This window comes from Bradyrhizobium xenonodulans, from assembly GCF_027594865.1.
Lineage (GTDB): Bacteria > Pseudomonadota > Alphaproteobacteria > Rhizobiales > Xanthobacteraceae > Bradyrhizobium > Bradyrhizobium xenonodulans.
The window spans coordinates 6,762,977-6,993,662 of record NZ_CP089391.1; the positions used below are offsets into that span (position 1 = coordinate 6,762,977).

Sequence of the window (230,686 nt, forward strand, 5' to 3'; positions counted from 1 at the left end):
CGAAGCGCGCAAGGGAAGCTCGCTAAGCAGGGCGCGAAAGGTGCGCGTCAGAAGATATCGGCTATATCGGATGCGGAGGCCTTGTCCGAGGCTTACGACGTGACGCGAGGGCGCGTCGCCTAACTCGTCACCTCCCGGATTCTCGGTCACGAGGAGCTTATGACAACTCTCTATCAGATCTCTGCCGGTGTTGTTGGCGGTCCATGTGTCCGGACCGTATTCAAGGCAGAGCTCGCCTCCGGCACCGAATTGATGCTCCGACCATCTGGCGGTATCCCCGCGCGGAAACACCGACGGCGGGGTATGCGGAAACATGTCCGGATATTGGAGGTAGATCGGGTAAACCCGGCCTCCGGCTCCGATCTCGGCGTCGAGTACTAGACGAAGGCGAGCGTCCAGCCGCCAGGCCGTTACGGCGAACCAGTCGACCTCCTGAGCGAGAATTTCGATTCCTTGCCGCTCCGCGCGGAACCGAGCGACGTCCGTTAGATACCAGCTCACGCAAAGCCGCCCGGCTTCGTCGGACCTGCCGGCCGGTCGGGGAAGCTTAGCGGCGCGGCGGGCGACGATGCCGGCTTCAGAAGGCTTGCTCCCGCAGCGGTCTTGACGGCGCGCGCGACCGTGTCGTTCTTTCCGGCCATCCCGTTGAGCGCCGTTTCGTAGTCCAGGTCGCCGCGAATGCGCATGTCGCCGAAGAGCGCATGCACACCGTGACTCGATTTCGAGTAGGCGTTCGCCCCTATGGCGGTTTGATTGCCCTTGCAGCGGCCCTGCTCCTGCTCGGAGTTCAGGATTCCGCGACTGACAGCACAACGGACGAGCCCGCCCTTCATGCCGAGGCGCGTCACCGTGATCGGCCCGTACTCGAAGCCAATCTGAAGCCCGAGGCTGGAAGCGTCGGTTCCCATGTCCTTGAGACGCTTCAGCGCGATCTTGAAGCTGCTCCGCATCGCGGCCGCGCATAAGGTCATGCTGCTGATGGTCTCAACCGCGTCGGTCGTCTGCGCGGTCCCTTCGGCCAACACGCCGTGAATGCAATCCCCGATGAATCTAATCTTTCGGCCCTCGAAGTCCTCGTGCAGCACTGCATCCAGTTCCGATCGCAGGACGTGCAGCGCGCGCACGACATGTTTCGCGCCCGCGTCGGTTCCCATGTTGGCTCCGACATAGACAGTGAAGCCATCCAGGTCGCCGTAGATCGAGGCGGCATCCTGCCGCCGCGAATTCTTCACCGACAGAGTCTCGATATCCAGGGTGGAGAATGGAGGCGTATGGCCTGAAAATACGAAATCACCGATGGGATTGTTCTTCAGATCCTCAGCCCAGTCCTTGACGATACCGTCGACCGTCACGTCGAGGCGGGCGGCCTGCTCGCTCTTCGCGATTTCTTCGGCGTTCAGCGGCGTCTTGTCGACATCCTGCGCTTCGGCAAGGCCGATCGCCTTCCGCGCTTCGTTGGTCAAGAAGATGCCCTGCGCGGAACCGCCGCCCGCGCGCTTGGCGGCATGGTTGGCCGGCCGTCCGAGAAAGAGCGGCTCGCGGTGACCTCTCCTTCCGTTGTTGACTGCGAGCGCCTTGCCCGTGTCGATACCGACCCGGACCTTGGCCGCAGGATGATCGGCGTCCTCGCCGGTGCGCGCCAGGACGTTGATGATCAACTGTGCGGTCGCCACGGCACGATGAACGCGCTTCGCCTCGTCGTCGTATGGCTTAGTGAAAACGGTGTGAAGCCGCTGATTGTGGAAGTCGACGAATATCGATTCGACGGCGCCGATGATACGGTGCGCCGCGCGATAGTGCATGTTCAGGAAGCGGAGCGTGCGCTTATGGCAGGTCTCTCCCTCGACCGTTGTGACGTTCAAAATGTCCTTCAGGTTCAGGATATCGGCATACAGGTGGACGCCATCGACGCGGTACGCCGTGTTGCCTGACAACCCCGACAGGTCGGTTTCGCGGACGTATTCCTTGATCTCGATATCCTTGAGAGGCAACGAATCGATCTTCGCGTCGATCCGTTTGGTCGCGCGGCCACTATTCCAAGTACCCATGGCTATTCGGTATCCCCCTGAAAATATCACCCGCACCCGAAGCCGGTGCGAAACGGTCAATTGCGATCATGTAGGTATCGCTCGGCGAATTGCCAAGCGCTGTTGCGCGTTCTCGGCCGGCGGCCTCATGTGCAAGCTTGATGCCGCCCATTCGCTTGATCTGCGCGGGTCGGTGTGCGACGAGACCACCCGCCGTTCGTCCGATTCGTACGCCACGGTATCCAGCAGCCACACCTGCGCTCTAGATTTCTTTTTTGCTGGAGAGACTTGCGATCGTATTGCCCAAAACCGATCGAGGTTCGGTGCGGAGGCATGGGCAAGGACGAAAGGACTCGGATCGAGGCGTTGGGGTCGCCAGATCGCACGGAAACGCCGCGGGCCACGAAGCGCCGTCGCAAGAACCGTGGCATGCCGCCGCCCGCGCCGTTCGATATCGATACGCTTCCGGGCAGCTCTAATTTGACGGCATTGGAGGCGGCTGCCGTTATCCGGCGCACGCCCGGTGCGCTGGAGCAGTGGCGGCGGGATCCGAACCATTCGCTGAAATGGCGCTACGTCGATGGCCGGCCGCTCTATCGTGTCGACGCGGTGCGCGACTATCTGGCCAAGTGCGACAAGACCACTACCTAAGACGCCTCAGCCGCATAATGCTCACGGAGGCGGCCGAGGAGCTCGGCCTTGATTGGGTCAAGCGGATTCGTCCGCTGAAGGCGCACGATTTTGCCGACCCGTTTCGCGCCAATCAACTCCGCAATGTAGTCGTGAGCCGCTTCGAACGCCATCTTGCGGATGATCCACTGTTCGTCGTGATTGTAGACCTGATCGATTCCGCTAGGCTTTTGCCCAACACACAGCCGCTGGATTTCGTTGTCGTAGCCACAGCGTGACATGATGGTGCGCAAGCTGCGCCTTAAGTCATGCATGGTGAACTTGGCGACGCTCGCTTCCTTGACCAGACGGTTGACCATCTTGGTGAAGCCGGACATCTGACCGCCGGTCTTTGGTGATGGGAAGACATAGTCGGAGGTTGCTCGCTGGAAATGTTTCGCGGCCGTGAGGACCTCGTCAACCAGGTGAGTGCGCGGCACATCGTGGTGCAGCCCCATCTTGGTCCACGCCGCATCGAAGGTGATCCGATCGTCCATGATGTGCTTTCGCCACTCGATCATGGTAGGCTCGCTGCGGCGCGGGCCGCCGAGCAGGCACATGCGTGCCAGGAGACCGAAAGCGCCGAGCTTGCCGGATGCATCCCAGACCTTGATGATTTCCTCATCGGTCAGCGCGCGGCCCTTCGTTCGGCGTCCGACCCTTTGCGCCCGGGTTTCCTTGGGCGCGCGATAGCCGGCGAGCACGTTGTGCTCGACATAGCCCTCGCCGACACACCATTCGAGCAAGGTATGCACGTGCTTGCGCAAGTCCTTGGCTGCACCGCGCTTGCCGGTCTTGGCAATCTTGTCGACCGCGGCCATGATCTACCGTCGCGTCAGGTCCCCTACGCCGCTCTCGGCGTGATCCTTGAGCCCGCGCCGCAGTGCCGACATTGCTGGCTTCCAGTTGACGACTTGACGTTCGGTCAAGGACATCTGGTAGGGACCATCTTCAACAATGAGGGCCGCGAGCGTGGTGCGCTGCTTCTCGGCTGCTTGTTGCCGCCTCGCCTCGCGCTTCGGGTCGTTCGGGTCCAAGCCCTTGACGACCTCGCCTGCGGCGATGGTGGCGGCCTTGCGCGCGGCCTTCTCACTATATTTGGGCCACGCGCCGAGGGTCTTGCGCTGGGTCCCCCTCACCCCCGGCTTGGTGAAGAGGTAGACCCAGGTCCGGCCGCCGGTGGCGCGCATGCGCAAGGCCAAGCCGGGCAGCTTGTCGTCGTGGAGATAATGCTGCGCCTTACCCGGCGGCAGCGTTGCGTTGCGGATCACCGTATCAGTGAGTGTCAGCTGGTTGGCCGGCTCCGTCATGATTCATTCCCTCTCTCTGTGCCCGGTGTGCCCCGCAAGAAGGCGGTCAGCCCTCGAACAGAACCGGGCCTCAAACCTTCTTCTTGTTGTGTGCCGGCGCAGGGAGGATCTACAGACCCAAACAGAACCGGGTCTCAGACCTCCCCCGTTTTTTGTGCCCCAAGGGAAAATCCCCGGCGGGCACAACAGGGGCATACAAAATGTAGTAAGGACACCTAAGGGCTCTTATGGCCGAACAAGGCCATAACTCACATCAATCAAAGGGGTTTTTACATTTCAACTATGGCCGGATTTGGTTGAATCGGGTCTACAGATTGTGGTTCACACGGGAGAGGTCCAAGGTTCGATCCCTTGTGCGCCCACCATTTAGCCCCTTTAATCAGTAAGTTAGAGATCTTGTTCCCTCGAAGTGTGCCCCGAAAAAGTAGGGGCACAGCGGGGGCACAACGCGCCTTGGGCAAAAATCGCTCAGTCTGTATTCCGGATATCTTCTATTGAGGGCCAAATCGCCGCGCTTCGAGACGAGATCGAAAAGCTCGCCGACGCGGTAAGTCGTTCCCAGGCTGCACTTGCATCCGCTCGCGAAATTGAGCGGTCAGACGCGTGAGCGCAGAGATCATCGATAAGAGGCTAGTCCAAATCAGCCCTACTCAACGAGCTGCATCAGCGCCTGCGCCCGCATGCCAACTGGAAAACCATCGACTACAGCATCCGCGGGGACGTTCGCCGGTTCCTGAGCCTAAGAGTTGGAGATTGGCTTAATCCGCAATTCGTTTTCAGCAGTGGACAGCGCCGAGCCGCGGGCCTGGCATTCCTACTTATCTGTGCATCTTGCTCGCGCGTGGACGCCTTGGCACTCGCTTCTCCTCGATGATCCCGTTACCCGCGCGGGTTTTGCCGTTCAGCTTCACGCCGTAGCGCGCGGCGACGTCGTCCGCGAACGGGTCGACTGCCAGCCTGTCGGGAAGCCCCTTGCGGCCCCGCGATCTCCGGCACCAATTCGCGGTGACCAGGCTCAGGCTTTGGCACCAACAGCGCGCAGATGTTCAAGCGCTGCCGCCTTTTACACGCCCTACTTCATCATCGCTTCGACCTCGGCACGAAAGGCCTGGCGCGAGGCGTCGCGTGAATAGAACATGTGCCCGCCCGGATAGACCGCGAATTTGACCCGCGGCGCCGACCCAAAGGGCGGCAACTGATCGAGCGCCAGCTTCGAGCCGAAATAGGGCGTAACAATATCGAACAGGCCGTGCCCGACCATCACGTTCATCGTCGCGTCCGTGGCAAGGATCTCGCGCAGCTCTGAACGCGACTCCGGTAGGCTCTGGTGGCCGAAATCCCAGGCTCGTGTGACCGCGCGATTGAGCAGTTCATACGAGCCGTCCGGCCGCCAGTTGAGCTTGCGCGTCAGGACATCGACGGCGGCACTGCTCAACGGCGCCGCGAGCGCATCGCCCGAGGGATCGCCGAAGCGGGAGCTATCCAAGTCCGGATAGGGATCGAGGCCGCGCACCGAGGCGTCATAACCGCCGGTCACCTTGCCGCTCTTGCGGTCGAACTCGCGGCGGAATTCGCCGCGGTCAAAGCGCCCGGCGAGCCGTCGGCTTACGGCCTTGTCAATGCCGGTCAAAGCGGCGACCTTGTCGGCGAGACGGTTGGTGGCCTCCTTGTCTGCTTGGCCCTTGATGAGGTCGGCCAAAAATTCGCCACGCGCGTAAGCTTCGACATCGGCGAGATCGGCGCGTTTGACCGCCCCCCTGTCCTCGCCCTTGGCTTCGCGGGCCACCGCGACATAGCTTGGCAGCGATGCGACAAGTCCCAGAAGGCTCGTGCTTGTGAACTCTCGGTAGTCGAACAGCGGCGAGAGCAGGATCAGGCCCTTCACGCCGACGCCCTGCTCCATCTGCAGATTGCGCACAACCTTCGGTCCGCGAATGCCGCCATAGCTTTCGCCCGCGACGTATTTCGGCGAGGAGAGCCGCTCGTGCTTCTCGAGCCAGCGGCGGATCACAAGCGCGATTGAACTGGCGTCACCATCGACCGAATAGAACCGCCTGCGCACATCTTCGCCCGTCGCCACGAAACGGCTATAGCCGGTACCGACAGGATCGATGAACACGAGGTCGGTGAAATCGAGCCACGTCTCGGCGTTGGGCCTGACCTCGGGCGAGGCGGACGCTGTGACGGTTTCCGCATCGATCGGCAGCCGCCATGGCCCGGCATTGCCGAACTGCAGCCAAGCAGAGGATGACCCGGGGCCGCCGTTGAAGAGGAACGTCACCGGACGCGTGGCGCGATCTGTGCCGTCGAGCTGATAGGAGGTGTAGGCGATGTCGGCCTGCGGCTCGCCCTTGTGGTCGAACAGGTGGATCGAGCCCGCAGTCGCGATGAAACGAAGCGTCCGCCCGGGCAGCTCCAGCGTCTGTTTGGTGGTGGAATCCGGCGGCAGGCGATGCTGCTCGGCCCCCGATGGGGAAGTCGGCGCGCTGGCGCTGCGCGCGCCGGACCCGCCCTTCTGGCCGACCGGCGTCGGGGCGTCGGGACGCGGCGGCGGATCGTCGGCGCGGGCGCTCCCCATCACGGTGCACGCAAGTAGGGCCAGCGCGAGAGGGATGTGGCGCAGCGCGCTTAAATCGAACAGCATAGAGTTTTCTCCCCGGTCCGGCCGCACCTTTCTGTCAGGGGCCGATTGCGATGGTTTAAGGTTGCGGGACAGGCCGGACTGTCGTGGTTCTGGCTTATGGTGCACTAGGCGCATCTGCCTAACGGCTCTCTTCAGTTAGCTAAGAGTCGGGAACAACGAACCTGCTAAGTCTAGTAGTGACCTCTGTTCCTGAGGGCACGGGCCGCCTGCGCAATGGCACAAAGCCTACCCCATTCGGCTTCCGGCATTTCAACGAGTTCGCGCGCCGTCACCGGCCGATCTCCCCGTCAAACATACCGGCTTCGATTATCCGTCGCAGTCTTTCGCTGCAGGTCAAAATGTGGCCCCACTTGATTGCACCTCACCGCAACTTGACTGAAGCCGAGGCGACATCATTCGAGGACGACCTTGAAGGAGGGATACGGCCGTTGGAAAGCGGCAAGCACACGATCGCGCGCCCGGTCCATCTCGCGAGCTGCTGCGTCGGTGGGCATGAAAGTTGGACAAGCAGGATTGCCGCAGCCGCAGGGCCCTGTTTCGCCGGAGGACAGTAGCGTTTTGAATCGGCGGCGAAGCTGGCCCAGCTCACGGACCGTCAATTCCAGCGCGCTGCGGATGCCGGCATCGCGGTTGTGGTAAGCGAGGGAAGTCGGTGTATTTCGGCGCCTTCTCGCGTCCTCCGAGGGCGAAGGCCACACGTCCGAATCGTGTCGGGTGCGCCAACTACGCCGATGCACGATCTCGATTGTCCGCTGACAATCAAATCGAGGTTCATCATAGATCGCCAGGAATCGGACAACGCAGACGCGAGGTTGACGGCTTAGACGCCTCTCATGCGCTCTACGCTTCATGACGAGATCGGCTAGCGAAGGGATCAGTTGCACGTCGCAATCTGATCATTATAGGGGCGAGGCATCGACCGCTCGACGTGCCCCCCTCACAGATCCGGACGGTCAGCTTTCTCCCATCCGGCTCCTCTGACGAGTAATGCTCAGGTCAATTGGTGACGCTGGCCGTGCACATATCATTCGGCATGCAATATTTTCGAGTCGGTTGACAAAATGCCCCGCATCTATGTCGGCGTTCACGGACGTGCGGCATCCTCTCGATACTCTTTCCGAAAGAAACGACGTGCGTTGCCGCGCATGATCTGCTCAATCAGGTCACGGGTGTCCTCAAGCGCGATCCAGCCCTCGGCGACCAATTGCGAGAGCGCCTGCGCGATTCCACGGCGCGCTACGAACGCATGGCCATAAATTGGCTCGACAGCGACATAGTCGCCACCGAAGGTGAAGATCTTGTTGGACGGGACCGCCATCAGAAACTCTTTCAGAAAACGAACGCCCGCCACCGGATTGATAATCCATGCCCAGCACATGTCGATCGCGGCGTTAGGGTAATGTTTGGCCAGCGCGATAAATTCGTGCTCGTATGGATAGCCGATGTGCATTAGAACGAATCGGGTTTCTGGAAAGTCCTGCAACAGACGGCAGACGTCTGCGGCATTGCTGTGGGTACGACCGAGTTGCATCACGCCGAAACCAGCCAAAACGCCGGTATGCAGTTTGACCGGCAAGCCGCACTCGCCAGCCTTGCCGACGCAATAGCGGAATAGATAATCTTGCAGCGCCTTGAGATCCTCAGGACCGAGGGCGTGCAACGCGCCGACTCTGTCGGCATGGTGGGGAAATAACCTTGACGCATGGGCTTTGGTGACCGGCTCGAAATCGAGAGCGCGCGAATAGGCAATTTGCGATTTTACAGCCACGGCTTTGGCGCCGTATGTTGCGAAATAGAAGTCGATGACCTCAAGCCACTCATCGAGCGTCGTCGGGCGTTTGCCTGTCTCGGCTTCCACCCACGCAAAGTCAGCAGCGCTACACCGGCACAACTGAAGAATGCTTATATCGTGGTCGAGTAGCCCTGGCTGCTCGGTCTCCATAAAGATGCGCTGCAGCGAATTGACGTGGCAGCCCTCGATGTTCGCGAGGCCCAGAATGCGTGCGTAAAAGCCGGGCTGAACGGTTTCACGATATTTCTCGGCGATGCGAGGCAGGCTCTCGGCTGTCAGATCATCTTCGCCGTAAACGCCGCGAAATGTATGGCGCAGAGCCTGGGCGTAACCCGTGTGGCGGATGCGGTCCCAATAGGGGGCGATCAGCCGATATTTTTCCTGGCTCGCGAGATCCGGCCCGAGAAACCTTCGCAGGTCGGCTGGTGGCAGACCTGCAACCACCAGGTCCTCGGCAGCATAGGACCTGAATAGATAGGCCCAGTCGTCGCATGGCAATGTTCGCGGATGAATCGCGCCGGAAAGACGCTGACTTTCCTCGATCAGATGCTCATGGGTGTCCACAAATGGCGTCTCCTCGACCCATTGTGCGATTTGTCGATCGGAGTCCGTCATTGCGTCCCAGCCAACCGCAGTTCTACCTCTCATTTTGGGCTCCTTTTGGGTAAAGCCAGCTGCCTGCGTCCGCATTGGCGATCACGAGCAAGCACATGCTGTAAGTCTAGTGTTGACATCCTATCGCGGCGGGGCCTTCAGCCGCCGCTGGCAGGATCAATAATTGACGACATCACTAGGATGGGCAACGCGCTCTTTTAGCGCATCGGTCATTGGGAAGTTGAGATTGATGTTTTTCGGCGGGATCGGAGCCATGAACCATTTGTCGTAGATCTTTGTGAACTCGCCGGAAGCCATGAGTTTGGAAAGAACGTCGTCGACTATCTTTTTGAAGTCGGGATCACCCTTCGAGAACATCAGACCGTAATAATAAATGGTACCGTAGTTAGCTTTCAGAAAGATGAGGTCGGCCGGGTTCGAATAATCGGCCTTCATACCGGCCAAGAGAATGTCAGCTTCCACCCACGCCGCTGCACGGCCGGTCGCGAGTAGCAGTAACGATTCCGCATGGTCTTTGGCTTGAGCGATAGTAAGATTGAGACCGTCATCTTGCGAAATGCCCTTGACAATGCCGAGAGCATCGGAACCCTGCGTTACGACAACAGTCTTTCCCTTCAGATCTTTCGGCGTCTTGAACCCGCTCGCCGCCTTTGCGAGCCAAGCCGTTTGACTGGCGAAAGTTGAAACACTGAAGGAAACCTGTTCCAGACGCTGCTTGCTGCTGGCAGTGCCGCCACATTCGATGTCGATGGTACCGTTCTGAATAAGCGGGATTCGGTTCGATGAGTTGACCGGCGCAAGCTTTGTCTGAAGGTCTGGAGTGCCGAGATCAGATTTCAGACGATCGACGACATGCGCGCACAGGTCCAGGGAGAAACCAACAGGCTTCTGGTCAGCGCCGAGATACGAGAAGGGTATCGAAGCCTCGCGATAGCCAATGGTGATCACTCTTTTCGATTTGATTGTGTCGAGTGTTGGACCCGCATGGGCCGCGGAGACCAAAAACACGGTGATCGCGGTCGCGGAAAACAGTGCAAACATTTTAGACATGGAAATGCCTCTCGTTCGAGTGAGACGCGCCTTTTGCGCCTTATTGGTTTTAGGGCGACTCGGACCTCGCAGCGGCGACCTCAGTGAATGATCTGATTGAGGAAGACCTTCGCACGTTGCGTGTTCGGCGCGCGAAAGAAGGTGGTCGGATCGCCCTCTTCCACGATTGAGCCGCGATCCATGAAGACCACACGATCCGCAACTTCCCGCGCAAAGCCCATTTCGTGCGTAACGCAGACCATCGTCATCCCGTCCTGCGCGAGCTCAACCATGGTTTCGAGCACCTCCTTGACCATTTCCGGGTCGAGGGCAGAAGTCGGCTCGTCGAACAGCATGATCTTGGGCTGCATGCACAGGGCGCGAGCTATAGCGACACGCTGCTGCTGACCGCCCGATAATTGCGCGGGATACTTCTTGGCCTGATCGTGAATCCGGACCTTCCTCAGCAACACCATAGCCCGCTCACGTGCTTCAGACTGAGCAAGACCCCTGACTTTCATCGGAGCCAACATGCAATTTTCGACTACCGAGAGATGCGGAAACAGGTTGAAGCTCTGAAAGACCATGCCGACTTCACAGCGAATGCTGTTGATATCGCGGATCCGATCCGTCAGTTCGATCCCATCGACGACTATTCGGCCGGAATCGTGCTTTTCGATATGAATGATGCAGCGGATCAGGGTCGACTTACCCGACCCCGACGGCCCGCAGAGCACGATCTTTTCTCCTTTTGCGACGTTGAGGTTGATGTCGCTTAGGGCATTGAAGCTGCCGAACCGCTTGACGAGGCGCTCGACGACAACCATCGGAAATTGGTCGGCTGGGCTAACTGCGCGCTCTTGCTGCATGCTGGTCTCCAGGTTGTAGACCCAAAGGAATGACGGGCCATCGATTGATTATCGGTCGGTGCCCGCGATCGCGTACCTCTTGCGGAGCGAGGCGACCAATTGGGACGCGGCGGAGCTTATGATGAGATAAACAACAGCCACTGCGAGGTACATCTCGACGAGGCGACCATTGAGCTGTGCAAGCTTCGATGCCGCACCAAGGAGATCGGTGAGCGATAGGACGTAAACGAGGGACGTATCCTGAAACAGAATGATGGTCTGGCTCAGTATGATCGGACTGGCGACCCGAAACACCTGCGGAAGGACGACGTGGCGATACGTATCGAATGTCGACAAGGCGAGAGCCTGGCAGGCCTCGAATTGTCCTTTGTTCACCGCGCGCAACCCGACGCGGATGATTTCCGAATAGTAGGCGGCCTCGAACAAGCCGAAGGTGATGAACGCCGTATAGGTGGCACCGACTGGAATCGGACGACCATTGCCTGACAGGTGCCCCAGAACGATGGGCACCAAGAAGAAGAACCAAAACAGCACGAGAATGAGCGGAATCGATCGCATCAGGGCGACGTAGCTACGGACAAGTTGGCTCAGAATGCGGAGCTCAAAGTGCTGCAGGAGAGCGAAGAGCGTTCCAAGAAACATTCCAACCAGGAAGGCGGCTGCTGTCAAGGAAAGCGAGAACAGCAATCCTGGCCATAGATAGGGCCATGCCTGCGCGACAATGGAGAAATCGAGACTGTTCATTTCACGACCTCCATACTGTCAGGCAGAGGGCTTTTCAGCTTCACATCGTCAAAATCTGACCCCACGGCTTCCTTGCCCAGTGCGGTACCGGGAATGCGCACCGATTTGTCGATGAGCATCATCGTCTGGTAGGCGATCAGAGCCAAAGCAAGATAGATGAGCGTGGCGGCACCGAATGCAGTGAAGGTTTGGAACGTAGCGTCGCTAATTTGGCGCGCCTGAGCGGTCAGTTCCATCAAGCCGATTGTCAAAGCAACGGACGTGTTCTTGTAGATGCCCATCACCTCGCTTGTCAGGCTTGGCACGATGAGGCGCAGAGCCTGCGGCAGAATGATATGGCGATAGGTCAGATATCCGCTTAGGCCAAGTGCGGCACCCGCTTCGGCTTGGCCCTTAGGCAAGGCTTCAATGCCTGCCCGAACCTGTTCTGCGATGCGCGCAGCGGTGTACAGGCTCAGACACCACAAGGCCGGAAAGAAAGATCCCCAGGGCGGAGGTATTTGCTTTATCCAGTCACCCATAGCACTCGGAAGAAGCTCGGGCAGGACGAAGTACCAGAGAAACATTTGGACGAGAACGGGAATGTTCCGGAAGATCTCCACGTACAATCGAGCTAAGGCCCCTAAGAAGGGGTTCCGCACGGTTCGACCTATGCCGACGACGATTCCGACTGCGAACGCAATCCACCAACCGAAGAAGGCAAGCGCCAACGTCCAACCAAGACCCGAAAGAAGCCAGTCAATGTACCGCTGGCCGTCCATGGTCTTTTCAAGAAGAACTCCGAACATCGCGAGCCTCACGATTGCGGTGTGCACGACGACCATGCCCCGCATGGTCGGTCGTCGTGCGCGTTGTGCCGGTACTAATCGACCGCGTCACTTGAATGCGCGATCCTCTCCTTCAGCACGCCGGTGAGCAGAATGGCGTGATGCTCGCCCTTGGGCGGGATCGGGCTGCTGTCTGCTTCGCGTGCGTTTTCTCGAACCGCTCCCATGCCAAATCCTAAGCGGCCCTGAATGACTTGTTTGACTCGCGTCCGCGGATGAGATGCACCAGACGATCCACATCGGCGACGGTGTTGAACATGCCGAACGATACACGGATGCCGTCGCGCTCGGGGGAAACACGCACCCCATTCTCTTCGAAGTAGCTGAGCCACTCTGTCGCGGGCAGACCAACGACGTAGATGTGGGGCGAGCGATGTTGCCGCTGACGCGGACCGACGAGACCGAGGTCGAGTTCGTCCAGTTGGGCGATGAGATGATCGCCCAGATCGAAGCAATGGTTCTGAATGTTCTTCACGCCGATCTGCTCGATCATATCGAGCGAGGCTCCGAGCGCGTGAATTGCAGGAAGGTTGAAGTTTCCCAGCTCGAAGCGTCGCGCGCTGGGCGATGGCGTCAGGCGGTCGGGACGAGCGACAAGGTCGTGAGGAATCTCCGCCAAACTCGCAGCGGCAAGATAGGCAGGCTCCAGTTCCTTCAGGGTCTTGTCCCAGTAGAGCAATCCGAGACCTTGAGGGACGAGCAATCCCTTGTGACTCCCGGAGCCAACGAAGCTTGCCCGGATGGCCTTCGCATCGATTGGAACAACCCCAATTGCCTGCATGACGTCTACGACGAAGTAGAGCTTCTTCTCCGCGCAAAGAGCGCCGATGCTCTCGATGTCGAAGCGATGTCCGGCGTGGAAGGTGACGTGCGAGAGCGAGATCGCGCGGGTCTTCTCGTCGATGTGCGGAAGGACAGTGTCGGCGTTTACGACGTCCGTCATCGGAAGGAAGTCGACCTCGACGCCCTTCTTCTTCAAATTGAGGAATGCATATGCGTTGTTTGGATGATCCCCATGGATCATCAAAACGCTGTCGCCGGCTCGCAGAGGCAGCGCGTTCGCCGCGATGTTCATGCTTTCCGACGTGTTCTTCGTGAAGGCAATTTCGTCGGCCGACACCCCAAGGAAACGGGCGACCTTGGCACGTGTTTGCTCGACCCGATCGAGCCATACGCTTTTCGGTCCGGCCGTCTCCAAGCCCTCACGAAGAAAGGTTTCGATCGCCGCCATTACGGGACGCGCGAGGGGCGCCTGAAAACCGGAGTCGAGGTAGACCATCCTTTCGGCTACCGGGAACTCCCTGCGCACAGCCTCCACGTCGTAATGACGAGACATCCCCATCTCCCTTTCGAGCACTTCGCCAGCACCGCTCCAATTCACGGCTCAGCCGCCGCCCAAACTCAGCCTGTGCAATGCACAAATTCCGATCAGAACGCGGCAACGCCAACGTTATGGGCAATTGCGCGACACGTCCAAATTATTTTTCATATTTCAGTAGCATTTACTCCGAAAATTGATAATTTGTACTAAGGGAGATTTTTATGACGGAGCAAGAAAAGACGGTTGGGCCTCTCGACCGGGCATTCGCCATCGTGGGTTACGTTGCCAATCAGACGAAGGCTGTTTCGGTCGCGGAGATCGCTAACGCTCTTTCGTTGCCGATTCCGACGGCCCATCGGCTTGTCGGAAATTTGGAAGAACGCGGCCTCCTTCAGAAGGCTCTCGGATCGAAGCGCTACGTGGTGGGAAATCAGTTGGTCACGCTGTCCGCCAAAGTGATCGGCGCGGCCTTTCGCACGGCGCGGCGGCACGCGGTACTCCGCGCGGTTGCCGGCGAGATCGGCGAACAGTGCGAAATCGGGGTCGTGCGCGACAACGTCGTTGCTTACGTCGACAGCGTACGTGTCTCCCAACCACAAGGGCTTCAATTCAATCCTGGCGAGGCTGCTCCACTTCACTGCACCTCGACTGGAAAAATTTACATGAGCCGGTTACCCGAGAGAGCACGTGAGAAGTTATGTCGCTCACTCGCTCTGACACAGTACACTGATAACACGGTCGTGGATTGCGACACGCTCCTGAGACTTCTCGAGGAAACACGCCGACACGGTTGGGCCAAGAGCAATGAGGAGTACGTGAAGGGTGTCGTCGGCTGCGCGGTACCCATCGTTTCCCCGGACCGAGAGCTGATAGCCTGCCTTGGCGTATCGGTGCCTGTGGCGCGAGTCAGCTTCGCAGAGCTTGATCGCTTCATTCCTCTACTTCAAAAAGCCTCCGTACTCCTGTCGCAAACCATCCTTCAGACGGACAGTGAGGAAGAAACACTCGAGGATACATTCCCCTAAAACGACTTCTCTTGCGAATCGCTTCATCACAGGAGCTTCGATCGTTTATCCGAAATGATAACAGCAACGATAACGCAAGAGAAGTTTGGACTCGCGTTTAGCGAGCAATCGGCCCACGCGGTGCAAGGAGCCGCGACTTCTCCTGCCCAGCGGACCGCTACCCGCCGCCTTCGTAAAACAGCTCCAGCGGTAGGCCGACCAGCGCCTTGCCGATCCAGTCCCGCGCGATCACGTTGGATGGCCCCATTGCGATGGCCGCGCGCGTCCCGGTAGGAGCGCTCGATCGGACCGCGATGGTAGCCATAACCGCCGGTCACGGTCAGCGCCGTGGCCGCGAGCTTGTTGGCAACCTCGGCGGCGTGCACCTTGAACTCGGTCAGCGGAATCGGGATCTCGCTCTGCAGCTTGCCGGCGCGCCACAAGCGCGTCGAGCCGGCCCGCGAGTTCGTTGCGCCAGGCCGCAGCGTCTCGACCAGCACCTTGGCGGCGCCGGAGTTCCTGCCGGATCGCCTGGCAATCGGAAAGGCTCTTGTTCCGGTCCTTATGCACGAAGCTCGTGGTGTGCGCGACCGCCGCGCTCAAGGCGCCGCGGGCCACGCCTTCCCGCCTGCGCCTGACGCCGATGAGCCACTGCGTCCCATTCGTTGTTGCTTAGTGTTTTGATGCACCTGAAGAGATAGCATCGCGATGGCGGTCGCACGGGGACGTCCAATCAGCCCAACGTCCGTCAACCTTGCACGGAACCTCCATCTATATGAACAATACTCAGAGGAATGTCTCGATCATGCTTGACGATCGCACATGAGCGCAATTGTCCTGCCTGTCGCTGGAACGCGTAGATCGGATTCATACCGCAATAGGCGTAGGTGCCGGATGCAGTGGCCATGCACTGGTCATAGGTCGAGAACTGGCAATTGCCCGGATAGCCCCAGGTACGCCCCTGCAGGCAATAAATGTCCTGCCGAGCCGGGGGGACGTACGACCGCCCCCGCTGAGCGGCAATTGAAGGCGATCCCAAGCCGACAAGGATGGGAAGTGCAAGCACGCCGATAAACAGAAGGTTGCACATGAGACCATTAGCCTCCGTTAAGTCTTGCTGAAGGATAGAGGATTCTCATTTGATGTTTTGATCTTAGTCAATGGCAAATGGCCGGTCGCAGCCCGTCCGGCGAATGCCTGCGAAAGAAGCTCGAGCGTGACGGCGCTCCCTGGAGCAGCATTCCTGCTATTTGTAGAAGAGGAACGCATCTTTCCAGCGCGGTGAGGGGTGCATGCGCGGCAGAAAAATCCCTGGGGCAAAGGATCACTCGAGCTTGAGAACTCTCGCGCTCCGGAATGAGCCGGTTCGGATCGGCGGCAAGCCCTACCGTGAGCTTATCAAATGACCGAAGCGGAAATTCACCGTCTCTCAGGCCTGCCGTAGATCGCGTAGCGCTAGAGCTGCACGACCCAAGGGACCTGGCGGGGCTCATGAAAGGTTGAACGAGCTCTTCTAGGTGATCGGCCTGATCCGGCGCAGCAGCGAATCGGCATATTCCTCGCGCTCGCGCATAAAGCGCTTTTGATGCGCTTTGAAACTCTCGATCCGCTTCCTGATCTCATCACGTTCGCTGCTGCCATAGCCGGGGACGCCGGGGGCACCCTGCTCGACGACCTCCTTCGGCTGACGCCGCGGCCGTTCGATCTCCACCTTCAGCGATCTGGCCAACGCCGTGGTTTCCTCGACAAGCGCATCGAGCTCGCTCTTCCAGTCATGCATTGACGCCCCCTTGCGCACTTCAGCCCGCTAGATGAGCCAGTTCATCACAAGCCAACCTGCAACAATGACGCAGACGCCAATCGCCAGATAGGGAACCCCAACCAGCATCCGCCGCTTCTCCTTGAAAAGCCTGTCGACAACAATTATTGCCGGTGGCCCTCGGGTACAAAGCGCTCATCGTGAAACAATGCAGTCCGGCCCCGGTGGCAACAATCCTAGACCAAAAACACGTTGTTTCCTAGGTTTGCCGTTCAAGAAGCTTAACGCAAGCCGATGGTGTTTCCGCCAAGAACGGGGCGCGACGTCCGGGAGAGATTTCCACCTGTCTTACAGTCTTGTGCCCTTGCTTCGAGGCTCGTAATCCGCGATCGCAGCAAACGCCGAAGATTCGCCGTATCGGAAGGAATTGAAGCGGGGCGACCTAACCGGAACGAACATTGAGGTGATCACGAGCATTAGTGAGGTAAAGCCCGGAGAGACGGCAACGCTGCACATCCATCATGGTGATGAATCTTACTACTATCTTGAGGGGGGGCACGATCGAACTGCCCGATGGAAAGCAGGTGTCGATTCCTACAGGTGCAGTCGGCTTGAATGTTCGCAATGTACCGCATGGGGCTTACAAGGTCTTCGGTGATAAGACGCAAAGCCGTCGGACGCGGGAGCCATAAGCTCGCCCGATGCAGGCAGAGTGAATTTCACTTACTCATCGTCGCGCATATCCCCTTACATTTTGTGTTGGTCTTCGCTCGCCCATGGGAGACGGACCAGGATGTTGGAAGTCGGCAATCGGATCGTCATGGCCTCAGGGGCTTCGCGCGGCATCGGACGCGCCGCCGTCGACCAGCTCCTGGCCTCGGGCTTCCGCGTATCGGCGGGGCTTCGCGACCCGCGGGCGCCTCGCCGAGAGCGCGAGGCTCATGACGCACCGCTATGATGCCGAAGGCGCCAAAAGTCCTATCTCCTGGGTCAACGCAACGGTCGCGCGCAGGGGCGGAATCGACGCCATCGTCAACGCAGCTGGTATCAATCCGAAGGTCCGAGTCTCCGACGAGGGCGAGAACGAGCTGGATGAAATGTGGCGCGTAAACGTCAAGGGTCCCCTGCGCCCCGTCTGAGCCGCCCTCCCTCATTTGGCCGTCTGCGGTCATGGCCGGGTGATCAATCTGGGATCCCTCGCCGGAAAGCGCGTGGGAAGCAACGTCGGCTGCGCCATGACCAAGTTCGCCGCGGTTGCACTCACCCACGGCATTCAACGGGAAGGACGCGCGGCCGGCATTCGGGCGACGGTGATCTGCCCGGGCTACGTCGCCACTGACATGACGCTGAACGACGACGAGATCCCTCGCCATGAGATGAGCCAGCCGGCCGACATCGCCCGCCTGGTGGAAACCGCGCTCATGCCGCCGAACAATGCCTCGGTCTCCGAAATGCTCGTGCACTGCCAATTCGAACCGATGCTTTAAGGCTGGGGCGAGACGACGACATTCGTCGTGGGGGAAAGAATCCCCGCCGACCCGACAGTCTGGTTCTGCAACAGGCGGTACCTGCCACGACGGCACAGCAGAATGTCCGTTTTGCTCGCTTTAGGATCCGGAGCTGCGCGCTTCTGCGTCCTGGATCGAGGACGGCGAGAAATACGCCGTGATCGTCTTAAAGCGTGACACTCGACTAATGTAGTATGGATCAGCCGATCGGCGTCGGGACGCCGCGCCGATACACAAGCGAGTCGCGCAAAATCCGGCAAGCCAATTCGACGGAGATTGGCTCTCAGCCTCATGGCGACAGACGGATCCAAGGTTCCGCGACCGCACTCGAGCAATACGTCCGATGACTCGAGTTGTCGGCCGCATCTGTGATCCGCCGCTATTTGGTCGATCACTCACAACGATCGCCACGTATCTGCCTCCCTGCGACAATCGGTCGAGCCGCGACGCTCGTGCTGCTCCGAGTGTCGCTTCAAAGACGAGGACGGCGAGCGCTCTGCGTGCGTGATCCAGGCGAGCTCGCTCGATGTGACGTTATGAGCCCATCGCTAAGCCTTGCCCCGCGGGTCCGGGCGCGGTCACCCTCCGGCCTCTGGATCGACAAATCCGACCTTAGCGTGGCCGCTGAGACAATGGCAGCGGCCGGCGAGGCAACATCTTGCGGAACAGGCAATTCCCTGTGGCCTGCCTCACGTACGCATTTTGTCAGAATACAACCGCGCTTCATGTCTGAAACCCGCCTCCGACTGTCTTCGAAAACCACATTGCGCCAAAAAAGACGCGCGCGAGGCCCTTCAACAGTGCTGGCCCAGATTCTGCACCGGCTCTCCGCGCCAGGAAGTTAGGCGGCAGCAACAAGATGGAGTCGCGCTTGGGCATCGATCTGTCAATCGATAATGCGGTTGCCGCACCGGAGGTCGCCTGTCTGCACCGCGCTGGGAGAACGGAAGACGCTCCTGCTTGCCACGGCCTCGCGCGGCATCGGTCATGCCACCGGAAACCTGTTTTCAGAAGATGGCCGGCGTATCTTCGCTTGCACGCGGCAATCCTTCGGTGGCGGGCGATGTCCATGGGTTTCGGAGGCAGACAACCATGCCCACGTCGATCTAGGCATTCGTCGGACGGTGTCGCACGCCACCCCCAAGGTCGGGGAACGGCTTGCTGGCGTACCGCTAGAAGCATTGATCCACAATACCGGCATTTCGCCCTAGACGCCGGACCGTACCCCGCAGACGTCTTTGACGGCGTCAGTCGAAAGCGGGATCAGGCTGTTCCGGCTCAATCTGCTCGGCCTGATCCTGCTCCCGCAAGATCTCTTTGTCGAGCCGAAGGCGACCTCGGTATCGATCGTCAACGTGACTTGATCGGCGCCTTGCCGCGCACCCGTTTTCCAGCACCGCCAATGCCTCGAGCGTCAAGGCTGACGGTTGCTTGCTCACTCTGAAGCGAGTCGTGAATACATGATCGATGAACTTGATCTGCGAACCTTCAACCCCCATCCGCAACGCGACGCTGTGCTCGACGAAGTGCACGCGCGCCCTTTCACGCGCCTTGTTTCGCCATTCAGCGTGATTCACTTCGCTTTTCTTGCGCAGGGCGAGGCGGCCGTAAGCGATCGCTGTCGTTTTATCGATTTCTGCCTGGACCGCAATCTTCCGCCGCCTGGGCAATCGGCGAAACATCATCAGATTGTCATCGGGCCTGCTACGCTACGCTGGGAGCAGCATTCGGAATTTACAACATTCACCTGGTTCTGGCCTAACGCAAATGGTCCTGCCGCTCACCAATTCGACAAAGTTGATGATGCCGTCCGATCGCTGATCCGCGCGTTGCGGCAGTCCGGACAATTGCTGGTCGCGATCAGGTTAGAAGTGGAGCAGGACCCCTCGCCGACTAAGCGCGCCGAACAGATTTTTGACAAGAATAGCCTGGCCATGGTTGCCACAAGGAATGGTGCAGGCGTTGCCGCCTCAGACTTCCGCGTGGACGAAAAAGGCTTCACGAAAATCCTCGTCTGCGACCTCGGGTTGACGTCGCACGATCTCGGAGCGCTGGTGCAACGGCTCCTGGAAATCGAAACCTACCGCCCGTTGGCGCTGCTTGGTCTGTCGGCGGCCCTCGAGCTTGCGCCGTCTGTCGATCGTATCGATCGGCGTCTTGTTGAGACGCTCGAAGAAATGCAAGGCGCAGAGGGACTGAAATTCAACAACCACCTGCTTGCCGAACTGACGGCGTTGGCCGCCTCCTTCGAAAGAGGTGCGACCGGTAGCCTGTTTCGCTTCGGCGCCAGCAGGGCCTATAACGAGCTTGTCCAATCGCGGCTGTCCATCATTGAAGGCAACGATGTGGCGGGCTATCCGACCTGGTCGTCGTTTCTGGCGCGCCGGATGGCGCCTGCGATGCGCACCTGCGCGACCGTGGAGGATCGTCAGGCAAGTCTGTCGGTCAAGCTGGCGCGTGTCGCCGATCTGTTGCGAACACGTGTCGACGTCGAAATTGAACGACAGCATCGTGACCTCTTGCACGCTATCAACGAGCGCGCGAGGCAGCAACTTCGGCTGCAGTGCACGGTCGAAGGATTATCGGTCGGGGCGATCGGATATTACGTGGTCAGCCTGTTTAGCTATCTGGCGAAGGGCGCGCACGATGTCGGACTGCGTGTAGAGCCCTCGTTCCTAACCGCAGCCTTCGTGCCGATCGCGGTCGGCGTGATCTGGCTGGTGAGTTACAACATCCGGAAGCGACACCTCAAGCACGACAACGCGCCCTCGGTGGCTTGCGACTAAAGCTCCTTGAGGAAAGCAGTGCGTTAGCTCGCATAGTCGTGGTGCGACGCTGCCGCAAAAGCTCCCACTGGTTAGCCCGCAATTTGTGCTTTGATTGACCGGGATAGGGGACGTCTCGCGATGCCCGCCTTCCCACACCACTTGGCATACACGAATCCGTACCGCGGCGGTTCGACTGAGTTAAGCTAGCCCAGAAACCACTATTCGGAAGAGACTCGAGCGTCAAAGAAGTGGTTGCGCAGGGCGTGCAGGACCGCCGGTGCCCGGACATTCGCCAGAGCCCCGCCGGCGAACTGGCCGCAATCGATGCGGCGAACTTCGCGAAGCCGAGGCGGACCGGCTCGGGAAGCGCTTCGATCGCCGCAAAGACTGCAGTTTCGAGGTTGGCCAATGTCTTGCCACCGGAACTGACCGATTTTCCGGACCAGGTGAGGACAACAAGGTTTTCGATGAAGCTTCATCAAGAACAGCAACTAGCGGCCATGGCCGCTGACGAACCAGATTCGAGCGGGATCTTCCTCTCGGACTTCCCCGCGCGCGCGGAGCGGAGCGCCGGTGGTCAAGAAGCCGCTCGAATAGGAACCCTGTTACTTTGCGGGGCAGACTCGAGGCTCCGTGGCCGCCCTATCAAGTACCCCTGCATCTCGTCGCACCCCTCCTGGAGTAGCAGCGACATCTGAGCATCGGTCTCGATACCCTCGGCAAGCACCGGCACGCCAAGCCCGTGGGCCAGGCCGATCACGGCTCGAACGATGGCCAGCGACCGCTCGCTCTCGCCAAGCGCCGCGACGAAGGAGCGGTCGATCTTGATGCGGTCGAGGGGAAACGCCTCCAAATAGGACAACGACGAGTATCCAGTTCCGAAATCGTCGAGCGCGATATGGATCCCGAGAGCCTTGAGCGACTGCATCGTCCTTTTGGCGCGCGCAATGTCCTCGATCAGTACGCCTTCAGTAATCTCTAGCTCAAGGCGCGAAGCCGGTAGCCCGCTCTCGCGCAGTGCTTTGCGAACGTGGGCATCCAGATTTTCTCGGCGGAACTGTGCGGCCGAGACGTTGACCGCCACCCTCAAGGGCTGGTGCCACGACGCCGCTTCCATGCAGGCCTCCATGAGAACCCAGTCATCGATCTGCGCGATCGAGCCGCTCTTCTCCGCGACCGGAATGAACTCCCCCGGGGCAATGATTCCGCGCACCGGATGGCGCCAGCGTACGAGGGCCTCATAGGCCTTGAGGATACCGTGGCGGTCCTGTTGCGGCTGGTACTCCAGATAGAGCTCGCCGCGCTCCACAGCCACCCGCAAATCGTGCTCCAGGGCGCGGCGGTCCCGCAACTGCTGGTCCATGGCGCTCGTGAACAGGCGGATCGCTCCCCTGCCTTCGTGCTTCGCGCGATAGAGCGCGGCATCGGCGTTCGCCAGCAGGAAGACGGCATTGTCAGCGTCTCTCGGATACAGGGCCACTCCGACGCAGAGATCTATCTGCAGGGCGTGGCCGTCGACTTCGATTGGATGTTCGAATTGGGCACGCATCCTGGTGGCGAGCAGTTCCGCGCTTGCCGGCAACGGCAATTCATCAGTGATGCCGATGAACTCGTCGCCGCCGACACGGGCAACGTAGGATCCTTGCGCGGCTTCCTGCAGGCGCCTTGAGGCCTCCCGCAGCACGGCGTCGCCGACGGCATGGCCGAACAGATCGTTGATCTCCTTGAAGTGATCGAGGTCGATACAGAGCACCGCAAACCCATCGTCACTGGCGCGCGCCCGCTCGATCGCGTCGATGAGGTGCTGATCCAGCGCCGCCCTGTTCGGCAATTCGGTGAGCGCGTCGTGGCAAGCGAGATAGCTGATCTTCTCTTGCGTCCGATTCCGATCGGTCACGTCGAATGCGACCGAAACGTGCGCGGCGCGGCCTTCGTAGATGAGCGGCCGAGACTCGATCACGACCTGGATCACCTCGCCGTTGGCCGTCCGGTGCAGCTCGAAATCACGACTTTCGCTCTCGGGATCTCCGCACTCAAGCTGCGGCTCGAACATGCTGAGGAGAGCTTTGCGGGAAAAGCCGTAGTGGCGGCACATCGCCCCGTTCACCGCGATCACTTGCCGCGTCTTCGCCTCCGACACCCACATCGGAAGCGGATTTTCTTCGAAAAGAAGCCGGAACGACGCCTCACGCCGCTTGAGGTCGGTGATATCGATCCGAACGCCTATGCTACCCCCATCCGCCGTCCGTCTTTCCTCGACGCGCACCCATCGATCGCCGGCGAGATGCTGCTCATGAGAGTGCCGGGGCAATGCATGTCGGGCCATGCGCTCTGCGAGCCACTCTTCCTCGCGTCCCGCAGCTTCGGGGTACTGTCCGGCGGCCAAACCGGCGCGGAGGATGCCTTCGAACGGAGCTCCCGCCGCGAGGGCGTCCCGGCTGGCAGCGTAGAATTCCGTGTACTGCCTATTCCAAAGAACCAGCCGATCGTCCTTGCCGAAAATGGCGAGGCCTTCAGGCACGACGTCGAGCGCTTCCCTCAGGTGAGTGTGGGCGGCCCGCGCGGTCGCTTCGGCCTGCTCGGCCGCGGCCTTGGCTTCCGCAAGAGCCATTTCGGTCCGGTGTCGCTCCGTGATGTCTTCGTGGGTGGCGACCCAGCCGTTGCCCTGCATCGGCCTATGCCGGATGCGCACGATGCGCCCGTTCGTCAGCTCGACGGTCGTATCCGAATTCTTGGCAATCACCGCGGCGCTGTTGCGCCAGACCAGATATTCCTGCTTGGACATCTTCGGTGCGCTGCCGACCGAATATCGGAGATCGACAATATCGTTCAACTTCATGCCTGGCCGGACGATTTCCGGATCGAGGTCGTAGACTTCCAGATACTGCCGATTGCAGACGATCAGGCACTGATCGTCGTCAAAGAAGCAAAGGCCCTGAGACATGTTGTTGAGCGCTCTGTCGAACCGCTCGGCGAGAGCTGTGGCGGTCTGCTCTGCAACCCTTGCACGATCGCCTTCTTCGGTCAGTCGGCTATGGGTCTCCACCAGTTGAACGAAGGACCGGAAGTTCGTGCTGATCATCCGACCGAGCAGGACGAGCAACAGCAGCAGATTGATCCCGAGCGAGATCATCATCCCGTCTCCGGAGAAGAGCAGCACGGTCGCGATCGGCGCACCGGCGATGATCATCGTCAGCCGCGACGCCGGCGGGAAGCTGCCGAGGCAGTAAGCGGTGCCGATACATCCCATGAACACGAGCAACGCGACAGGCGCGCGCAGGCTCGGCTCGACAACTCCAAACAGCGCCAGGATCCAGAACACGAAGCCCGCGTTGAGCACCACCGCCACCAAGCGGGTTCTGACGAGCTCACGGTACGCCTCCTCCGGCGTGAAATCGCTCCGCCTCAGGCGTATCCACTGAACCAGCCGGACGAGACAGATCGCAAGGAGAGCGGCCGGCAACGCGAATCGCAGCCATGGCGACACCGTGGTCGGGAGGACCAGCCCTACGCTGATACTGTCGACGAGCAGCACGGCGTAGAGAACCGGCACCTGCTGTCGGAGCACACGGAACTGCTCCACGAGGAGAGAACGACCCAGCGGGTCGGTCAGATCGCCCACGGAGAAGGCGGTACGGAATCGCGCGAATATGCCCATTTAGATTGCCCCAGCCGTTCCAAAGCTAGGACAGAGAGGCGAAGGACACGTAAAGGTGCTTGGTGTCTCGGGCATTAACGGCGCTGCTGCAATTGCGAAGAATTAACCTTCAGGCGCCGCCGGTCGCCAACCGCTTCCGCCACCGCACTGCTCTCTCAGTGACATGGCTTAAAGCGACGGGCTCGGTCTACTTCGCGCGAGGCATGCTGACGGCGCGACGCGCGACTGGTCGAAACCGGCGTCCTCGAACAGATCCCGGCCTCCGACGGCAGCGCCTATCAGGAACATGTGCTGACCAGACGGGACCACGGCTTGTTCCTGGTCGTGGTCTCCTTAAGGCAATGGGGCGAGGCACATCTCTATGCGCGCGGCGAGACGCATTCGGTGCTGCTGGACCAGACGGGCAGGCGGTCGGACAACTCGTGCTGCCGTCGAAGAGCGGCAAGCCGCTGGGGTGGTCGGACACCAAAGTGAGGAAAGTCGCCGCGCGCAGGCGGCGAGCGGTGCCGAGTTTGTCGCCGCAGCTGCGTAGGGAGGGATTAGTCTTATTGCGTCAGAAAGACCTCATGATGAGGACCGCGAAGCGCGTCTCGAACCAAGAAGCCCGCTGGTGGCCTCGTCCTTCGAGACGCTTGCTGCGCAAGCTCCTGAGGATCAGGAGATAAACGGTATGACGGAGTAAGATTAGTGCAGCCTGCCGTTTCCACGTTACGGCAAACTGCTGCCGCCCACAACTCGCCGCTGCCCCGATCACTGCCAGTCCGCCGCCGGGAAGCACCAGCCAAATCGGCATCGTACTTCGCAGAACCGGACGCCGCGGGACCTCTGGTCTGCACGATGGATTCAGTCGTCATTACTCACGTCCGCAGTTCAGATGATTGCGATCGTGCTTCGCGTCGCGACGATATCTGCACGCTCATGCCGTCACCGGCGCCCTCCACCGCATGAAGCGCCGCTCCAGCGCCTCGAGGACAGCATTGCACGCGAGCCCGATGACCGTGATGCTGAGGATGCCGAAATACATCTGCGGGATCAGGAAGCTGTACTGGCTGTTGATGATGAGATAGCCGAGACCAGCCTTGGCGCCCACCATCTCGGACGCGACCAGCACGAGCATGGCGGATGCGCTGGCGAGGCGAATACCGACGAAGATGGTCGGAAGCGCAGCCGGCAGAATCACCTTGCGAAACAATTGCTGCGGTGTCGCGCCCATGGTCCGCGCCGATTTGATCAGGAGCGGATCGACTTGCTTCACCGCGGCGATGGTGTTCAGCAGGAGTGGCCAGGCGCAGCTGTAGATCACCATCGTGATCTTCGACATCTCGCCGATCCCGAGCAGCAGGATGAACACCGGCAGCAGCGCGAGCGGCGCGGTGTTGCGGCAGATCTCGATGAACTGGTTCAGGAGATTACCGAGCCGGGCTGACCTGCCGACCGCCAGGCCAAGCGGCACAATCAGTGCGACCGATATCAGAAACCCGCTCAGCGCGCGCAGCAAGCTGGCGGAGACATCATCATAGAGCTCGCCGCTTTGCGCGAGCTGCCAGCCGGCGGCAATCACCTCCGAGAACGGCGGCAGGAACACCGCATCGATCAGGCCGAGCCTGGGAGCCGCTTCCCATAGCAACAACAGGGCAATCAGTAGCAGGGAGCGGTGTCCAAGGACAGTCAACTGGCGGATCGCGGCACGGGCCCCACTCACCGCCGGCGACGGTTGAGGTTGCACGCCAGTGAGCGCCTCTCGGCGTCCGTGCGCGAGCTCCAGCAGTATCAGCGTCTCCAGACTAGACATGGGCGATCTCCTTCACCTCGTGGTCCACATGTCGCGCACCGACACCTCCGTTCAACTGGCCCCGCTGGGCCTTCTGAACCTCGTCGCGCAACAGGCTCCAGACCTCATGGCGTACATGGCCGAACTCCGGCAGTGAGCGCACATCGTCTACCTCGTCGCGCAGTACCTCGGGGAGGTCGATGACTTGCTTGATCCGCCCCGGACGCGACGTCATGACGGCTACGCGCTCGCCGAGCACGACGGCTTCGTCGATGCCATGGGTGATGAAGACGATGGTCTTGCCGGTGGCGCGCCAGATCCGCAGTAATTCACCCTGGAGCGTCTCGCGAGTCTGAGCGTCCAGCGCCGCGAACGGTTCATCCATCAGCAGCACCTCCGGATCGTAGGCGAGGCTTCGGGCGAGCGCGACGCGCTGCTTCATGCCGCCGGACAGCTCGTGCGGATACCGATTGGCAAAGCCGGACAAGCCGACCAGGTCGAGGAAATGCCGCGCGATCTCAAGCCGCTGCCTGGCCTTGAATCCGGCGATCTCGAGCCCGAATTCGACGTTCTCCGCGGCGGTCCGCCAAGGAAACAGGGCGTACTGCTGAAATACGATTCCGCGGTCGCGTCCGGGTCCGGCGATGGGGCGCCCGTCGAGCAGGATGCGGCCGCTGGTTGGCATCGTCAGTCCGCCCAGCAAATCGAGCAAGGTCGATTTCCCGCAGCCGCTTGGGCCGACCAAGACCAGGAACTCGCCGGTGCGAACGTCGAGCGTGATGCCGTCAAGGGCCGTGAAGCGGCCTGCAGGGCGGCCGCCCTCATCTCGCGTGATGAATTCCTTGCGGACCTGCTCGAAGCTGATCTTGACCGGAGTCATTGCACCTCCGCCGTCTTTCCCGGACGGAAATAGTTGAACGCGTTGGTGTAGGTGTCGGAGGCCTTGATCTGACCGGGCCTGAACAGGCCATCCTTCTCGAGCCAGTCGATCCACACCTGGATTTCGCGGTCCGAGATCACGCCGCCCTTGGATGCGACGCCGGTGCTCTTCCAATACTTGATCGAAGAGGCATCCTCGTTGCGCTTGCGCTCGGCGATGATCCGGTCGAACCGGGCCCGCACCTCTTCGGCGGGCGTCGTCTGCGCCCAGTCAATCGCGCGCGAAATGCCCTCGACCAGCCTGCGGGCGGCATCAGGATTATCCTTGATGAACTTGTCCCGCAGTACATAGGAGCCACCGGTGAACTGGCCGAACAGATCTGTGTCGTTGAACAGTGAGTGAATACCACCCCTCTCCAGTGCCTTGTCGCGCAGCACGCCGCCGAGCGCGCTCACTTCGACTTGCCCCTGGCGCAGCGCCTGCTCGCCGGTCACCGGCGGGACCGCCACCAGCGTCACCTGCTTGGCTTCACTCGCGCCGAGACCATTCCTGGCCAGATATTCTCGAAGCACGAACTCCAGATGCGCGCCCAGCGTATTGACCGCGACCTTCTTGCCGAGCAAGTCGCGTGCGGCCTTGATCGGACTGTCGTCCTTCACATAATAGCCATTATAGGTGTTCGCGTCGGAGCCATAATACCCGACCACGGCCTTGATCGGCGCCTTTGCGGCGATGAGCTTGAGGATCGCGCCGTAGAATGCGCCGCCGATATCGATATCGCCGGTCACGACGGTCTGGATGTCCTGCGGGCCGCTGATGGTATTGCCGACCCATTTGAGCTTGAGCGGCGCGAGATAGCCGAGATCGTCGGCAAGCTCGATGAAGGTCACCTGCCCGGCCCAGCCTTGATAGCGGATTTCGGTCTTTTCGAGCGGCGGCTCGGCAGCGGCCGGAGCCGCGAGGCCCAGCATGAAGGCGCCAGCGAGCGCCAATCGCGCGGCGCGATGCCGTGCGCCAACAAATCGAAATAGCGAATTCATTCTGATAAATCCTGTCAGTGAAGCGGGATCAAGCGGCCTTGGCCGTCTGCGGTTTCGACGCCTTGATGCGCGTCACACTGCGGCGACCGTCGACACTGAGCGGCACCTCGCCGTCGATGGTGGCGCGCCGCACCACGCGGTGCTGGTCGCCATAGTCGTTGACGGCGTAATGCTGGGTTGCGCGGTTGTCCCAGATCGCAACGTCACCGGCCTGCCAATTCCAGCGCACGGTGTTCTCCGGCGCAGTGATGTGGGACTGGAACAGCTCGAACAGCTTCTGGCCATCATATTTCGGCAGGCCGACGAAGCGCTGCACGAAATTACCCAGCACGAGCGTGCGCTCGCCGGTTTCGGGGTGGACCCGTACCACCGGATGCTCGGTTTCATAGATCGTTCCGGTGAATACCTCGTCGAAGTGCTTTCTATCCGCCTCGCTCGCGCGCGTCTTCACGGCGTAGTCATAGGCGTTGCTGTGGATCGCCCAGAGCTCATCCGCGAGCTTGCGCAGCGGCGCCGGCAGGTCGAGATAGGCCGCCGCCGTGTTCGACCAAACGGTGTCACCGCCGTACGGCGGGATCACCACGCCCCGCAGAACCGAAATCTTCGGATAGGCGTCGACGAAAGTGACATCCGTGTGCCACTGGTCGGCACGGCCGCCGCCCCGCCCCGAGTCAAGCTCCAGAATCGACGACGTCCCCTTGGTCGCACCGACCGTCGGATGGGGCACGAGTTGTCCGAGTCTGACGGCAAAGCGCTCCTGCTCGGCATCGTCGAGATGCCCCTGGTCCCTGAAGAAAATGAGCTTGTGCTCGAGCAGCACCTGGTTGATGGCGCGAACGACGTCGTCAGGTAGGTCGCCCGACAGCTTGACGTTCCTGATCTCGGCGCCGAGCCGTGCCGCGCGTTTCACGATGTCGGCGCGCGGGATGACGTTGTCGATGGTGGTGGCCGTGATGCTCATGATCGTAGTCTTTCCTGTGATGTTCTGGACAAAGCTCCGCCATGCGCCGGTCGTACGAGCAGCGGCGAAGAATGATGATGACGAATGATGATGAAGTCTTGGATGTGGTCCTAGGGGATCACGTCGGCGGCTGGATGGCTCGCGGCACACGGATCCCGGCGGTACAGCTCTCCGCCATCGCGCCAGCGCAGCACCGCACACGCAGAACCGAGATCAGCCGGGCTGCTTCGCGAACGACGGGTGGATCGGATTGCCGCATGGTGAACGACCTCGCTTGGACGGTGCAGATCGTAAATGCGATCGCGATCCAGTCAATGAAACGAAACCAGCTTTGTTTTGCGCGGCGAGCAATGATCGCTTCGCACGCCAAGCGGACACGGAAATATTTACAATAGTGATGGTCGGTTGCGCCGTTTCACCGGCGTGACAGCGAGCCGAATGAGCACGAAACAGCTCGAAGCGCTGCGTTGTTCGTGATGACGAACGCACTCGTCTCCGACTGGCGATGAGCTCACGCGCTTCATGCTCGCTTCGCCCGCAACAACGCAAATTCATTTCATCGACAGCTTTGCGGTCATCGACATAGATTCGAGTGAAACCTAAAGCGCGACGCCGATATCCGACAGCAACCAACGAGCAACGCTATGAGCAAACGGCAACTTTCACTCAACTTCTTCATCTATCCTGACGGTCACCACGAGGCGGCCTGGCGTCACAAGGCCTCAACGACGGACCGCATCCTTGATGTCACCTACTATCAGGAGCTGGCGCAGCGCGCGGAAGCCCACAAATTTGACGCGGTGTTCTTCGCCGACGGTCCGGCGCTGGCCGACAACGTCCGTTACGCGCAGCGGTTCCGGCTCGAGCCGATCACCCTGCTCACGGCGATCGCATCGGCCACGAAGCATATCGGCCTGATCGCGACCGCGTCGACGACTTACACCGAGCCCTACAATCTTGCGCGGCTGTTCGCCTCGTTGGATCACCTCAGCAGCGGTCGCGCCGGCTGGAACATCGTGACCACGAGTTCGCCGCAGGCGGCCCAGAACTTCGGCCTGCCCGCGCATCCGCCGCATCACGAGCGCTATGAGCGGGCGCGGGAATATCTCGACGTCATCACACGGCTGTGGGACAGCTGGGAAGACGACGCGCTGGTCAACGACCCTGTCTCCGGCATTTTCGCCGACACCAGCAAGATCCACGCAATCGACCACATTGGAAAGCATTTTCGCGTACGCGGCCCGCTCAACGTCTCACGGCCGCCCCAAGGGCGGCCGGTCTATGTCCAGGCCGGATCGTCCGAGGATGGGCGAGCCTTTGCCGCGCGCTTTGCGGAAGCGATCTTCACCGCGCACCAGACATTGGCGAGCGCCCAGGAGTTTTATGCCGACATCAAGCGTCAAGCGCGCGCCTTCGACCGCAGTCCCGATCAGATCAAGATCCTGCCCGGAATCAGTCCGTTCATCGCTAGCAGTCAGGTTGAGGCTGACCGCCTGCAAGAGGAGTTCAACGCGCTAATCCAGCCGGAATTCTCGCTGACCCAGCTTCGCCAGATGACCGGTCTTGACCTCACCGGATTCGACCTCGATGGTCCCTTTCCACGGCATCTGATCGACACCAGCGGCGCGCAGGGCGTCGCCAGCCGTTTCAAGCTCGTGGTCGACATCGTCGATCGCGAGAAGCCGACGATACGTCAGCTCGTGCAGCGCCTCGCCGGCGCGCGTGGCCACTGGGTGATTGCCGGTCCGCCGGAGAAGATTGCCGATAGTATCCAGGCCTGGTTCGAAAACGGCGCCGCCGACGGTTTCAACGTTATGCCGCCCTTCCTGCCCGGCGGCTTCGATCTGTTCGCCGAGCAGGTCGTACCGATCCTGCGCAAGCGCGGCTTGTTCCGCCACGACTTCACCGGCTCGACGCTGCGCGAGCATTACGGGCTCGAGCGGCCGGCGAGTATGTATGCGGGGAAGATTCAGGCGATCGCCTGACCGTTTGAAACCGAAAATGGAGCAGTCGATTTCGGCGCGATACTCGGACACACTCGAGTGAATACTTGGGACGCGCGTAGTCGTTAAGCGCGTCCCCTAGCCGCAACACAATGCGACCCAGGCGCCCCGGTGTATCGGCGCGGGGGCTAGCGCCGATCGGTGCGCTAAACGCTTGATCCGCTTGACGACCATCGGGTCGGAGTACGACAAGCTTGAGAAAGCCTTCATCGTTGTCGAAGGTGTCGTGGCCGTTAGCGACCCTTCCAAACCGGTTTTCGCTTTTCCGCGAAAGCCTGCGGACCTTCGACTGCATCCGCGGAGGCAAGCATCGCCTTCATTGCCGGATAATCCCATTCTTCCGACAACCCTTCCGAAACGGGTCGGGATAGCCCCCGAAGAACCGCTTCCTTTGTGGCACGCACCGACATGGGGCTGCATGCAAGGATCTCGTCGGCCCAACGCCTAGCGGCGCCCATGAGGTCGCCGCTCACCACCTCGTTGACGAGACCGAGCAAGAGCGCCTCTTCGGCGTTGACCCGCCGCCCCGTCAGCATCATGCCCATCGCTCGCTTGAGCCCGATCTCGCGGGGCAACCGTTGGATTCCTCCCGCGAGCGCCGCCAGGCCGACGAGCGGCTCAGGTAAAGCAAACACGGCGTTTTCAGACGCCACGACAATGTCGCATGCAAGCGCGATCTCGAAACCGCCGCCCATTGCCACTCCGTTGACCGCGGCGATCACCGGCTTTGCGAGATCAAAGCGCTTTGTTATACCCCCGAAACCCTTTGGCGGAGTTGTGAGTCCACCGCCAGCAGCCTGCTGCTTTAGATCGTGGCCTGCGCAGAAGGCTTTCTGCCCGGCTCCCGTGATGATCGCGACCTACTGTTGCTCATCCGCGGCGAACTCGTCGAAAATCTCTTCAAGTTCGCAATGGCAAGCCGAGTTCAAGGCGTTGTGTGCTTCAGGCCTGTCGATGGTAACGATTGTGCAGTGTCCGTCGCGGGAAACTTTGACATACTCGTAAGTCATCAGCGTTCAGCCTTTTGAAGTTGAGCAAGACGGATAGTCGGCGATTGCCCCGGCGGCCCATCCAAACTCAAAAGTTTCGACAGTTCCGCGATGCGCGCACATTCCGAACGCCATCTTCATCAAAATCCGATGAAGGTTGTAAATTCCGACAGGTCTGCGCGATCAGCACGCAAACTGTTGATCGGATGTGCGGGATCCATGTACCCCAGGGCCATGCCGCAAAAAAGCATCAGATGGGAAGGTAATCCGATGAACTCCGCCACTGTCTTGTGCCAGAGCGCCCAGGCTTCCTGCGGGCAGGTACTCAATCCCTTCTCCACCGCAAGCAGCATGACCGACTGTATGTACATACCGAGATCAGCCCATTGCCCAGGCTCCATCTGGCGATCGATGGCAAAGAACAGGCCAACAGGCGCGCCGAAAAAGCTGAAGTTCTTTGCAAGCTGCTTGAGGCGTGCCGCCTTGTGCTCGCGCGGAATTGCGATCGTGCGGTAGAGATCCTCGCCGTTTTTGAAGCGCCGAGTTTTGTACGGCTCCTTCAGGTCGGGCGGATAGATATTGTATTCCGGCTGCTCGCCCATCGGATTATCCTTGATCCGCTCGGCCATCAGCGCCTTGAAGCGCGACAGTTCTTGGCCACCGAGCACCCACACGTGCCACGGCTGTAGATTTCCGCCAGACGGCGAACGGCCGGCAGAAAGCAGGATCTCCTTAACGATCTCTCCGGGGACGGGAAAGTCCAAGAACGCCCGGACCGAGGTCCGCGAATTGAGCGCGTCCGACACGTTCATGTGAATGTCTCCAAATACCTTAAACGAGGAATGTCGTCAGCCGATCCGGACGACCATCTTTCCGAGTGCCGAGCGCGTCGTCATCGCTTTGAACGCTTCGTGGAAGTCCTCGAATGCGAAGACCTTCCCTACGACGGGAACGAGCGTCTTCTCGCTCAACCAGGTGAAGAGCTGCGCGATCACTCGATCCCGCACGTCGGGTTCGCGACGACCGATCTGCGCAAGGTCGACACCCAGCAGTGCCCCTCCCTTCAGAAGAGGCAGGTTGAAACGCAGTGCAGGAATCGTTCCAGACGCAAAGCCGACCACCAAGTGCCGCCCATTCCAGGCGATCGACCGGAATGCTTGGAGGCTCACGTCACCACCGACTGGATCATAGATCACGTCGGCGCCGTGACCACCGGTTAGTTCCTTAAGCGCATCGCGCCAATCTTCACGCGTGTAGTCCAGACCTGCATCCGCGCCAAACTTCATCGCGAACTGCCTCTTCTCCTCGGTCGAAGCCGCCGCAATGACGCGGCCGCCGAGCAACTTTCCGATCTGAACAGCCGCTATTCCTACGCCGCCGGCGGCCCCCAAAACCAAGAGTATCTCGCCGCTCTGTAGCTTTCCCCGAGCGCTGAGTGCGTAGAGCGCCGTCAGGTAGTTAGCGAAGAACGAGGCGCCGACCTCGGGCTCAATGCCTTTTGGCGTCACGAAAAGGTCCGTGGCCGGCACGCAAATATATTCGGCAAGGCCGCCACTTCTGACCATGCCGATGACCGGCGTACCCGAAGCGAAGCCCTCAACATCTGCAGCCGCCTCGTCGACGATGCCCGCAAACTCCGAGCCGGGCGTAAACGGCAACGGGTCCTTGGTCTGGTACAGGCCCTGCACCTTCAAGCCATCGACGAAGCCGACGGCGGCGGCCTGAATCCCGACGCGGACCATTCCCGCCGACAATTCCGGCTTAGCGACCTCTTTGATGGTGATATTGTCGATATGGTCGTAGTTCTCAACCAAGACTGCTTTCATGACATCCTCTTGAGCGAGCCGACCCGTCGGCCACGAGTTCACGCGATGGAATTCAGCCAATTACGACGGCCTAAAGTGCCCTGGCGATCACTTCCTTCATCATTTCACTTGTCCCTCCGTAGATGCGCTGAACCCGTGCATCAGCATACATGCGTGCGATGAGGTACTCATTCATGAAGCCGTACCCGCCATGCAGCTGCAAACACTCGTCGATGACCTTGCCTTGCTGTTCTGAGGCCCAGAGTTTGGCCATCGAAGCCGTCGCTGCGTCGAGCGTGCCGTCAACCAGTGCTTCGACGCACTTATCGACAAAGCTGCGCGCAACCTTCGTGACAGTGGCCAACTCGGCGAGCCTATATTTTGTGTTCTGGAATTCAGCGATCGGTTTTCCGAACGCCTTGCGTTCGCGGACGAAGGCAAGCGTTGCCTCCAGCGCCCCCTCCATTGCCGCCACCGCCATCACACCAATAATGGTGCGCTCATAAGGCAGGTCGGACATCAATTGATAGAAGCCATGACCTTCCACTCCGCCGAGGAGATTTGACGCTGGCACGGCGACTTCGTCAAAGAACAATTCGGACGTATCTTGCGCCTTCAGTCCGAGCTTATCGAGCACGCGGCCGACCCTGAAGCCGGGAGCTTTTGCGGTCTCAACTAGAATGATCGACATTCCGCTCGCTCGCTCAGCCGGGCTGGTCTTCGCGACAACCAGCACCAATCCTGCAAGGAGGCCGTTAGATATGAACGTCTTGGAACCGTTGATCACGTAGGTGTCGCCGCGCCTCTCGGCGCGAGTTCGAATAGATTGAAGATCCGAGCCCGCCCCCGGCTCGGTCATTGCGATGGCGCCGACCAATTCTCCACTCGCCAAGCGCGGCAGATATTCGCGCTTTTGCGCCTCGGTCCCGTGGTTGAGCAGGTAGTGGGCCACAATCGTGTGCACAGACGGATTCATTCCCGTCAAACCGCGCCGTGACATTGCGTCGTAGAGGATCGCCTCATGGCGAAAATCGCCGCCGCCGCCGCCATACTCTGTCGGAATGTCCGAACACAGAAGCCCAAGTGCTCCAGCCTTTAGCCACAGTTCGTGCCCGACATTGCCCCGCTCACGAGCTTCTTCATCCAGCGGCACCATCTCCTTCTCGATGAAGCGTGACACAGTGTCGCGATACATTTCGAGGTCAGAATCGAGCCAAGAGGGTTGAAAGTTGATCATGCGCTTCACTCGTCGTTAAGACGAACGCAAAACTGCGTTCATTTGCCCCTTGCATCCGCAAAACAGAGCTGCCCCGTTCACTTGGATACCGATCCGATCGCCCCTATCGGACGCGACCGCTTACGGGCTTCCGCGCACGCCCTTCAACAAAGCCCCTGACATCAGAACTGTTGTGCAAAGGGCATGCGCGGAATACTCCGAGACCGGATCAATCGTCCGTGTCGCCGTTGATCACGTCACCAAACAGCTCCCACTTCTCGCCGCTAAGGCGCATCAGACGCAATTGACTGATCGGCGCAAAGTCGGTCGGCGAGGTGTTCACGTAGATGCCCGGCAAGAGCGCCTCGGTCCGCCAATCCTTCAGGTTCGCAGCCTGCTTCATGACATTCTCGCGGGTGAGATCGTCCCCGCACTGCTTCAATGTCTGGGCCAGCGTCTCAGCAAGCGCGTAGCCGGTAATCAACAATATGTCCCGCTTGTTGCCTTCGGGATAGTATTTGGTGAGGAAGCTCTGAAACTCCTTCATGCCAGGATCATGGTCCCACTGCGGATCCGACGGGTCCTTCAGGTAAGTAGCGGAAACAACGCCTTGCGCGTTCTCAAAGCCGGCGGGCTTGATGACGCTACCGATCGAAGACGAAACGTTGCTGAGGATATGAAGCGGCTTCCAGTCGATTTCAGCGATCTTCTTGATTGCCTGAGCAGCAAATTTGGGGGAGCTGATGTTGACCAGCGTATCGGCGCCCGACGCCTTGAGCTTGACGATATGAGTGTCGATCGTCGGCTCGGTTGTCTCGTAGCTCTCCTCGGCAATGATCTGTGCCCCGAGCTTGTCCTTGAGACCCTTCAGATAATCCTTCCCGAGATCGTCATTCTGGAAGAATACGGCGACTTTGGCGTTTGGCTTCTCCTTGAGAATGTACTTTGCATAGGCGCGCGCCTCGCTTTGGTAGGACGGCTGCCAACCCGTGGTCCATGGGAAATTCTTGGGGTCGTTGAATTTAGTTGCGCCCGTCGCGACAAACAGCTGCGGGACCTTCTTTGAGTTCAGATATTTCTGGATTGCCGTGTTGTTGGCTGTGCCCAGCGGATCGAACATGAGAAAAACCTCATCGCCTTCCACCAGCTTGCGCGTCTGCTCGACGGCCTTTGGGGGCGAGTACGCATCGTCATAGCTGATGAAGTTGATCTTGCGGCCGTTGATGCCGCCCTTGTCATTGACCATCTTGAAGTAAGCCGCCTCCACTTGGCCGATGACGCCATAGGCGGATCCTGGGCCGCTGTACGGCATGAGATTTCCGACCTTGATCTCGGTGTCGGTGGCGCCGGTATCATACTTCTTCTGCGCCTGCGCGGCACCGGAGGCGAGCGTAATGACTGCTGTCACCAGGGCAGTCGTCTGTATAGTTCTGCCAAACATAAGAGGTCTCCTTGTTGCATTTCAGTTCTGTTTAGTTTTGGCGATCCAGCCTTGGCCCAGGATCGCGACCTGCCTTGCGCCATGCGGCACGAGGTAGATGACGGCGAACAGCAGCACGCCGAACACGGCGCCTGAGAGGCCCTTGGAGATGCTCTCCGCCATGTTCGGCACGAAGATGATGAAGGCCGCACCGACGAACGAGCCGGGCAGCCAGCCGACGCCGCCGACCACCATGCCCAGGAACAGCGAGATCGCGAGCGTGATGGTGTAGCTGTCGGGAGCCACAAACTGCACCGCGATGGCGCCGAGCGAGCCGGCAATGCCGGTGACGGCGGCGGAGACGCCGAAAGCCAAGGTCTTGTAGAGTGCGACGTTGACACCCATCGAGGACGCCGCGATCTCGTTGTCGCGGATCGCCATGAAGGCGCGGCCTGACCTCGAGCGCAACAGGTTCACCGAGAGCATGTAGATCGCGATCACGACCACGAGCGTGAAATAATACAGCCACATGTCCTGCGACATCTTCAGTCCGAACGGCGCGTCCGGCTTGGTGACGACGAGGCCCTGCACGCCGCCGGTCCAGTGCTCGAGGAAGTTCAGCTTGAGCAGCTGCGGCATGGCGGTGGCGAGCGCGAAGGTCGCGAGCGCGAGGTAGACGCCGGAGAGCCGCAGCGCCGGCTGCCCGAACAGAAACCCGAAGCCGAAACAGACGACGCCGGCGATCGGCAGCGTCAGCGCGTAATTGACGTTGAAGTGCTCCATCAACACCGCGGTCGTGTAGGCGCCGACCGCGTAGAACGCGCTCTGGCCAAGCGAGAACTGGCCGCTTCCGCCGGTCAGGATGTTCAGCGCCAGCACGGCGAGCCCGTAGATCAGGAGCATCGTCATCTGGAAGATGATGAAGTTCTTGACGAAGACGGGCGCGATCAGCAGTGCCGCGAGCACCACCACCGAGGTGCCGGTGCCCAGCGTCATGGCCCGCTTCGGAACGGCTTCGACCGCCGCGTGGCCTTCGACGACTTCTTCTGCAGCGCTCATGATCAAACTCGCTTGACGATGTGCCGACCGAACAGGCCGGCGGGTTTGACGACCAGGACGGAGATGATCAGCGCGAGCGCGATCGGGAGTTTCAGCTCGTTACCGACGCCGGGGATGTAGGTGCCGGCGAGGTTCTCGAAGACACCGACCAGGAAGCCGCCGACCACGGCGCCGAACGGGCTGGTCAGTCCGCCGAGCACGGCCGCGGCAAAGCCGTAGATCAGCACGCCGCCCATCATGTTCGGCTCGAGGAACACGACCGGTGCGATCAGCATGCCGGCGATCGAGCCGATCGCGGTCGCCATGCCCCAGCCGAGCGCGATCATCCAGGAGGTGTTGATGCCGACGAGGCGGGCCGATTCAGGCACCGAGGCGGCAGCGCGCATGGCAAGACCGATCCGCGTGTACTGGAAGAAGAAATAGAGGCCGAGCAGCAGCAGTATAGTGACGCCGATCATGCCGGCCTGGTGGGTCGAGATCAGCTGGCTGCCGAGGAACGGCGCGGAGCCGAACGGGGTCGGATATTGCTTGATGGTGAAGTCCCAGATCAGGCCCGCCGAGGAGTTGATGATCGCGAACAGCGCGATGAACCCGGCGACGTTGGTCAGCACCGGTGCCTTTGTCAGCGGCTTGAACAGGATCCGCTCGATCGCGATACCGGCGACGAAGGAGAAGGCCAGCGTGATCACGAAGGCAGCCCAATAGGGCACGCCCCATTGCATCAGCTGCCAGGAGATGAAGGTCGAGAACATCGCCATCTCGCCCTGCGCGAAGTTGAGATGGTCGATGGCCTGGTAGATCATGACCACGGCGAGCGCCATGCAGGCGTAGATCGCGCCCGTGGCAATGCCGGCCAGGACCTGGTTGGTGAACAGCTCCATTGTCCCGGCTCCCTCAGTAACCCAGATAGGATTTGCGGATTTCTTCGTTGTTCGCGATGTCCTTGGCGTTGCCCGACATCACGATGCGGCCGGTCTCGATCACATAGGCCTGGTCGGCGAGCTCCAGCGCGAGCTGGGCGTTCTGCTCGACCACCAGGATCGACACCTTGTCCTCGCGGTTGATCTTGCCAAGGATGCCGAACAGGTCGCGCACCACCAGCGGCGCGAGGCCGAAGGAGGGCTCGTCCAGCAGCATCAGCCGCGGCCGCAGCATCAGGGCGCGGGCGACCGCGAGCATCTGCTGCTCGCCGCCGGAAAGCGTGCCGGCCTGCTGGGTGTGGCGCTGCTTCAGCACCGGGAAATGCGCGTACATGCGCTCGATGTCGGAGACGATGCCGGCGCTGTCCTTGCGGGTGATGGCCCCGAGCTGGAGGTTCTCCTCGACCGTCATGGTCGTGAAGGTGCCGCGGCCCTGCGGCACGTGGGCGATGCCGAACCGCACGATGCTCTCGGTGGAGCGGTTGCTGAGCGGCTTGCCTTCGAACTCGATTGCACCGGTGGAACGCACCATGTTGCAGATCGCGCGCAGGGTGGTGGTCTTGCCGGCGCCATTCGCGCCGAGCAGCGTCGTCAACGATCCCTCGTTGAGCGAGAAGGACAGGCCATGGAGCGCCTGGACCTGGCCGTAATAGGCGCGCAGGTCCTTGACGTTGAGCAGCGTCGTCATTGGTCCTTGCTCCCGAGATAGGCCTTGATGACGTCGGGGTCCGCCTGCACCTGGGCCGGCGTGCCTTCCGCGAGCTTCTTGCCGAAATTCAGCGCAACGACATGGTCGGCGATCGACATCACCAGGCCCATGTGATGCTCGACCAGCAGCACGGTCATATGCCGGTCGTCGCGAATGCGGCGAATGAGGTCGCCGAGCACGTAGACCTCTTCGTGGTTGAGGCCACCGGCGGGCTCGTCGAGCAGCAGGATCTTGGGATCGGCCGCGAGTGCGCGCGCCAGCTCGACGCGCTTCTGCGTGCCGAAGGGCAGGCCGGAGACCACGGTGTGGGCGACGTCCTCGAGGTCGAGATAGGCGAGGATCTCGTGCACCTTCTTGTTGACGCTGGTTTCGCTGCGGCGAACCCAGGCAAGCTTCAGGGAGTCGCTGATGATGTCGCTCGAGGTCCTCGAATGCGCGCCGACGCGGACGTTGTCCATCACCGACAGGTTCGGAAACAGCGCCACGTTCTGGAAGGTGCGGCCGATGCCGATCTCGGCGATCCGGTGCGGCGGCCGCGTCAGGATGCTCGCGCCCTCCATCAGGATGTCGCCGGATGACGGCTGGTAGAGCCGGGACAGGCAGTTGAAGAGCGTGGTCTTGCCGGCGCCGTTGGGGCCGATCAAGCCGAGGATCTGGCCCTTGTGCATGTCGAAGGACACGCCGTTGAGCGCGATGATGCCGCCGAAGGCCACCGTCACATCTCGAACCGAGAGTAACGCCTCTTGATCCTTCATTTGACTCGCTTGAATCATGCACTTCCCCACACGCCGATCCACCGGCTCTTTCTTCAAACCGGGAGACCTTCAGGCTTCAGCAATCCAGCGAGCCGCCCACCAATCGTAACTTTGGCATCGGCAACGATTCGCTCGATCAGGTGCTTGCAAGTGGGTACGTCGTGAATCAGCCCCTGCACCTGCCCGGCCCAGATCAGCCCGGCATCGAGATCCCCCGTCTCAAGCGCAACGCGCCCCTTCGCCCCTGCGACCAATGGCCGGACATCGTCGAACGCGGCGTCGGGCACGCTTGAGATCGCAACGACATTGTCGGACACGCTATTCTTGGCCACGCGCCCCGTATTCCGAAACTTTCGGAAAATGAGGTTCGTTGCCCGCTCGTCGTTCTCAACCAGAAACTGCTTCACCGCTTCGTGTATCGGAGCCTCAACCGTCGCGCAGAAGCGCGTGCCCATATTGATTCCGTCAGCTCCAAGGGCCAGCGCAGCAGCGAGGCCGCGACCATCGCCGAAGCCACCACTGGCCAGCATCGGAATGGAAATTTTGTCTGCCGCAGCGGGGATCAATACGAGGCCAGGTACGTCGTCCTCACCGGGATGCCCGGCACACTCAAAGCCGTCGATCGATACGACGTCGACTCCCATTTTCTCGGCAGATATGGCGTGCCGAACCGACGTGCATTTGTGAATGACGATGACGCCATGGGACTTGAACTCCTCCACATGCTCTTGTGGCCGGGCACCAGCCGTCTCGACCACCTTGATCCCGCTTTCGATGATGGCCTTGCGATACTCGGCGTAAGGCGGAGGTGTCACCGAGGGCAGTATCGTAAGGTTGACCCCGAAAGGCTTATCGGTCAGCGACCGGCAGCGTTCGATCTCCCGCCGCAGATCATCCGGCGTCGGCTGAGTCAAGGCCGTGATGACACCCAACCCGCCGGCGTTGGAAACTGCGCTGGCGAGCTCTGCGCGCCCGACCCACATCATGCCGCCCTGCATGACCGGGTGACGGACGCCGACAAGCTCCGTGAAGCGGGTTTGGAAGGTCATCCCAAAGCCTCGACAATCGTGACGTTGGCGATGCCTCCGCCCTCACACATCGTCTGAAGCCCGTATCGCTTGCCTCGAGCCCTCAGAGCATGGACCAGAGTCGAAAGGAGCTTGGTACCCGAGGCTCCGAGCGGATGACCGAGTGCAATCGCGCCGCCATTGACATTGAGCTTTGCGGGATCGGCCTCGATCGCCTGAAGCCAGGCCAGCGGCACCGGTGCGAAAGCCTCGTTGACCTCGTAGAGGTCAATATCGCCGATCTTCATTCCGGCCTTTGCAAGGGCCCGACGGGTTGCGTTGATCGGCTCTTCAAGCATGATGACGGGGTCGCCGGCGGTCACCGTGAGGCCAACGATGCGCGCGATCGGCTTCAGATTATAGTCCTTGAGGGCCTTTTCGCTGACGACCAGTGCAGCCGAGGCGCCGTCGCAGATTTGGCTCGCGTTGGCGGCACTGACGACGCCATTCTCCTTCAGAAGCTTGACCGAGCCGATCGACTCCAGCGAAGCGTCGAATCGAATTCCTTCATCGACGATGTGCTCTCCCCCTTCGATCTTGAGCGGAACGATCTCGCTCTTGAAGGCTCCGGATTTCGTTGCCTCTGCCGCGCGCCGGTGGCTTTCGAGAGCGAACCGGTCCAAGGTCAGCCGATCAAACCCGTATTTCCTTGCGATCATCTCGGCACCCTCGAACTGGCTGAAGGATTCCACGCCGAACCGCTTCTGAATGCGGTCGCTGATCGGGCCGGTCCCAATGCCCTCCTTCTGATGCAACGAAATGTTCGAGAACATCGGCACGCGCGTCATGCTTTCCGCGCCGGCGGCTATCACCACATCCTGAGTGCCCGACATCACCGCTTGCGCAGCGAACTGCACCGCCTGCTGCGAGCTGCCGCATTGCCGATCGATCGTCACGGCCGGAACGGATTCCGGGAGCTTGGAGGCAAGCACCGCATTCCGCCCGAAGGCGAACGCCTGCTCGCCGGCCTGTGTCACGCAACCCAGGATCACGTCCTCGACGGCGGCCGGGTCGATCCCCGACCGATCGACGACCGCGTTGAGTGTTTCGGCAGCCATGTTGGCCGGATGCCAGCCGGAAAGTTTGCCGTTACGCCTGCCGCCAGCTGTCCGTACCACCTCAACGAGATAAGCTTCTGCCATAGCCTGATCCTTTCATCCGTTTGAATTGCGACGAGCGGCGAATGCCGCAACACGACGGCGCGACTCGTCCGAGCCGCCCAGCTCGGCGATGCTCCACATCTCCAACTCGAGTTGCTCCTCCAACGTGCTTTCATAGCTTTCGACCAAGAGACGGCGTGCTGCGCCGAGCGCCGCCACCGGTTCTGCCACAAGTTTCGCGGCAATTTCGGTGCCGGCAGCAAGCAGCTGCTCGCCATCGACAATACGCGTAACGAGTCCTATTCGCTCCGCTTCGTCGCTCGGTACGCGTCGATTAGACAAGATGATCTCCTGTGCTCGCCTAAGGCCGACCACGCGCGGTAGCAGCCAGCTCATTCCTCCGTCAGGACTGAGGCCTAAGGCGGTATAGGCGGCGCAAAAGTGCGCTGACCGCGCCGCTAACGCAAAGTCGCCGATCATTGCGAGGCTCATGCCTGCTCCGGCTGCAGGTCCGTTCACAAGCGTAATCAGCGGTTTCCGCATATACATAAGGCGCACAATCGCCGCGTGAAGCGTTCCCGCCAAATCCTCCAGGAATGCCGACACGTTGTCGCCAGCCGCGGCGAACGCACTGACATCACCGCCTGCGCAAAACAGCTTTCCGCGCCCCGTCAGGATGACGCATCGGATATCATCATCTTCGTCGCAACGTTCGGCGGCCTGCAGGAGAGCGCGGGCCATCGCCGGATCAATCGCGTTTCCGTGTTCCGGACGTGCCAACGTCAAGGTTGCGACTTTTTCGTCGCAAGAGAATTCGACCGGAGCACTCATGTTAGATTCTCCAACGCGCGAATAGCCAGCTTCGCCAGTTCCGGAAAGCTCTTTCCGCGCTCGATGGCCTGCGTCGACGACGCTGTCCTGCGCAGCGCGCGACCGGCTATGCCGTGCATGATCGCCGCAAGCCGAAAGAAGTTGAAAGCAACGTAGAACTGCCAGTCTGCAATCGCCTCTCGGCCGGTCGCGCGGCAGTACCTGTCGATGTATTCGGCTTCTCTCGGAATATTGAGAGCGGCCAGATCTGCTCCCGCTAGGCCAGCAACTATGTGCGGAGGCATTCGATACATGATTGCGTGGTAAGCGAAGTCGGCGAGCGGATGTCCGAGGGTCGAAAGCTCCCAGTCGAGCACGGCGATCACCCGCGGCTCGCTCGGATGAAAGATCAGATTGTCGCAACGGAAGTCGCCATGCACGATGGAGGCCTCGTCACCCGCCGGAATCCTTCCCGGAAGCTCGCTGACAAGGCGATCCATGTTGGCATCGCGCCCGGCCTGTGGATCTTCCTGATACTGGCGCGACCACCGGCTGATCTGCCGCTCAAAGTAGCTGCCCGGCTTGCCGTAGTCGCCCAGGCCGATCGAGGTCGGGTCAACCGAGTGGAGTTGCGCGATGACGTCGCACATGGCGTTGAAGTAGGAAGGTCGTTCTTCTCTGCTAACTCCGGGGAAAGTCGCGTCCCAGAAGATGCGGCCCTCCACCAGCTGCATCACATAGAATTCGCTTCCGATGACGGACGTGTCGGCGCAATAGCCGTAAATGCGTGCCACAGGAAACCCGACCTGCGACAGCGCGCGCTGGACGCGCGCCTCGCGATCGACGGCGTGCGCTCCGGCTACCAATGGGCCCGGTGGTTTGCGCCGGAGCACGTAGACGCCGTCTGCGGATTGAAGACGGTAAGTCGGGTTCGACTGACCTCCCTTGAATTTGGAGACGTTGAGCGGCCCTCGAAACCCCTCGACATTGGCCGCCATCCAGCGCGCCAAGGCACCCTCGTCAAGACGATGGGCGTCAGAGGGTTCCGCCAATCCGGAGTTGGCGGTATCGTCGAGCGCGCTCACGGGTTTGCCTTCTGCCAGTCGCGCTTGATCTTTTTCGCAAGTGACCATTTGTGCACCTCGGTGGGACCGTCGTAGATGCGGAATGCACGAACCTCACGAAACACCTGCTCGACGATGGTTTCGTTGGTCACGCCCGATCCGCCCATGACCTGCACGCAACGATCGGCGACACGCATGAGCGCCTCGCTGACCGCAACCTTCGCCATGGAGCTCTCGTTTGTTCCGAGCGATCCCGTGTCCAGGACACTCGCGCACCAGGAGATCATCAACTCGGCCTGCTTGAGGTCGATCAGGTTGTCGGCCAACATGAAGCCAACTCCTTCATGATCGATGAGCGTCTTGCCGAACGCCTGCCGACGGTTGGCGTACCTCGTCGCGATCTCGTTCGCGCGAATGCAGGCGCCCAGCCAGCGCATGCAATGCGACAACCTGGCCGGCGAAAGGCGGATCTGCGCGTACCTGAAGCCCTCACCCGGGTGTCCGAGCATTTGATCGGCCGGGATGCGCAGATTCCGGATGGTCAGGACGGCGTGCCCGCCTGGCATCGAACTGTCGATCGTGTTGGGCACATGATCGATGGTGATTGCCGGATCAGGCAAATCGACGAGGAACATGCAGGCGCCCTCCTCGGCCTTTGCCATAACGATGCCGACCTTGGCTCCGCGGGCACCTGTGATGAACGCCTTGCGTCCGTTCACGACCCACTGATTACCGTCCCGGCGACAGATCGTGGTCATCATCGATGGGTCGGAGCCTGCTCCCCCTTCTTCGGCCGGTTCGGTCATGAAGAAGGCGGACCGAGCGCGTCCCTCGACCAGCGGCTTGAGAAAGCGTTCCTTGATCTCCGGCGAGCCAATTTTACCCAGAAGGTACATGTTGCCTTCGTCGGGAGCCGCCGTGTTGCACGCGAGCGGCCCAAGCGGCGATAGACCCGTCTTGGCCAGAACGATAGCGGTTTCGCCCTGCGAGAGGTGTGAACCATCTGCCAGGATGTGCGGCGTCAAGACGCCTGCAGCCCGCGCCAGCTCGCGCAGGTCGGTGACCAACTCGTCCTTTGGGCAATCGTGATGATCACGGCGAGGATCGCGCTCGAACGGGACAACGACGTCCCGAACGAAGCGCTCGACGCGATCCGCGATCTCTTGAGTACGCTCCGCGCCGACCCCGCTCATTTCGGTGCCATCCGGATTGCGCCGTCGAGGCGGATTGTTTCGCCGTTGAGCATCGGATTGACGACAATGGACTCGACCATTTGAGCAAATTCGGACGGCTGACCGAGCCTGCTTGGAAATGGAACCTGCTTGCCGAGCGACTTCTGCGCCTCTTCCGGAAGCGACATCAGCAGCGGCGTAAGGAAGATGCCCGGCGCGATCGTCATCACCCGAATGCCGTAACGCGCAAATTCACGAGCAAGGGGCAGCGTCATGCCGACGATTCCACCCTTTGATGCTGAATAGGCCGCTTGGCCGATCTGGCCATCGTATGCAGCCACACTGGCCGTGTTGACGATGACGCCTCGCTCCTCACCAACAGTCTCGGCCATATGAAGACGGGCGGCAAACTTCGATAGCACGTTGAAGCTACCGATCAGATTGATGTTGATGGTCCTGGCGAAGTCGCGCAGCGGCAGCGCCTTGCCGTCTCGACCGATGGCTTTGCCGGGCGGTCCGAGGCCGGCGCAGTTGACCAGGATCCGCGCCTTACCGTGCATGAGCTCTGCTGACTCGAGCGCCTGCTCGACACCGTCTTCGTCAGTCACGTCAACCTTGATGAAGTGCCCGCCGATGGACTTGGCGTGCGCCTCGCCCAGCTCTGCATTGAGGTCCAGGATGGTGACCTTCGCACCGGCGGCCGCCAGGCGCTCCGCTGCGGCGCCTCCGAGGCCAGACGCCCCGCCAGTCACAACCGCCGCCGTTCCCTTGATTTGCATGATTGTCCTTTGTCCTTTCCGATTCAGATTTCGATGGCCATTGCCGTCGCTTCGCCGCCACCAATGCAGAGGCTGGCCACACCGCGCTTGAGGCCCCGCGCCTTAAGCGCGGCCAGTAACGTGACGATGATTCGGGCGCCACTTGCGCCGATGGGATGGCCGAGGGCGGTCGCACCGCCGTTGACGTTGAGTTTCTCGGCCGGAATGTCGAGCTCGCGCGCAGCGATCATCGCCACAACGGCGAATGCTTCGTTGATCTCGTAGAGATCGACGTCCGAAGCGGACCACCCCGCTTTGGCCAGCGCCTTCTGAATTGCCGGCGCGGGAGCAGTCGTAAAGAGAGCCGGCGCCTGAGCGTGCGCCGCGTGTGCGCGGATCGTGGCGGCGATCGGAAGGCCCAGCCTATCGGCAATGCTTCGGCGGGTCATCACGAGAGCTGCGGCTCCATCAGAGATGGACGATGCGTTGGCAGGGGTGATCGTGCCGTCAGCTGCGAACGCCGGCTTCAGCAGAGATATCTTTTCGGGCTTCGCCTTTCCTGGCTGCTCGTCCGTGCCCACGACCGATCCATCTTTGGCGGCCGCCGGCATAGCGGCGATCTCGTCGGCAAATGCGCCGCTGGCGATCGCAGCCCGAGCGCGATCCAAGGACCGGAGCGCATATGCGTCTTGCGCATCGCGACCAAACTGAAATTCGCGCGCAGCATCTTCCGCGAAGGCGCCCATGGCCTTACCTGGAGTATACGCATCCTCCAGTCCATCCATCATCATCGTGTCTACGACGCGGTCGTGCCCGATGCGCGCGCCACTACGATGCTTGGGCAGGGCATATGGTGCATTCGTCATGCTTTCCATGCCACCTGCAACGATAACGTCGGCAGAGCCGACGGCGAGCGCGTCATGGGCCAAGATCGCGGCTTGCATGCCCGAACCGCACATCTTGTTGACCGTGGTCGCCTGCGCGCTCAGTGGCAATCCCGCCCCCAACGCAACTTGTCGGGCGGGAGCTTGACCAAGCGCGGCCGGCAGCACGCACCCCATCACGACCTGATTGATGCGCTCCGCCTCGATGCCAGCACGCTCAACTGCCGCTTTCGTTGCCGCCGCACCGAGCTCGGTGGCCTTGAAGCGCGCGAGCGCGCCCTGAAAGGACCCGATAGGCGTGCGCGCGTAGCTCGCGATAACAACTGGGTCGGACATGGACGTGGAGACCTTCCGTTAGTTTCGAAACTAATCGTGAGCTGTCGCCTCTCGGGCGAGTTCGCGCGCGATGACCATTCGCTGGATGTCCGAGGTGCCTTCGTAGATCTGGCAGACGCGCACATCTCGGTAGATCTTGGCGACGGAGAAATCTTCCAGATAGCCGTAGCCACCGAACGTCTGGAGCGCACCGGAGACCACCGCCTCGGCGGTTTCGGATGCGACGAGCTTGGCCATCGAAGCTTCTTTCAGACACGGCAGGGCCGCGTCCTTCATTGCGGCCGCATGCAAAACCAGTTGATGCGCCGCCTCCAGGCGGGCGGCAAGATCCGCAAGCCGAAACCCGACGGCCTGATGCGAAAAGATTGGTGCGCCGAAGCTCTTGCGCTCGCCCGCATATCTTGCGGCCGCATCGAGCGCCGCGCGAGCCATTCCAATACATTGGGCAGCGATGCCGATGCGGCCAGCCTCCAGATTGGAGAGCGCGATCGAATAACCAGCGCCCTCCTGGCCAAGCCGCATCTCTCCTTCGACGTAAACGTCGTCGAACCGTAGAGCACACGTGTCTGACGCGGCCTGCCCTAGCTTGCTCTCGATCCTCTCGACGCTGTAACCTGGACTATCGGTGCGAACCAGAAAAGCTGTGATGCCGCGCTTGCCGGCGGAAGGATCGGTGACGGCGAACACGATCGCGAGTCCAGCCGTTCGACCGGACGAGATGAACTGCTTCGCGCCGTTGAGCTTGTAACCAGATCCTGCACGGGTCGCGCGCGTCCTCAACGCGGAAGCGTCAGAACCTGCCTCTGCCTCCGTAAGAGCGAATGCGCCGATCATTCGACCGGAAATGAGTGAAGGCAGAAAGCTTGCTCGCTGTGTCGGCGTGCCATCCTTAAGGAGGCCGGATACGATCAGACTGTTCTGGATGCTGAGGATAGTAGATAGCGCGCCGTCCGCCGCCGCGATTTCGATGAGCGATGCTGCGTAGGAGACGTAGTCCGCACCTGCTCCGCCCTCTTCTTCGGGTGCGATCATTCCCATGAGACCAAGACCCGCAAGCTCCTCAAAGAGTTCTGCTGGATATCCCTTGGCCTGTTCGAACTCGCGCGCGCGAGGAGCAATTCGCTCTTGGGCGAATTTACGCACCTCGTCGCGTATTGCCGCCTGCGTTTCATTGAGGATCACGACGCGCACTCCGCCGGATTTTCGCCGCAGATCACGCCGAAGCAACCCAATGGCAGCACCAAAGCAAGCCGCAATGGAGTGACGAAATCATTGGTTTCATTGCTTTTTGCCGATTTTATCGGCTCCTCCCGTGCGAAACGATCTGCGCTTCTGGCTGGCGCTTAAAAGTGATATTGACGTCATATTACCGATTAGCTCGTCTCGTCAAGCCGAGTTCGCCTATCGTTTGCAAACAAGACCCTAGCTGGCGTTTAGACGGACGACAGGCCGTGGCCGTCTTGGGCCGAAATTCGAGGAATAGGCTCTAATGGCCGTGAGACGCCACATGGACATCGACGGGCGTCGCACCCGATCGATACAGGATTCGATGACTCAGAAAGGCGACGATCTTGCCGATCATCCCCACCGACAGCAGCGAGACAAGCTGCTCATGATTGTGTTTCGCTCATACCTCGTCGCGACGCAGAGCGGATAATGAGCCCCGCCTAAGGCGATACGTCAATTCGAAGCCTCAGGGCTTTCTTTGACCATCCCAAACACGCCTCGATACCAGACCTTTGCGCAGTGTGTGCCTATGTGCTGGGTCTCGGCATCACTCGGATCTTTCGGCGCGAGATCAAATTTCATGTAGGCAATCTGCTCCATCGTAGAACCGAGCACCTCAGCAGCCATTTCAGGATCAAGTTCACGACTTAGTTCGCCTAATCCTTGAAGCCGCATTAGCCAGGTGGTGGTTCGTCTCACGAAGCGACTTCGTTCCGAGACGTAAAGCGACAGGAAGGTGGCTTTCTCGCCGCGAGCAGCCGCCTCGCGCATAACGCGCAACAATTTACGATGCTGTGCATAGATCTTGAGATAAGCGATGGTGTTTTCAATGAATTCCGCTTCGGTCGCTTTCAATGAGCGGCCGATCCTACGCTTGCTTGCAACGTAGATCTCGTCGATCAGTGGCCGAAGCACGGCCAGCAGAATCTCATCCTTATTCCGAAAGTGCCGATAGAAGTTGCCGTAGGATGTGCGAGCAATCTTGACGATATCCTCGACCCTGGTTGCCTCGTACCCCTTACGCGCGAAGACGCGCGCCGAGGCATCAAGGAGCCGCTGGCGCATCGCAGCGCCCTTCGCCGTGGCGGGGGCCAAGGGCTCCAACGCAGAATCACCGATGTCCAGCATTTGCGACCTTTAGCATCGGGTCCGCTTGACCGCCAGCCTACAATCAGTAATGTGACATCAATATCAGTTCTTGTTCAAGCCTGAACTGTAAGCAATTCAATGGGCGGAGAAGCAGTCGGGGGCGCGGCGGTTGCCTGGCCCTTGGGCCAAAGCCGGCGAAGCCAGCCTAGCTGGCATCTCGACCTTGGCGGGCGCAAGAACCCCGATCCGGGCCAATTCGCTCCAAATCGTAACTCCGCCTCTTGAGGGGTGGTATCCAGGGAGTGCTCATGTATCCGGGGACCCACGCGCTTACAAATCCGGACCGCCCGGCCCTCATCATGACCGCCACTGGCGAGGTCGTGACCTACGGGGACTTGGAGGATCGTTCACGGCGCATCGCGAACTGGCTGTCCGACGCAGGCCTGCGCGTCGGCGACGTGGTTGGCCTACTTTCAGACAACAGCTCTTGGGTATTCGAGATCTATTGGGCCACTCAACGATCTGGCTTGTACCTGATGCCGATAAACTACCGGCTGAGCGCCAGCGAAGTCGACTACATGCTCGAAAACTCTGGTGCTGCCGCGTTGTTCGTTGGTCGAGGCGCTGTTGAGACGGTCTCCAGGCTTGGCGCGCATCCAAAGCTGAAGCGACGGGTTTGTCTCCACGAAGAGTTGGCGGGTTACGATTCGTACAATCAAATACTGAAATCAGCTCGGACTGACGCGCCGTCGTCTCAGCCTCGTGGCGCCGATATGTTGTACTCTTCCGGTACGACCGGTCGGCCAAAGGGCGTGAAACACGCGTTGCCGCAGCGAGACGTTTCAGAAGCGGGCGACACAATGGTCCAGATGTTCTCATCGAGTTTCGGCTTCGATGAAAACACCATCTATCTGTCTCCTGCGCCTCTCTATCACGCGGCACCGCTTCGCACATGCGCCACCGTCCAGGCATTAGGCGGTACCGCACTCGTCATGGACAAGTTCGACGCCGAAGCAGCTTTGGCCGCCGTGCAGGACTACAAGGTGACCCACAGCCAGTGGGTGCCTACCATGTTTGTTCGGATGCTCAAGCTGCCTGAATCCGTCAGACATCAATACGACGTCAGCAGCCTGAAGGTCGCTATCCACTCGGCCGCACCCTGCCCCGCTGAGATCAAGCAAGAAATGATCCAATGGTGGGGTCCGATCCTGTGGGAGTACTATTCCTCTACCGAAATGAACGGCATGACCGTGATTGGATCGGAGGAGTGGTTGAAGAAACCCGGTTCTGTCGGTCGCGCCGTGCTTGGAAAGATTCACATCTGTGATGAGGAAGGAAATGAGCTTCCGGCCGGTGAGACCGGAGTCATCTATTTCGAACGCGAAAAGATGCCTTTCATCTACCATGACGAGCCGGAGAAGACACAAGCCGCCCAACATCCCGCGCATCCATATTGGACCGCTGTTGGCGACATCGGACGCGTCGATGCGGATGGCAACCTCTTTTTGACCGACCGCAAGGCCTTCATGATCATCTCGGGCGGGGTTAACATCTATCCTCAAGAGATCGAGAACGTTCTGGTGGTTCATCCTTCTATCGCAGACGTGGCCGTTATCGGCATTCCCGATCCGGATATGGGTGAACAGGTAAAGGCCGTCGTTCAACTAACTCCCGGCATCGAAGATAGCGACAGCTTGGCGCAAGAAATCATCGCCTTCGTGAAGGCCCGGGTTGCGAGCTACAAGGCGCCGCGCAGCGTCGATTTCGTACCTGAAGTGCCGCGCTCACAGACGGGCAAGCTCATGAAGCAGGAGTTGCGTAAGCGATACTGGCCAGAGAAAACCGCCTGACGGCCAACGCCGCCGCGATGCATCGCTCCGCAGACTGCTCTGTATGAGGTACAGGTTGAGAAAGACCGATGTAACGTGCTCAGAGTGTGGCGCTGGGTTTCAGCGCGTCGAATTGTGGTCGCAGCCAGGGGAGAAAGGGGAATATCGCTGCCCGGGCTGTAACAGTACTTTAGAGGTTTTCGACGGCACGAAGTGTATCGGTTACCGCCTCACTATTGAACCGTGTATTAGACCAGTGCGCGATTGAGACCGCATCATTTTTCGGCCTCTTTGCCACAAAGTGTCATCTATTGAGCCTTTTGCAGACATGAGCATTTGGCCAAATGTCCGGTCCCGTCGATGTCGTGGCGAGACGCCTAGTGGGACGCTCTCGTCCATCTCAGCATTTTCGGCGACCGACTTTGCCCTTTGCAGGATGAGGTCTCGCTTTTGCCAATTCGTCGCGTCGAAGGCACAATTCTTCGATCTTCGCCAGCATTGTCTTTACAGCAGCCTCTGCCGAGTCGACGTGTATCCCAGCGCGCTGAAGACGGGCGATTTCCCTGCGATGTCGCCCAACCTGAAGACGCATGCGGTCTATCTCGTGACGGATCAATTCAAGAGTTGGCACGATGCTTATTCTACTGCTGAGAACCGGAATCGAAACGGAACCCCAATGTGCGGCTGTTTCACAGGCCGTCTCGGGAGCTAGGCCGCTACGCCGCGGCATCATGCCCAAGCCGGGCGTTCAGCTTGCGGATCAGCTCCTCGGCCGCGTCTGCAATCACGGTGCCCGGCGGGAAGATCGCCTCGGCACCGGCCGCGTAGAGCGCGTCGTAATCCTGCGGCGGCACCACGCCACCGACGATGATCATGATGTCGTCGCGGGCCTGCTTCTTCAGCGTGGCCTTCAATTCCGGCACGGCGGTGAGATGCGCCGCGGCGAGCGAGGAGACGCCGAGGATGTGGACGTCGTTCTCGACCGCCTGGCGCGCCGCCTCGTCCGCGGTCGCAAACAGCGGCCCGATGTCGACGTCGAAGCCGATATCGGCAAAGGCCGATGCGATCACCTTCTGGCCGCGATCGTGGCCGTCCTGGCCGATCTTTGCGACCAGGATGCGCGGACGGCGGCCTTCGGCCTCCTCGAAGGCGTCGATCAGCGCCTGAACCTTCTCGACCTGGTTGCCCATGCTGGACGCCTCCCGCTTGTAGACGCCGGTGATGGATCTGATCTCGGCGCGGTGGCGGCCGAACACCTTTTCCATCGCGTCCGAGATTTCGCCGACGGTCGCTTTCGCCCGCGCCGCGTCGATGGCGAGCGCGAGCAAATTGCCATTGCCTTCGCCGGCCGAACGCGTCAGCGCCGCGAGCGCAGCATCGACGTCCTTCTGGTTGCGCTCGGATTTCAGCCGCGTCAGCTTGTCGATCTGGAGGCGCCGGACATTGGTGTTGTCGACCTTCAGGATCTCGATGCTGTCCTCGTCGGTCGGCTTATACTTGTTGACGCCGATCACCGCCTGCTTGCCGGCATCGATGCGTGCCTGGGTCTTGGCAGAGGCCTCCTCGATGCGCAGTTTTGGTACGCCGGCTTCGATGGCTTTCGCCATGCCGCCAAGCTCCTCGACCTCCTGGATGTGGCCCCACGCCTTCGCCGCGAGGTCGCGCGTGAGCCGCTCGACATAATACGAGCCGCCCCAGGGATCGATGATGCGGGTGGTGCCGCTTTCCTGCTGCAGGAACAGCTGGGTGTTGCGGGCGATGCGCGCGGAGAAATCGGTCGGGAGCGCCAAGGCTTCGTCGAGCGCGTTGGTGTGCAGCGACTGGGTGTGGCCTTGGGTCGCCGCCATCGCCTCCACCGTCGTGCGCATCACATTGTTGAAGACGTCCTGCGCGGTCAGCGACCAACCCGAAGTCTGCGAATGCGTGCGCAGCGACAGCGAGCGCGGGTCTTTCGGATTGAACGGCTTCAGCAGCTTCGCCCACAGCAGGCGCGCGGCGCGCAGCTTGGCGACCTCCATGAAGAAGTTCATGCCGATCGCCCAGAAGAACGACAGCCGCGGCGCGAAGCGGTCGACGTCCAGGCCCGCGGCAAGACCGGCGCGCAGATATTCGACGCCGTCGGCAAGCGTATAGGCGAGCTCGAGGTCCTGCGTCGCGCCGGCTTCCTGCATGTGATAGCCGGAGATCGAGATCGAATTGTACTTCGGCATCTTTTGCGAGGTGTAGGCGAAGATGTCCGAGATGATCCGCATCGAGGGCGCAGGCGGATAGATATAGGTGTTGCGCACCATGAACTCTTTCAGAATGTCGTTCTGAATGGTGCCCGACAGCTTCTCCGGCGCGACGCCCTGTTCGCCGGCGGCTGCGACATAGAGCGCGAGGATCGGAAGCACCGCGCCGTTCATGGTCATGGACACGCTCATCTGGTCGAGCGGGATGCCCGCAAATAGCGTGCGCATGTCGTAGATGGAATCGATGGCGACACCGGCCATGCCGACGTCGCCACTGACGCGCGGATGATCTGAGTCATAGCCGCGATGGGTGGCAAGATCGAAGGCGACCGAGAGGCCCTTCTGTCCGGCCGCGAGATTGCGGCGGTAGAACGCGTTGGAATCCTCAGCCGTGGAGAAGCCGGCATATTGCCTGACGGTCCAGGGCTGGTTGACATACATCGTCGGGTAGGGGCCGCGCAGGAACGGCGCGATGCCCGGATAGGTCTCGAGGAAATCGAGCCCGGCGAGATCGGCCTCGCCATAGGCGGGTTTCACCAGGATCCCCTCAGGCGTCAGCCACGGCGCGGCGCTTCCGCCTGGCGCGGCGGTGGCGGCGCACTCAAAGGCGACGTCAGCGAAATCGGGAATGCAGCTCATGATTCCAACCAGACAAAGTGAGCACGGGATTGTTAAACATGGTCAATTTGACGCGAGCCATCGGTAGATGTCTTGCAATGTCGCAAGCGCATCGCAACCGGCGAAGACGAAGCCCGTGACGCCAGCCGCACGAAGCGCCGGCTCGGCATCGGTCGGACGACCTGCCAGATAGACCCGCGCATCGGCCAATTGCAGGACCTTGGCGGATGTTTCCGCGAGGTCCGCATAGGCCTTATCGCTGGAACAAAGGCAGGCAAGCGCGGCGCCGGAGGCCTTGAAGGCGGTAGCGAGCTGGGTGGGATCGGCAAAACCCTCGGTGTCGATGGCCTGGATGCCGCCGGCCTCGAACAAGCTTTTTGCGAATGTCGCACGTGCGGTGAAGTCGGCGGGCGTGCCGAGATTGGCCAGGAACACGCTGGGCCGCGTGCCGCGCGCTTTCAACGCCGCATCGGATTTGTCCCGCAGCGCTTCGAACGGCGCGGCGAGGCGCATCGGCGGCAGCGCATCGAACTTGTATTTTGCCTCGCCATAAGGCGCGACCGCAATCGGGGTCGCGTTGAGCACCGCCGTTTCCCTCTCATGCAGGTTCGGAAACTCGCTCGCGCCGGTCAGCACGTCGCGGCGCTTTGCGATGTTGGCGTCACGTGCCGTTCGCGCCGCAGCGACCTTGCTCTGGAATAGGCCTTGCTGAAGCGCCGCGAAGGCTCCGCCGGCCTTTTCGCTCTCCTGGAACAGCGACCAAGCCGCTCCACAGAGCTGCGCCGTCAGTGTCTCGATGCCACCGGAGCCCGCCGCGGGATCGCTGACCTTGGCGAGGTTGCTCTCTTCCAGCAGCAGGAGCTGCGTGTTGCGCGCCACGCGCCGCGCGAACGGATCGGGCAGCCCAAGCGCCAGCGTATGCGGCAGCACGGTGATCGAATTGGCGCCGGCGAGCCCGGCCGCGAATGTCGCGATGGTCGCGCGCAGCATGTTCACGTAAGGGTCGCGCTGCGTCAGCATGCGCCAGGCCGTATCGGCGGCAATGAACAGCGGCTTCGGCGTCAGACCGCACGCCGTCTCGACGCGCGCCCAGAGCAGCCGTAGCGCGCGGAATTTTGCCATGGTCAGGAACTGGTCGGCATCCGCGGCTAGCCGCGCATAGACCATGCCCTGTGCCTGCTCCAGCGGAACGCCGGCGCCTTCGATCGCGCGAAGATAGGCGAGGCCGCAGGCGAGCACGAAGGCGAGCTCCTGCACCTCGGAGCCGCCGGCATCGTGGATCACGCGTCCATCGGCGGAAGCAAACGGCCCCTTGAAACCCATCCCGGCGAGGCCTTTGATGCCACCGGTGACGGCGGGAACGATCTCTTCCCAGCTGTAGGGGCTGTTTCCCAACACGGCGCAGGCGGCCAGCGGATCGAGCCCGAAGCGGATGTTGCAGGCCGCCGGATCGATGCCGTTGCTCTTCACATATTCCGCGATGTGGATCGCGGCCATCCGCGATTGCGGGCCGACCTGAAGCTCGATTCCGATGCCGGCATCGAGGTAAATGTCCTTCAACACTTTCGCGACCGCATCGGCCGTCGGTTCCAGGCCGAAGCCATGGCTGCCATTGCCGCCGGCGAACACCAGCGCGAGGCCCGTCGCACCGTTCTCAAGGTCCTGCAACGCCTGCGCGTTCGCGACCGCAGCGTCGGGATGATCGATCCGCTGCATGATCTGCCATGGCGCGGCCGCCGGTCGTCCCAGCACAGGCGCAGCGCCCTTGGCGCGCGGATAGAGCGGCTCGATCCTCAGACCGTCATAGGTCTTGCCGACCAGCTTCTCGAACGGCGCGCCCTTCAGCACACCGTCGACCAGCTTGCGCCAGTCCGCGTCCGTCGCCTTGGGAAAATCGGCCGCCAGCGGCACATCATCCCCCGTCACGGTTTGAACCTCCTTGCACATCGGCGAAAAATTGCGGATCGCGTCCGCACGGCAACGACTACCGCGACAACGACTTATCGATCGTCCTTCCAGGAGCCCACGATTGCCGCAAGCGACAGTTCTTCTGGCTCACGAGCCAATGAGGGAGTCCTTGAGAACCGCGGGGCAGGAGCAGGCTGGAGGACACCGTGGCGGGTAAGGAACACTTGTCGGGAAACCATGTGCTCGTGTCGCGATGCCTCTGTCATCGTCAAGACCGGGGCGAAACACACGTCAGTGCCTTCCATGATCTTGCACCATTCTTCGCGAGTTTTGGTCTTGAAAACTGCTGCAAGTTTTTGCTTCAGCCCTGGCCAAGCTGCAGGGTCCATTTGAGCATCGAACTCTGGATCATGCAGGCCCGCATGCCGCCGCAGGATCACGTAGAATTGCGGCTCTATGGATCCAATCGAGACGAAGTTGCCGCACGCGCATTCGAAAACGCCGTAGAAGTGCGCGCCTCCGTCCAGCAAGTTTTGCTCGCGGCCTTCAATCCAATTCCCCGTAGCTCTCATATCGAAGGACATGGTCATCAATGAGGCTGCTCCGTCACACATTGCAGCATCAACGACTTGTCCCTTGCCTGACTTCTTCGCTTCAATCACGGCGGCAAGGACGCCAACGACGAGGTAGAGCGCACCTCCGCCGAAGTCACCGACCAGATTGAGTGGGGGGATCGGCCTTTCCCGCGGACCGATCGCGGCGAGCGCCCCTGTGATCGAGATGTAGTTGATATCGTGACCAGCGGCGTTGGCCAGAGGTCCATGCTGGCCCCAACCGGTCATCCGTCCGTACACAAGTCGAGGATTTCGGCTAAGAATTACATCAGGACCGAGCCCTACGCGTTCCATCACGCCCGGACGGAAACCTTCGATGAGAACGTCGGCTGTGCTGAGAAGCTCGATTACCTCGCCCCTGCTCTTGTCGTCCTTCAGATCGACATGGGCCCACTTGCGACCACGTGATGCAACTCCCTTCAGGTTCCGGGCGGCACCGACACGGTCAAGAGTCACAACCTCCGCACCCATGTCCGCCAGCATCATGCAAGCGAAAGGGCCGGGACCGATGCCGGCGAATTCTACGACGCGAACGCCGGCAAGTGGGCCGTTCATCTGCGAGCCCGAAACAGCTACCATGTTGCATCTCCCATCAAGCTCTTCTTGTTCGGCGGCTACTCGCGCAGTGAATAGACTATTCGAACTCCAAAATCAGCGCGTCCACCGCGAGCGTCGCGCCGGCGCTGGCGTGGATCTTCTTCACGGTGCCGTCCTGCTCGGCGCGGAGCACGTTCTGCATCTTCATAGCCTCGACGACCGCGAGCGTCTCGCCGGCCTTGACCTCCTGGCCTTCGGTCACAGCGATCGAGACGATGAGCCCGGGCATCGGGCACAGCAGCTTCTTGCCGGTGTCGGAGCCCGTCGTCACCGGCATCAGCTTCGCCGACGCCGCTTCCGCTTCGGTCCAGACATAGACCGGCACCTCGACGCCCTGATGCGCGAGGCGGATGCCATTCGGGATCGGCCGCGCCTGCACCGCGATGAACTGGCCGTCGATGGTGCCTTGCCAGACCGGATCGCCCGGCTTCCATGGCGACTGTAGCAGATGCGCGTTGCCGGCCTTGCCGTCGGCGTCGACGAAGCGGATCGCGATCGCCTCGCCCTCGCGGGCGACCTCGAGCAAAATCTCCTGGCGGTCGAGCCAGACCGCGCGGCGGCGCTCGCGCTGCACGACACGGCCGCCCATCTGGCCGGAGATCTGCCGCTTGCGCTCCCCGAGCACGTGATCGACGGCGGCGCCGACCGCGGCGATGCGACGCGCCACCTCGCCTTCCGGCACGCGCACGGCAAAGCCCTTGGGGAATTCCTCGGCGATGAAGCCGGTCGAAAGCCGCCCCTCGCGCCAGCGCGGATGATGCATCAGCGCGGACAGGAACGGGATGTTGTGCCTGATACCGTCGACATAGAACGAGTCGAGTGCAGTCGCCTGCGCCTCGATCGCAGCCGCGCGCGACGGTGCGTGCGTGACGAGCTTGGCGATCATCGGATCGTAATGGATCGAGATCTCGCCGCCTTCCTGCACGCCAGTGTCGTTGCGGACGGTGATGCCGTCCTGGCTGGCTTCGGCCGGCGGGCGGTATTTCACCAGGCGCCCGATCGAGGGCAGGAAGTTGCGGAAGGGGTCTTCGGCGTAGAGGCGCGATTCCACCGCCCAGCCCGTCAGCGTGACGTCCTTCTGCGCCAGACCGAGCCTCTCGCCGGCGGCGACGCGGATCATCTGCTCCACGAGATCAATTCCGGTGACGAGCTCGGTGACGGGATGCTCGACCTGGAGGCGCGTGTTCATTTCCAGGAAGTAGAAGCTCTTGTCCTGCCCTGCGACGAACTCGACGGTGCCGGCGGAATCGTAGTTCACGGCCTTGGCCAGCGCCACCGCCTGCTCGCCCATCTTGCGGCGGGTGGCTTCATCGAGCAGCGGCGACGGCGCCTCCTCGATGACCTTCTGGTTGCGGCGCTGGATCGAGCATTCGCGCTCGCCGAGATAGATGACGTTGCCATGCTTGTCGCCCAGCACCTGGATCTCGATGTGGCGGGGATCGACGATGAACTTCTCGACGAAGACGCGGTCGTCGCCGAACGAGGCTTTCGCCTCGGCCTTGGCGAGGTTGAAGCCCTCGGCGACCTCGGCCGTCGAGTGCGCGATGCGCATGCCCTTGCCGCCGCCTCCGGCCGAGGCCTTGATCATCACGGGATAGCCGATCTCGTCGGCGATCCTGACCGCGTGCTTGTCGTCCTCGATGACGCCGAGATAGCCGGGCACGGTCGAGACCTTGGCCTTGGCGGCCGCCTTCTTGGACTCGATCTTGTCGCCCATCGCCGCGATCGCGCCCGGGTTCGGGCCGATGAAGACGATGCCTGCGGCCTCCAGCGCGCGCGGAAACGCCTCGCGCTCGGACAGGAAGCCGTAACCGGGATGCACGGCCTCGGCGCCCGTCTTGCGGCAAGCCTCGACGATCTTCTCGATCAGCAGATAGCTCTCGGCCGCAGCGGGCGGGCCGATCAGCACGGCCTCGTCGGCCATCTCGACATGGAGGGCGTCGCGGTCGGCTTCGGAATAGACCGCAACCGTCTCGATTCCCATCTTGCGGGCAGTCTTGATGACCCGGCAGGCGATTTCGCCGCGATTGGCGATCAGGATCTTCTTAAACACTTCTCTTCTCACAACGGCAGATTGTCGTGCTTCTTGGCCGGCGCCTCGACCTTCTTGTCCTTCAGCATCGCCAGCGCCCTTGCGATCCGCCGCCGCGTCGAATGCGGCATGATGACGTCGTCGATGTAGCCGCGCTCAGCGGCGATGAAGGGGGACAGGAAGCGATCTTCGTATTCCTTGGTGCGGGCGGCGATCTTGTCGGGGTCACCGATGTCGCTGCGGAAGATGATCTCGACCGCGCCCTTGGCGCCCATCACCGCGATCTGGGCGGTCGGCCAGGCGTAGTTCATGTCGGCGCCGATTTCCTTGGAGGCCATGACGTCGAAGGCGCCGCCATAGGCCTTGCGGGTGATGATGGTCACCAGCGGCACGGTGCACTGCGAGTACGCGAACAGCAGTTTTGCGCCGTGCTTGATCAGGCCGCCATATTCCTGCGCCGTGCCCGGCAGGAAGCCCGGCACGTCGACGAAGGTGACGATCGGGATGTTGAAGGCATCACAAAAACGCACGAAGCGCGCCGCCTTGCGCGAGGCGTCCGAGTCGAGCACGCCGGCCAGCACCATCGGCTGGTTGGCGACGAAGCCGACGGTGCGGCCGGCGATGCGACCGAAACCGGTGACGATGTTCTTCGCGAACAAATCCGCGATCTCGAAGAAATCGCCTTCGTCCACGACCTTCAGGATCAGCTCCTTCATGTCGTAGGGCTTGTTCGGATTGTCGGGGATCAGCGTGTCCAGCGACATGTCGACCCGGCCGATGTCGTCAAAGCTCGGCCACTCCGGCACGCCGTCGGTGTTGTTGGACGGCAGGAAGTCGATCAGGCGCCGCATCTGCAGCAGCGTCTCGACGTCGTTCTCGAAGGCGCCTTCGGCGATCGAGGAGCGCGTGGCGTGCACCGAGGCGCCGCCGAGCTCTTCGGCCGTGACGACCTCGTTGGTCACGGTCTTCACCACGTCGGGGCCGGTGACGAACATGTAGCTGGTGTTCTTCACCATGAAGATGAAGTCGGTCATCGCCGGCGAATAGACGTCGCCGCCGGCGCAGGGACCCATGATGACGGAGATCTGCGGGATCACGCCGGAGGCGAGGACGTTGCGGCGGAACACGTAGGAATAGCCGGCGAGCGCGGCGACGCCTTCCTGGATGCGAGCGCCGCCCGCGTCATAAAGGCCGATGATGGGCGCCCGCGCCTTCATCGCCATGTCCTGCAGCTTGGTGATCTTCAGCGCGTGGGTCTCGGACAGCGAGCCGCCGAACACCGTAAAGTCCTTGGCGAAGACAAACGTCTTGCGGCCGTTGACGGTGCCCCAGCCGGTGACGACGCCGTCGCCGGGCACCTTGGTCTTCTCCATGCCGAACTCGGTGGAGCGATGCTCGACGAACATGTCGAACTCCTCGAACGATCCCTTGTCGAGCAGGAGCTCGATGCGGTCGCGCGCGGTCAGCTTGCCGCGGGCGTGCTGCGCCTCGATGCGCTTCTCGCCACCGCCGAGCTTTGCGCCGGCACGACGCGCCTCAAGCTTTTCGATTACGGCAGTCATCCGTGCGCCTCCAGCGTAGGAGCGAGCGAGTTCGGTCCGCCTCTCCTGGAGGACTTGACCCAAATCTCAGTTCCAGTAACGTGACGTCAGTGTCATAAATTTATCTTGTTGTCAAATCATCACAACTAGCTGATATAACTTGGTATTATTCCATGAGGTCGACTTGTGATCAGTTTATAAAATGGCGGTCTAAGCCATTCCGAAGCTACTGGTCCGTCCAGGCGATCAATCACAAACGAAACAGGAGGAAAAATGAATACGCGTAGTTTGCTTGTTTTTGCCGTAGCCGCCGGCGTCACGATTGGCTCGCACCAAGCGTTTGCACAAAAGCAATACGGTCCCGGGGCGAGCGACACTGAAATCAAGATCGGAAACATTCTTCCCTATAGCGGGCCAGCCTCCGCCTACGCCATCGTGGGCAAGATCGCTGCTGGGTATGTGAAGATGATCAATGAAAAGGGCGGCATCAACGGACGGAAGATTAATTGGATTTCGTACGACGACGCCTATAGCCCGCCGAAAACGGTCGAGCAGGCCCGCAAGCTGGTCGAGAGCGACGAAGTTCTATTCCTCTACCAGACGCTGGGCGTGCCGCCGAATCTGGCCATCATGAAGTACATGAACCAGAAGAAGGTCCCACAGCTGATGCTCGCGACCGGAGGAACGAAATTCGGCGAGGATCCCAAGTCGTTTCCATGGACGATGCCTTTCAATGCGTCCTACCAATCCGAAGGTCGCGTCTATGCCAAATGGATCTTGAAGGAGCACCCTAACGCCAAGATCGCCGTCCTGGTTGTAAACGACGAGTACGGCAAGGATATCTACAAGGGCGTTAAAGACGGGCTCGGCGACAAGACCTCGATGATTGTTGCTGAGGCGACATACGACTTCAACGACCCCACGATCGACTCGCAGATCGTCAAGCTGAAGGCATCGGGAGCAGACCTGGTACTCAATCTCAGCCAGCCCAAATTCGCCGCGATGGCGATCCGAAAGATGGGCGAGTTAGATTGGAAGCCTGTCCATATCCTGAACAACGTTTCGAGCTCAGTGGGAGCGGTGATTAAGCCAGCCGGCTTCAACTACGCGCAAGGCATCATCAGCGCTGGCTACTACAAGGACCCGACGGACCCCGCTTGGAAGGACGACTCCGGGGTTAAGGAATGCGAGCAGTTCCTGCAAAAATACGCGCCTGACGCAGATCGCAATAGCAATCTGGTAACCTACTCGTATGCAGCTCTTCAAACGCTGCAGTACATCCTCGAGCAGGCGGGCGACAACCTGACTCGGGAAAACATCATGAAGGTCTCAGAAAACCTGAATGGCTTCGCGCCGTCGACCTTGCTGCCCGGTATCACACTCAAGACGTCGCCTACCGATCATTTCCCGATCGAGCAGATGCAGTTGATGACGTTTGAAGGAAACAACTGGGTCACCTTTGGTCCGATCATCGAGGGCAAGTTATCGAACTGAACGTATCCGAGCCGCACGGACTAGGAACTCCGTGCGGCTCACGACTGCGCCGTTCTTCGATAGGTATTTCGCTCAATTCGGTCGTTAGGAGAGAAGGTGGACTCGTCCAACCAAAATCTGCCGTTTCGGGATCGCCTTGCCTTACCGCTAATTGCAGCACCGATGTTCCTCGTCTCACGCATCGAGCTTGTGGTGGCGGCAAGCCGAAGCGGCGTGATCGGTTCGTTTCCGACGGCGAATTGTCGGAGCGCCGATGAGCTGGATCAATGGCTAGCCGCGATCAGCGATCGTCTACACCCCACAGCTTCAAGACCGGCAGACAACATGCGCCGATCTGTCCAAATTTGATCGTGCTAATACTCGCCTCGCAGACGATCTGCGCGTCGTCCTCAAGCATAATCCTGAGATTGCCATCACATCGGTCGGGTCCCCTATCCCGGTGCTTCGTCTGCTCTAGGATGCAGGCGCGTTAGTTGTTGCCGACGTAGCGTCTATTCGGCACGCTGAGTGGGCCGCAGAGGCCGGTGTCAACGGCCTAATACTATTGACCGCGGGAGCTGGCGGCCAGACCGGCTGGCTAACTCCATTCGCATTCGTTCGCGCGGTGCGCGCGTTCTTCGACGGGATGATCGTCCTCGCTGGAGACATTAGCGATGGCGTCGCTCTCAGAGCGGCGCAGACATTGGGCTGCGATCTTGCCTACATGGGGACCAAGTTCATCGCGCCGCACGAGAGCATGGCTGACCGACGATTCAAACAAATGCTCGTCGAGAGTACCGCCGACGATATTCTCCTGACGACAGCATTCACCGGATTGCAGACGATCATGTTGCGGCCATCGATCACGTCGGCGGGTCTCGATCCCAACAACCTGCCGCTCCACGGTTCGATCGAAATTGGCAAGGATATCGACATCACCGCTCGCGAAGCTCGACCAAAGCGATGGCGCGATATCTGGAGCGCTGGGCATTCGACTTCAGGAATCACCAATGTCGTGTCCGTCAACGAATTGGTCACGCAGACGAGCTCGGAGTTTCATGGCATCAGCCGTTGAAAATGGCCGACATTATCAATGTCATTGCGGCCAGCCCCATTGATTGGCCGAAAGATCAAATGATCGATAGGAGATGGAAACTTGTCGCTCCACTCATTCCCGAGTGTCTGCGAGCAGACCCTGCGTGCCCTTTCGCGGTTCCCGTCAAATACCGCCTCGTCGGCCCGCACCTTCCCCTTCGCGGGCTTGTTTGTAATCACGAAAGGACGAACAATAGTTCACTCGAGATGAGAACGGGCGATAAGCTCATATTCCCCCTGCTTGCACGCGATCATGTCATAGGCCATTGATCTGGCGATCCAAGTCGCGATATGGCCCAGCGGACCACGCCGGTCTCCAGGGAGTCTCACGCCTGCGCCGGAGATACTCACGAGGCGGCGTACGTCCGCATTCTCCATAACCGTAATGATGTTCGATACGGCGACGGTGATAACCGGAATGTCGTCCTTTGATCGCACGCCGACAGTGTTTACGACCGCATCAGAGCCTCGAACTGCAGCCGTCATGGCGACTTTGTCCGAGAGTTCGCCGCGGATGAAATCAGCTCCATTCGCGTTCGGTGACGTGCGGCCATATATGCGCAATTCGTGGCCGGCTGCGATAGCCTCTTCGAGAAACACGCGGCCGATCGACCCGGTACCGCCCAACAACGTGATTTTCATGGATGCGCCAGAGCCTCATTTTGGTCGATATGGACGGACTTGACATATATTAAGGTGAAGGCCGCCGCCGGCGGAGCATCTGTCACCTCTCCATAGTTGGTAGTATCAACTGCTGCTGAATAGTTAAGATATCAGACGACCGTACAAGGATCAGACGATCGTTGATCGATTTAGCGATCGAGACGTCGCGCTTTCCTGCCGTCGGAGCACGCAACCCGTTGGCGAAAGACGTCTCCTGTCTTCGTAATCGACCAGCGCCAAACTGACGGAGCGGCGATGATGCAAGCCACAGGCTTGTCTACTTTCGACGCGTGCGCGACGAAGCGGGGCGATGCCCCGCATGCCTCACTGGGCTCGACGGCGACCTCACCTACCTCGGAGCTTGCGGCGAGCCGCACAGCGAACTAAGCTTGGAACTCGTCAGCCACCGCATCGCAGGCGCTGCTTTCATTCAGGCGCATGGACTCTGTGAACGCGTGATCATATGCTGTACAATTGCGCCGGCGCCAAAATTGCCCGGGATCCCTGTGGTGATCCCAGGAGGGTCAATCAGGAGGCCGTTGTCTGGAGCTTGACTGTGGATCGGCCTTTTCAGTTCAACTTATAAGAGGCCTGAAAGAATGTACCCCAGCGCTCCGTGCTGAACTTCGCAAGCTCAGTCCCAGTGGTTCCCGGGCCATCACAGCCTGTGCATGTCATTTCACTGTCTTTTTTGGTCCACATGGCCCAATAGCGCGCGCCGATGCCGACGCTGAAGTTCTTGGTAATGAAGTAGGACAACACGCCTTCGAGTTGGACACCCCCGCCTCCGTTCCCGCGTTGATCGATGAAGGTGGTCGTCGGGCGCACAAGATGATTGTCACGTCCTTTGAAATCGGTCCAAGGCAGGTAAGCGACGTCGCTACTCAAACGCCAACGCTCGGTGAGCATGGTTTCGGCGCTTAGGCCGGCACGAGGTGCATTCCACTGGGAATTCTGGCTTCCAGCGACTGTGTCGTCACCATCTGGATCTGGCCGCAAGCATCCAACCATCGGGTTGGCAATCTGTACACATCCGATGTAGTCGGAGCTCTGTTCGTAGTAGGTCCAGCCGAGAAAGCCCCCGACCTTGTAGTTGGCGCCGCGCAGGAAATCGTAACCTACGTCGGCGGTGTAATAGGTGAACCTCCCGTTTGCCTGGCCTGATCTCGTGTTGATATAGGAGAGGCTGCGATCAATTCCCCAATCTTCATCGTTGGTGATTCCTTTGTCGAAGCGACCGATGCCAACGTTGCTCTTCAGAAACGCTCCCCACGGGCTGTCAACCCGGCCAAATAATTCCCCGGAAAGTCCGTTGAGACCGTGGTGGGTGATCCTCGATACAAGAATGTTAGGATCTCCAGCAGGGACTTCATTGGGCACAGCGCTGTCATTCCATTGGAATCGTCCGCGGCTGACCCAAAGCCGCGAGCCGCCTTCAAACGACCAACCGGCTGTGTCAGCCGTCGGCGGCACGCTGCCCGTTGCTTTCGTGAACAACGGCGCATCGGACCGTTGCGCATCCCAAGGGTCGGCGTCAAAATGGTAATTCAGACCGATCGTTCCGATGTGATAGGTGCTAGACAGGCTCGTTGTATTCGCCGGAAGGATTGCGAACGGCGGAAACTGCACCGTCGGAGGCGTTGCGATACTCGGCCCACCGAAATGCAGATAGTCGTATTCGACCTTGAGAGACCATGCAGACGTAAGTGCTTGCTCGACGCCCAGCCCGATGATGCCGCCGACCCGACCATAGTCGAAACTGGTGTTCTCCTGAGTCCCGCGGCCATTGAACTCGTTGTTGTTGACGACATCGCCGCGATTGTTTTGCCAAGCCAAGCCTCCCTTGAGATAGGCCAGCGTGTGGCCATGTGGGCCAAAGGTGTAACCGACCCGGCCGGTCCCGGTCGCAAAGACGTTGGGACCTGCCGCGCAATTTGCGCTCACAACAAAGCCGGAGGAGGCGAGGCAGGTATTTGTGCCGTCGGAGACAGCACCGCTGACATCGAGTTCGACGCCAAAGACCCAGCTGTTCTTCTGCCAGTTATAGCCTATCTGGCCACCTACGAGGAACACTGGGGTGTCAACCACGCCGCCATAGATTGGGGGACCGTAGGGATTGCTGAATGAGGTTCGGCCATACCCACCGCCGACGTTCCCGCCGATATAGCCTCCGGACCAACTCCACACCGCCGCTGGCAATTTCACGTCTGGCCAAAGGTCTACCGCATTGGCTGCACCGCTTGCGACGAGCGCAATTGTTGCGACTCCCGAAAGAAGAACTCCAGATCGCATTCCAAACACTTCCTGCATTTTGCGCCGTCCACAACCGAGCGCCTTAACTTGTCGCCACAGCAAACCGTCGGGGCCAGACCACACGCTTGCGACGCGCGCCCTAGTCCGCCTGGAAAATCAACGCTTGCGATTGGCAATGATGGCGTCAGCAAAGCAAACCGCGAGCCAATTGAATTCGGCGGTTCTGCAGGCACTTCGTAGTGGTGTGTAGCGTCAAGTTGCTGACATTTGTCTCAAGACTCACAATCTACGTTGCTATCGCCGACGGCATCATCGTGAGGCGCATCTGAAGCAGGCCAATAGAGCATCCGCCGCAACTCTGCCGATGTCTCGCCTGATAAGGAACGGGGCCGGCTGGCGAGACCACCGTCTTCACTGCAGGGGGTCACGTGTGAATCGGCGCCGAAGCATGCCTCTTCTATATCGCATGGGTCAGTGACTCATGGCGCCGATCGGGATCGGGATCCCGCACCGATACACAGACATGGCTTAAGTCAGGGTTGCTCAAGCCTTCGCGTGAGGGGTCGCGAAGAGTCGTCCGGCCTCGCGAGCAACCGGATGGGATCCGGTGCGCACGTGGCATCACGACGAAAAACCCGCATTGCCGCCAGCATGCCTCCCGAACGACGCTGCCGGGCGCCAGATTTCCGACATCGCCGTTTTCAATTCGACGTGGCTCTGATCTCAACAGCGTTTCGCGGCTGATTTCGCTCGAGGCGCGCACAGATGACGTGCTTCAAGGCGACGTAATGACGACACTTCTATTAGGATCTTCGCACAGGAAGGATGCGGAGCGCCGCGAGCAGCAGCGAACCGTCGTCGGCGAACAGGTCCCAGATCATGATCCCGGCGAGTCCATGGGCGCGCGCGTACATCGTCTTGCTTGCGATGGATAGCGGATCGTCGTAGCTGATCCATATCCGCCGTTCGGCGTCATAGAGCCACGGCACTTGGGCCTCATCACACCAATACCGGCGAAAGCCCTGCTCTTCCGGTCGCCGGACAACGAGATCGCGATAATCGATGCCGTCACTCCCTCCCCACTCCTCGCTCGCCATCGTCCCCTTTTGCAAGAGCCCCCCGTTCTCCTGCGGAACGCCTGCAACAGCTCGGCCATAGAAGGCTACCCCGAGCGTGACCTTGGCCCGCGGCACCCCGGCCCGGATCAAGGCATTCACACTGGCATCGACATTGAGATCGGGACTTGGATCGCCGGCGCAGGCAAACAGCGGAGCATTGAAGCCGGCAAAGGTCGAGCCCGCATGATAGTCGTAGGCCATTAGATGAATCCGGTCGACCAGCGGGGCGAGAGCGGCCGCCTCCAGATTGATAATCTTGTTGGGGACGGCCGATACGGCGATGGTGAGCTCCAGCTCCCTGCGCTCCAATGCGGAAAACTCGGTGAGTCTTCGGCGAAGCTCCGCAATCAGGAGCGTGAAATTCGTGCGGTCCTCGAGGCGCGCGAGATTCCCTGGGCGTCCTCCTGAGACGGGAAACTCCCAATCGACATCCACACCATCGAACAGACCCGGATACGGCCGAAAGAACGCCTCGATAACGGATTGTGCGAACCGCGCGCGCGACCTCGGCGTGGCAGCGGCGGCCGAGAAATATTTCGACCCGCTCCAGCCGCCCAACGCAATCAGGATCCGGAGCTCCGGACTGCTCCGCTTCAATTCGGTGAGTTGGGCGAAATTGCCGCCGAACGCGGTCGACGGCGCGGTTCCGTCGCAGGCTCCTGCGTCCAGGCAACGATCCGAAAGTCCAGCCAGTCCTTCTGCCGAAACGGTGCCGAACGCGTACATCAAGTGCGTCAGTTCGCGAGCCGGGATCGTCTTGATGTTTGGACCGCCCGTCCGGGCTTTCCAAGGGGCGACATAGCCTGCGACCACTGGCCTCCGGGACGGCGTGCCCCGTCCCGGCTGCATCAGTGCGTATCCGCACACGAGCGTAGAAAACCCGGCTGCAGCGAAGTTTCGACGATTAATTGCCACGGATTACGGCCTTATGCTCTCTGTCTGATTTTACGCTGCGCCAACCGATAACGCGATCGCCTCAGCGAGCCTTCGATCTGCGCGGCACTGGCTCCCTTTGTTTCACCTGATCGCTACGACTTCATGGCGGCATCTTCATCGAGAGCTGTATTTGCTGCGCGACGGGTTCAGCTCTCGAATGGCGAGAATACGACGAATTGAATGCGGTGGAGGAAGGCTCGTCTAAGACGAAGTATGGAAGTTCAAAGAGCTGTTCTGTGGCGGGCTTCCGACATTTTGTGGCTAGCATCCGCCGCGTTGTCCCATCCGAATTTGTCGAAAGGCGCACAAGTGGATTGGTGTATTGGAACGTATGGGCAGCAGCTACGGCCGCTCTCGTCCGCTGAATTGCGCTTCGCTTCATCGTCTCTGCGCCAGGATGGGAGGCTGTGAAGGGCAAACTGTGGCACGCATCCTACCCCGCGCGGGCTCCGTGTGAACCTGCGTTCAGGCGCGAGCAGAACCCCTCCTTTTTGGTAGGATTTATGTTGCAACCGGCGCGTGATACGGATCATTCTTGCACTTGCGACTTGACCCACCTACAGAAAGCCAGGGAGCTCGAAAATGAACGACACCGCGTCTTCAACGCGAAGCGATCTGCAGGGACTTAGGTTGATCCGCGCTTTTGTCCGGATACGCGATCAACGCACCCGGTCCGAGTTCGTCGAACAAGTCGAAAAGCTCGCCGCGGAGCAGCCTGCGGGATCGGGTTCGAGCTTGCCCGGTTCATCTGGTTTCGCCGAGCATCCGGCGGATCCCCTCTGTTGATCTCTCGCCTTCTTCGTGTCGCCCAACGCCACGTTCCAGCATCATTCGCGTCTGCCCTTGTTGCAGGAAGTCCATGACTTGGCCGCAAATCGTGATAGCAGGGAGCCACGATCTGGCGATGCCTCAAATGCGAGTCCGCAGGCTAATTCCGCCCTGATGCCACCGCTGGGGTGTGGCGACGTCGGGACGATCGGCGTGCTCAGATATTCGGGTACGTCGCCGCATTTCCGGATCACCTTGGCGTCGCCGAAGACGCCGCGCGATGGGTCCTTCGGTCCCCGAGAGGGCGACCGCGCCCATGATGCCGGGCTTGCGGGACAACGCCTTGGCGCGCCTCACAGCGGCGTTGGCGGAAATGCATTCCGTCTTGCCGGCTGCAACTCCATCGTCGAGAACAGGCCGGCTCTCGTCGGGAGCGAACCGGACCGACACCTTCTTGCCATCGATGGTGTCGTCCTCGGGAGAACGAGGTGAACGGCACCAGGCAGCGGCTCTGCGGATCGAGCCAGCGCTTCCAGTACGCGCTCTCACTACCGGACGTTGGTCGTGCCGCCATCGAGCTCATCCTCAGCAGCTGCTGGAAGTCGACTGGCCTGCCCTTTGCTTACAGCTTGGTGGCGTCCACAGAACCCGCCACGAGGTCGGCACGCCCCAGCGTGCCATCACGAGTTCGCGTCCGCGCGGGATAGTGAGGAAAATCCTAGACACCAAGGGCAGATCGCCGGTTCGGTCATTCGCCGGTATGACCACGAACAGCCGGCGAATACCCTGAGCGCCTTTTTTCTGCGAGGAGCCCTTGCTTCCCGAAAAGACCAGCCCTACCTGTGCTCCGCCCGCATTGGCACTCGCGGGCATCGACTGCTAACTACCTAAAATCACCAACCCAAGCAATTGCTTAGGAGGACTGCATGAAATTCCGTCCGCTTCACGACCGCGTCGTGGTCAAGCGTATCGACGCAGAAGAGAAGACCGCAGGCGGCATCATTATTCCCGACACGGCCAAGGAAAAGCCGTCCCAGGGCGAAGTGATCGCCGTTGGCCCGGGCGGCCGCGACGAGAGCGGCAAGCTGATCCCGATCGACGTCGAGGTCGGCGATCTCGTGCTGTTCGGCAAGTGGTCGGGCACCGAGGTCAAGATCGACGGCCAGGAGCTGTTGATCATGAAGGAGAGCGACATCATGGGCGTTCTCACCGATGCGTCGGCCAAGAAGAAGGCCGCCTAATCCAACCGCTCGCACCGCTCACCCTGAGGAGCGCCTGCCGGGCGCCTCAAGAGTGAGATGAGACCAATCAACTCAGGGAAACCAATATGTCAGCCAAAGAAGTCAAATTCGGCGTCGACGCCCGCGACCGCATGCTGCGCGGCGTCGACATCCTCAACAACGCGGTGAAGGTGACGCTCGGTCCGAAGGGCCGCAACGTCGTGCTCGACAAGTCGTTCGGCGCGCCCCGCATCACCAAGGACGGCGTCACCGTCGCCAAGGACATCGAGCTCGACGATAAGTTCGAGAACATGGGCGCCCAGATGGTGCGCGAAGTCGCCTCCAAGTCCGCAGACGCGGCCGGCGACGGCACCACCACCGCGACCGTGCTCGCGGCTGCGATCGTGCGCGAAGGCGCCAAGGCGGTCGCCGCCGGCATGAACCCGATGGACCTGAAGCGCGGTATCGATCTCGCCGTAGACGCGGTCGTGGCGGACTTGCAGAAAAACTCCAAGAAAGTCACGTCGAACGACGAGATCGCCCAGGTCGGCACCATCTCGGCCAACGGCGATGCCGAAATCGGCAAGTTCCTCTCCGATGCCATGAAGAAGGTCGGCAACGAGGGTGTCATCACCGTCGAGGAAGCCAAGTCGCTCGAGACCGAGCTCGACGTCGTCGAGGGCATGCAGTTCGACCGCGGCTACATCTCGCCCTACTTCGTCACCAACGCCGACAAGATGCGCGTTGAGATGGACGACGCCTACATCCTCATCAACGAGAAGAAGCTCTCCTCGCTGAACGAGCTGCTGCCGCTGCTCGAGGCCGTGGTGCAGACCGGCAAGCCGCTGGTGATCGTCGCCGAGGACGTCGAAGGCGAAGCGCTCGCGACTCTGGTCGTGAACCGCCTCCGTGGCGGTCTGAAGGTCGCGGCCGTCAAGGCTCCGGGCTTCGGCGATCGCCGCAAGGCCATGCTGCAGGACATCGCGATCCTGACCGGCGGCCAGGCGATCTCGGAAGATCTCGGCATCAAGCTCGAGAACGTCACGCTCAACATGCTCGGTCGCGCCAAGAAGGTGATGATCGACAAGGAGAACACCACGATCGTCAACGGGGCCGGCAAGAAGGCCGACATCGAGGCGCGCGTGGCCCAGATCAAGGCGCAGATCGAGGAGACCACCTCGGACTACGACCGTGAGAAGCTCCAGGAGCGTCTCGCCAAGCTCGCGGGCGGCGTCGCGGTGATCCGCGTCGGCGGCGCGACCGAGGTCGAGGTGAAGGAGCGCAAGGATCGCGTTGATGACGCGATGCATGCGACCCGCGCGGCTGTCGAGGAAGGCATCGTCCCGGGCGGCGGCGTCGCCCTGCTCCGTGCCTCCGAGCAGCTCAAGGGCCTGCGCACCAAGAACGACGACCAGAAGACCGGCGTCGAGATCGTGCGCAAGGCGCTGTCGGCTCCCGCTCGCCAGATCGCGATCAACGCCGGTGAAGACGGTTCGGTGATCGTCGGCAAGATCCTGGAGAAAGATCAGTACGCCTATGGCTTCGACTCGCAGACCGGCGAGTACGGCAACCTCGTCACCAAGGGCATTATCGATCCGACGAAGGTCGTTCGCACCGCGATCCAGAACGCCTCCTCCGTGGCGGCGCTGCTGATCACCACCGAAGCCATGGTCGCCGAGCTGCCCAAGAAGGGCGGCGCCGGCCCGGCGATGCCCCCGGGCGGCGGCATGGGTGGCATGGGCGGCATGGACTTCTGAGTCCGGCCACTCAGGCGCACCACGGAATGCGAAACCCCGGCAGCGATGCCGGGGTTTTTGTTTGTGTGCCGAGCATGTTCGACAACTCTGCGGAGAGCAACCTGCTTAGTAGCGGATATCGAACATCTGCCGATTCTGGGGCGGGCGGCCAGCTCCCCACGTCGAATCATTTCGTCGCGTGCTCATCTCAATCGATCTCCTTTTCGCGGAGCCACCGGCGTCCTTCATATGCTGCGATCCTACGATCGTTCTGCCAAAGCTCAACCGCGTGGTCGCTTGCAAGCTTCCGCACCCGCTCCGTGGCGGTCCCTTCGTCCGAACAGATAAACTCGACAAAGCCTACGAGATGCCCGTCGCGTCTGACCATGTAGACAGTGTACCGTTCCATGCAAGTCGCCTCTCCACGTTGTCGGTTCAGAGCCTACTCGGCAGGGTGCTCCGGACATCGGGATGTCCTCGATCGCGCGGCCAGAGTTGCCAAGGAGAACTGACGCCACGACCGATCGTGGGGCATCGGACATTCCCGTAAGCTGGCAACTCATATGGTCCGCAATGGTTTACTTCTTTGAAGCAATGAGCACGTCAGCATAGCCCATTGCGGCACAGAGCTCGTTCGGCTGACTAAGATGCGACATCCCGTTCTATTAGCCGCGCTTGTGCGATCCGCGGCAGCGAGTCGGCGCAAGCAGCAAGACTGGGCCAGTCCAGGTGACATTGGCCTGCTATGCCCGTGGGTAGCGTGGGTCCTATGATTCCCAATCCAGCGTTGACCAAAGCTAGGCGGAACAGCCAAAGCCGAGCGGATCATCACATTGTCGCGTCTCGTTACTCGTCGGACTCAGCGGGGCGGAAACGTACGCGATGATCGACTTGATAGCGGTGGCGGGGCATCTTTCGCGCTTGACTGCGCGCGGGTCCCTCAATGCAGCCTCCGGAATAGAATCGTCAGGAAACGCACTTTGCAGCGCTCTATTCGGAAGACGATACCAAAGATTATTGTTGACGAGCCCAAAGGCTTGCGAGCCGTGCGACAAGGCTCGCTTCAGGAGGCTATGGCGCGGGTCAGGTTCGATCAATTTCAAAAGCAAAGACACGCGTTGCGGCTCCTTGTCACCGCACTGCCCAGTAGCACGCAACCAGGATGCCGGTGAAAACGAGCCCGGCGCAACATCCCAAGACGATTTCCATTGGGCCACTCCCTGATTGTTGCGTAGTTCTTCCGGCGACCGTTTCATGTCGCCTCGCAGATCGACGGGACGGACTCAAACGCAGGTGATGCGTCCGGTCCGCCCCTGCATCACCAAGCCCTGGATTGGTGATGGTATGCCGACCGAAGCAAGCTGCGTGCCGCGACGAAAGAGCTGGATTTATAGACCCTGCGCATCAACGGAGTGTCAGCTCACGGACAATGGTACCAAAGCTGACAAACTCACAAAGCTCGCACCACGCGCTGTCAGCGTCGCAAGAGCCGCCTGAACGCGTCTCGCATTGCGCTTGTCCAAAGCGTGCCGATCTGCGCCAAATCCATGGCGCGTGAGCACGGATTCACTGCTAGCAAAGCCGACGTCCAGTTTCAGCGAGGGAGAAAACATCGCTGATCCGCTTGATAGACTTGCGGAGATCGCGACTGGAGTCGGCTCTGTTCCTTCTTTCAAACCGGTCAGGCCGTTGATAACGGTGTCGGGTGTTCGACCATGTTGTCGGCATCTGACGTCACCGATCGAGCGAGATTGGCAATAGCCGTCTCCGAGGCCGCCGGAATTGCAATATGTCGGCGAGAAGGAAGCATGTGCCTTGCGCGGAGCTCACGGACTACCGAGAGCTGGCGGATCAGAGCCGGGCTTCGGTCAAATGAACGAGTTGCGCCCCGATGCGATAGAGCGCCTCCCGCGTGTCGCGGAAGCGCGGCTCCTCCACCGGAGTGATCGGAAGCGGAAGGTCTTGGTCGGCAACGTGCCCCAGCACATAGGACGCGAGCACGCCGCCGAACACAGTGCCCGGCGCGATTCCGCGGCCGTTATATCCATTGAACCCGATTACGTTGCGGTCCAACTTGTGAAAGCGGGGTAGGTTGTCCGAGGTCATACCGATCGTCCCGAACCAACCGGCCTCGAATTCGATGTCGGCGAGCTGAGGAAACAGCTTGCCCAGCGAGCGGATTGCCCACGCCCTGTGCACTGCTGTACTGCTCCGCTCAAGAGCACCGATGCTGCCATAAACCAGCCGACCTGCACGGTCGAAGCGAAATGAACTGAGCACCTGTTTCGTATCCCAGGCTCCCTGGCGTTCGGGCAAGATCGATGCTCTCAAATTGTCCGAGAGAGGTTGGGTCGCAAAGTTGAAGTAAGGCAGTTCGATCTGCTCCTGCCGGACCTGCGACCAGGGTCCTCGTGCGTAGGCATCGGTGGCAACAATCACCCAATCTGCACGCACAGATCCGGCTGCCGTATTGACCTTCCAGCGCGAGCCGCCGTCGCTGGCGGTGAGAGCGGCACTCTGAGTGAATATTTTCGCGCCCGCAGCAAGCGCGGCACGAGCCAAACCACGAACATAGGCCAGCGGCTGAATTGTGCCAGCGCGTTTATCCAGCAGTGCACCGGCGTAGTCGCCACCACCGATCCTCCGGCGCGTCTCCTCGGCATCGAGAATCTCGACCGGCGCACCACGTCGCTGCCATTGTTCAGCACGAGCCTCGATTTCTTCCAATCCCCTGCGTCCGACTGCACAGTGCAACGTGCCCGTGGGCTCTTGTTCGCATTCAATGCCATGTTGCGCGATAAGATCGAACACTCGCCGCGGCCCACGGCCGAGCAGATCGATCAGGCGCTCCCCATGGGTTTGTCCCAGCGTCGCTACGAGAGTGTCCGGCATGACCCACATACCGGCATTCACGAGACCGACATTGCGTCCGGAGCCGCCGAAGCCGATTTCAGACGCCTCGAGGACCGCGACCCGCGCTCCTCCTTCTGCAAGGTGGAGAGCGGACGAAAGCCCAGTATATCCGCCACCGATGACGAGGATATCGACGTCGATCTCGCCGGCCAGACGACCGGTCTGAGGTGCATGCGGAGCCGTCAGTTCCCAGAGTCCGTGCGATGTCGGATCGTCTTGCATCAGGTAAACTCCCTCGGCTGCAATTGTCCGTCACGTCGGAAATGCGCCGACAAGGCTCCCCGAGCTGCGAGGCCATGGCGGAGGAAATCCGGAAGTATGGCGCAGGCTCGCGAATAATCCGCGGGAGGTCAACTTTGAATGACGATTGACAGCCTGGGCATGGAGCTCGCAGAGCGAATTGGCATGAGGAAGGCAAAAGTCCCCATTGCGCGAAAAATCGCGATAACTTCTTCACTGCATCCGGCTCAATGGCACATTGTTCGACTGGAATCGGCGAAGAAATGCGGGTGGCGGCTCGACGTACTCCGCTGGGGAGCTTGAGGTGTCGCCCCGAACATCACCATCCGGCGCAGCGCGACCTCGATAAGCGATAGCATCAGCAGTGGGGACGCACCCAACGCTTGGCTGACAACACATATCGTCCGCGCTCGCGCCGGCAGAAACCAGAAATATCACTTGACAATCAAGTCAGACCAAGGCGCGAATTGAAGTGGCGCGGTGTTGGAGCGCAAACTCGACCAGCTCACGGAGCCTTCTTCCGCGGTAAGACCAAGGGGAAATGCTTCCGCCCCTATGTCGAACAGCAACTCATTTTAATCGACGAGCCGCAGGGGGCGCTGGCGCCTTGACCCAGCAATCAACTTGATTGCTTGCTTCTGGGCCATTCGTGCCGAGATCGACCTAAACGCGGAAAAAACCTCCGGCCGCCTGCGCGACCGGAGGTTTGCCGATAAGGGTCAGCCGCGTTAGTGGCGCTTGCCGGCAGTCGGCGTGCCGCCGACGGAGGAACCGTCAGCTGCCCCCTTGTTCGGAGCGATCCCGGTGGTGCCGGCTGCACCCTTTGTGTTCTTGACCGGCTTCATACCTGCCTTTCGGTCCGCAGTGCCGAGCTGAGCGGTCGAATCCTCATCATCGTTCATGCCGCCCTGTATGCTCTTGCCTTGCATGCCGCCGCGACTCTTGGCGTCGGTCGAGGGGTCTTGCGCGAGCACCTGGCCCGCAAGCAAAGCCGAAAGGACACATGCGACTACAGAGGTCTTCACCAACTTCATCATTTCTCCTGGACTTGTTCGCGATTGAACGATTCCATCTATGCAACGCCATTCGCTTTCACCGGATCGTCCCAACGCGTCAATACTGCGAACGGCGCCGCCAGCATCAACGTGATTCTTGTGGTCATCGTTTAGAGATTTTGAGGCGATTTCGCGGAGCAATTCCTATCGGCAGCGGCATTGACCATCTGCGCAAGCAGTTGAACTGCCGGACCTAGATTCTCAACGCGAGGACCACGATCGCGTCGGAAGACGCTGCTTGGGCTCCGTCGATGACTTATGAGTTTTGGAAGCGGATCGGAGCAGCCACCTGCAGAGGCTCTCCCAGTCTCGGCCGAAGCAACAATGCAGTAAAAGGCCTGCGAGCCAATTCATCGAAAACTGCCGCCCCTGCCCCACCTGCGGGCGTCGGACTTGAATATATGTGAACGCAATAATACGCTGGATTCATATCGTCTGACCTGGCCCGACGCCCACAGTCGCACTCGCATGCTAGCTCTGGCGAGTCAGTAGGCGAGGAGTTCATTGGTAAAGAACGACGCCGTGGGTTTGGGATGATCGATCGCTTGTTCGGTCTTCAGCAACTCGATCGCTTGTTCGATGAGCTTCGCGTCGACCCAGCCGATGGGCTTTCCTTCCTCGGGCACCATCGCGTCAATCGTTGCCCTGACTTGTGCTTCGATGACATCCACCGACGGTCCGACTTGCCAAACCTTGGCGATGGCATTCGCAGCGGCCCTCGGATCCCTTCGCGTTGCCTCGATACCCTCGCCAACAGCCGCGAGATAGCGCTTGAGGACGTCGGGCTTCTTCTCGATAGCGGAATCGCTCGTGACTGCCGCCAACCCTGGAACGACAAGCCCATATTGTGCGAGATCGAGGATGGGAAACTTGATTCCGGTCCGCTGCTCGAGCACGGGCAGGTCGCTGGTGCGATAAATGCTCACAGCGTCCACTTGGTTCTGCAGGAACTGGGGTACGCGCGATTGCGCGTCCATCTGAACCTTCTTGATCTTGGTGCAGTCGATCTTGTTCACCGCGCAGAAGGTTCCGAGATAGGATGTGCCCGTCTCGCCGACGGCATGCGCCACGATCTTGCCTTCGAGATCCTGCGGTTTGAGGATGGGGTTACCAGGATGCGAGATCATAACGACGGGCGTCTTTGGATGGTAGAGCGCGATGATCTTGATCGGCATGCCCTTCTGGATCGCGGAAGCAGCGAAGATCCCAGGCATGATGACGACGTCTTCCTGGCCCTGAACGAGCGCCCCGAGTGCCGCCTGCGAACCTGCGCCTTCTCCCATGCGTACGGCGAGGTTCTTGGCAGCATAAAAACCTCTGTCCTGCGCCAGATAGAGGTGGCCATACTCGCCCTTGAGCTTCCAGCTGAACCGCACTCGCACATCGTCGGCCGCCAAGGCCGCCGATGAGCACACGATGGCTGCGAAGAGCGCCATGACCGTCAGGGCAATGCTGTGCGAGGCCGTCTTGCAGTACCTTGCAGTCATAGTTTCCCTTTCGAACGCTTAGACGGCGCCGCGGTTCGAGCGCGGCGCCGTCTGTCTTGGCTCGCCAGATCGACGCTAGAATTTCACCGAGATACCCGCGCTGGCCGACTTTTCCGTGCAGCTGTTGGTGCTGGCGCCTGTTGCCGCAATGGTGCAAGTGCCGGGAGTGGCGTTACTGTCGAGACCAAACTTGTTCTTCCAGTATCGATAGGCAACCCAGACGTCGACGAAGTGACTGTATTTGGGGCCCATGAAGGCCTTGCTGGCATCGAACGTCAGGCGAATCGGTTCGCTGTTCACTTCGATCTTGCTGGCGGTGCTGAAACGTCCGGGGCCGGACAGCGCAGGCAGCGTATTGATGTCGCCCTTTTGTCCGGTGACAGAAACGCGGCCACTGATGGCGAAATACCGTATGCTTTCAGGGAGGAAGCCGAGATCCATGTAGTAATTGGTCTCGATCTTCCAGGTGGGCGGAAACACCCTGTTGCCGTCCGCAAGACAGGTCACCCCAGGAGTGCCCGGATTGAAGAGACCGCACTGAAGAAACGATTTGTGGCTTGCAATGTTGTAGACGACCAGCGGCGCCACGTTGAAATAGCCTTTGTACGGAAGATCAAAGGCGAATTGCAGACCAGCGACGACGTTGTTCGTCGCTGGTGCGTAATAATTATTTGCCGTACCGAGATCGGCGCCGACCTCGAACGAGATATTTCGCAGCGGTCCTATTTTGAACGCCTTCGTGTCGAATATCTCATTCCAGCCGAACGTGCTGCGCTCTATGCCGTAGAACTCCGTCGCGCCGGCGCAAGCGCCTGTTTGGCCGAAAGGCAGGGTACCGGTAGGCGAGCAGGGCGAAGCAGGATCGTTATGACCGGATTTCAGCATATCGATATTGAAGAAGTTTGTGCCGTAAGCCCACACATCGAAGTGGGTGAACGAATAGACCTGCTTTGCGGTCGTGCCGTTGATGGTGCCATTTGGCTGGATGCTATAAGCACCGGGGTCGGTCGCCGTAAATTGGTACGAGTAGGTCAGCCTGTTATCATTCACGAGGAAAAACGGAACATCCGGGATCGGCTTTGCCTTGACCGGCGCCGGACTGGGTTCGTCCGCAGCTCTCACGATGGACGAGCAAGCGATCAAACTGACCGCGAGTGCAATTGGAGTCAAAAGTCTGGAAGCATGCATGTTTAGTCCCCCTCTTCAAAAAACGAGCTGCCCGTCGGGCAGACTCAAGCCGCTAGACGAAATGCGACGCGGCCTTGGAGATAGCGGCGACCATCTCAATGCCGATCGAACCCAACTCCCCACAAGGTTCTTCAACGGGCTCACGCCCGCCTGATTTCGGACGCAGGTCATCTCCCGCAGAAAATCATCCTGCGGCACACATGCCTGGCTCTCTTGAAAACTGCCGCCCCTACCCTCGCTCAGTGGGCGACGAGCACACCTTTCGCTTCGAAGATATCGCGGATCTGGCGCACGTAGCCGTAATAGGCCTTGTCCTCGTGGACCTTGCTCCACTGGCGCGGACGCGGCATGTCGATCGTGAGGTCAAGGTCGATGCGACCCGGCCGCGGCGACATCACGAGTACGCGGTCGGCAAGGAAAACGGCTTCATCGATGCCATGGGTGATGAACAGAACGGTGTTTCGCACCCTCAGCCACATGGACTGCAAGTCCATGATCATCTGCTCGCGAGTCAGCGCGTCGAGCGCGCCGAAGGGCTCGTCCATCAACAGCAGACCCGGCTCCTGGATCAGCGCGCGGCAGATCGCCACGCGCTGCCGCATGCCGCCCGAAAGCTCCGATGGATATTTGTTGCCGAAGCCTTCGAGCCCGACCTGGGCGAGAAGGTCCTCGGCGTGCAGCCGGTATTTGGCCAGATCGAGCTTCTTGATCTCGATCGGCAGCAGGATGTTGTCGAGCACGGTCCGCCAGTAGAGCAGGAGATCCGACTGGAACACGACGCCGATCTTGGGATGCGGCTTGCTGATCCCCTGCCCGTCGATGGCGATCTTGCCGGTCGAGGCGGGGGTCAGGCCAGCGAGCAGGGACAGCAGGGTGCTCTTGCCGCATCCGCTCGGCCCCACCACCGCAACGAAACTACCCGGCTCGAAGCGAAGATCTATCTTTTCAAGCGCGACGACGTCGGTATCCTCGCGAGTTTCATAGATCTTCGAAAGCCGGGAAATCTCTATCGCCGCACCGGTAGATTGGATAGGAGTATTCATTACGCTGCCTCACTGGAGCTATGCCTCGTCCACACCTGTTGCATGCGGTTCATTTGGCGGCATCGCGCTTATGGGAAACGCGCGACTCGATGATATCGATGACGAAGTAGAGCATCACACCGAGTGCCGAGATCGTCACCACGGTCGCAAAGTTGAGCGTGGTGTCGAATTGCGAATTCGCCTGGAGCTGAAGATATCCGAGCCCTCGCTCAGCAGCGACGTATTCGCCGATGACCGCACCGATGACGGCGAGAGAAATCGCAACCTTGAAGCCCGCGAAAATATTGGGCAGCGCTGCCGGCAGGCGCAGCTTGAAGAAGGTCTGCCATTCGTTCGCGCCCATGGATCGGACGAGATTGACGAGATTCTTGTCGAGCGACTGCAGGCCGACGACGGTCGAGATCACGATCGGAAAGAACGAGATCATGAAGGCAAGCACGATCTTCGGTGCCCACCCGTATCCGAGATACAGCACCAGGATCGGCGCCAACGACACCTTGGGGACGGTCTGCAGACCGACAAGGATCGGATAAATGGCTCGTTCGAAGGCCCTGGAATAGAAAATCGACAAAGCCAGAGGAATCCCGATCAGCGCTCCAAGGAAGAAGCCGAAGATCACTTCGAGCAGTGTCACATAGGTATGGGCCGAGAGCAGCGGCAGGTCGTTGGCGATGCGCTTCGCGATAGCGAACGGCGTCGGCAGGACGAACTCCGAAAGCCCTGACAGTGGCACGAGAATTTGCCAAGCACCGATCAGCACCACAGCAACGAGGAGCGCCGAATAGCGATCCAGCCAACTGACGCGAGCCCGTTTCTTGCCGCTCATGCTCTTGCCTTGCTTTGGCTGCGCCCCACCGGCGCTGACAATATCCGTACTCGCCACGGCAACCTCACCACGTTAGAAGATTACAGTTGTCTTTGAGCAGAACCATCCGCCGGAGCCTTCGACGGCCTGGCAACATCAACGAACACTTCGCCGACAAGTGCGCTCTCGAGGCACAACCGGGCTTCCCGAACGAACCAATCGAGGAGAGGTCGCCAAGATCTGACGACCGCCCGGTGCTGTCGTCGAAAAAAACCGGCGCATCGCCCCCTCAGCGCCGACATTGCTGCAGCGAGATTCACTCGAGACATCCCGTTCACTCCCTGTCGATCTGGAGCTGAATGACGCAAGCCGGGCACCACGATTCGTGTGGCCCTTGCCTGCGGTCCGACGGCGCTCCCATTCCCGGATCGACCTATATTTGATCTCATGATGTGATCACAGTTTGATGTTGTCAAGCACGTAATGCGGGCGGCATGCGATCGTTTTTCGTGCACTGGATCCATTTCGGCGGCGCAACGATGGGCATTCGCGCGTTGCGACGGCTTGCCCCCGCATCTACGACGAGCGGATCGATCTCGCGGGTGATGGATTAAGAATTGCGGTCGATGTCGTATCGGCGCGGCTGCGCTTTCGACCGTCAGTGCCTGCAGGCGAAGATGCTTGGCAGGGAATTTTCGATCGTGGTGCGCGTCAAGTTGCGCGCGATGAACACCAGCCAGCCGCGCGGCGAACCTTCCGGCCATCGCGGCAGGTATTCTGGCGGATAGACGACGTGTTGCACGCCGTGGACGACAACCGGTCGCTCGTCCCCTTCGAGCTGCAACAAGCCCTTCACACGGAGAATGGATTGACCGCGTGCAGCCAGCAACAATTCAAGCCAGTCGACAAAGGCCGGCCATTCGACTTCTCGCGTCACCTCGACCGTGAAGGTCTCGATGCCGTGGCTGTGCACTCCCCGCGCAGCCCTGTCGTGCGCCCCGAGCGAGTGGGGCTTCCAGTCCTCGCCATGGGCCAGGACGTCGGCCGCCGAGGGCATCGCATGCTTGCTCGAGGTCAGCGAGCGCACTGAAGGATTGACCTTGGCGACATCGAGCTCAAGCGTGTCCAATTGCCAACGCTCGACAAGATCCGACTTGGTGACGACAACGCAATCCGCTAGCGCCACCTGCTGGGCCGCTTCCGCGAAGTTCCGAATGCTGTTGAGGCCACTGACGCCGTCCACGGTCGTAATGATGCTGCCGGCGCGATAGCCATGCAGCAATTCGGGAGCGCTCATCACTACCTGGATGATGGGCGCTGGATCGGCGAGGCCGGTGGTTTCGACCACGACCTGGCGGAAAGGCGTCACCGCGCCGCAGCGGGCCATCGCCAGGAGCTCGGCCAAGGTTGACACGAGATCGTCGCGCACAGCGCAGCACAGACATCCGGACGACAGCAGGACCACGTCTTCCGTGACCTCCCGCACCAGCAGGTGGTCCAGTCCTATTTCGCCGAATTCATTGATGATCACCGCAGTCTCGGCGAGACCCGGCTCCCCGAGCAGGTGTCGAAGAAACGTCGTCTTGCCGCTCCCGAGAAAGCCCGTCAGCACATGAACGGGAATCCGCGCGTCGAGGGAGGGAGCGGCGGGCTGCATGGTTCAGTTGACCTCGAATATGGCGTCGACCTCGACCGGAACGTTGCGGGGCAAGGAACTGCAGCCGACCGCCGCGCGGGCGTGGCGCCCTGCCTCGCCAAACACCTCCACCATCAGGTCAGACGCCCCATTGATGACCTTGGGATGATCCTTGAAGTCCGGCTCGGCGTTGACAAAGCCGCCCAGCCGAACGACCCCAACCACCCTGTCGAGATTGCCGTCCAGCGCCTGCTTGAGCTGAGCGAGGATATTGATTGCGCAGAGACGCGCAGCTTTTTGACCTTCCTCCACGGAGAATTCCGAGCCGAGCTTACCCGTGTACTTGTCCTTGCCGCCCTCGCTGGGGACCTGGCCGGAGATGTAGATCTGGCTGCCCAGTCTGCGCGCGGGAACGTAGTTGGCGCTTGGAGACGCCGTTGCGGGCAGGCTTATTCCCAGTTGGGCCAGTTTTTGATCAATCTTTGCTTCCATGGCGCGGTACTCCGGATCTCTGTTCTCAATCGTCGAATTGCAGTTCCATTCCTTGCGCGAAGGGCAGCTCGGCCCCCTGCGAGTCGGCGATGCTGAGCAAGGCCCGGCAAGTCGTCCGGATGTCCTGGATCGTCCCGCGTTTGACCGCGGTTGGGTTGCCCTCCTTCAGCCCCGCCAGAATGTCCTCGTGGTGAGACGCGCTCCAGGGCTTCGAGGGGATCAGCAGCGACATGTACATGGTCGGCCCGAACTGCAACCAAAGCGACTCGATCAAGAGCGTGAGCGTCTCGGATTCGCTCGCCTGGTAGAGTGTGAAATGAAATTTTTGGTTGAAGGAAAGGCAGTTCAGGATGTCACGCTTGGCGATCGCCTGAAGCAATTGCTTGTTGATGGACGTCAGTCCGTTCAACAACGCAGGCGAAGCTTTCTTGGCGGCGAGCTCGGCGGCTGTACCTTCGAGCAGTTCACGCACTGAAAAGATATCGCTCAGCTTCTCGGCGCTCAGCCTCGGCACGCGTACCGAGCCCCCCTTGGTCTCTTCCAAGGCATTCGCGGCGACGAGCTGGCTCAGCACTTCGCGAACCGGCATGGGGCTGGTTCCGAGCCCTGCCGCCAGCTTGCGCAAACTCATGACCTGGCCGGGAACAAAGGCTCCGACCATAAGTCCTCTACGCATATAGCTGAGCACACGCTCGTAGATGTGGCCCCGCTGCCGCTTGCCTTCTTCGTTGCCGTTTCCGGCAACTTCCGCTTTCTCGGTCCGCATCTCCCGACTCTCTTTCTCTTAGGACGTCGCTGGGCGCCATCCGATAGGCCTGAGGACATCGAGACCATCCCTGAGAGTTGGACGGCCTGTGTCCTGTGATCTCATATCGTGATCAGTAGTAGATTTGAGAGCGGGCGGCAACCGCAGCGGAGCACTGATGCCGCAAATCGGCACGCCAAGGTTGGCTCGGCCTGCCGATTTGACACAAGGAACGTGGCCCGGATCACCTGCGTGAGCATACGGGCCGGGCCTGAGATTAAGCGTTTGCTCCGACCTGATAGAGCTCGACCTTGGTTCCGTCGGGATCGGCGATGTAGATCGTCAAGCCATACGGCCCGTCGTGCAGATCATTGTAGTAGTGTACGCCGGCTTTTTTCAACTTGGCATCGAGCGCGCGCACGTCATTGACCTCGAAGGCGATGTGGTCGAGCTGGCGATGGTCTGCAGCCTTGCCGTTGATGAGGGCGATGCCTTGGTGGAAAGCAACGAAGGGCCGCCCGTCAGCCAGCGGCTTGGCCGGCCTGATCGTGAATCCCAGTTGACGGGTATAGAAGTCGACCGACCTGTCGATGTCATTGACCATGATCAACTGGTGACCGTAGTTGGTAACCCTCGGCTTCGCCTGCTCGGCGATCCAGTCGAGAACGTCCGACGACGGCGCTATCTCGCAGAAGTACTGCTTCCAGACCTGCTTGGCGGTTGCCTCCCAATCCGCATTGACGCCCGATACGCAATCCTCGACGGCAACCACATCGAGATCCCGGAGATAGGCTTCGCGGATGCTCGTCTCGACGCAAGCATTGGTGGTTGCTCCGGTGATGAAGAGATGCTGCGTCCCCAGCATCTTCAGCATCATCTCGAGCCTGGTCTCGTAGAACGCACCGAAGCGGTGCTTGCGGATCACGAAGGAAGGATTGAACTCGGCCAGCGGCTTGAGCTCGTCGATGATCTCCTCGTCCCAACTGCCGGCGAGCGCGGATACCTGCTTGCGCCGGGCGGTGTGGCCGAGCAACTTCTTCTTGGCGCGATTCCTGTCGATGGCAAAATGCTCCTGCATTGTCCAAATGACGGGAATGTCGACATCCTGGCACCGCTTGATCAGCCTTGCCAGCGGCGAGACGATCGAGGACAGGCGCTTTGTATCCACTCCGGAAATGCCCAGCGTTCCCTTCTCGTGGATGAAGGCGTTCTGGAGATCGATGACCAGCAGGGCCGACTTGCGATAATCGAGGGCTTCCAGGCTCATTTCTTGTCCTCCACCATGTCGATGCCGAGCACGCCGGCGCGGCCCCAGCTGTCTTTTGACGTTTCATGGATCACCACATGCAGATGATCCGGCTTGCAGGCGGCCTCCTCAACCATTGCATTGGTGATAGCCTTTACGAGTCGGCGCTTCTGCTCGACTGTACGGCCCTCCCACATTTCGACGACGACAAACGGCATCAGAAATCTCCTCCTCTTTGGATGGGTAGAGCGCCGGATGCCCAGGTGGGCACAGCGGCCGCGAAGCCCGTAACCAGATCGTTCCTTGCCAGATCGACCCCGCTGAGCAGCCACAGCGGGCGGTTGGCATAGTTGATCAAGACCTGCTCCTCCATGCACGCGCGATGGGCGGGATGCTGCGGGTCTCGATCGAAATGACTGGTGCCCGGCATCAGCCGGATGACATAAATCGGTTCCGACGGATCGAGCATCTTGAGCACATTTGTTCCGATCTCGTTGAGTCCGATCGCCCTCGGTCGCGGGTCAGCCTGGCCAACGGGCAACAAGACGATCGCCCCTGCGAATGGCACAACCGGCCAATAACGACCTTCCCGCCCTTCGCGCAGAAAGTCGGCATAGCTGCTCGTTTCCGCGAATAGCTCGCTGTCCCACAGGATGATGTCCGGCCCCAGGATCTCGCGCGCTGCATCGACGACGCCCTGGCTCTCGCAAAGGCCCAAAAAGACCCAGGGATCGGTCAAGCCGATCGCATGTCCCCATGGATTGTGGATTCCGGACAATCTCTCCTGACGGATCGTGGTCTTGCGCGCCACGATGGCGGCGACGGCTTCACGCACCGACATTTGGGCGGGCATGAGCGACTCTCGGCCTGCCAACTCCAGTCGGTGGAAGTCCGCGCCACTCATGACGGCAGGGTCACGCATCGACCGCGACCGAAGTGGTGGTCGGCGACGGAACCGTTTTCGTAGACGACGTCACCGCGAGCAACGGTCATCACCGGCCAACCCTTGAGCGTCCATCCCTCGTAGATGCAGGTACCCTTGCCGGTGTGCTTGACCGTGCGCTGCTCATCGAGGTCGACCAGCACGAGGTCGGCGTCGAAACCAACGTCGATATGGCCCTTGCGCGGCCAGAGCCCGAAGCGTCGCGCAGGGTTGAAAGAGTTGAGTTCGACAAGCCGGGTCAACGGCAAACCGCGCTGATGGACGCCGAAATGAAGCATCAGCGACAGCTCCCATGGAAAGCTCACCACTCCCGGGAATTCGGTCCAAAGATCCTCCAGCTTCTTGGGCAAGAACGGCACATGGTCGGTCCCGAGGCTGTAGACCGAACCGTTCATGACGCCGTGCCAAAGACCCTCGAGCTCGTTCCGGTCGCGCAACGGCGGCGATATCTTCGCACGCATGTCGAGATCTTCGTCGTAGCACGTGCGGGTGAGGTAGTGAGGACAGGTCTCTACCGTCACGCGGACGCCACGCGCCTGGGCCTCGGCGGCGAGTACCGGACCCATGCCGACGGAGGTGTGGACCAGATGAAGCGAACAGCCGGTCTTCTCGGCAAGGAAGAGCATGCGCCGTATGGTTTCCACCTCGCAGAAGGCCGGGCGGGATTCCGTGTACGCGCCGAGATCCTGACGGCCGGTGGCCGCGATCTCCTTTTTGATCCAGGAGGCGATCTGGGTGTTCTCGCAGTGAACGTTGATCACCCCGCCGGGAACCTTCGACAGGATGCGCATCGCGGCATAGACCCAGCCGTCCGTGGCCGGCACAATGCCAATCGGATTGTCCGGCTCGTAGCCGAAATAGCATTTGAAGGATTTGACGCCGGTCTTGGCGATGACCTCCGGAATCTCGGCGATATGTTCCTCACGCTGGATCCCGAAATGAAAGCCGAAGTCGATCACCGAGTTTTCCTCGCCAATCGCTTTGCGCTCCGCGTAGAACGGCAGATAGGACTCCTTCAGATTACGGATATAGAGAAGCGCGGTGGTCACGCCGCCGGAGGCCGCGGCGGCTGTCTCGGTCCGCATATCCTCGGCAAAGGGAAACTTCACGCCCAGATGGCAGTGCGGGTCGATCAAGCCCGGCATCAACACCCGCCCTTCGGCGTCGATGGTGCGCTTGGCTTCGGGAAGGACTTCGTCAGCCCCGGTCAGGACGATCTTGCCGTCCTTCACCGCAACGCCGCCGTGGAATTCTCCGTCGTGGCGAACCACTCGCGCGTTCTTTATGACCAGATCCGCCTTCATTGTCTTTGCTCCAGTATTTCCTCGATGCGTCGGCTGATGCCTGTCCACTGGCTGCGGCCGACGGTGATCGGTGCACGGGCGCCCATGCCGCGCGCCCAGACGGCCTTCAGTCCAAGTTCAGCGGCCGCGTCGCGGTCGATCGTTCCGGGAGGCGCTGCGACGTCGACCAGCAGCGCGTGTTTGGGCAGCAAAGCCAGCTGGTCGCGCTCGAGCAGTCGTTTTGGAACGCTGCCGATAACGATGTCCATGCGATGAAGAACTGCCGGCAATTGTTCGAGCGTTAGCGTCTCCGCGCCTGTCGCGTAGGCGGCGGCGCGCTGAACCGGATTGCGCGCCGCGACGTGGACATGAGCCCCGAGGCCGACCAACGTCTTCGTCAGAAGCGAGCCGATGGTACCTTGACCAACCAGGCAGATGTTGGACTTGTGGATGGTGATCTGCGTGTTTTCGATGATCACCTTCAATACGCCCTCGACGATCGCCGGCCCGCGCAACAGCATGAGGTCGACGTCCCATTCGTACTCGTGCAGCGCGATGCCGAGCGCCTTGCAATGGGCCCTCAGATTGTCGTCGGCCCAACCGAGGATGATGTTGCCGGGCCGCCTCATGCCGGCCAACATCTCGCGTGTCGGAACGATCTTTTGCGGACACTTGGGCGCGAAGAGCGCGCCCTCCGCGCTGATGCCTGGAATCGGAAACAGCGCGATGTCGGCCCCCTTCAATGCATCAGCCGCGTCCACAGCATGATAGACGCCTTCGATGCCCCCATCAGGCCAGGGAAAGCCGTAGGCTCGAACCGCGGCTCCAGCCCGCACGGCACAGCGAGCGATCTCCTGTTCGCGTGCGTCACCGGCTACGATCGCGACGACTGTATTCTGCCAACTCATGGGGCCCTTACCTTCTCAATGAGCTGATCCCTGGACATGCCGGCGATGCCCATTGCATCTGCAGTCCGCCCGCCGATCCGATAGTCGGTTCCGACGGCGGCCTGCGCAAGGCGATAGAGCGACGTCGCGACGGGCACGTTGACGTCGGCGATCCGCGCAAACTCCAGGAAGGGGAGCAAGCCGTGACCGAAATCCTCCTTGTAGTAGCGATATTCGAGCGAATCCGGTCCCTTGATACGGCGATTGGCCTCGCCGCCCGCGATTGCCGCGCGGTAATCGGTAACGTCAACCACGTCAGCCTCCACCGTGCCGAGCAGCTTCATCTCTTCAATCAAGTTCGGCAATTCATGCCCGAACGCCCGAGCGACCGCCAAGCGCTCGTCGTCCAATTGCCGCATGACCCGGGCGACCCCGGGCGTCATGGCGTCGACATAGAAAGTGAAGCTGCCGCCGGTCGCCTCGACCCAGGCGGCTGCCAGCACCGCGCCAGGGGGATGCAGGACCATGTTCACGTTGGAGAGGTCGGAGGCGATGACGTCCCGAACGGGCGTGACACCCGGATACAATTTTGCAGCAATCTCCAGCGCCTCCGCTCCTCCCCTGAGAGCGGCAGCCTTCAGTTGCTTCGCCCGACCGCTAATGGTGACGCCGTCAGGACGATATTTGCGCGCGACGTATGTAAGGGTCGAGAACTCAACCACCGGAGGCACTGACCGCCCGGTGCGGGAATAGGCCTCGGCGAATTCCAGTGCGCCTCCGGTGTGGCCGGGATTAAGCACGACAGGTTTGTTCGACGGCCAACCGGCCGCGGCGAGTGCGTTGGCGATGGCCGAGTGCGAGAAAGTCGGCAGGACCACGACTGCCACTTCGACTCCGGAGATGGCCGACTTGAGATCTGTCGAAATCAGGGTAGGCTTTGCAACTCCCTCGCCGAGCTTGCCGTCGAATGCAACGCCGCCGAGCTTGATGTGCGGCTCGAGCGTCTCGGCCGAACGCGCCCAGAAATGAACGGAGTGGCCCGCCAGAACCAATTCTGCGACCGAGGCCGTGCCCCCCGCCCCTCCTCCAAGTACGGCAACCTTCATTCTGTCCTCCGCAGATCGAAGCGTAAGTCGCGCCTCTTGAGAGGCAAACTTTGATCACAGCTTATGATCACAGTTATGATTGTCAAGCTTGAGAATTGCCAACCCGCTGCCTCATCGAAAGGCACTTCTGGAGCGTGACGCCGAACCATGACCGAGGGTTCGGCGGCGCAAGTCGGCTGTTTCGGGGCTGGAGCCGTTCATATCACTGGATCCGCGAGCACCCGGAACGGTTCCGTGATGCCGGGTCCAAATTCGCCAGCAAGGCAATCGGCGACCATCTCTGCGGTTGCGGCCGAAAGCGTCCACCCGAGATGGCCGTGGCCGGTGTTGTAGAAGACGCCCGGCATCCTGCCTCGACCGACCCGCGGCATCATGTTCGGCATCATCGGACGTAACCCGGCCCAGGGCACGACACGGTTGGTGTCGACAGAGGGGAACAGTGCTCGCGTCCAGTCAACCAGCGGCTTGATGCGATCCTGGCGGATGTCGCGGTTCATGCCGTTGAACTCCGCCGTTCCGGCGACGCGAAAGCGCGTGGCGCCCAATCGGCTGGTCACGATCTTGGCGCCATCATCGAGCAGGCTGACCCAAGGCGCCGCTCTCTGGCTCCGCTCGTCGTCGAGGTGCACGGTGATCGAATAGCCTTTTACAGGGTAGATGTTCAGCCGGTCGCCGAGCATCGCCGCGAGGTCGCGGCTTGCGGAACCGGCGCATATGACGACATTGTCGGCATCGATCTCTTCGACATGAGCCCCGCCTGAAGGCTCGTCACGCGAGTACTGGACGCGGAAAGTTTCGTCCCGAGCGATCTGCCTCACGGTGGCGTCAAACACGAAGCGCACGCCCCGCCTCTCGCAGGCCCTGGCGAGACCGCGGACGAACTTGTGGATGTCGCCGGTGGAATCCGACGGGGTATAGAAGCCTCCGAAGAAGTCGCCATGCAGCGTCGGCTCGATCGACTTCACCTCTGAGGCCGTCACCGGATGACGGTCAAGCCCTCCCTCCACCAGAATGGCATTGACCTTCAGCGCGTGCTGGAAACTCTGCTTGTCCCGGTAGAAGTGGAGGATGCCGCGACGTTCGTAATCGAAATCGATGCTCTCGCGCTCGGCGATGGCGAAGAGATGCTTGCGTGCGGCGATGGCGAGCCGTGTCGTCTCAACCGTGTTGTCGCGATAGTTCTTGATGTTGAAAATAAATTCGCCAAACCAGGCATATTTGTGCCAGGTCGGCGCTGGATTCATGAGGAGCGGTGCATCGCGCCTCAACATCCACTTCATTCCCTTGATGATCGTCGACCAGCTGTTCCAGACCTCCGCATTGCTCGCGGAAAGTTGGCCACCATTGGCGAACGATGTTTCCATGCCCGCGTAGCGCTGACGCTCGATCACCGTAACGGAATAGCCGCGATTGAGAAGGGCGTAGGCGGTGGTCACGCCGGTGATACCGGCGCCGATGACGACAACATGTGGCATTTCGCTCTCCGCGATCAAAGTTGGGAAGCGGACCGAAGCCCGCGGCTTGTCCCCAATCTGTCGCTGTACCTGAGAGATTAACCGCGACGGCTCAGCCGTCGCGGCGGTCCCCTTCGGTGGGCACTCGAAGTGCCACTCTCCAGATCGTTCAGCTGCACGGTCACTTTTGCCTGAGAGTTTCCTGGGGGTTGCTCCTTCGGCGCCGGTCAACACCGTCACGACGGCGACCGATCTCTCCCATGCAGCCTATTGAACGCGATAGGTTCTTCTCTCTTGCGCCTCCGCAATTGGAGTCGGCCTGTCAATTGCCAACGTCGTAAAGAGTCGTGGTCGTCTCGACCGCTTCGTCATGCAGACCAGCGCGCTCTACCGCCGCCGCGGCGAGTTGCCGGGCTTTGCGCCGAATCTGCGCCTCGTCGACTCCCTGCACCTTGCCGTCGACATATGACGGCTTCCCGTCAACCCAGGTTTGCACGATCGAAGCGGTCGATGCGGAGAATACCAGAGCCTGCAGTGGGTCGTAGAACGGCGTCCATTCGACGTGGTCCAGGTCGAAGAGGACGAAATCGGCCTTCTTGCCGATTTCCAGCGAACCGATCTCGTCGTCCCACATCAACGCCTTTGCACCTTCGATGGTCGCGGCGCGCAGTGCTTGTCGTGCGGTGAAGATGTCCGGTTGCAGGCGGGCGTCCTTGAACATGCCGGCGACGAGCAGCATTTGCCGCATGAGGTTCATGTTGCCGGCGGCCGACACGCCATCGGTGCCGAGGCCGACTTTAACACCGGCCTTCACCATCTCTGGATATTTTCCGATCGCGGTTGCTCCCTTCCCCAGCTTGAATGACGAGCATGGGCAGAAGGCGACGCTGGCGCCACGTTCGGCGAGAAGACGGACCTCTTCGTCGGAAACGGCCGCGCCGTGGGCGATCACCAGGTTCTTTCCGATGCCCCCGGCCCGATCGATGCGGGTGATGGGCCAGCAGCCATATTTCCTCTCGCAGACCTTTGCCTCCTCGATCGAGGTCGCGAGATGGTAGGTGGTGCCGACGCCAAGCCTCTCGGCCAATTTCACCGCTCCAACGTGGAGTTCGAGGCTACACGGCTCCTTGCCCTCGATATTGACCCAGCAACGTGCACGGCCGTCGAGGGCTCCGTTGTAGCGGACGACACAATCCTCGAGCACCTTGAGTGCCGCTTGGGCGTTCGGGAAGAAATGATGATCCACCATTTCCTTGGTCCAGCCGCGGGGGAGCTCAGGCGGAGGATTGTCGGCCGCGTGCCGCCCGGTGATGCCGCGAATGCCGACCTTTTCCATCGCGCGAATGACGATGCCGGGATCGTATTGCGAGCCCATGTCAAGAAAACAAGTGGTGCCACAGCGCAGCATCTCAGTGATGCCCAACAGCGCGCCCCAATATTCGTCTTCTTCGGTGATGTGAGCGTAAAACGGCTTAGCCCAGTGGAACACCCAGGCGCGGGTATTGAGATTATCCGGAAAGACCGCGCGCGACAGCGTCTCCGAAAGATGAACGTGGCTGTCGACGAAGCCCGGGCAGACACCGAGCATCTTGCCATCGATCACCTTGTCGAAACCGACCTTCTTTTGCCGCGCGGCCACGTCATCGGCTTGACCGATATCCGCGATACGGTCGTCTTCGACGACGAGGCTCGCGTTGCGCACAACCGTGTCGTTCTCGTCGACCGTAAAAGCAAAGTTCAAGTCCTTGATCAGCGTGCGCATGCCTCTTCACCCACTACTCTGCCATCACGATCGCCCCGCCGGCGCACCGCGCCGGGACGCCGGGCGATGTCGAGCGATCTTCAAACGAGCGAAACAGCTCGTCCCCTTGGAGCCACCGTCAAGCGACGGCAGCCCTGCGCACAGCCCCGCTCCTCTTGGCCGTACCCACGGGAATCAGCCGGTCGGTGTCGGCGTAGTCGGAAAGCAGTTCCGACCCATTGGCGGTCACCAGCAGCATATCCTTGTTCTGCATGCCGAAGCCATGGCCGGTGTCGTAACAAAGCGGTTCGAAACCGAGCACCATGTTCTCCTCGAGCGGCGCGTCGTTGCCCGGCTTGCCTAGCACCGGCGTCAGTCCGAGATAGGGATCTTCGTGCAGGTGCAGGCCGATGCCGTGACCCACGAACGAGATCGGCGGCAGACCGAGCTTGGCGAGCTTCGTAATGAACGCATCGTAGATGCTGCGACAGCTCGCACCCGGCTTCACCTTCTCCATGATCTCGTATTTGCATTCGACCAGATGCGCCCAGATCTTCTCGGCCATGGGCGGCGCCTCGCCGACGATCGCCGTGCGGCAAACGCCGGCCTGATAACCGTCGATGACCGAGAAAATCTCCACGCGGCAGACGTCCCCACGCTTCAAGATGCGCTCCGACGGGCCGACGTTCGGCAAGACGCTGCGCTCGCCGGTCGCCACGATCATCAGCTTGAAGTGATCGGCGCCCAGAGTATAGACATTGCGCGTCAAGTGCCCGGCGATGTCCATTTCGGAATTGCCCTCGTCGACCACGGCTAGTGTGTCGGTAATGGCCTGGTCGGCAATGCGGGAAAGCCTGCGCAAGAGCGCAATCTCCTCCGAAGTCTTGATCTGACGGAGCCGGGCCAGGATCGGCTCGGCGCGCTCGAACTTCGCGGCCGGCATGGCCGCGAGCAAACGGGCAAAATCACCTGCCGGCAGGTAATCCATTTCGAGTCCAATGCGAGCCTGAGCAAGTCCGAGCCCCGCGAGCTGGTCGGCGAGCACAAGCATGGGATCGTCCGAGAATTCCGCCCAAATGCGCGTCGGCACGTCCGGCTGGCGACGCTTGATCGTCGACGCCTCCATATCGACGCCGAATAATGCCGAGCGGCCGTCGGCAGTGACGATGGTCATTGCATGGCGGTGACGGATGAGCGGTTGCGAGGGGACCACGAACCCCGCTGTGTACGAGAAATTCTCAGGCGAAGAGCAGATGATGGCATCCAGCCCATGCTGAGACATTGACTTGACTTGTTTCGCGACAATTTCCGCCCGCATGACTGCTCCCTTTTTTCAACTTCGTGCTGCGCGCTTAATCCCGCACGCGGTACTTTTCGATTTTCTTCTGGTCGACCTCGATACCCATTCCCGGCCCGGATGGAACGACGATTGCACCGTCGACGACCTTCATCGGCTCGACGAGCAGATCGTCCTTGTAGTAGATGCCGGCCACCTGACCGTGCTGGAATTCCGCCGGCGTCGAAATCGGAATGACGCAGGACAGGGTCACGGAGGGTGAGGCTGCGGCGAGTTGGACGTTGGCAAGATTGCCGATGCCGGTCTCGATCGAACCGTTGACGTTGCAGATGATGCCCGCCGCCCGGCACACCGCCCCGACTTCCATGGCCTTGTAAAGACCACCAGCCTTTGTCGTATAGATGGACACGATTTGGATGCCGCCGGACCGAACGATCTGGATCGAATCGTGCGCGTTCCAGGCCGACTCGTCGGCCATGACGGGCGCGTCGATGCGACGACCAACCTCGGCAATGCGCTCGATGCCCATGACGGGCTGCTCGACATATTTCAGCCGATTCTTCTCCATCCTGCGAACGACTTGAACGGCCTCGCCAGGCGTCTTGTAGCCTTCGTTGGCGTCCACGCAGATTTCGACGGCATTGCCGGCGACCTCGCGAACGGCATCGACCATTGCAACGTCTCGATCCGGATCGACCCCGATCTTCACCTTGATGGTTCGCACGCCCTCCTGCACGAGCTTTGCAACCTCGACGCGCGCCTCTTCGATCGAGATCAAGCCGATGGAATGTGTCACCGGCACACGATCGCGCGCCCTACCGCCGAGGAGGGCACTGACGGGGATATCGAGCCAGCGACCGGCAAGGTCGTAGGCGGCGAACTCGACGGCAGCCTTGGAATAGGGGTAACCCCTGATCACTGCGTCCATTCGCGCGTGCAGTTCGGCGATATTACCGAGCTCGACGCCGATGATCGCGGGAGCCAGATAGGTGTCGATCACGACGCGCGTGATCAAGGTGGATTCGCCAAAATACCGGCCGAACTCGCCGCCCCAGTCCTTGAGTGCCGGCGCCTCGCCCCAACCAACGCGACCGTCGCTGTCAGTCATCTTGACGATGACGTATCGACCGATCACCTCAGTCAGACCTGCCCATTTGTGCTCTCGCCGGGTCGGCAGTTGGACAATCAATGTTTCGACGGATTTGATCGTGGGCAAATGGGCCTGCCTTATTTGGTTTTGGTTTCGCGCTCAGTTTGTTAGGGTCGAAAAGCAAGATCATTGATCGTGATCACACTTTATGATCATAAATCGCGACGGTCAAGTGTCGCGGCGCCGGCATTGCGCCTAGCTTAGGCGCCGGTTGCCCGCGGGTCAGAGGAGGAAAAATTGACGATCGTCGAAGCGACAAACTACTTCGCCAAGCAGGGTCAGGCGCCGGCGGTGCTCCAACAGCGCCGCCAGGCAAGCGGCATCCGCCGCGAACTCGGCCTGGATCCCGGTGAGATCCTTGTCCTGCGCGAGGGCAATGGACCCGACGTCAGGTGGGAGTGCAGATTTCCCTCTCGTGCAGCATATGAGGCCGATATGGCGGCGCGAGCCGGCTCAGAGGCGTTTGCTCAAGCGCGCCGGGTGATGCATACGCTGGTGGAGCGGTTCGAGCGGCACATCTATGAAATGGATGACGGCCGCTAGAGCGCTGTCGCTCACACTGCCTCTGCTTGACCGAGCAGCCTGAGCCCATCGGCGCATCCCGGTCTCCCTGGAATGGCGAAGGGCCCGCTCAATCAGCGGACTATCGGAGATGCCGATAGGTCGCATTGGAAATGCTGATTTTTAAAACCGCTCTAATGGTGAGAGCTTCCTCCGACAGCCGTCCAACAGAACGGAGCAAAGGGGAGCCGATGTCATTCATCCAGAACACTTGGTATGCCGCAGCATGGTCGCGTGAAATTACACGCAGCTTGTTGTCACGAAAGATCGCCAACGAAAGCATCGTCTTCTACCGCAAGGAAGCTGGCGATATCGCCGCGCTTACTGATCGGTGCCCGCATCGCTTCGTCCCGCTGCACCTCGGAAAGCTCAAAGGCGACATCGTCGAATGCGGCTATCATGGGCTGTGCTTCGATCCGAGCGGCGCATGCACACTTAACCCGCATGGCGATGGCGCGATCCCGAGGGCGGCTAAGGTCAAGAGCTACAAGGTCGTGGAGAAACATGACGTAGCGTGGGTCTGGCTGGGGGATGCAAGCAAGGCGGACGAGTCCTTGATCGCGGACTTCAGCGTTTTGACCAACCCGAAGTTTCGCACGGTCAGCAGCTATCTCCACGTCCAGGCCAATTATCAGCTGGTTTCTGACAATTTGCTCGATTTGAGCCACGGTCAGTACCTTCACCCGATGTTCAAGAATGCGGAGGGGCCGCCCAAATTCGAGGCGGAAAAGGAACCGCAACCCGATGAAGTTTGGGCAAAATTCTCGCGCCCCAATCAGCTGCCGAACAAGTATTTTCAGATGCTGGGCTTTCCAAAGGATCAGCGAGGCGACCATCGTAACTTCATGCGGTGGAACGCCCCGTCGCTCCTCCTGCTCGACGTCGGCATGACGGGCGTCAACAGGCCGGCAGAAGAAGGGATTTCAATTCCCACGTCTCACCTGCTCACGCCGGAGACGGAAACGTCGACGCACTATTTCTGGGCTATGTCGCGCGATTTCCGCCAGGACGAAGATGATCTCAGCCAAGAATTGCTAAGGGCCGGCGTCGCTCTCTTCGACGACGAAGACAAGCCGGTTATCGAGGCTCAGCAGCGCATGATCAACACCCAGGACTTGATGTCGCTGAAGCCAGTTCTTCTCCAGACTGACGGCCCCGCGGTCAGAGCACGGCGGATCGTAGAGGCCCAGCTCAAAGCCGAGCAGCCGTAACGGCGTAGCGTTCGGCCGCCCGACCGCGAGTCAATAAGCGACGAGCGCTGAGCGTCTCAAGCTACTCAGGTAGCAGGGTCAATCGTTTCCGCTGGCAGACCGGGCGTCTGCCCCTCCCTGACTTGGCCGCCGCATCAGACCGGCGGCCTTTTTTTTGCGTCACGCAATCTGGACATCGCTAGATGTCGAGAACCAGTTCCTCGGACAAGGACCGAGAACAACAGATCGTTATCCTGTCGTTCCTTTGCTTCTCGGCATCGGTCTGAAAGGAATCCCTGTGCTCAGGTCGGCCCGCGAGGACCTTCGTAAGGCACGTTCCACATATTCCTTGTTCGCAGGAAAGGTCGACGCAGACTCCATTCTCCTCGAGGACCGAAGCGATCGATTTGTCGCCGGGCACAACAAGTCGTCGGCCGCTGCGCGATGCCACGACCGTGAACGATGCCCCGCCCTTCGCCTCGCCCGCGGAGAAGCTTTCGGTGTGAATCCTCTCCTCGAGGCAGCCAGCTTTTCTCGCCGCCGAAAGGGCAAAGTCGATGAAGCCTTTCGGTCCACATATGTAGATGCTCGTGCTGGAGCATACTCCGTTGAGATCCCGCTCTGGCTGAAATCGCTGCTCCGCCGGCCCATCGTCAACGTGCAGCCGAAATCGGCTAGCGAAGGGCGAGGCCGAGACTTCGTCGAGGAAGGGCGCACGATCCTGGGTCCGAACGCACAGGTGGAAGTCGAAATCATTGCCGATCGTCTGCAGCCGATAGGCCATCGAGAGAAGCGGAGTGATACCGATTCCCCCCGCCAGGAGGATCGCGCGTCCGCCATCTTCAACGAGCCCGAAATTGTTGCGCGGCCGCCCAATCTTGACGATCATTCCCTCACGAAAAGTCTCGTGAACCGCTCTGGATCCCCCTCTCGAGCCTGGATCGTTGAGGATCGCAAGTCTGTAATAGCCTGACTGGGAGGGATCATTGCAAACAGAATACTGCCGAACGAACTTGTCGGAGACATGGACATCAACATGCGATCCGGCAGAAGCACTCGGGAGTTCTTTTGACGTCGCGGATTCGAGCTCGATGCTCATGATATCGCGGGCAACGTAATGGAGCCTGCGAATCCTCACTTCCATCGTATGTTCTGGATCGACCATCGTTCCAATCCGACGCGTGTCATGAGCCACTAGCGGTTACCGCCGCAATGACTGGCCAAGGGCTGGATGTTATTCAATTCCCGAACTACGCGGAAATCGCTTTCCTGGAGACCAACTATCGGTCTGATCGATAGTATGCCCAAGTCCTGCGTATAAACGCCCCGCGCGGCCTCGGCGGCGAGCCTATGCGCCTCGAATGTCGGCAACGAGGCGTTCAACGTCGACAAGCAAGCCGGCGGACCGCTTGCTGAGTTCTTCGGCCGAACGAGACACGAGCTGCGCCGCTGCGCCGGTTTCGCTTGCCATCCGATTGACACGAACGATGTTGTCCGAGACCTGGTTCGTGCCGCGGGCCGCGTCCTGAATGTTGCGAGCGATCTGGCCAGTCGCAATGCCCTGCTGCTGAATTGCCGAGGCGATCGCCACCGTGATCTGGTTGATCGAGACGATCGTGCTACCGATGCCCTCGATGGCCTCGACCGCCTCCGTCGTCGCACCTTGCATGGCTTGTATCTGCGCGGAGATTGCCTCGGTTGCCTTCGCTGTTTGGCCAGCGAGCGACTTTACTTCATTTGCGACCACCGCGAAGCCGCTACCAGCCTCTCCAGCGCGCGCGGCCTCTATGGTGGCGTTGAGAGCCAGAAGATCGGTCTGACCGGCGATATTGGTGATCAATTTCACCACATCCCCGATCTTCTGGGCCGCGGCCGACAACCCATGCACGACTTCATTCGTGCGTTTGGCTTCATCGACGGCCTGTGAAGCAATCGTGGTCGATTGATCCACCTGGCGACCGATCTCATGAACCGACGCGGAAAGCTGCTCCGTTGCGGCGGCGACTGTCTGCACATTGGCCGAGGTTTGCTCTGCGGCAGCAGCGACCGTCGTCGCCTGTTCGCTCGCCTCTTCCGACGAAGCCGACATTCGCTGCGACGTGACGTGCATTTCGCGCGCTGCCTTGGCAAGCGTATCGAGCGATCTCCTGACCTCGGTTTCGAATTCATCGGCCATCCTGGTGATGAACTGCCTCTTTTCAACTTCGCTCTGCTGCCTCAGCTCGTCCTGAGCGTGACGCAAACGAACGGTCTCGGTCATGCCCTCCTTGAAGACCTGGACGGATCTGGCCATTGCGCCGATTTCGTCCTTTCTGTCCTGAGCGGGGATTGTCACCTCGGTTCCCCCGCTCGAGAGCTTGAGCATCGCCGTTGTCATTGCCGCGATGGGGTTGGCCACGTTGCGGCTGATCAGGAGAGATACTCCGGCCACGAGCAAGAGGATGAAGAAGACGATCCCTCCCAGGCGGCGCGCTTCGGTCCAGAAGATTTGGTCGATATCGTCGATATAGAGGGCGCTGGTCAGAACCCACCCGTATATCGGGACTTCAGTGGCATAGGTCAGGGTTTGCACCGGGTCGCTACCGCCGGGGCGCGGGAAGCTGAACGTAACGAAGCCGCCGCCACGAGCGGCGACCGCGACCGCTTCACGAAAGAAGTAGACGCCGTTTGCGTCTTTCGTTTGCGTCATATCCTTGCCCTCGACGGCTTGCTTGGGATGCACCTCGAGGATTCCCTGTTTGGTCGCGGCGTAGAAGGCGTTGTCCTTGTCGAAACGCAGCATGCGAAGCAGCGTTCTCGACCGTTCACGCGCTTCCAATTCTGACAGGCCGGCTTTGCGCCCGGCTTGGTTGTCGGCTTCGATCGCGGTGCGGGCCAGCAGAACCAGTTCTTTCACCTTCGCCTTTCTATCTTCGAGCAAGGTGTCCTTCAGGGTTGATAGACCGATGCCGGCGGTGCCGACCATCCCGAGAATTGACAACAAGACGACGATCAAGAGCTTGGTGGAGATGCGGAGCGATCCGAACATGCAATCAGTGTCCCGCGTTGGCAGAGTTGCGAGCCCGAGCGTTCACTTGGCGTGAGCTATTTCTTCAGGAGATCGTTGGTGTAGAAATCTGTAACCGGCTTGCTGACATCGACGCTCTCGGTTGCGGCGATCAGTTTCAACGCATCCGATATGGTCTTGTCGCTGATCCAGCCAGCCGGCCGGCTCTTCTCGAAATTCAGGGTGGCTGACGTGGCGACGATTTGCGCCTTGATCAACTCATCCGAAGGAGCTGCGCTCCAAGCGCCTTTCAGCGCCGCCGTCGCTGCCGCCGGCTCTGACCTTGTCAGCTCGATTGCCTCCTCGGTCGCTGCGAGGAAGCGCCTGAGCGGTTCGGATTTTTCGGCGATTCCCTTGTCGCTCACGACGACGGCCAGCCCAGGCACGGCGAGGCCGAACTTCGGCATGTCCAGCACAGGGAATTTTGTGCCGCTTCGCTCCTCGATGAGGGGCAGATCAACGTTGGTATAGACGCTGATGAGATCGACGCGCTTTTGCATGAATTGCGGAAATTTCACCTGCGGATCGACTTGAACCTTGTTGATCTTGTCGCAGTTGATCTTGTTGATCGCGCAGAAGACTTCCAGATAGGTCGTGGCCGGGTCTCCGACGGAGATCGCAAGCGATTTGCCTTCCATCTGCACGGGTGTCGTCACGGCCTTGTCGGGCCACGAAATGAGGGCGAAGGGGGCTCGCTCCTGATATATCGCCGCAAGTTTGACCGGCATTCCTTTTCCGATTGCCGAGATCGCGAATATGGCCGGGACGATCACGACGTCTTCGTTGCCGCGTACAAGACCTCCGAGAGCTGCCTGTGCACCGGCGCCTTCTCCGAGAACGACTTCGATTCCCTTCTTTTCGTAGAGGCCCCTCGCTTTACCCAGGTAGAGGAAGCCATACTCCCCCTTCAGCTTCCAGCTGAACCTGACGTTCACGGTGTCCAGGGCCTGCACTGTCGTTGTCCAGAACGAGGCGGCAATCGAGACCGCAACAACCCCAAGAACCTGACGCATCTTCGACATAAGTCCCTCCTCTTCGGTTCTGTGGGCAATTTGTCCGTCGCAGAAACGGTCCCCTTGGCCGTACTTTGATCTCGTATTGTGATCACAATTCGGTTAATGTCAAGCGACTTGCTCGTCGGGAGAACCACAAAACACCCGGGCCGGCAGATGCGCATCGGGTACACTCGCCAGGGAAGGGAGCGAAGAGCTTCCTACGCACCGTGGAAACTTCGAAGAGAATACCCATGCGATTCCGGCACCTCGACATGAATCTGCTCGTCGCGTTGGACGCCATCTTGACCCAGCAGAACATATCGCGGGCGGCCGAGCGATTGTTGCTGAGCCAATCAGCGACCAGCGGAATCCTATCCAGGCTACGAGAGCATTTCGAGGACGAATTGCTGGTTCGTAATGGCCGCCGGATGGTTCTCACACCTCTGGCAGAGGAACTGGCGGGTCCGCTCCGCGCCATCCTGACCGAAACGGAAAAGCTTTTGGCCATACGCAGCTCTTTTGACCCGGCGACGTCCGAGCGAAATTTTACAATCGCCTGCTCGGATTACGTCTGGGCAACTCTCATCGTCGATATCCTTGCCGCGTTGCGTGCCGTCGCCCCCTCGGTGAATATATTCTACCAGGGTCCAAGCACCCGCTTCTTTCGCACCGAAATCGATTTCCTGATCGTCCCGGATCGATTCATGCTGGAAGATTGTCCGTTCGCTTCCCTCCCCTCGATCAGCTACGAATGTATCGTATGGAAGGAAAACGAGAGTGTCGGAGATAGCTTGACGCTCGAGCAGTTTCTCGAGATGCGTCATGCGCAGGCCTATAGCGAACGAGCAACGTTCATTGAGACTTGGTTCTTCAAGCAATTTGGCCGCGCGCCGCAGGCCGGGATAACGGCACCAAGTTTCACCCTGCTTCCGCAAGCCGTTATCGGGACTCAATTCCTCGCGCTCATTCCCGCAGATCTGGCAGATCGGGCCGCGACGACTCTCCCGATCAGAAGGGTCGAAGCGCCCATATCCCTCCCCCTCATGACCGACGTTCTTCAGTGGCGCATCTCACATGAGCGAGATCCCGGGCTGCAATGGCTGCGAACTCTCATTCTCGACGTTGCCCATCGAAGAAGCAACTCTCGATAGATGATGAGTTCCCGGTTGCGAGGTGTAGACACAGGGGTCTCGGCCAAGCCGCCATTACGTCGAATGCGTCGCACGGCTACAGTTGAAGAACGAAACCTCTATGCGTCTCATCTTCAGCAATCGACCACATTGACTGCGAGGCCGCCCAAACTCGTCTCCTTGTACTTGGTTCGCATGTCCTCTCCGGTCTGACGCATCGTTTCAATTACGGCATCGAGGGACACGTGATGCCGGCCATCACCATGCAACGCGAGCATCGTTGCGTTGATCGCCTTGATCGCGCCCATTGTGTTGCGCTCAATGCACGGGATCTGCACGAGGCCGCCGATCGGGTCACATGTGAGACCGAGATTATGCTCCATGCCGATTTCGGCCGCGTTCTCGATCTGCCGATTCGTGCCGCCTAGGACGGCCACAAGTCCTGCAGCCGCCATGGAGCAAGCTACGCCAACCTCGCCTTGGCAACCCATTTCGGCGGCGGATATCGAAGCGTTTCGCTTGTAGAGCATACCGATCGCGGACGCGGTCAGGAGAAAAATGCGGGCTTTTGCCGGGCTTGGATCCGGGAAGAATATCTCGGAAAATTTCAGAACCGCGGGTATGACGCCGGCAGCTCCATTCGTCGGGGCGGTGACGACGCGTCCCCCGGCTGCGTTCTCTTCATTGACCGCGAGAGCAAAAAGGCTGACCCACTCCATCACGTGAAATGGGTGTGTCGCCCCCTTCGACGATGCCTTGAGCTTGCTGAACAGACCTGGCGCACGGCGCGGTACATTCAGGCCACCGGGCAGAACACCCCCGTTGACACACCCGCGCTCGATGCAGCGCATCATTGCGTCGCGAACGCTATCCAGGAATGCGCTGGTTTCAGTCTCTTCCCGATGCGACAGCTCGTTGGCAGCAACGATTTCAGCAACCGACAAGCCGGTGCTCTCACCTATCGCGAGAAGTTCACGCCCTGTCGTGAATGGGTACGGCTCACATCCAACGTTTCGAACGGCGGAGTTGCTCGGCTGATCGCCTTCGCACACGATCGCGCCGCCGCCAACGGAGTAATAGGTTTGGCGAAGCAGGACTCCCGTATCCGAATGTGCGGCGAATTTCATGCCATTTGAGTGCTCCGGCAGGAACTCCCCGGTGCAGAATGCCAGGTGCTTACTCTCATCGAAGCCAACCGCATGGCGACCGCCAAGCATGACCTCGGAACGCGATCGGATCAGCCCGGCGATGATGGGTATGGCCTCAGGATCAACGGATTCTGGCAGCCAGCCCGATAGTCCCAGCAGAATGGCAATATCGGTGCGGTGACCTTTGCCGGTCAGCGCCAGTGACCCGTAGAGCTCGACGACGACGGAGCGACAGCGCCACAGATCTTCGCCCAGGCATTCGATGAATCGATGGGCCGCGCGCATCGGTCCAACGGTATGCGAGCTGGACGGGCCGATCCCGATCGTAAAGAGATCGAGTACACTGATCGGACCGGCTGAACGCCCGGGCGGCAAACCTGCAGTGGTGACTTTGTCGACGGTCTTGGACATGGGCGCGCATCTCAATCCGTTGATTGATTTTCAAATGCGCCCCATCTGTCTATTTGCCTGAGAGTATTATCCCGTCGGCGGGTGCCAAGGCACCTCTTTCCAGATGTTATTCCCTCACCCGCGGTCCTTGTTGCCTGAGAGTTTCCGGGGCGGTTGCTCCTTCGGCGTCGGCCGGAGCCGAGCTCTTCCGCAAGCGACGTCTATGGGACTCGACCTCCTGAGTCACGACATCAAATTCGTGGCTGCACTCCTCAAGTATTCTACTAAGCGGCTTGGGTCAACAATGAAGCGAAGATGCGAAGTCTTGCTGTTGTGCGGTCGTTCACGGGGTTGACTTGCCGATGGAGGGATTTCGGTCGGGGCGCTTTGCATTGAGCCATTTGGTCTTGTCGGTCAATCCGGAGTGCACAGCCAGCGATGAGTTACTTCGCTGAGGACTTCGATTGAATGCTGCTCACAGTGCTGGCTCGCGATATCGAAGATTTCAAGCGAATCCACCGGACTGAACTCTCGTGCCTTGCGGTGTAGGTATAGGACGCGGCGTTGGCATGGGGCTAAACGTGGGTCGGCCGTGCGGCGCTGGAGATGGAGCGGGCTGCGGGCGGGCGGGATCGGGAGCCGGTATCGGGGACTCGGAGACTGGGCAGGCCGGAAACGCCATGCGCTGGGTGCGCATCGAAGAGGCGGACATTCTGCCAGAACAGGCTGTCGATCAGGCCCGGCATGCCGTCGGCGCTGTTGATCTTGCGCAGGACGGTCTCGCTCGTGTCGTGCTGCCGGTCCGCGATCTGCGTGCCGGCAGAGCGCGCGGATGCCGGGGTCGTCGCTCCGCATCGGCACCGGTGTCGGCTGCCCTGCCTCGATCACGGCGACGGCTTCCAGCACCGCTTGCACCGCATGCACGGTCACCTCGTTGCGGTAGATGCTGGATTTTGCTGCACGCCGCATCGGGAAGGTCCGGAATGCCCAGATTGGTCCGGCGTCGAACTCCCCATCCGCCTGAAACACCGTGACGCCCCGCTCTGCGACGCCCTCCAGAATGGCGCAGTCGAGAGCCGCCGGTCCACGATCGCGGGCGGCCCCGGATGGACGATCAGGCAACGGACGCTGCGCCAGACATCCTCCGGGACCGCCCGCTTGAGGAACGACGCGATGACGAGATCCGGCTGATGCAGCTTCACGCTTTCGCGTGTGGTGTCGGCATGGATGTCGAGCTCGACCGAAACCGCGAGGCCGCGCTCGCGGAGCTCGGCATGCAGCCGCTGCGTCAGGCTGTTGAAGGGATGCGACATGAGCAGAATGCGCATCTTGGGCCTCAACAGATCCGGGGCAGTTGCTCGCCCGACAACCAGTCGACGATCCGGCCACCGCCAAAGCTCGTCGTCATCTGCACGAAGTGATGATCATCCGGCACCGCTTCACCGATATCGGCGGCATCGCGACTGAGCGGATGCGCTCTCATGGCGGCCAGCACGGCTCCGGCGACATCAGGCGACACGATCGCGACCAGCTTCCCCTCATTGGCGACGTAGAGCGGATCGAGCCCGAGCAGCTCGCAGGCAGCCGCCACCCCCTGCTTGACCGGGATCGCCTCTTCCTGGAGGCTGAAGCCTAGTTCGGACTGCTGGGCAATTTCGTTCAATGTCGCCGCGAGGCCGCCGCGCGTGGGATCTCGCATCAGACGGATGCCGCAGCCGCCCGCCGCCACCATCCTGGCGACCAGATCATGCAGGGCGGCCGAATCCGAGACGATCTCCGTTTCAAAGGCGAGGTTCTGGCGCTTTGACATGATTGCGACGCCGTGATCGCCAAGCGTGCCCGAGATCAGCACCCGGTCTCCGACCCTGGCATTCTCAGCGGAGAGATCGAGTCCCTCAGGCACCAGGCCAACGCCCGCGGTCGAAATGAACAGGCCGTCGGCCTTCCCGCGCTCGACCACCTTGGTGTCGCCGGTGATGATATGGACGCCGGCGGATTTCGCCGCCTCGCCCATGGAGTCCGCGATCATCTTGAGGTCTGAAAACCGAAAGCCTTCCTCGATAATGAAACTCGCAGACAGATAAAGCGGTCGGGCACCGGCCATGGCGATGTCGTTGACGGTGCCGTGCACCGCGAGCGAGCCGATATTGCCTCCGGGAAAGAACAGCGGCGAAACCACATAGCCATCAGTCGTCATCACCATGCGCCCGGCGCCGACATCGAAGGCGGATTGATCGTTGCCGCGCGCCAGCCATTCGTTGCCGAAGGCCTCGTGGAACAGGCCCGAGATCAACTGCGACATCGCACGGCCGCCGGAACCGTGGGACAGGTCGACGCAGCCGTGCTTGATGTCGAGCTTGCGCTGATGGGCTCTCATGAGGCCCGCTTCTGCTGACGATCGCGGAAGCGACCGTAGGTCCAATGCGCGGCACATGCGCCTTCCGAGGAGACCATGCAGGATCCCACCGGGGTCTCGGGCGTGCACACCGTTCCGAACAGCCTGCAGTCGACCGGTTTCTTGACACCGCGCAGGATCGCGCCGCATTCGCAGGCCGGATTGTCGGGGACGCGTAGCTCGTTCATGGCGAAGCGTATCTCCGCATCAAATCTGGCGTAGGTTTGCTTCAGCTTCAATCCGCTATAGGGCACGAGCCCGAGGCCTCGCCATTCGAACTGGTCCCGCAGCTCGAAAATATTCGAGACCTCCTCCTTGGCGCGCGGATTCCCATCGCGCGTTACGGCACGGCTATATTGATTCTCCACCTCGTTCCGGTGCTCGTTCACCTGACGCACCAGCATCAGAATCGCCTGCATCATGTCAAGCGGCTCGAAGCCCGAGATCACCACCGGCTTGCCAAATTCCTCTGCAAAGACCTCGTAGGTCTCGGTGCCAATGATGATGCTGACATGGGCGGGCCCCACGAAGCCGTCGATCTCGACGCGGCGGATGTCGGGACTCTCCAAAATGTTCTGCATCGCTGGCGGCGTCCGCACGTGGTTGCAGAACACGCTGAAGTTTTCGAGCTGCCTCTTCTCGGCACGTCGGATCATGATCGCGGTCGGCGGCGTCGAGGTCTCGAAGCCGATCGCGAAGAACACGACTTCCCGCTCCGGATTCTCTTCCGCGATCCGGATCGCATCGACCGTGGAATAGACCATACGGACGTCGGCGCCACGTGCCTTTGCCTTCAACAGCGAGGCACCTTGCGAGCCCCGCACCCGCATCAGATCGCCATAGACGCAAAGGATCACCTCCGGCCGATCGGCCAGCCGGATCGCCATGTCGATACGTCCCGCCGGCAGCACGCAGACGGGACAGCCGGGGCCGTGGATCATCCGCACGTTCTTGGGCAGTATGTCCTCCAGGCCATAGCGCGAAATCGCATGCGTATGTCCGCCGCAGAACTCCATGAAGCGGTAGGACCTCTGCGGATCGGCCTCAGACCGGATCGCCCTGGCCAACCCCAGCGCGATTGCCTTGTCGCGAAATTCGTCCGCGTATTTCACTGCATTGCTCCCTGCTCTCCGGTGCTGAGCTCACGCATGAGCTCCAGTGTCCGCCTCGCCTCATCCGGATCGATCTTGGTCAGGGCATAGCCGACATGGATGATGACGTAGTCGCCGACGGCAAGATCTTCGATCAGCGCCACCGAAACCTCCTTGCTGACGCCGTCGATCGAGGCGACGGCTATGTCGTCGGGAAGGAGCTTTGTCACCTCTGCAGGTATGGCGAGACACATCAGGCGTTTCCTTCCAGCCTTTGTTGTTCGAGCATTTGAAGAGCGGCAACCCAGGCTTGGCCGAGGCTCAAGCCGCCGTCATTCGGCGGCACCTGGCGCGCGAGCTTCGGATTGAGGCCGACAGCGACGCAGCCGCGCTGCACCTCCTCGCTCAGGATCGCGTTGAGGAAGCAGCCGCCGCTCAAAACGACGGTGGTGAGGCCGGTCTCTCGTGCCGCGCAGGCGATCCAGTCGACGCAGGCCGCCGCAAACGTGCCATGAAACAGCTCCGTGCCTACGGTCGGATCGGGGGCATCAGCCACAAGCCGTTCAAACAGCGGATACAGCGACAACACACCTTGTTCAATTGTCCAGGCATTCTCAGCGACGCGTGTACGGTGAACACGCGCCTCCAGCTTCATCGCGGCTTCGCCTTCATAGCTCTGCCGCGTGGAGAGTCCTAGCAATCCTGCGGCTGCATCGAACATCCGGCCGGCGCTGGTCGTCGTTGGCACGTCGGGCTGGTCGAGCAGGGCCAAAACACCCGCCGCCAACGGCTGCGCCGCAAAGCGACGCGGAATCTCCGCGCCACGCCCGAGCGCCTGAAGCACGCCGGCAGCCATCCGCCAAGGCTCGCGCGCGGCGCGATCGCCGCCTGGCATCCTGAGCGGCACTAGATGTCCGATCCGCCGGAAGCGCGCGCCCTCACACCGCAAGAGCTCGCCGCCCCAACTCCCGCCGTCGCTACCATGACCAAAGCCGTCAAGAACCAGTGCCAGCACGGGCCCGTCGATACCGTGCTCCGCCATCACGGACGCCGCATGTGCATGATGGTGCTGAACGGCAATCAGCCTGTGACCGCTCGCCTCGGCAAAGCGGGTGGAGGCCATGTTGGGGTGAAGATCATGCGCCACGACGGCCGGCTCGACATCCAGCGTCGAGATCAGGTGCTCGATCGTCTCCTCGAAGAAGCGAATGCCGTCCACGGTATCGAGATCGCCGATGTGCTGGGAGACGAAGGCTTCATCACCGCGCGTAATCGAGACAGATGCCTTCAGCGCGCCGCCCACTGCGAGCACCGGCGGCACGGCGCGCGCTAACCGAATCGGCTCGGGAACATAGCCGCGGGCCCTCCGGATGAATTGCGCGCGGCCGGCAACGACCGATACCACGGAATCGTCAGCACGCGAGACGATATCGCGATCATGGGTGACGATCAGGTCTGCGATGCCGGCGAGCCGCCGCTCCGCCTCGTCATTCTCGATGACTAGCGGCTCGCCGCCCGGATTGGCGCTCGTCGCCACGATCACCCAAGGAGAGCCGTCCGCACGCGGGTGTGCCGAGTTCAGCAGATGGAACACCAGATGATGCAGCGGCGCGACCGGTAGCATGACGCCGATCCGCGACAGGTCCGGTGCGATTTCCGGCGCAAGTTGCCGACGCGATGTCAGTAATACGACCGGGCGCGCCGTTGACTCCAACAATGCCAGCTCTGTTGCATCCGCGCTTGCGATCTTCGCGACAGCGTCGACTGCGGCAACCATGACCGCAAACGGCTTCCGCTCCCGCTGCTTCCGCTGCCGCAGACGCCGCACCGCCTCGTCGTCTCGGGCATCGCACAAGAGCTGATATCCACCGAGTCCCTTGAGCGCGACGATTTTTCCGCCTGCGATCTCAGCAGCGACCTCATCGATGCCGTGGCTCAAGCGCGGGCCACACAATGGACAGGCGATCGCCTCGGCATGAAAGCGGCGGCTTGCGGGATCGGCATATTCTGCGGCGCAAGCCTTACACATCGCGAAATGCTTCATCGCGGTGGAGCGACGGTCATATGGCAGCCGCTCGGCAATGGTATAGCGCGGACCGCAATGGGTGCAGTTGACGAAGGGGTAAAGATGGAAGCGGCTGCTCGGATTGAACAGCTCGCTCAGGCACTGGGCACAAGTCGCGGCGTCGGCGACGATCCGCGTCGACACCTTGCCCTGCTCGCTGGCGCGAATACAGAACTCGTCGCTTTCAACCGCGCGGATTTGCTGCACGGAGATCCCGTCGATCCGTGCCAGCGGCGGTTTCTCCAGCGGCAGCGCAGCGACGAAATCGGCAGCGCGCGCACCTTCAACCTCGATCACAACGCCGTGCGGGTCATTGGCCACGAAGCCGCCGAGGCGATAGCGTATGGCAAGGCCATAGACATAGGGGCGAAAGCCAACGCCCTGCACGGCGCCGCGCACGTGCAGGCGCAGCCTCCGACTATCGCGCGCTGCGGCTCCGCCGCTCATCATCATGCCGATACGGCACTCAGGGATGCCGCCCTCGCCTTCTCGGCGCGCTTCCGGATCCAGGCATAAAATGCCGTAAATCCCTCTCCGGTCCGCGCCGATACTGTTAGCACGTCGATCTTTGGGTTGACCCGCCGCGCATATTCGATCGTCCTGGCGAGATCGAAGTCGAGCACGGGCGCGAGATCGATCTTGTTGATCAGCATCAACGAGGACGCTGCGAACATGTTGGGATATTTGAGCGGCTTGTCCTCGCCTTCGGTAGTCGAGAACACCACGATCTTGCAGGCCTCGCCGAGATCAAACGCTGCCGGACAGACGAGATTGCCGACATTCTCGACGAAAAGGATGCCGCCGTTGAGCCAGGGCAACCGGTCATAGGCCTCGCCGATCATGGCCGCATCGAGGTGGCAGCCCTTGCCGGTGTTGACCTGGACCGCCGGTACGCCTGTCGCGCGGATCCGCTCGGCGTCGTTCGAGGTCTGCTGATCGCCCTCGATCACGCCGATCGGGCAATTGTCTTTCAGTTCGGACACAGCGCGGGCCAACAGCGTGGTCTTTCCGGCGCCGGGGCTCGAGACCAGGTTGAAGGCGAGCACGTCATCCGCGCGGAACCGCGCGCGGTTGTCGGCCGCAAGGCGGTCGTTCTTGTCGAGGATGTCACGCTCGACCTGGATGATGCGGTCGCTGCTCATGCCGGCGATCGTCTGCCCGGCCCGGTCGGCGCCGCAGTCGAGCAGGCCGGGATCGCCGCGCGTTCGATCGTGGTGATGATGAAGGTGATGATCATGGTCGTGATGACGGTGCCCATCGTGACCATGATCGTGACGGTGATCATGAGGATGCGTGTGATCATGCCCATGGGGGTGATCGCGCCCGCTCTCAATGGAAGCTTTGCCGTCACCGCAGCCGCATATCGTACACATCAGCCGACCTCCAATGCCTTGACCCGCATCTCTTCTCCACTGATCACCTGCAATTGATAGCTGCCGCAGGCAGGGCATGGCTCATGGCGCCGCTTGATTGCGACGCTTGTCGAGCAGGCCATGCACCAGGCGGTCCCAGGCGTCTCGACGATGTCCAGGGTCGCACCTTGTGCAATGGTGCGTGCTGCGACCGCTTCGAAGCAGAATATCATCGCCTCCGGCGCAACATGGCTCAACGCGCCGATCTCGAGGCACACTGCCTTCACCTTGGAGAACGCCCGCCCGCGGGCCTCCTCCTCGACGATCTCGACGATGCCTTGGCAAAGCGCCATCTCATGCATGGCCAACCTCGTGGAAGCTGAGGTTAAATCCGACGCAGGGATCGAAGGAGCCGACGAGCGCACGGACGGCATCCTGCCCCTGTCGACCGGCGGCTGGCGCCGAACCCTGCAGGCTGCGGACCAGCGGTCCACGCGCATGGAAGTTCCATTCGGTCGGAGCGAGGGATTCGAAGCGCACGGTGCGGTCCTCGTCATCGCTCTCGACGACGTGATAGAGCCGGCCGCGCGCGCATTCGACGGCCGCCGCACCTCTGCCGGCGCCAAGCCGGTAGCTCTCGATGACGCCGTCCTCGAGCGCCGCGTCGCCCGTCTCGAGCCAGGAGCAGAGGCGCGTCACTTCCGCAATCCGCGCCTTCAGCCGCTCGGCAGGTCCGGCGCTCGGAGGCAGGACCGGCTGGCGCCGGACCCGGCGTGCCCACACACCGGTCTCGGGAATTCGACCGTGGAGATCGGGGGCATCGGAGAAGCTCGCGCCATCCGCAAGCAGCCGCATGATGACATCGAGATCATCGGCGACGGAAAGAAACGAGTGTTCGACGACCGGCTGCAGCAGCGCATGCCCATCGAAGCTCGAAAAATGCGCTGCCAGCGCGCTGCCTGGCGTCAGCGCCTCTCCTTCGCCCGCGATTCCGAGTGCAGCGAGCACCGCCTTGATACGCCATACCGCCTCGCAACGCGCCGACACCTGCCCGCCTTCGCCGAGGAGGTCACCAAGGACGGCGGTCGCCTGCATCATGGCGCGGACCGCGGCGGCGCTCGCGCCGTCCAGGGTGAGCTGGCCGACGAACAGACCACGGAACAGTTCCGCCAGCCGCTCGGCGACGACAGCGGTGACGCGGCGATGCATGGTCTCCGGAGGACAATCCTCGCCGCGCGCGGCTTCCACCGCTCCCAGAAACGCCACCTGATGTGCAACCGAGCACAGCGAGAACAGCCGCGGCAGCACGGAGAGCAACGACGAGACGGGCTTGCCCGCAAACAGACGCGTCAACGGCAGCCGGCTCCGGGGCAGGATTGCGACGTCGGCGATCGTATCCTTGGCGAGCCACACCGTGATGTCGATCTCGTTGCGGAAGCCGGGGTTCATTCGTGCTGCTCCGTCAGAACAGCCCGCATGAAGCTACGCCGATCGATCGCGCTTGTAGCGGTTTCGCGGCGTCGGGTCACCTCCTTGCCGTCGGCCGGCAACATGAGTTCGTTGATGACCGCTTCCGCCGTTGCCCGCGCAGAGGCCACGTCGGCGAACCCGAACATGGGCGAGAACAGCGAACAGCTCGCGATACGGCCCACATGGTTGAGGTCGCTGAGGATGAAGTCAATATCGCCGGCCGGAAAGCGAGAGCGCAATGTCGAAGCTGAGGCCGCCGGCGCCAATTCGCCGGCCGGCATCACCACGTTCATGAACCAGGGCGTGACCATGATACCGATGATCGTGCCGTTGGATACGCGAAAGCCGACTGCCTCGACGTCGAGGCCGTCGTTGTAGATCGGCAGCTCGCGCATCGCGCGCTCGCCGATGTCCCGGTAGACGTGAGCCAGCCGCTGCCCCCAAGCTGCCGCGTCGGCGTCAGTGGCAGGCGCTTGCGCATGAGGTTTCATGACGCGATGGCCATGAATTTGGACTTCGGCGCGTCACAGTTCGGGCAGCGCCAATCGTCAGGAAGGACCGCGAAGGGCGTGCCGGATGCGATCTGCGCGACATCGTCGCCATCGGCGGGATCGTACACCGTCCAGCAGATGCCGCATTCCAGCCGCGTGCCTTCGGTGACATCCTGGCGAACGCCAAAATTTTCGAATACGCTCATTTGAAATAGGCCTCGATGATTTCCTGGAGGCGCTCAGCGGAGTCTTCGAAGTCCTCGTCAGCCGCGATTGCCACGGTCGGCACACCGCCAACCTCCAGCGTGTCAAGGATGATGGCATCCATGGCGTTGAAGAACTGCACCGACCAGACGTTGCGGATACCCGTCGAGAGCACCCGGCAAGTGCCGTAGCCGCGTGAAACGAGCTGGATCGGCCCATTCCTGATGGTGTCATGGAGGAAGCTCATGTCGACGGGGCTCATCGGCAGCAGCGTGAAATTGATGATTTGCGAGCGAATGCTCGGCCGCCAGGCCAGCGCGCGCTCGCGGATTTCCGCGAGCACCGGCAGCGCGTTCATCGCGCCTTCCGGTGCCTGCCCGATCTTGAAATCCGCAGCCGTAAGATCAGCAGCGGCGCGCTTGACGATTTCCGGGATTGCGCCGACTTCGAGGTATTCATGACTCGCGTCGATCTCGAGCCGCACGTGCCAGATTCCGGCCAGCGCCGATTCCTGGATCTGCGCCAGCGATCCGTCCGGCAGCGCGACGAAGCCGGCAACCTCACCTTGGCCGAGTATGTCCGCAATCAGGTTGCGCTCGAGATCGTCGAGATTGGCGAGCCGGAACAATCGTGTCGGCACGTCGGTCTTTTGGCTTGCGATGGCCGCTACCACTTTCGACAGCAGATCGATTGCGTTCGGACAGCGCTTGGCCAGCTCCGCGCTGTCCAGCGTGGCAAGCTTCGCCAAGGCGCCCACGGCCGTCAGGCTGCCGCTCGATGCATGCAGGCTTCCCTCGCCAATCGGAAACACGTTGATCGGCTGCTCGGCGCCTCCAGGCGCGGTCCACAAACCCGCTTTCATAGTTTGACATCCTGTGAGCGATGCTGGGGAATGATGACTGTCACGACAACACGCTCGCGTCGCGCGGACGGTCGATCAGCTTGGCGATGCGGTCGACATAGACCGACCAATCCTGAATCTTGGCGATCAATCCGAGCGTTTCGCCCTTGGCGATAAAGATCAGCGTCGGCTGCACCCGCACGCCGAAGCGCTGGCCGAGCTCGCTCTCGGCGTGACGCGCGATCACGGCACCCCGCAGCCGGCCCTGAAAAGCGTCAATCAGTTCCGGCAACACGACCGCGACGTCGATCGCCTCCATAAAACGCGCGGGATCGCCCGCCGACAACAGCACGGCCACCGCACCAGCCTCATTGGCCGCGTCAAGAAACCGATCGACACTCGCGGCATCGACCTCGGGCAGGCCGCGGCGCGTCAGATCATGCTTTCCCTGCTGGAATTCCATCAGCCCCCTGGCAAGCCTGTTTCTCTGACGCGAGAAGTTAGCAAGGCATATGTCACGATCAGTTATCGCCTTTCCAGACCGATCTCATTGAGATGGATCATGCATTTTCGCGTCCGCGAAGAGGGATGGTTTCGAATGAAACTTGTCTTTCATCCGCGGCGGACCAACCCGAGCCGCCCGCGATGCGGGTGACATCGAGGATCGGATTTGGAAGGTCGGCCGCTGGGTCGAACCGGAGATGCTCGGGCAGTTGCGGTTCTCGCTCGATGAGGTCGGCGAAGAAACGGTCGCAATCCTCGCCACCGAGCACCGCGGTCAGCCCCTCGATCGCCTCAGCGATCAGTCGCGCCTCTGCCTCATCGAGCAGACGGATCGCGGTGTCGATATGGACGAGCACCTTGCTGCCGACCGGCAGGTCGGGGAGCAAAAGTATCGAGACACGCCGCCGCTCGCCGCGAAACTCGCATAGCGCCGAAACGCCGTCAGTCTCAACAATCGTCATCGGCAGGCCAAGGCACATCCCGCGTCTCCGGTCGCGCACGCCGGTCAGACCGGCCGCATCCTCATCTCGTAGTGCTGATGGTCGATATCGTTGGCGAGCAGCCGTTCGGACTCCGGCAGCGGCTTGCTGCGCGGACTCGCCGTCGCCCCCCACTCAGCCAGGATTGCGCAGACCAGCTCGATCGCCGGCCCGATCTGATCACTCACCGGCTTGGTCAGAGGGCCGCCCCAGTCTTCGAGATCGTGCGGTTGGCAGCCGATCAACGCGAGATACTTCGGGCAGCGCCCGAGCAGATCCGCCGCGCTGATGACTTCCTGAAATCCGGTCTGATGCAAGCTCATCTTCTTCGCGCCCGTGAAACGTGGAACTTCCTCGTCGCGCACCAGCTTCAACTCTCCCGGCACGAGCCCATAGTCGATCGCGTCGAACACGATCAGACGATCGGCCTCTTCCAGATAGCTGACGAGGTAGAGGCCCTGCGTCCCGCCGTCGAGAATGGTGACATTGTCCGATACGACGTAGCGGCGGTGGAATTCCTCCACCGCCCGTACGCCGAACCCCTCATCGGCCCACAGGATATTGCCGATGCCGAGCACCAGAATGCGGTCTGTTGAAGATATCGGCATAGGCCTCGTTTCCGGCTCAGTCGCGGAATTGCCGTTCGCCGGAGACCATCGAGGAGATGATGCCCTGACGCGACATGATGTCTTCGCGGACCGCGGCATAGACGTGCACTATGACGAACGTCACGAGCGCCCACATGCCGAGATGATGCCAAGTGTGCACATCCTGACTGTTCGGCCAGATCGCGAACACCCAGCCGAACAGCTTGTGCTGCCAGCTATCGATTCCGGTGCCTTCCGAATAGAGCGCAAAGCCGGTGATGATCATGTAGGCCACGAACAGCGTGAAGCCCGTGAACATCCCGGTCCGCGCCAAGGGATTGTGGCCGACATACATTTTCGGCTTGTGTTCCAGGAACGCGTACCAGCGGATTTCATCCAGCATTTCTCCCCAGAACTGCTTGCGATGAACCGGCAGATAGAAGATCTGCCGGGAATGATGGTTGCCGACGAAAGCCCAGAAGACGCGGGTGAGGAAGAACACGGCCAGCACCTGACCAGCCGCGAAGTGGGCGAAGCGGATATAGTCCATGTCGAAGTTCGCCGACGCCTCGCCCTCCACCGATGGCAACGGCATTCCGATCAGGTAGCCGGTCATCATCAGCGCGACGATAGAGAATGCATTGACCCAGTGGCAGATTCGCACCGGTGCTTCGTAGACATAGACCGTGGGACGTCCGATCGCATGTCCACCGACCGCGTCCGCTGCGACCGCGGCGATATCCGGCTCGGATTTCGCGCGACATTCAGCCGCATTCATCATGGTGCTTCACCCCTGGTTTATCTGACCTTGACGGTCGCCAGTTCCTGGCCATCCGGACTCATGACGTGCGTCGAGCACGCCAGGCACGGATCGAAGGAATGAATGGTGCGAAGGATCTCCAGCGGCTGCCCGGGATTCACCATCGGAGTATCCATCAAGGAGGCCTCGAATGCGCCGATATTTCCCTTCGGATCGCGCGGCGAGCCATTCCAGGTGGTCGGCACCACGCACTGGTAATTGTCGATCTTGGTTTCCTTGATCTTGATCCAGTGCGCGAGCGCGCCGCGCGGCGCCTCGGTAAAGCCAAAGCCCTTGGCCTCCTTTGGCCAGCTCTCCGGCTTCCACTTGTCGACGTTGGCGGTCGAGCTATCACCCGCCTTGATATTGGCGACGAGCTTATCCTGGAAATAGCGCATCTGGCGGCCGGCCCAGACCGATTCCAGCGCGCGCACCGCGGTGCGGCCGAGCGTCGAGAACAGCGCCGACAGCGGCAGGTCGAGGTCCTTCAGGAATTTGTCGACCGGATCCTTGAACTCGGCCTTGTTCTGCGCGTAACCGACGACCCAGCGCGCGAGCGGACCGACCTCCATGGCGTGGCCTCGCCAACGCGGCGCCTTGATCCAGGAATATTTGCCGCCCTCATCGAGCTGCTCGATCGCCGTCTTGGTGCCCTTCGCATTGGGCCCGAGCACGTAGTTCGGCTCGGTGACGCCATCCCAAGGATGCAGGCCCTTGGTCTCGTCGGGATATTTGTACCAGGAGTGAACGACGAATTCCTGGATCTCGTCGGGGTTGCCATGGTCGACTGGAAACACCTCCGAGAGATTGCCGTTGATGATGGACCCTCGCGGCAGCTTCAGGTTCCTGGAGGAGTAGTCGTTGGCGTGTTCCGGCACGTCGCCATAGGTGAGCACGCTCTTGCCCGAAAGACCACCGCCATAGAGCCAATCCTTGTAGAACGACCCGATCGCCGCCACGTCAGGCAAGTAAACCTGCTCGTTGAATTCCGTTAGACGATCGATGATCGACGAGATCAGGTTCAGCCGCTCCATGTTGATGGCTCCGACCGCCCCGGTACCGTCGACATTGATCGGACAGGGAACCCCGCCGACGAGCCAGTTCGGATGAGGATTCTTGCCGCCGAATATGGCGTGGATCTTTACGATCTCCTTCTGGAAATCGAGCGCTTCCAGATAATGCGCCAGTGCCATCAGATTGGCTTCGGGCGGCAATTTGTAGGCCTTGCTGCCCCAGTAGCCGTTCTTGAAAGGACCCAACTGCCCCGACTCGACGAACTTCTTGAGGCGGGTCTGGAGGTCCTTGAAGTAGCCAGGCGATGACAACGGCCAGTTCGAGATCGACTGCGCGAGCGTGGAAGTCGCCCGCGGGTCGGCCGAGAGCGCCGAGACCACGTCGACCCAATCCAGCGCATGCAGGTGATAGAAGTGAACGACATGATCGTGCACCTGCAGCGCGAGCTGCATCAGGTTGCGGATCGAGTTGGCATTCTCCGGAATGGTGATTCCGAGCGCATTCTCGACCGCGCGCACCGACGTCAGGGCGTGCGTGCCGGTGCACACACCGCAGATCCGTTCGGTGAACGCCCAGGCATCGCGCGGATCGCGATCCTTCAGGATGACTTCGATGCCGCGCCACATCGTGCCTGTGGATACGGCGTTCCGGATGATGTTATTTGCGTCGACGTTGACCTCAATGCGCATGTGACCTTCGATGCGAGTGACCGGATCGATGACAATGCGCTTGCCGGAATTGTCGAGTTTGAATCCGTTCGGTGTCCGGATGCCCATCGTTACATTCCCTGACGACTAATGATCTTGATTTGCGTCTTCGCGCTTCGAGGCGAGCCGCTTTACGGCGGTGACGGCCGCGTGCACCGCCACAGCGGCACCGACGGCGCCGGCCGCAGCCATGCCGATCTGGTCGGCGTTCTTCTCGATGCCAAATTGTTTGATGTTGGTCAGGCGATCGTAGAACGAGCCTTCGTCCCAGAAGCCGTCCTCCGAGCAACCGATGCAGCCGTGGCCCGACTGAATCGGGAAGGACACGCCGCCGTTCCAGCGCACGGTCGAGCAGGCGTTGTAGGTGGTCGGGCCCTTGCAGCCCATCTTGTAGAGGCAATAGCCCCTGCGCGCCGCCTCGTCGTCCCACTCCTCGACGAACTGCCCGGCATCGAAATGCGATCGCCGATAGCACTTGTCGTGAATGCGTTGTGAGTAGAACATTTTCGGCCGGCCCTGGCGGTCGAGCTCGGGCAGCCTGCCGAAGGTCGTGATGAAGGTGACCACGCCGGTCATCACTTCGGCGATCGGGGGGCATCCCGGCACCTTGATGATCGGCTTGTTGGTGATGACCTGATCGATGGGCGTGGCCTGCGTCGGATTGGGTTTGGCCGCCTGCACGCACCCCCAGGACGCGCATGCGCCCCAGGCAACGATCGCCATAGCGTCGTCGGCCATCAGCTTAAGTTTCTCGACGAAGGGCTTGCCGCCGTCGATGCAGAACATGCCGCCCTCGTTCAGCGGCGGATTGCCTTCCACGGCAAGAATGTACTGGCCCTTGTGTTTGGCGCGGGTCTCTTCGAGGATCGCTTCCGCCTGATGGCCTGCGGCCGCCATGATGGTATCGTCATAATCGAGCGAAATCATCGACAGCACGGCATCCTTCGCCAACGGATGCGCGGAGCGGATGAAGCTCTCCGAGCAGCAGGTGCATTCAAGACCATGCATCCAGATCACCGGCACACGCGGTTTGGTTTCGAGCGCGTTGGCGATGCGACCCGCCGCCAACGGCTCAAGCCCGAGGCTTGTCGCCGTCAGGCTGCAGAATTTGTAAAAACTCCGACGCGTGATGCCCTGCCGCCTGATCACGCTGTAAAATGTTTCCATTGCGGCGCCCATGACCCTCCCGTCTTCGGCTTTGATTTATCGCTGCAACAAGGACAGCAAGAAGCAGGCCAGCCGCAGCGGCGCGCGGATACTGGGGAAACTCCGAGATGTTTCGGATTTGAATCGCCCAATTCACAGTGCGCGAAGAGATCGCGACAGTGAGAAACGGAACAATTCGATTTGCAGCTGGCAACGAGGTTTACGGGAAGCATACCGAGCGATTCGGAAATATCTTGCAGAGGTCGTTCGCGAACTCACTTCTCCCGCAATATGCCGCAAACAAAGAGATGCCAAACAACCGGCTGGAAGTCATCATCTCCCTGCTCATTCTCCGGCTCAATGTCGCATCGAACAGCCGTTCTGCCACAATTCGCGCGAAACGCCTGATGATGCCTATGTCGGCTCGAGGCCGCGCACGGCAGCCAGGCATTGGATGGCGGTCGGCGATGGCAGGATCGAGCGCTATCAGATCAATGCGCCGACCACCTGGAATTTCTCGCCGCGCATTTCCTTCGATGCTGACGGGCCGCTGTAGGCGGCACGGTCTTCAGCGTCTAGGGGGGACGAGCGCATTGCTGCGATCGGTGATGTCGTCCGTGCGTGCTCCGCCGTCACCTACGACCGCCTCGAAGCGGGGCGTCGCCGGCACAACCTGTACTTCTTCTTTGGAAATTACCGCCTGCTTCTCGCAGCTGACGTCGGTGGTGGATGCCGTGGTAGCCCCGGCTGTTCTTGGCCATCAGCGCGGAGCGGTGCGCTGAAAACTCTATTCAGACAACCGCGACCAGCTCAGTTGTTCACTTCACGGGAGCATATAGTGCCAATATGTCGGCTGCGATCTTCCGAGATATCCGCTCATTTCCATCCTCGCCATAATGCCCGCCGTCCATGTAAATTGGGCTGGCAACATCGGAAAAGATAGTACGTAAGTCATGAATCACGTTTTTCTCCAAACTCTGATCTTCTCTCTTGACCAACTTGCTTCTCATCAGAGAGTAAAGATCGTTTTTTCCTGGAAGCCGTTTCTCTGATTTTAACAGCTGATCCTCTTCATATTTTGTCCTGTGTGTTTTATCGGACAGCTGGGGCTCAAGGTAGAATAACGTTTTAAAGGATAAGCTCCTTGAAATCGCCTCTATAAAGCGAACATTCCCTAGATAGACATCCAGAGCGCCGTCCGAGAGTACGTCTAGTTTCTTCGAGCACCCCGCGAGCTGTGTTTTGCCGGTGAGCAGTCTTATTAGCGCGAAGTTTTCTAACCTTATACTTATGCGCGCTTTTTCTTCCTTTTTAGGAGGTCTTTTTTCGAGGTTTGAGTTGCCAAGCGGAACGCCCGGTTCTCCTTCATAACAGGCGGAGAACGCCTCAACCGATCCGCTGTAAAAAACCACCAAATCAGGAACATTCCGCTTTCTCAATTCGATAACGAAGCGAATCAAGCTTTGAGTAGTTACATCTCCAATGACTGCATAATTTGTGACTTTGGCGCCGATTCCATTTTCGGCTAACATTTTGGCGACAAGTGAGGGAATGGTGAAGTCGTCCCTAGATCCAAGCCCCCACAAAGTCGACCCGCCAAAAAAGAATATTTTTAGCCCGGTACTCCTATCATCGTTGATTGCCTCGGAATCCCAAGTTCTTCTGGTGCCGTCGTTTACATTAATAAACTTCCCCTTGTAGTCAGCTTCGCGTGTTTGCGTATATGGAGCCCACGTCCGATGTTTAGCATCGGTGAGTTCTTTGAAGTACTCTTCCGCGAGGTCGGCGTTGGCATAAACCCCAGAATTGGCTGCAGCCTTGGCGGCACTTTGACGTTCTCTCTTGTCAGCTCTCTCATAGTAAGAGGTCAGCGATACTTCCAGAATCGTCAGCAAAAGAAGAGCAACACCAAGGATGACCCATATTTCGTTCAATAGGGCCGTCAAGCGAATGACCCTCATCCTCGCAACGGATGTTCTCAGCAGTGCATCATCTGCTCCCATAGGGTTTTCCGTGGAAGAGAATTCTTTCAATTTACAGACCCTCGAAAGTCTTCCGGAATTTGGGTCACTAGGACTCTCGCAATTGAGTCCGCGTAGAGTCCGGCCGCTTTACCGTTCGGGTGGGAGTCTGTCTTCGTGACCCAGAGGGATTGTGGGGCTTGATTTTCCACAGCCGGAAGAAGGTCCAGAAATGGTATATCGAGAGCTTTCACCTTGGAGGCTACGAGACTCGTTATATCTTGAAATGGGTAGGGGGACAGCTCGTGCAGGTCCGGGTAGTTAACTACAATCAGTTTGATGTTTCGAGCCTTGCAATAGCTCGCAAGTTCTTTCAACGCACCCTGTGCACCCAACCAGCCGGGTTCATTCTCTTGGTAGAGACCGCGGTAATAGTGCTGCCAATCAGCCCTGCCGAAGTATGTTCGCATAAGGACATCGAAACGACCCGCGATGAATACTGCTGAATAGAAGTGCTCTAGAAAGAAATTCTCCGTTCTTCGCGGTGTGGGCTCTGCGTCATTGATAAAATAGTTCAGTACGACGATGTCAGGCTTGTATACGTACGCCTTCTTCATGAAGTACGTTGCTTCCATAGCTGTGTTCGCATTTCCAATCCCAGTATTTATGACCTCGAATTTTCTTTCCTTCGCGTTCAGCAGCCTTTCCAATCGGTATGATGTGACGTCTTCAGGTCTTGCGCCCCATCCAAACGTCAAGGAGTCGCCAAGCATTATGATCCGAACAGTGCCATTCTCTTTCGCCATGGAATGTTCGCGATCGCGCCAACCTGCTGAGTTGATCGTTATGGGGACCCCCATGTAAACCCCACCCTTTCCAGGGGTGTGTTCGTGCCCTGCACCGGGTATCTCGCTAACCACTTTCAGGTCTTTGGCGTAACGCCACATTTCGATGTCGAAATTGGTGCCGTCTGCCTGCGTTAAACGCACATAGAATTCCAGTAGGGCGGCAGCCATAATCAGGCTAGTCGCTATTGAAAGTATTCCGAAGATTGCGTTTTTTATTTTGACATCCATGTGGATGGTCTTCCTCGAAATGCGCGCCGAAATCGTTCGTACAGGAAATAGAAATCACGACCGCTGCCTGGCGCACAGCCTGAAGGCCTCGCTTTCTAATCAAGTTCATAGCAACTACGATAGTCCTTCATCAACGACCTGCTCTGGTCTTCCTTCCGTAAGAGCGAATTGCCGACGGCCAGCACTTCGATTTCTGTTCCCATGAAACAGCGGAACGCGTCCTCTGGACTGCAAACGATCGGTTCTCCTCGCACGTTGAATGAGGTGTTCACGACAACAGGACATCCGGTTAGTTCCTTAAACTTCGATATCAGCCTGTGAAACCGCGGATTGGTCGTGCTGTGCACTGTCTGCACGCGCGCGGAGTAGTCCACGTGTGTGACAGCCGGAATTTCCGAGCGCGCGACGTTCAATTTATCGATGCCGAAGAGCTGCTTTTGCTTTTCCGACATCGGCAACTGCTTCGTGTTCAGCACGTCGGCCACAAGGAGCATATAGGGGCTGTCGGAATGAAGATGAAACCATTGCGACACCTCCTCTCGCAAAACACTCGGCGCAAATGGGCGGAAGGACTCGCGATACTTCACCTTGAGATTTAGCTGCTTCTGGACGGTCGGCGAGCGGGGATCAGCAATGATGGAACGTCCGCCGAGCGCACGCGGGCCGAACTCCATCCGACCCTGCATCCACCCAACCGCCTTACCGTCGACGAGAGCATGTGCGACATTGTCAATCAGTGCTTCATCCAATTCGGCCGTGAATACCGCGCCGACCTTTCCTAGACGCTCTTCAATTTCGCGCTGACTGAACTCCGGTCCGAGGTACGCGCCGTGCATGCTGTCGCCCGCATGGATGCTCCTGGGCTTTTCAAGCATGAGATGGTAGGCAGCGAGTGCTGCGCCCACTGCGCCGCCGGCGTCGCCAGAAGCCGGCTGAATCCAGATGTTGTCGAAGAGCCTTTCCCGCATGAGCTTTCCGTTCGCAACACAATTGAGCGCCACTCCTCCTGCGAGGCAGAGGTTTCTCTGGCCGGTTGTGGTCCGGATTCCTTTTGCAAGCCTTAGGACGACCTCCTCGGTAACGGCCTGAATGGAGGCCGCTAGGTCCATCTCCCTCTGCGTCAACCCACTTTCCGGGCGTCTGGCCGGACCACCGAATAGTGTCTCGAAGCGGCCATTGGTCATTGTTAGTCCGGTACAGTAGTCAAAGAAGCTCATGTCGAGGTGGAATGACCCATCCTCCTTGAGGTTGATCAGATGCTCCTTTATCAGATGCACATACTTTGGCTCGCCGTAGGGCGCCAGTCCCATTACCTTGTACTCACCGGAGTTCACCTTGAAACCGATGTAGTAAGTGAACGCTGAGTACAACAAGCCAAGCGAATGCGGAAAGTGAATCTCCTTGTAGACTGATAGGTCCTTTCCCTTGCCGATCGCAAGCGAGGTTGTCGCCCACTCTCCGACACCATCCATCGTCAACACTGCGGCTTCGTGAAATGGCGACGGGAAGAACGCCGACGCTGCGTGACTGAGATGGTGCTCTGAAAAGCGGAGTCGCCTCGACCAATCAACATCATTCCCGAGGTGCTCTTTCAGGGCCTCAGCAATCAACGTTCTTTGAAACAGCTTGTCCTTTAGCCAAACCGGCATCGACGTTGTGAAACTCTTAAATCCCTTTGGCGCGAAAGCTAGATAGGTTTCAAATATCCGCTCGAATTTGCTAAAGGGTTTGTCGTAGAAGACGACGTAGTCGACGTCGGCTGGACATAGCCCTGCAGCGCGGAGACAGTAACGAGCCGCACAGGCAGGAAAGCCTGGATCTTGTTTTTTCCGCGTAAAGCGCTCTTCCTGCGCGGCAGCTACCAGTTCGCCATCTGAGACGAGACAAGCGGCAGAGTCATGGTAGTAGGCTGAGATACCCAGGATATTCACCGGTCAAAACAGCGTGTAAACGAACGGCGCCATGACAGAGCCTTGCGCCAGAACTAGCAAAGCGGCTATGACAACCATGAGAAGAATTGGGGGGCCGAGCCACATCTTTTTGCGAACACGCATGAAAGCCCAGAGCTCCTTGATGAAGAGAAACATATGCGCCTCAGAACTGGTGTGTGAAGGACTGAGCTGTCGGACCTGGCGGGTTACGATTGATCCAGTAACTTGCGACCGGTCGTCGCTTCAAATGAAGCTCATCGCGCCCGAGCAAGCGAGCGACGAAGGCGATCGGTACTAGAAGCCCGAAATAGATGATGCCCAGAACCAGCGGGCTGACTATCCGTCCAAGCAGCTCGCCGAAGTAGAACCAGAGTAGGTTGAGCGGCGCAAGAATTCGCGGGACGGTCAATGCTACGCCGCCGAATGCGACACCAACAGCAAAGAGTGACACGTAAGCGGCAGCGATTTTCCCCTTGATGGCCGCGCATGCGCCCAACGCAAGAAATACGGCGCAAAATGTCAGGCCGAAGCGTCGGCTGGACGGCAGTTTGGCCGGCACTCTCATGCTATGCCTCCTGCTACGTAGCCGACTCACAAGAATGGCCGCGCTGTGGCTATCTGAGCCAGACGTCCGGGCGACATCATTCCAAGGGCGACTGCTCCCGCGACGGTTCCGTTCGTCTCCGCGTAGAGCCAGCCTGTGTTGGATGGCTGCAGAATCGCTGTGACGTGGACAGGTAGATACCGCGCGAGATCATCGACCGGTTGCCACAGCGCCGCCACCCTGAGGATATGGATAATGTTGAGGAGAGGCGCGACAGAGCGCCAATTCAATGGATCTGTCCCGAAGCATGCCCTGACCAATCGCTTGAATGTCGCGGACAGAGAACGATGAAATCCGAAACCAATCGTCAGCAGAGCGTTCTTCACCGAAGCCCTCGTTAATGCATCCACACAATGCAGTGTTCTAAATACCGCTGCGAACTCTTTTGAGAGGTCGCACTGCCTAGCGTCCCTGCAGCGGATGAACCTAGGGCCGCCGCCTGGCTCGTTCACGCGCATGCGAGTGAAGCGGACATGCCAAGCGCGCCTCTTCGCTGTCTTCTCCGGGTCGACCTTCAGCGCTTGCTCGATAAGCAGCTTATTGCGGATAGGTTGCTTAGCGGAGCCCGTGATGTCTGCGACCTTGCGAGTGGTGACGGTACGCATGCTCCCCTCGGAGTTCCCTGCTGGCGTTGACGGCGCTCGGCCAAGGTTTGGCAATGATCGTGCCAACTGCGTCAGGGAAACAGATCCGTGCGTTTGAAAGCAGATAGTGCGCGCGAGCGGCCTCTCCGAACATTGTTGTAATCCCGACCTAGCCGCAGACCGCTGTTACAAACCCGACAATGTCGGACATCAACAAGAGCCTGCGTTTGCTGGTAGTGATGACAGTCACCAGCGCGCGCTCACCAGGACAGCACCGGCTCCGCGATTGCAGACTCGATTCGTTCGGATCGAGGTCGCCCGATAAAGCTCGAACGTGAATGGACAAGACGGACGCCTCAGCTTCTCATCCAGCAAAAGCGGCCGCAGGAGCGTCGGCATCGCGCCGCCCCTAGGGGGCGGGACGCGGAATCGACTGCTGTCCTTAAGAGCGATTAACAAAGACGACCGCTTAACCTGAGGCGCTCGGCGCCAATCCTGTCGCCTGGTTCATCGATGTAGTGATAGGTATCATCAACGGACGGCCAAATCGCGTCGACCAGCTACCGCCCTGGACCTACCGCACTCAATATCTCAAGGCGGTAGCCTGAGGACGACGGAAATTCTCGGGTAATCGAACATGATCCGCTACGTCGGGTGACCGAAGTGCCTGGGTGCTTAATCCTGAGGTCAAGTGGATCCGATCGCATCGCGTCCACGACAGTGATGTTCGGCGGACGTGCCGCTGCGCTCGCAGTTAATCTGCCGAACACAATACAGAACGACTTTTTTGGGGGCCTGTCTTGCGGAATTGGCACGACTCTTGAGTTTCGCTCATTGCGCGGCGGCAGGAGCAGCCAACCGGCCTCACTTACTGATCTTCGCATTTGAGAAGGAGATAACAATGAAGACCGATATGCCACCCTATGGTGTGACCGAACTAACTCCTGAAAAAGGCGATCCCAACTTCGAAGGTGGCCTTTGACCGTTTGTGGGCGCAGTTGACGGATTGGTGTAGCAGCCGCTGTCGCCATATATGCGCACGTTTGGTCTTGCACCTAAGCCGCACGGTTGGATCTGAAGAACATAAGTGGCGCAAACGCCATCATGAATGCGGATTAGCAGCTTCCAGGGCGTTCGAGAAGACGGCGTTCAGGCGTTCATCTGCTTTGGCAATCAACGGGTTAAGTCATGGATCGTCTGGACTTTCTTCGGACAAACATAGCGAACAACGAGCTGCCAACCTATGTCTACGGCTATCCTTCGAAGCGAGCATATCGGGCTTTTTCCCAGCCACTCCGCATAACCGATGTCGTTGAGCAGGCCGATCGCTCAAAGCAAATCAACATCTATATCCATATTCCGTTCTGTCGCTATCGCTGCACCTATTGCACGCTCTTTCTTACAACGCGCCATGGAGGAGAGACCGGGGAGTCTTACGTTGCTCGACTGGTGGAGCACATCGCTCGATATGGAGAATACTTCGGAGATCGGGAGGTTGCGAGTATCTATTTCGGCGGCGGCACTCCAACTCTTCTGACGCAGCATCAATTCGGCGCGCTTTTCGCCGCCCTCGATGCAGCCTTTCCAAAACGAAGCCGGCGATGTGAGACGACGGTCGAGAGCACGCCAGACTCTTTCGACAACAACCTCCTGGATTGCCTGAAGGCACTTGGCGTCGACCGAATGAGCATGGGTATCCAAAGCATGGAGCCCGGCGAGCTTGCGCACTCTGGCAGGCCATATTCGCTCCAGACTGCAAAAGCGGCAATCAACGCCCTTATCGCGCGTTTCTCTCACGTCAATCTTGATCTGATCTACGGCTTGCGTGGCCAAACCCGTGACTCTTTGATCTCTTCGCTTGGCCGGGTGCTCGACTATGAGCCGCAGACACTCTCTCTGTATCCCGTTGTTGTTCGTCCGATGACGAGCATCACTATGTCGAAGGCGCACAATCCTGAACTGTTCCTCTCTGAGGCGGAAAAGTATGAGGTCTACGATCAGAACGTTGCACTGATGGCGTCCAAAGGTTACCGCCAGGAATCCTTCACACGCTTCACCAGGATTGCTGGCGATCATGCCTACCGGCAGGAGGTGTCGGATTTTAAGGGAACGCCCCTGCTAGGACTGGGGGCCGGCGCCAGAAGCTATTTTGGCCAATATCATTGTAGTACGGACTACGCCGTAGCCTCGAGTGCGGCTTCGCCCATCATCAACGCCTTCTCGGCTCGCCCCTTCGATCCCGACGCGATAGCCTCGCACGGAATCAGGCTGACGCAGGAAGATCTTCGGTGTCGTTACGTTCTGCTTGGCCTCACGTTGTCAGCTTTGAGCAGAAGTAATTACGCTGCAGAATTCGGACGAGCGCTCGCGGCTGATTTTAGCGAAGAACTCGAGGCGCTTGAATCTTTGCAACTCGTGAATTTGGCAGAGGGTGACGCTTATCAACTGACTCGAACGGGGTTTAAGTACTCTAGCATCATAGCTCGGATGTTTTACTCCGCCAGGATGGCGGCCCTCGAGCAGCAATATCAGGCAGCGTAAGGTCCGGCATGCAAAAGATGGCGAAGGACTCACCCTTTTGGTGGGATTCGGGCTACGCTGACCACGACGTGTCGTGTATGGGTGGTCCGAGTCCCGAAATCTTCGAGATAACCCCGGCTCTGCGCGCCAAGAGTGTGATCGTCGAGCTCGGTTGCGGCGAGGGACGCAACGTTCTCTATTTGGCCCAGCTTGGTCATCAGGTCGTCGCAAGCGATATATCTGAAGCCGCTATCTCCAAACTGAATCGGCTCGCAGGAGCTCTGGGCGTGAATATAACGAGCGCTGTCGCTCCTGTTGAAACATTCCAGTCGCCTGCTTACCTCGACGTCTTTATAGCGCACTGCGTGTTGCATTTTACGGAACGGACCATCTGGAGGCCCCTCGTGACGGAATTGATGGATCGGACACGGCCTGGAGGGTTCCACTGCTTCACCAACACGCTTGATCAAGCAGATCATCCTATCCCTGAGGAGAGTTTGGCATGCGGTCACAAGAAATCGTTCTCGCGTGGAGAGCTTGCGGCGATCTATGCGCAAGGCGGCTGGGAGATCTTACGGTCCGATCACTACATTAAATGGGACTCGCACCCCGGCATTCCAATTCATTCTCACTGCATCGAGAAAGTTGTGGCTCGTAAGCCAATTGGATCTGAAAATCTCTCGCGAATGAGAGCTGAGCCCATTAAGGCAGCCGGAGTAATCCCGGCCAAACAGTTTGATAACTTGAAACTTGGCACACAACGCGCTGCTGCAATTGAAATGTTTGGTTGGCCATCAGGCGGGCAGATGATGACAATCACTCAGAAGACAGTTGGAGGCAATAATCAAGAAGCCATATCCGACGGATACGTGCGTGAGGATATGATTTATGGCAATCACGGCTTGCAGTTCGTTAACGGCACGCTCGCCGGCAAGTATCGATACTTTACGCCCCCGAAGCGCTTAATCATTCGAGATGCGTGATCCTCGAACGTAAGTTCTCACTAGTCGCCTTGGCCGCTGAGGGTTCGCATTGCCCTTCCAGCTCAAAGAACAATAATTGCAAGCTTGCGAGGCCGCTGGAGCAAGAGATGAACTATTTCGCAAGAGAGCGGCGACGTATTCAATCCTGAATCGCCGAGCATGCGGCGCGCGCTTTGTGTCCGTCATCAGACTCATCGCGTTTCAAATTCGCCATCCTTGACAGGAGAAGACGACATCGCCAGCGAAAACCGCAGGCGGTGCGCATCGCGTCTGCTGGCCTCGATCCTGCACACTACAAGCAGCGTGGAAGCGGCGCCAACAACATCGTCCATTCGGGCCTCGTTCCAAGCTGGCGCGCGCGTTGTGTTTCGTGAGGTGAGATGCGATCTGGAGTTCTTTCTTGGGGTGCCGCAACAGCAGCGCTCGTTGCAAGCGGAGCGGTCAATTCGGCAGATCTTAAGCCGGCAGTAAAAGTCCCACCGGTGCGGTGGAGCTGGACCGGAGGATATTTCGGCGCGCTCGTTGGTGGGGGCTACGGCCGGACATCATTCAGTGATCCGTATGGTCCGTCACTCTACGGAGACGTCGTTGATACCCCAGTGTTCCTGCTGGGAGGCCAGATGGGCTACAATTGGCAGAAGGACCGCTGGGTCTTTGGCGTTGAGGTGGATGCCAGTGGCGCCGCGTCAGACGGTGCAAATACCTGTCTTGCCGCCTCTGGATCAATTGTAAGCGCAAACTGCAATGCGAGCCCAAACCTCTTTGTCACCGGCACCGGTCGGCTCGGTTACGCGTTTGGCTCGCAGGGATATACGCTGGCTTATCTCAAAGGAGGTGTGGCCTGGCAACACAACCAGGGGGATGTCGTCAACAACAACGAATTTGGCTGGGCGCCACAGAATGCAACTCATTTCGAGTATGGTCGGGTCGGTGGCACAATCGGCGCCGGCGTCGAGCAGGCGATCACGCCTGCATGGTCCGTTGGACTTGAGTACGATTATCTGTGGTTTGGTGGACCAAGTGTGGCAACCCCTCCGACCGCACGGCTTCCGTTGGCAACGGTCCCAGCCAACATCACCCACCCGTCCAGCAGCTATCATATCGGCAAAATTGCTCTGAATTATCATTTCGATGCCGATCCAAGGACGCCGGGCTGGTTTGATACGCCGCCATACGGGGCAAGGCCGACTGTCAGCGCGTCGCCGATTGCCTTCACTCGGGGTTGGTCGTTGGAAAGCGGCACACGGTTATGGCTGAGCCGAGGAAGGTTTCAATGGGGCGCCGGGAGCGAGCTCGTATCAAGGCTCACCTATCACAAACTGGATGGGATCTCCGGTGAGTTGTTCGAACGCGTGGACAGCCCGTGGGGGATATTCCTGAAGGGCAATATCGGCTTCGGCCGCATCAACAACGGAACCATGAACGATGAAGATTGGGGCGCTGCCTTCGCCTATTCCAACACGACATCGGGCCAGACGAACGGAAGGTTCATGTACTACACGGCCGACGCGGGCTACGATTTTTTGCGCGGCACCACCTTCAAGGTCGGTGGGTTTATGGGCTGGACCTACTACGGACAGAAATCTGACACGACAGGATGCGCGCAGATCGCGTCCTCGCCGCCATGCTATCAAGCAGTCGGCGGAAAGATGGTCATCGGCAGTCAGGACACTGATTGGAATGCGCTGCGCGTCGGTCTGAGTGCTGAAACCATGTTGCTCGACCGTTGGCGCGTGAGCGCCGATGTTGCTTACCTGCCCTGGACAGACTTCCAGGGCCGTGACAACCATCTGTTGCGGGATTTGACGTTCTTCAGCGATCAACGCGGGAGCGGTGGCAGTGGTGTGCAGGTCGAAGGGATCCTGTCTTATCTCATCACCGATAACTTCAGCCTCGGCGTCGGCGCCCGTTATTGGGCCATGTGGACTCCAAAACATAGCGAGATACTCCCCAATAAAGCCCAAAAGGAGGGGAGCTCTCCAGTTGCCGAGGGGGCCTTTCCTGCGAACTATCGCATGGAGCGATGGGGTACGTTCCTGCAGGCCTCCTACAGGTTTGACTGAAACTGCTCGCTCGCCGCTCTAAGCTACGGAAGCCGCGACTATACATGACGAAATCGCGGATCCCAGGATTCGATTCAGGTGGAGACCAAGAATAAAGCTGCAAGCTTTCGGGCCTTTCAAGCCCGCAAGCTTGCATTGATTTACTGAAGGTGACGGCCAGGCCGCCGTTGGGGCGGTGCTGCGTTATTCCAATCGATCTTTGTTGTCAGAGCGCCCGCCGACCTTGAGACGAACCAATTCGCAAGAGAGCGGTGACGTATTCAATTCGGAATCGCCGAGCATGCGGCACGCGTTTTGTGTCCGTCATCAGACGCATCGCGCTTCAAATCCGCCATCCTTGAGAGGAGAAAACGACATCGCCAACGAAAAACCGCAGGCAGTACGCGTCGTGTGCACTGGCCTAGATCCTGCAGACCTTAGACGGCGTGGAGGCGGCGCCAACAACATCGGCCATTCGGGCTTGGTTGCAAGATGGCGCGCGCGTTGTGTTTCGTGAGGTGAGATGCGATCTGGAGTTCTTTCTTGGGGTGCAGCAACAATTGCGCTCGTTGCAAGCGGTGCGGTCAATTCGGCAGATCTTAAGCCGGCAGTAAAAGTCCCACCGGTCCTGTGGAGCTGGACCGGAGGATATTTTGGCGCGCACGTTGGCGGCGGCTACGGCCGGACATCATTCAGTGATCCGTATGGTCCGTCAATCTATGGGGATGTCGTCGATACCCCAGTGTTCCTGCAGGGAGGCCAGATCGGCTACAATTGGCAGAAGGCCAATTGGGTCATTGGCGTTGAAGTGGATGCCAGTGGCGCCGCGTCCGACGGCACGAATACCTGTTTTGCCGTCTCCGGATCTGTTGTGAGCGCAACCTGCAATGCGAGTCCGAACGTCTTTGTCACCGGGACCGGTCGCCTGGGTTATGCGTTTGGTTCGCAGGGCCATACGCTGGCTTATCTCAAGGGAGGTGTGGCCTGGCAACACAATCAGGGCGATGTCGTCAACAACGACGAATTTCGTAGCGAAGACCACCCCGATGGCTTGGCGTCACAGAATGCCACTCATTTCGAGTACGGTCGGTTCGGCGGCACAATCGGTGCCGGCGTTGAGCAAGCGCTCACGCCTGCATGGTCCGTTGGACTTGAGTACGACTATTTGTGGTTCGGCGGACCCGGTGTGGCAACCCCTCCGACTGTACAGCTTCCGTTGGCAACGGTCCCTGCCAACATCACCCACCTGTCCAGCAGCTATCACATCGGCAAAATTGCTCTGAACTACCATTTCGGTGCCGACCCGCGGACGCCGGGATGGTTCGATACGCCGCTACAGGCGGCGACGCCGCCCGTCAGCGCGCTGCCGACTGCCTTTACTCAGGGATGGTCGCTGGAAAGCGGCACACGATTCTGGCTGAGTCGCGGAAGGTTTCAATGGAATCACGGGGGCGAAGTCACAGGGAGCGATCTCGAATCAAGGATCACGTATCACAATCTGGATGGGATCTCCGGTGAGTTGTTCGAACGCGTGGACAGCCCGTGGGGGATCTTTCTGAAGGGCAATATTGGGATGGGGCGCTTCAACAACGGCAATACGAACGATGAAGATTGGGGTGCTGACACCTTCGCCTATTCCAACACGACATCGGGCCAGACGAACGGAAGGTTCACGTACTACACGGCCGATGCGGGCTACGATTTCTTGCGCGGGACCGCCTTCAAGGTTGGCGGGTTTATGGGCTGGACCTATTACGGCCAGAAATCTGACACGACAGGATGCGCGCAGATCGCCTCCTCGCCGCCGTGCCATCAAGCCGTCGGCGGTAAGGTGGTCGTGGGCAGCCAGGACACTGATTGGAATGCGCTGCGAATCGGCCTCAGCGCTGAGACCGTGTTGCTCGACCGTTGGCGCGTCAGCGCCGATGTTGCCTACCTGCCCTGGACAGATTTCCAGGGGCGCGACAACCATCTGAGGCGCCCATTGACGACTTTCGAGAATCAGCGCGGGGGCGGTGGCGGTGGTGTGCAGGTCGAAGGAGTCCTGTCTTATTTCCTCACCAACAATTTCAGCGTCGGCGTCGGCGCCCGGTATTGGGCTATGTGGACTTCAAGACATAGTAAGGAACTCGACACCCGTTCCGAGACGGAGGACAGTTCTCCTGTCACCGCAGCACCTAATCCTGCGAACTATCGCATGGAAAGATGGGGCACATTTCTGCAGGCCTCCTACAAGTTTGATTGAAACTGCTCGCTCGCTGCTCTAAGCTTCCGAAGCCGCGACTATAGATGACGAAATCGCGGTCGTGGGGCTGGAGTCGGGCGAAACCGAGAATCAAGCTGCGCACTTTCGGGCTGTTCAAGCCCGAAAGCTTGCAATCGATTTACTGAAGGTAAAGGCCAGGAGCCGTCCAAACCATCGTTTGATGTCAGAGCGCCCGCCGCAGTTCGGACGTCACTAACTCTCTGCAAGGTGGAACGTCAGACGCAGTCCTGCCATTTTCAGGTTCGATCCGTCTGCCACAGCCAGCCAATTCGTAGCGATTGAGGGCTCATCTCGCGGTGTTGCCTGGAGTATCGGTCCGCTTAAGCGTTACCTTCAACGCCTGGCGCGTATCCATTCGGCGCAGGCCGCAGAGTCACCGGACGAGCGGTCCACGACTTTCATTGTAGAACCTGATCAGCTCGATCAGGTTTTCGATTGTGAAGTCCGTGAACGCCTTGACGCTGTCTTCGCCGACGCCTCAGACTCAGATCACCCCGTGCTCGGTCTCCATTTCATTTCGAGATGTAGCCACACCTCGTCTTCCGAGCTCGACCCCGAGGTGATGGCCTGATGGACCTTGTTCACGTGTACAGGTTCTGCTGGCCGCTGATGCCGAGCCGGGCGACGAGGAGATCGCCGCGAGTGTTGGCGTGAGCGGTTCAACCGCGTAGCGGACCAAGGGCCGCTTCGTGGAAGGCAATATGGAGCGGGCGATGAGCGAAGAGCCGCGTTCCGGACACAACCCTAGAAGCCCAGCCGCACGAGCACCACAAGTGAACAGGCCGAAAACTACCACCATAGCTGCATGGCTCTTGCACACTACGTGCGTCACTTCTTGGAGAGCACCACCTCCACAGTTCTGTAGGCTCAATGCTCCGGTCCGCAATGATGTCCATTGTCAGGTCAACCCGCGATATCGATCGGTCTTGAAGTAGCGTACCGGAGCGCTCGTTTGAGCTCCGCAAACTGCTGGAACATGACAATGATTGCAATCATTCCAGCACCCAGCTCAGCGATTGCTTGACTGGCCAACAGTCCGTTGAAACCCGATATGACCGGCAACACCAGTATGGCCGGTATGAAGAAATACCCGTGCCTCGCCAAGGATACGATCACACTGAGGCGTGCTCTCCCGAACGACTGAAGCATCGTCGTCACGAAACTCTCAATACCAAAAAGCCAAAAAAAGAGATGGAAAACGATACAGGACAAGACGGCAATTTCAGTGACGTTCTCGTTATCGCTGAACAGTTTGACCAAAGGTCGGGCAAAACTCACAACGGCCGCGGAATACGCAACCGAGAGCGCGACAGTTATGGACAGCATGAGCTTTGCGGCCTTCCATACGCGGGGAAGATCGCGTGCGCCCCAACCGAAACCCAGGACAGCTTGAGAGCCCATACAAAAGCCGGTGACAGGCAGTGCGCCGATCGTCAGCAATCGCACAGCTATTCCCATGGCCGCGATGCAGTCGTCTCCGAACGGCGCAGCAGCTCCGTACAGGAGCATGGAGGCAGTGGCAGACAAAATGCCGGTCATGGTGGCTGGCGCACCTATGAACGCGATCTGTCTGATGCGACTTGTTTGCAATGAGACGTAAGAAATCTTGACGAGGACTATCCCGCCTAGCTTCGCAAAATGCGCAATGTAGAGGCTAATGGCAGCGATCTGAGATACCAGCGTTGCGAGGGCTGCGCCTCGCACACCGAGGTTGAGTAAGAAGATGAAGGCCGGATCGAGCACCGCGTTCAGTATGAAGGCGGTAAGCATCGTCCACATGCTGAAACGTGTGTTGCCCTCGGCTCTAACGATGAAGCCGTTGACGATGTTTAGAAGCATCAGGGTGTACCCGAACAATAGCGTCGCCGCATAGTCGAGCGCCACGGGCATGATGGTTGGAGTTGCCCCGAGCGTTACGAAGATCCGTCGCAAGTTTAGCAGTAAGAGAACCGTAAACATGATACCAATCGGAGCGGCCAGGGCCAGCGCGGTACTCGCGCCCCTACTTGCCTCCAGGTACTCACCAGCACCAAGATGGCGAGATATGAACGAGGCTGTTCCAACACCGATTCCCTGACCGACTGCCGTCAGCAGGACCACGACGGGCAAGGTCATGCTGACAGCTGCGATCGCCTGCGCACCAAGTGCACCAACAAAGATCGCATTGACGGCCTGCTGTACCGCGTTGATCGATAGGCCAACAATAGACGGAATTGCGAGCCGCAGGATAAGGCTCGCCAGATTGGGATCCGATAGATCGATGTTCTGCTTCTTCTTTGCCATCACATCTCGATCGCACTCGACCGCTACTTCCGCATCCGGCTCATTCATGGATGACGGTGTCGCCGGCTCTTCCGAATTCGCTGATCGTCAGCAACAGCTCCTGTTGCAACACCGTGCAAAGATTATGGGTCACCTCATAACCGATCTGGGTTGGATCATACCTTGTTTCAATCTGTAGACGGCCGGCTTGATATCCGACGTCGAACCAGAAGAGGTGGCTCGCGGCGGCTTCATCCATGTCTTCGCCGATCCAGATTGGAGACGGGTCCTGGGCTAGGAGGCGGCGCGGAAAATGGTGCTGCAAACCCGCTCGATAATTCAGTCCGATTTTAGGTAAGGGCAGACGATCGATCCGGCTCCGCACGGCTGGATCTCGGTTTACAAATTTCAAAACCCGAAATCCTACTCCGCTGCGCGGCAGGGCATTGCGCTGGCGGTTTATTGAACGAGCACGATCGGGACGAGCCTCCGTTCCGGCGAGACTCAAGGAAAGCGGAACGAGCTCGCTGATATGGCCAATGATCTGCGATGGATCGATATCTTCAAACAGCCGACCTCGGGTCGAGGTAAGGCTATCAATCCAGAGCGAATAGTTGCCGAAAACACGCCCACAGGCGCCGGATATCGCGGCAAGAAATACGTCGATGTCCTTACAATGCGTCGATCTGGCTGTAATATTGAGCAGATCAGCTGTCGCTTCTTTGCCAATCTCCAGATGATGCTTGGCCTGATCTTCCCAAAGGACCCGGCAATTCGCGTCATCCGCTCGACCTTCAAGGCGTGCATAGTGAAGCTCTCTCGCGGTCACTTGCGAAAAGCTCGCGCTACCCGCCGACGTGGGGCTGACATGTAAATTGAACCGATCGTAGTCGATCCTCTCCCAGTATTCGAGTTCGGCTGGCGCCTCGCTGTTCGCGTACTGCTCAAGGCGCTTCAACCATGGAGAGAGCATTTGCATGGTCTCGGGGCCGCTTACGGCGTGGCCTGAGCCAAGAGCGTCGTAGGCCGCATCCAATGCTTCAAGGAACAGTCGATAGCCTATCCCGTCCGCTACAAAATGATGCATCAAGACCAGAAGATAGTAATCGCCGCTTTCCGATGTGCGGAACACCGTGACGTTAACAAGAGGCGTCTGGCCGTCAAAACGAAACATATGTTGACGTCTTGCTGAGATGCTCTCGATTGCCTTACGCTGCCGCAGGCTGGTCAATCCGCCAAGATTGATCTCCTCCACGAGACGTTCGGCCACGGAAGCTGCGATCGTCAGACGTAGACCATCGTCGGTTCGGGCGATACGGAGCCTGAGGCCTTCGTGCCTATCCATGACATGAGCAAGGGCGCGCTCCAGCAGCCGGATATCCAGCATCCCGCCGGGCAGGAAGAACAGATCGCCTATGTTGTAGTGCTCATCGAAGCCGACAAGAGGCTTCCAAGATGCGATTGCGGGGGTAACCGGCAACGACCCGTCCACGGAAGGGGCGGTATGGAGTGCAACCGTCGCTCCATCTGCCGCCAATTCCCTAATTGTCGGCGTTCGATAGAGTCGGTCAACAGTAAGATTCAGCCCGGCTTTGCGCGCCAACGTGACGCAGCGCACGCTTAGAAGAGAATCTCCACCGATATCAAAGAAGACCTGATCAATTCCGACCCGCTCGACGTCCAATAGATCCTGCCAGATCCCAGCAAGAATACGCTCCTTCCTCGTGCGGGGCTCGACAGATGGAGCAGGTCCGACCTCGCGGTAAGGAACGGACGACAAGCCCGCACGATCTATCTTTCCGCTTGTCGTGAGGGGGATATTGTCAACAAAACGGAAGGCGGCGGGAGTCATGTAGGATGGCAATGAGTGCTTAAGATGGGCGACAATCTCTTCCGAGCTTAGACTGTCGCGCGCGGGGATCACGCTGGCGATCAAACGACGATCGCCGTCCATGCCATCTGCAGCGACCGCGGCCTTTGTGATTGCGGGATGAGACTCAAGAGCCTTTTCCACCTCCTCCAGCTCAATCCGATGCCCCCGTACCTTGATCTGATTGTCCGATCGGCCGCAAATCTCGAGAAGGCCCCTGGTTGAGATGCGGGCAATATCGCCGCTTCGATAAAGGACGCTGTACTGTCCGTCACCATAAGGATTTGGCACGAAGCAACGTGTTGTCCGCTCTTGATCCCTCCAGTACCCAGCGCTTACGCAGCGCCCCGCGATGCAGAGCTCACCGGCGGCTCCGACAGGGACTCTCTTCAACGCGGCATCGAGCACGTAGAGTTTGACGTTATCGATTGGGCGCCCAACGGGGACGAGCGACACGCCGTCGTCGGCATCCGACGTTTTGTAGACTGCGGCGTTGGACGCACATTCCGTGGCACCATAGAAGTTCCACAACGGCACGTCCGGGAAGTGCGTACGCCAGCGAACTGGGAGCGAAGATGACATCGCTTCAGCGCTGCTTGTGACGAACCGCAAGGAAGTGGATCTTGGCTGCCGCTCTTGGGAGGCAACGAGGCCGCTCAGGAGTGGCGGCGAGGCAAATAAGTGTGTCGCGCGACGTTCCGCCAACGTGCTCAACAGCAGATCTGGATCCAGCAACTGCCTACGGGTCAGGATCAGCGCAGGCACACCTCTTAGAAGTCCACCGAAGTATTCCCAAGCGGACGCAACGAGTGATGCGGACTTCTGGACAACCATCACGTCGGTGCGCTCGAACGGAGCGGTTCGCCACATCCAGTTCAGTCGATTAAGAATTGCCGACTCCGGTATGAGAACCCCCTTCGCCCTCCCGGTCGAGGACGACGTGTATATAAGGCTCGCAATTCCCTGATCTGATGGTTTGTCGCCGCACTCAGACTCGTGCGCGAGCGTGCCGCACCCTTCTAGGGTCAACAGGCAAATCGACGGCAGGTCAAAACCAAGGTCAGTGGTACTTGCGTGAACCAAAACCTTTGCCCGACTATCTCGCAGGATATGGTCCATCCGATCACGCGGATAATCCGGCGATATGGGGACAACGATGGATTGCAAGGCTCGTGCCGCAAGAATAACAGCGGCGACGTCAGGCGACCGGTCGACCAGCATGGCGACCCTGTCGCCAGCCCCCACCTCAGACGCCTCCAGTAAGGACCTGATTGCTGTTACGCGCTCACGCAGATCGCCGAATGTGATCTCACCGAAATCACCAAAATATGCCACTTGGCTGCGATGAGAGGCGCCGATTTGCTCGAACGCTTCGACCAGTGGACATTCAGTCGCGTATGACTGCGCCGAGCCGTGCAGCGAGTCCAGCATAACGACATCCGCCCCGCTGAGACAGCTCAGATCCTTAACGGGCGCAAGTGGATTCTCAACGCAGGCCGCAATCAGACAGCGCATATTATCAGCCATACGGACGATGAGATCTCTGGAGAGGATGTCTTCGGCATATGCTAGCTGGAGAGCGATTTCATCGCCCTGATCTTGTGCGTACAAGGTCAGATCGAATTTTACATAGCCGGTGTCGTATTCGCGGAATGTCAGATTGCACTCATGCTGATCCGGTGGCTCCGCGGCCTCGGAGTACATGTTGAACATGACCCGGAAGATCGGCGATCGTTCCGCTTCGCGATATAGCCGGCTATCCCTTACCATCCAACCGAACGGGTATGCCGAATTTGCGATGGCATCGCTGACCAGGCCCTGGACGCGCAAGGCATGAACCGCAAAGGACTGACCGACATCGATCGCGGAACGGATTGGCAGCATATTCAGGAAAAAGCCGACAATGTCGGCACTGCCGGGTTGATCCCGTACGACTTGCGGTATGCCGACGATTATATCGTCCTGACCGCTGTACATCCGTAGCAGCAGCTTGAAGCACGCAAGGAGCGTTGTCGACGTTGTGCATCTATGTTGGCGCGCAAACTCCCGTACCTGATTGGAGAGCTCGCTGCCGAGCAGCTCCGCATGCGAGGCGCCGCGGTGAGACTTCGTCCGCGGTCGCGCTTGTCCTGTTCCAAGCGAAAGCACCGGCGGATCATCACCAATCTGACGGCGCCAATAGCTGCGTTGGTTGGCCAGCGTCTCTGGGGTCGCGTGCTGTTTTTCCCAGACCGCGTAGGTCGAAAGCGAGGCGCGGTCCTTTGGCATGGACGCCGCGGCATCCAGGTATCTTTGTCGAAGGTCTCTGAGCAGAACAGAGATGGACCAAGCATCGATAATAATTTCGTGAGCGGTGATCAGTATCAGATGGTGGTCAGGGCGAAAACGGATCATGCGCGCGCGAAACAGATGACCTTGGCTGAGATCAAAGCTACCGCTCAGCTCTGTTTGCCGTAACTCTGCGATCAGCTCCTCGGCTTGCTGTGCCGTGAGATGAGATGCATCAGTCAAACCAAGATTTGCGCATTGCGGATCATCAAAAAGCTGAACCGGACGATCCTCGTCGATAAAGCGCGCAGAAAGTGCCTGATGGAAATGAACGACATCGGTCCAGGCACGGTTGAATGCGACCAGATCGATGAAGCCTCTTATTCGCAGGCCGCCTTGAATGATGTAGTTCCTGGCAGACGGATCGAGCTGGGAAAGAAACCATAGGTGTTCCTGAACTCGCGTTAGAGGTGCTCGCGCAAGCTTTCCGTACGCGGGGGCTGTGCACGGTTTGGATTCGACTCGGGACGCGATCGAAGCCGCAAGAGACCGTACAGTTCCATTCAGGACCAGCCTGAAATCCGTTCTCACTCCGAGCTGGGTCTGCAATTGACCCAATATGAGCATTGCTCGGAGCGAGTCGCCGCCGAGGCTTATGAACTGATCATTCACGCCAATGTTCTCAATGCGCAGAACGCCTGCCCAAATTTGCCACAGCTTGGCTTCGAGCTCTGTTCGCGGCCCCTCGAACGGCGTCGGCAATAAAGGACGAACACTGGTCGGGTCCGGCAATGCGCCAAAATCGACTTTTCCGTTTCTGGTCCGCGGAATACAGCCGACGTGGATGATCCTTTCCGGGAGCATGTAGGTCGGAAGCGTTTCGGCAACAAAGTTCTTAAGCTCGGTTTCCGTCACTTCAGCCGGAGCCGACACATACGCGATTAGCTGTCTCGATCCAGTTTCCCGCTCCGCGCTTGTTATGTCTCGCGCCATAAGTTTTACGCCTGCGCAGACGGAGGCGACCGCGACAGCGCCATGTACCGAATGATGGGCACAGAGGCGGGCCTCGATCTCTCCCAGCTCAATTCTGTGCCCACGGATTTTGACCTGACGGTCCCGTCGACCGAGGCATTCCAAGAGACCATCGGAACGGACGCGCCCGAGATCACCTGTCCTGTATAGGCGCCGGAACCCCGGGTTGTTGGAGAACGGGTTTGGCCCAAAGGCATCCTTGGTGCGAACATCGTCGTTGACGTAACCAGCCGCGACACCCACGCCGCTCACACAGATGTCGCCGACCTCTCCCGTGTCGCACAGACGAGATCCATCGGTGACATAGACCTCAAGGTTCGCAATCGGCTTGCCGATCGGCACATAAGTGTCAGCCACCGCGGGCGGTACTGAAACCAGATTGTGCGTAACGCCGTCGGCGCACTCGGTCGGCCCGTAGTGGTTGAGAATGGGGACCTGCGGATATAAGGCAAGCCATGCGCGCGCCAGTCCGGGTGTCAGCGGTTCTCCAACCGTAGAGATAATCCGCAAACTTTCCAGGGCTCTCTCAGCCGCCGCAAGGGGCTGCAGATATTCAACAAATACTGCAAGCATTGACGGGACGAATTGAGCAACCGTCACGCTGTGCCCTTGAATTGCTTTAAGAAGAGATACTGGCGATTTCAGTGTCGCATCATCAATGATCGCGATACTGGCTCCGACGCAAAGCCCTGACAGAAGTTGCCACAGCGAGATGTCAAAGCAATGCGATGCCGTCTGCGCGATGCAATCCGTCCGAGTGAGGGCCAGGGCATCAATTTTTGCCGTCAAATGATTGTTTAAGGCTGCATGCGCAATCATTGCGCCCTTGGGCTGGCCCGTCGAACCAGACGTAAACAGAATATAGGCGAGTTCATCCGCGCTCGATGATGGCACGAACGACGAAGGCTGGCCCTCACGCAGCGCCGCCTCTATCGGCATGAATTGGGTGGAGCCTTTGCTGCTCGACCGGAACAGGCTGAGCGAATGCTGCTGGTCGGGGCCAATAATCAGAGCACAGCGGCTCTGCTCAATTATGAACGACGTACGTGAATCCGGTAAGGATGGATCGAGCGGCAAGTACGTTGATCCGGCCTTCAAAATTGCGACCACCGCCGTCGCCCAGTCGAAGCCGCGCTCCCCCCAATATCCGATGACCGCGCCCCGAGCGCCATGCTCTCGTAGCCTCCTTGCGAGGGCATCCGATCTTAGTCGCAGCGCCTCGTAGGTGAGTTCGTCTGCGCCGCTTCGCAGCGCAATTCTCTCCGGATCCGATCTCGCAAGGCGATCGATCGCCGTGATCGCCTCGATCGGTTGACGTTCCACAAACTGATTTTTTTTGGATAGATCTCGGCTAGGCATACGCGTCCCCCATCCGTCGCCTTCTGGGGCCCTTAATCAGAACACCGACGATCCTGATTGAGGGTATGCAGCGCGTAGCCCCCGGTATCGGCCGGTCATAGTGTGCCGGTTTGTCCGTTTCTTAGCTTCCCGTGCTTTGCGTTCACTACTGTTACCTCGATGATCGTCAGGGGAACGCGGCCGCAGCCTAGGGCCCCAAATTGGCGTTGGCACCTACCGGATCTTGTAGTCGACACGCGTGAGTCCGCATGGCACCCGCAACCAACGGGCGCCTGGACTTTGGTTTGGTGCTCTCCTCATGAAAGCGGACTTGGCCCTCGCAGGGCTGCGGATTCCTATGGCACTCAAGCGGTAACATCGATTGTGCAAGATCCAATGCAAACACATGTTACCGTTTCCACGAGACCAGCGTCGTTTCCACAGCCGCTGGAGGGCAGTCGTCAAGCGCTCAAAGGCGGACGAGGGACATCTTGTCGCCAATCACCGCCAAGCCGATGGTGCTCGAGCAGCTGATCGCCACATCAAGGACTCGGCGTCGGCTCAAAGGCACAAATCAGTTGCCTAAGGTCATCGCAGTTGTCGGATTCGACGGCGGTTTTGAGGTCATTCACGTACCGGCAAAACACGCGGGCTGATCACCTCGTCACCTAGATCCCGAACAGCTCTTCTTATTGAGCCGTCAATTCAACGGAGATTGCTTAATGATTATTGATAACGAAGAGGAAGTACCACCGGCTCTTTCAACCGGTGCGACGCATATGCTCATCGAGCTATGGGGAGCGAAAAACCTCGACGATCCGGACCTTGCGGAAGACGCCATCCGAAAAGCCATCCATGCGGCGAGTGCGACATTACTCCACCTCCATGTTCATAAGTTTTGTCCGGGCAACGGCGTCTCGGCAATAGCGTTGTTGGCTGAATCGCACATGACCTTACATACTTGGCCTGAGAGGTCCTACGCGGCCGTTGATGTTTTCGTATGTGGCGACAGCAATCCTGCGAGCGCCGTGCCAGTACTAGTTGAGGCCTTTCAGCCTGAACGGTCGGACGTTCGCAGCTTCCGGAGAGGTGTGTCAATCAAGCCAACCAGTTGAAGCAGATGGTCGATCCCTCGGGTGAGGGCATCGAGCTCGCTGCCTCAATCGAAAAAATATCTTGGACTAACTCTAGCATCAAAACTCGACCGCGGGGGTTGCTGACGTATGCTTATTTGTTGGCCGTCAATATCGACCATCATTAAAGATTGCACGGACTTATGGCGCAAGCCTGCCCAATGGTAGCGCCCCTCTGCCACAACTAGCACTTGCTTCGGCGCGGATGCGCCTTGGCAATGGCCATTGCCGTTTTGGATCTTCAATCGAGCGCCCTCAGGTCAGCCGCATCGCCTTCGAGCCGAGACTCAGCTCTTCGAGCTGCTTGTTCCGCACGGATCTGGCCTGGGGGACGGTGGTCGGCCGCGAGCACCACATAGACCGCCGGCAGCACGAACAGGGTGAACAGCGTGCCGATCGACATGCCAGCGACAACCACGAGCCCGATCGAGAAGCGGCTGGCCGCCCCGGCGCCGGTCGCGGTCAGAAGCGGGATCAGGCCGGTGACCATCGCGGCCGTCGTCATCAGGATCGGCCGCAGTCGGATGCGAGCCGCCATCTCGATCGCCGAGCGGCGGTCAAGCCGTTCGTTGAGCTGGAGCTCGTTGGCGAACTCCACCATCAGGATGCCGTGCTTGGTGATCAGGCCGACCAGGGTCAACAGACCCACCTGCGTGTAGATGTTCATGGTTGCTGCGCCGAAGAACAGCGGGATCAACGCACCGACAATCGCCATCGGCACCGAGATCATGATGACCAACGGGTCGCGCAGGCTCTCGAACTGTGCCGCCAGCACCAGGAAGATGATGATCAGCGCGAAGCTGAAGGTGACGGCGAGCTGGTTGCCTTCCTGCACGTATTGCCGGGAGTCGGCAAGGTAGTCGTGGCTGAAGCCCTGCGGCAGCTTCTTGGCTTCACCTTCAAGGAAGTCGACGGCCTGGCCGACGGTTACGCCGGGCATCGGCACGGCCGAGAAGGTCGCCGAGTCAAGCTGGTTGTAGTGGGTCAATGAATTCGGAGCGGTCGACGTTTCGATCGACACCACCGTCGATAGCGGCACTTGTTGGCCGGTGCTGGTCGCCACGTAGTAATTGCCGAGCGCTTCCGGCGAGAGCCGCTGGCTGCGTGGTACCTGTGGGATCACCTGATAGGAACGGCCCTCCAGGTTGAAGCGATTGATGTAATTGCCGCCGCCCAGGATCGCGAGCGCGCTGCCGATGTTCTGCATGTTGATGCCGAGATCCTGGGCCTTGGCGCGGTCGACGTTCACCTTCACGGTCGGCTGGTTGAAGGCGAGATCGCTATCGGTGACGATGAACATGCCGCTCTTGCGCGCGGCGCCCTTCAGCTTCTCCATCTGCTCATAGACGGCCTGGAAGCCCGCGGTCGAATTGATCACCATCTGCACCGGCAGGCCGCCGGGTCCACCGGGCAGCGGCGGCAGGTTGAAGGCGAACGCCTGGACGCCCTCGATCTTGCTGAGCTCGGCCTGAACCAGCGGAACCAACTGGATCGAAGAGCGCTTCCGTTCATCCCACGGCTTCAGCAACATGCCGGCGATACCGCTCTGGGGACCGTTGATGCCGTTCAGCGCGAAGCGCAGATCGGTCTCAGGAAAGCCTTGCAATTTCTTGTCGAGCTTGTCGCCATAGAAATCGAGATAGTCGATGTTGGCATATTTCGGCGCCTTGATCACCGCGAACACGATACCTTGGTCTTCCTCGGGCGCGAGCTCTTTCGAGGTGTGCATGTAGAGGAACCCGACGAGCCCAAGGATCGTCACCGCGACCAGCCCGGTAATGGCCTTATAGTCGAGCGAGCGGTCGAGCCTGCGGCCATACCAGCGCGTGACGGCGCCGAACACCTTGTTGACCAGTTTTGCAAACCGGCCCTCCTCCGTGTTTTTCAGCAGCCCCGAGCACATCATCGGCGACAGCGTCAGCGCGATGACGCCGGACACGATCACCGAGCCTGCCAGCGTGAAGGCGAATTCGCGAAACAGCGAACCGGTGAGACCGCCGAGGAAGCCGATCGGCGCATACACGGCGGCTAGCGTGATGGTCATCGAGACGACCGGACCGATGATTTCGCGCGCGCCTTGCAGCGACGCTTGCACCGGTGTCTTGCCCTCCTCCAGATGGCGGTGGATGTTCTCCACCACCACGATGGCGTCGTCGACCACGAGGCCGATCGCCAGCACCATCGCGAGCAGCGTCAGCAGGTTGAAGCTGAAGCCGAGCGCCAGCATCAGGGTACAGACGCCGATCATCGACAGCGGGATGGTGACGACCGGGATGATCACCGAGCGGAACGAGCCCAGGAACAGGAAGATCACCACGATGACGATGATGATGGCTTCGCCCAGCGTCTTCTCGACCTCATCGATCGAGGACTGAATGAACTTGGTCGAGTCGTAGGCGACCTTCATCTTCATCGACGGTGGCAGATTGCGCTCGAGCTCGGGGAACAGCGCACGCACACCGTTCACAAGAGTCAGCGGGTTGCCCTGCGGCGTTGCGTTCACGCCGATGAAGATCGCGTGCTCGCCGTTAAAGGCTACGCTCGCATCCGTGCTCTGGGCTGCAAGCTCGGCGGTGGCGATGTCCTCCATCCGCACGAAGCCGCCGTCCTTGGCCTTGACGATCAACTTCCTGAACTCGTTGACGTCGGTCAGGCCTGTGTTCGTCGTGATGTTCGAGAGGATGAGGTATCCCTTGGTCTGGCCGGCCGCAGACTGGAAGTTGTTGGCGGTGATCGCGGCCGCGACATCAGCCGGGGACACGTTGTGGCCGGCCATCTTCATCGGGTCAAGCCACAACCGCATCGCAAAGGTCTGGCCGCCCAGGATATCGGCGGACGCCACGCCATCGACGGTCGACAGCACCGGCTGCACGACGCGCGTCAAATAGTCCGAGATTGCCGAGCCCGACAGCTCCTCAGAGGAGAAGCCCAGATACATCACGGCCGTGGTCTGGCCGGTGGTCTTGGTGACGACCGGATCGTTGGATTCCTTCGGGATCAGATATTTGACCGAATTCACCTTGGCGAGCACCTCGGTGAGCCCCTGGTTCGGGTCAAAGTTCAGCTTGATGTAGACCTGGATCGTCGACGTGCCGAGCACCGAGGACGAGGTAACGTAGTCGACGCCCTCGGCGGAAGCGACCGCCTGCTCGATGGGCGTCGTGATGAAGCCCTGGACCAGGTCTGCAGACGCACCGGGATAGACGGTCGTGATATTGATGACCGTGTTCGACAGTTTCGGATACTGCCGGATCGGCAGTACCATCGCCGCGCGCAGGCCGATCAGCAGGATCAGCAGACTGACGACGACCGACAGGACCGGGCGTTTGATGAAGATATCGGTAAAGGTCATCGCGGCGAACTCGATCTCTTTTGTTTTAAGAACGTGATCCGGTCAGACCGGATCACGCGAGTGCATTGTCAGTGGCGCGGCGGCTTCGCCTGGATCTGCGGGGCCGGGTCGGTCGAAATCGACACGGCCGAGCCCGATTGCAGCTTGAGCTGGCCGACGGCGACAACCTTGTCGCCCGGCTTCAGGCCTTTGACGATTTCAGCGCGACCATCGACCCGGTTGCCGGTCTGCACGAAGGTGAGCACCGCGCTCAGGCCGGTCTTGCCGTCCTCTTCCTTCTTCTCGGTGATCAGGAACACCGAGTCGCCGTAGAGCGTGTAGTCGACGGCTGTCTCCGGAACGGAGACCACCGCCGGCTTGTCCGGCAACACCACCGTGGTGGTCACGAACATGCCGGGCTTCAGGATCTTCTCCGGATTCGCGACCGTCGCCTGCACCCGGATGTTACGGGTGTCGGTCGCGATCTGCGGCTCGATCGTGGTGATCTTTGCGTCGAAGGTGCGGGCCGGATAGGCGTCGACCTTCAGCCGGACTGACTGGCCGACCTTGAGGTTGCCCGAATCCTTTTCCGTCACCGTGAAGTTCGCCCACAGCTCCGACAGATCGGTCAGCGAGACGATCGCGGTGCCTGCCGTGAGATACTGTCCGACCTCGACCTTGCGGACGCCGAGATCGCCCGAGAACGGCGCGCGCACCAGCTTCTGCGAGATCAGCGCTTCGGTCTTGGCGATGCCGGCCAACGCCTGGTCGTAAGCGGCCTGCGCGGAATCGACGGTCGCTTGCGGACCGAACTGGCGCGAAGCCAGTTGCTTGGCGCGATCGAGCGAAAGCTGCGCAACGGTCGCCTGCGCCTTGTAGTTGGCAAGATCGCCCTGATCCGGCGCGTCGAACAGCTGCACAAGCGGCATGCCGGCCTCGACATGAGCGCCCGGTTCGAACTTGATCTCGGTGACGCGGCCGTTGACGTCGGCGCTGACGTCGACCTGGTGTACGGCAACGAGGCTGCCGACCGCGGTCAGCAGGTTCGGCACCACCTCCGACTTCGCTTCGGCTGCGCTGACCGAGGTCGGCGGCGGCTTGTTGTTGGCGAAGAACTGCTTGATCATCTGGCCACGAAAGTAATTGAACCAGACGAGGCCACCGACCAGCGCGCCCAGCAGCACGCCGACGATGATGAACCAGAGCACCGGCCGGACCGCGCGCTTGGGCGCTTTATCAATGGGTTCGCCCGAAATCTCGTGTTCAGCCGCGATGTTCATGTCATGAACATCCTGCAATCGCCTGCCCCGGGCGCCGAAGCGTGGCCCAGATGCGAAGCAATTGCGGCGTCGTGAAGTCCGCATCAGTCACGTTCTGAATCAGATCGGAGAACATGACTTCGTCGATGCTTGAAAACTGCTTCATAATCCATTGTCACCCTTTTTGGCGAGGTCGCGAGCGGGAGACGCTGGCGTATTTACAGCCCAGCCTCAGCGGGCTGGCCAGACGTGAATGCTCAGACATGATTGTCTAGGCCAGTTTGAGGACCGGAAGCGATCGACCGGCTCCCTATTCGACGGTCACGGATTTGGCGAGATTCCGCGGCTGGTCGACATCAGTGCCCATCACGATGGCCGTGTGGTAGGCGAGCAGTTGCACGGGGATCGCGTAGACCATCGGCGTGAAGGCGGCCGGCATGTCCGGCAGCACGATGGTGGCGAACGTATCCAGTGTCGCCTCTTCAGCGCCCTTGGCATCGGTCATGAGGACAATGTTGCCGCCGCGCGCTGCCACCTCCTGCATGTTCGAGACCGTCTTCTCGAATAGACGATCACGCGGTGCGATCACCACGACTGGCACAGTCTCGTCGATCAGCGCAATCGGCCCGTGCTTGAGCTCGCCCGCAGCATACCCCTCTGCATGGATGTAGGAGATTTCCTTCAGCTTCAGTGCGCCCTCTAGCGCGATCGGGAAGCTCGTACCGCGACCAAGGTAGATGACGTCGCGCGCTTTCGCGATGTCGCTCGCAAGCCTCTCGATCTGCGGCTCGGTGGTGAGCGCTGCCGACATCAGGCGAGGAATTTCAACCAAGCCACGCACCAAGTCGATCTCCTCATCCTCGGACAGTTCGCCGCGCGCCTTGGCGGCCGCGACTCCAAGCACGGCTAGCACTATCAGTTGGCAGGTAAAGGCTTTGGTCGAGGCAACGCCGATCTCGGGGCCGGCCAGCGTCGGCAGCACGGTTTCGCTCTCGCGAGCAATCGTCGATGTTGGTACGTTGACGACGGCGAGCGTGTGTGCCCCTTCCGCCTTGGCATAGCGGAGCGCGGCAAGCGTATCCGCCGTCTCGCCTGACTGCGAAACAAAGATCGCGAGATCACCTCTTTGCAAAGTCGATTCGCGGTAGCGGAACTCGGACGCGACATCGACTTCAACCGGCACGCGCGCAAAGCGCTCGAACCAGTATTTTGCGACGCTGCCCGCATAGCTCGCTGTGCCGCAAGCAGTGATCGTGATGCGCCGGACTTCTCTGAAGTCGAACGGCAGCTTGACCGGCAGCGCAACACGTTGGCAGGCCGTGTCGATATAGCGCGCCAGCGTCTGTCCGACCACCTCCGGCTGCTCATGGATCTCCTTGGCCATAAAGTGTCTATAATTCGCCTTGTCAACCAGGAACGACGACACACCCAATTTCAGCGTCTCGCGGTGCGCGACTGCGCCTTTGGAATCGTAGATGACGCCGATCTTGCGGGTAAACACGGCCCAGTCCCCATCTTCAAGATAGGTGATGGCGTCGGTGAACGGGGCGAGCGCAATGGCATCCGAACCGATATACACCTCGTCATTGCCATAGCCGATCGCGAGCGGGGATCCCTTCCGGGCGGCGATCATGAGATCGCAATGCCCCTTGAACAGGAATACCAGGGCAAACGTACCGCTCAGTCGCGGTAAGGCTTCTTGCACTGCTTTTTGGGGCGAGTAGCAATTCTTCAGATAGGATTCGACCAGATGCGCCACCACCTCGGTGTCAGTGTCGGAAACAAATCTGGCGCCATTCTGCTCAAGTTCAGCGCGCAACTCACAAAAATTCTCGATGATTCCGTTATGGACGACCGCAACATTGTCCGTCGTATGCGGATGCGCGTTGTACTCCGTAGGCTTGCCATGAGTGGCCCAGCGGGTATGACCAATACCAGTGTAACCCGACAGCGGATTGCGACGTAGGCTGGTCTCAAGATTTTTCAGCTTGCCCTCGGCTCGTCGGCGCTCAAGATGATTGCCGTCGAGCGTTGCGACTCCCGCTGAATCGTAGCCGCGATATTCCAGCCGAGTGAGCGCTTCGACTAGCCGCTCCGCAACAGGTGCGCGCCCCAAAATGCCTACAATCCCACACATGCGGATCAATATCCCCCAATTTCAGGAACAATGCCTTTAAAGCCGCTACACTTTTCTTGAGACATCATCGTTGGTTGCGTTGAGAGCCAAGCACGACGGCCCGGCCCACTTCTCAAGAGTTTGGTGAAGCGCATAGCTGGATAGATGATTTCCATCTCCAAGCTGTCGCTCGTACACGGCCCGCAAAAGAGGCCCGGCCGCCTTCGGTGACCGGGCAGAAGTCAGTCTCGGAGGAGACACGCCGTTAGACATTCCCAGCTTCCGTCGACAGTGGGAGGCCTACCGACCGTCTATTTGCGGCGAGGACATTCGCCGCCAACGTTGGCGACAGAGGGCCGATCTCGATTTCGAACGCAATTCGATGTTGTCCAGCGCCCGATCTACAAGAGAATTTGGCAAACAACGACGCAGCCTCTTGGGCTTCGCCTGTCGCTTCCAACCGGCGCGGTGTAACCGCCCAAGCACGTGACCGGACTGAAAATGCGCTTGAATTGATGCTCGACATGCACCGAAAATATTCCTCCGGCTCTAGGCAAAGATCGAACACCATTCTGATTGGCCGAAGGCTTTTCTCCAGTCCGGGACGTTTTCTTATGGGGGATCCTATAGGATTGGTAAAATCGATTGTGTTGATGGGCCGCATCTACACAATGGATAGTTGTCAAAATGCTTCTCACGGCCGGTAGCCATTGGCGACTTCGCGGTTTCGAGACCGCCGGCCTCCATTATTGTACGAGCCGGGCGAGCCCGCGAATTGGTCAAAGAGGTTTGGTATGGCGAGCTGCGCTCAAGGCGTTATGCAGCTCCGGCCCGCACGGGCCCGCCTCAGATGCTCATGCGTCAGAGTGCTGAGCGTTCTTATGTGGCGTACATCGGGTCACTGCTCAAAATGGATCTTCCGGGCTTTCCTGGGGACGCCGTGGATCAGTTGCGGACGCTCGATGTCGAAGCTTCGCTAATCAAAATCCCCGGATCGTCATGAATTCCGATGGATCAGCACGATCTGTACGCAGACGATTTATCGGATGTTCTCGATCTATGGAACCCAGAGCCATGCCGCAAAAGAGCATGAGATGGGAAGGCAACCCGATGAACTCCGCAACGGTCTTGTGCCACAGCGCCCAAGCCTCTTGCTGACGACCATTTATGCACCTCGGTCGGACCGTCGTAGATGCGAAATGCGCGAACCTCGCGGAATACCTGTTCGACGATGGTTTCGTTGGTCACACCCGTCCCGCCAATGACCTGGACGCAGCGATCCGCGACCCGCATGAGCGCCTCACTTACGGCGACCTTCGCCATCGAGCTCTCATTTGTTCCGAGCGATCCCGCGTCCAGGACGCTCGCACACCAGGAGATCATCAACTCGGCTTGTTTGAGGTCGATCAGGTTGTCGGTAAGCATGAAGCCAACTCCCTCGTGGTCGACGAGCGTCTTGCCGAACGCCTGCCGGCGGTTGGCATAGCTGGTCGCGATCTCGTTGGCGCGGATGCAAGCGCCTAGCCAGCGCATGCAATGCGACAACCTGGCCGGCGAAAGGCGGATCTGCGCGTATTTGAATCCCTCACCCGGCAGCCCGAGCATTTGATCGGCCGGAATGCGCAAATTGCGGATGGTTATGACCGCATGACCGCCCGGCATGGAACTGTCGATCGTGTTGGGCACATGATCGATCGTGATTGCTGGATCAGGCAAATCGACCAGGAACATGCAGGCGCCCTCCTCGGCCTTTGCCATCACGATGCCGACCTTGGCTCCGCGAGCACCTGTGATGAACGCCTTGCGTCCATTCACAACCCACTGATTGCCGTCCAGACGACAAGTCGTGGTCATCATCGATGGGTCGGAGCCAGCTTCCCCTTCTTCGGCCGGTTCGGTCATGAAGAAGGCGGACCGAGCGCGCCCCTCGACGAGCGGTTTTAGAAAGCGCTCCTTGATCTCCGGCGAGCCAATTTTGCCCAGAAGGTACATATTGCCTTCGTCGGGAGCCGCCGTATTGCATGCGAGGGGGCCAAGTGGCGATAGGCCTGTCTTGGCCAGGACGATTGCGGTTTCCGCCTGCGAGGTGCGACCCGTCGGCAGGATGTGTAGCGTCAATACGCCCGCCGCCCGCGCCAATTCACGCAACTCGGTGACCAATTCGTCCTTGGGACGGTCATGATGATCACGGCGGGGATCGCGCTCGAACGGGACCACGACGTCCCGAACGAAGCGCTCAACGCGATTGGCAATCTGTTGAGTACGCTCCACGCCAACCCCGCTCATTTCGGTGCCATTCGAATTGCGCCGTCGAGGCGGATTGTTTCGCCGTTGAGCATTGGATTGGTGACGATGGACTCGACCATCTAAGCGAATGCGGACGGATGACCGAGCCGGCTCGGAAAGGGCACCTGCTTGCCAAGCGACGTCTGCGCCTCTTCAGGAAGGGACATCAGCAGTGGTCTGCGAAAGATGCCTGCGCAATCGTCATCACCCGAATGCCATAGCGCGCGAACTCACGCGCAAGAGGCAGCGTCATGCCGACAATTCCGCCCTTCGATGCTGAATAGGCAGCTTGGCCGATCTGGCCATCGAACGCAGCAACGCTGGCAGTGTTGATGATGATGCCCCGTTCCTCACCGTGCGGCTCGGCCGTATGAAGGCGGGCGGCAAACTTCGACAGCATGTTGAAGCTGCCAATCAGATTGATGTTGATGGTCCTGGCGAAGTCGCGCAGCGGTAGCGCCCTGCCGTCTCGATCGATCGCCTTACCGGGCGGGCCGAGGCCGGCGCAGTTGACCAGGATGCGCCCCTCGGCGTTAAGATCTAAGATGGTCACCTTGGCGCCCGCGGCCGCCAGTCGCTCGGCCGTGACGCCTCCGAGACCGGAAGCGCCGCCCGTGACGATTGCGGCTGTTCCCTTTATATGCATGCACCTTTTCCGTTTTCTCGAGGTTCAAATTTCGATGGCCATCGCCATCGCTTCGCCGCCGCCAATGAGCGTACTTGCGTAGCTTGCGATGTCGGCTGGATCTGACATGGAGGCTCCTCAGTGCACTTCGTTGTTAGTCGCGCGCTGCGGCCCTCGGAGGTCTCGCGCAATGACCATTCGCTGGATATCCGATGTGCCTTCGTAGATCTGACAGACGCGCACATCTCGATAGATCTTCGCGATGGCAAAATCTTCCAGATAGCCGTAGCCGCCGAAGGTCTGCAGCGAACCCGAAACCACCGCCTCGGCCGTTTCGGAGGCGACGAGCTTCGCCATAGACGCTTCCTTGAGGCATAGAAGAGCTGCATCCTTCATCGCGGCGGCATGCAACACGAGCTGATGAGCGGCCTCCAGTCTTGCGGCGAGATCCGCAAGACGAAACCCGACGGCCTGATGCGCGATGATTGGCGACCCGAAACTCGTTCGCTCGCCAGCGTACTTTACCGCCGCGTCGAGAGCGGCGCGTGCCATTCCCACGCATTGCGCCGCAATGCCGATGCGGCCGGCCTCAAGATTGGAGAGCGCGATGGAGTAGCCGGCACCTTCCGGACCGAGCCGCATTGCATCTTCGACGAAAACGTTGTCGAACCGAATGGCACAGGTGTCGGATGCGGCCTGCCCCCGCTTGCGTTCGATTCTCTCGACGCTGTAGCCAGGACTGTCGGTGCGGACCAGAAAAGCCGAGATGCCGCGCTTGCCTGCAGCAGGATCGGTTACGGCGAACACGATCGCAAGGCCGGCAGTTCGCCCCGGCGAGATAAACTGCTTCGCTCCGTTTAGATTGTAACCGTGTCCCACGCGAACAGCCCGGGTCCTCAATGCGGAGGCATCCGAACCCGCTCCCGCCTCGGTCAGTGCGAATGCGCCAATCATTCGGCCAGAGATGAGCGAGGGCAGAAATCTTGCTTGCTGCTCCGGCGTGCCGTCCTTGAGTAAGCCTGAAACGACCAGACTGTTTTGAATGCTCAAAATGGTAGATAGCGCACCGTCGGCCGGGGCGACTTCAACAAGCGAGAGTGCATAGGATACGTAGTCGGCGCCGGCTCCTCCGGCCGCTTCGGGCGCTGTCATTCCCATAAGTCCAAGGCTCGCGAGCTCCTCAAACAACCGCGCGGGGTATTCCTTGGCTTGTTCGTAGTCGCGAGCGAAAGGCGCAACGCGCGCCTGCGCGAACTTGCGCACTTCGTCGCGAATAGCGGCTTGCGTTTCAGTCAGGATCACGACGCGCGCCTGTCGATTTTTCGCCCAGACGAGCCCAGGACAGCGAGCGCGACTGCGCTAAGCACTAAAGGGAAGGACAATGAAGTACCCGGCATCATTACATTTTCTGCCGAAATGATCGGCTCCTCCCTGCTGAATTTCCGCGCTTCTGCCCCGACGCCTAAAAGTGATGTTGAGGTCATATTACTGCCAAGCCGCCACATCAAGCCGGCTCCATCGAGCGCAGGGCCAGGCCCGTCCACCTGGCTTTTTATTGATGATTGTCAGCGCTCGAACGCTGTTCGCGATCACTGGGCAGATTTCATGAACGAGCAGCGTCACGCCTGTTTGGCTGCGACACGCGCGCTCGCATCAATGGCAGAACGGATGCTAGTTGGGAGCCGCAGGATCGTCTTTGGCGGCACCAAACACGCCTCGATACCAGACCTTTGCGCAGTGTGACCCTATGTGCTCAATCTCCGCGTCGCTTGGATCTTCCGACGCGAGATCAAATTTCATATAGGCAACCTGCTCCATCGTGGCGCCGAGCACTTCAGCAGCCATTTCAGGATCGAGTTCACGGCTTAGTTCGCCCAATCCCTGAAGGCGAGTCAGCCAAGTCGCGGTGCGCCTTACGAAGCGGCTACGTTCCGTGACATAGAGAGAAAGGAATGTTGCTTTCTCTCCGCGAGCCGCCGCCTCGCGCATGACGCGCAACAGCTTGCGATGTCGGGCATAGATCTTGAGATAAGCGATCGTATTCTCAACGAACTCGGCTTCGGTTGCCTTCAATGATCGGCCCGACCTTCGCTTACTCGCGACGAAGATCTCGTCGACCAATGGTTGCAACACGGCGAGCAGAATCTCGTCCTTATTTCGAAAGTGCCGGTAGAAGTTGCCGTAAGACGTTCGAGCGATCTTGACGATGTCCTGGACCCGGGTGGCCTCGTATCCTTTGCGCGCGAATACGCGTGCGGAGGCGTTCAGCAGGCGCTGACGCATCGCTGCCCCCTTCGCGGTGGCAGGGGCCAACGGCTCCAACGCAGAATCGGTCTCCAGCATTTGCCACCCATAGCACCGCGGCCGCTTGACCACCAGCTCGGAACCCAGTAATATGACGTCAATGTCAATTATTGACTAGGCTCGGATCGTAATCAGTTCAAGGGCCGGGAGCTGCAGAGCTCGCCCGACCCGTCGATGCAGCCAGTACCCCCGTGGAGGGGGGCGTGCTCGGTCGCGGCAATTCCGTTGGAAATCCAAATTTCGCCTCTCCGGTGGAAAGGCGACATTCAGGGATGTGTGATGTATCCGGGCACCCACGCACTAACAAATCCGGGCCGCCCTGCCCTCATCATGACGGCAACCGGTGAGATCGTGACATACGCCGAATTGGAGGATCGGTCTCGACGGGCTGCAAACTGGCTCTTCGACGCCGGCTTGCGGCCCGGCGACGTTGTGGGCCTACTCTCTGACAACAGCTCTTGGATCTTCGATATCTACTGGGCCACTCAGCGCTCCGGCCTGTATCTGATGCCTATCAATTATCGGCTGAGCCCCAGTGAAGTCGAGGCAAGCTCATGAAGCAGGAATTGCGTAATCGGTATTGGTCGGAGAAGGCAGCCTGACATCAAGCGCCTGGAATGGAATGAACCGCTCCAGTCTGCGGCCTCGCCAATGCCCTGTCGTATGTATGCCGCTGAATTTGGTCAACACAACACAACGCCATGCTGCTCCGCAATACGCTCAGTGACTATCGCTTGCCGCTCGATTCCTCCGATGCCGATGCTCTCGGCATCGAGGCTGCCCAGGCAGTGGAGCGCTTCCTCCAGCATAGGCAGGGGACCGCCCCTACCCCGATGGTTTCACTTCCTGGCCTTGCCCGTCGTCTGGATGTCGGATCCATCCACGTCAAGGACGAAGGACAACGATTGGGTCTCGGCAGCTTCAAAGCACTGGGGGGAGCCTATGCGGTCATACAGCTTGTCCTTGGGCTCGCGTCGCAACGATGGGGCCGTCCAGTCGACATTTCTGAGTGGCGCTCACCGGAAGTCGCCACAGTCGCCGCTGGAATAACCTTGACGTGCGCCACGGACGGCAACCACGGCCGATCCGTTGCACAAGGCGCTCAACTCGTGGGCGCAAACTGCGTTGTCTTTGTTCATGCTGGAGTGAGTGATGAGCGCTGCCAAGCGATCGCGCGGTATGGTGCTCGTATCGAACGTGTTCAGGGCAACTACGATGATTCCGTTGCGTCGGCATCTAAAATCGCCAGCGAACGGGGCTGGATTGTGGTCTCCGACACATCTTGGCCAGGTTACGAACGGATCCCTCACCTCGTTATGCAAGGTTATACAGCATTGCTTCGTGAGGCTCTTGGTGCGCTGCCAACGCCTCCAACCCACGTGTTTGTCCAGGCCGGTGTCGGCGGCATCGCTGCGGCGACTGCCGCTCATTTTGCGCTTGTATTCGGAAAGGACAGGCCCTTCTTCACTGTGGTGGAGCCGGATCGAGCCGCCTGCCTTCTCGAGAGCGCCAAGGCCGGCCAGATCGTGAAGGTGCCGCACGACAGACCAACCGTCATGGCGATGCTTGAATGCTACGAGCCATCACTTGTTGCCTGGCGCATTCTCTCGCGCGTTGCCGATGCCTTTATGACCGTCGAGGACGACGAGGCGGTTACGATGATGAAGGCGCTTGCCTATCCCGTCGACGGGGATCCGGCGATCGTCGCCGGCGAAAGTGGCGCAGTAGGTCTCGCTGGATTGGCAAAGGTGGCGGGTGATCCAGCGTGTCGTTCGGAGATCGGGCTCGACTCAAATGCCCGTGTCTTCCTGATCAATACCGAGGGCGCCACTGATCCAGCGCTCTATGAGAAGCTCGTGGGCGCTCGCCCCGAGGACGTGACCGGCTGAACCGACGGAGGAGAGCACATAGCATGCCGAGTTGTCCGACGTTTATGCGGTTTGCAGTGGCCGCGCGTGACCGCTCTGTCTGCGGCGGTCGCGATGAGACAGGGCTTTCGGTTTTTCACATGCCTTGCAACCACCGGCCATTGCATGTGGATTTCAAACACGATTCTCCACTCTGGAATGGTTCGCGATTCCTTCGCCGGTTTGCAGCTACAGTTGATAGCTGCAGTCGCCCGCTCGCGTTTCGCGCCAAACCCAAAGCGAAGTCGGAGGGCCCCACGATTCTACGGAAGCAAGTAGCTGATATAGAAGCGGCAGGCGGTCGCCGGGTCGCGCACGGCAAACCTTGGTATAGCTTTTCCAACCCTTTGTATGCAGCAGTTCGTCATCGAACTGCTATGTCTTAACTCTAACACTCCATCTAAAATTTTGCCGCACTCCCGTGAGCAGGTAAAATCGATTGTTTAGATGAAGCACATCCACACGATGGATAAATTCGCACCATGCGTTTCAACGGCCTCGATCTAAATCTTCTCGTCGCGTTCGACGCTCTCATGACGGAGCCGAACCTCACCGCGGCGGCGCGGCGAATCAACCTGAGTCAGCCGGCCATGAGCGCGGCCGTGGCCCGGTTGCGCGCCTATTTCCGCGATGAGCTCTTTACGATGATGGGCCGCAAGCTTGTGCCCACGCCGCGAGCCGAAGCGCTTGCTGCCCCGGTTCGGGAGGCTCTGTCGCACATCCAACTCTCCATTATCTCCCCCGACGGATTCAAGCCGGCGCAGTCGACTCGTCGCTTCAGGATCATCCTGTCAGATTTCATGATGACCGTGTTTCTTCGAAAGGTCGTGGATCGCGTCGCGCAGGAAGCTCCGACCGTCTCCTTCGAATTGCTGCCACCCGAAGAGGACCCCGATCAACTTCTCCGGCGGGGTGAGATTGACTTCTTGGTTTGTCCGGAATTGTTCATGTCGCACACGCATCCCAAAATGCCGCTGTTTGACGAAAGATTCGTGTACGTCGGCTGTCCCAAGAGCAAGCAGCTAGCTGAGCCGCTTACATTGGAGCGATACTTATCGATTGGACAGGTTACGGCCAGATTTGGGCCGACGATCAGACCTTCGTTCGCTGAATGGCTTTTGCTCGAGCATGATCTCAAGATTCGCGTCGAAGTCGCTGTACCGGGCTTTAGCCTGATCCCACCCCTGATATTGGGAACTGATCGCATAGCGACAATGCCATCGAGGATGTTCAAGCATTTCAAGAACACGATGCCCTTGCGGACGATCCAAGCTCCTTTGCCGGACTTTGCGTTCACCGAATCCGTCCAGTGGCCTGCTCTTCACAACGCTGATCCGGCTAGCATTTGGATGCGCAACATTTTTGTGCAGGAGGCCTCCCGCATCGCATGAGTTCGCCTGAACTTGAATGCGCGTCGAAAATCAACCACAGCACGTGGTGATACACGATCTATCGAGTCACCGACTTGAGACGCATCCGCATGAGCGGTAGCCTGATTGGTATTTTGGCTGTCAGTGCTTGAGCCAGGCGGGATCTTCGTTGTCTACCCGGCCGACTTCGAGCAGGTTGTCCATACCGAATTCGGTGGAGGCTGCGACACCCCTTTTCTCGGAAAAAATGGAATCGGATGACGCCGTCCTCGATCTCCATTCGTCGACGAACGTCCCGCAGCCAGTCTTCGTTTCGCCGAAACACGACACCGTTTACGAGAACGCCATCGCCTGAACCTCAACGCTGGTTCGTGCTCGGTTCGGAGATCAGTGGCTTACCCCCGACCGAGACCGGCCCTTCTGGCTTAGCGGGTTGGACGGCTCGCTTGGCCGGGCTCGAAACGGGATGGGAAGGCAGGGGAGAAGAAGGCGCGAGAAGAACGGGGGCAGCGACGGCCGGTTTCTGCAACAACTCAATTCTCGATGTCAGCGCCTCAATCTGATCTGCCATGCGTTTCAAGTCGTCCTGCTGCGCACCGATGTTACGATTGATCTCTCCAATTTGATCTCTTGCCTTCTGCTGCTCGGACCGAATCTCCAAAAGTGCCTCCCTATCTTCAGGTGACAGGCCTGTCGTTGGGACGACTTCATGAGCCAACGGCTTCTCGAAAAACTCTTCGACACTGATCCAATAATGGGCTGCTCCGGCGCACAGGCCGATGGACACCGCCACGAGCCCGAAGACCGACGCAAAACGTCTTGACGACCTGTGCAAGACAGAGGGTGGTTCCAAGCTGCTCACTTGATCAATCACATTCGTCATCCCTGAGCCTGCCATTCTCATCCGTGTTGGTTTTTCTCGTGACGCGATAAAGGGCAATGGTCAAGAGCATCGGGAGCCGAGCGTGCAGCCTTGCGCAACTTTGTCTGAGCGCATGGTTTTATCCCATAAGGCGCATTAACAAGCCGGCGCGGCGAGGCCCTGATACCCATATTTCCTTGAAACTGAACGATCCGAAGTTGCGATCCAAAGCGTGAGCGGTGCCAAAGGGAGTTGCCATCTTGGCAAGATCGCTCTCGTCGAACTCCAGTGATCTCCTTGCACGAGCGTTATTGGGAGCGCCTGTCCGCTTTCGGCGCTTCTTCGCCGCAAAACGGTTCGGAGCTGTTCGAGAGCGAACCAACAGCAGGGCTGTATGCCTCGCTATCCGAAATTTAGATATCCAGTCGTGGCTTGCACGGGGGCCCGTCGAGTTCAGCCCGTTGTCGCGAGATGCCGGTATTTTCGCGGACAGTCAAATGCAGCTTTCCGCTTGCGCTTTGGCCTGCGAATCGGCGGCTGCATGAAAGAGATCGTGGGTTTCACTCCAGCGCTCCTCAATCGTTCAACGCTTTCTTGCGCAAGACGCGGTATCACGCACAAATGCTGCATCGTGAATAGAAAGACGCAGACTCCAAACCCGGTCTCGAGCCTAACTTTATCGCGACAATGGATAACTTACGTTGTGGGGCCCGCTTGTGCGCAGGGCAACCGTTAACTCGCGTCCTGATCTCGTCTTCAGGGTGTGTGCATTTCATTTGAAGACTCGGACGCCCGAAGAAGAACGCAAGGTGGTAACATAATTGATGGTGGGAGAGGTCGAACAGGTGTCTATAGAATGCGAACGTTCGGCAATCATCTGCCACCGAGGCTTTTGATCGCGGCCCGGGACTCCCTTTGCCGGAATTTACCGGCGTATGGGCTGTCTTCGCGAGACGGGTATTGCATCGTCCTGCCGCCATAGGGACATCATACGCATTCGCCAGCGCAAGGATCGATCCGATGGCGATTGATCGTGCAGACCGGCCCAATTCGAAATGGAGTTGTCAGAAATAGAAGTCACCGTCGGAGTTCAGGCCTGCAAGAATGGCTCGGCTGAGGGCCCTCCACGTTTGCAGGCTTCAATTAAAAAGCCGCGAAGGGCTTAGCTAGGCATATGCTCGATCCGGTCGTGTAAGACGCCAATGAGCATGTCCGCCTTTCCCCGTGAGAGATCAACCTCGCCTGGCGGCACGACATAGCCGCCACAATCCACCGAATGTGCTACGCACAATTTATGCAACTCTTGCATCGGATGAATTCGGGATACGGCGCCGCGGTGTGCGTCGCCGCCGAGGATCTAGCCCCGATGGGGCCGCAGGACTACCCTGCCCACGTGGACCAGCTAAGCCGTGCAATGGCAATTTGAGACGCGGGCCAATCTCTGAGAAGCCGAGCTTCAGGTACAATGCTGAGTTGGGACTGCGGCTCCACATCGGCTGCCTTGGCGCCCCGACTTCAAGTTGGCCCCAGCCTTTTGTCGCCCCAAGGGTAACGGCTGCGTCGATGAGCGCCATCGCAACACCAGATGATCGCTGGTCAGGCACCACGTAGAGCTCAGTGATAATGCCATAGGTTCCGCGCGCAAAGAGGGCGGCACTTTCCGATAGCATGATGAGGCCGACGGGGCGTTCCTCCGTAAAAGCAAGAAACCCCGAGATGCGCTCTTTCATGGCCAGCAGGTCGGCAACCAGTCGAGTATCCACTCCGGCCTGCACGTGACCGGCCCCAAGTTCGGCAAGCAGAGCACTGACCATCTGAGTCACCGTTGCGGCATCATCGACGGACACCTCACTCGTCTTCACCATGTCACATCCTCCACCACGTGGTTCAGCGGCAGCAACGGAGACAGAAGCTGCCGCAGCCATCAACTCAAAGTCGATATGCTGTTACTTTGAAAGTCCAATGACGCTTTCGTTCACACCATTGAGAGGTCGCTAGATTTTCACTTGGCGCTTAGCTGATGGTTCTGGCTCAAGACATAATCGAAACCTGCCTTCCCGCTGATCTACGCGAGCTTTCGATTGTAATCCGGCCTCAAGCTAGAGCGCTGTTTGGCCAACGCAACGGCCGGGTCACCAAACACATTCCGCATCCGATGCGGCGCCCCTATGAGTCGTTCGGTGGAATCCTGCTTTGCTTGGCGAGCTAGATGAGCTCGATCAAACTGGCGGCCAATTGACGCAGGTAGCATTTTGCTCCATGCGAGCGGGCCGGCGGGTGTTTAATGCGACGCCAAACAATCGTTTAAGTGTTTCACGATCGCCGGTGTCAGCACGAGGACACGATGTGAATTAGGTCAACAAAACGGCACGCATGTCGCATCGTGCCGGGTGGATCGGAGTTGTGGAGTTCGTAAGACATCATTCGATCTCATCACCCCACCACTATGAACGAACCGGTTGGCGCCAATAGTCTCAGAGAATGAACTACGGCGCGAGTCGAAGACGCACTCATTTTTGTCGTGGTTGAAAAACCAGCTTTCTTATATTTGCGACGAACGGATCGTTTGTTTCCTCGACCACGGTTGCAGGCATCCCTCGAATTTGGGGGAAGCTAAAGAAGCCTTGGTCGAAACACCATCTTGCGCCATCTCATCGATCCTGTTCTCCGGTCGGAGTCATTCATTGACTTGCTCGAAGCCGCTCATCGAGCCTCGTCGAGCGCGACCAGCTGTAACGTGCCGCAGTGATGGCCGCGGCGGCGTTGCGCCCGACGATCTCGGGAAGGTTTGACGGCCGAACTTGCCGATCAGGAGCACGCCCGCGCAAGCGCAGCAATGATGCGGACTGTCCGCTTTCGCGCCCTTTTTCGGCTGTCGAAGCAGGACGCGACGCCTTGAGCCAAAATGCCGCGAAGGCGTTCCGTGGGCCGTGCCGTGCTTTTGGCCGGCCCGGCAGATCCACCTCGGCCCGGTCATCGAGGCCTAAGCGGTGGAGCATGTCCTTGCCGCGCTCATTTCGACTATCGCTGTAGAATACCTCTACCACTCTCATGGCGTTCTCACCTTCGCCAGAGCCTGGAGCAGTGACGGCACCCCTCTCCCCGTCTGCGCCCAAGACTTCTTGCCGTAGGTTAAGGGTGAAGCTCGCTCAGGCCTCTTCATCCAACCAGCCGATCTTGCTCCTCAGGAACCGAAAACCAAGCACCTGAAAGCTGGCACGCTCCTTGTTGTCCCTGCCATAGCCGTGGCCCCCCGCGGCTGCCTCATACAAATAAGCCTCGTAGCCCATCACCTGCAGTTTCGCGACCATCTTGCGGGCGTGCGCCGGATGAACCCGATCGTCGCGCCGCGTGGTGGCAATCAGGATCGGCGGATAGTTTTGACTCGGTCTTGCCGCATGATAGGCGGAATACGTCTTGAGCCATTCCCACTCCGCAGGCTTGTCGGGATCACCAAATTCCGCGATCCAGCTCGCACCGGCAAGGAGCTTTGTGTAGCGACGCATGTCGATCAGAGGAATCGTGCAAAACAATGCGCCGAACCGCGCCGGATAGCGCGTGAGCATGTTGCTGATGAGGATGCCGCCGTTCGACCCACTTTCGGCGGCTATCCGCCTCGGCTCAGTCACGCCGCGACGCACCAGATCGGCGGCCACCGCCGCGAAGTCATCATGCGACAGTTTCTTGCCAGCAAGCCGTCCGGCGTCGTGCCAACGTGTGCCGAACTCGCCCCCACCGCGCAGGTTCGCCTGTACGGTCGTGCCGCCACGCTCCAACCAGAGCTTGCCCAGGGCCGAATTGTAGTACGGCCTCATCGAAAGTCCGAAGCCGCCGTAGCCGCTCATATGGACCGGCGCGTTGCCGCTCTCCGCGGCGGGACCAGTCTGCACATATGGAATCCGCTCACCATCGATCGAGATAGCCTCGTGCTGCGTAACCACAAGGCCCTCGGGGCTAAACGTCTTTGGCGCCTGCTTCAGCACGATTGGGCTCGAGACACTCCGTTCGATCAGCATCAGCGAAGGCGACGTGAGCGGATCCTGGACACAGGCAAGCAGGTCGCCGTTGCTTTCGGACCGATCGCAATCGAGGGGCCACACGTCGACGACGCCGATGCCGGGAAGGCCGCGCAGCTCCTCATGGCTCCAGCCCGCAGACGAGGGCGTCCAAGTCTCGAATGAAGGGCGCAGCTCGTCGAGGATGGAAAGCACGAGTTTGCCGCTGGCCCAGAAAAATCCCTGCAGCGCGCGGCGCGGGCGCGGCGCGAAAATGACCGTGAAGTTGCGATCGCCGGCGAGAAAGGCCGACAGCGACATGCCAAGCGCGGTGTCAGGCGCGTGGGTGACGCCGGCAATCCTCCATGCAGAGCGCAATTTGACGATTAACCAGTCCCGGTGCGCCTGGAGCCAGATGTCGGAGGGAAGATCGAGCTTCATGCTCGCGCCGGTTTCGGTCCCGGGCCAGACGTCAAGATTGAAGAAGTCCAGCTGATCGAAGAACCAGACGCGTGGCCTTTTTCCAGTCCGATCGACTTCGCAAAAGGCCCACATGCGATCGGGCGTCGTCTCGAACACCACGGCCGCGCGATCCACGGGTTCGCCGCGGCGCCACAACCGCACTGTCCTCGGATAGCCCGATGTGGTTGCCATGCCGTCGCCATGCGCGCTGGACAACAGCAGCGTATCGGGATCGACCCATGTGGCGCTACTCTTCGCTTCCGGCAGGGTGAAGCCGTCGGCCACAAAGCTTTTCGCTTTGAGGTCGAATTCGCGCAAGACGACGGCATCGCTGCCGCCGCGCGACAGGCTCACAATGGTTCGCGGATGATCTCCCGGCAGTGAAGCCGTCGCGTTCAGAAGCCAGTCCTCACCTTCCTTTGCCGCGAGCTGGTCGACATCGAGCAGGATTTCCCAGGACGGGTTCGGCTTGCGAAATTCGTCTAGCGTGGTCCGTCGCCAGAGGCCTCGTCGATTGCTGGCGTCCTTCGAGACATTGTAGAGATAGCCACCACGCCGCGCGATATAGGGAATATTGTCCGGCCGATCGTAGATCGACGCCAGCACGTCGCGATCCCGCTCGAAGGTCGCGCCGGCAAACGCTCGCAACGTCCTGTCGTTCTGCCGCTCGACAAAGTTTAGCGCGCGCCGGCCCTCTATCTCTTCCAGCCAAAGATAGGGATCATCATCGGGAGCGGAGAGCGTTGGCGCTCCAGCTTGCGACTTTGTCGGCGAGCTTGCTTTAGACACCCGTTCACTCCCAGGGCTGGCATTGGCGTTCGCTTTCGATTTGCGATCGAGGTTTGCATGATGTGGTTCGGTCGAGACACGAAGCCTACAACCTGACGCAGCATGCGATTCAAGTTCATTCTTTCGAAGTGAACGCTGCTCCGCAGATTTCATCATTGACGTTGGCGCGGCGCCCTTCAGTTCGCTGGCGAGCTGCAGGTTCGTACTTGGCGCTTTTACAGTCATTCCCACGCATGCATCAGAGGGATTTCGGAAGACGCCGCAAGGATGCGACCCAAGGTCATACGCTGCAAATGGATATTGGCAAAACGGGTGATGGGCGCTGACTTCTGCGTCGCCGTCAACTACCGATATTCGTAATCAAATATGACAACAGCGCGCCGTTGCTGGTCAATGACTTCTACGGTGCAGGCTCGCGCGGCTGCTCCAGAACAATCTTCGCGTCAGCCTCTCAAAGAGTCATGCTGCGCAGCTCCGCCTAGTCGAAACAACAAAAGGGGAGCGCATCACATGAGCTAGAGGGGCGACGCATCCGTGAATGCAACACCGGATCACTAGCACGAGGGTCCGATTGCGCGGCTTACCACGATGCGGATTTACCAGGCCGCTTCGGTGATGAGCAATCATTATCGTTCCAGTACTGTGACACTGAGTGGGTGCCGTGTGAGGGCAATTGACTTGCGTCAGAATTCGAGCGGCACCATCAGTCTCGTGCTCTATTTCTGAGGGCGGTGGTGGGTCTGAAAGGCGTTCACTTCCCTGAACCATGGTTGGAATGAAGATTGGCATTGTCCGATGTACGACCATGTCGGAGACGCAACATCGCTTGTGCGAGCTGATCTTTGTATTTGCGAAGCTTTCTCTTTGGCACAGCTAATGCTTTTGGGGAATGCGCATCGCGTTGGACCGACATAGTCCTGCGGACACGCAAAGACTCTCGATTGGATGATCGGAGAGTCTAGAGCCACCGAGAAATGAAATTTGTTCATCACTCATCCTCATTCCTGACAAACCGAAATGGAGCTTTTGAACAGCCATGCCGATCCAGCAGCTGACGAACTATGTCGATGGCAATAATAGAGCCAAATGCCGAGCGCTTTATCGTGCTTTCTCCTGGGATCTTTGGGTTCGGATGTTGACACGAATCCCAACACCTTCATACCGATCGGCGGCTTGCGTTCTTGCTGCACTGCTCTCCAGTTGCAGTCTTTCGACCGGCAGCGCATTTGCCCAGACGACGCTCACGTCGGCGCCGCCCGCCAGCTTCACGCTCAGCAACGGGCTTCAGGTCGTGGTGATCCCGGACCATCGCACGCCCGTGGTCACGGAGATGATCTGGTACAAGGTCGGCTCCGCCGACGAGACGCCCGGCAAATCGGGGCTTGCCCACTTTCTCGAGCATCTGATGTTCAAGGGCACGGAAAAGCACCCGATCGGCGAATTTTCTAAGACCGTGTTTCGCGTCGGCGGCAACGAAAACGCGTTCACCTCACTTGATTACACCAGCTACTTTCAGCGCGTCCCGCGCGAGCAGCTGCCGACGGTGATGGAGTTGGAGGCCGACCGGATGACCGGCCTCGTGCTCAAGGACGAAAACGTACTGCCCGAGCGCGACGTGGTGCTCGAAGAATACAACATGAGCGTCGCCAACAGTCCCAATGAGCGTTTGAGCGAACAGATCACGACCGCGCTCTATCTCAATCATCCCTATAGCCGGCCCGTGATCGGCTGGCATCAGGAGATTGAGAAGCTCGGTCGCGAGGACGCGCTCGCCTTCTATCGTTGCTTCTACGCGCCGAACAACGCGATTGTCGTGATCGCCGGCGACGTCGAACTCCCTGAAGTCCGCTCGCTGGTCGAACGCAATTTCGGCCCCATCCCCGCTCAGCCCGCGATCCCGGCGCAGCGCGTCCGCCCGCAGGAGCCTGAACCGGAAGCCCCGCGCACTGTCACGCTGTCCGACCCGCGCGTCGAGCAGCCCGTCCTGCAGCGCTTCTACCTCGTGCCCTCGGCGACGACGGTGGCTCCCGGGGAGAGCGCGGCAATCGCCGTGCTTGCGCAGCTGATGGGCGGCGGCAGCAACTCCTATCTGTACCGCGCCCTCGTCGCCGACAAGCCGCTCGCGGTCTCCGCCAGCGCCAGCTATTCCAGCATCTCGCTCGATCCGACCCAGTTCTCGGTCTCGGCCTCGCCGAAAGCCGGCGTCGGCTTTGCCGAGGTCGAGCAGGTGATCGACGGCGTCATCGCCGACATCGCGCAGAACCCGATCCGAGCCGAGGACCTCGAGCGAGTCAAGACGCACCTCATTGCAGGAGCGATCTACGCCCAGGACGACCAGGCGGCGCTCGCGGGCTGGTATGGCGGCGCGCTGAGCACCGGGCTCTCCGTCGAGGACATCCGAAGCTGGCCGGACCGAATTCGCGGCGTCACCGACGTACAGGTCCGTGCAGCTGCGCAAAAATGGCTCGATAAGAAGCGCTCGGTCACCGGCTATCTGATCAAGGACACCAGCACAGCCAAGACTGGCGCAAAGACTACCACCAAGCGCGAGGAGAAACGTTCGTGACCCATCCCTTCCTTCACTCCCGACGCATCGTTCTGTCGTTGGCCGCCGGCGCAGCGCTCACTTTGACTCAGATCTTCCCCTCCGAGGCCGCCGCAAAGATTCAGCGCCTGATCTCGCCGGGCGGCATCGAGGCCTGGTTCGTCCAGGACGCAACCGTGCCGCTGATCGCGATGGAATATTCCTTCGCCGGCGGCTCGGCGCAGGATCCCAGGGACAAGCCCGGCGTCGCCAATCTCGTCGGCGACCTCCTCGACGAGGGCTCCGGCCATCTCGATTCCAAGACGTTCCATGAGCGGCTCGATCGCCGCGCCATCGTGCTCTCCTTCAGCGCCAGCCGCGACACCTTCCGTGGCAGCCTGCGCATGCTGCGCGACAACAAGGACGAGGCCTTCGACCTGTTGCGCTCGGCGCTCACCTCGCCGCGTTTCGACACCGCCGACGTCGAGCGCGTTCGCTCGCACGTGATCGCCGGTCTGCGCCACCAGACCACCGACCCGACGTCGCTGGCAAACCGCAAGTTCCTGGAGGTCGCCTTCGGCGATCATCCCTACGGGCGGCAGACCGATGGCACGCTGGAGAGTGTGCCGGCCATCACGATCGACGACATGAAGGATTATGTCGGCCGCGTGCTGGCCAAGGACACACTGAAGGTGGCGGTCGTCGGAGACGTCGATCCAGACACTCTCGGCAAGTTGCTCGACGACACCTTCGGCGCCCTGCCAGCTAAGGCCAATCTGGCGCCGGTCCCCGACGTCGAAGCTGCAAAGCCGCCACAGCGCGCCTTCGTGCCGTTCGACGTGCCGCAGACCGTGATCACCTTCGGTGGTCCCGGCGTGAAGCGCAACGACCCGAACTTCATGGCAGCTGATGTCGTCAGTCACATCCTCGGCGGCGGGATGTCGTCGCGGCTCTATCGCGAGGTGCGCGAGAAGCGGGGCCTCGCCTATTCGGTGTTCGACTCGCTGCAATGGATGCAGCATTCGGCGCTGTTCATCGGTAATACTGGCACGCGCGCCGACCGCGCCGGCGACACCATCGACGTCGTCGAGAAGGAGGTACGCCGCATCGCCGAGGCGGGCCCGACGCAAAAAGAGCTCGACGAGGCCAAGTCCTACCTCAAGGGCTCGCAGATGCTGGCGCTCGACACCTCCTCCAAGCTGGCCCATGCGCTGCTGCAAGATCAGCATGATCAGCTGCCGATCGATTATATCGAGAAGCGCAACGCCATTGTCGATGCGGTCACGCTGGACGACGCCAAGGCGGCCGCCAAGCGACTGTGGGGCCAGGGCCTCCTCACCGTCATTGTCGGCCGCGCACCGCAAGCCGCGGCGCTGCCTGCCGGCGTTCCGACGCCGAAGTCAGACTGATTGGCGCACGTCGATGGCCGGGCTTGTCCCGGCCATCAACTTCAGTGACGCCGCGTTATTGATATGTATGCTTGGTAATTCTCGGCGCCCACGCTGGTACACTCTGCTCCGGGTCGTCCCGCGACATTGCCATCGCCAACCCGACATGCTGACCCGGCTTCGCCTGCGCCTCAAGCGCGGCCGGACAAAGAACAAAGCCGTCGAGCGATATCTGCTGGCGACGCTTCCCAACTGGCTACTTTATTGACGCCGGCTGGGAGCCGGCCCTTCGTTCGAAAAAGATGATCGAATCCCTATGGGATAAGCGTCGCGAGAGAGAAGTGAAACCAAGTCATGAAAGCACAAGACGCACGCCAATATGGCCCCTGACCTCAGCCCCCGCTTGCCAAAGCAGAATCTAAATGAGGCGCAGGTTTTCAGCTGATATTTTCCCCGAGCGGCCGATCTTTGGTTCATAGCTGATCTTGTCTCCTTGTGGGAGTAGGACCAAGCCAGCCCTCTGCACCGCAGAGATATGAACAAACACGTCACGGCCGCCATCGTCCGGCGCGATGTAGCCGTAGCCTTTAGTCGGGTTGAACCATCTCACGCTTCCAGTCGCCACTGTCTTTGCTCCCTAAAAACGACACTGAATCGCGCGCTGCGATCTAGCAGCCGCGTTGCTCACCTCAGCAACTCGCGTGCCGCTCCCAACGCGCTGTGAATAGTTGTAGAAGACCGTGTGTTTGGTGCGGATTTGCGGGCTTCTTTGTCTGTCGTTCTTGAGTGCCACGCAGCGAATGTCTTCAATCCGACAACCCTGGTACGACAAAATACGGAAGGCGATGACTTCGGCCGCTCTCTCCTGTAGTCATCCGTCCTGTGTAGATCACATCACGAGACTCACTGGATCGGCTCATCCAGGTGATGTTGAAGTTCGTTGCGACTGACGTTGGCAGCGACCCAATTGACCAGCAGACCTCTGCGGACCGGGCGGGCCGCTCAATCATTGGCAGACTTGAATCTTATGGGAATGGGCCATCCACTGCCAGACCACGGAACGTGTGCACTACGTTCCAGATTTTTCTTGTGACATGCTAGGCCGGTGCATTTAGATGGATCACAGGATCGGCACCGTCGAGCCGGGATGCAAACAATGCCACAAAGACTGATCCGCGTGGCTGGCCGTTGGGACTATGGGTCGTTTCAACGTTTCTCTCATTTGCCGATGGAGAGTCGATGTCTACGAGGCAAGCGGTGTGCCAGCTGAAACAGTTATTGGGGATGCTCGCTGGACTCGCCGGCATTGTTGGGATCTCCGGTGCTATCGCAGCGAGCAATCCGAGATGGGACAGCGCACAGGGATTTGGTGCTGGAACCACGGGCGGCCTGGGAGGCGAAGTTGTTCAGGTCAACTCACTCAAAGATCTGACTTATCAATTGTGTCGTTCGTATAGCTCCGGAATCTGCAAGGATGATAGTCCGCGCGTTGTCCAGATTGTCGGGACCATAGACTTCACAGGAGCGGAAGGGCGCGGCGAGGGTCCGGGTTGCCAATACAGCAACACCTGTCAGACGCCCTACAAGGGTGAATCGCTTCTCCTCCTGGATGGGCTCGACACGCACTGCGACGGCAAGCTCAAAATGGAAGTCAGCTTCGATAAAGCGGGCAAACATCCCTTGGAGGTCGGATCAAACAAGACCGTGATTGGCGTCGGATCAAGCGCTACAATCAGGGGCAAGGGACTGCGACTGAATGGTGTGAGCAACGTCATTGTCCGCAATCTGACCATCGTTGACATCAATCCCGGCATTGTCTTCGCGGGCGATGCGATTGCGATTTCGCGAGCGAACCGGGTCTGGATCGATCATAACCGTTTTCATAACATCGGGCGCCAGATGATTGCCGGCGGCCTTGGGGAGACGACGAATATCACGGTCTCGTGGAACGATTTTGATGGCAGGGATAACTACTCCTCTTATTGCAACGGAGCGCATTACTGGAACCTTCTTTTTCTTGGCAGTCCTCAGTCGATCACGGTTGCCAACAACTACTTCCATGAGGTCTCCGGACGGGCTCCGCACATTGACGGTCTACGGTCGGTCATTCACCTGGTGAACAACTACTTCCACAACACCGAGCTGCTGCAGCGCAATGGTTTCTTCCACGCGCTGGACGCCGGACCATCTGTTCAAGGCCTGATTGAGGGCAACTACTTCGACAACATTGAAACCCCGATCAGGGCCGAGAGTGGGCATGTCTTTGGCGCGCTGGGAGGCGTAAATCGAGAAATGCAAGACCTCTGCCTAGCCATGCTTGGACGCATGTGTGCGGGCAACATCGCGAGGCCCGCGCCGCGGATCAATGGATTCCGGCTGGATGAAAGCGTCATTAGATCTTTTGGCGCTCTTCCGAAGGCGGCTATTCATCGTCCCTTCCAGGCGGATGATGTCCCGGCATTGGTCACCGGCAACGCAGGTCCCGGCCACATTTGAATTTTCCGATAGGATCCAGCGAAGCTGCGACCGCGCGCACGCATCTGGCCGAAGTACCGCGGAATTCTCCCTCTTCCGGGCAGAACAATTCCCGGTCCGTGGCAGCTGCGCTTCAAAGAGCGCCTTGAGCGTTCAGGCCAGTCGATCCTCACTCCGAGACGCATCGATTTTTTTTGCAAGCGCGCAACTGCCTCGAAGCTTCGGCGGGTCTCATTCAGCCTCCTGCTCGCCCAAGTCACCGTCCACGAAACACGATATTCTCCGAACTGATTGAGACCTCATCGGCAGATGCGATCGGTTCAAAAACAAAATGCCCGGCATGTGTCGACGAAAGCAGCTCTTGCTGCGCCGCGCTGCTTCGATGGGCTAACAAAAAGACTTTCGGATGCGGCGCCCTATTCCTGCTGTTGCAACCAAAGAACGCATTTTTCCATCGTGACTGCAGGGCATTTGGCGGTCTTGCGGCGTAAATAAAGGAATATCTCAGATTTGAGAGGGCTGGCATGAGTAATTTGGATCTGCAGTCTTCCGGAGCGACGGCTTGACGCCACGCCCAAGGACCCGGGCGGCCAGTAAGAGTGTGTTATGGGGCGTGAATTCTACAGAAAACTGGCGCAGCAGGCGCGTGATCTCGCCGAGCGGGCCGATCCGTTCACCAGGCAGCGGTTGCTGAAGCTGGCCGGCAGCTACGACGTGAAGGGCGGAAATCTGGCGCGGGCGCCACGCCCGACGGAGCGTCCGCTGCCGATTCCGCGTACCGCGCCGCCCGCATCGATCTTTTCAGGTCCGGGCGAAGCTGGATGAAGTTCGGTGCAGGCCACCCGTTCGCCGATCCGGAAGCCGCGGCACGCAAGCGATCGCCGGCGGCATCGAGCCCAACCAACGGCCAGTTCCTTTGCGATGCCAGCCGCACCGGCGGCGTTTTCCAAACGGGCCTGACATTGGCGGTTGAACGGGACTGGATCAAGCGGCATGGGTCCGGGACACATTTCAGACCGGCTGAGCACGGAATTGGATCTCAACTAGTTGTCGAGCGCGAAACCAAGCGCTCTCGCTCTCGGCTGCTTCGCTTGAGCCGACTGACCTTCTTGAATTGATCGGATGCTCAGGCCGATCAGGCAAGCGAAAGCATCATCAACGAGCATTGGAAGGATGACGTCCATGATGGACGACAATTTGGCGCGCATGCGCACACATCTGAGCGCCATCCAGCGCCACCGAAGACTGCTGAAGACCAAGCTCACCGAACACGACCGGCAGTACGTCTGCAGACGCCTGTCGGAGGAAGAGTGCGCGCTCGAAAGCTTGCGAGCGTCGATCTTTCCCATGGTGTTCGAGAGCCCCAGGCCGATGATATCGGCCTCCTAGCCGGTACGGCCGTGTCGATGGCGACGGCCTACGCGCGCAGGAGCGCCGCTATGGCACTCACGTCAACGAATTCATATATCGGCTACCGATATTGGAGCCTTTTTTAGATGCGCGGCCTGCTAATCCTCTTTGTGACCTTTGTGATTATGCTGGCGGCGCGCAGCCAGCATCAGATTGGTTTCGTGCCGCGCCCAACCGCATCCATGCCACCGGTCAATGTACCCTAGAGCCGAAGGTTTGGCGCAAACAGCGCGGATTGCGCTACAACGTGCTTCCGTCTCTCTGGGAATTCGGACCGGTTTGCGTTAGGCGGAGCCTCGCTTTCCAAGTTGTCTGAGGACCTGCAGGAAGCGGGCAAGCCATGCCTCAAGCCATGCGTCAGTTGAGGCCACTTGCGCTGCTGCGATCGTGCGCGCCCTCGTCTCATCAACAAGGAAGATTTGAGGACGGCAGTTTTGGTTTCTGACTGGATCTTGCACTTCTCCCACCCTTTCGCGAGGAGCGTGGCGAGGAGGTGTCCGGACCTCCCAGGCCACGCAGCCGCAACAGCTCAGTCGGCGAGCGGCTTTGGCATGTGCAAAACAGTATCGGTTCCCGGGCAGGTTGAATTGATCTAGCGCAAACACGAGAGCCGTTCGTCTTTAACCCAGCAGATTTGTGGATGTCCCGGTCGTGTAATCCGAGAAGACCAGCTGCGTTTTTCTGGGCGCATTTTCACGGCCGCGCTTCAATGGTAGTGCAAATCGCGCGAGTTTCCTGATCGTGGTCCTCTTTTTCTCCCCCTGCGATGGAGTGTTGTCCAATCAAGCCTCTAGAGCACGCCCTCGAAACCAACGGGACCATGCGAGTAGACCGGATTATCGGCGCGGGCTGACGCCTGCCTTGATCCTGTGAATCTGCGGTCCGGCCGAATGTCCCTTTTGTGCGAGCGGATCAGGAAGCGTTTGCGCTTCTTCGCGCGTGGTCGGAGCGGCGGCGCTGCCGCCGCCCGTGCCGACCTGAGCGCGCGAGCACCGGCAGCGGGGCAGCGGGGATGGAGCACTCGGGCGAACCTTTTGCGGGCTCCGGACGCCTGGGGCGCGCTTCCATGAACTCCAAGACGGCGCGTCCCTTTTCCGTTATGCGCCACCCGCCGTTGATACGTTCAATCAAGGCTTGCGAAAAGATGTCAAGGTCGGGCACAAGCGAACCCAGTCGTCGGGTGCGTTCGGCCCAATCGCTACCGCTGGTCGCCAGGATCGCCATGTCGCGCTTCAAGTCCGCCATCACGGCAAACCCATCCGGATAGCTCACCAGGATCTTAAGAACCGTGACCTGGAAGTTCACGCGGCACCCTCTTGTGACTATCGCCACATCGTCGGCGCCTTCGAGAGCGTTTCGCGGCGAACCTGCCGTACACAGTCGGTCGACGTCTCTCCCCCGGTGGTTGCTCCCAGGACTTTTGAGGCGACATTGGTCCGGCCGCCGGTGTCGTACCGGGACACATACTCGCAGATCTCGTCAACAACCCTGCGCATCCGAGCAAGAATGACCACCTGAATGTCCATAAACTGGAATAATGGGCGGGCCATGCTGGTATAAATAGGACTGGCCGAAACCCAAACTACGCCTCGCGATCGCAAGGTGCAACGGCCCCTCGACGATACCTGCATAGTCCGAATAGCCATACCGAAGCAACTCACCGACTGGGGCGCAGACCACGTCCGTTCCGCGCAGTGCCGAGTCCTTCCCACGGCATTGCTGCCGATGACAGGCCGTTGGCTCAAGACGTCAAGAACCGCCGGCCGATCGGCGCCGATCATCAACGTCCGTATGAGTTCGCGGGATCCAGGCGGCTGCCGGTTGCTGCCGATTACCCCAAATGATGATGCAACTGCCGATCAGACGCCGACAGCGCTGTCATGACAACCATCATCATCGGCATGTCGTAGGCAGCAGCGTCACAACGGCTACGAGGCGCCATCCGCCACACCAAGGCCGCAGCCATTGTCCGGCTTAGTTCGTTTCGGCGCAGTACTACGGCCGGAAGCGCAAAGGCCACGATCGTCGCATCGCCGGAATGAATGGCGTCTTTCCTCGGGCTCGGTGAAAGCAACGTTCGGATCGCACCAATTCGCGCGCCGCGGCGTCCATTAGGGTTTGCTTTTTACTTTTGCGTTATCGATCGCGACGATTTTGACGTCTGCCGCCGACGGCCAAGCCTCGCCAGCGCCTCGACTGGCGGCAAGACGAGCGAGATCCGCTTCGTCTTCGCCAACGATCCGCACGTCTGGTCGTGACCGTCGTCCCGGACTGCGTTTCCCAACTGGCGGCTCCCTGCCAGGCGGGTCAGCACTCGTTCGGCTGACAACCAGCCGTTGGCCGATGAGCTTCTTACGGCATGCCTACGCCGGCAGTGGCAACCTCGGTCCGCCATCCGTCCTCGCACCAACGCCACGTAGCGCGATCCACGGCAGCCGACCTCATGATGTCGCGACTGCGTCTTTAGCAACCTTGAGCGGCGACGCCTTGACCGACTTGCTGGCTGGCTTGGCTGCGAATTCCATCGGCTCCTTCGTGAAAGGATTAACTCCGCTGCGGGCTTCAGTAGCAGGCTTGTTCACGACCGACATCTTGACGAAGCCGGGGATGACGAACTCGCCAGACTCGTTCAACTCCTTGTAGCCGACGGTCGCCAACTGCTCGATGACGGCCTTTACGTCACCTTTGGAAACTTGCGTTCCTTGAGCAATTGCGTCAATGAGCTCGTTCTTGGTCATCTTGGCCACGATGAATTCCTTTGTAGCGCCGAACGATACAGTGCGTGATGTATCGCCGGCTCTTTTCCTCTTGTTCGAGCACGGCAAAACTACACGAATTACTTTCATTCACTGAGGTGATGAAGTCGACCGGTTTAAAACCTATCGGAAGCAAAAACACAACGATCTTTGTTTCCAGCATTCGCTCACGCGTCACAGGTGGACGGCGAATGCCCTATTCGGTATGCAGGTGAATGCTTGAATTTGGCCGATGCAGCAGTCAGCGCAGCAATCAGAGCCAATCCCTCTTGGATCTCGCAGACGAGTGATGATCGCAGATCGAGCCTCATTTTATTTCACACTTCGTAACGCTCGCGCGGACAGGTCACCTCTGAAGGAAACTCAGGGCCCGCTAATACTGGTGGCGTCGGGACAGAAGCACAAAGCTGATCCCCTCTCTCTTACCGGCGATGCCCTAGAGAGATGCCGAGCTTGATTGCCTTTTGACGGAGAGAACCTTCCGTCCTTTTCATAGACTTTGCGATCTTCGCTACCGGCACCCTAGCCTTGGAGTGCGCGCGAAGCTCTTTGACGTCCGCCTTCGTGTACTCGCGGCGGACTACCTTCTTCACTTTCTTCGCCATTGGAAATCTCCACTCGTTGTTGAGCGGGGCTTCTAGCACGAAAGATCAAATTGACAATGTTGCGACGCGTCGCATTTCGTGCGATTTATAAACCGCTTTTGCGAATTCACTTCCGTCCTGATATCTGCAAAAGTGCTGCCTTCTATTCAGTCAACTACAATTGAAACACTGAAGGGTTTTCCGGACGAATGACGGCCCGATGTTCGGAGGCGCGCCATAGTAGCGCCGTCAAGTGTGACTCGCATGCGATAGGAGCGATGTGGCACTGGGACCTGGTCGCGCGGCGCTGAATCATCGGTGTGCGCCTGCACTCGGATGCAGTCACTCAGGAAACGAATTCCTAGCTCACCTCAATCTCGGCGGCCTCGTTGTCGGTCAGTTTGGCAAATTCCTTTTCCCAGCCACGTATCGACAGAACACCCTTGTTCTGGTGGAGAAGCGAAATAATAGATCGACAGTGCCGCCCCGCATGTCGACGATCTCCGTCACGCTACGCCTGAACGTATCCTAAGATACCAGATATCTCGTCTCCACCGGAAGATCTGTATCGATTGTCCTTGCCACGCCATTCATAGAGAAATTCGGCGTGAGGCGTGGCAGTGGCATCGAAGAAGCGTTGGAAATCTGCCGTCTCGTTGAGGACGCGAACACTCCGTTCGCCCGTCGCCTTCCATTTGATGAAGGGGAGCAGGCGGACAGAATAGCTTTCAAGACTCCGCTGATAAGCGTTGATGTTGTCCAAAATGGCCGCGGAGACCGGAAACATCATGCCCGGCGGATTGAAGCCGCGTTCCGCCAGAACGTAATCGATCAGTTAGCGATGAAGGCGGCCGTAGCGAACTTGGTGTTGAGCACGGCTTGGCATGAAAAGGCGTAATTTTCCATGAAATCCATGACTTTTACGCCATTTTCGTGAGATATAGAGCCCCGAAGTGACAAGAGGGGTGGTGCGGAACAGCCATTTCCTTGCTGACCTGATGGATAGGGCACGGTCGTTTGGGCAGGAAATGCGCCGATGCAAACCGCGTGACATTCATAATGGCCATCAGTCAGCCGCACTTCGCCAGCAGCGGTGTCAGGATCAGATCATTCAGGAGGCGGTGCATTTGCGCTCAGTTGGGTCGGCTCAAGCTGGGGTTTGAAGGCGAGCAGACGAGCGCCGGCCGCCCTCGCGTTTGGACCGCGGCGCAAACGACCTTTTCCAAGTCGAAGGCGTTCTGACTATCTGCGCAAATTCAGCACCGTCAGAAAGCATTCGCCCTGCTCGCGGGCGACGCGCCGGCGCTGACGGCGTACGCGCCGACCGTGATGCGTCAACGCGGCAAGCTGCGATGGGCAAAGTCTGGAGCACTCAGGTTGAGCTTTTTCGGCCGCCGCGTTGAATCCCTACGACGAGCTTCCATACTCTCCGACACGGCGCGTCCTGTTTTCGGTTGTGCAGCACCCGCGGTTCGTACGCTCGATCAGCGCTTATGAAAAAATGTCAGATTGGGAATGTGCGAAGCCGGTCGTCTGGCCTCCGGCCCAAATCCTGGCCGCTGGTCGCCAAGATCGCATTGGCGTGCTGGAGGCCCGCCATCGCGGCGAGCCAACGCGTGCCCTTAAAGCGGCTCGCGTTCGCATAAACCCTCAAGTCCGTCAGCTGACGGTCAGCTACGCTGACTATGACCCCTCGCCGGCTTGACCAGCCTTAGTGCTGTAAACGATTCACAGAGAGGAACCTGATCCACCATGGACCGCCGAACCGACCGTTACTTCGACCTTAAATGGCGCGCCGGCGATGCAAGCCGAGGTTGTCCGCTGGGCGATTCCGACGAACGGAACTGGATCGGACCAAGGTAGAGCGTCTCCTTGATGCAAAGCTGTCAGAGGTCTTCGAAGCAGTCAAAGCGATCCTACATTGATCTGGCAACGAGCCGCAGGATGTCCAGCTAGAACATCATCTAGGTCGACAGCGGAGTTCAGCTATGACGAGACCGTTCCGTGATGTTCCGAGTTTCTCGACATGAGCCGAGCTCACTTCCTGCCTCGTGCTGCAAAAGCCTGATCGTCTGGCTGCGCGCGACCTCGGCCGCTGAGGAGCGGGAACGAGCCGAGGAAGACATTTATCGCGGCACTCTCGGGCAACAATCGAGCCCGGGAACTAGGCGCTGCGCCGCACGAGACTTCCCGGCGGCATGTGACGGCTGATGATCGGAGCTTGTCCACACCAAGATCGTGACCGCTCGGTGGCGGGCGCGATCGTTCTGGTCGACGAGATCGGCCCCTCGTCGACAATTGAAGCACACGAAATAGGAGATGAATGATGCACTGGCGCACACCAAAACTACACCTGAACGAGGGCGATGGCTATTTATCTCCTGATGCCTCCCAACCCCTGAGGACTTGGACTCGGTGGCCGCTCGCGGCACTTCTCCTCAGCTTGGTGCTTTGGGGCGCTCTCTTGCTCTTCGCCACGTTCTCGTGAGCGCCATGCCACTCACCGGCTCCGGCGCTCCCGAGCGACGTGCACGAGCAAGCATCCTCGATGGATCGAGATATCAGCCAGGTTTCGAGTTCAGCGACACGCCCTCTTCAGCGCCGAAAAAGCTATGTGCGTTTCACAAGCAATCGTTGGTTTTAGGACTGCCTCGTGCTGGTCGCAATGCCGTTGTCAGTACGATTCGCAGCTAGACGCGATCGAGCCAAGCTCGTCCCGCCATGGGCGCGACCAAGGCCGCCAGCTGCGTCGATGCGGTTGGTCGGCCCGGGCCGCATACGGAAACTGCCGAGAGCGCAACTCTCCTGAACGATCATGCAGCAGCGCCTGCTTGCGCTCTCTAACGCCAAAGGCGCAAGTTCCCGCATGACCGTCATCCGGACTCATTTAGCGCCTGCGGGCGGCGACCATGTTCATGCAGCCTGTCGCTGGAGCTGGCAGCGAGCGCACGCGATGTCCAACCCGACCTTTCTCGGAAGCTTGCGCAGCGCTTGCAGCTCCTGAAGCACATTTCGTCAGAAGGCCGCTCCTGACCGACCTCTATCCGTGTTTGTGCCATGCACCATCGAGATGCCGCAGCTTTGGAGTTCGGTTCACTCCGATTGAAGAAGATCGCGAGACATTAGTCGTGCCATCGACGCATTGATCATCGATCTGAAAAATCGGTGCTGGCGTTTTGCGCGAGAACAAGGCGGCCCCGGTTCAGGTGTCGTAGTTTGGATTAATCCCGAGTGGCACGCCGGGACCTGCGCTGGTTGCGAGGTCACGCACTGCCGGGCCGTTTTCCTGTTCACCCGAGCCCAGCAGCATGGGGCAGATATGCGCACCATCACTTTCCTCTGCCCGATCACACGAGTTGTGGTTCAGCATCGGCTAATCGACGACGAAGCTGCCGAACACCAGTTTCAAGGCGTGTTTTGCCCCGCCTGTTCCCAGCTGCACTTCGTAGATCGCAAGACCGGAAAGCTGCTAGGCAGGAAGACGAATGACAGCGCGTCCTCACAGAGCGGCTGAAGTACGGCGCCGCCGAAAATCCGCTGGCGATACGCGAGCATTTGGCTTCCGAGTTCCATCAGTCTTGAGGTGCAATAGTCAGCATGAGGAGAGTTCAACGGCGGGCTTTTTGCATAGAGCCACCACGTGATCAGCCTGCTCGGCACATTTCGTTTCCTAAATGCGTTGAAAGAACACCGGACCTTAGGCTCGCAATTTTGCACTACGAGAAAATTCGCCGGATGCCCGTGGCGGCAAGTCTCTACAGTGACATTGGGTGAACGCGGCCTGCTACCGTGTGAAGTCGGTGCGCTGGCGTAGGCTGCGGCGGCGGACGTACCGGCGGCACCACAAACACCGAGCGAAGCGAAGCAATCCAGAGTCCTTCCGCGGTAACAGTCCGGATTGCTTCGTCGCTTCGCTCCTCGCAACGATGAGGAGGAGAGAGGGGGAGCACTAGCAATGATCGACCACATCCCCGTCGGCGTCAGCGATCTCAAACGCTCTGCAAGATTTTACGACGCCACGCTGCTGCCCGCGGGCTCCCGCGCCTGGTCACACGGCACTGCACAATTGGCTTCCGCAAGGCCTATCCGGAGTTCTGGATCAATCTGCGCGAGGCGATACGGTACGGAGCACCGGAGAGCGGCGTGCATATCTGCCTGCGGGCGAAGATTACGGCCGAGGTCGACGCGTTTCATGCCGCAGCCCTTGCGACCCGCGGCGCATCCGACGGCGCGCCGGGCATCCGCCGGCACGACCGCATGCGTTACTACGCAGCGTTCGCCTTCGATCCGATGGCAACCGGATCGAAACGGCGACGTTTCCGGCGGAAGAATCTTAGAGCTTCCGCACGATGTCCGGCGCGAGCTGCTTTTCCGCCTCGGCGATCTGGGCCGCCGCCGATTTCAGCTTCGGCAGGATGTCCTCGACGCAATCGGCCTTGAGGATATCGACGGAAAAGCCGGTGCGGATGAACTCGATCTGGCGCATGTGCGACAGCAGCAACAACAGCGGCTCCCAGAAATTGGCGATATTGGCGAGGAGCACCGGCTTGGCGTGACGGCCGAGCTGCTTCCAGGTCAGTTGCTCGACCAGCTCCTCCAGCGTGCCGACGCCGCCCGGCAGTGCCACGAAGGCGTCGGAGCGCTCGAACATCAACCGCTTGCGCTCGTGCATGTCGGGCGTGATGATCATTTCCTGCACGCGGGTCAGCGCATTCTCGCGCTTCCGCAGGAATTCGGGAATGATGCCGGTTACCATGCCGCCGTGATCGAGCACGGAGGTGGCGACCGAGCCCATCAGGCCAAGCGAACCGCCGCCATAGACCAGGCGGATGTTGTTCTCGGCGAGCGCCTTGCCGAATGCCTTGGCGCCTTCGATGAAGTGGGAATTGGTCCCGGGACCGGAGCCGCAATAGACACAGACGGTTTTGATCGTGCTCATTGGTACCATGATGCTTTGCAGCGAAGTCTTTCGCTAGTCCAAGGTGTTGCGTTGAATGACGGGAGCCAGTTTACATCTGAACAGGCAAGCTTTGGGTTGACGACTCCTGATCGCAAACGGCGCTCTTCGGCAACGCGACCGCACGAGCAAATGTGTTGCACCTTCGTCCGGGGCAACGGATCTCCTGGCCAGATTGCAGACCTGAATTCTTTGACTGTCGCGTCATTGCAGTTTCGATTGACGGTCGCAGGTGTCGGCCAGGGAGACAAGCTTGTGTCGTGCACCGATCGGTCCATCTTCAGCCGATCAGAGGTGTTGGCCACCATTGATCGGCACTTCGACGCCGGTGATATAACTGGCGTCATCCGAGCACAGGAAGAAGATGACCTTAGCGACCTCTTCAGGGGTCCCCACCCGGCGCAGTGGAATGTTCGGTACGACCCGTGCTTCCGTATCCGGTGACAAAATATCCGTCTTGATCTCGCCCGGGGCGATTGCATTCACACGAATTCCATGCGGCGCGTAGTCGTGAGCCATCTCGCGCGTGAGACACGCAAGAGCGGCTTTCGAAGTCGCGTAGGCACTGCCAGCGAAGGGGTGCACCCGCGAGCCTGCAATTGAGGTCACGTTGACGATCGATCCAGACGCAGCTTTCAATTCGCCAAAGAGCCCCTGCGCAAGCAGAATTGGAGCCACCAAATTGAGATGGAATACGTCCATCCAGGTCTCGATCGATGTCGCCAACGATGTTAGTCGTGCGCCGCTCGTCGTCTTCGGTGACATCGCTGCGTTGTTGACCAGGGCGTGCAACGGCGCGCCCGCGAGGCGCTCTTTAACCTCGGTGATAGCGCGCGGCAGCAACCGATGCTCGCTGAGGTCGAGCTGGACATGATTGTCGGATGCGGCCTCCCAAGGACATCGCCGGGCATCGATCGGTTGCCGCGCGCAGGAGATGATCCGCCAGCCTGCTTCCGAAAACAGCTTTCCGGTGGCGTAACCTATCCCACGCGATGCTCCGGTCAGCAGCAGCGTCTTTCGGTCTCTCCGCCGGCCGCGTGCCTTGTCCGATTTGAATGAACTGCCCTCGTTGTCAACCGACATTCGTCTGGCGACCGCATCCTTGTTCGGCAGATCGGCCCTCAAACACGCCTCCTATCAGGTTACACTCAACCTTCTTGGTGCAGGATTTGGGCCATCTCTACCGACAGAGTGATTCACGCGTGTTGCGAAGCCAGGCCCCGTGGTTTACGACCTGCTTGGCGAGTTCCAGACATCAAGTCCGTTGGCTTTCCGACAGCGGCAACGCGAGGACCGCGGCAAATGACCTTCACTCTTTTCGCGCACAGCTGCGCAAAACTTCGTTCAGTAGATCTGGGCTGAACGCGCGAGTGAAGGTCCTGCCGATGTTGAATGCCGCCGCACGCGGCTCGTCCCGATCCTCGCGGAGCTATCAGCAACAGGAGGGGCACCCATCCGTCCATCCAATGGTGCATGCCAATTCGAGACGCCCGCTCGCTAGCAACCCCAGCGGTTCATACCGCTGCTCTTGCCCCAATCCACCAAGGGGCATTCGAACGCGGGCGCCACGGAATAGAAGGCCATCCTCAGGCGTCAGCAGCCTCAAAGTACCTGGCGTAAGGTCCCTCTTTGAATTGGCGACGCAACTCATCAAAATCCTCTACGGTTTGGTCGAGCGGTCGCACTTCCTGGCGCTGAAGTTTGACGCGACCGGAAACATTCCGCATACGAACCCCGAGGAATTCCCAAACCAACTCCAAGCACAGGTGCGGCTCGCGAAGAAGCGTCTCATACTCCAGCTCGAGGATGTTGGTCGACGCGAAGGACTGCCTGATCCTATCGTGGAACTCAGCGGTGGTCTTGAAGTAGGTTTCGCAGGTGCTGACGCTTAGGCTGACGAGTGGCGGTTGCGAGTCGTCGCTATCAGAGCTGTATTTCAGCCATTCACCGGTTTGCCTCGCCTGCACGAGTGAGCGGAGCGATTCCAGCGGATTTCTACGACACACGATGACCTTAAGGCGCGGCCAACCGGCCAGCTCTGCCATCATCCCCGGACGGTCATGAAACTGCGGTTCGTTGATCTTGCAGCCAACATGAGTCACGTCGATTTTGTCGCTCGGCGTTGGATAGCGCAAGTAGGCGCACTCCAGAAGCTCACGATCGCTACGTAGGAGCCGCGCCTTGTCGGGCCAATTTGGATCATACTCATTGAGCAATTCCCCGTTGCTCACCACGTTCGGATGTTCATTGAGCAATTCTTCCAGATAGTGGGTGCCGCTCCTCGGCATCGCGAGGATGACGAATGGCTCAGGCGATCGTTCCGATTTCAACATTGTGACAGCTCCTGATTGACTCGGTCGAGACGGTTCGGCCCCTAACCAATGAGGCTAGATCAGCCCGCACGTGATACTATCGTTCCACAAGGCCAGATATATCGGTGAGATACGAGCATTCTTGCCGCCGGCTTCCACACCCGCAAATTTCCGCAGAACTGATTCACACTATGTGGGGCATGGTTTGTTCAACGCATCAGCCGGCGGCGAAGCAGCAAAGCCGATACGACGAACGCGACCACAGTGTATATGCAAAGTACGCCCACATGCAGGCCGACGCTGCTGGCGTCCCGGTCCAGCATTGCCGGCCGAATGAGATCAATCGAATGTGCTAAGGGCAACGCCTCTGCTACGCGCTGCAGCGCGATGGGCAGTTGAGCAACGGGAAAGATCGCGCCGCACAAGTACATCATGGGTGTGAGAAAGAGGGTCTGATAGAACACGAAGTAGTCGTAACTGGGCGCGAGCGCTATCACAACCATGGCGAGGCTGGCGAAGGCAACACCGGTGAGCGCGATAGCTGGCAGCGCATAAGGGATGGACGGCCACGCCGCATAGCCCAGCGCGGCGGCGATAATCGTAATTCCCGTTCCTGCCAGAACAGCCTTTGTCGCTGCCCACGCCAATTCACCGAGAACGACGTCGCCAAGCGTGAGCTCCGTGCAAAGGATGGCGTCCCAGGTGCGCTGGGCGTTCATCCGAGCGAAGGCCCCATAGACGGTTTCAAAGGTCGCCGAAATCATCGCGCTTGTCGCGACCATCCCAGCCGCCAGAAAGGCGACGTAAGAAATGCCATCGACTTGGCCGATCATCAGTCCCAGGCCGAAGCCGAGACCGAACAAGGCGCCCATGGGCTCAGCGAGGTTTCCCAGAAGCGATGCCAGCGCCGCTTTGCGCCAAGCCATATAATTCCGGCGCCATACGGCGCTCCAGTTCCACGCATTGGCGGGCAGAGCCGCCGCGTACTGCTCCCACATCATTCAGTCCCTCATCTCCCGACCGGTCAACCGTAAGAAGACGTCCTCGAGGTTCGGTGGCCGCTGAAGCAGACGAAGACCGGTCCGCCCACGCAGCCGCGCGAGCACCTGCTCTGGATTTGGCGCATAGCAAAAGAGCGTCTCGCCGCTGATTTCGGTGCGTTGAGCGAGCGGCTTGATGAGGCCGCAGAGCTCGTTCGGATCGCCACCGTAGACCTCAATGACTGGGCAACCGATCTGTTCGTCGATCAATGTGTGTGGCGGCCCTTCGGCGATCTTGCGTCCTGCCTCGAGGACGCATAGGCGATCGCACAATCGCTCCGCCTCCTCCATGAAGTGCGTCGTCAGAAGAATCGTCTTGCCGCGCGACAGCAGCGCGCGCAGCCGCTCCCAAATCAAATGCCGCGCATGCGGATCGAGCCCGGTGGTCGGCTCATCCAAGATAAGGATCTCCGGATCGTTGATGAGCGCCCGCGCCAGCGTCAGACGCCGCTTCATGCCACCGGACAGTTCGGTCACCCGCGCGTCTGCCTTGCTCTCAAGGCGGGCGAACTCGAGAAGGGACGGAGTGATCTTCTCGACATCCTTTGCTGTCATCCCGAAATAGCGCCCGAACACCAGCAGGTTTTCGCGTACGGTGAACTCGAGATCAAGATTGTCAGCTTGCGGAACGACGCCGATGCGCTTGCGCGCCAATCGAGCGCGTGCCGGCACTTTCTCGCCGAGCACCGTTATCTTGCCAGCCTCGGGCGTGGACATCCCGAGCATCAAACGCGCGATCGTGCTCTTGCCCGCGCCGTTCGGTCCCAACAAGCCGAAGCACTCTCCCGATGCCACCGTGAACGACAGCTGGTCGACGACCACCTTCTCGCCATAGGACTTTTTCACGGCCGTGAAATCGATAGCCACGTTCGATACGCGCCCGCCCCCCCTGTCAGCCGGCGTGACCGGCGCCGGCTCCATCGCGATTGTTCGCCTTGAGATTGGCGCTGCTTCGACGCCGCCAAGCATTTTTTCCATTCCTTCTGCTACAATTTGTCGGCCGGACCAGCTCGCTGATCTCGCCTTCAACAACCGCAATGCGATCCGTCTGCGATACGGCAACTCTGACATAGTCATTTGTCAGCCTCCGAAGCGGGTTGCTTATGCAGACGGCCTCCGAAAGCTGGCGATCAAGCAATCTTCGTTATCCGACTCACCTTGGCAGTGGACACGCTCGATCTCGACCAACGCTTCATTCAACATGGCGATGACGGTCTCTGCACCGGCTGCGTGTCCCCAGCGTCGGCAGATGTGGTCGCGCGCCGATCCGAACACCACAAGCCCGCCTGGCGCGAGCATTCCGACCAAGTTGTCGACCGCCGTGCGCATCTCCAGCGTGTCGCTGAGGTAATAGAGGACTTCTGCTACAACAATAAGGTCGAACCGCTCTGGTGGTGAAAAGTGTTGGAGGTCAGCGACTTTCCAGCCGATGTGTGACCATCTCTCCGTCCGGTGACGTGCGCGGCTAATGGCCTGCGGCACGACGTCGACGACCGTGAGCCGCTTGCAGTGAGGCGCGAGCATCTCGGTGAATGCGCCGGCAGCGCAACCGACCTCCAACGCACTTGTGATGCTTTGGCGGGAGAGCGACATCCGAAGCATTTGCGTGTATCGCTCCCGCTCGAACGGATTCGCGTCCAGACGCCACGGATCATCGGCGACCAATTCTCGCTCTAGCAACTGATAGTTCTTGTCTAGGCTCACGAGCTTCTCACCTCTTTGACGCGCACAGTTACGCGTCGCCTCCAGGCCTGTCAGGTACCGTCAACGTCAAACGCATGTGTACGTGTGGCCGTTTCGCCCATCGACGGTGCAATACCCGAATGGCCTGTGGCATCTAACCTGGCGCTCTGCCTCGGCGTGCTGGCCTGACCTTCACCTGAATCTGGCATATTGGCGGACTTGCGCGACAACCAGTCACTGTTGCCCAATGTGCACAACGCATATACCTTCACAGGAAGTAACAGGAACATGCTGATCGGTTTGTGTAGAGCGAAAGCGAGAAAGCGAAGCTGTCGGGCACGAAATGCTGCCAAGCTGCAGCGAACCATGGTCATTGACGCGATGATCAGTACCGTCGGCCACGGCAACTCGCTCGTCAGTGCGATTTGCGCAAGCGCGGTCAGTATTGAAACGCCGAGCAGAAGCGGAAGGAGGTTCTGCCCGACAATGTCCAGCGTGATGTAGAAGTCGAGGCGTGGCAGCAGGGGTAGCGCAAGCGCTGTATCCCGGAAGGTACTCCGTGCCCACCGCAACTGTTGACGCAGATATGGCACCAGCCTATCCGGAACGACGGTTGCTGCGATCGCATCAGGAACGTACTCAGTTCGAAATCCGGCCGCGAGCATCAGGATCGTGAGATGGCGATCCTCGCCAAAGTCGCTTGGCTTTCCTCGAAAATACTGCGTCTCGTACTCGTGGAGGACCAAATCGAGCGCCGATCGGCGATACATGGCGCACGGGCCACAGCAACACAAGACGGCTCCGAAGCGAGCTTCCGCCAAACGCTCTTCATTACAGGCTAGCCAGTACTCCATATCTATCAGCCTGGTCAGCCAAGTGCCGCTTCGATTGCTGGCTGTGAGCTGCCCCATAACAGCGCCAACCGCTGGATTTTGCATCTTCCGTACAAGCTTGGTCACCACGTCGACGGCGATTGTCGAATCTGAATCGACGTTGAGAACCAAATCGCCGGACGAGCGGCGCAGCGCTGCAATTTGCGCCTTGCGCTTGCCAACATTCTTTCCCAGCCACATAAAGTTGAACCGCGGATCATCTGTGTAGGCGTCCTGTACAGGCCACAGGTACCTACGATTTTCCGAGCCGTCATCTACCACGTACACCCGCACTTGCCCTTCGTAGTCTTGGCTTGCGATCGACTCCAGGCACGCCGACAGCGTGCGCGGGTCCTCGTTAAAGCAGGGCACGATCACATCGACGCTCGGCAGCGGGCCAGTCTCGGAAGCGTCGTCAGTCGGGGACGGGATCTGTGTTCGGAGCGCGTTGAGCGTCTGCGTGCTCCTGTAGATGGCGGACAGCAGGGCATAGGACGACACAGCGACAACGCTTGTTGTGGCAAGCAGATTCATGGGGGGCGGCTCTTTTTCAATGAGACTGAGGAAGTGAGCAGATGGCGAATCCTTGCTCGCCCAATGCCGGAATAAGCCGGGAAAGCGCCTCGAGGGTCTGATCGCGACCGCAATCGATGGCTTGTTCGCGCTCGACGGGAGGACATCCGTCGTGCAAGAGCACAACAGCACCGGGCCGGACCGACGCCAGCACTGCGTCAACAATCGCCGGAACGCCTGGACGAGACCAGTCTCTCGGGTCTACTGACCAGTGCAAGGGAACCAGTCCAGCTCTGGTTGACATCGTGAATACCTGGTCAGTCCAGATGCCATACGGAGCACGTATGTGCCGCAGTGACGCCTCGGGACAAACCGTCCTGATGACGTCGCTCGCCGACTGAATCTCATGTTGCACCTCAGCTGGTTCGCATCGGGAGAGATCGGGATGTGTCATCGTGTGGTTTCCGACTTCATGCCCTTCTGCGATTATTCGTTGGATCAGTTTCGGGTGAGCTGCCGCGCACGTCCCGATGACGAAGAAAGTCGCCGGAGCCTCGTGCTCGGCAAGAACATCAAGGATAGACGCCGTCCAACGTGGATCCGGACCGTCGTCAAAGGTCAGGTAAACGTTACGATCTCCGGTGGCGCTAACGTGCTCGCTTCGCGCTTCCGACAAGCGGCCGGGGCAGGTCACAGCTCTGGCCCGTTCCGATCGATCATGGTCCCGACCGGCCATTCGCTTATCGGACGTCCGATTGGGAAGACCAGAACTACCAAGTCGTCGTCGGTACGGGTCGGCGGCAAGTCGAGATGAATATCCGGCCGCGTTGAACGCACGCTCACTCCCGGCAAAACCGTCGCGAGACCCTGACGGCCGACCAGCTTGGTCACATGCTTCTGTAACGCCTGCCGTACTGCACCAAAGCCAAACGGGACCGCGAGCTGCTGCAGCACCGGATACATCACCCGCATTGAGTGCGTGATCCCCAGCCCCTCCAGATCCGGACGAACACCGTACAATCCTAGCTCAGCCACGAGCAGGTCGACGTCCCCGACTTTGATGAAGCGGCGCAGTGCGCCGATATGAGCTGCGATGCCGTGCGCATCGTAGCCGATGACACGAATCTCGGGCCTCGCGCCGGCCCAGCTTCGTCCGCCTTCGAACGGCTTTGCATTGAATTCACCGGTCGGCCCGTACGTCTTACGAAAGAACTCGGACAGTTCGATGTGTTCAGCAAGTTGCAACTCGTTTTCCCAGCACACCCTCCACCGGACTTTGGAGTGCGTGGAGAACACTCCTGTATCGTTGGATATGGCAATGTTCATGGTGGTCCCCGTTGCGACGTTCGATATTTGATCTGGTACTTTGTGCACGCGCGTCACTCATTCTCGCAGGCGCATTCATGCGCCAACTGGACACCTCGGCGCGCGTTGGCCAGTGCCCACCGGTCGGAGGAGCCGCGTTCACGATGCAGATGACATTGAGGCGGGGCGCCATTCGCATGAGATCGGGCGGATATTTCAGCCGCGCTTTGGGCAGATCGCCTTGGAGCCGCGATCCATTTGGACGCGCCGCCAGCGTGCTTGACATCCGTAAGCGGACCGAGGAACGGCGGGGTCGCGTTCGAGATGAGCCGCGGTGGATACTTAGAGGATGCTAGATAATCCCTCTCGGGGCTGGTCCAACGATTAATAATCATTGTGGTACGCCTCACTCCGATCCGACGTTTTTGGTATCTCGCACTGCATCAAATTGGTAAAATCGATTGTTTCTATGGTAGACATCCACGGGCTGGATACTTCCCACCATGCGTTTCAAAGGGCTTGATCTGAACCTTCTCGTCGCGCTCGACGCTCTGATGACGGAGCGCAATCTCACGGCGGCAGCGCGGAGAATCAACTTGAGCCAGCCGGCCATGAGCGCGGCGGTTGGCCGGTTGCGTTCCTACTTTCGCGACGATCTATTCGCGATGAGAGGCCGAGAACTCGTCCCGACACCACGCGCCGAAGGACTCGCCGGCCCAATTCGCGAAGCCCTGCTGCACATCCAGCTGTCGATTATTTCGCGGGATGCGTTTAATCCAGCTCTATCGGACCGCAGGTTCAGGATCGGCGTTTCCGACTTCGTCATGGTCGTGTTTTTTCAGTCCATCGTGGAGAGAGTCGCACGGGAGGCACCTGGCGTTGCGTTCGACTTTCTGCCCCTCGCCGACGACCCCGATGAGCTTCTCCAGCGCGGTGAGATCGACTTCCTTGTCTTGCCGGAAATGTACATGTCGCGCTCCCATCCAAGAGCGACGCTGTTCGAGGAAAAACTCGTATGCGTGGGGTGCCGGAGCAACAAGCAGTTCTCACGCAAGCTGACGTTCGAGAAATACATGTCGATGGGACACGTAGCGGCTAAATTCGGGCGTACCCGAAGGCCTTCGATCGAGGAATGGTTCTTGATTGAGCACGGTCTCAAGCGACGCATCGAGGTTGTCGTGCAGAGCTTCAGCATGATTCCACCCATGCTCCTGGGCACTGCTCGTATAGGCACGATGCCCTCGTTGCTGGCCAGGCATTACGGAAAGACGACGCCCCTGCGGATCGTCGATCTTCCGCTGCCAATTCCGTCTTTCACAGAGGCCGTTCAATGGCCGGCCCTTCACAATACCGATCCGGCGAGCATCTGGATGCGGACAATATTGTTGGAGCAGGCTTCGCGCATGCCTTCGGCGCGCGCGACTGCAGCAACTCGAAAGGCCTTGGTAGAGCATTCGCCTTCCAAGTGAATGGAACACTATTGCAAAGTTCAGATGTGAACTGAAAGCGACCTGCTAGTGAACGGCGGCAGAAGGAGCCAAACGTTCTCTTGTTGCATCTTCGCGTTCAACTGTTTCGCCCCGCCATCCGAGCCGGCGCATGACGCCGAGCCGAGAGCGAAGGGCTGCGCAGACGCAACACACTCGGGCTGCTGATGGCGCCAAGTGTGTTGCGTCAACATCACCCAGTCGCCGCGACAATTTGACGACGCCCCACTTTGGTGATAGCCGCGCAGTCCCGTCGTTCTCGTCGACATGGAATGTGTCGCTTGCGATAGTCTCTAGGAATGGAGCCAACATGTCATTGGTCTCTGACAGTGCTGATCGATGTCGATCGACGACGAAATTGCGAATCAGTTGGTGCGACTGGCGAAACGCAATTTGCGGCCGATTCACATGTCGAACACGTCAAGGGCTACACGGACGTCCAAGTTGATCTCGTTCCAGATCATGCGAAAGCCGCCTCGCGCCTGCGCCAGCCGGTGTCCCCCTGAACTCACCACCGCGCAGATATCAGCCGGTGATCCCGCTCCGGTATCCGCATGGCACGGGAATGATAGTTCGAAAGTCGTTCACCCCTCGCGCAAATGAGCGCCTGCTCTCCCTCAATGACGGGCCGCAAACCACCCGCCCTCATCGGTCTTCTCGCTTGCCATCACCGCGCACCGCCGGCCCTCGCGGTGATCGTTCAGGCGCCGCGATGCGCTGACCCGAACAGTTCGCCGTCAGTTTCGCGCACCAGTCAGCTGGGGATTCCGCAGAGCATTCGATTGCTCAGATTCGTCTGGCATCGGCTGCCTGGATTTCAGGCAAGGCAAGTCCGTCGCTGTTGCACAACCGCGTCACTTGAGTGCGTATCGCGCCTTCCTCGCTGAACGGCGCCGCTCTGTCGTCTTTTCGCCCAACGGCGCGGTCAAGCGCCTCGGCCAGCTAACGATCACAAACAGGGAGCCGAACATTGCTGCAGTATAGTGGTGTCTACGATCCGGAAGATCTCACGGTCCTCGGCGCGATCTTTGATAAAGCCATCGCGTCATTGCCGGCATCTATGCGAACGCCTGAAAACCGGATCACAATCGCCAAACTTGTTTTGGAGCGTACAGCAGCAAGCCAATCCGGCTTGGCGTCCCTTATGCTCCTGCTCGACGCCCTACCATCTGCCCACTCGGTTGAGCGGCGATCGGAGCAGAGCCAGCCTGCTTGCGCCAGAATGGACGACTGCCCAACCAGCTAATTCAAGTAGCTTGATTCTCACGTGACGTCAGGTTGTAGGCTTGCCAATTGAACATCATGATCAAAGCTACACCACGAAGGCGTCGCTGGCGCATTGGAGAACTTGCGGAGGCTACCGGGGTAACGGTACGCACGCTGCATCACTACGAGCACACGGGTCTGCTCAGCGCGTCCGAACGCACGGACGGCGGTCATCGAATGTACGAACGCGAAAGCATTCAACGAGTGTCGCAAATTCGAGCGCTGCGCGAGCTCGGCTTCTCGCTGAATGATATTCGCACGGCAATGGGAGGAAAGACGTCACTTACTGACCTCCTGCGCAAGCATTTGGAGCAAATTGAACTTCAGGTCACGCGCACGACCCAGTTGCGGGATCGTTTGCGTAACATGACGACGGACTCTGACACGCAAGTCAGCATGCATGAGCTGCCTGCTGCTCTGAATGCAGCTTCGCGCGCTGAAGCGCGCCCCCAGACTCCGCGATGCACGTGCGCGCTCGGCGCTGATCGAGAAGAGCGCTGGCGAAAGATCCGGGATGAGTTGCGCGATTGTGTCGATCGTGGCGAGCACCCGTGCAGCGAGCGGGCCGCTTCCGTGGCGCTGAAGGCGCGCGCGCTCATCACAGAAATTGCGGGAACCGACCCGGCGGCCTCAACCATGCTGAAAGTTCTTGCGCGACTGAGCACGCCGCGCAACCTGGCCGGCTGGAACCACAGCCTGATGCAGTACCTTGATCTCGCAATGGCCGCATTGCAGGACAGGTACTGACGCAGCCGCCGATTCAGATGCGTCCTTCATTTAAATGATTGGCGGCCGCACGTCGCGACTGCTGCGTTTCCGGCTCGGCCTCTTCCTTCCGTGCCTCCCCATCAACCTAGTTGCTGTCGCTCCTTCCACGAGAACCGCTCGCGACCTCGAGAGATGCGTCTCTCGAACAGGCTTGAATCGGACGTAACGTCAGATTGTACGATGGAATCTGGCTGATACCGGATTCACGCGCGGAACGCTCTCACGGGCGAGGGTTGCCCTGGCCCCGTACGCCTGGTTTTCCAAGCTGCGTTCTCGGCGTTCGACAAGCAATGAAGGATCGTTATGGCGCTACCAGAGTCTGATCAGCGCGTTTGCGCCGACCGCGAGTGCGGTTCGAGCCAGCTTTCGTCTGACCCTGTCCGAGTGCCTGCCGGAAGAAGGGATCTTTGGGGCATCCTTCGGCCCATCTTTCGCTTACCACGGCACGCGCGCGAGCACCGGGCGGAGAACGGCTCACAGCAAGGGCCGCCGGTCCGACGGCTGTCATTATTCGACGCCTCAGCAAAAATTTTTCAAGGCAAAACCAGCCACAAACTCAAGCCCGCATGGACTCTCATAATGTCAATCCATGGCGCCATTTCTCTCGCAGCTATTCCACTCCTTGCTTTGATGTCCGTTGCATCTGCGGCCGACGTCAATATTGCTGTGGCAGGACCGATGACTGGAAGCAATGCCGCGCTTGGAGCGCAGATGCGGGACGGTGCTGCTGCCGCCGTCGATGATCTGAATGCGTCAGGCCTCCTTCCAGGAACTAGCGTCGCCGACGACGCGTGCGATCCCAAGCAGGCGGTCGTAGTCGCCAATCGGCTTGCATCAGATCAGGTCAAGTTGGTTGTTGGCCACTTTTGTTCTTCCTCGTCGATACCGGCTTCCAACGTTTACGACGAGGCGCAACTTATTCAGATATCACCAGGATCCACCAATCCCGCGCTCACAGAGCGTGGCATCAAATCCGTGTTTCGTATCTGTGGGCGCGACGACCAGCAGGGTGTCGTGGCGGCCGAATATATCCGACGGCATTTCCCCAACACCAAGATTGCCATCCTTGACGACAGGAGCACCGCTGGTAAAGGCATCGCCGATGTCGTTGCGGCTCATCTTCGGGAGGTTGGGATATCGGATGTGAAGCGACAAAGTTACGTGGCCGGGGAGAAGGATTACATGGCCCTGGTTTCGAGGATGAAAGCGGACGGAATCAAACTTGCTTACATCGGCGGCTACTACAATGAGATCGGGCTGATCGTGCGTCAGGCCTCAGAAGCAGGTGCAGGTATGACCGTGATGGCCAATGATCCTCTGATGACCCACGATTTTTCGATGATCGCGGGCAAAGCCGGAAACGGAACACTGTTCACCTTTATGCCGGATCCCACCAAGAATGCTGAGGCGGCGAGCGCCGTGGCACATCTCAAGGCCTCCAACCGGTCTTCGGAAGGTTATTCGCTTTACGCCTATGCGGCTGTGCAGGCATGGGCGAAGGCCGCAAAGCGCGCCGGCACTTTTGATTCATCGAAAGTGGCAGCTGCGCTTCGTTCGCAGCCAATTGACACGGTGATCGGTGCCGTCCGGTTCGACGCCAAGGGCGACAATTCGGCTCCCGGCTTCAGTGTCTACCGTTGGCAAGACAATATCGCCGAACAGGCCGAGTGAATTGATCGCAACTCATCACGGTTCGATGGGTTCATTCAGCCGCCCGATACCCTGATGCACATGTCAAGGGGACGAGCGCACGCTCGTGATTTTCCCACCCCCTAACGGGACTTCCTCGGCACTCTCACTAGTCGAGCCAGCTGGTCAACTGGTGCGGTTCTCCGCGCTTGTTGACCTGGGCTGCACCACACCAAAACGGAGGCTCTCCAATGCGTAAGATATTTGTAGCTTGTAGCATGCTTGTTCTCGCTCAAGCTCAAGCCAGTGCTCAAGATTCCCACCTGCTTGCCGCGGTGGAGGAACATGCCGCGCCAGGTGAGGCTGATGATCGATCGCCCCAAGCAATGTCTGCAAGGAAGCCATTTGAAACGCCAGAGGCTCCAACCCCAGTTCCGACTGATACTGCGGAGTTTGGGTCCATTGACGCGACCGTCACGTTTCTGGCGGACGTATATGGACCCGCGCCACAAACGTCGCAGCGTCGCACTCTTCGTTACGAACAAGCCAAGAGATATATTGACGCGCATCCGGGTACGCCTGGCGTGCTGTTCATCGAAGACGTCATCGACCATCGTGGCTCGAACGGCATAGCACCGCAACACGAACTCGAGTATCGGGAGACACCGGCTCACTACTACGTGGGCGGCGGGACCTTAAACGACACAGTATTCGGGTTCGTTGACGGACCGTATCCTCCCGTGTGGACGATTGAAGCGGCACCGGTCTATTCGAGCCTCATCTATGTCGACGCACAAGGCAGCGAGACATATGTTAGCGAGAGCAAAGTCCGGCAGATGAACGATCTCGCCCCCGAGCTGCTGGACGAGATGATGCGACGCCAGGATGCGGATCGACGTTATCATGCCAGTCAAGGCTTTCTGGCAGATGAGATTCAGCGAGCCGCGGATAACGGCGACAACTTGCGGCTGGCCCAACTCACCGAGCAGCAACAGCAAGCACAAGCTGCGCATTGTGCGGCGATGCAGATGCGTCAGCAGCGCGACGCGGAGATCGATCGGATGTATGACCTCAACTTGAAGGCCGACGCCGGTACGATCAGCGCTCCCGAACGAGGGGAACTCGACAACTTCTCCAAGCGATCTGAGTTGATCGAATCGACTGCACCGATTTCTGGCCGCGAGGCCGCCGGTCCTCCGCCAACCAGCTGCCCATTGTGTCGGAGCACAAACATTGCGGTGTTGCGAAGTCGACATTTTACCGGGACATTCCAGTTTACCTCTAGCGATGATCGGTCTGTGGTCGTGGCTTATCGCCACGGCCACGCAGGTCCCATTGGCGTGCTGATCGGTGTGCCGAAGGATCTGTCAGGACCGATATTTGGTAGCTGGACCAACGCGGGAATGACCTTGCCGCCACCCCAGAAATGACAGCGGTTTGGACCGCCGCCCAGCCTTGTCTGCGCAGGCACGATCAGGACTGATCCGTCACTGCCCGTGCGAACCTAAGCCCCTGCTTGCTGAAACACTCGGCGTCCGCTTAACCCTTCCTTGGCGGTAAGGAAGCTGCGAAATTGCCCGCTCACGGGCACAGTTCGCCACGGCGACGTGCGACTCGAGGCGAAGTCCACGTTTGTGGGTTGCACATCCCGGCCAGGCCGGTCGTCCCTTACCGAATGATCCGGTCGGTGCAGGGGGGGCCGGCCATTCAAATGAGGTTTTGGCGAATGGCCTTTGCAATTCCGTGGGTCCGGTTCGAAGTCCCGAGCTTTCGTATCGCGTTCTTGAGATGGAAGTTGACTGTATTCTCGCTCACCTCGAGTATCTTGCCTATTTCCCAGGAGGACTTGCCCTCTCCCACCCATCGCAAGCAATCTTTTTCCCGCTCAGACAGGGCAACTTCGCAATTTGAGCCACTAGCGGAGGGCCGCGAGATCTCCGCAAGGGCAATGTGGAAGTGCCAGGCCAGTACGTTGAGATGACTCATCTGGCACTGCGGATCAGCATCGTCGAACGGGGATGCAAAGGATGCCAGAGCCACTTGGCCCAATGGTCCGTACAACGGCACGCTCATACCGTGCTTCAGACCCGCCTCTTTGGCTTCTGCGAGTACGCGCTGCTCGCTGGGTTGCAATTGACATTTTTTGGCAAGTTGATCCCACAGGAACGGCCGCGAAAGCGTTGGCGCCCGTCGTACCACCGGATCGATGACACGGTACTTGCGTTCAACGTACCGGCCGCACCAATCGGACGGGAAGGTTACCGTTACCCCGGAGGGCAGATATTCAGGCAGACCACATGCCTCCGCGAAAGTGAGGGCTCCATAAGCGACTTCACTGAAGCCTTTCTCGCTCGCACAGCTTACGAGAAGGTCGAACAAGACCTTGATTGAGTGAGTTGCCTTGGCGCATTCGATGAAATTGAAAAGATCCATGTAGCGCCTCACGAGGCCCCACGGCCCAAAAGTCGTACTGCGTCATTGCGCGCAGAGCTTGGTGAGGGCGGGCGTCGTTCACTCGCCCTCACCGTTGGGCTTGGCGTCCTTGCAATGCGAGCGCTCGAGCGCTGCGGCACGCAGTTCCAGAGCTGGGTAAGCTCTCCCGAAACGCGCTCGGAAGGGATAGGCGCCTCGAAGCAGCGACGAGTCGAGAAGGCCGCGGACGCGTGTCGACGGATTAAGCCCGCCACGTCTTAACTGTCGTGTGGACAGCTGCGATTCGGCTCGTCGCAGCGCGCAGGGCCGGCTATCATGAACAGTGAGAGTGGCCGCTATCGGACTGCCGGCGAGCTCCTCGCTGAGTTGAGGATGACCGACTTCTAAAAGAGTGCGGTTGTGCAATCGCAGGCGCCATAGCGGTGGCGGAGCCTCGGGATGCCTATTTGCGTTTCCGCAACCCGGATCCACGGTAGAGCAAAGCGCTTCCGCTCTCTTTGTTCGATGCTGGTGAAGACGCCCTCGGCGAGCCGCACGAGATGGCCGTTGCCGAAGACGAGAACCTCGCACAAGAACCGCATGCCATCTCAAGCGCCAATGACCAAGCGTTTCAGCTCGTCGCACGCGGACCCGCGCGCAGTTGCAACTTTGCTTCATCGAGACGAAACGGTGCATGCGGGACTCCGGAACTTCCGAGCTGACCCTTAGGACAGCAAGTGTCGTACCAATTCCCGGCAGTCATGCATTCACGTCTGAAAGCCGTGTGTTGCGCCACTCGTCGGTCGTTCGGCGGGTCGGAGGATCGAAGCAACTCGGACATTCGTCCGAATGCGACACTGCGCTTTGCTACAGAAGCGACATTTGCAGGTCAGCAAAGCTGCCGCCAACAACAAGATACGTAGCCTGTCTGCGGCACAAGGCAGGCGCACAAGGGGCGCCCCTGTAATCCCATGCGCGGCGAAGCCTATGGTCGAGAGCTGCTGAGCGCGGCCGACCGCCAGAGCGGGCGCCGTTTCAGTTCCAGCCAACAACCATCGAACATCCCGGTCCGGCACCAATGCTCTGCGTTGCGATCAGCGATCGCGCTCCCCCTCGATGGCACTGCATACTCAGCCGTTGGCTGGTCGACTTGCGGATCGTCGGCCAGCTCGCCTTGACTGGATGCTGGACGACACACGCGGCTGAATGGCCGCTACCTTCAAGATCTGTATGATAGACCGGTGCTCATCGCACGAGGAACGAGCTGTCGCCGACCTGCGCGGTTTCCGACAATTTGGCGTGACGCGCTGGCAATCTGAAGCGGCACTACTCCTCGATTGGGCTTATCAAGCCGCGATCGTGTGTCACGCGGCGGACCAAACGTCGCAATGGTTGCTGCCAACAGGCCCGGTTGCGTTGCACCAGATACAGAAAGTGTGACGACGGGGATTGTGCCGCGGACCAGCATCGCGTCATCCTGGAACGTTACCTCGCGCCAAACGGGAATGCGCCATAATCCAAATGCGCGACCCGCGAGCAACACCCTCGGCGCCGTTTACATCCGACGTACGCCGAGGGCTTTTGCGTGCACGGACAGTGACTCCGCTCGCAAACTCACATCAACTCTATTGGTTGTTCATTGCAACTCACCGGTATTAGGACCGACGAATTCCAGAATCGACTCTGCCTTCTGAACCTCGTGCGCGAGGCGCTTGAAGATTCGAATGGCAGACGCCGGCGTAACAAGGAGTCCAACTCTCTTGCAGGCGAGCTCGAAATGATGCGCAACCTGTTCGTTACTGGGGGCAACCCGGGTCTGAAGCGCGCATGTAGTTAGCGAGGCGAGCATGTGTTCGACGACATCCATTTCAGCCTGACTCACCCCTCTTCCTTCTTTCAGCTGTTGGCCCGCCCGCAAACGTCATCTCGCGAATTGACGGCCAAGTTATGACCGACAAAACAGCGAACCGTCCTGCGGCGGCGCCAGCCTTGCGACGGCCCTAGCATGATGTGCGCTCATTTCACAACCCCGCGGTGGCTTATGTCGACGCTCATGCTGCACACTTGGCTACGCAATGTCGCTCAACTGTAAAGCCGTCGACACGTCCATCAAGGTAACACTTCAGTCGAAAGCTCGCTCTCTTGATTCGACCGAGGCACGATGCCCTCTTTCGGCCAAGCTGGTCCTGCCGCCGATCCAGTTTGTCTAGCTTTCGCGACCGCTCTCGTTTTGCCCAAGATATCTCTGCGTGGTCCCCTCGCCTGCAAGCGAGCAGGCGGCATGTGACGCCCCACCGTTGGCTCTCTATTGCCCATACGCGATAGACGCCGAACGTGCCTGGCGTTCCGAGTTCAAACCTGACGTCACGTCAGATCGACGACGACGGCCGCAGTCCGGATTCTCCGAGCTGTTAGATGGCCGCAAACCTGACGTAGAGCGCTGCCACGTCAGACCTCGCTCGCATAAATTTGCAAAACTTCGACGACCTCTTCTTTCTGCCATGTTCACGTCTAAAGCAAAGACTGTCGATCGCGCCTCGCGGTTGGCATAGCGCGTGTCTTAAAGGGAATTCGATGGCGAAGCCGGTTGTGATTGTGGTGGGCGCGGACAAGGGTGGGGTCGGCAAGACGACCGTATGTCGGACGCTTCTGGACTATTTCAGCGTGAACAAGGTGCAGACCCGCGCCTTTGACACGGAGTCACCGCGAGGTACGCTGAAGCGCTTTCATTCCGACATCACTGAGATCGTCGATATGACGACGACGGCAGACCAGATGAGGATCTTCGACACCCTGAACGCCGGGCTATCGGTCACCGTGATCGACGTCCGCGCAGGTTTGCTATCGGTCGCTCTGAACTCGTTGCGGGACATCGGGTTCCTGGATTCAGTAAAGTCTGGTCAGATCACCTTTGCCGTCTTTCATATCCTTGGCCCTTCGATCGCCTCTCTGGACGAGATCGCCGAAACTTCCAATTTCATGAACGGCGCGAAATACTTCCTCGTCAAAAATTTCATAAATGATACCCAGTTCTTCCAATGGGATCAGTCGACTTACGACTCGTATTTTCGCCGCATCAAGGGCGCCACCGAACTGACGATTCCGAAACTCAACGAGATGGCCTATGAGCAGGTCGAGGTCGCTTCCGTTTCGTTCGTGAATTTCGTCGCAAACAAGGGACCGCTCGATGAGATCGCGAACTACTCCTTTGTGCTGCGGGGCTATGTCCGGCACTGGCTGGCCAACGTCTGGTCCGAGTATGACCGCATCAATTTGACCGATGTGACTGGCGCCACATCAAGGCCCCGCAGCAGTGAAACGTAGCCCTTTTGGTATGCACCTTGGGGAATATACGAAGTCGTGTGATGTCGCTGGAGATGCCGCCCACGCCGGTCTACATCATCTGCTCTCCCGGCCTGCAGGTCGGCAAGACTCTGATCGCGCGGCTCTTGAGCGAGTTCTTGTTGCTCAAGAACGGATCGGTGCTCTCCTTCGACATCAGTTTGAGGGAGCCGTCGCTGGTCGATTACCTGCCCACAATTACCGAGACGGCAGATGTGACAGACACTTGGGGCAAAATGCAGTTGATGGACCGGCTCATCCTGGACGACGGGGTCGCGAAGGTGATTGATCTCGGTTTCCACGCATTCGACGAGTTCTTCAAAATGTGCATCGAGATTGGGTTCATGAGGGAGGCGGTACGCAACCAGGTTGCACCAATCATCCTATTTGTCGGGAGCGCCGATCGCGTCTCCTCAAGGAGCTATGAGGTGTTGCGGCACCAGATCCGGGCACCAGCGCTGATCACCGTCCATAATCAGTTCGTGCTGCGCGGCGAGTTGCCCGAAGCAATGGACCGCGCTCCAGTGCTGCGCATCTTCGCACTGCCGCAATTTTTGAAGACCTATATCGATCGCCTGACGTTTTCCTTTACGGGGTATTTGCGCCACGAGAAGGATTCGACCACGGAGCTGCATCAATGGATTCGGCGGAATTACACCCTGTTCCGAGACCTCGAATTGAGCCTCATGCCGGCGCGCTCATTTTGAGGCCAAGCAATGAGTCGCTGACCCGTGCAGTCGACGGGCCCTTTCCATCTTGAAATAGGAGACGTGGACCGACGAGGTCCAGCGTCCGGGTGCATTGGGCCAGGTGCCAACCGCACACATCCGATCACGATCGTTCTCTCATTTGTGCCACCAGCGACGCGGCCTCGGACGGTCCGAGGCCGACGACGCCTATGAAGGATGCCGGTGGCCTTGGAATATTCTCACGAATGGGCTTCCAGAGGTGCAGGCAGTACCTGCTGTTGTTCACATATTGCGAGTATGGCGGGTGCAGCTGCATCACGCATTCCTCTTCATCCCAAAACAGGTCCTTGACGAAGCACATCTCTTCCCAGTTCGGACAACGCCGCGGCGTCGAGACGGAGACGTGCTCCCATCCCGGACGGACCAATGCTGCGATCTGCAGTTTACAGCCGCAAGGTCCTTGAACAAAAAAGAGACCACAAGGACCTGACCCTGGCGCGCTGGCGAACTGCCCATGCTGTACGCGGCCGGCCTCCAATCTATCTATGATCTGCGCTCTCACGCGTCCTCCTTGGCTTTTCAACTCATCTGAAGTCGGCGCACACGAAGGTTTCGCCGGTGCTTCATCGACTTCACCCAATGCTACCGCACATAGGTCAGCCTGAAACAATCCCAATACGTCATCTATGTGGCCGCGGCCGTTGAGTTCGTCAGGTCAATCAAGCTCGCGCTCGCCATTCGTCGCTGCATCACTCTCTCTCGAATGACCAGTCTGTGGGAAAGTGGCGTTCAGGGACGCATTCCGAAAGACCTTGGGCAGCTTCAGATTCGAATATCCCCGCTGGGACGCGTGGAGCAAGAACCGAATCATGGGCTGCGAGCGCGTCAATCCAAGATGTTGCGGACTCCAAACCGCGGGATTCGAGCAACTCCGATATTGCCTCACATGAGTTTGGTTGACGCAAACGGAAAAGACCGCCTGCGCACCGCTTAGCATTCAGGTCCGGTTCGTGACGAAGATGTCGGAAACCGGACCCTAAGCGCGACACCATTTGCCGCGGCGACGCCAAACCCTAGGCTTTCTTGCGTCAACGAACGCCTACAGCACCGCTTCCTGCGGCACGCCAATTGCTGAGCGGAATATGCGGCAGCGAGCGCTGCGCACAGCCCACCAACGCGGGATCTTTCGATGACACTTGGTCAACCCACGCAGATCAACACGCGGACGACTCGCGGCTTGGCAATTGTCCGAGATGCACTTGACGGTCGTCGCAATCACGATCGAACCGATACCTGCCTCGACCAGTCCGGAGATTGGCCAGAGCTAGGCTTGGCTTAACGTCCCAATCGGCTGTCGATGAGGTCGGCCGGGCGTTGGCCGCTCCGATCTTCAATTTGGGAGCATCGGGCCGTTTCGCCTGGGCATGGTGACATCCGATTTCGCGCGGATGCGACGCTCGCCTCGATTCACTAGGGATAGATGAGTGCTGATGATGCACTGGCGTGAACCAAGACGACGCCTGATCAACGCGCAGGACGCGCTGCGAGCGGCGCGTTGTGATCTCCCCCTGAAGTCGGGCACGCGACAACTTTGGTCGCTTGCGGCAATTTTCGCCGCGCTTGTCTGGATGAGCATCTACGGGCTTGCCGGGGTTTTTCGATGGGCGACTGCAATCCGCCACAGGTGCGTGCTGCGCTTAATGCGCCGACGACCCGGCTCGCCGAGCCTCGCCCGCGCCAAAGACAGATACAAGTGAAGTGGGCCATCGCGTTTTCGGTAAGCTTGTGGGCCATGCTTATCGCTTACTGCGCTGACAGTCCTGAGGCGTTCATCGCGGCGAGTCTTGCCGCAGCGGTAAGCCTGTGCCGACTCTTGGACTAGCCAAGTACCAGGAGAATGCGGAAATCTTCCGACGACAGTTGCGCACGAGCCTCTTTTGCGGCGTCGGGATGGACCGCCTCACCCGCCTCGGGCTTGTCGGCGTTCATCTTCGCTCGGCGACCACGATTACCGTCTTGGGACATTCAGCCCCGCTACTGGAAGATGGATCCTGAGCCGCAGCACTGCTCGGCACGTGCCGCGCCCTGGTCCCAAGAGGTCGGCGGTCGATAGCAAGGATGAAAACGATCGCAGTGTCTCAACATAAAAAAGCCCGACGCCCTCGGAGCAGGCTGGAGGTGCGTCGGGCCCAACCTGGCGAGGTTGGGGGCATCGACGTGCCGCTGAGGGAGCCCACGTCCATGCCCACGATGATTGTTGCAAATGATGTGCCGCGGAAATTGGCAGAGAGGTTTCGCGACGATCATTGAATGTGTGCCGCGAGGTGTCGTCGGTACTCCTGCATGAAGGTCTATGTCTCGCCTGCCCGACAACGTCCGAAGTTCTACGAACCCGATACGACGTGCGTCGATGTTCAACACGGCCAGGGATGTCGCATGCTGGTTGATACAGCTCATTGTGCGTCTCTCGGCTGAGCAGCACGAAAAAGCCCGACGCGCCTTGCCGGGTAAAAAGGCGCGTCGGGCCGGCGAGGCATAGGCGCTGGAGAGCCTTTCCCCTCAGAAGGCTTCAGCAAAACACGTGCCACCCTGAAGGCTGCCGCGATGATCCGTCGCGTCTCAGGATGGGCGGGGGTGACGCGCGCGCTCACTTCCGGGTATGCGAGCCTATCCGAACGTCTAGTTCGATGCCGCTGGGCGACAGCACGCGTTGTCGTCGCATTGCTAGATCCACTTAAAAGATCCATCGAATTCGAGTCGGTGAGACATCCTTCAAATTCCGGAGATCGAAGGCGACGTGCGGAGCATGGGCGCGGGGTGTTAGGGGTGCGGGCGCATGGGTCGAGGTCACTTCAAATGCTGCGGGCCAGAGCCGAGAGAGATCTTCTCGGAATGCCACCCGAATTGAAGATAGTCATTGCTCCTCATCGGCAGCTCTTCTTAGTCTTTCCCGCTCGTCGGCCCACCGTTCCAGCTTTTGATATTCCTCGGCGATTTTAAGCAGCTTGGCCTTTGACTTTGGACAATCGAATGACTCCGCCTTGGCGAGCGTCGCTTGAGCTCGCTGCCGCCAGTGTGTTGGACCGCTCGATGGGCCTTTGCGCTTCATGGAAGTGGATATGCAACCGCTAGACCAGGTGAAGCGGCGTCCAACATCCGTGCTGATACGTAGGAACTTCTCGGGCGTAGGTCACAATATCTTCAATATGGGAAGCGGCGCCATTTTCGGTCAGCGCGGACGTTATTGACGAAGATCGTTGGCGGAAATGCTTGAGACGAAACGCGCGGGTCCCGGTTGTCTGAACGGACTCTCCGCGCTGACAAGTGAAGAGTCGTCGGCGGGTGGGCCGCCCTGCGGACCAGGATCTGGTGACGACTTCTGCGCAGCGAATTGTCCGCGGAACGGCGTGAGCCCGAACACGCTCGCACGACGTTCATGGGGGCTTGAATCGCACGTGGCGTCAGATTGTACGGTTTTCGGATCAGGCGGGCGGGCCTTTGCTCGCCCTCGATCTCTTCCCGCGCAGTCACAGGGGGTTGCACATGTCTTGCAGTTTCGGGAGGACGGCGCACGGGCTGCCGGTACGGAGTGGACCTGCGCATGACTGGCGGACCGCGGCGTCACAGACGTGCTGCGGACGACAGACCCTTTGGATGATGGCGTTCCTCGGGTCACTGCGCCTCGTAGCTCCGCCGCCGTTGATCGGTCGTTTCGTGCTCGTGACCTCGGGTCCGATCGGTCGTCCGTCAGCTACAGCATGCGCAGGACGTTAATCCCGGCTGCAGTCGCAGCCGCCACAATGGTCTCTCAAACGATGACGACCGCTCGATCGGCCGATCAGAGATCGTCGGGTATGCCGGCGTTCGCGGTGTCGGCGTCTCCGCACCTCAAGCTTGACCGTCCGGCGCTCGCTCCTATGGCATACACCATGTTCTGCCTGCGTTATCAGGATGAATGCCGCCTCCGCCTCCTGTTTCGCGGCGGTCCGGTCCTCCTGACCGAGGCGCGGTGGGCAGATTTGAAAGAAGCCAACCGGACCGTGAACAGCGCCATTATCCCGGAAGCCAGTGAACCCGGTCCCGCGGTGGAAACCTGGCTCATTGATCCGGAGCGCGGTGACTGCAACGACTACGCCGTCAGCAAGCGCCACAAGCTTCTACAGCGTGGATGGCCGCCGCGAGCGCTGTTGCTCGCCGAGGTCGTGACCGCCTCGGGCCAACATCATCTGGTTCTGGTGGTACGGACTAAGAGCGGCGACCTCGTGCTGGACAATCTGACCCCGCAGATCCGATCGTGGTCGCGTGTTCCCTATCGCTGGGTTCGAGTTCAGTCGCCAGGCGCTCCGCGATATTGGCGTACTATCGCGCAGCGCGGCGAGTAAGCGCCTCACGGAGGAGATCGGAAATGTCCCGGCTAGCGCCACGGGCGCACTGCAGATGATCGAACCCCGGGGTGACTTCGTTCAGCGCGCCACCGGTCGGTCTCCGACCGGCGCCGCAACTGATCTGTGGTCCGTGCTCTGATCGGCGGCCGTCAGCTATGGCGATATCGCCTGCAATCAGACCGCATTGCGCGCTGGTGAGATCGCTCTCTCAAGGCCCGTTTTGATTGATCCATTCTCCTTGTCCCTTGGATATTTGCCTAGCGTGGTCGCGCGTCTTGGATCTGCGGAGCTTCGTAAGCAGAGCCGGCGGACATCACGCCTCTTTTGGCCGCTCCGAGACAATATGGATGATCACGATGAATGAACATCAGAGCCGATCGGACGCTCTCACGGACCGCTATTTGCAGGTGCCGTGGGGATTGTCCTTCGCCAGACCGACGGAACGGATTCGCCATTGCTGTGCCCCCGCATCGTATTCCCGACTCATTTCGAGAAGATCGGCTTCTCAGCCGCGATGGGCTGTTGGCAGCAGCAGACGAGATGCGTGGTTTGGAGCGAAAGGGCAGATCAAGCGGATCGAGCACGCTGAACCGTATCAGGAGAGTTCACCTATGCGCTGCCCGAAATGTGAGGCCGACAAATGGTATGAAGTTGCAACGCACGATCCCTGGAGCGGTCGGCCGGTGATCGCCTGCAAGATCTGCGGCGAATATGCCGAGCTCGAGGCGCTCAAACGTGAGGATGCGCACGATGTGATTACCCGGACGCTGGCGGCTGACTTGGTCGGTGAGGGGCAGGCTGACGCGCGGGCCATTGCGAGCAAGGTTCTCCAGGCGCTGGAGAATGCCGGCCTGACAATCAGACGCTCCTGACGCGATTTCCCTCGACCCTACCTCATTCCGTCCCCGCGGAACCAGACACGATCGGGGTCTCGTTGCACTGGCATCCGCGGACGGGCTGATGTCTGTCAAGACTCGATGATCGGTCGCAAAACTGAAGCCCGGCCTTGTGGAGCTTGACGGGGCGTGTGGAAGTGCCCGCAAACGTGGTCTCGACCGTTAGCCATGACGATGGAGCCTCTTGTCTCAATGCCGGTGATTGCGAGGAGGCACATTTCGTTGTTTTGAAAGTGAAAAAAGCTCCACTCGGCCATCGAAAGGGCTTGAACCTTACGCTGCGTGAGATTGTAGGCTTGCGGTTGCGGCGAAAGCTGGCTTGGCTTGCCACCGCCGAGATTATTGAGCCGCCAGAATATCTGGCTATTCGCTTGACGTCGGCGGCTGTTGCTAAGGAAGAACCGATGATACCCGGGCGAATGACGACAACGCTCACCTCAATCGACCGCATGTTTCTGAAGATTCGGGAACTGATCGATACAGACGACTCGATCCCGCTTGAGCTTCGTGCGTCGCTGCACACGACGCTGGACAAACATCTTCGCCTGGCAAAGGAAGGATTCTTCAAGGCGCCTGCGAGGAGCCAATAAGCGGCTTGCGTTGCCCGGCTCCTGCTCGGTTTGCCCGAGGAGCCCGGTTTTCGGTGAAGTTGTCCGAATTCACAACTATTTCCGCGGTAGCAAACGTGGACTTTTGTGACAGTTTGCTTTAGCGGGCTTCACCGCACGCCGATATACTTCTGCGTTTGGATGCTGACGCGCCAGTTGCGTACAGTTGCCTCTCGGATGCACAGCTCCGTCGCTTTCCGGCTTTGGCTCAATGGTTGTAGCCATATCTCTGGCTTGAGCGCGTGCTCGATAGGCAGGCTCAGCAGGTTTTGGATGTCGGCAGGCTTGCCCACCGGGTGTTTGATCTCATTGGCACGCAGCAAGGTCTCACCCAGAACGGATCGCCGACCCGGCATGCCAACTTTCGGACTGACGGTCACCCATGTGTAGGGATGCGCCTGAATGGCTTGGGTGCCCGATGTCTCCAACTGCACCGAGAATCCGGAACCGACAAGCAGCGTGGTCAGTGGCCGCAGGTCGTACAGCGCGGGCTCGCCACCCGTAATCACGACATGCCGGGCGCTGAACGCCTGCACAGCGAGCAGGACGTCCTCCGGCGACATCATGGCCCAGGTGTTGGTGTCCTCGGTCTTGATCATCATGTCGGCTATCGACACCCGCCGCTCTGAATCGACGAACCAAGTGTGCTTGGTGTCGCACCACGGACACCTGACCGGGCATGCCTGCAACCGTACGAACACGGACGGCGTGCCTGCCTTGCAGGCTTCCCCCTGGATGGTTTCAAATATTTCGTTAATCGGCAGCACGGCCTGCCTCCCGATACATGGCGCTGTTCGCGCCGTGCTCCTTCACCTCGACTGACACCAGCCGGCAACGCGGAGCAAGTCCCTTTTCCGACAACCAGTTGCTGCCGACGCGGTAGACGTGTTCGGCAAATTTTTCACAGCCAACTGCCGGCAGGACAACGACGTCTGCTAAGCCGCGCCGTGCGGCTTCGCGAAACCATTCGAGCTCGGGGTCGTCCGCGGCCACGACCGTCTTGTGGTCGAACGTACCTTCGAGGATCGCCCTCAGCTCTTTGAGGCCGCCAAAATCGACGACCCAATTCTTGTCGTCCAGGGTGTAGGCTTCGAACTCGAAACGAAACGACAACGAGTAGCCGTGCAGCAGGCGACAATGCGACTTTGCGCGCCACTGGCGGAACGTGGCAGATAGGCCGACCTCATGGCCGTATGTCTTCGTCGATAAGTATGCCACGTCTAGTCCTTGATCTGCGCCATAAATTCGGTACGCATTGCCTTGCTGTCGCGGAAGGCTCCGCGCATGATGCTGGTCGTCATGATGGTTCCGGTTTCGCGAACACCGCGCCAGACCATGCACTGATGCTGTGCCTTGAGGACGACGGCCAATCCCTTCGGCTTGAGACGGCCCTCGAGCTCGTCCGCCAGCATGAGGGTGGCTTCCTCTTGCAGGTGGGGTCGCGACAAGATCCAGTTGGCGAGGCGCACAAACTTGCTGATACCGATCAGCTTGTCACCAGGCAGAACACCGACCCATATGCGGCCGGTGACGGGGACAAGGTGGTGGGCGCACGCAGAACGTACTGCGATAGGGCCAAGCGAGTAGACCGCATCCAGACCGCTGTCGTTCTGACACTCCGTGACCTCGGGCGCGGCCTCAAAGCGGCCGGCAAACACCTCGCGCACGTACATTTTGGCAATTCGCTTCGCGGTCCCCTGCGTATTGTGGTCGTGATTGGTATCGATGACCAGGGCATCCAGTACGGCCTGCATGTGCCGCTCGACCTCGGTCTGTATCACCTCAATGTCACCGGGCAGCAGGTGTTTTGCGATGTTGGCGTTTGGCGCAAACGACACGCCAGCTTCGAGGAGGCGTTTACGAATTGCCTGCGTTGAGCTTATCAAAACTTCCTGCCTGACACTTTGCCCTGTTTCCGCCGAGGACTGATCTGCAGTCCGATCGCGTGATCCGCCCCCGCCATCTGATCCGTCGGCCGAAAGAACTGAGAAATGGCCGCCTGGAGAAAAGGCATTTGGGGCATAACCTGCGATTGAGGGCACTTCAAAGACCGGACGCTAGTCAGCGGTGCAGGCGAAGCTTTTCAATGCACAAATTCGATACATTTGAGATGAACTCCTGGGGTGGTCGCTCCGAGGACCGCAATTGTTGAAATGGGTCTTCTCATCTCTAGCAATCAGCATGCCGGATACGACTCTGCGCGAGGTTGCCCGAAGAAGACCACGGGCTTTGCACCGCTTGCGCGGATGGGATACGCCGTCGCGTTCGTCCCCCGACATGGGCGTCTTCGACCCGACGGCGACTGATACGACGATACGGCCACTCTTCTACGACCCAATCGACTGCCAGAGACATGACGCCCCCTAAGTGGGGCTGAAGTCCGCGGCCGAGCGGCTCGATGTGGAAACCAAGAGGCGAGGCAAGATGCAACGCCAGAAAAGGAACGTCTCGGCCGCAAATGTGCGAGCCGCCTTCGCACCGACATAGTGGGGGCCAATCGCCATATGTGGTTGACGCTCCCGTTCATTGCAGCGCATCGGCTCTGAGCTTCACGCTCTCAGATGCTTCAGCATCGAGTTGCAGGCCTGCTCGGCGTCGGCGAACGTTGTGAAGGGCGAGCCAGCGATCTTGATTGCACTACGACTTCGATGAAGCGGGCGCCATGACGCCACATAGCCGGGACGTCCGCGAAAGCCGTGGCCTGCGCGGCTCGCATAAGCGATCACGAAGGAGAAGCCATGTCCGCTTGCACTCCACACGTCCAAATGCTCGACGGCGCAGTGGAATCGCAGGATCATCGCCACTCGTAGCCTGCAACTTTCGGCTTAACGCTCTGTCCACCCACCTGCGCTGCCCCGGCGTAAGCTCGTCGACGGCCGCTGCTCGTCCTTGCCGATCGCCCGAACCTCTCCCCGGGTCATGAGCCTCGGGCGAGAGCGGCAAGCTCAGCTTCAAGCTTGGGCTTCTGCTTGAAAATGGTGTCGATCAAGGCTTGCGCCGGCTGCTCGGCAGCATCCACGATGGCTGCCTTCTCTGCGCGCGCCGAGGGCGCGAAGACGCGTTTAACAACGGTGGGCGAGCCCCTGAGACCGCATTTTGAAACATCCTCGACGCCAGCCTCCTGGGCGTTCCATTTTACAATTGGCGCTCGAGCGGCGCGCAAAGCATCTGCCATTGCGCCACGGCGAATCTGGTTGGTGGCCTCCATCATGGTGATGAGCGACGGCAGGCTTGCGCGCAGCACCTGGGTGCCGCCCTCGCAGCGCCGCTCCGCTTCGATTGTGCGCGCGGTGAGATCGATGGTCATGATCTTGGCAACATAGGTTAGCTGTTGCACAGCAAGCCGCCTTGCGATACCAGGCCCGACCTGCGCGGTGTCGCCATCGATCGTCTGCTTGCCCGTGAATATGAGGTCAGGCTGGCCATAATCCTTGCCGATCTTGCGGATGGCGGTCGCGAGTGCGTAGGTGGTTGCCAGGGTGTCCGCACCCGCGAAGCAACGGTCGGTCAGCAGCACCGCGCGATCGGCGCCAAAGGTGAGGGCTTTCCGAAGAGTGTCCTCGGCCGAGGGTGGGCCCATTGTAAGGACGGTGATCTCACCACCAAACTTGTCGCGCAGATCGAGCGCAGCTTCGAGCGCGAACAAATCGTAAGGATTGATGATGGTGGGCACACCCTGACGCATGATCGTGTTGGTCACAGGGTGCACGCGGATCTGTGCGGAATCAGGGACCTGCTTGATGCAGACGACATTGTGCATGTGCTTCTCCAGAGACCTTCGAAATCCACAGAAAGCACAGCAAATGTCGTACCATTTGCGGTTTAAGGCATGAGTCGATGTAAACAACAAGTTCTGAGAGCCTGACGTGCTCCAACACGTGCAGACGCATTTCGGACATTCGTCGTCATCGCGACAGCGCTATGGTCGCACCGCCCCCACACCGCTCAGAAACGCTTGATCTCGATGCCGTATTTCCTCAGCGCGTAGCCAATCTGGCGGGGAGTAACGCCAAGCAGGCGCGCCGCCTTTGCCTGAACCCAACCCGACCGCTCCATGGCCGCGGTGACGCGCTCGGGATCGGTCATCTGTCCGGTACTTACGAGCGCGGCGCCGGCTGGACCCAGCCCAGCCTGCGCGTCCCGGACAGGCGGGACAGCGCCGGCGGTCGACCGACCAGCTTCAGCGCTGCTCGGCTTCGGGGCCCCTGCGCAAGTTGGGCGCGCATGCGGCGCCACGTCTTCAGATCCCCCCTTCCACAGCATCGCCGAAAGGCACTGGCCGTGGCAGCAGGCGAAGTCGTCTCTGCAGATCGAAGGTCCTGGGGCGAGGGTCGCTGTCCGCTGCACGCAATTTTCGAGTTCACGGACGTTACCCGGAAACCCGCAATTCATCAAAACGTCCGTCGCACCTTGATCGAATGTCAACGTGCGGCCGTTTTCGCTGTTGAAATTCCTGAGAAACTCGGCGGCGAGCAGCGGAATGTCGCTGCGCCTTTCGCGCAGGGGCGGCAGCAGCAAGGGAACCACGCTCACACGGTAATAGAGGTCAGCGCGGAACCCGTTATTTGCGACCGCTTCCTCCAGGTTTCTGTTCGTAGCTGCAATGACGCGAACGTCGACTTTCATGGTCTGATTGCTGCCGACACGCTCGAATTCCTGCTCCTGCAGGACGCGCAGCAGCTTTGCCTGAAACGAGGGCGAGATCTCTCCGATCTCGTCCAGAAACAGCGTACCCTTATCGGCCAGCTCAAAGCGCCCCTTGCGCGAACTGAAGGCGCCGGTAAAAGCACCTTTCTCATGGCCGAACAATTCGGACTCCAGAACGGTCTCGGGGAGCGCCGCACAGTTGAGCTTGATGAACGGCCGCTTGGAGCGCGCCGAGAGGGCGTGAATAGCCTTGGCCACCAGCTCCTTCCCGGTACCGGATTCGCCGCGCAGCAGAACCGTGCTATTCGATTTGGCAACCACCGCGATCTTGTCGAGCAGCGCGCGCAGCGCCGGACTATCGCCAATGATGCCTTCCACATTGACCTTCTTGCGCTCGCGAGCGGGTTGTTGGATTTCGGCCAATTGCTTTTGCAATCGATCCTTTTCCGCCATCAGTCGCTCGCGGTCTGTCGCAAAGAGCCGATGCAGCTTCACGGTCTGCCCGACCAGATTGGCGATCATGGTGAGAAGTCTGACGTCGTATTCGAGCCGTATGCTTGAGCTGTCGTCCAGAACACGGTCGATGGTCAGCGCGCCAACTGCTTTCGCGTCGATCCGAATGGGAACGCCGATGAACGACACCCGTGCGTTATCGCTGGCACCGAGCACCTCGAGGTCGGCCGTCGTGAACGCCGAATGGACTGCGATGTCCTCGGCCACGAGCGGCATGTCCGTCGCCACGATCTGATCAATCGCTTTCGGTGGGAGCCGCGTCCGGTACCGCTCGTCGCTGCCTTCGGTCCAGCCGACGCCGACCGTAATGTCTGGCTGGCCATCATGGTCGAAAAGCGAGACGATGCCGTGCCGCATCTGAACAAACGAATGCAGAATATCCACGACGTTGGCCAACGTGAGCTCGAGCCGGCAGGGGGCGGCGAGTATCTTCGAGATTTCGAAGATCCCGACAATGGCGCTTTCGTGCAGCGTCACAATGGGAACAGTTTGGCTCGTCTCCGACACTGAGTCAGGCCTTTCGTGTGCGGAAGCGATGTTCAACATGACGACGTCTCCGTTATTTTCAGCATCCTCCCTACCATCTTGTTTGGATTTTGCGAGTTTGATGCTGCGCCTGATGCTCGTGCGCAATTCAGGTCGCCAGCTAGACATAGCGCTCTTTCATGGCACTGCTATAAACGCATCGTGGTCCTAACGTCCTTGTTATGAGGTCGTCCTGTGTTCACAGTGCACGGCACGAGTTCCATGGACCTGCATCAACGATTTTCCGACTCCATCTGTAGCCGACCGCGAGCCGTCGGCAACCTTTGAATAACAACTTGGCGCATGCGTCATCTTTTTCCCGATCAGAATGGGATTTTTTCCCGGCCAAACATTGGAATGCGATGCTAGCGGTCTCTTCTGGTGCAGTCCCACGCGAGGAGTCGCCGATGTTTTGCAGGGATGCTCATTCCTCACGTGCGACAAAACGCTGCTCTCGCATGCAATCGCAATTGCCCGGAATCTGACGCGGTGTGTTGGTGCGTGCGATTTCGCTCGTAAGACTCGGTAACCTCGCTTTGCGAGGGGCTAATCGCTGCTTGCAAAGGCCGGCGAACGCGCAAACGCCGGCGATCACAGTATCGATGTCGGCGTGGCTCTTAGCTGACGAACAACAACATGCGGTTCACATCGGGTCCCCGATTCAAGTGGAATAGGCCGAGCGCAGTCTTGACTGAACTCGTCAACGGCGAGCTTGGTGACGTCCGGCGACGTCGCAGGAATGCCGCCACTGTCGATCGATGCATGCGATTGCGCTCGCGAGCCGTTCATCGACGTCTAGGGCGCCGAATAATAGCTGCCGATATCTGCTGCGATTGACCTCGATCTTGACACTGGTTGCAGGGTCGCACCTGAATCGCTCACGTTGAAGCGGCGGATGAGTGCAGCGAGCCATCGGCCTGCCGGCTGGCCGAGACGGCGCTCCGCCGAGGAGCTCGGGATTGTGCGAGGCCGCGGCCGGAACCAGCGTCTTGCGTCCTCGCTCAGGATGTTACCTTCGAAGAGCGTGAGGCCGATGGGCGCCAGTCGTCGGCTCCGGCCGACCGAATTTCCCACGTTCTTCGCCAAGATCGAGGCACAAACACACACCTTATTCTCATAACGCGATCTTTGGGCGCGTTGCAGGATCTGGGCCACTGCGATCAACAACGTAAGACTTCGCAGCCAAATGTCGTCTCGCGAAGGGGCGCGGACTTAGGACATGGGCTGTGTTTGCTTTCTGACATAGGGCAGAATTCCAACAGTCGATTGCCCGAGAGCCGTCCGGCGCTCGCCCCGGCGACCGATCTTGCCGTGATAGCTCCCGAACCGCCCTTGATTCGCCGCACGCGCTCTCAAAGCCCGAGCTAGGCCCAACGAACGTTCAGCCACAAGCTTGCGCGAATTCGTGCGACGAGCACGTCGACAGGACTTGATTCGCACGTAGCGTCAAATTGTAGCTTCGGCAAACAGGCCGCCACGGCCTTCAGAACAGCCGGCGCAGGTCAGTGCCTCGCCGGGGAGCATCGCATGACGCTGCCAATGTACCGACTTTCAAACCAAGGCTTGCGGCTCGATCGTGCTGGGACTGCAAGGGCTGGCTTAGCGACCAGACTCGGCTGCGCGCAGTCGGCTGAGATTGACAGAGCGATCGCAACCCCGCGAACAAACAACCAGATCGCTGCATCTTAACCGCCGCCTTTTGGCTCGTGCACCGCCAACGAGCCAGGCGACGCCACGTCAGCTGTGCGAAACGGATTTCTCGCTAGACCGTCAAGCACACTCTTAATGGCGACTGCCGTCTGCGTATCAAGAGGGACAAGAATATGGTCGATGCAAAACTGCAAAGTGTGCTCTCTTCTCTGGCGCAGCCGGCTAAGGATCTAGAAGCCCAGTCGCCCGGCCAGCGGGCGCCAGATGCGCGTTACGTGAAACTAAACACCAATGAGAACCCATTTCCACTACCAACAATGGTATGGCGAAGTGCAATCTCGGCGCTCGAGCGTCAGTATCTGTATCCGGAAGACGATAACATCGGTTTGAGGGAGGCTGCCGCCAATGCCTACGGCTTCTCAAAGGACCATGTGATCGCCGGCAACGGATCGTCGGAGCTTCTCGGCCTGATCTACAGGGCCTTTCTTGCGCCGGGCGATAGCGTCGCAATGCTGTCTCCCGGGTTTTCGTTCAATCGTAAGCTAGCTGTGTTGCAGAGCGCTAAATTTCTTGAAGTTTTGTGGAGCGACTCGCATTCGATTCCGATTGATCAGCTGCTCTTCGGTCCGGCAAAGGACGCCAAGTTCATCTTGTTGGCTAATCCGAACAATCCGACGGGGACGTTCGCCCCCATCGCCGACATCGAACGCCTCGTGGCACAATCTGACCGCTTGGTCGTGTTGGATGAAGCCTATGTCGACTTCGCACCTGATAACGGTCTACGGCTCGTCCGCCGCCACCCCAATCTTCTGCTTCTCAGAACGCTTTCAAAGAGCTATGCGGCCGCCGGCATTCGCGTCGGCTTTGGCCTTGGTCATCCAGAGCTGATTGGAAGACTGCGGAATATCCAGAACGTCTTCAACATGAATGTCATAGCGCATGCGGTCGGCGTCAGCATCCTTTCACATCGCGCGGCCTACGAAGAGAACCATAGACACATCAGGCACGAGAGAGAACGAGTTGCGGCCGCACTGCGTCATTTCGGGTTCCGCGTCGCGCCCTCTCATACCAATTTCTTGCTGGCGCGTGTCCCGAACGGACAGGACGGCAGGTGGTGGCACGCCGCACTGGAGAGGGAAGGAGTACTCGTTGCCGTTTTTCCAGATGACGGCCTCGACCACTGCATCCGCATCAGCATTGGCACAAAAGAACAAATGGACTCGTTTTTAGCGGCCGTTGCCGCGATCTCAGAACGCCTGAAGCGAGGTGGATAGCCAACCGCGCGTCGATGTCCACTCTCTTCGTTATACTGCTGATGAAACAGGAAGCCGATGATAGCAGCTCGAGCCAGGCGAGGACCCATGCAGGTGACGGCTAAGTGACCGCGCGTTGAGTGCTTGCCCCTGCGCGTGTTGCAGGGCTGAAGCGAGACAACGATCTCGTGCGCTCGACGCACGGGCACCCATCGAAGTTCAGACCCGACGGTCGTGAGATGTGGCCATAATAAATGCGGCGCCCTTAAGCCTTCCTGGGGAACGAGCAGGCATTCCGCCCAAAAAGGATCTATGCAAATGACACAACAGCCTTCGTCAAAACTCACCTGCGGGATTTTCGATCACCTGGACGACGACGGCCGCGATGTTGGTCGTCAATACGAAGATCGCCTTATCTTGGCGGAGGCATGCGATCGCCTCGGCTTCTATGCGTATCACGTGGCAGAGCATTGCACGCCCCATGGAAGAGGTCCTTCGCCGGGTCTTTTCCTGTCGAGTGTCACCCAGCGTACGCGGCACCTTCGTCTCGGCCCATTTGTCATGCTGCTCAACTTCTATCATCCGCTCCGCGCTTTTGAGGAGATCTGCATGCTTGATCAATTGAGCGGCGGCAGGCTCGAGCTGGGTCTCGGACGTGGTGGCCTTCCAGTCGAGTTAAGCTGTTTCGGGATTTGCGAGGATGCGGCGCCAAGCCGGTACGAGGAAGCCAATGACATCCTCCTAAAGGCCATGACGGGCGGAGCCTTGTCGTACCAAGGCCGACATTTCCAGTTGAACGAGGTTCCTCTGACATTAACGACGCACCAGCGTCCATCTCCCCCGATATGGGTGACCACCAATCGGCTCGACACGGCAATTTGGGCCGCTGGCAATGGCGCGAACCTCGCCTGCGTGGGTCCCTCCGTCGGTGTTCGCAAAATTTCCGATGCTTACCGCACACATCGAGAGCGCAGTCCCTGCGCCCCTGATCGCGGGCCATTTGTTGGATTGCTGCGCATGGTCGTGATTGGGCGATCCGAGACGGACGCTTATTCGCTGGCCAGATCCGCCTACGAGCAATGGCTGCGGAGCTTCAAATTCCTCTACGAGCTCAATGATATCCCGACGCCACAGGCCCTTCCGCCGACATTCGATGCGGCAATCGAGAGCGAATTGTGCGTCGTCGGAACACCAACGCCCGTCCGACGCCTTCTGCTCAATCAGCTGGAGGAGGGAGGCGCAAATTACCTGCTTTGCCAGCTCGCATTTGGGAATTTACCACTAGATGCATCGCTATACGCCGCAAGAACCATCCAATCCGAGCTGCTAGGCCATCCCTAAGTCGTCATTTGGTACAGCAAGCCACCGTTACTCGTTGCCGTTTTTCCAGATGACGGCCTTGACCACTGCATCCGCATCCGCATCAGCATTGGCATTAGCTGCAGTTGCCGCGATCTCAGAGTGCCTGAAGCGAGGTGGATAGCCAACCGCGCGTCGATGCCCACTTATTTCGTTATCCCACTGATGGAACGAGAAAACGATGATAGCGGCTCAAGCCAAGCATTGACCTATTACAACTGACGACCAAGTGGCCGCGCATCGAGCGCTTACCGCAGCGTCACGGAGGCGGAACGGAACAACGATCTCGTCGCTCGATCCGACGGCACCTATCAAAGCTCAGACCCAACGCTCGCGAGATGCGGCCAAAACAAATACGGCCCTTAAGCCCTGCCCAGAAAACGAGCAGGCCTTCCCCTCAGCAAGGATATATTCTAATGGCACAACAGCCTTCGTCAAAACTCACCTGCGGCATTTTCGATCACCTGGACGACGACGGCCGCGATATTGGCCATCAATACGAAGATCGGCTCATGTTGGCGGAGGCATACGACCGCCTCGGATTCTATGCGTATCACGTGGCAGAGCACCATTGCACGCCCCACGGAAGAGGCCCTTCGCCTAGTCTTTTCCTGTCGAGTCTCGCGCAGCGTACGCGGCACCTCCGTCTTGGCCCATTGGTGATGCTGCTTAACCTCTATCACCCGCTCCGCGCTTTTGAAGAGATCTGCATGCTCGATCAATTGAGCGGCGGCAGGCTCGAGCTGGGTCTCGGGCGGGGCGCTCTGCCGGTCGAGTTGGGCTACTTTGGAATTTGCGAGGATGCGGCGCCAAGCCGATATGAGGAAGCCAACAACATTCTCCAGAAGGCCATGAGGGGTGGAGTTCTGTCCTACCAAGGCCGACATTTCCAGTTGAGTGAGGTTCCTCTGACATTAACGACTCACCAGCGTCCATCTCCCCCGATATGGGTGACTACCAATCGGCCCGAGACGGCCATCTGGGCCGCGGGCAATGGCGCTAACCTCGCCTGCGTCGGGCCCGCCGCCGGCGTCCGCCAAATTACCGATGCCTACCACACCCATCGAGAGCGCAGCCCCAGCGCCCCTGATCGTGGGCCATTTGTTGGCTTGCTGCGCATGATCGTGATTGGGCGATCTGAGTCGGACGCTTATTCGCTCGCCAGATCCGCTTACGAGCAATGGCTGCGGAGCTTCAAATTCCTCTACGAGCGCAATGACATCCCGACGCCACAACCCCTTCCGCTGACATTCGATGCGGCAATCGAGAGCGAATTGTGCGTTGTCGGAACGCCGAGCTCCGTTCGAAACGTTTTGCTTCATCAGCTGGAGGAAGCAGGCGCAAATTACCTGCTTTGTCAGCTCGCATTTGGTAATTTGCCGCTAGATGCTTCCCTCTACACCGCGAGGACGATCCAATCCGAGTTGCTCGACCAATCCTGAGTCATCATTCTGCCGTTTCAACAGCAGCTCGCCTTCTATGCCCGTTCGCATTTCGTTAAAGCGCGGAACCACCCACGACCTCGATCTTCGCCTACTCCATCAGGCGTTGGTCGCGCTGAAACAGCATCACGACAAATGCGTTCGTCCGCGTTTGCAACGCGCGCGTTCAGTCCACTTTCCTCCTTTTGCGTGCGCAATCTCTAAATTGCGCGTGTCCTCCGAGGCAGGAACAGCGTCAGCCGTCACGATCGCCGTTGCCACATCGGGCAGATCGGTCTGGCGGCCAAGGCGTGCATGCAGCGTGATCCGGTCGAGCTCGCCTTCCCACCAGGACACGAACACAACGGCAACGCCATTGCCTATGATATTGGTGAGTGCGCGCACCTCGCTCATGAACTTGTCGATCGAGAACACGATCGCCATCCCTGGCACCAGAGCGGGGTTGACCGCGGACAGGGTGGCTGCCAGCGTGATGAAGCCAGCTCCGGTGACGCCGCTCGCCCCTTTTGAGGTCAGCATCGCCACGATCAAAATCGTGAGTTGCTGGTCGAAAGCGAGGTCGAGCCCGAGGGCGCGCGCGATGAACAACGTCGCGAGCGTCATATAGATGTTAGTGCCGTCGAGATTGAAGGAATAGCCAGTCGGCACCACGAGGCCGACCACGGGCTTCGAACAGCCCAGCCGCTCGAGCTTCTCCATCAACTGTGGCAGCGCACTCTCTGAGGACGATGTGCCGAGCACAATCAAGAGCTCGTCTTTGAGATAGGCGATGAACTTGAAGATGGAGAAGCCAACGAACCGCGCGATCAGCCCGAGAACCACGATCACGAATAGCGCGGCGGTCGCGTAGAACAGCGCGATCAATCCGATCAGATTGGCCAGCGCCGCGGGTCCGAACTTGCCAATTGTAAATGCCATGGCGGCGAACGCTCCGATCGGCGCGGCCTTCATAATGATGGCGATCACGCCGAACACGGCCTGCGCGGCGTCGTCGATCGTGCTGCGCAGCCTCTCGCCGCGCTCTCCGAGCGCCATCAGTGAAAAGCCGAGCAGAATCGCAAACAGCAGCACCTGCAGGATGTCACCGCGCGCGAGCGCGCCGACTACGCTGTCTGGAATGATGCTAAGCACAAAGTCAACGAACTTGGTCGCCTTTGCCTGCTCGACATAATTGGCGACTGCGGTCGCATCGGGCTTGGCGGCAAGGCCGCGGCCGATCTGGAACAGATTGCCCATGACGAGACCAATCACGAGCGCGAGGGTAGAGACGATCTCGAAATAGACCAGCGCCTTGATCCCCACCCTGCCGACCTTCTTCGCATCCTGAATATGAGCGATGCCGGAGACCACGGTGCAGAAGATGATCGGCGCGATCACCATCTTGATGAGCTTGATGAAGCCGTCGCCGAGCGCCCTCATCCAGTCAGAGGTGGCAAGCGACGGCCAGCCCCAGCCGACGATGATGCCGAGTAGGATTGCCAACAACACCTGGACGTAGAGGACCTTATACCATGACCGAGACGCCCGCGCGGTTGGCGCAGCTGCAATGGTTGTCATAACGCTCCTCCCAGGTTTGGCGGCGATCCCGCTTGACGGGGTATCGGAGCTGTTCCGACACCATCCCGCGAGCGAACTTCTGACCAGGAATCGTAGGCCGGAGCATCTCGATGACGAGCGGGTCTCTCGCTCTTCATCGACAAGCGCCGATGGCGTTCCCTTTACTACGCGTTCACTGCCGACTTCTCTTGGCCAAGCCAAGGTTCGGCTTCGAGTTGACTGCGCTTAAGCTCGTTTGGAGAGCTCAGCGACAGGCGCATCATCATTGTCCGGATCAAGGCGACTGCTCGTTATCTCCCAAGCCGCGTCGAGCGCTTGATACATATCCGCGATCAGGTCGCTTGCGTCCTCCAAGCCCGCGTGAACCCGAATCAGCGGTCCAGCGAGTGCAAGCGATGGTTCCGCGCGCTTCAATGGGTCGACATGCATCACCAGGCTTTCATATCCGCCCCAGGACCAGCCGATACCAAAAAGCCGCAACCTATTGAAGAAAGTCGAAAGCTGCAGCTGCGACATCGGTTTCAGCGCAACGCCAAAGAGGCCGCTCGCCCCCGAAAAGTCTCGTTTCCAAAGCGCATGGCCAGGATCGCCTGGACACGCCGGGTGCAAGATGTTGTCGACGGCTGGATGCGACTGAAGGCTTTGGGCCAGCTTGAGGCCATTGTCCCAATGACGCTTCATGCGGACGGCCAGGGTACGCAGTCCCCTCAGGGCCAAATAGATGTCGTCCGGCCCAGCGATCTCCCCGAAATCATGGGCACTTGATCGCAACGCCGACCACGCCGATTCGTTGGCGGTCGCGACACCAAGCAGCGCGTCTGAATGGCCGACGATATATTTGGTCGCCGCTTGGATCGAGATGTCGACGCCGTGCGCAAACGGCTTGAAATACAGGGGCGTTGCCCATGTGTTATCCATGACCACTAGCGCATCGGCGCGACGGGCGGTGGCAGTAAGCGCAGGGACATTTTGCACCTCGAATGTGAGAGACGAAGGTGATTCCAGATAGATGGCCCGGGTCTTCTGGGTGATTTTCGCCGCAAGCTCTGCAGGCTGCGTTGGAGAGAAGTATTGCACCGTGATCTGAAGTCTTGAGAGAACCTCGTCTGCAAATGTCCTGAGAGGTGTATAGACGCCGTCGCTGATCAGAACGTGGTCGCCTGCGCGCAGAACGCCGAGAAGCGAATGCGTGCAGGCAGAGAGCCCCGACGGAAACAGGAGCGAGCGATAGCCGCCCTCCAGTTCGCAAACGGCAAGCTCGAGTGCCCGGGACAGAGGCGAGCCAAAGCGGCCGTAGTTCGCCGTCGGATCGCTTTGCCTGCGCGATTCGTAGTCCTCCAGGGTTTCCGAAACAATTGTGGAGCCCCGGTAGACGGGCATGTTGACCATCCCGGAATGTTCGGCGGGCGCACGGCCGAGACGAGAAAGCCGGGTCTCGATGTCCAGGCCCTTGCTGTCCTCCAGGTACTTCATTGCTTATTTCTTTTGAGATTGTGTTCGGCCTGGCCAGCGGGAAGGGCACCAGGTGCGGTTCGGATGGCCCTAATCGATGCGAGTCGTTTTCGTAGGTCGCCTCCTCGTTCCAAATGAAATCGGCTCGCTCCTTCGCACCAGAGCCACCTGCGTTGCGTTCGCCTCATCAAGATTGGTCGCACATCAGGACGGCGCAGCATCAAAGCGCGCTCCCTTGCAAGATCCACCAACAGGCCGGCATTCACCGCCTCCTATCAAGTCGAGCCAAATCCTTTAAGCGCATCGAAGCAAGAGGCGGGCCAAACATGCTGCGCCTTCGATCGCAACGGCTCATCGTGAATGCGCAGCGGCGTGGGCCTCGCGCGCGCACTTTGTCTCGAACGAAACAAGTCATGTTGAGAACCTGCCATTATCGGGCGACTATGCGCGAACTGTCTTTTCCCGATGATGTTGTGAACGAGGTAAACCAGCAGCGTGCGTGCCGCGTTTGATGCCAGTGCGGTCTTGATCGCTTAAACCTTCAGCCGGTCACGGACCGTGACGTGATCCGTCATGAGGGACCAGATAGTGGCTGTTTCCGGTTTCCGGGTCGTGACGATCAGAGGAAATGGAACGACATGATAGCACTCGCTCGATTCTCTACGATCGTCGCTGATTCAGTGCACGCGCCTGTCGTGATCGCTCTGGTTCAAGTGCAATGACGCCTTCACTTCCATATTGGAGTTGACGCGCACGCCCTTGGATTTGATACACGATGGACCACTGCGTGTTGCGTCGGTTTGATCATGAGTGACGAGCGCGAAACCTGACGCGGCGTTAGATTCAAGCGCTTCTGGAAGCGAGAATGTTGCGCGACAGCTACAGCAATTCGCGACAGCACTGTTAAGACGCGCGTGGCGCAGGGGACATGTGAAGGAGCGTATTCGAAATGAAGAAGTTGTTGCTTGTGACTGCCAGCATCGTCGCGTTGATCGGGGCAGCACCCGCATTCGCCGCCGATCTCGCTCAGCAGCCCATCTACACCAAGGCACCGCCGCCGCCAGCACCGGTCGCGGCCGCAATCTATGACTGGAGCGGTTTCTATCTTGGTGCCAATGGCGGCTGGGGTTCGACCCATAGCTCCTGGGATTTTGGAGGCGTCACGCCCGAGGGCTCTCACGACGCGAGCGGCGGAACCGTTGGTGGCCAGTTCGGCTATCGCTGGCAGACGGGCCAGGTGGTTTTCGGTGTCGAAGGCCAAGGCAACTGGGCCGATTTCAGCGGCTCCAATGTCAGCACCGCCTTCCCGGGCAACATCAATCAGACGAAGACCGGTTCGTTCGGTCTGCTTACAGGCCAGGTCGGCTATGCCATCAACAACGTATTGCTCTACGCCAAGGGCGGTGCCGCGGTGACCGGCAATACCTATCAGATCAACACTCTCGCCGGCGCGCCGCTGGCGAGCACCGACAATACCCGCTGGGGCGGCGTGGTCGGGGCGGGCATCGAACTCGGCTTCGCGCCGAATTGGTCGGTCGGCGTCGAGTACGACCATATATTCCGGCACGACGCTAACGTGAACTTCAGCACCCCCGCGGGTGCGGTCGCTAGCGATCGCGTCGGGCAGGATTTCGACCTGCTGACCGCGCGGCTGAACTACAAGTTCTGGGGCCCGGTCGTTCTCAAATACTAACTCCATCGCGTTAGAGCGGCGGATCGAGAGCCCCGGCCCCCAGGCCGGGGCTCTTTTTTCAGCTGTTCATTTGCCTCCAACAACGAGCTGCGCGCGTTCTCGTGCAGGTCAGGGTTGCGCCACGACGCTAAGCTTGCGTGTCGCATGGCACTACATTGCGCCGGGCAAGCCCATGCAGAATGGCTTCATCGAGAGCTTCAACGGCCGGCTGCGGGATGAATTGCTGAACGAGACGCTGTTCACGTCACTGGCCCAGGCCCGCGTCGCACTCGGATGCTGGCGGGCCGATTACAACGATGCACGACGACACTCGCAGCTCGGATGGAATACGCCCTCCGAGTTCGCCTTCACCTGTCACCCGCGCCGGGATCTGGCGCTGCGCTATGCCGAAAGCTCCGCGCCAGCTCCCGTCGCTACCACCGCCCAACTGGGCAAATCCAACTGCCAGGGCGAACTCAGGATTGGATAAAACTTGGGGGCAAGGCCAGGAGAAGGAAATCAAATACGCCTGCTCTTCAATGCCGACCAAGGGCAACTTCGGCCACTTGAGGAGCTGAAGCTATTTCACCTTGGCCTGCAAAGAGGCGCAGGCGGCTGCCGCAGGTGGAGTGCGGCCAGGCAAGCAGAATAACCTTCGAATTTCTTCCTTCGAGCACAGCTGGCTCACCTAGACCAAGTTGACCGGCAACATCAGCATCTTGCTTTTGACGAAATGAAACCAGAGATGCCTTTCATCCCGCCATCCCCGAGGCGCACGGTCCTGCATTCTCTGACGTCACCGTCAATCCCTAACCGGCATCATTTCGTACCCCGAACCTCTCGCAGATAACGCCGCTCGGGTTATCGAAAGATCGGGGTCAGCGGGCCATTGCTGGTAAGCGGATTGAATTCAAGGACGATTTCTTTGACGGGTTGCGGCTGACTTTGCGCGGACGACCAATTGAGGTGCTTGGGACGGCCATAGTCGAATGAGATAGTCTCGGGCCGGTTCGGACTACCAACAGTATTGGTCCATTCGATATTGGTCGTACCTGGGGGCAGAGGCGGCAGATGGTCCTCAAGGTGATCCGACATGAGGTCAATTTGGAAACAAACGGAGCCTGCGCAGAATACAAACAAAATATGCGGCACCAAATCCTTTGGATCGCTTCGACGAAGGAGTGCGCCCGCTAGAAGTTCGGGTGCGTTGCCGATCGAGGCAAAAGAGACCCCCACGTCGAGATGCGGAAATTCAAGCGCGTCATCAGGATCGAGGAGCCATGCGCGCAAGCTGCTATAGTTTGCAATTTCAGCATCGGGAAGCAAGGCGATAGCCATTTTGACGAGCGCCTTGTAGGCGTATCTTGGTTTGAATGGGTCGTTCGCTATCGGGAATTTCAGAAGCAATGCTCCCTCCGGAGTAAGGCCCATTTGCTCCGACGTTCCCGAATCGACCGAGCGGATGAACAGCAAGGGCCGATCCCTTCCATCGCGGCGAGACAAGACCGCGGGGCCGGCTGATCGTCCTGTCTGCCTGACCTTGTTGGATTTCCCCTTCGTAGCACCAAGTGTCAGCAAAGGCGCCACGGCTCTAACGATGGCGTCATCATATCTTGAGAACAACTGGTTGCACTTGTCACACTCGTCGCGAGAGATCACCCAGCGATTTCCCAGGCCTTGAGGAAAGGCGTGCGCCTCGCTTTTGAAAACCCGCCGGTCGCTCTCGCCACAATAGCGGCACTGTCCCTTTTGGCCGATATATAACTTCGTGCTCTCGGTCGACGCTTTGACTTGCGCCAAGAGCGTATAACGCCCGCCCAGTCTAGCCTCACCAATTCCGGGTCCCTTATCCATGTGCCCCAAGGTTCACGGACCTCTCGCTCAACCGTTCGCTTTCGACCGGCCTGAATCCAAGCTCGCTACAATGCTTGCTGTGTTGCAGTTTCCAGCGCACCTCGCGGTACCACTATTGGCTTGTTACCGTCTATCCAAACGAATACCTTCCCATCCCCTCGACATCTACAAAAAACGAATTCTGAAGAACTTATCTGAATTCGGTGCAGGGCCAATACCGTTAGAAGCCTGGAATTCCACTCGACGAATTTATGCAGGGCCAATATCACATCAAACGGCCGCCGATAGGGGCCGGTTTCATGTACGATTTTGCTGCTGAAACCATATGCTTCCAAAAGCTCATCGAAATCGAATCCTTCCCGCTTGTCCGGGGGGATTGGCTCGAAACTATTGGCAAACATAGGAACCATAAACGTATGGACAGCGGGAAATTTGTCTCGCAAGCACTGATGGATGTTCTTCAGCTGGTTTGCTTCGTAGGACATCTTCATGCGAGGCTCGAACGCCGTCCAACACGCATAGATCATTAGCTCAAAGATTTTCCGGTAATGGATAGCCATCGACTCGACAATTTCGCGTCCCGATAAATCGAACAATGAGACGTATATCTCCGGGTTTGCAATCTTATTGGCCTCTTCGCTGTCCGCGAGCGAGAACAGCCGGTGCACAAATGTGCGACGCGAGACAATTTGTTCCATACATTGCTGATAAGCGATCAGATCAGCGAGCGGTTCGCCAAACCTGGGCTTCTCAAACCTAATCGTTGCTGCCGGAAGAGACATTTTGGTGCCGAAATACTCGACGTCTTCAGGCTCAACTGTAAGGCTCGTTATATCGCCTTCACCATCGATCTCGGCCTTCAGGTCACGCAACGTTCTTGCTCCTGCAGGACCAAACACGCGCAAGATCTCCGCCCACTTTTGATCATTCAAGCGATACCTATCGGTTGTGATGTTGATCCGCTTTCGCGTGTCACTCCTCCTGAAGACGAGAAATCCATCATGCGTGGGAGCTTGCTCCATGCTTACGGAGTGAACTTGACGGATTATGTCGCCCCTTATTGCTGTCATGATCATCCTTCCGGTTGGGCATCACGCAGACATAGCAGCTTTTTCGCTACCTTTGAGGTAGAATGCCACAAACCAGAGGTTCAAGGAGCAAAAGGTAGTGCGCGGCGATGCCGCCACACGAGGTGCGGTCAGGAGAAGCGCAGGCGAATGATCGCGTTCGTGAGTGATCATCCAGAAGAGATCCGGATCATCCAGAAGAGATCCTTTCTTTCCCAATATCTGATCTCCCGTCCATTTCGCTGTCAATACCACCGACATCTCAAGGTTATACCAAATGGAATTCATTCTGGTGCGCCTGCAGCAGCGCAAGCGTCACTCCGCTGAGCGTGATCATGTCTCCTGACCATCATTGATGACGGCACCTACCGATGTATTCGTCGAATGATTGAGCATGTCTGAAATGCTCAGGAAGATGGATTTGTCGAGCTGAAGTACGTCGTTGATGACATTGAAGTCAGTAATCGTATTTGTCCCGAAATTCGGACGAAATACAAACATGTCCGGCCCGGCACCGCCGGTAAGGACGTCGCCGGTGCAGTGGAATCTCGCTGAAACAGGCGACACATTGGGATTTCGGGTCCGGCGCCCTTTCCCGCACCAAGCCGAATGGATTCCTGGCCTTGATGACCCGGCTACTCAATATGCTGAGCATGTTATCGTAAGCGCTCTTCTTCTGGTAGTCCTTCGCGAAGTGGACCACGCCGTCGGACATATCCGTCCAGTTAGATTTGTTCTCGCCGAGGAAAGGGGGCGCCATGCGCTGCTCAAAATTGCTCTTACGTGCGTGTGTTTTGGGAGTCAGTAGTAGCTTCCGCCGACGCAGGCAGATATCAACGAGCCGCAAGTATATGAAGGCTCATGCGAACGCGCCGCATCGCTCGGCGACGATCGCCTTGACGCGTTCCTCTACGGACTTGGCGCCTTCGCCGTCCCGCGCCATTACTGGCAGCGAGATGGCGCCCGCGGCTTTGCGCGTCGCCGCCGTGACGCTCGCCATAGCCTCTTCCGCACGCGCGATGGAAAGCTCGATCGTGCGGGCGAGCGTCAGAAAATCACGTGGCGTGAGCCGTTCGTCCTTCCCGCTCAGCTTTAGCGCCATGCGATCGCTGGCGAGGCCGGGAAAGACCCGCGTGGTGACGGCGTCATAGAGCGGCGCGAACCGGACGCTTTCAAATTGCCGCACGCCGGGCGCGGCGACCCTCAGCAGCGCCAGGTTTTTGAGGTGCATGTCCCCGTCGGCTACCAACCACGCGAACAGTGCGAGCCGGAAGAGAATATCGAGATCGTCGGCGGGATCGGTGGACAGCGGTCGAAGCCCGCGCGCCACGCCCTCGATGGTGCCGTCGTACTTGGCCGACGCGGGCAAGTCGAGCACCGAGCAAAAGTCATCGAGCGCAAGGCGGCGCTTGTCAGTCTTATCTCGCCTGATGTCGAACCGCTCGACGACGAGTGCGGGCGCCATGCGGTCGGGCATGCCGACGAGCGCCGCGTCGGGAACGACGAACCCCGCTGCGCGACCGAGCTCCAGGCATATCCATTCGACGATTGGCAGCGCCTCGAAGCCGGCCGTCCCGGCGGGCTTGAGGATGTGAGTGAACGGCGCGTCGATCGCCGCGATCAGCGCGCCGTCGGACGCCAGGCACATCGGCGCCTTGATTTGCACGCCGGACAGACGAGGCGTTTCCGCGCGCTCAAATAGTTGCGCAAGGTTCTCCTCGAAGCTCTGCTCCAGCTCACCCCTCGACGGGCCGACATAGCGTCCTATGAATTGCCCGCGCTTGGCAAACTTCGCGAGCGGCGCCTGCAGGACGTCGAGCGGCAGGACGTCGAGCTCCTTCTTGGTCGCGACGACCGCGATGTTCGACATGAACCGCTTGCCGTGCCGAATGGCGTCGCGATCATCGCGCTCGTGAAGAACCTGGGCGAGCCAGCCTTCCGGCAAGAGGGACTCCACAAAGGCTGGCAGCTTGCCGGGCGCCGTCTGGCGGACGAGCGGCGGCGCCGTATTTGCCGCGGCCTTCCAGCGCCATTCGAAGCCGTCATGCGTCAGGCGGCCGAGGGGCTGGCCATGCCAGGCCACGATCCGCTCAAGCGCTGCCTTGTTCGTAGCGGCCTTGCCGATCGCCGGGCGTGTCGTCAGGTAGCGCTCGGCGCCCTCGCCCTCGCGATACCATCCGTTCTCGCGAGCCAAAGCCCAGAGCGCGTCCGCCGCCGCTTGTGGTGATCCAAACTCCTCGACCAGCCGCGTGGCCATGTCCGCGCGAAGCTCGTCGGTGATGGCGCTGGCGTGCTCGCTTCGGAGGCGGAAAGCTTCCAGGAACCGCTGGCGCGGCGACGACACCTCGATCCTGATCTCGCCCTGATCGTCGCCTACGATCGCAGGCGCTGTCGACGGATGTGCCGGCGCCTCGTTCTGGACGATTTCGAGAGTGCGAATCCGGGTGCGCTGATCGCGACGTCCGCTGAGGAAAAGCCGACCGTCAGAGGTTGGCTGCAGGAGTGCGGCCGAGGCGGACGAGAGATAAGCGGCCGGGTAGAGATAATGTGCGATGCGCACGGCGTGGGCCAAGACCGCCGTGTCGACATCGGCATTGGCTTGGGCATAAGACCCCGCGGACGATCGCCTGCCGACGCCTGGGCATGGGCGCGTCGCCTGTCAATGGCCTCACCGACCAGGAGGATCGTCACAGACTTCCCCGCACTTCAGATACGCGAAAGTCGTCAAATCGAGCCAGTTTTCAAGGACGATCACGCATTTCAGATGCGCGAAGGTCAGACAACTCCGAACCGGTCGGTTCAGGCGACCAGCCGTGTTCGATAGGCCTCAAGCCGCGCCAGTTGATCCTGCAGACTCGTCCTGCGCCGGCGCGATCAGCGGCAGCATCTGCGGCGTGATCGCCGCACTCTGTTCGGTGATCAGGTTGGCCGGGACGGCCACTTCCTGATGACTGCCCAGGCTTGCCGCCAGATCGGCCAGCACGGGCCTTGCGAACAGGGTGCTCACCTCCACCCCCAGCGACAGCTGCCGCAGACGCGCCATCAGCTGCACCGCCAACAGCGAGTGGACGCCGAGCTCGAAGAAGTGGTCGTGGCGTCCGACCCGCTCGACGCCGAGCAGCTCGGCCCAGATCTGTGCGAGCGCGATCTCGATCTCGCCCTGCGGGGCAGCGTAGCCGGCCCGCGCAAAGGCATCATCGTCCGGAGCCGGCAGCGCGTTGCGGTCCAGCTTGCCGTTCGGCGTCAGCGGCAGCGCCGCGACCCGCACGAGCGCCGACGGCACCATGTAGTCCGGCAGCCGCGCACTGAGGTGCCTGCGCAGCGTGGCGGCCAGATCGGCCTCGGCCCCGTGCTCCGCCGGAACGACATAGCCAACCAGGCGCGGCTCGCCACGACCATCCTGTTGCGCCACCACGACCACCTCGCGCACCAGCGGGTCCTCGGCCAGCCGCGCCGCGATCTCGCCCGGCTCGATCCGGAAGCCGCGAATCTTGACCCGATCGTCATTGCGGCCCAGGAACTCCAGATTGCCGTCCGGCAGATAGCGCGCCAAGTCGCCAGTCCGGTACATCCGCGCGCCGGCCTCGCCGCTGAACGGATCGGCCACGAACCGCTCCGCGGTCAGCTCGGGCCGGTTCAGATAGCCGCGGGCAACGCCGGCGCCGCCGATATGGATCTCCCCCACCGCCCCGAACGGAACGGGCGCGCCATCACCGTCCAGCAGGTAGATCCGCGTGTTGGCGATCGGCCGGCCGATCGGCAGCCGACCGGCTGTCTCGTCGATCGCGGTGATCTCGCAGACCGTCGCAAAGGTCGATGTCTCGGTTGCGCCATAGCAGTGCAACAGACGTTGCGGCCTACACTGGCGCAACACGCGTGCGACCACCGCCACATCGACTGCACCGCCGCCAACCAATAGCAATCGCAAACTCGCCAGCACCGGCGCCAAATGATCGGCGCTCCGGTTGAACAGTCCGGCTGTCAAATGCAGCACGGTGACGCTGTTCTGCTGAACCAGCCTGCACAGGATATCCGGCTGCAGAACGGCAGTGTGTGGAACAACAATCAGGCGTCCACCGTGGAGCAGTGGCGCCCAGACTTCCAGCGTACTGATACTAAAGGCGGGATTGCCCACCCACGCTACCCGATCACTCCAGCTAAACTCCGCATATCCATTGTTGATCACAAGCCGGTTGACGGCACGATGAGGAACAGCAACCGCCTTGGGAACGCCAGTCGACCCCGACGTGTACATCACATAGGCGGTGGCCTCGGCGGCCAATGTCAAGCCTGGATCGGCATCAGATCCCTCTCCAGCGATGATTGGCTCAATGGCCTGAACAGGAATGGCAGCCTCGACCTCGCCGTCACTGTCGGTTGCCGCGAGCACCAGGCGCACAGCACAGTCAATCATCATCCAGCTCTGTCGCGCGGATGGAAGCCCCCGATCGATCGGTACGTAGACCGCGCCTGCCTTCAGAATGGCCAGCTGCGCCACGACAAGGGCGATGGAGCGATCCAACACGGTCGCGACGCGATCCCCCGGCTTGAGTCCAAGCCCAATGAGATGATGCGCCAGCCGGTTCGCCCGGCTGTTGAGCTCGCCATAACTTAAGTCTGTCTCCGCATCGGCCACCGCTACCGCATGCGGCACTTTCCGGACCTCGGTCTCGAACAGCTCATGGATGCACTTATGCGACGGATAGGGCTGAGCCGTTCGGTTCAGTTCCTCCAAGAGGTAGGTGCGCTCTTCACCTGACAACAGCGCAAGCCGTCCCAGCGGCTGCCCTGTATCGGCCATCACGGCGTGCAAGAGATTGTTCAGATGCGTCGTCATCCGCTCGATTTGCGTGGACGCCAGCGGACTTGCATCAAAGTGCCATCGAAAGCTTCCATCGAGCACGCGGATTTCCAACGTCAGCAAATCACCACATGGAGCTGCGTCCGAACTGGCGCGCGAAGCCAGATCACCAGCAGCGGGAGAGCCGATGTCGCTGATGGTGATGCTAATCGGCCAGGGTCGGCAGGACCGTAACATCCCGATCTCCCGCAACGCCGGGCAGCGCGCGATCAGATCCCAGGCAAAACTATCGTGCGCTCTCAGGACGGCGCATTCGGCTGCAACAACCCTGTGCACCTGCGCAAAGTCATGAGCAAGATCAATGGCCACCTCCATTGGAACGACGGAGGCGACCAGCGCCTCACCCGCGTTCAGGCCCGCTTGCGGCCGCTTGGGTGCGGGCTCCCAGCCGAGTTGAAGCTCAGATTCACCCGTGATGCGGGCAAGATAGATCAGGAAAGCAGCTAGTACGCACTCCGCGCGATCGATCGGCACCAATTCGACCAAAGCATCAGGAGACAGCCAAGCGCTCGACTGCCGTCGGGGCGACACTTCTGGTGAAAACGACACAAAGGGAAGCTGCAATGACTTGAACCGCTCAAGCCGCTGTCGCCAAAAGCTCTCCCGAGGCGCCAACATTTCATGGGCAACAGTCATGCGCGCGCACCTCGTCGTCGCTTAGAAATAGCATTGCGAAAACTTCGGCTAGCGCACCTTTACGCCGACAACGTAGCCGTCCTCGCGTTTGGCTTTGATCGAAAGACTGAACGGCAACGTCGGGTCATCGAGGATTGATCCTGAGGAAAACGGCGCTTCGAACAATTCCCCGTAGTTGAAGTTCGCCGTCGTTTTGGCCGGCACGATTCTCACCGGGCTCTGTCCAGTCGGGATGACGGCATCAACGCTATAGACAAGGACACCGTCGCCGGTGGTTGTGCCATCGTGGCCTCGAATCGGCTGTGCAAGTTCGATCGCGTACACTTTCGATGGATTCAACGCACCGTCGGCTGGTACCACAATCATCGAGATTCCTGTGCTGCCTGGCAATGGCGTGAGGACAGTCTCACACTCACCGTGCGCCAGGTACGCCTTGCGCTCGTCTGCAAGCCAGCCAAGTTTGTGGCGATGCCAGCCGATCAGCGAAGTCCCCCGAAAGATATCGCACATGATGTCCCAGGAGCCGGTCGTAAATCGCGGTGGCTCGAAGTTATAGAGATCAGGCAACCCGAGGGTGTGGCACACCTCATGACACAGGTTCATGTGGGTGTTGGTATAGCTGTCCTTGCCGAAGGTCACGCCCCAACGAACGGGCCCCGTTGGAGTCACAGGTGCATTGATCGGCGTGGCGATAAATGTTGGTGAACTAGCAATCCCGTCGGTCTTCGCGCCAACGACAAGCAACAGGGGGTGGGTTCGGACATCGAGTTCTGGGAAAAGTGCTGCGGCGTCTGACATATAGTCTTTGTGCTGCTGGAAGGTAAAACGTTGGTTGGCGCCGGTGTAGCTGGTGGCGGGCTTAGGCATGCGCCGCCAGCCAGGAATTCTGGCAATCTCGAAGGTGAGGCGCCCGTACGATTGGTCCCTAAACCATTTCTCGGCCTTACCGTATCCGGTGAGATGATCGGCTATCCCGTCCGTGCCGCTGATATCGCCGGGTGCGTCGGCGAAGTCCACAAAGACCATCATCGCTCTCAGCGAGCCAATAGCTGGGAGGCTTCGAGGGTCCGTCTGACCTTCGCTCAAATAGATATTCCACTTTCGGTCAAGAACCGGGATTCGGTCCGGCCCGGCGAATCGCGCTGGGCCTCCGGACATCACCGGAAGCCACGCTGAAACTCCAAGGGCTAACAC

At 59.6% G+C, this 230,686-nt stretch carries 180 protein-coding genes, 9 pseudogenes and 2 riboswitches (2 of these 191 cut by a window edge); of the genes and pseudogenes, 50 read left to right on the forward strand and 139 right to left on the reverse strand.

Annotation, left to right across the window (positions count from 1 at the left end):
* Positions 1-501, reverse strand: the beginning of a protein-coding gene (locus I3J27_RS32245; RefSeq protein ID WP_270162908.1) for a ThiF family adenylyltransferase. 1,233 nt of this gene lie to the left of the window's left edge; 501 of the gene's 1,734 nt are visible here — the first part of the coding sequence; it begins with the start codon at positions 499-501; the stop codon falls past the left edge of the window.
* Positions 498-2,048, reverse strand: coding sequence for an adenylate/guanylate cyclase domain-containing protein (locus tag I3J27_RS32250; protein WP_270162909.1), 1,551 nt, complete (start codon positions 2,046-2,048; stop codon positions 498-500). Before I3J27_RS32250 ends, I3J27_RS32245 begins: the two co-directional genes overlap by 4 nt.
* 312 nt (positions 2,049-2,360) lie before the next feature.
* On the opposite strand from I3J27_RS32250, the gene I3J27_RS32255 reads away from it, so the two are divergent.
* Positions 2,361-2,678: a hypothetical protein gene (locus tag I3J27_RS32255; RefSeq protein ID WP_270162910.1), complete on the forward strand. Its 318-nt coding sequence runs from the start codon at positions 2,361-2,363 to the stop codon at positions 2,676-2,678.
* On the opposite strand, the pseudogene I3J27_RS39125 reads toward I3J27_RS32255, so the two are convergent.
* From I3J27_RS39125 to I3J27_RS32305, 9 genes and pseudogenes are all read right to left on the reverse strand, one after another.
* A pseudogene (locus I3J27_RS39125) lies at positions 2,675-4,006 on the reverse strand (tyrosine-type recombinase/integrase). The gene I3J27_RS32255 and the pseudogene I3J27_RS39125 sit on opposite strands and share 4 nt — an antisense overlap.
* Positions 4,007-5,078: 1,072 nt before the next feature.
* A complete protein-coding gene (locus I3J27_RS32270; protein WP_270162913.1) occupies positions 5,079-6,650 on the reverse strand; it encodes a S10 family peptidase in 1,572 nt (523 codons plus the stop codon).
* Between the two features lie 1,084 nt (positions 6,651-7,734).
* Positions 7,735-9,057 (reverse strand): amidohydrolase family protein, encoded by a 1,323-nt coding sequence (locus tag I3J27_RS32275; protein WP_270162914.1) that lies wholly within the window; start codon positions 9,055-9,057, stop codon positions 7,735-7,737.
* A gap of 156 nt (positions 9,058-9,213) precedes the next feature.
* Positions 9,214-10,107 (reverse strand): amino acid ABC transporter substrate-binding protein, encoded by an 894-nt coding sequence (locus I3J27_RS32280; protein ID WP_270162915.1) that lies wholly within the window; start codon positions 10,105-10,107, stop codon positions 9,214-9,216.
* A gap of 80 nt (positions 10,108-10,187) precedes the next feature.
* Complete coding sequence (locus tag I3J27_RS32285) at positions 10,188-10,955, reverse strand: amino acid ABC transporter ATP-binding protein (RefSeq protein WP_270162916.1); 768 nt, start codon at positions 10,953-10,955, stop codon at positions 10,188-10,190.
* 48 nt (positions 10,956-11,003) lie between these two features.
* Positions 11,004-11,699: an amino acid ABC transporter permease gene (locus I3J27_RS32290; protein WP_270162917.1), complete on the reverse strand. Its 696-nt coding sequence runs from the start codon at positions 11,697-11,699 to the stop codon at positions 11,004-11,006.
* On the reverse strand, positions 11,696-12,487 hold the full coding sequence (locus I3J27_RS32295; RefSeq protein ID WP_270172929.1) for an amino acid ABC transporter permease: 792 nt from the start codon (positions 12,485-12,487) through the stop codon (positions 11,696-11,698). The genes I3J27_RS32290 and I3J27_RS32295 overlap by 4 nt, the downstream gene beginning before the upstream one ends.
* 74 nt (positions 12,488-12,561) lie before the next feature.
* Positions 12,562-12,693, reverse strand: a complete 132-nt coding sequence (locus tag I3J27_RS32300) for a hypothetical protein (protein ID WP_270162918.1) — start codon at positions 12,691-12,693, stop codon at positions 12,562-12,564.
* Positions 12,694-12,701: 8 nt separating this feature from the next.
* Complete coding sequence (locus tag I3J27_RS32305) at positions 12,702-13,862, reverse strand: aminotransferase class V-fold PLP-dependent enzyme (protein ID WP_270162919.1); 1,161 nt, start codon at positions 13,860-13,862, stop codon at positions 12,702-12,704.
* Positions 13,863-14,068: 206 nt separating this feature from the next.
* On the opposite strand from I3J27_RS32305, the gene I3J27_RS32310 reads away from it, so the two are divergent.
* Positions 14,069-14,872: an IclR family transcriptional regulator gene (locus tag I3J27_RS32310; RefSeq protein WP_270162920.1), complete on the forward strand. Its 804-nt coding sequence runs from the start codon at positions 14,069-14,071 to the stop codon at positions 14,870-14,872.
* Between the two features lie 26 nt (positions 14,873-14,898).
* On the opposite strand, the gene I3J27_RS32315 is transcribed toward I3J27_RS32310, so the two are convergent.
* The 3 genes from I3J27_RS32315 to I3J27_RS32325 all read right to left on the reverse strand — a co-directional run bounded on the left by I3J27_RS32315 (position 14,899) and on the right by I3J27_RS32325 (position 16,649).
* Positions 14,899-15,351, reverse strand: coding sequence for an acyl-CoA dehydrogenase family protein (locus tag I3J27_RS32315; RefSeq protein WP_270162921.1), 453 nt, complete (start codon positions 15,349-15,351; stop codon positions 14,899-14,901).
* Positions 15,352-15,599: 248 nt separating this feature from the next.
* Positions 15,600-15,941 carry a DUF3551 domain-containing protein gene (locus I3J27_RS32320; protein ID WP_270162922.1) on the reverse strand — a complete coding sequence of 114 codons (342 nt, stop codon included), beginning with the start codon at positions 15,939-15,941 and terminating at the stop codon, positions 15,600-15,602.
* A 423-nt stretch (positions 15,942-16,364) separates the two neighbouring features.
* Positions 16,365-16,649, reverse strand: coding sequence for a hypothetical protein (locus I3J27_RS32325; protein ID WP_270162923.1), 285 nt, complete (start codon positions 16,647-16,649; stop codon positions 16,365-16,367).
* Between the two features lie 902 nt (positions 16,650-17,551).
* On the opposite strand from I3J27_RS32325, the gene I3J27_RS32330 reads away from it, so the two are divergent.
* The 4 genes from I3J27_RS32330 to I3J27_RS32345 all read left to right on the forward strand — a co-directional run bounded on the left by I3J27_RS32330 (position 17,552) and on the right by I3J27_RS32345 (position 20,904).
* Entirely contained in the window at positions 17,552-17,749 is a 198-nt protein-coding gene (locus tag I3J27_RS32330; protein WP_270162924.1) for a Rossmann-fold NAD(P)-binding domain-containing protein, read from the forward strand.
* 39 nt (positions 17,750-17,788) lie between these two features.
* The gene (locus tag I3J27_RS32335) at positions 17,789-18,097 is read left to right on the forward strand and encodes an SDR family NAD(P)-dependent oxidoreductase (protein WP_270162925.1); all 309 of its coding nucleotides are present in this window, start codon (positions 17,789-17,791) and stop codon (positions 18,095-18,097) included.
* A 1,259-nt stretch (positions 18,098-19,356) separates the two neighbouring features.
* Positions 19,357-19,482 (forward strand): hypothetical protein, encoded by a 126-nt coding sequence (locus I3J27_RS32340; protein WP_256374910.1) that lies wholly within the window; start codon positions 19,357-19,359, stop codon positions 19,480-19,482.
* Positions 19,483-19,578: 96 nt separating this feature from the next.
* Positions 19,579-20,904: a DUF3422 family protein gene (locus I3J27_RS32345; RefSeq protein WP_027548159.1), complete on the forward strand. Its 1,326-nt coding sequence runs from the start codon at positions 19,579-19,581 to the stop codon at positions 20,902-20,904.
* Between the two features lie 559 nt (positions 20,905-21,463).
* Here I3J27_RS32345 and I3J27_RS32350 read toward each other — a convergent pair.
* From I3J27_RS32350 to I3J27_RS32370, 5 genes are all read right to left on the reverse strand, one after another.
* A complete protein-coding gene (locus I3J27_RS32350; protein WP_270162927.1) occupies positions 21,464-24,544 on the reverse strand; it encodes an EAL domain-containing protein in 3,081 nt (1,026 codons plus the stop codon).
* A 916-nt stretch (positions 24,545-25,460) separates the two neighbouring features.
* On the reverse strand, positions 25,461-26,336 hold the full coding sequence (locus I3J27_RS32355; RefSeq protein WP_270162929.1) for an ABC transporter permease: 876 nt from the start codon (positions 26,334-26,336) through the stop codon (positions 25,461-25,463).
* Entirely contained in the window at positions 26,329-27,195 is an 867-nt protein-coding gene (locus I3J27_RS32360; RefSeq protein ID WP_270162930.1) for an ABC transporter ATP-binding protein, read from the reverse strand. Before I3J27_RS32360 ends, I3J27_RS32355 begins: the two co-directional genes overlap by 8 nt.
* Positions 27,192-28,235, reverse strand: a complete 1,044-nt coding sequence (locus I3J27_RS32365) for an ABC transporter substrate-binding protein (RefSeq protein WP_270162934.1) — start codon at positions 28,233-28,235, stop codon at positions 27,192-27,194. Before I3J27_RS32365 ends, I3J27_RS32360 begins: the two co-directional genes overlap by 4 nt.
* Before the next feature lie 28 nt (positions 28,236-28,263).
* Positions 28,264-29,196: a TauD/TfdA dioxygenase family protein gene (locus I3J27_RS32370; RefSeq protein ID WP_270162935.1), complete on the reverse strand. Its 933-nt coding sequence runs from the start codon at positions 29,194-29,196 to the stop codon at positions 28,264-28,266.
* Positions 29,197-29,267: 71 nt separating this feature from the next.
* Here I3J27_RS32370 and I3J27_RS32375 point away from each other — a divergent pair, with 71 nt between their 5' ends.
* Positions 29,268-29,591, forward strand: coding sequence for a hypothetical protein (locus I3J27_RS32375; RefSeq protein WP_270162937.1), 324 nt, complete (start codon positions 29,268-29,270; stop codon positions 29,589-29,591).
* A gap of 249 nt (positions 29,592-29,840) precedes the next feature.
* Positions 29,841-31,181 carry an LLM class flavin-dependent oxidoreductase gene (locus tag I3J27_RS32380; protein ID WP_270162938.1) on the forward strand — a complete coding sequence of 447 codons (1,341 nt, stop codon included), beginning with the start codon at positions 29,841-29,843 and terminating at the stop codon, positions 31,179-31,181.
* 251 nt (positions 31,182-31,432) lie between these two features.
* Here I3J27_RS32380 and I3J27_RS32385 read toward each other — a convergent pair.
* From I3J27_RS32385 to I3J27_RS32470, 18 genes and pseudogenes are all read right to left on the reverse strand, one after another.
* Positions 31,433-32,209, reverse strand: a pseudogene (locus I3J27_RS32385) (enoyl-CoA hydratase-related protein).
* Between the two features lie 119 nt (positions 32,210-32,328).
* Positions 32,329-33,000, reverse strand: coding sequence for a nitroreductase (locus I3J27_RS32390; protein WP_270162939.1), 672 nt, complete (start codon positions 32,998-33,000; stop codon positions 32,329-32,331).
* A 36-nt stretch (positions 33,001-33,036) separates the two neighbouring features.
* On the reverse strand, positions 33,037-34,014 hold the full coding sequence (locus I3J27_RS32395) for an NADPH:quinone oxidoreductase family protein (RefSeq protein WP_270162941.1): 978 nt from the start codon (positions 34,012-34,014) through the stop codon (positions 33,037-33,039).
* A 70-nt stretch (positions 34,015-34,084) separates the two neighbouring features.
* Entirely contained in the window at positions 34,085-35,230 is a 1,146-nt protein-coding gene (locus tag I3J27_RS32400; protein ID WP_270162942.1) for an acyl-CoA dehydrogenase family protein, read from the reverse strand.
* A 208-nt stretch (positions 35,231-35,438) separates the two neighbouring features.
* Positions 35,439-36,650, reverse strand: a complete 1,212-nt coding sequence (locus I3J27_RS32405) for an ABC transporter substrate-binding protein (RefSeq protein ID WP_270162943.1) — start codon at positions 36,648-36,650, stop codon at positions 35,439-35,441.
* 21 nt (positions 36,651-36,671) lie between these two features.
* Positions 36,672-37,688, reverse strand: coding sequence for a branched-chain amino acid ABC transporter permease (locus I3J27_RS32410; protein WP_270162944.1), 1,017 nt, complete (start codon positions 37,686-37,688; stop codon positions 36,672-36,674).
* 2 nt (positions 37,689-37,690) lie between these two features.
* On the reverse strand, positions 37,691-38,569 hold the full coding sequence (locus tag I3J27_RS32415) for a branched-chain amino acid ABC transporter permease (RefSeq protein WP_028142132.1): 879 nt from the start codon (positions 38,567-38,569) through the stop codon (positions 37,691-37,693).
* Between the two features lie 13 nt (positions 38,570-38,582).
* Positions 38,583-39,296 carry an ABC transporter ATP-binding protein gene (locus I3J27_RS32420; RefSeq protein WP_014498266.1) on the reverse strand — a complete coding sequence of 238 codons (714 nt, stop codon included), beginning with the start codon at positions 39,294-39,296 and terminating at the stop codon, positions 38,583-38,585.
* Positions 39,293-40,090, reverse strand: coding sequence for an ABC transporter ATP-binding protein (locus I3J27_RS32425; RefSeq protein ID WP_270162948.1), 798 nt, complete (start codon positions 40,088-40,090; stop codon positions 39,293-39,295). Before I3J27_RS32425 ends, I3J27_RS32420 begins: the two co-directional genes overlap by 4 nt.
* Before the next feature lie 35 nt (positions 40,091-40,125).
* On the reverse strand, positions 40,126-41,121 hold the full coding sequence (locus I3J27_RS32430) for an NAD(P)H-dependent flavin oxidoreductase (RefSeq protein WP_270162949.1): 996 nt from the start codon (positions 41,119-41,121) through the stop codon (positions 40,126-40,128).
* A complete protein-coding gene (locus I3J27_RS32435; RefSeq protein WP_270162950.1) occupies positions 41,118-42,281 on the reverse strand; it encodes an acetyl-CoA C-acetyltransferase in 1,164 nt (387 codons plus the stop codon). The genes I3J27_RS32430 and I3J27_RS32435 overlap by 4 nt, the downstream gene beginning before the upstream one ends.
* A gap of 12 nt (positions 42,282-42,293) precedes the next feature.
* Positions 42,294-43,070, reverse strand: a complete 777-nt coding sequence (locus I3J27_RS32440; RefSeq protein ID WP_270162951.1) for an enoyl-CoA hydratase/isomerase family protein — start codon at positions 43,068-43,070, stop codon at positions 42,294-42,296.
* A complete protein-coding gene (locus I3J27_RS32445) occupies positions 43,067-44,134 on the reverse strand; it encodes a phosphotransferase (RefSeq protein WP_270162952.1) in 1,068 nt (355 codons plus the stop codon). Before I3J27_RS32445 ends, I3J27_RS32440 begins: the two co-directional genes overlap by 4 nt.
* The gene (locus I3J27_RS32450) at positions 44,131-45,306 is read right to left on the reverse strand and encodes an acyl-CoA dehydrogenase family protein (RefSeq protein ID WP_270162953.1); all 1,176 of its coding nucleotides are present in this window, start codon (positions 45,304-45,306) and stop codon (positions 44,131-44,133) included. The genes I3J27_RS32445 and I3J27_RS32450 overlap by 4 nt, the downstream gene beginning before the upstream one ends.
* Complete coding sequence (locus tag I3J27_RS32455; RefSeq protein ID WP_270162955.1) at positions 45,303-46,064, reverse strand: SDR family NAD(P)-dependent oxidoreductase; 762 nt, start codon at positions 46,062-46,064, stop codon at positions 45,303-45,305. Before I3J27_RS32455 ends, I3J27_RS32450 begins: the two co-directional genes overlap by 4 nt.
* A gap of 23 nt (positions 46,065-46,087) precedes the next feature.
* Positions 46,088-47,263 carry an acetyl-CoA C-acyltransferase gene (locus I3J27_RS32460; RefSeq protein ID WP_270162956.1) on the reverse strand — a complete coding sequence of 392 codons (1,176 nt, stop codon included), beginning with the start codon at positions 47,261-47,263 and terminating at the stop codon, positions 46,088-46,090.
* Positions 47,264-47,293: 30 nt separating this feature from the next.
* Positions 47,294-48,445 (reverse strand): acyl-CoA dehydrogenase family protein, encoded by a 1,152-nt coding sequence (locus tag I3J27_RS32465; RefSeq protein WP_270162958.1) that lies wholly within the window; start codon positions 48,443-48,445, stop codon positions 47,294-47,296.
* 498 nt (positions 48,446-48,943) lie between these two features.
* The gene (locus I3J27_RS32470; RefSeq protein WP_270162959.1) at positions 48,944-49,618 is read right to left on the reverse strand and encodes a TetR/AcrR family transcriptional regulator; all 675 of its coding nucleotides are present in this window, start codon (positions 49,616-49,618) and stop codon (positions 48,944-48,946) included.
* A 269-nt stretch (positions 49,619-49,887) separates the two neighbouring features.
* On the opposite strand from I3J27_RS32470, the gene I3J27_RS32475 reads away from it, so the two are divergent.
* Positions 49,888-51,429 (forward strand): acyl-CoA synthetase, encoded by a 1,542-nt coding sequence (locus tag I3J27_RS32475; protein ID WP_270162960.1) that lies wholly within the window; start codon positions 49,888-49,890, stop codon positions 51,427-51,429.
* A gap of 695 nt (positions 51,430-52,124) precedes the next feature.
* Here the strand turns inward: I3J27_RS32475 and scpA are convergent.
* The 5 genes from scpA to I3J27_RS32500 are packed head-to-tail and all read right to left on the reverse strand — an operon-like array spanning position 52,125 to position 60,970.
* Positions 52,125-54,278 carry a methylmalonyl-CoA mutase gene (gene scpA / locus I3J27_RS32480; protein ID WP_270162962.1) on the reverse strand — a complete coding sequence of 718 codons (2,154 nt, stop codon included), beginning with the start codon at positions 54,276-54,278 and terminating at the stop codon, positions 52,125-52,127.
* A 42-nt stretch (positions 54,279-54,320) separates the two neighbouring features.
* Positions 54,321-56,204 carry a methylmalonyl-CoA mutase subunit beta gene (locus tag I3J27_RS32485; RefSeq protein WP_370691895.1) on the reverse strand — a complete coding sequence of 628 codons (1,884 nt, stop codon included), beginning with the start codon at positions 56,202-56,204 and terminating at the stop codon, positions 54,321-54,323.
* 53 nt (positions 56,205-56,257) lie between these two features.
* Positions 56,258-57,358 carry a CaiB/BaiF CoA transferase family protein gene (locus I3J27_RS32490; protein ID WP_270162964.1) on the reverse strand — a complete coding sequence of 367 codons (1,101 nt, stop codon included), beginning with the start codon at positions 57,356-57,358 and terminating at the stop codon, positions 56,258-56,260.
* 55 nt (positions 57,359-57,413) lie between these two features.
* A complete protein-coding gene (locus I3J27_RS32495) occupies positions 57,414-59,429 on the reverse strand; it encodes an acetyl-CoA carboxylase biotin carboxylase subunit (protein ID WP_270162965.1) in 2,016 nt (671 codons plus the stop codon).
* A gap of 8 nt (positions 59,430-59,437) precedes the next feature.
* Positions 59,438-60,970 (reverse strand): acyl-CoA carboxylase subunit beta, encoded by a 1,533-nt coding sequence (locus I3J27_RS32500; protein WP_270162967.1) that lies wholly within the window; start codon positions 60,968-60,970, stop codon positions 59,438-59,440.
* Between the two features lie 252 nt (positions 60,971-61,222).
* Between I3J27_RS32500 and I3J27_RS32505 the strand changes: the two genes are divergently transcribed.
* Together I3J27_RS32505 and I3J27_RS32510 are read left to right on the forward strand one after the other, a co-directional pair.
* Complete coding sequence (locus I3J27_RS32505; RefSeq protein ID WP_270162969.1) at positions 61,223-62,443, forward strand: ABC transporter substrate-binding protein; 1,221 nt, start codon at positions 61,223-61,225, stop codon at positions 62,441-62,443.
* Between the two features lie 162 nt (positions 62,444-62,605).
* Positions 62,606-63,497, forward strand: a pseudogene (locus I3J27_RS32510) (NAD(P)H-dependent flavin oxidoreductase).
* 218 nt (positions 63,498-63,715) lie between these two features.
* Here the strand turns inward: I3J27_RS32510 and I3J27_RS32515 are convergent.
* From I3J27_RS32515 to I3J27_RS32525, 3 genes are all read right to left on the reverse strand, one after another.
* Entirely contained in the window at positions 63,716-64,159 is a 444-nt protein-coding gene (locus tag I3J27_RS32515) for an NAD(P)-dependent oxidoreductase (RefSeq protein ID WP_270162970.1), read from the reverse strand.
* 591 nt (positions 64,160-64,750) lie between these two features.
* Entirely contained in the window at positions 64,751-66,490 is a 1,740-nt protein-coding gene (locus tag I3J27_RS32520) for an outer membrane protein (protein ID WP_270162972.1), read from the reverse strand.
* A gap of 746 nt (positions 66,491-67,236) precedes the next feature.
* Positions 67,237-68,364 carry a glycoside hydrolase family 18 protein gene (locus I3J27_RS32525; RefSeq protein WP_270162973.1) on the reverse strand — a complete coding sequence of 376 codons (1,128 nt, stop codon included), beginning with the start codon at positions 68,362-68,364 and terminating at the stop codon, positions 67,237-67,239.
* 705 nt (positions 68,365-69,069) lie between these two features.
* Here I3J27_RS32525 and I3J27_RS32530 point away from each other — a divergent pair.
* The 3 genes from I3J27_RS32530 (at position 69,070) to groL (ending at position 72,232) form a co-directional block, all read left to right on the forward strand.
* Complete coding sequence (locus tag I3J27_RS32530; protein ID WP_270162975.1) at positions 69,070-69,273, forward strand: hypothetical protein; 204 nt, start codon at positions 69,070-69,072, stop codon at positions 69,271-69,273.
* Between the two features lie 908 nt (positions 69,274-70,181).
* A complete protein-coding gene (gene groES, locus I3J27_RS32540; protein ID WP_270162976.1) occupies positions 70,182-70,496 on the forward strand; it encodes a co-chaperone GroES in 315 nt (104 codons plus the stop codon).
* 86 nt (positions 70,497-70,582) lie between these two features.
* The gene (gene groL / locus I3J27_RS32545; protein ID WP_270162977.1) at positions 70,583-72,232 is read left to right on the forward strand and encodes a chaperonin GroEL; all 1,650 of its coding nucleotides are present in this window, start codon (positions 70,583-70,585) and stop codon (positions 72,230-72,232) included.
* Positions 72,233-73,008: 776 nt separating this feature from the next.
* On the opposite strand, the gene I3J27_RS32550 is transcribed toward groL, so the two are convergent.
* The 20 genes from I3J27_RS32550 to I3J27_RS32645 form a co-directional block, all read right to left on the reverse strand.
* Positions 73,009-73,467 carry a hypothetical protein gene (locus I3J27_RS32550; protein ID WP_270162978.1) on the reverse strand — a complete coding sequence of 153 codons (459 nt, stop codon included), beginning with the start codon at positions 73,465-73,467 and terminating at the stop codon, positions 73,009-73,011.
* A gap of 595 nt (positions 73,468-74,062) precedes the next feature.
* Positions 74,063-75,346: an NAD(P)/FAD-dependent oxidoreductase gene (locus I3J27_RS32555; protein ID WP_270162979.1), complete on the reverse strand. Its 1,284-nt coding sequence runs from the start codon at positions 75,344-75,346 to the stop codon at positions 74,063-74,065.
* Positions 75,347-76,092: 746 nt separating this feature from the next.
* Positions 76,093-76,401, reverse strand: a complete 309-nt coding sequence (locus I3J27_RS32560; protein ID WP_270162980.1) for a hypothetical protein — start codon at positions 76,399-76,401, stop codon at positions 76,093-76,095.
* Positions 76,402-76,904: 503 nt separating this feature from the next.
* Positions 76,905-77,906, reverse strand: coding sequence for an ABC transporter substrate-binding protein (locus I3J27_RS32565; RefSeq protein ID WP_270162981.1), 1,002 nt, complete (start codon positions 77,904-77,906; stop codon positions 76,905-76,907).
* Between the two features lie 75 nt (positions 77,907-77,981).
* A complete protein-coding gene (locus I3J27_RS32570) occupies positions 77,982-79,094 on the reverse strand; it encodes a hypothetical protein (RefSeq protein ID WP_270162982.1) in 1,113 nt (370 codons plus the stop codon).
* A 239-nt stretch (positions 79,095-79,333) separates the two neighbouring features.
* Entirely contained in the window at positions 79,334-80,137 is an 804-nt protein-coding gene (locus tag I3J27_RS32575) for an ABC transporter ATP-binding protein (RefSeq protein WP_270162983.1), read from the reverse strand.
* 49 nt (positions 80,138-80,186) lie between these two features.
* Positions 80,187-80,963: an ABC transporter permease gene (locus I3J27_RS32580; protein ID WP_270162984.1), complete on the reverse strand. Its 777-nt coding sequence runs from the start codon at positions 80,961-80,963 to the stop codon at positions 80,187-80,189.
* Positions 80,964-81,600: 637 nt separating this feature from the next.
* Positions 81,601-82,599 carry a CobW family GTP-binding protein gene (locus tag I3J27_RS32585; RefSeq protein ID WP_270162985.1) on the reverse strand — a complete coding sequence of 333 codons (999 nt, stop codon included), beginning with the start codon at positions 82,597-82,599 and terminating at the stop codon, positions 81,601-81,603.
* 3 nt (positions 82,600-82,602) lie between these two features.
* Entirely contained in the window at positions 82,603-83,070 is a 468-nt protein-coding gene (locus I3J27_RS32590; protein ID WP_270162986.1) for a RidA family protein, read from the reverse strand.
* A 25-nt stretch (positions 83,071-83,095) separates the two neighbouring features.
* Positions 83,096-83,836: a GntR family transcriptional regulator gene (locus I3J27_RS32595; protein ID WP_270162987.1), complete on the reverse strand. Its 741-nt coding sequence runs from the start codon at positions 83,834-83,836 to the stop codon at positions 83,096-83,098.
* 256 nt (positions 83,837-84,092) lie between these two features.
* Positions 84,093-85,082 (reverse strand): isochorismatase family protein, encoded by a 990-nt coding sequence (locus tag I3J27_RS32600; protein WP_270162988.1) that lies wholly within the window; start codon positions 85,080-85,082, stop codon positions 84,093-84,095.
* Complete coding sequence (gene thmT / locus I3J27_RS32605; RefSeq protein WP_270162989.1) at positions 85,079-85,279, reverse strand: 2-hydroxymuconate tautomerase; 201 nt, start codon at positions 85,277-85,279, stop codon at positions 85,079-85,081. The genes I3J27_RS32600 and thmT overlap by 4 nt, the downstream gene beginning before the upstream one ends.
* Positions 85,279-85,914 carry a resolvase gene (locus tag I3J27_RS32610; protein ID WP_270162990.1) on the reverse strand — a complete coding sequence of 212 codons (636 nt, stop codon included), beginning with the start codon at positions 85,912-85,914 and terminating at the stop codon, positions 85,279-85,281. Before I3J27_RS32610 ends, thmT begins: the two co-directional genes overlap by 1 nt.
* Before the next feature lie 47 nt (positions 85,915-85,961).
* Positions 85,962-87,308 (reverse strand): dihydroorotase, encoded by a 1,347-nt coding sequence (locus I3J27_RS32615; RefSeq protein WP_270162991.1) that lies wholly within the window; start codon positions 87,306-87,308, stop codon positions 85,962-85,964.
* A complete protein-coding gene (locus tag I3J27_RS32620) occupies positions 87,305-88,195 on the reverse strand; it encodes a dipicolinate synthase subunit DpsA (RefSeq protein ID WP_270162992.1) in 891 nt (296 codons plus the stop codon). Before I3J27_RS32620 ends, I3J27_RS32615 begins: the two co-directional genes overlap by 4 nt.
* Complete coding sequence (locus I3J27_RS32625) at positions 88,192-89,280, reverse strand: NAD/NADP octopine/nopaline dehydrogenase family protein (protein ID WP_270162994.1); 1,089 nt, start codon at positions 89,278-89,280, stop codon at positions 88,192-88,194. The genes I3J27_RS32620 and I3J27_RS32625 overlap by 4 nt, the downstream gene beginning before the upstream one ends.
* A 197-nt stretch (positions 89,281-89,477) precedes the next feature.
* Complete coding sequence (locus I3J27_RS32630; RefSeq protein ID WP_270162995.1) at positions 89,478-90,755, reverse strand: D-amino acid dehydrogenase; 1,278 nt, start codon at positions 90,753-90,755, stop codon at positions 89,478-89,480.
* Between the two features lie 147 nt (positions 90,756-90,902).
* Positions 90,903-91,005, reverse strand: a riboswitch (glycine riboswitch).
* A 51-nt stretch (positions 91,006-91,056) separates the two neighbouring features.
* Complete coding sequence (locus tag I3J27_RS32635; protein ID WP_270162996.1) at positions 91,057-92,496, reverse strand: amidohydrolase family protein; 1,440 nt, start codon at positions 92,494-92,496, stop codon at positions 91,057-91,059.
* 118 nt (positions 92,497-92,614) lie between these two features.
* A complete protein-coding gene (locus tag I3J27_RS32640; RefSeq protein WP_270162997.1) occupies positions 92,615-93,793 on the reverse strand; it encodes a M24 family metallopeptidase in 1,179 nt (392 codons plus the stop codon).
* 34 nt (positions 93,794-93,827) lie between these two features.
* Positions 93,828-94,988, reverse strand: coding sequence for a mandelate racemase/muconate lactonizing enzyme family protein (locus I3J27_RS32645; RefSeq protein ID WP_270162998.1), 1,161 nt, complete (start codon positions 94,986-94,988; stop codon positions 93,828-93,830).
* A 171-nt stretch (positions 94,989-95,159) separates the two neighbouring features.
* On the opposite strand from I3J27_RS32645, the gene I3J27_RS32650 reads away from it, so the two are divergent.
* Entirely contained in the window at positions 95,160-95,465 is a 306-nt protein-coding gene (locus I3J27_RS32650; protein WP_270162999.1) for a hypothetical protein, read from the forward strand.
* A 209-nt stretch (positions 95,466-95,674) separates the two neighbouring features.
* Positions 95,675-96,694 (forward strand): Rieske 2Fe-2S domain-containing protein, encoded by a 1,020-nt coding sequence (locus I3J27_RS32655; RefSeq protein ID WP_270163000.1) that lies wholly within the window; start codon positions 95,675-95,677, stop codon positions 96,692-96,694.
* A gap of 178 nt (positions 96,695-96,872) precedes the next feature.
* Here the strand turns inward: I3J27_RS32655 and I3J27_RS32660 are convergent, their stop codons facing one another.
* The 3 genes from I3J27_RS32660 to I3J27_RS32670 form a co-directional block, all read right to left on the reverse strand.
* Positions 96,873-97,838 carry a PDR/VanB family oxidoreductase gene (locus I3J27_RS32660; protein WP_270163001.1) on the reverse strand — a complete coding sequence of 322 codons (966 nt, stop codon included), beginning with the start codon at positions 97,836-97,838 and terminating at the stop codon, positions 96,873-96,875.
* Positions 97,839-98,021: 183 nt separating this feature from the next.
* Positions 98,022-99,701 carry a methyl-accepting chemotaxis protein gene (locus I3J27_RS32665; protein WP_270163003.1) on the reverse strand — a complete coding sequence of 560 codons (1,680 nt, stop codon included), beginning with the start codon at positions 99,699-99,701 and terminating at the stop codon, positions 98,022-98,024.
* Positions 99,702-99,757: 56 nt separating this feature from the next.
* Positions 99,758-100,741 (reverse strand): ABC transporter substrate-binding protein, encoded by a 984-nt coding sequence (locus I3J27_RS32670; protein ID WP_270163004.1) that lies wholly within the window; start codon positions 100,739-100,741, stop codon positions 99,758-99,760.
* A gap of 224 nt (positions 100,742-100,965) precedes the next feature.
* Here I3J27_RS32670 and I3J27_RS32675 point away from each other — a divergent pair, with 224 nt between their 5' ends.
* Positions 100,966-101,865: a LysR family transcriptional regulator gene (locus tag I3J27_RS32675; protein WP_270163006.1), complete on the forward strand. Its 900-nt coding sequence runs from the start codon at positions 100,966-100,968 to the stop codon at positions 101,863-101,865.
* 113 nt (positions 101,866-101,978) lie between these two features.
* On the opposite strand, the gene I3J27_RS32680 is transcribed toward I3J27_RS32675, so the two are convergent.
* The 18 genes and pseudogenes from I3J27_RS32680 to I3J27_RS32765 form a co-directional block, all read right to left on the reverse strand.
* On the reverse strand, positions 101,979-103,403 hold the full coding sequence (locus tag I3J27_RS32680) for an L-serine ammonia-lyase (protein WP_270163007.1): 1,425 nt from the start codon (positions 103,401-103,403) through the stop codon (positions 101,979-101,981).
* A 111-nt stretch (positions 103,404-103,514) separates the two neighbouring features.
* Positions 103,515-103,603: riboswitch (glycine riboswitch) on the reverse strand.
* 705 nt (positions 103,604-104,308) lie between these two features.
* Positions 104,309-104,710 carry a formyl transferase gene (locus I3J27_RS32685; protein WP_270163009.1) on the reverse strand — a complete coding sequence of 134 codons (402 nt, stop codon included), beginning with the start codon at positions 104,708-104,710 and terminating at the stop codon, positions 104,309-104,311.
* Positions 104,711-104,718: 8 nt separating this feature from the next.
* Complete coding sequence (hypE, locus tag I3J27_RS32690; RefSeq protein ID WP_270163011.1) at positions 104,719-105,759, reverse strand: hydrogenase expression/formation protein HypE; 1,041 nt, start codon at positions 105,757-105,759, stop codon at positions 104,719-104,721.
* Positions 105,756-106,889: a hydrogenase formation protein HypD gene (gene hypD / locus I3J27_RS32695; RefSeq protein WP_270163014.1), complete on the reverse strand. Its 1,134-nt coding sequence runs from the start codon at positions 106,887-106,889 to the stop codon at positions 105,756-105,758. The genes hypE and hypD overlap by 4 nt, the downstream gene beginning before the upstream one ends.
* Positions 106,886-107,122 (reverse strand): HypC/HybG/HupF family hydrogenase formation chaperone, encoded by a 237-nt coding sequence (locus I3J27_RS32700; protein ID WP_270163016.1) that lies wholly within the window; start codon positions 107,120-107,122, stop codon positions 106,886-106,888. The genes hypD and I3J27_RS32700 overlap by 4 nt, the downstream gene beginning before the upstream one ends.
* Positions 107,122-109,386, reverse strand: coding sequence for a carbamoyltransferase HypF (gene hypF, locus I3J27_RS32705; protein WP_270163017.1), 2,265 nt, complete (start codon positions 109,384-109,386; stop codon positions 107,122-107,124). The genes I3J27_RS32700 and hypF overlap by 1 nt, the downstream gene beginning before the upstream one ends.
* A complete protein-coding gene (gene hypB, locus I3J27_RS32710) occupies positions 109,383-110,306 on the reverse strand; it encodes a hydrogenase nickel incorporation protein HypB (protein ID WP_270163019.1) in 924 nt (307 codons plus the stop codon). The genes hypF and hypB overlap by 4 nt, the downstream gene beginning before the upstream one ends.
* The gene (gene hypA / locus I3J27_RS32715; RefSeq protein ID WP_270163020.1) at positions 110,306-110,647 is read right to left on the reverse strand and encodes a hydrogenase maturation nickel metallochaperone HypA; all 342 of its coding nucleotides are present in this window, start codon (positions 110,645-110,647) and stop codon (positions 110,306-110,308) included. The genes hypB and hypA overlap by 1 nt, the downstream gene beginning before the upstream one ends.
* A complete protein-coding gene (locus I3J27_RS32720; protein WP_270163021.1) occupies positions 110,640-111,734 on the reverse strand; it encodes a hypothetical protein in 1,095 nt (364 codons plus the stop codon). The genes hypA and I3J27_RS32720 overlap by 8 nt, the downstream gene beginning before the upstream one ends.
* On the reverse strand, positions 111,731-112,246 hold the full coding sequence (gene hybE / locus I3J27_RS32725) for a [NiFe]-hydrogenase assembly chaperone HybE (RefSeq protein WP_270163022.1): 516 nt from the start codon (positions 112,244-112,246) through the stop codon (positions 111,731-111,733). The genes I3J27_RS32720 and hybE overlap by 4 nt, the downstream gene beginning before the upstream one ends.
* Positions 112,243-112,452, reverse strand: coding sequence for a rubredoxin (locus tag I3J27_RS32730; RefSeq protein WP_027544465.1), 210 nt, complete (start codon positions 112,450-112,452; stop codon positions 112,243-112,245). Before I3J27_RS32730 ends, hybE begins: the two co-directional genes overlap by 4 nt.
* Positions 112,449-113,312 (reverse strand): hydrogenase expression/formation protein, encoded by an 864-nt coding sequence (locus I3J27_RS32735; protein ID WP_270163024.1) that lies wholly within the window; start codon positions 113,310-113,312, stop codon positions 112,449-112,451. Before I3J27_RS32735 ends, I3J27_RS32730 begins: the two co-directional genes overlap by 4 nt.
* Positions 113,309-113,754, reverse strand: a pseudogene (locus tag I3J27_RS32740) (thioredoxin domain-containing protein). Before I3J27_RS32740 ends, I3J27_RS32735 begins: the two are co-directional and overlap by 4 nt.
* 232 nt (positions 113,755-113,986) lie before the next feature.
* Positions 113,987-114,274: pseudogene (locus I3J27_RS32745) on the reverse strand (HypC/HybG/HupF family hydrogenase formation chaperone); the annotation flags it as partial.
* Positions 114,275-114,300: 26 nt separating this feature from the next.
* The gene (locus I3J27_RS32750; protein WP_270163026.1) at positions 114,301-114,882 is read right to left on the reverse strand and encodes a HyaD/HybD family hydrogenase maturation endopeptidase; all 582 of its coding nucleotides are present in this window, start codon (positions 114,880-114,882) and stop codon (positions 114,301-114,303) included.
* Positions 114,883-114,898: 16 nt separating this feature from the next.
* Positions 114,899-115,639 carry a Ni/Fe-hydrogenase, b-type cytochrome subunit gene (gene cybH / locus I3J27_RS32755; protein WP_370691993.1) on the reverse strand — a complete coding sequence of 247 codons (741 nt, stop codon included), beginning with the start codon at positions 115,637-115,639 and terminating at the stop codon, positions 114,899-114,901.
* Positions 115,640-115,659: 20 nt separating this feature from the next.
* Complete coding sequence (locus I3J27_RS32760) at positions 115,660-117,450, reverse strand: nickel-dependent hydrogenase large subunit (RefSeq protein WP_270163028.1); 1,791 nt, start codon at positions 117,448-117,450, stop codon at positions 115,660-115,662.
* Positions 117,451-117,468: 18 nt separating this feature from the next.
* Positions 117,469-118,560, reverse strand: a complete 1,092-nt coding sequence (locus tag I3J27_RS32765; RefSeq protein WP_270163029.1) for a hydrogenase small subunit — start codon at positions 118,558-118,560, stop codon at positions 117,469-117,471.
* Between I3J27_RS32765 and I3J27_RS32770 the strand changes: the two genes are divergently transcribed.
* Positions 118,559-119,083 (forward strand): nickel-dependent hydrogenase large subunit, encoded by a 525-nt coding sequence (locus tag I3J27_RS32770; RefSeq protein ID WP_270163030.1) that lies wholly within the window; start codon positions 118,559-118,561, stop codon positions 119,081-119,083. The two genes, I3J27_RS32765 and I3J27_RS32770, sit on opposite strands and share 2 nt — an antisense overlap.
* A gap of 262 nt (positions 119,084-119,345) precedes the next feature.
* On the opposite strand, the gene I3J27_RS32775 is transcribed toward I3J27_RS32770, so the two are convergent.
* The 6 genes from I3J27_RS32775 to I3J27_RS32800 all read right to left on the reverse strand — a co-directional run bounded on the left by I3J27_RS32775 (position 119,346) and on the right by I3J27_RS32800 (position 124,704).
* Positions 119,346-120,530, reverse strand: a complete 1,185-nt coding sequence (locus tag I3J27_RS32775; protein ID WP_270163031.1) for a hypothetical protein — start codon at positions 120,528-120,530, stop codon at positions 119,346-119,348.
* A gap of 26 nt (positions 120,531-120,556) precedes the next feature.
* The gene (locus I3J27_RS32780; RefSeq protein ID WP_270163032.1) at positions 120,557-121,564 is read right to left on the reverse strand and encodes an SGNH/GDSL hydrolase family protein; all 1,008 of its coding nucleotides are present in this window, start codon (positions 121,562-121,564) and stop codon (positions 120,557-120,559) included.
* Between the two features lie 95 nt (positions 121,565-121,659).
* Positions 121,660-123,495 carry a carbamoyltransferase family protein gene (locus tag I3J27_RS32785; RefSeq protein WP_270163033.1) on the reverse strand — a complete coding sequence of 612 codons (1,836 nt, stop codon included), beginning with the start codon at positions 123,493-123,495 and terminating at the stop codon, positions 121,660-121,662.
* 3 nt (positions 123,496-123,498) lie between these two features.
* The gene (locus I3J27_RS32790; protein WP_270163034.1) at positions 123,499-123,651 is read right to left on the reverse strand and encodes a DUF5989 family protein; all 153 of its coding nucleotides are present in this window, start codon (positions 123,649-123,651) and stop codon (positions 123,499-123,501) included.
* Positions 123,652-123,658: 7 nt separating this feature from the next.
* Positions 123,659-124,060, reverse strand: coding sequence for an SxtJ family membrane protein (locus tag I3J27_RS32795; RefSeq protein ID WP_270163035.1), 402 nt, complete (start codon positions 124,058-124,060; stop codon positions 123,659-123,661).
* Between the two features lie 26 nt (positions 124,061-124,086).
* Positions 124,087-124,704: a hypothetical protein gene (locus tag I3J27_RS32800; RefSeq protein WP_270163036.1), complete on the reverse strand. Its 618-nt coding sequence runs from the start codon at positions 124,702-124,704 to the stop codon at positions 124,087-124,089.
* A gap of 1,167 nt (positions 124,705-125,871) precedes the next feature.
* On the opposite strand from I3J27_RS32800, the gene I3J27_RS32805 reads away from it, so the two are divergent.
* Positions 125,872-127,224, forward strand: a complete 1,353-nt coding sequence (locus I3J27_RS32805; protein ID WP_270163037.1) for a coproporphyrinogen-III oxidase family protein — start codon at positions 125,872-125,874, stop codon at positions 127,222-127,224.
* Between the two features lie 8 nt (positions 127,225-127,232).
* Positions 127,233-128,186, forward strand: a complete 954-nt coding sequence (locus I3J27_RS32810) for a class I SAM-dependent methyltransferase (RefSeq protein ID WP_270163038.1) — start codon at positions 127,233-127,235, stop codon at positions 128,184-128,186.
* 191 nt (positions 128,187-128,377) lie between these two features.
* Here I3J27_RS32810 and I3J27_RS32815 read toward each other — a convergent pair whose 3' ends face one another.
* Positions 128,378-128,518, reverse strand: a complete 141-nt coding sequence (locus I3J27_RS32815; RefSeq protein ID WP_270163039.1) for a hypothetical protein — start codon at positions 128,516-128,518, stop codon at positions 128,378-128,380.
* A 48-nt stretch (positions 128,519-128,566) separates the two neighbouring features.
* On the opposite strand from I3J27_RS32815, the gene I3J27_RS32820 reads away from it, so the two are divergent.
* Positions 128,567-130,249: an outer membrane beta-barrel protein gene (locus I3J27_RS32820; RefSeq protein ID WP_270163040.1), complete on the forward strand. Its 1,683-nt coding sequence runs from the start codon at positions 128,567-128,569 to the stop codon at positions 130,247-130,249.
* Between the two features lie 502 nt (positions 130,250-130,751).
* Positions 130,752-132,473: an outer membrane beta-barrel protein gene (locus I3J27_RS32825; protein ID WP_270163041.1), complete on the forward strand. Its 1,722-nt coding sequence runs from the start codon at positions 130,752-130,754 to the stop codon at positions 132,471-132,473.
* Positions 132,474-133,397: 924 nt separating this feature from the next.
* On the opposite strand, the gene I3J27_RS32835 is transcribed toward I3J27_RS32825, so the two are convergent.
* Positions 133,398-134,825 (reverse strand): MATE family efflux transporter, encoded by a 1,428-nt coding sequence (locus I3J27_RS32835; protein ID WP_270163042.1) that lies wholly within the window; start codon positions 134,823-134,825, stop codon positions 133,398-133,400.
* Positions 134,818-141,285 (reverse strand): non-ribosomal peptide synthetase, encoded by a 6,468-nt coding sequence (locus tag I3J27_RS32840; RefSeq protein WP_270163043.1) that lies wholly within the window; start codon positions 141,283-141,285, stop codon positions 134,818-134,820. Before I3J27_RS32840 ends, I3J27_RS32835 begins: the two co-directional genes overlap by 8 nt.
* Positions 141,286-141,755: 470 nt before the next feature.
* Here I3J27_RS32840 and I3J27_RS32845 point away from each other — a divergent pair, with 470 nt between their 5' ends.
* On the forward strand, positions 141,756-141,920 hold the full coding sequence (locus tag I3J27_RS32845; protein WP_270163044.1) for a hypothetical protein: 165 nt from the start codon (positions 141,756-141,758) through the stop codon (positions 141,918-141,920).
* 66 nt (positions 141,921-141,986) lie between these two features.
* Positions 141,987-142,379, forward strand: coding sequence for an adenosylmethionine decarboxylase (gene speD / locus I3J27_RS32850; protein ID WP_270163045.1), 393 nt, complete (start codon positions 141,987-141,989; stop codon positions 142,377-142,379).
* A 259-nt stretch (positions 142,380-142,638) separates the two neighbouring features.
* On the opposite strand, the gene I3J27_RS32855 is transcribed toward speD, so the two are convergent.
* From I3J27_RS32855 to I3J27_RS32890, 8 genes and pseudogenes are all read right to left on the reverse strand, one after another.
* Positions 142,639-145,749: a multidrug efflux RND transporter permease subunit gene (locus tag I3J27_RS32855; protein ID WP_270163046.1), complete on the reverse strand. Its 3,111-nt coding sequence runs from the start codon at positions 145,747-145,749 to the stop codon at positions 142,639-142,641.
* Between the two features lie 68 nt (positions 145,750-145,817).
* Positions 145,818-147,008 (reverse strand): efflux RND transporter periplasmic adaptor subunit, encoded by a 1,191-nt coding sequence (locus I3J27_RS32860; protein WP_270163047.1) that lies wholly within the window; start codon positions 147,006-147,008, stop codon positions 145,818-145,820.
* A gap of 1 nt (position 147,009) precedes the next feature.
* Positions 147,010-147,153, reverse strand: coding sequence for a hypothetical protein (locus I3J27_RS32865; RefSeq protein ID WP_270163048.1), 144 nt, complete (start codon positions 147,151-147,153; stop codon positions 147,010-147,012).
* Between the two features lie 144 nt (positions 147,154-147,297).
* Complete coding sequence (gene glmS / locus I3J27_RS32870) at positions 147,298-149,124, reverse strand: glutamine--fructose-6-phosphate transaminase (isomerizing) (RefSeq protein WP_270163049.1); 1,827 nt, start codon at positions 149,122-149,124, stop codon at positions 147,298-147,300.
* Positions 149,125-150,117: 993 nt separating this feature from the next.
* Positions 150,118-151,389: an acyl-CoA dehydrogenase family protein gene (locus I3J27_RS32875; protein ID WP_270163050.1), complete on the reverse strand. Its 1,272-nt coding sequence runs from the start codon at positions 151,387-151,389 to the stop codon at positions 150,118-150,120.
* Positions 151,386-152,035: pseudogene (locus I3J27_RS32880) on the reverse strand (SDR family NAD(P)-dependent oxidoreductase). The gene I3J27_RS32875 and the pseudogene I3J27_RS32880 overlap by 4 nt, the downstream one beginning before the upstream one ends.
* A 117-nt stretch (positions 152,036-152,152) precedes the next feature.
* A complete protein-coding gene (locus I3J27_RS32885; protein WP_270163051.1) occupies positions 152,153-153,316 on the reverse strand; it encodes an acyl-CoA dehydrogenase family protein in 1,164 nt (387 codons plus the stop codon).
* A 369-nt stretch (positions 153,317-153,685) separates the two neighbouring features.
* Positions 153,686-154,357: a TetR/AcrR family transcriptional regulator gene (locus I3J27_RS32890; RefSeq protein WP_270163052.1), complete on the reverse strand. Its 672-nt coding sequence runs from the start codon at positions 154,355-154,357 to the stop codon at positions 153,686-153,688.
* Between the two features lie 240 nt (positions 154,358-154,597).
* Here I3J27_RS32890 and I3J27_RS32895 point away from each other — a divergent pair, with 240 nt between their 5' ends.
* From I3J27_RS32895 to I3J27_RS32905, 3 genes are all read left to right on the forward strand, one after another.
* Positions 154,598-154,876, forward strand: a complete 279-nt coding sequence (locus I3J27_RS32895; protein WP_270163053.1) for an AMP-binding protein — start codon at positions 154,598-154,600, stop codon at positions 154,874-154,876.
* Between the two features lie 143 nt (positions 154,877-155,019).
* Positions 155,020-156,207 (forward strand): diaminopropionate ammonia-lyase, encoded by a 1,188-nt coding sequence (locus I3J27_RS32900; RefSeq protein ID WP_270163054.1) that lies wholly within the window; start codon positions 155,020-155,022, stop codon positions 156,205-156,207.
* Between the two features lie 500 nt (positions 156,208-156,707).
* Complete coding sequence (locus I3J27_RS32905; RefSeq protein WP_270163055.1) at positions 156,708-157,616, forward strand: LysR family transcriptional regulator; 909 nt, start codon at positions 156,708-156,710, stop codon at positions 157,614-157,616.
* Between the two features lie 337 nt (positions 157,617-157,953).
* On the opposite strand, the gene I3J27_RS32910 is transcribed toward I3J27_RS32905, so the two are convergent.
* The 4 genes from I3J27_RS32910 to I3J27_RS32925 all read right to left on the reverse strand — a co-directional run bounded on the left by I3J27_RS32910 (position 157,954) and on the right by I3J27_RS32925 (position 163,928).
* A complete protein-coding gene (locus tag I3J27_RS32910; protein WP_270163056.1) occupies positions 157,954-158,478 on the reverse strand; it encodes a hypothetical protein in 525 nt (174 codons plus the stop codon).
* Positions 158,479-159,749: 1,271 nt separating this feature from the next.
* Positions 159,750-160,322 carry a GNAT family N-acetyltransferase gene (locus I3J27_RS32915; protein ID WP_027544434.1) on the reverse strand — a complete coding sequence of 191 codons (573 nt, stop codon included), beginning with the start codon at positions 160,320-160,322 and terminating at the stop codon, positions 159,750-159,752.
* 816 nt (positions 160,323-161,138) lie between these two features.
* Positions 161,139-161,510, reverse strand: coding sequence for a hypothetical protein (locus I3J27_RS32920; RefSeq protein ID WP_270163057.1), 372 nt, complete (start codon positions 161,508-161,510; stop codon positions 161,139-161,141).
* Positions 161,511-161,606: 96 nt separating this feature from the next.
* Entirely contained in the window at positions 161,607-163,928 is a 2,322-nt protein-coding gene (locus I3J27_RS32925) for a prolyl oligopeptidase family serine peptidase (RefSeq protein WP_270163058.1), read from the reverse strand.
* A gap of 907 nt (positions 163,929-164,835) precedes the next feature.
* Between I3J27_RS32925 and I3J27_RS32930 the strand changes: the two genes are divergently transcribed.
* Both I3J27_RS32930 and I3J27_RS32935 read left to right on the forward strand, forming a co-directional pair.
* Positions 164,836-166,269 carry a M16 family metallopeptidase gene (locus I3J27_RS32930; RefSeq protein WP_270163059.1) on the forward strand — a complete coding sequence of 478 codons (1,434 nt, stop codon included), beginning with the start codon at positions 164,836-164,838 and terminating at the stop codon, positions 166,267-166,269.
* Positions 166,266-167,636, forward strand: a complete 1,371-nt coding sequence (locus I3J27_RS32935) for a M16 family metallopeptidase (RefSeq protein WP_270163060.1) — start codon at positions 166,266-166,268, stop codon at positions 167,634-167,636. The genes I3J27_RS32930 and I3J27_RS32935 overlap by 4 nt, the downstream gene beginning before the upstream one ends.
* Before the next feature lie 397 nt (positions 167,637-168,033).
* Here I3J27_RS32935 and I3J27_RS32940 read toward each other — a convergent pair whose 3' ends face one another.
* The gene (locus tag I3J27_RS32940) at positions 168,034-168,240 is read right to left on the reverse strand and encodes a cold-shock protein (RefSeq protein WP_084302129.1); all 207 of its coding nucleotides are present in this window, start codon (positions 168,238-168,240) and stop codon (positions 168,034-168,036) included.
* A 614-nt stretch (positions 168,241-168,854) separates the two neighbouring features.
* On the opposite strand from I3J27_RS32940, the gene I3J27_RS32945 reads away from it, so the two are divergent.
* The 4 genes from I3J27_RS32945 to I3J27_RS32960 all read left to right on the forward strand — a co-directional run bounded on the left by I3J27_RS32945 (position 168,855) and on the right by I3J27_RS32960 (position 171,479).
* A complete protein-coding gene (locus I3J27_RS32945) occupies positions 168,855-170,111 on the forward strand; it encodes a pectate lyase family protein (RefSeq protein WP_270163062.1) in 1,257 nt (418 codons plus the stop codon).
* A gap of 585 nt (positions 170,112-170,696) precedes the next feature.
* A complete protein-coding gene (locus tag I3J27_RS32950; protein WP_270163064.1) occupies positions 170,697-170,915 on the forward strand; it encodes a hypothetical protein in 219 nt (72 codons plus the stop codon).
* Entirely contained in the window at positions 170,912-171,208 is a 297-nt protein-coding gene (locus I3J27_RS32955) for a hypothetical protein (RefSeq protein WP_156936865.1), read from the forward strand. Before I3J27_RS32950 ends, I3J27_RS32955 begins: the two co-directional genes overlap by 4 nt.
* A gap of 64 nt (positions 171,209-171,272) precedes the next feature.
* On the forward strand, positions 171,273-171,479 hold the full coding sequence (locus I3J27_RS32960) for a hypothetical protein (protein ID WP_027544430.1): 207 nt from the start codon (positions 171,273-171,275) through the stop codon (positions 171,477-171,479).
* 933 nt (positions 171,480-172,412) lie between these two features.
* On the opposite strand, the gene I3J27_RS32965 is transcribed toward I3J27_RS32960, so the two are convergent.
* The gene (locus I3J27_RS32965) at positions 172,413-172,805 is read right to left on the reverse strand and encodes a hypothetical protein (protein WP_270163065.1); all 393 of its coding nucleotides are present in this window, start codon (positions 172,803-172,805) and stop codon (positions 172,413-172,415) included.
* Positions 172,806-173,542: 737 nt separating this feature from the next.
* Between I3J27_RS32965 and I3J27_RS32975 the strand changes: the two genes are divergently transcribed.
* Complete coding sequence (locus I3J27_RS32975; protein ID WP_270163067.1) at positions 173,543-173,758, forward strand: hypothetical protein; 216 nt, start codon at positions 173,543-173,545, stop codon at positions 173,756-173,758.
* Between the two features lie 183 nt (positions 173,759-173,941).
* On the opposite strand, the gene I3J27_RS32980 is transcribed toward I3J27_RS32975, so the two are convergent.
* From I3J27_RS32980 to I3J27_RS32990, 3 genes are all read right to left on the reverse strand, one after another.
* Entirely contained in the window at positions 173,942-174,247 is a 306-nt protein-coding gene (locus I3J27_RS32980; RefSeq protein WP_270163068.1) for an HU family DNA-binding protein, read from the reverse strand.
* 431 nt (positions 174,248-174,678) lie between these two features.
* Positions 174,679-174,861: a hypothetical protein gene (locus tag I3J27_RS32985; RefSeq protein WP_027544425.1), complete on the reverse strand. Its 183-nt coding sequence runs from the start codon at positions 174,859-174,861 to the stop codon at positions 174,679-174,681.
* Positions 174,862-175,351: 490 nt separating this feature from the next.
* A complete protein-coding gene (locus I3J27_RS32990; protein ID WP_270163069.1) occupies positions 175,352-175,630 on the reverse strand; it encodes a hypothetical protein in 279 nt (92 codons plus the stop codon).
* A 3,165-nt stretch (positions 175,631-178,795) separates the two neighbouring features.
* Between I3J27_RS32990 and I3J27_RS32995 the strand changes: the two are divergent.
* Positions 178,796-179,177, forward strand: a pseudogene (locus I3J27_RS32995) (VOC family protein).
* Here the strand turns inward: I3J27_RS32995 and I3J27_RS33000 are convergent.
* The 9 genes from I3J27_RS33000 to I3J27_RS33040 all read right to left on the reverse strand — a co-directional run bounded on the left by I3J27_RS33000 (position 179,174) and on the right by I3J27_RS33040 (position 187,543).
* Entirely contained in the window at positions 179,174-179,779 is a 606-nt protein-coding gene (locus I3J27_RS33000) for an LOG family protein (protein ID WP_270163070.1), read from the reverse strand. The pseudogene I3J27_RS32995 and the gene I3J27_RS33000 sit on opposite strands and share 4 nt — an antisense overlap.
* A gap of 306 nt (positions 179,780-180,085) precedes the next feature.
* The gene (locus I3J27_RS33005; protein ID WP_084302125.1) at positions 180,086-180,880 is read right to left on the reverse strand and encodes an SDR family NAD(P)-dependent oxidoreductase; all 795 of its coding nucleotides are present in this window, start codon (positions 180,878-180,880) and stop codon (positions 180,086-180,088) included.
* A gap of 503 nt (positions 180,881-181,383) precedes the next feature.
* Positions 181,384-182,130, reverse strand: coding sequence for a sulfotransferase (locus I3J27_RS33010; RefSeq protein WP_270163071.1), 747 nt, complete (start codon positions 182,128-182,130; stop codon positions 181,384-181,386).
* A 188-nt stretch (positions 182,131-182,318) separates the two neighbouring features.
* On the reverse strand, positions 182,319-183,107 hold the full coding sequence (locus I3J27_RS33015) for an ABC transporter permease (RefSeq protein ID WP_270172930.1): 789 nt from the start codon (positions 183,105-183,107) through the stop codon (positions 182,319-182,321).
* 3 nt (positions 183,108-183,110) lie between these two features.
* Positions 183,111-184,070, reverse strand: coding sequence for a nodulation factor ABC transporter ATP-binding protein NodI (gene nodI / locus I3J27_RS33020; RefSeq protein ID WP_270172931.1), 960 nt, complete (start codon positions 184,068-184,070; stop codon positions 183,111-183,113).
* Between the two features lie 180 nt (positions 184,071-184,250).
* Positions 184,251-184,853: a nodulation methyltransferase NodS gene (nodS, locus tag I3J27_RS33025; RefSeq protein WP_270163072.1), complete on the reverse strand. Its 603-nt coding sequence runs from the start codon at positions 184,851-184,853 to the stop codon at positions 184,251-184,253.
* Positions 184,854-184,903: 50 nt separating this feature from the next.
* Positions 184,904-186,238 carry a chitooligosaccharide synthase NodC gene (nodC, locus tag I3J27_RS33030; protein WP_270163073.1) on the reverse strand — a complete coding sequence of 445 codons (1,335 nt, stop codon included), beginning with the start codon at positions 186,236-186,238 and terminating at the stop codon, positions 184,904-184,906.
* A gap of 16 nt (positions 186,239-186,254) precedes the next feature.
* Positions 186,255-186,953: a chitooligosaccharide deacetylase NodB gene (gene nodB / locus I3J27_RS33035; protein WP_270163074.1), complete on the reverse strand. Its 699-nt coding sequence runs from the start codon at positions 186,951-186,953 to the stop codon at positions 186,255-186,257.
* Positions 186,908-187,543: a NodA family N-acyltransferase gene (locus tag I3J27_RS33040; protein WP_049823391.1), complete on the reverse strand. Its 636-nt coding sequence runs from the start codon at positions 187,541-187,543 to the stop codon at positions 186,908-186,910. The genes nodB and I3J27_RS33040 overlap by 46 nt, the downstream gene beginning before the upstream one ends.
* 482 nt (positions 187,544-188,025) lie before the next feature.
* Here I3J27_RS33040 and I3J27_RS33045 point away from each other — a divergent pair, with 482 nt between their 5' ends.
* The 4 genes from I3J27_RS33045 to I3J27_RS33060 all read left to right on the forward strand — a co-directional run bounded on the left by I3J27_RS33045 (position 188,026) and on the right by I3J27_RS33060 (position 194,102).
* A complete protein-coding gene (locus I3J27_RS33045) occupies positions 188,026-188,991 on the forward strand; it encodes a LysR family transcriptional regulator (protein WP_270163075.1) in 966 nt (321 codons plus the stop codon).
* 1,320 nt (positions 188,992-190,311) lie between these two features.
* Positions 190,312-191,022 (forward strand): MerR family transcriptional regulator, encoded by a 711-nt coding sequence (locus I3J27_RS33050; RefSeq protein ID WP_270172932.1) that lies wholly within the window; start codon positions 190,312-190,314, stop codon positions 191,020-191,022.
* 600 nt (positions 191,023-191,622) lie between these two features.
* Positions 191,623-192,714 carry a branched-chain amino acid ABC transporter substrate-binding protein gene (locus tag I3J27_RS33055; protein WP_270163076.1) on the forward strand — a complete coding sequence of 364 codons (1,092 nt, stop codon included), beginning with the start codon at positions 191,623-191,625 and terminating at the stop codon, positions 192,712-192,714.
* A gap of 209 nt (positions 192,715-192,923) precedes the next feature.
* On the forward strand, positions 192,924-194,102 hold the full coding sequence (locus I3J27_RS33060; RefSeq protein ID WP_270163077.1) for a hypothetical protein: 1,179 nt from the start codon (positions 192,924-192,926) through the stop codon (positions 194,100-194,102).
* A 277-nt stretch (positions 194,103-194,379) separates the two neighbouring features.
* Here the strand turns inward: I3J27_RS33060 and I3J27_RS33065 are convergent, their stop codons facing one another.
* A complete protein-coding gene (locus I3J27_RS33065; RefSeq protein ID WP_027544409.1) occupies positions 194,380-195,105 on the reverse strand; it encodes a helix-turn-helix transcriptional regulator in 726 nt (241 codons plus the stop codon).
* 2,553 nt (positions 195,106-197,658) lie between these two features.
* Here I3J27_RS33065 and I3J27_RS33070 point away from each other — a divergent pair.
* Positions 197,659-198,408, forward strand: a complete 750-nt coding sequence (locus I3J27_RS33070) for a P-loop NTPase family protein (RefSeq protein WP_027544405.1) — start codon at positions 197,659-197,661, stop codon at positions 198,406-198,408.
* A gap of 53 nt (positions 198,409-198,461) precedes the next feature.
* Complete coding sequence (locus I3J27_RS33075; protein WP_270172933.1) at positions 198,462-199,133, forward strand: hypothetical protein; 672 nt, start codon at positions 198,462-198,464, stop codon at positions 199,131-199,133.
* 124 nt (positions 199,134-199,257) lie between these two features.
* Here I3J27_RS33075 and I3J27_RS39400 read toward each other — a convergent pair whose 3' ends face one another.
* Positions 199,258-199,677: a DUF7694 domain-containing protein gene (locus I3J27_RS39400; protein ID WP_461619526.1), complete on the reverse strand. Its 420-nt coding sequence runs from the start codon at positions 199,675-199,677 to the stop codon at positions 199,258-199,260.
* 922 nt (positions 199,678-200,599) lie between these two features.
* Here I3J27_RS39400 and I3J27_RS33080 point away from each other — a divergent pair.
* From I3J27_RS33080 to I3J27_RS33095, 4 genes are all read left to right on the forward strand, one after another.
* Positions 200,600-200,872, forward strand: coding sequence for a hypothetical protein (locus I3J27_RS33080; RefSeq protein WP_270163078.1), 273 nt, complete (start codon positions 200,600-200,602; stop codon positions 200,870-200,872).
* A 2,097-nt stretch (positions 200,873-202,969) separates the two neighbouring features.
* Complete coding sequence (locus I3J27_RS33085) at positions 202,970-203,497, forward strand: transglutaminase-like cysteine peptidase (RefSeq protein WP_270163079.1); 528 nt, start codon at positions 202,970-202,972, stop codon at positions 203,495-203,497.
* Positions 203,498-203,856: 359 nt separating this feature from the next.
* A complete protein-coding gene (locus I3J27_RS33090) occupies positions 203,857-204,372 on the forward strand; it encodes a hypothetical protein (RefSeq protein ID WP_270163080.1) in 516 nt (171 codons plus the stop codon).
* A 173-nt stretch (positions 204,373-204,545) separates the two neighbouring features.
* On the forward strand, positions 204,546-204,986 hold the full coding sequence (locus I3J27_RS33095) for a hypothetical protein (RefSeq protein WP_270163081.1): 441 nt from the start codon (positions 204,546-204,548) through the stop codon (positions 204,984-204,986).
* Between the two features lie 128 nt (positions 204,987-205,114).
* Here the strand turns inward: I3J27_RS33095 and queE are convergent, their stop codons facing one another.
* The 6 genes from queE to nifA form a co-directional block, all read right to left on the reverse strand.
* Entirely contained in the window at positions 205,115-205,771 is a 657-nt protein-coding gene (gene queE / locus I3J27_RS33100; protein ID WP_270163082.1) for a 7-carboxy-7-deazaguanine synthase QueE, read from the reverse strand.
* Positions 205,758-206,222 (reverse strand): 6-pyruvoyl trahydropterin synthase family protein, encoded by a 465-nt coding sequence (locus I3J27_RS33105; protein WP_234684934.1) that lies wholly within the window; start codon positions 206,220-206,222, stop codon positions 205,758-205,760. The genes queE and I3J27_RS33105 overlap by 14 nt, the downstream gene beginning before the upstream one ends.
* 2 nt (positions 206,223-206,224) lie before the next feature.
* Complete coding sequence (folE, locus tag I3J27_RS33110) at positions 206,225-206,842, reverse strand: GTP cyclohydrolase I (protein WP_270163083.1); 618 nt, start codon at positions 206,840-206,842, stop codon at positions 206,225-206,227.
* 711 nt (positions 206,843-207,553) lie between these two features.
* On the reverse strand, positions 207,554-207,802 hold the full coding sequence (locus I3J27_RS33115) for a hypothetical protein (protein WP_027544397.1): 249 nt from the start codon (positions 207,800-207,802) through the stop codon (positions 207,554-207,556).
* 119 nt (positions 207,803-207,921) lie between these two features.
* Positions 207,922-208,764, reverse strand: a complete 843-nt coding sequence (locus tag I3J27_RS33120; protein ID WP_027544396.1) for an electron transfer flavoprotein subunit beta/FixA family protein — start codon at positions 208,762-208,764, stop codon at positions 207,922-207,924.
* Between the two features lie 185 nt (positions 208,765-208,949).
* Positions 208,950-210,710, reverse strand: coding sequence for a nif-specific transcriptional activator NifA (nifA, locus tag I3J27_RS33125; protein WP_270163084.1), 1,761 nt, complete (start codon positions 210,708-210,710; stop codon positions 208,950-208,952).
* 1,802 nt (positions 210,711-212,512) lie between these two features.
* Here nifA and hisC point away from each other — a divergent pair.
* From hisC to I3J27_RS33140, 3 genes are all read left to right on the forward strand, one after another.
* A complete protein-coding gene (gene hisC, locus I3J27_RS33130) occupies positions 212,513-213,613 on the forward strand; it encodes a histidinol-phosphate transaminase (protein WP_270163085.1) in 1,101 nt (366 codons plus the stop codon).
* 297 nt (positions 213,614-213,910) lie between these two features.
* Positions 213,911-214,933 (forward strand): LLM class flavin-dependent oxidoreductase, encoded by a 1,023-nt coding sequence (locus tag I3J27_RS33135; RefSeq protein ID WP_270163086.1) that lies wholly within the window; start codon positions 213,911-213,913, stop codon positions 214,931-214,933.
* A gap of 434 nt (positions 214,934-215,367) precedes the next feature.
* The gene (locus tag I3J27_RS33140; RefSeq protein WP_270163087.1) at positions 215,368-216,393 is read left to right on the forward strand and encodes an LLM class flavin-dependent oxidoreductase; all 1,026 of its coding nucleotides are present in this window, start codon (positions 215,368-215,370) and stop codon (positions 216,391-216,393) included.
* Between the two features lie 126 nt (positions 216,394-216,519).
* Here the strand turns inward: I3J27_RS33140 and dctA are convergent, their stop codons facing one another.
* A complete protein-coding gene (dctA, locus tag I3J27_RS33145) occupies positions 216,520-217,950 on the reverse strand; it encodes a C4-dicarboxylate transporter DctA (RefSeq protein WP_270172934.1) in 1,431 nt (476 codons plus the stop codon).
* Positions 217,951-218,175: 225 nt separating this feature from the next.
* The gene (gene metC, locus I3J27_RS33150) at positions 218,176-219,423 is read right to left on the reverse strand and encodes a cystathionine beta-lyase (RefSeq protein ID WP_270163088.1); all 1,248 of its coding nucleotides are present in this window, start codon (positions 219,421-219,423) and stop codon (positions 218,176-218,178) included.
* Between the two features lie 928 nt (positions 219,424-220,351).
* Here metC and I3J27_RS33155 point away from each other — a divergent pair.
* Positions 220,352-221,095 carry an outer membrane protein gene (locus tag I3J27_RS33155; protein ID WP_270163089.1) on the forward strand — a complete coding sequence of 248 codons (744 nt, stop codon included), beginning with the start codon at positions 220,352-220,354 and terminating at the stop codon, positions 221,093-221,095.
* Between the two features lie 136 nt (positions 221,096-221,231).
* A pseudogene (locus I3J27_RS33160) lies at positions 221,232-221,564 on the forward strand (integrase core domain-containing protein); the annotation flags it as partial.
* Positions 221,565-221,935: 371 nt separating this feature from the next.
* Here I3J27_RS33160 and I3J27_RS33165 read toward each other — a convergent pair.
* From I3J27_RS33165 to I3J27_RS33195, 8 genes and pseudogenes are all read right to left on the reverse strand, one after another.
* Entirely contained in the window at positions 221,936-222,547 is a 612-nt protein-coding gene (locus tag I3J27_RS33165) for a hypothetical protein (RefSeq protein WP_270163090.1), read from the reverse strand.
* A gap of 186 nt (positions 222,548-222,733) precedes the next feature.
* A pseudogene (locus I3J27_RS39405) lies at positions 222,734-222,928 on the reverse strand (hypothetical protein); the annotation flags it as partial.
* Between the two features lie 65 nt (positions 222,929-222,993).
* Positions 222,994-223,860, reverse strand: a complete 867-nt coding sequence (locus tag I3J27_RS33170) for a hypothetical protein (RefSeq protein ID WP_270163091.1) — start codon at positions 223,858-223,860, stop codon at positions 222,994-222,996.
* Positions 223,861-224,019: 159 nt separating this feature from the next.
* Positions 224,020-224,283 carry a hypothetical protein gene (locus tag I3J27_RS33175; RefSeq protein ID WP_270163092.1) on the reverse strand — a complete coding sequence of 88 codons (264 nt, stop codon included), beginning with the start codon at positions 224,281-224,283 and terminating at the stop codon, positions 224,020-224,022.
* 45 nt (positions 224,284-224,328) lie between these two features.
* Positions 224,329-224,562 (reverse strand): hypothetical protein, encoded by a 234-nt coding sequence (locus tag I3J27_RS33180; protein WP_270163093.1) that lies wholly within the window; start codon positions 224,560-224,562, stop codon positions 224,329-224,331.
* A gap of 292 nt (positions 224,563-224,854) precedes the next feature.
* A complete protein-coding gene (locus I3J27_RS33185) occupies positions 224,855-226,567 on the reverse strand; it encodes a HipA domain-containing protein (RefSeq protein WP_306417035.1) in 1,713 nt (570 codons plus the stop codon).
* Positions 226,568-226,822: 255 nt separating this feature from the next.
* Positions 226,823-229,492 (reverse strand): non-ribosomal peptide synthetase, encoded by a 2,670-nt coding sequence (locus I3J27_RS33190; RefSeq protein ID WP_270163094.1) that lies wholly within the window; start codon positions 229,490-229,492, stop codon positions 226,823-226,825.
* Positions 229,493-229,540: 48 nt separating this feature from the next.
* On the reverse strand, positions 229,541-230,686 hold the 3' portion of the coding sequence (locus I3J27_RS33195) for a metallopeptidase domain-containing protein (protein WP_270163095.1). The gene runs 24 nt beyond the window's last position; 1,146 of the gene's 1,170 nt are visible here — the last part of the coding sequence; its start codon lies off the right edge, out of view; it ends in the stop codon at positions 229,541-229,543.

Coding starts and splice junctions, on each gene's coding strand:
- I3J27_RS32250 (WP_270162909.1), bottom strand. CDS start 2,048: ATGGGTACTTGGAATAGTGGCCGCGCGACCAAACGGATCGACGCGAAG.
- I3J27_RS32255 (WP_270162910.1), top strand. CDS start 2,361: ATGGGCAAGGACGAAAGGACTCGGATCGAGGCGTTGGGGTCGCCAGAT.
- I3J27_RS32270 (WP_270162913.1), bottom strand. CDS start 6,650: ATGCTGTTCGATTTAAGCGCGCTGCGCCACATCCCTCTCGCGCTGGCC.
- I3J27_RS32275 (WP_270162914.1), bottom strand. CDS start 9,057: ATGACGGACTCCGATCGACAAATCGCACAATGGGTCGAGGAGACGCCA.
- I3J27_RS32280 (WP_270162915.1), bottom strand. CDS start 10,107: ATGTCTAAAATGTTTGCACTGTTTTCCGCGACCGCGATCACCGTGTTT.
- I3J27_RS32285 (WP_270162916.1), bottom strand. CDS start 10,955: ATGCAGCAAGAGCGCGCAGTTAGCCCAGCCGACCAATTTCCGATGGTT.
- I3J27_RS32290 (WP_270162917.1), bottom strand. CDS start 11,699: ATGAACAGTCTCGATTTCTCCATTGTCGCGCAGGCATGGCCCTATCTA.
- I3J27_RS32295 (WP_270172929.1), bottom strand. CDS start 12,487: ATGTTCGGAGTTCTTCTTGAAAAGACCATGGACGGCCAGCGGTACATT.
- I3J27_RS32300 (WP_270162918.1), bottom strand. CDS start 12,693: ATGGGAGCGGTTCGAGAAAACGCACGCGAAGCAGACAGCAGCCCGATC.
- I3J27_RS32305 (WP_270162919.1), bottom strand. CDS start 13,862: ATGTCTCGTCATTACGACGTGGAGGCTGTGCGCAGGGAGTTCCCGGTA.
- I3J27_RS32310 (WP_270162920.1), top strand. CDS start 14,069: ATGACGGAGCAAGAAAAGACGGTTGGGCCTCTCGACCGGGCATTCGCC.
- I3J27_RS32320 (WP_270162922.1), bottom strand. CDS start 15,941: ATGTGCAACCTTCTGTTTATCGGCGTGCTTGCACTTCCCATCCTTGTC.
- I3J27_RS32330 (WP_270162924.1), top strand. CDS start 17,552: ATGACGCACCGCTATGATGCCGAAGGCGCCAAAAGTCCTATCTCCTGG.
- I3J27_RS32345 (WP_027548159.1), top strand. CDS start 19,579: ATGATCGATGAACTTGATCTGCGAACCTTCAACCCCCATCCGCAACGC.
- I3J27_RS32350 (WP_270162927.1), bottom strand. CDS start 24,544: ATGGGCATATTCGCGCGATTCCGTACCGCCTTCTCCGTGGGCGATCTG.
- I3J27_RS32355 (WP_270162929.1), bottom strand. CDS start 26,336: ATGTCTAGTCTGGAGACGCTGATACTGCTGGAGCTCGCGCACGGACGC.
- I3J27_RS32360 (WP_270162930.1), bottom strand. CDS start 27,195: ATGACTCCGGTCAAGATCAGCTTCGAGCAGGTCCGCAAGGAATTCATC.
- I3J27_RS32365 (WP_270162934.1), bottom strand. CDS start 28,235: ATGAATTCGCTATTTCGATTTGTTGGCGCACGGCATCGCGCCGCGCGA.
- I3J27_RS32370 (WP_270162935.1), bottom strand. CDS start 29,196: ATGAGCATCACGGCCACCACCATCGACAACGTCATCCCGCGCGCCGAC.
- I3J27_RS32375 (WP_270162937.1), top strand. CDS start 29,268: ATGATGATGACGAATGATGATGAAGTCTTGGATGTGGTCCTAGGGGAT.
- I3J27_RS32380 (WP_270162938.1), top strand. CDS start 29,841: ATGAGCAAACGGCAACTTTCACTCAACTTCTTCATCTATCCTGACGGT.
- I3J27_RS32390 (WP_270162939.1), bottom strand. CDS start 33,000: ATGAACGTGTCGGACGCGCTCAATTCGCGGACCTCGGTCCGGGCGTTC.
- I3J27_RS32395 (WP_270162941.1), bottom strand. CDS start 34,014: ATGAAAGCAGTCTTGGTTGAGAACTACGACCATATCGACAATATCACC.
- I3J27_RS32400 (WP_270162942.1), bottom strand. CDS start 35,230: ATGATCAACTTTCAACCCTCTTGGCTCGATTCTGACCTCGAAATGTAT.
- I3J27_RS32405 (WP_270162943.1), bottom strand. CDS start 36,650: ATGTTTGGCAGAACTATACAGACGACTGCCCTGGTGACAGCAGTCATT.
- I3J27_RS32410 (WP_270162944.1), bottom strand. CDS start 37,688: ATGAGCGCTGCAGAAGAAGTCGTCGAAGGCCACGCGGCGGTCGAAGCC.
- I3J27_RS32415 (WP_028142132.1), bottom strand. CDS start 38,569: ATGGAGCTGTTCACCAACCAGGTCCTGGCCGGCATTGCCACGGGCGCG.
- I3J27_RS32420 (WP_014498266.1), bottom strand. CDS start 39,296: ATGACGACGCTGCTCAACGTCAAGGACCTGCGCGCCTATTACGGCCAG.
- I3J27_RS32425 (WP_270162948.1), bottom strand. CDS start 40,090: ATGATTCAAGCGAGTCAAATGAAGGATCAAGAGGCGTTACTCTCGGTT.
- I3J27_RS32430 (WP_270162949.1), bottom strand. CDS start 41,121: ATGACCTTCCAAACCCGCTTCACGGAGCTTGTCGGCGTCCGTCACCCG.
- I3J27_RS32435 (WP_270162950.1), bottom strand. CDS start 42,281: ATGGCAGAAGCTTATCTCGTTGAGGTGGTACGGACAGCTGGCGGCAGG.
- I3J27_RS32440 (WP_270162951.1), bottom strand. CDS start 43,070: ATGAGTGCTCCGGTCGAATTCTCTTGCGACGAAAAAGTCGCAACCTTG.
- I3J27_RS32450 (WP_270162953.1), bottom strand. CDS start 45,306: ATGAGCGGGGTCGGCGCGGAGCGTACTCAAGAGATCGCGGATCGCGTC.
- I3J27_RS32455 (WP_270162955.1), bottom strand. CDS start 46,064: ATGCAAATCAAGGGAACGGCGGCGGTTGTGACTGGCGGGGCGTCTGGC.
- I3J27_RS32460 (WP_270162956.1), bottom strand. CDS start 47,263: ATGTCCGACCCAGTTGTTATCGCGAGCTACGCGCGCACGCCTATCGGG.
- I3J27_RS32470 (WP_270162959.1), bottom strand. CDS start 49,618: ATGCTGGACATCGGTGATTCTGCGTTGGAGCCCTTGGCCCCCGCCACG.
- I3J27_RS32475 (WP_270162960.1), top strand. CDS start 49,888: ATGTATCCGGGGACCCACGCGCTTACAAATCCGGACCGCCCGGCCCTC.
- scpA (WP_270162962.1), bottom strand. CDS start 54,278: ATGAGCTGCATTCCCGATTTCGCTGACGTCGCCTTTGAGTGCGCCGCC.
- I3J27_RS32485 (WP_370691895.1), bottom strand. CDS start 56,204: ATGTGCAAGGAGGTTCAAACCGTGACGGGGGATGATGTGCCGCTGGCG.
- I3J27_RS32490 (WP_270162964.1), bottom strand. CDS start 57,358: ATGGTAGCTGTTTCGGGCTCGCAGATGAACGGCCCACTTGCCGGCGTT.
- I3J27_RS32500 (WP_270162967.1), bottom strand. CDS start 60,970: ATGACTGCCGTAATCGAAAAGCTTGAGGCGCGTCGTGCCGGCGCAAAG.
- I3J27_RS32505 (WP_270162969.1), top strand. CDS start 61,223: ATGAATACGCGTAGTTTGCTTGTTTTTGCCGTAGCCGCCGGCGTCACG.
- I3J27_RS32515 (WP_270162970.1), bottom strand. CDS start 64,159: ATGAAAATCACGTTGTTGGGCGGTACCGGGTCGATCGGCCGCGTGTTT.
- I3J27_RS32520 (WP_270162972.1), bottom strand. CDS start 66,490: ATGCAGGAAGTGTTTGGAATGCGATCTGGAGTTCTTCTTTCGGGAGTC.
- I3J27_RS32530 (WP_270162975.1), top strand. CDS start 69,070: ATGAACGACACCGCGTCTTCAACGCGAAGCGATCTGCAGGGACTTAGG.
- groES (WP_270162976.1), top strand. CDS start 70,182: ATGAAATTCCGTCCGCTTCACGACCGCGTCGTGGTCAAGCGTATCGAC.
- groL (WP_270162977.1), top strand. CDS start 70,583: ATGTCAGCCAAAGAAGTCAAATTCGGCGTCGACGCCCGCGACCGCATG.
- I3J27_RS32550 (WP_270162978.1), bottom strand. CDS start 73,467: ATGAAACGGTCGCCGGAAGAACTACGCAACAATCAGGGAGTGGCCCAA.
- I3J27_RS32555 (WP_270162979.1), bottom strand. CDS start 75,346: ATGCAAGACGATCCGACATCGCACGGACTCTGGGAACTGACGGCTCCG.
- I3J27_RS32560 (WP_270162980.1), bottom strand. CDS start 76,401: ATGATGAAGTTGGTGAAGACCTCTGTAGTCGCATGTGTCCTTTCGGCT.
- I3J27_RS32565 (WP_270162981.1), bottom strand. CDS start 77,906: ATGACTGCAAGGTACTGCAAGACGGCCTCGCACAGCATTGCCCTGACG.
- I3J27_RS32570 (WP_270162982.1), bottom strand. CDS start 79,094: ATGCATGCTTCCAGACTTTTGACTCCAATTGCACTCGCGGTCAGTTTG.
- I3J27_RS32575 (WP_270162983.1), bottom strand. CDS start 80,137: ATGAATACTCCTATCCAATCTACCGGTGCGGCGATAGAGATTTCCCGG.
- I3J27_RS32580 (WP_270162984.1), bottom strand. CDS start 80,963: ATGAGCGGCAAGAAACGGGCTCGCGTCAGTTGGCTGGATCGCTATTCG.
- I3J27_RS32585 (WP_270162985.1), bottom strand. CDS start 82,599: ATGCAGCCCGCCGCTCCCTCCCTCGACGCGCGGATTCCCGTTCATGTG.
- I3J27_RS32590 (WP_270162986.1), bottom strand. CDS start 83,070: ATGGAAGCAAAGATTGATCAAAAACTGGCCCAACTGGGAATAAGCCTG.
- I3J27_RS32595 (WP_270162987.1), bottom strand. CDS start 83,836: ATGCGGACCGAGAAAGCGGAAGTTGCCGGAAACGGCAACGAAGAAGGC.
- I3J27_RS32600 (WP_270162988.1), bottom strand. CDS start 85,082: ATGAGCCTGGAAGCCCTCGATTATCGCAAGTCGGCCCTGCTGGTCATC.
- thmT (WP_270162989.1), bottom strand. CDS start 85,279: ATGCCGTTTGTCGTCGTCGAAATGTGGGAGGGCCGTACAGTCGAGCAG.
- I3J27_RS32610 (WP_270162990.1), bottom strand. CDS start 85,914: ATGCCCGCCCAAATGTCGGTGCGTGAAGCCGTCGCCGCCATCGTGGCG.
- I3J27_RS32615 (WP_270162991.1), bottom strand. CDS start 87,308: ATGAAGGCGGATCTGGTCATAAAGAACGCGCGAGTGGTTCGCCACGAC.
- I3J27_RS32620 (WP_270162992.1), bottom strand. CDS start 88,195: ATGAGTTGGCAGAATACAGTCGTCGCGATCGTAGCCGGTGACGCACGC.
- I3J27_RS32625 (WP_270162994.1), bottom strand. CDS start 89,280: ATGAAGGTTGCCGTACTTGGAGGAGGGGCGGGGGGCACGGCCTCGGTC.
- I3J27_RS32630 (WP_270162995.1), bottom strand. CDS start 90,755: ATGCCACATGTTGTCGTCATCGGCGCCGGTATCACCGGCGTGACCACC.
- I3J27_RS32635 (WP_270162996.1), bottom strand. CDS start 92,496: ATGCGCACGCTGATCAAGGACTTGAACTTTGCTTTTACGGTCGACGAG.
- I3J27_RS32640 (WP_270162997.1), bottom strand. CDS start 93,793: ATGCGGGCGGAAATTGTCGCGAAACAAGTCAAGTCAATGTCTCAGCAT.
- I3J27_RS32655 (WP_270163000.1), top strand. CDS start 95,675: ATGTCATTCATCCAGAACACTTGGTATGCCGCAGCATGGTCGCGTGAA.
- I3J27_RS32660 (WP_270163001.1), bottom strand. CDS start 97,838: ATGGTCGATCCAGAACATACGATGGAAGTGAGGATTCGCAGGCTCCAT.
- I3J27_RS32665 (WP_270163003.1), bottom strand. CDS start 99,701: ATGTTCGGATCGCTCCGCATCTCCACCAAGCTCTTGATCGTCGTCTTG.
- I3J27_RS32670 (WP_270163004.1), bottom strand. CDS start 100,741: ATGTCGAAGATGCGTCAGGTTCTTGGGGTTGTTGCGGTCTCGATTGCC.
- I3J27_RS32675 (WP_270163006.1), top strand. CDS start 100,966: ATGCGATTCCGGCACCTCGACATGAATCTGCTCGTCGCGTTGGACGCC.
- I3J27_RS32680 (WP_270163007.1), bottom strand. CDS start 103,403: ATGTCCAAGACCGTCGACAAAGTCACCACTGCAGGTTTGCCGCCCGGG.
- I3J27_RS32685 (WP_270163009.1), bottom strand. CDS start 104,710: ATGCGCATTCTGCTCATGTCGCATCCCTTCAACAGCCTGACGCAGCGG.
- hypE (WP_270163011.1), bottom strand. CDS start 105,759: ATGAGAGCCCATCAGCGCAAGCTCGACATCAAGCACGGCTGCGTCGAC.
- I3J27_RS32700 (WP_270163016.1), bottom strand. CDS start 107,122: ATGTGTCTCGCCATACCTGCAGAGGTGACAAAGCTCCTTCCCGACGAC.
- hypF (WP_270163017.1), bottom strand. CDS start 109,386: ATGATGATGAGCGGCGGAGCCGCAGCGCGCGATAGTCGGAGGCTGCGC.
- hypB (WP_270163019.1), bottom strand. CDS start 110,306: ATGTGTACGATATGCGGCTGCGGTGACGGCAAAGCTTCCATTGAGAGC.
- hypA (WP_270163020.1), bottom strand. CDS start 110,647: ATGCATGAGATGGCGCTTTGCCAAGGCATCGTCGAGATCGTCGAGGAG.
- I3J27_RS32720 (WP_270163021.1), bottom strand. CDS start 111,734: ATGAACCCCGGCTTCCGCAACGAGATCGACATCACGGTGTGGCTCGCC.
- hybE (WP_270163022.1), bottom strand. CDS start 112,246: ATGAAACCTCATGCGCAAGCGCCTGCCACTGACGCCGACGCGGCAGCT.
- I3J27_RS32730 (WP_027544465.1), bottom strand. CDS start 112,452: ATGAGCGTATTCGAAAATTTTGGCGTTCGCCAGGATGTCACCGAAGGC.
- I3J27_RS32735 (WP_270163024.1), bottom strand. CDS start 113,312: ATGAAAGCGGGTTTGTGGACCGCGCCTGGAGGCGCCGAGCAGCCGATC.
- I3J27_RS32750 (WP_270163026.1), bottom strand. CDS start 114,882: ATGCCGATATCTTCAACAGACCGCATTCTGGTGCTCGGCATCGGCAAT.
- cybH (WP_370691993.1), bottom strand. CDS start 115,639: ATGAATGCGGCTGAATGTCGCGCGAAATCCGAGCCGGATATCGCCGCG.
- I3J27_RS32760 (WP_270163028.1), bottom strand. CDS start 117,450: ATGGGCATCCGGACACCGAACGGATTCAAACTCGACAATTCCGGCAAG.
- I3J27_RS32770 (WP_270163030.1), top strand. CDS start 118,559: ATGACCCTCCCGTCTTCGGCTTTGATTTATCGCTGCAACAAGGACAGC.
- I3J27_RS32765 (WP_270163029.1), bottom strand. CDS start 118,560: ATGGGCGCCGCAATGGAAACATTTTACAGCGTGATCAGGCGGCAGGGC.
- I3J27_RS32775 (WP_270163031.1), bottom strand. CDS start 120,530: ATGGGAGCAGATGATGCACTGCTGAGAACATCCGTTGCGAGGATGAGG.
- I3J27_RS32780 (WP_270163032.1), bottom strand. CDS start 121,564: ATGGATGTCAAAATAAAAAACGCAATCTTCGGAATACTTTCAATAGCG.
- I3J27_RS32790 (WP_270163034.1), bottom strand. CDS start 123,651: ATGTTTCTCTTCATCAAGGAGCTCTGGGCTTTCATGCGTGTTCGCAAA.
- I3J27_RS32795 (WP_270163035.1), bottom strand. CDS start 124,060: ATGAGAGTGCCGGCCAAACTGCCGTCCAGCCGACGCTTCGGCCTGACA.
- I3J27_RS32800 (WP_270163036.1), bottom strand. CDS start 124,704: ATGCGTACCGTCACCACTCGCAAGGTCGCAGACATCACGGGCTCCGCT.
- I3J27_RS32805 (WP_270163037.1), top strand. CDS start 125,872: ATGGATCGTCTGGACTTTCTTCGGACAAACATAGCGAACAACGAGCTG.
- I3J27_RS32810 (WP_270163038.1), top strand. CDS start 127,233: ATGCAAAAGATGGCGAAGGACTCACCCTTTTGGTGGGATTCGGGCTAC.
- I3J27_RS32815 (WP_270163039.1), bottom strand. CDS start 128,518: ATGGACGATGTTGTTGGCGCCGCTTCCACGCTGCTTGTAGTGTGCAGG.
- I3J27_RS32820 (WP_270163040.1), top strand. CDS start 128,567: ATGCGATCTGGAGTTCTTTCTTGGGGTGCCGCAACAGCAGCGCTCGTT.
- I3J27_RS32825 (WP_270163041.1), top strand. CDS start 130,752: ATGCGATCTGGAGTTCTTTCTTGGGGTGCAGCAACAATTGCGCTCGTT.
- I3J27_RS32835 (WP_270163042.1), bottom strand. CDS start 134,825: ATGAATGAGCCGGATGCGGAAGTAGCGGTCGAGTGCGATCGAGATGTG.
- I3J27_RS32840 (WP_270163043.1), bottom strand. CDS start 141,285: ATGCCTAGCCGAGATCTATCCAAAAAAAATCAGTTTGTGGAACGTCAA.
- speD (WP_270163045.1), top strand. CDS start 141,987: ATGATTATTGATAACGAAGAGGAAGTACCACCGGCTCTTTCAACCGGT.
- I3J27_RS32855 (WP_270163046.1), bottom strand. CDS start 145,749: ATGACCTTTACCGATATCTTCATCAAACGCCCGGTCCTGTCGGTCGTC.
- I3J27_RS32860 (WP_270163047.1), bottom strand. CDS start 147,008: ATGAACATCGCGGCTGAACACGAGATTTCGGGCGAACCCATTGATAAA.
- I3J27_RS32865 (WP_270163048.1), bottom strand. CDS start 147,153: ATGAAGCAGTTTTCAAGCATCGACGAAGTCATGTTCTCCGATCTGATT.
- glmS (WP_270163049.1), bottom strand. CDS start 149,124: ATGTGTGGGATTGTAGGCATTTTGGGGCGCGCACCTGTTGCGGAGCGG.
- I3J27_RS32875 (WP_270163050.1), bottom strand. CDS start 151,389: ATGAGCGGGGTTGGCGTGGAGCGTACTCAACAGATTGCCAATCGCGTT.
- I3J27_RS32890 (WP_270163052.1), bottom strand. CDS start 154,357: ATGCTGGAGACCGATTCTGCGTTGGAGCCGTTGGCCCCTGCCACCGCG.
- I3J27_RS32895 (WP_270163053.1), top strand. CDS start 154,598: ATGTATCCGGGCACCCACGCACTAACAAATCCGGGCCGCCCTGCCCTC.
- I3J27_RS32900 (WP_270163054.1), top strand. CDS start 155,020: ATGCTGCTCCGCAATACGCTCAGTGACTATCGCTTGCCGCTCGATTCC.
- I3J27_RS32905 (WP_270163055.1), top strand. CDS start 156,708: ATGCGTTTCAACGGCCTCGATCTAAATCTTCTCGTCGCGTTCGACGCT.
- I3J27_RS32910 (WP_270163056.1), bottom strand. CDS start 158,478: ATGACGAATGTGATTGATCAAGTGAGCAGCTTGGAACCACCCTCTGTC.
- I3J27_RS32915 (WP_027544434.1), bottom strand. CDS start 160,322: ATGGTGAAGACGAGTGAGGTGTCCGTCGATGATGCCGCAACGGTGACT.
- I3J27_RS32920 (WP_270163057.1), bottom strand. CDS start 161,510: ATGAGAGTGGTAGAGGTATTCTACAGCGATAGTCGAAATGAGCGCGGC.
- I3J27_RS32925 (WP_270163058.1), bottom strand. CDS start 163,928: ATGACTGTAAAAGCGCCAAGTACGAACCTGCAGCTCGCCAGCGAACTG.
- I3J27_RS32930 (WP_270163059.1), top strand. CDS start 164,836: ATGTTGACACGAATCCCAACACCTTCATACCGATCGGCGGCTTGCGTT.
- I3J27_RS32945 (WP_270163062.1), top strand. CDS start 168,855: ATGTCTACGAGGCAAGCGGTGTGCCAGCTGAAACAGTTATTGGGGATG.
- I3J27_RS32950 (WP_270163064.1), top strand. CDS start 170,697: ATGGGGCGTGAATTCTACAGAAAACTGGCGCAGCAGGCGCGTGATCTC.
- I3J27_RS32955 (WP_156936865.1), top strand. CDS start 170,912: ATGAAGTTCGGTGCAGGCCACCCGTTCGCCGATCCGGAAGCCGCGGCA.
- I3J27_RS32960 (WP_027544430.1), top strand. CDS start 171,273: ATGATGGACGACAATTTGGCGCGCATGCGCACACATCTGAGCGCCATC.
- I3J27_RS32975 (WP_270163067.1), top strand. CDS start 173,543: ATGGCGTCTTTCCTCGGGCTCGGTGAAAGCAACGTTCGGATCGCACCA.
- I3J27_RS32985 (WP_027544425.1), bottom strand. CDS start 174,861: ATGGCGAAGAAAGTGAAGAAGGTAGTCCGCCGCGAGTACACGAAGGCG.
- I3J27_RS32990 (WP_270163069.1), bottom strand. CDS start 175,630: ATGATGTTTCCGGTCTCCGCGGCCATTTTGGACAACATCAACGCTTAT.
- I3J27_RS33000 (WP_270163070.1), bottom strand. CDS start 179,779: ATGAGCACGATCAAAACCGTCTGTGTCTATTGCGGCTCCGGTCCCGGG.
- I3J27_RS33005 (WP_084302125.1), bottom strand. CDS start 180,880: ATGTCGGTTGACAACGAGGGCAGTTCATTCAAATCGGACAAGGCACGC.
- I3J27_RS33010 (WP_270163071.1), bottom strand. CDS start 182,130: ATGTTGAAATCGGAACGATCGCCTGAGCCATTCGTCATCCTCGCGATG.
- I3J27_RS33015 (WP_270172930.1), bottom strand. CDS start 183,107: ATGTGGGAGCAGTACGCGGCGGCTCTGCCCGCCAATGCGTGGAACTGG.
- nodI (WP_270172931.1), bottom strand. CDS start 184,070: ATGGAGCCGGCGCCGGTCACGCCGGCTGACAGGGGGGGCGGGCGCGTA.
- nodC (WP_270163073.1), bottom strand. CDS start 186,238: ATGAATCTGCTTGCCACAACAAGCGTTGTCGCTGTGTCGTCCTATGCC.
- nodB (WP_270163074.1), bottom strand. CDS start 186,953: ATGGCCGGTCGGGACCATGATCGATCGGAACGGGCCAGAGCTGTGACC.
- I3J27_RS33040 (WP_049823391.1), bottom strand. CDS start 187,543: ATGAACATTGCCATATCCAACGATACAGGAGTGTTCTCCACGCACTCC.
- I3J27_RS33045 (WP_270163075.1), top strand. CDS start 188,026: ATGCGTTTCAAAGGGCTTGATCTGAACCTTCTCGTCGCGCTCGACGCT.
- I3J27_RS33050 (WP_270172932.1), top strand. CDS start 190,312: ATGATCAAAGCTACACCACGAAGGCGTCGCTGGCGCATTGGAGAACTT.
- I3J27_RS33055 (WP_270163076.1), top strand. CDS start 191,623: ATGTCAATCCATGGCGCCATTTCTCTCGCAGCTATTCCACTCCTTGCT.
- I3J27_RS33060 (WP_270163077.1), top strand. CDS start 192,924: ATGCGTAAGATATTTGTAGCTTGTAGCATGCTTGTTCTCGCTCAAGCT.
- I3J27_RS33065 (WP_027544409.1), bottom strand. CDS start 195,105: ATGGATCTTTTCAATTTCATCGAATGCGCCAAGGCAACTCACTCAATC.
- I3J27_RS33070 (WP_027544405.1), top strand. CDS start 197,659: ATGGCGAAGCCGGTTGTGATTGTGGTGGGCGCGGACAAGGGTGGGGTC.
- I3J27_RS33075 (WP_270172933.1), top strand. CDS start 198,462: ATGCCGCCCACGCCGGTCTACATCATCTGCTCTCCCGGCCTGCAGGTC.
- I3J27_RS33085 (WP_270163079.1), top strand. CDS start 202,970: ATGCCGGCGTTCGCGGTGTCGGCGTCTCCGCACCTCAAGCTTGACCGT.
- I3J27_RS33090 (WP_270163080.1), top strand. CDS start 203,857: ATGAATGAACATCAGAGCCGATCGGACGCTCTCACGGACCGCTATTTG.
- I3J27_RS33115 (WP_027544397.1), bottom strand. CDS start 207,802: ATGATCCTGCGATTCCACTGCGCCGTCGAGCATTTGGACGTGTGGAGT.
- I3J27_RS33120 (WP_027544396.1), bottom strand. CDS start 208,764: ATGCACAATGTCGTCTGCATCAAGCAGGTCCCTGATTCCGCACAGATC.
- nifA (WP_270163084.1), bottom strand. CDS start 210,710: ATGTTGAACATCGCTTCCGCACACGAAAGGCCTGACTCAGTGTCGGAG.
- hisC (WP_270163085.1), top strand. CDS start 212,513: ATGGTCGATGCAAAACTGCAAAGTGTGCTCTCTTCTCTGGCGCAGCCG.
- I3J27_RS33135 (WP_270163086.1), top strand. CDS start 213,911: ATGACACAACAGCCTTCGTCAAAACTCACCTGCGGGATTTTCGATCAC.
- I3J27_RS33140 (WP_270163087.1), top strand. CDS start 215,368: ATGGCACAACAGCCTTCGTCAAAACTCACCTGCGGCATTTTCGATCAC.
- dctA (WP_270172934.1), bottom strand. CDS start 217,950: ATGACAACCATTGCAGCTGCGCCAACCGCGCGGGCGTCTCGGTCATGG.
- metC (WP_270163088.1), bottom strand. CDS start 219,423: ATGAAGTACCTGGAGGACAGCAAGGGCCTGGACATCGAGACCCGGCTT.
- I3J27_RS33155 (WP_270163089.1), top strand. CDS start 220,352: ATGAAGAAGTTGTTGCTTGTGACTGCCAGCATCGTCGCGTTGATCGGG.
- I3J27_RS33175 (WP_270163092.1), bottom strand. CDS start 224,283: ATGAATTCCATTTGGTATAACCTTGAGATGTCGGTGGTATTGACAGCG.
- I3J27_RS33190 (WP_270163094.1), bottom strand. CDS start 229,492: ATGACTGTTGCCCATGAAATGTTGGCGCCTCGGGAGAGCTTTTGGCGA.